The organism is Pantoea sp. PNA 14-12 (assembly GCF_004364735.1).
GTDB classification, from domain to species: domain Bacteria; phylum Pseudomonadota; class Gammaproteobacteria; order Enterobacterales; family Enterobacteriaceae; genus Pantoea; species Pantoea stewartii.
In genome coordinates, this window is record NZ_SOAJ01000001.1 from 283,846 (window position 1) to 514,531 (window position 230,686).

At 55.2% G+C, this 230,686-nt stretch carries 218 protein-coding genes, 10 tRNA genes, 3 other RNA genes and 1 riboswitch (2 of these 232 running past the window's edge); of the genes, 130 read left to right on the forward strand and 101 right to left on the reverse strand.

All coding sequences use genetic code 11. The features are described 5' to 3' along the window. Window positions 1–494, reverse strand: the 5' end (the start) of a protein-coding gene (locus C7434_RS01410) for an iron-containing alcohol dehydrogenase (protein WP_039342907.1). 655 nt of this gene lie to the left of the window's left edge; only the first 494 of its 1,149 coding nucleotides appear in the window; it begins with the start codon at window positions 492–494; its stop codon lies beyond the left edge, outside the window. A gap of 290 nt (window positions 495–784) precedes the next feature. On the opposite strand from C7434_RS01410, the gene gntT reads away from it, so the two are divergent. Beyond that, window positions 785–2,101 carry a gluconate transporter gene (gene gntT, locus C7434_RS01415; protein WP_039342906.1) on the forward strand — a complete coding sequence of 439 codons (1,317 nt, stop codon included), beginning with the start codon at window positions 785–787 and terminating at the stop codon, window positions 2,099–2,101. A 52-nt stretch (window positions 2,102–2,153) separates the two neighbouring features. Here the strand turns inward: gntT and C7434_RS01420 are convergent, their stop codons facing one another. Then, the gene (locus C7434_RS01420) at window positions 2,154–2,399 is read right to left on the reverse strand and encodes a hypothetical protein (RefSeq protein ID WP_006118397.1); all 246 of its coding nucleotides are present in this window, start codon (window positions 2,397–2,399) and stop codon (window positions 2,154–2,156) included. Window positions 2,400–3,262: 863 nt separating this feature from the next. On the opposite strand from C7434_RS01420, the gene pagP reads away from it, so the two are divergent. The 5 genes from pagP to tatE all read left to right on the forward strand — a co-directional run bounded on the left by pagP (window position 3,263) and on the right by tatE (window position 6,085). Continuing rightward, window positions 3,263–3,796: a lipid IV(A) palmitoyltransferase PagP gene (gene pagP / locus C7434_RS01425; protein WP_110267826.1), complete on the forward strand. Its 534-nt coding sequence runs from the start codon at window positions 3,263–3,265 to the stop codon at window positions 3,794–3,796. Window positions 3,797–3,946: 150 nt separating this feature from the next. Then, window positions 3,947–4,156 carry a transcription antiterminator/RNA stability regulator CspE gene (cspE, locus tag C7434_RS01430; protein WP_006118399.1) on the forward strand — a complete coding sequence of 70 codons (210 nt, stop codon included), beginning with the start codon at window positions 3,947–3,949 and terminating at the stop codon, window positions 4,154–4,156. A gap of 311 nt (window positions 4,157–4,467) precedes the next feature. Beyond that, window positions 4,468–4,899 carry a GNAT family N-acetyltransferase gene (locus C7434_RS01435; RefSeq protein ID WP_033737452.1) on the forward strand — a complete coding sequence of 144 codons (432 nt, stop codon included), beginning with the start codon at window positions 4,468–4,470 and terminating at the stop codon, window positions 4,897–4,899. Between the two features lie 39 nt (window positions 4,900–4,938). Continuing rightward, on the forward strand, window positions 4,939–5,736 hold the full coding sequence (locus C7434_RS01440; RefSeq protein WP_033737454.1) for a deaminated glutathione amidase: 798 nt from the start codon (window positions 4,939–4,941) through the stop codon (window positions 5,734–5,736). A 145-nt stretch (window positions 5,737–5,881) separates the two neighbouring features. Then, window positions 5,882–6,085, forward strand: a complete 204-nt coding sequence (gene tatE / locus C7434_RS01445; protein ID WP_006118401.1) for a twin-arginine translocase subunit TatE — start codon at window positions 5,882–5,884, stop codon at window positions 6,083–6,085. A 111-nt stretch (window positions 6,086–6,196) separates the two neighbouring features. On the opposite strand, the gene lipA is transcribed toward tatE, so the two are convergent. From lipA to leuS, 13 genes are all read right to left on the reverse strand, one after another. Next, the gene (lipA, locus tag C7434_RS01450) at window positions 6,197–7,162 is read right to left on the reverse strand and encodes a lipoyl synthase (RefSeq protein ID WP_006118402.1); all 966 of its coding nucleotides are present in this window, start codon (window positions 7,160–7,162) and stop codon (window positions 6,197–6,199) included. A 169-nt stretch (window positions 7,163–7,331) separates the two neighbouring features. Further along, window positions 7,332–7,988, reverse strand: coding sequence for a lipoyl(octanoyl) transferase LipB (lipB, locus tag C7434_RS01455; protein ID WP_133745076.1), 657 nt, complete (start codon window positions 7,986–7,988; stop codon window positions 7,332–7,334). 173 nt (window positions 7,989–8,161) lie between these two features. Then, window positions 8,162–8,425 (reverse strand): DUF493 family protein YbeD, encoded by a 264-nt coding sequence (ybeD, locus tag C7434_RS01460; RefSeq protein ID WP_006118404.1) that lies wholly within the window; start codon window positions 8,423–8,425, stop codon window positions 8,162–8,164. A 103-nt stretch (window positions 8,426–8,528) separates the two neighbouring features. After that, the gene (gene dacA / locus C7434_RS01465; protein ID WP_006118405.1) at window positions 8,529–9,740 is read right to left on the reverse strand and encodes a D-alanyl-D-alanine carboxypeptidase DacA; all 1,212 of its coding nucleotides are present in this window, start codon (window positions 9,738–9,740) and stop codon (window positions 8,529–8,531) included. A gap of 132 nt (window positions 9,741–9,872) precedes the next feature. Further along, entirely contained in the window at window positions 9,873–11,009 is a 1,137-nt protein-coding gene (gene rlpA / locus C7434_RS01470; RefSeq protein ID WP_133745077.1) for an endolytic peptidoglycan transglycosylase RlpA, read from the reverse strand. 10 nt (window positions 11,010–11,019) lie between these two features. Further along, on the reverse strand, window positions 11,020–12,132 hold the full coding sequence (gene mrdB / locus C7434_RS01475; protein ID WP_006118407.1) for a peptidoglycan glycosyltransferase MrdB: 1,113 nt from the start codon (window positions 12,130–12,132) through the stop codon (window positions 11,020–11,022). Window positions 12,133–12,140: 8 nt separating this feature from the next. Then, complete coding sequence (gene mrdA, locus C7434_RS01480; protein WP_033737455.1) at window positions 12,141–14,045, reverse strand: peptidoglycan DD-transpeptidase MrdA; 1,905 nt, start codon at window positions 14,043–14,045, stop codon at window positions 12,141–12,143. 34 nt (window positions 14,046–14,079) lie between these two features. Then, complete coding sequence (rlmH, locus tag C7434_RS01485; RefSeq protein ID WP_006118409.1) at window positions 14,080–14,550, reverse strand: 23S rRNA (pseudouridine(1915)-N(3))-methyltransferase RlmH; 471 nt, start codon at window positions 14,548–14,550, stop codon at window positions 14,080–14,082. 3 nt (window positions 14,551–14,553) lie between these two features. Next, window positions 14,554–14,871, reverse strand: a complete 318-nt coding sequence (gene rsfS, locus C7434_RS01490; protein ID WP_006118410.1) for a ribosome silencing factor — start codon at window positions 14,869–14,871, stop codon at window positions 14,554–14,556. A gap of 90 nt (window positions 14,872–14,961) precedes the next feature. Continuing rightward, window positions 14,962–15,603: a nicotinate-nucleotide adenylyltransferase gene (gene nadD / locus C7434_RS01495; RefSeq protein WP_006118411.1), complete on the reverse strand. Its 642-nt coding sequence runs from the start codon at window positions 15,601–15,603 to the stop codon at window positions 14,962–14,964. Continuing rightward, complete coding sequence (gene holA, locus C7434_RS01500; RefSeq protein ID WP_133745078.1) at window positions 15,596–16,627, reverse strand: DNA polymerase III subunit delta; 1,032 nt, start codon at window positions 16,625–16,627, stop codon at window positions 15,596–15,598. The genes nadD and holA overlap by 8 nt, the downstream gene beginning before the upstream one ends. Continuing rightward, window positions 16,624–17,223 (reverse strand): LPS assembly lipoprotein LptE, encoded by a 600-nt coding sequence (gene lptE / locus C7434_RS01505; protein WP_006118413.1) that lies wholly within the window; start codon window positions 17,221–17,223, stop codon window positions 16,624–16,626. The genes holA and lptE overlap by 4 nt, the downstream gene beginning before the upstream one ends. Window positions 17,224–17,237: 14 nt before the next feature. Beyond that, on the reverse strand, window positions 17,238–19,820 hold the full coding sequence (gene leuS / locus C7434_RS01510) for a leucine--tRNA ligase (protein ID WP_039342889.1): 2,583 nt from the start codon (window positions 19,818–19,820) through the stop codon (window positions 17,238–17,240). A gap of 222 nt (window positions 19,821–20,042) precedes the next feature. Here leuS and C7434_RS01515 point away from each other — a divergent pair, with 222 nt between their 5' ends. Beyond that, window positions 20,043–20,525: a zinc ribbon-containing protein gene (locus C7434_RS01515; RefSeq protein ID WP_006118415.1), complete on the forward strand. Its 483-nt coding sequence runs from the start codon at window positions 20,043–20,045 to the stop codon at window positions 20,523–20,525. Window positions 20,526–20,558: 33 nt separating this feature from the next. On the opposite strand, the gene C7434_RS01520 is transcribed toward C7434_RS01515, so the two are convergent. The 9 genes from C7434_RS01520 to miaB all read right to left on the reverse strand — a co-directional run bounded on the left by C7434_RS01520 (window position 20,559) and on the right by miaB (window position 29,911). Then, window positions 20,559–21,284, reverse strand: a complete 726-nt coding sequence (locus tag C7434_RS01520) for an amino acid ABC transporter ATP-binding protein (protein WP_039342886.1) — start codon at window positions 21,282–21,284, stop codon at window positions 20,559–20,561. Then, window positions 21,285–21,962 (reverse strand): glutamate/aspartate ABC transporter permease GltK, encoded by a 678-nt coding sequence (gltK, locus tag C7434_RS01525; RefSeq protein ID WP_006118417.1) that lies wholly within the window; start codon window positions 21,960–21,962, stop codon window positions 21,285–21,287. Further along, window positions 21,962–22,702 (reverse strand): amino acid ABC transporter permease, encoded by a 741-nt coding sequence (locus C7434_RS01530; protein ID WP_006118418.1) that lies wholly within the window; start codon window positions 22,700–22,702, stop codon window positions 21,962–21,964. The genes gltK and C7434_RS01530 overlap by 1 nt, the downstream gene beginning before the upstream one ends. A 153-nt stretch (window positions 22,703–22,855) precedes the next feature. Beyond that, the gene (locus C7434_RS01535; protein ID WP_033739290.1) at window positions 22,856–23,752 is read right to left on the reverse strand and encodes an amino acid ABC transporter substrate-binding protein; all 897 of its coding nucleotides are present in this window, start codon (window positions 23,750–23,752) and stop codon (window positions 22,856–22,858) included. A 504-nt stretch (window positions 23,753–24,256) separates the two neighbouring features. Next, the gene (gene lnt / locus C7434_RS01540) at window positions 24,257–25,780 is read right to left on the reverse strand and encodes an apolipoprotein N-acyltransferase (protein WP_033739357.1); all 1,524 of its coding nucleotides are present in this window, start codon (window positions 25,778–25,780) and stop codon (window positions 24,257–24,259) included. Between the two features lie 4 nt (window positions 25,781–25,784). Further along, window positions 25,785–26,666: a CNNM family magnesium/cobalt transport protein CorC gene (gene corC / locus C7434_RS01545; RefSeq protein ID WP_033739293.1), complete on the reverse strand. Its 882-nt coding sequence runs from the start codon at window positions 26,664–26,666 to the stop codon at window positions 25,785–25,787. Window positions 26,667–26,747: 81 nt separating this feature from the next. Next, window positions 26,748–27,221 (reverse strand): rRNA maturation RNase YbeY, encoded by a 474-nt coding sequence (ybeY, locus tag C7434_RS01550; protein ID WP_033739295.1) that lies wholly within the window; start codon window positions 27,219–27,221, stop codon window positions 26,748–26,750. Beyond that, window positions 27,218–28,279, reverse strand: a complete 1,062-nt coding sequence (locus C7434_RS01555; RefSeq protein ID WP_033739297.1) for a PhoH family protein — start codon at window positions 28,277–28,279, stop codon at window positions 27,218–27,220. The genes ybeY and C7434_RS01555 overlap by 4 nt, the downstream gene beginning before the upstream one ends. A 207-nt stretch (window positions 28,280–28,486) precedes the next feature. Further along, window positions 28,487–29,911 carry a tRNA (N6-isopentenyl adenosine(37)-C2)-methylthiotransferase MiaB gene (gene miaB / locus C7434_RS01560; protein WP_033739300.1) on the reverse strand — a complete coding sequence of 475 codons (1,425 nt, stop codon included), beginning with the start codon at window positions 29,909–29,911 and terminating at the stop codon, window positions 28,487–28,489. A gap of 168 nt (window positions 29,912–30,079) precedes the next feature. On the opposite strand from miaB, the gene ubiF reads away from it, so the two are divergent. Next, on the forward strand, window positions 30,080–31,252 hold the full coding sequence (gene ubiF / locus C7434_RS01565; RefSeq protein WP_033739303.1) for a 3-demethoxyubiquinol 3-hydroxylase: 1,173 nt from the start codon (window positions 30,080–30,082) through the stop codon (window positions 31,250–31,252). A 93-nt stretch (window positions 31,253–31,345) separates the two neighbouring features. Here ubiF and C7434_RS01570 read toward each other — a convergent pair. The 12 genes from C7434_RS01570 to nagB form a co-directional block, all read right to left on the reverse strand. Then, window positions 31,346–31,420 (reverse strand) — tRNA-Gln (locus C7434_RS01570). A gap of 26 nt (window positions 31,421–31,446) precedes the next feature. Beyond that, window positions 31,447–31,521, reverse strand: a tRNA-Gln gene (locus C7434_RS01575). 6 nt (window positions 31,522–31,527) lie between these two features. Continuing rightward, a tRNA-Met gene (locus C7434_RS01580) sits at window positions 31,528–31,604 on the reverse strand. A 22-nt stretch (window positions 31,605–31,626) separates the two neighbouring features. Further along, window positions 31,627–31,701: transfer RNA gene (locus C7434_RS01585), tRNA-Gln, on the reverse strand. Window positions 31,702–31,735: 34 nt separating this feature from the next. After that, a tRNA-Gln gene (locus C7434_RS01590) sits at window positions 31,736–31,810 on the reverse strand. Window positions 31,811–31,832: 22 nt separating this feature from the next. After that, window positions 31,833–31,917: transfer RNA gene (locus tag C7434_RS01595), tRNA-Leu, on the reverse strand. Window positions 31,918–31,927: 10 nt separating this feature from the next. After that, window positions 31,928–32,004, reverse strand: a tRNA-Met gene (locus C7434_RS01600). 217 nt (window positions 32,005–32,221) lie between these two features. Next, window positions 32,222–33,889 carry an asparagine synthase B gene (asnB, locus tag C7434_RS01605; protein WP_006118422.1) on the reverse strand — a complete coding sequence of 556 codons (1,668 nt, stop codon included), beginning with the start codon at window positions 33,887–33,889 and terminating at the stop codon, window positions 32,222–32,224. 304 nt (window positions 33,890–34,193) lie between these two features. Next, window positions 34,194–34,946, reverse strand: a complete 753-nt coding sequence (locus tag C7434_RS01610) for an HAD-IIA family hydrolase (protein WP_033739305.1) — start codon at window positions 34,944–34,946, stop codon at window positions 34,194–34,196. Between the two features lie 40 nt (window positions 34,947–34,986). Further along, the gene (locus C7434_RS01615) at window positions 34,987–36,207 is read right to left on the reverse strand and encodes an N-acetylglucosamine repressor (RefSeq protein WP_033739308.1); all 1,221 of its coding nucleotides are present in this window, start codon (window positions 36,205–36,207) and stop codon (window positions 34,987–34,989) included. Between the two features lie 7 nt (window positions 36,208–36,214). Further along, window positions 36,215–37,363 (reverse strand): N-acetylglucosamine-6-phosphate deacetylase, encoded by a 1,149-nt coding sequence (gene nagA / locus C7434_RS01620; RefSeq protein ID WP_033739310.1) that lies wholly within the window; start codon window positions 37,361–37,363, stop codon window positions 36,215–36,217. Window positions 37,364–37,423: 60 nt separating this feature from the next. Further along, a complete protein-coding gene (gene nagB / locus C7434_RS01625; RefSeq protein WP_039337946.1) occupies window positions 37,424–38,224 on the reverse strand; it encodes a glucosamine-6-phosphate deaminase in 801 nt (266 codons plus the stop codon). A gap of 318 nt (window positions 38,225–38,542) precedes the next feature. Here nagB and nagE point away from each other — a divergent pair, with 318 nt between their 5' ends. The 3 genes from nagE (at window position 38,543) to C7434_RS01640 (ending at window position 43,023) form a co-directional block, all read left to right on the forward strand. Continuing rightward, on the forward strand, window positions 38,543–40,576 hold the full coding sequence (gene nagE / locus C7434_RS01630) for an N-acetylglucosamine-specific PTS transporter subunit IIBC (RefSeq protein WP_058701104.1): 2,034 nt from the start codon (window positions 38,543–38,545) through the stop codon (window positions 40,574–40,576). A 151-nt stretch (window positions 40,577–40,727) separates the two neighbouring features. Next, on the forward strand, window positions 40,728–42,395 hold the full coding sequence (gene glnS, locus C7434_RS01635) for a glutamine--tRNA ligase (protein WP_006118428.1): 1,668 nt from the start codon (window positions 40,728–40,730) through the stop codon (window positions 42,393–42,395). A 232-nt stretch (window positions 42,396–42,627) separates the two neighbouring features. Continuing rightward, on the forward strand, window positions 42,628–43,023 hold the full coding sequence (locus C7434_RS01640; protein ID WP_033739315.1) for a hypothetical protein: 396 nt from the start codon (window positions 42,628–42,630) through the stop codon (window positions 43,021–43,023). Between the two features lie 59 nt (window positions 43,024–43,082). Here C7434_RS01640 and fur read toward each other — a convergent pair whose 3' ends face one another. The 4 genes from fur to ybfF form a co-directional block, all read right to left on the reverse strand. Continuing rightward, window positions 43,083–43,526, reverse strand: coding sequence for a ferric iron uptake transcriptional regulator (fur, locus tag C7434_RS01645; RefSeq protein WP_033739317.1), 444 nt, complete (start codon window positions 43,524–43,526; stop codon window positions 43,083–43,085). 337 nt (window positions 43,527–43,863) lie between these two features. Continuing rightward, window positions 43,864–44,394: a flavodoxin FldA gene (fldA, locus tag C7434_RS01650; RefSeq protein ID WP_006118431.1), complete on the reverse strand. Its 531-nt coding sequence runs from the start codon at window positions 44,392–44,394 to the stop codon at window positions 43,864–43,866. 131 nt (window positions 44,395–44,525) lie between these two features. Beyond that, window positions 44,526–44,801, reverse strand: coding sequence for a LexA regulated protein (ybfE, locus tag C7434_RS01655; protein ID WP_006118432.1), 276 nt, complete (start codon window positions 44,799–44,801; stop codon window positions 44,526–44,528). A 163-nt stretch (window positions 44,802–44,964) separates the two neighbouring features. Beyond that, a complete protein-coding gene (gene ybfF / locus C7434_RS01660) occupies window positions 44,965–45,729 on the reverse strand; it encodes an esterase (protein WP_033739319.1) in 765 nt (254 codons plus the stop codon). 250 nt (window positions 45,730–45,979) lie between these two features. On the opposite strand from ybfF, the gene seqA reads away from it, so the two are divergent. Both seqA and pgm read left to right on the forward strand, forming a co-directional pair. Beyond that, on the forward strand, window positions 45,980–46,531 hold the full coding sequence (gene seqA, locus C7434_RS01665) for a replication initiation negative regulator SeqA (protein ID WP_006118434.1): 552 nt from the start codon (window positions 45,980–45,982) through the stop codon (window positions 46,529–46,531). 25 nt (window positions 46,532–46,556) lie between these two features. Further along, window positions 46,557–48,197, forward strand: a complete 1,641-nt coding sequence (pgm, locus tag C7434_RS01670) for a phosphoglucomutase (alpha-D-glucose-1,6-bisphosphate-dependent) (RefSeq protein WP_033739321.1) — start codon at window positions 46,557–46,559, stop codon at window positions 48,195–48,197. 41 nt (window positions 48,198–48,238) lie between these two features. Here pgm and kdpE read toward each other — a convergent pair whose 3' ends face one another. Then, window positions 48,239–48,913, reverse strand: coding sequence for a two-component system response regulator KdpE (kdpE, locus tag C7434_RS01675; protein ID WP_006118436.1), 675 nt, complete (start codon window positions 48,911–48,913; stop codon window positions 48,239–48,241). 256 nt (window positions 48,914–49,169) lie between these two features. Between kdpE and C7434_RS01680 the strand changes: the two genes are divergently transcribed. Then, window positions 49,170–49,370 carry a YbfA family protein gene (locus C7434_RS01680; protein ID WP_054634317.1) on the forward strand — a complete coding sequence of 67 codons (201 nt, stop codon included), beginning with the start codon at window positions 49,170–49,172 and terminating at the stop codon, window positions 49,368–49,370. A 380-nt stretch (window positions 49,371–49,750) separates the two neighbouring features. On the opposite strand, the gene C7434_RS01685 is transcribed toward C7434_RS01680, so the two are convergent. Beyond that, the gene (locus tag C7434_RS01685; RefSeq protein WP_133745079.1) at window positions 49,751–50,221 is read right to left on the reverse strand and encodes a carboxymuconolactone decarboxylase family protein; all 471 of its coding nucleotides are present in this window, start codon (window positions 50,219–50,221) and stop codon (window positions 49,751–49,753) included. Window positions 50,222–50,278: 57 nt separating this feature from the next. Between C7434_RS01685 and C7434_RS01690 the strand changes: the two genes are divergently transcribed. The 12 genes from C7434_RS01690 to C7434_RS01745 all read left to right on the forward strand — a co-directional run bounded on the left by C7434_RS01690 (window position 50,279) and on the right by C7434_RS01745 (window position 60,446). Next, complete coding sequence (locus C7434_RS01690; RefSeq protein WP_133745080.1) at window positions 50,279–50,749, forward strand: MarR family transcriptional regulator; 471 nt, start codon at window positions 50,279–50,281, stop codon at window positions 50,747–50,749. Window positions 50,750–50,882: 133 nt separating this feature from the next. Beyond that, complete coding sequence (locus C7434_RS01695) at window positions 50,883–51,842, forward strand: 2-thiouracil desulfurase family protein (protein ID WP_006118440.1); 960 nt, start codon at window positions 50,883–50,885, stop codon at window positions 51,840–51,842. Window positions 51,843–51,854: 12 nt separating this feature from the next. Next, the gene (phrB, locus tag C7434_RS01700; protein WP_033739328.1) at window positions 51,855–53,282 is read left to right on the forward strand and encodes a deoxyribodipyrimidine photo-lyase; all 1,428 of its coding nucleotides are present in this window, start codon (window positions 51,855–51,857) and stop codon (window positions 53,280–53,282) included. A 17-nt stretch (window positions 53,283–53,299) separates the two neighbouring features. Further along, on the forward strand, window positions 53,300–54,043 hold the full coding sequence (locus C7434_RS01705) for a type 2 GTP cyclohydrolase I (RefSeq protein WP_133745081.1): 744 nt from the start codon (window positions 53,300–53,302) through the stop codon (window positions 54,041–54,043). A 155-nt stretch (window positions 54,044–54,198) separates the two neighbouring features. Beyond that, window positions 54,199–54,855, forward strand: a complete 657-nt coding sequence (pxpB, locus tag C7434_RS01710; protein ID WP_133745302.1) for a 5-oxoprolinase subunit PxpB — start codon at window positions 54,199–54,201, stop codon at window positions 54,853–54,855. After that, window positions 54,849–55,781: a 5-oxoprolinase subunit PxpC gene (gene pxpC, locus C7434_RS01715; RefSeq protein ID WP_039337974.1), complete on the forward strand. Its 933-nt coding sequence runs from the start codon at window positions 54,849–54,851 to the stop codon at window positions 55,779–55,781. Before pxpB ends, pxpC begins: the two co-directional genes overlap by 7 nt. Further along, complete coding sequence (pxpA, locus tag C7434_RS01720) at window positions 55,771–56,508, forward strand: 5-oxoprolinase subunit PxpA (protein WP_133745082.1); 738 nt, start codon at window positions 55,771–55,773, stop codon at window positions 56,506–56,508. The genes pxpC and pxpA overlap by 11 nt, the downstream gene beginning before the upstream one ends. 57 nt (window positions 56,509–56,565) lie before the next feature. Then, window positions 56,566–57,297 carry a DUF969 domain-containing protein gene (locus tag C7434_RS01725; protein ID WP_133745083.1) on the forward strand — a complete coding sequence of 244 codons (732 nt, stop codon included), beginning with the start codon at window positions 56,566–56,568 and terminating at the stop codon, window positions 57,295–57,297. After that, window positions 57,294–58,310, forward strand: coding sequence for a DUF979 domain-containing protein (locus C7434_RS01730; RefSeq protein WP_133745084.1), 1,017 nt, complete (start codon window positions 57,294–57,296; stop codon window positions 58,308–58,310). The genes C7434_RS01725 and C7434_RS01730 overlap by 4 nt, the downstream gene beginning before the upstream one ends. Before the next feature lie 6 nt (window positions 58,311–58,316). Beyond that, complete coding sequence (gene pcp, locus C7434_RS01735) at window positions 58,317–58,964, forward strand: pyroglutamyl-peptidase I (protein WP_033739338.1); 648 nt, start codon at window positions 58,317–58,319, stop codon at window positions 58,962–58,964. An 11-nt stretch (window positions 58,965–58,975) separates the two neighbouring features. Next, window positions 58,976–59,764, forward strand: coding sequence for an endonuclease VIII (gene nei, locus C7434_RS01740; protein WP_039337980.1), 789 nt, complete (start codon window positions 58,976–58,978; stop codon window positions 59,762–59,764). Window positions 59,765–59,858: 94 nt separating this feature from the next. Next, complete coding sequence (locus tag C7434_RS01745; protein WP_110267774.1) at window positions 59,859–60,446, forward strand: GNAT family N-acetyltransferase; 588 nt, start codon at window positions 59,859–59,861, stop codon at window positions 60,444–60,446. Window positions 60,447–60,526: 80 nt separating this feature from the next. Here C7434_RS01745 and C7434_RS01750 read toward each other — a convergent pair whose 3' ends face one another. After that, on the reverse strand, window positions 60,527–61,810 hold the full coding sequence (locus C7434_RS01750; protein WP_006118451.1) for a citrate synthase: 1,284 nt from the start codon (window positions 61,808–61,810) through the stop codon (window positions 60,527–60,529). Between the two features lie 625 nt (window positions 61,811–62,435). Here C7434_RS01750 and sdhC point away from each other — a divergent pair. From sdhC to C7434_RS01875, 25 genes are all read left to right on the forward strand, one after another. Continuing rightward, window positions 62,436–62,825 carry a succinate dehydrogenase cytochrome b556 subunit gene (gene sdhC / locus C7434_RS01755; protein WP_033739345.1) on the forward strand — a complete coding sequence of 130 codons (390 nt, stop codon included), beginning with the start codon at window positions 62,436–62,438 and terminating at the stop codon, window positions 62,823–62,825. Then, window positions 62,819–63,166 (forward strand): succinate dehydrogenase membrane anchor subunit, encoded by a 348-nt coding sequence (sdhD, locus tag C7434_RS01760; protein ID WP_006118453.1) that lies wholly within the window; start codon window positions 62,819–62,821, stop codon window positions 63,164–63,166. Before sdhC ends, sdhD begins: the two co-directional genes overlap by 7 nt. Further along, the gene (sdhA, locus tag C7434_RS01765) at window positions 63,167–64,933 is read left to right on the forward strand and encodes a succinate dehydrogenase flavoprotein subunit (RefSeq protein WP_006118454.1); all 1,767 of its coding nucleotides are present in this window, start codon (window positions 63,167–63,169) and stop codon (window positions 64,931–64,933) included. Window positions 64,934–64,947: 14 nt separating this feature from the next. Further along, window positions 64,948–65,664, forward strand: coding sequence for a succinate dehydrogenase iron-sulfur subunit (locus C7434_RS01770; RefSeq protein WP_006118455.1), 717 nt, complete (start codon window positions 64,948–64,950; stop codon window positions 65,662–65,664). A 200-nt stretch (window positions 65,665–65,864) separates the two neighbouring features. Beyond that, window positions 65,865–68,672 (forward strand): 2-oxoglutarate dehydrogenase E1 component, encoded by a 2,808-nt coding sequence (sucA, locus tag C7434_RS01775; protein WP_006118456.1) that lies wholly within the window; start codon window positions 65,865–65,867, stop codon window positions 68,670–68,672. A gap of 15 nt (window positions 68,673–68,687) precedes the next feature. Beyond that, window positions 68,688–69,911, forward strand: coding sequence for a 2-oxoglutarate dehydrogenase complex dihydrolipoyllysine-residue succinyltransferase (gene odhB / locus C7434_RS01780; protein ID WP_006118457.1), 1,224 nt, complete (start codon window positions 68,688–68,690; stop codon window positions 69,909–69,911). 68 nt (window positions 69,912–69,979) lie between these two features. After that, complete coding sequence (gene sucC, locus C7434_RS01785) at window positions 69,980–71,146, forward strand: ADP-forming succinate--CoA ligase subunit beta (RefSeq protein WP_006118458.1); 1,167 nt, start codon at window positions 69,980–69,982, stop codon at window positions 71,144–71,146. Next, window positions 71,146–72,021 (forward strand): succinate--CoA ligase subunit alpha, encoded by an 876-nt coding sequence (gene sucD, locus C7434_RS01790; protein WP_006118459.1) that lies wholly within the window; start codon window positions 71,146–71,148, stop codon window positions 72,019–72,021. The genes sucC and sucD overlap by 1 nt, the downstream gene beginning before the upstream one ends. A 743-nt stretch (window positions 72,022–72,764) precedes the next feature. Continuing rightward, entirely contained in the window at window positions 72,765–74,336 is a 1,572-nt protein-coding gene (cydA, locus tag C7434_RS01795) for a cytochrome ubiquinol oxidase subunit I (RefSeq protein ID WP_133745085.1), read from the forward strand. 11 nt (window positions 74,337–74,347) lie between these two features. Next, entirely contained in the window at window positions 74,348–75,487 is a 1,140-nt protein-coding gene (gene cydB / locus C7434_RS01800) for a cytochrome d ubiquinol oxidase subunit II (protein ID WP_039337989.1), read from the forward strand. Window positions 75,488–75,502: 15 nt separating this feature from the next. Beyond that, window positions 75,503–75,616 (forward strand): cytochrome bd-I oxidase subunit CydX, encoded by a 114-nt coding sequence (gene cydX / locus C7434_RS01805; protein WP_006118462.1) that lies wholly within the window; start codon window positions 75,503–75,505, stop codon window positions 75,614–75,616. Then, entirely contained in the window at window positions 75,616–75,909 is a 294-nt protein-coding gene (ybgE, locus tag C7434_RS01810; protein ID WP_006118463.1) for a cyd operon protein YbgE, read from the forward strand. Before cydX ends, ybgE begins: the two co-directional genes overlap by 1 nt. Window positions 75,910–76,090: 181 nt before the next feature. After that, window positions 76,091–76,495 carry a tol-pal system-associated acyl-CoA thioesterase gene (gene ybgC / locus C7434_RS01815; protein ID WP_006118464.1) on the forward strand — a complete coding sequence of 135 codons (405 nt, stop codon included), beginning with the start codon at window positions 76,091–76,093 and terminating at the stop codon, window positions 76,493–76,495. Then, the gene (gene tolQ, locus C7434_RS01820) at window positions 76,492–77,178 is read left to right on the forward strand and encodes a Tol-Pal system protein TolQ (protein ID WP_033739349.1); all 687 of its coding nucleotides are present in this window, start codon (window positions 76,492–76,494) and stop codon (window positions 77,176–77,178) included. Before ybgC ends, tolQ begins: the two co-directional genes overlap by 4 nt. Window positions 77,179–77,191: 13 nt before the next feature. Further along, window positions 77,192–77,620 (forward strand): colicin uptake protein TolR, encoded by a 429-nt coding sequence (tolR, locus tag C7434_RS01825; protein ID WP_006118466.1) that lies wholly within the window; start codon window positions 77,192–77,194, stop codon window positions 77,618–77,620. A gap of 26 nt (window positions 77,621–77,646) precedes the next feature. Further along, window positions 77,647–78,942 carry a cell envelope integrity protein TolA gene (gene tolA, locus C7434_RS01830; RefSeq protein WP_006118467.1) on the forward strand — a complete coding sequence of 432 codons (1,296 nt, stop codon included), beginning with the start codon at window positions 77,647–77,649 and terminating at the stop codon, window positions 78,940–78,942. A gap of 115 nt (window positions 78,943–79,057) precedes the next feature. Continuing rightward, a complete protein-coding gene (gene tolB / locus C7434_RS01835; RefSeq protein ID WP_033739351.1) occupies window positions 79,058–80,353 on the forward strand; it encodes a Tol-Pal system beta propeller repeat protein TolB in 1,296 nt (431 codons plus the stop codon). A 52-nt stretch (window positions 80,354–80,405) separates the two neighbouring features. After that, window positions 80,406–80,927 carry a peptidoglycan-associated lipoprotein Pal gene (pal, locus tag C7434_RS01840; RefSeq protein WP_006118469.1) on the forward strand — a complete coding sequence of 174 codons (522 nt, stop codon included), beginning with the start codon at window positions 80,406–80,408 and terminating at the stop codon, window positions 80,925–80,927. Between the two features lie 9 nt (window positions 80,928–80,936). Then, window positions 80,937–81,743, forward strand: a complete 807-nt coding sequence (cpoB, locus tag C7434_RS01845) for a cell division protein CpoB (protein WP_033739354.1) — start codon at window positions 80,937–80,939, stop codon at window positions 81,741–81,743. A 166-nt stretch (window positions 81,744–81,909) separates the two neighbouring features. After that, window positions 81,910–81,985, forward strand: a tRNA-Lys gene (locus C7434_RS01850). Between the two features lie 60 nt (window positions 81,986–82,045). After that, window positions 82,046–82,121: transfer RNA gene (locus tag C7434_RS01855), tRNA-Lys, on the forward strand. Window positions 82,122–82,175: 54 nt separating this feature from the next. Further along, window positions 82,176–82,251: transfer RNA gene (locus C7434_RS01860), tRNA-Lys, on the forward strand. 43 nt (window positions 82,252–82,294) lie between these two features. Beyond that, window positions 82,295–82,428: non-coding RNA, RtT sRNA (locus C7434_RS01865), on the forward strand. Between the two features lie 43 nt (window positions 82,429–82,471). Further along, a non-coding RNA gene (locus C7434_RS01870) (RtT sRNA) lies at window positions 82,472–82,604 on the forward strand. 44 nt (window positions 82,605–82,648) lie between these two features. Beyond that, window positions 82,649–82,781: non-coding RNA, RtT sRNA (locus tag C7434_RS01875), on the forward strand. Window positions 82,782–83,092: 311 nt separating this feature from the next. On the opposite strand, the gene C7434_RS01880 is transcribed toward C7434_RS01875, so the two are convergent. Further along, a complete protein-coding gene (locus tag C7434_RS01880; RefSeq protein WP_133745086.1) occupies window positions 83,093–84,928 on the reverse strand; it encodes a methyl-accepting chemotaxis protein in 1,836 nt (611 codons plus the stop codon). 111 nt (window positions 84,929–85,039) lie between these two features. Then, on the reverse strand, window positions 85,040–86,500 hold the full coding sequence (locus tag C7434_RS01885; RefSeq protein WP_133745087.1) for a DNA-3-methyladenine glycosylase 2 family protein: 1,461 nt from the start codon (window positions 86,498–86,500) through the stop codon (window positions 85,040–85,042). Between the two features lie 158 nt (window positions 86,501–86,658). On the opposite strand from C7434_RS01885, the gene C7434_RS01890 reads away from it, so the two are divergent. From C7434_RS01890 to pnuC, 3 genes are all read left to right on the forward strand, one after another. After that, complete coding sequence (locus C7434_RS01890; protein ID WP_058701088.1) at window positions 86,659–87,168, forward strand: methylated-DNA--[protein]-cysteine S-methyltransferase; 510 nt, start codon at window positions 86,659–86,661, stop codon at window positions 87,166–87,168. Between the two features lie 130 nt (window positions 87,169–87,298). Further along, window positions 87,299–88,360, forward strand: a complete 1,062-nt coding sequence (gene nadA, locus C7434_RS01895; RefSeq protein ID WP_006118473.1) for a quinolinate synthase NadA — start codon at window positions 87,299–87,301, stop codon at window positions 88,358–88,360. A 25-nt stretch (window positions 88,361–88,385) separates the two neighbouring features. Beyond that, window positions 88,386–89,108 carry a nicotinamide riboside transporter PnuC gene (gene pnuC, locus C7434_RS01900; protein ID WP_133745088.1) on the forward strand — a complete coding sequence of 241 codons (723 nt, stop codon included), beginning with the start codon at window positions 88,386–88,388 and terminating at the stop codon, window positions 89,106–89,108. Here pnuC and zitB read toward each other — a convergent pair. The 4 genes from zitB to C7434_RS01920 form a co-directional block, all read right to left on the reverse strand. Then, on the reverse strand, window positions 89,102–90,124 hold the full coding sequence (gene zitB, locus C7434_RS01905; protein ID WP_133745089.1) for a CDF family zinc transporter ZitB: 1,023 nt from the start codon (window positions 90,122–90,124) through the stop codon (window positions 89,102–89,104). The genes pnuC and zitB overlap by 7 nt on opposite strands. Then, complete coding sequence (locus C7434_RS01910) at window positions 90,102–93,173, reverse strand: transporter substrate-binding domain-containing protein (protein WP_133745090.1); 3,072 nt, start codon at window positions 93,171–93,173, stop codon at window positions 90,102–90,104. Before C7434_RS01910 ends, zitB begins: the two co-directional genes overlap by 23 nt. Beyond that, window positions 93,155–93,739 carry a response regulator transcription factor gene (locus tag C7434_RS01915; protein ID WP_006118477.1) on the reverse strand — a complete coding sequence of 195 codons (585 nt, stop codon included), beginning with the start codon at window positions 93,737–93,739 and terminating at the stop codon, window positions 93,155–93,157. The genes C7434_RS01910 and C7434_RS01915 overlap by 19 nt, the downstream gene beginning before the upstream one ends. Window positions 93,740–93,840: 101 nt before the next feature. Continuing rightward, entirely contained in the window at window positions 93,841–94,194 is a 354-nt protein-coding gene (locus C7434_RS01920) for a YbgS-like family protein (protein ID WP_006118479.1), read from the reverse strand. Window positions 94,195–94,484: 290 nt separating this feature from the next. On the opposite strand from C7434_RS01920, the gene aroG reads away from it, so the two are divergent. Further along, window positions 94,485–95,537 carry a 3-deoxy-7-phosphoheptulonate synthase AroG gene (aroG, locus tag C7434_RS01925; protein ID WP_006118487.1) on the forward strand — a complete coding sequence of 351 codons (1,053 nt, stop codon included), beginning with the start codon at window positions 94,485–94,487 and terminating at the stop codon, window positions 95,535–95,537. Window positions 95,538–95,597: 60 nt separating this feature from the next. Here aroG and gpmA read toward each other — a convergent pair whose 3' ends face one another. The 6 genes from gpmA to modE all read right to left on the reverse strand — a co-directional run bounded on the left by gpmA (window position 95,598) and on the right by modE (window position 102,269). Further along, on the reverse strand, window positions 95,598–96,350 hold the full coding sequence (gpmA, locus tag C7434_RS01930; RefSeq protein WP_006118488.1) for a 2,3-diphosphoglycerate-dependent phosphoglycerate mutase: 753 nt from the start codon (window positions 96,348–96,350) through the stop codon (window positions 95,598–95,600). 148 nt (window positions 96,351–96,498) lie between these two features. After that, a complete protein-coding gene (gene galM, locus C7434_RS01935) occupies window positions 96,499–97,533 on the reverse strand; it encodes a galactose-1-epimerase (protein ID WP_054687986.1) in 1,035 nt (344 codons plus the stop codon). Continuing rightward, entirely contained in the window at window positions 97,527–98,675 is a 1,149-nt protein-coding gene (gene galK / locus C7434_RS01940; protein WP_054634296.1) for a galactokinase, read from the reverse strand. The genes galM and galK overlap by 7 nt, the downstream gene beginning before the upstream one ends. Continuing rightward, window positions 98,672–99,718 (reverse strand): galactose-1-phosphate uridylyltransferase, encoded by a 1,047-nt coding sequence (galT, locus tag C7434_RS01945; RefSeq protein ID WP_039341534.1) that lies wholly within the window; start codon window positions 99,716–99,718, stop codon window positions 98,672–98,674. Before galT ends, galK begins: the two co-directional genes overlap by 4 nt. 219 nt (window positions 99,719–99,937) lie before the next feature. Next, on the reverse strand, window positions 99,938–101,410 hold the full coding sequence (gene modF, locus C7434_RS01950; protein ID WP_033737742.1) for a molybdate ABC transporter ATP-binding protein ModF: 1,473 nt from the start codon (window positions 101,408–101,410) through the stop codon (window positions 99,938–99,940). Between the two features lie 76 nt (window positions 101,411–101,486). Beyond that, the gene (gene modE / locus C7434_RS01955; protein WP_006118493.1) at window positions 101,487–102,269 is read right to left on the reverse strand and encodes a molybdenum-dependent transcriptional regulator; all 783 of its coding nucleotides are present in this window, start codon (window positions 102,267–102,269) and stop codon (window positions 101,487–101,489) included. A gap of 141 nt (window positions 102,270–102,410) precedes the next feature. On the opposite strand from modE, the gene C7434_RS01960 reads away from it, so the two are divergent. From C7434_RS01960 to modC, 4 genes are all read left to right on the forward strand, one after another. After that, window positions 102,411–102,566, forward strand: coding sequence for an AcrZ family multidrug efflux pump-associated protein (locus C7434_RS01960; protein ID WP_006118494.1), 156 nt, complete (start codon window positions 102,411–102,413; stop codon window positions 102,564–102,566). 135 nt (window positions 102,567–102,701) lie between these two features. Further along, window positions 102,702–103,475 carry a molybdate ABC transporter substrate-binding protein gene (gene modA, locus C7434_RS01965; RefSeq protein WP_166649042.1) on the forward strand — a complete coding sequence of 258 codons (774 nt, stop codon included), beginning with the start codon at window positions 102,702–102,704 and terminating at the stop codon, window positions 103,473–103,475. Then, complete coding sequence (modB, locus tag C7434_RS01970) at window positions 103,472–104,167, forward strand: molybdate ABC transporter permease subunit (RefSeq protein ID WP_054634292.1); 696 nt, start codon at window positions 103,472–103,474, stop codon at window positions 104,165–104,167. Before modA ends, modB begins: the two co-directional genes overlap by 4 nt. Continuing rightward, window positions 104,161–105,222: a molybdenum ABC transporter ATP-binding protein ModC gene (modC, locus tag C7434_RS01975; RefSeq protein WP_006118497.1), complete on the forward strand. Its 1,062-nt coding sequence runs from the start codon at window positions 104,161–104,163 to the stop codon at window positions 105,220–105,222. The genes modB and modC overlap by 7 nt, the downstream gene beginning before the upstream one ends. Window positions 105,223–105,256: 34 nt before the next feature. On the opposite strand, the gene C7434_RS01980 is transcribed toward modC, so the two are convergent. Next, window positions 105,257–106,075: a pyridoxal phosphatase gene (locus C7434_RS01980; protein ID WP_054687981.1), complete on the reverse strand. Its 819-nt coding sequence runs from the start codon at window positions 106,073–106,075 to the stop codon at window positions 105,257–105,259. 155 nt (window positions 106,076–106,230) lie between these two features. On the opposite strand from C7434_RS01980, the gene pgl reads away from it, so the two are divergent. Next, entirely contained in the window at window positions 106,231–107,229 is a 999-nt protein-coding gene (gene pgl / locus C7434_RS01985; RefSeq protein ID WP_006118499.1) for a 6-phosphogluconolactonase, read from the forward strand. Window positions 107,230–107,278: 49 nt separating this feature from the next. Here the strand turns inward: pgl and C7434_RS01990 are convergent, their stop codons facing one another. Beyond that, the gene (locus tag C7434_RS01990) at window positions 107,279–107,755 is read right to left on the reverse strand and encodes a kinase inhibitor (protein WP_033737738.1); all 477 of its coding nucleotides are present in this window, start codon (window positions 107,753–107,755) and stop codon (window positions 107,279–107,281) included. Window positions 107,756–107,828: 73 nt separating this feature from the next. Next, a complete protein-coding gene (gene bioA / locus C7434_RS01995) occupies window positions 107,829–109,121 on the reverse strand; it encodes an adenosylmethionine--8-amino-7-oxononanoate transaminase (RefSeq protein ID WP_006118501.1) in 1,293 nt (430 codons plus the stop codon). A gap of 85 nt (window positions 109,122–109,206) precedes the next feature. Between bioA and bioB the strand changes: the two genes are divergently transcribed. The 4 genes from bioB to bioD are packed head-to-tail and all read left to right on the forward strand — an operon-like array spanning window position 109,207 to window position 112,796. Next, window positions 109,207–110,238 carry a biotin synthase BioB gene (bioB, locus tag C7434_RS02000; RefSeq protein ID WP_058707651.1) on the forward strand — a complete coding sequence of 344 codons (1,032 nt, stop codon included), beginning with the start codon at window positions 109,207–109,209 and terminating at the stop codon, window positions 110,236–110,238. After that, window positions 110,238–111,389, forward strand: coding sequence for an 8-amino-7-oxononanoate synthase (bioF, locus tag C7434_RS02005; protein ID WP_033737737.1), 1,152 nt, complete (start codon window positions 110,238–110,240; stop codon window positions 111,387–111,389). Before bioB ends, bioF begins: the two co-directional genes overlap by 1 nt. Then, complete coding sequence (gene bioC, locus C7434_RS02010) at window positions 111,373–112,128, forward strand: malonyl-ACP O-methyltransferase BioC (RefSeq protein ID WP_033737736.1); 756 nt, start codon at window positions 111,373–111,375, stop codon at window positions 112,126–112,128. Before bioF ends, bioC begins: the two co-directional genes overlap by 17 nt. Next, window positions 112,125–112,796 carry a dethiobiotin synthase gene (gene bioD / locus C7434_RS02015; RefSeq protein WP_033737735.1) on the forward strand — a complete coding sequence of 224 codons (672 nt, stop codon included), beginning with the start codon at window positions 112,125–112,127 and terminating at the stop codon, window positions 112,794–112,796. Before bioC ends, bioD begins: the two co-directional genes overlap by 4 nt. On the opposite strand, the gene C7434_RS02020 is transcribed toward bioD, so the two are convergent. Then, window positions 112,797–113,519 (reverse strand): ATP-binding cassette domain-containing protein, encoded by a 723-nt coding sequence (locus C7434_RS02020; protein WP_033737785.1) that lies wholly within the window; start codon window positions 113,517–113,519, stop codon window positions 112,797–112,799. Window positions 113,520–114,401: 882 nt separating this feature from the next. Between C7434_RS02020 and uvrB the strand changes: the two genes are divergently transcribed. Then, window positions 114,402–116,423, forward strand: a complete 2,022-nt coding sequence (uvrB, locus tag C7434_RS02025; RefSeq protein WP_033737734.1) for an excinuclease ABC subunit UvrB — start codon at window positions 114,402–114,404, stop codon at window positions 116,421–116,423. A gap of 1 nt (window position 116,424) precedes the next feature. Here the strand turns inward: uvrB and yvcK are convergent, their stop codons facing one another. Beyond that, window positions 116,425–117,330, reverse strand: a complete 906-nt coding sequence (gene yvcK / locus C7434_RS02030; protein ID WP_006118508.1) for a uridine diphosphate-N-acetylglucosamine-binding protein YvcK — start codon at window positions 117,328–117,330, stop codon at window positions 116,425–116,427. A gap of 201 nt (window positions 117,331–117,531) precedes the next feature. Next, a riboswitch (molybdenum cofactor riboswitch) is annotated at window positions 117,532–117,665 on the forward strand. On the opposite strand from yvcK, the gene moaA reads away from it, so the two are divergent. The 5 genes from moaA (at window position 117,654) to moaE (ending at window position 120,352) form a co-directional block, all read left to right on the forward strand. Continuing rightward, window positions 117,654–118,643, forward strand: a complete 990-nt coding sequence (gene moaA, locus C7434_RS02035; protein ID WP_205949849.1) for a GTP 3',8-cyclase MoaA — start codon at window positions 117,654–117,656, stop codon at window positions 118,641–118,643. (Overlaps the previous riboswitch by 12 nt.) Window positions 118,644–118,657: 14 nt before the next feature. Continuing rightward, window positions 118,658–119,173, forward strand: a complete 516-nt coding sequence (gene moaB / locus C7434_RS02040) for a molybdenum cofactor biosynthesis protein B (RefSeq protein ID WP_006118510.1) — start codon at window positions 118,658–118,660, stop codon at window positions 119,171–119,173. A 2-nt stretch (window positions 119,174–119,175) separates the two neighbouring features. After that, entirely contained in the window at window positions 119,176–119,661 is a 486-nt protein-coding gene (moaC, locus tag C7434_RS02045; RefSeq protein ID WP_033737733.1) for a cyclic pyranopterin monophosphate synthase MoaC, read from the forward strand. Next, a complete protein-coding gene (gene moaD, locus C7434_RS02050) occupies window positions 119,654–119,899 on the forward strand; it encodes a molybdopterin synthase sulfur carrier subunit (RefSeq protein ID WP_006118512.1) in 246 nt (81 codons plus the stop codon). Before moaC ends, moaD begins: the two co-directional genes overlap by 8 nt. Further along, window positions 119,900–120,352: a molybdopterin synthase catalytic subunit MoaE gene (gene moaE / locus C7434_RS02055; protein WP_033737732.1), complete on the forward strand. Its 453-nt coding sequence runs from the start codon at window positions 119,900–119,902 to the stop codon at window positions 120,350–120,352. On the opposite strand, the gene C7434_RS02060 is transcribed toward moaE, so the two are convergent. Beyond that, window positions 120,349–121,134, reverse strand: coding sequence for an OBAP family protein (locus C7434_RS02060; RefSeq protein ID WP_133745092.1), 786 nt, complete (start codon window positions 121,132–121,134; stop codon window positions 120,349–120,351). The two genes, moaE and C7434_RS02060, sit on opposite strands and share 4 nt — an antisense overlap. A gap of 106 nt (window positions 121,135–121,240) precedes the next feature. Between C7434_RS02060 and C7434_RS02065 the strand changes: the two genes are divergently transcribed. Both C7434_RS02065 and C7434_RS02070 read left to right on the forward strand, forming a co-directional pair. Then, window positions 121,241–122,335, forward strand: coding sequence for a DUF1615 domain-containing protein (locus C7434_RS02065; protein WP_033737730.1), 1,095 nt, complete (start codon window positions 121,241–121,243; stop codon window positions 122,333–122,335). 95 nt (window positions 122,336–122,430) lie between these two features. Continuing rightward, window positions 122,431–123,138, forward strand: coding sequence for a Bax inhibitor-1/YccA family protein (locus C7434_RS02070; protein ID WP_033737729.1), 708 nt, complete (start codon window positions 122,431–122,433; stop codon window positions 123,136–123,138). 38 nt (window positions 123,139–123,176) lie between these two features. Here the strand turns inward: C7434_RS02070 and C7434_RS02075 are convergent, their stop codons facing one another. From C7434_RS02075 to C7434_RS02085, 3 genes are read right to left on the reverse strand one after another with little or no spacing between them, the layout of a single operon-like run. Further along, the gene (locus C7434_RS02075; RefSeq protein ID WP_033737727.1) at window positions 123,177–124,142 is read right to left on the reverse strand and encodes a lysylphosphatidylglycerol synthase domain-containing protein; all 966 of its coding nucleotides are present in this window, start codon (window positions 124,140–124,142) and stop codon (window positions 123,177–123,179) included. Further along, the gene (gene clsB, locus C7434_RS02080; RefSeq protein ID WP_133745093.1) at window positions 124,142–125,386 is read right to left on the reverse strand and encodes a cardiolipin synthase ClsB; all 1,245 of its coding nucleotides are present in this window, start codon (window positions 125,384–125,386) and stop codon (window positions 124,142–124,144) included. The genes C7434_RS02075 and clsB overlap by 1 nt, the downstream gene beginning before the upstream one ends. Then, a complete protein-coding gene (locus C7434_RS02085; protein WP_006118519.1) occupies window positions 125,383–126,144 on the reverse strand; it encodes an endonuclease/exonuclease/phosphatase family protein in 762 nt (253 codons plus the stop codon). Before C7434_RS02085 ends, clsB begins: the two co-directional genes overlap by 4 nt. A 177-nt stretch (window positions 126,145–126,321) precedes the next feature. On the opposite strand from C7434_RS02085, the gene C7434_RS02090 reads away from it, so the two are divergent. From C7434_RS02090 to dusC, 3 genes are all read left to right on the forward strand, one after another. Beyond that, on the forward strand, window positions 126,322–126,714 hold the full coding sequence (locus C7434_RS02090; protein ID WP_033737724.1) for a YbhQ family protein: 393 nt from the start codon (window positions 126,322–126,324) through the stop codon (window positions 126,712–126,714). Window positions 126,715–126,938: 224 nt separating this feature from the next. Further along, a complete protein-coding gene (rhlE, locus tag C7434_RS02095; protein WP_033737723.1) occupies window positions 126,939–128,288 on the forward strand; it encodes an ATP-dependent RNA helicase RhlE in 1,350 nt (449 codons plus the stop codon). A 2-nt stretch (window positions 128,289–128,290) separates the two neighbouring features. Beyond that, a complete protein-coding gene (dusC, locus tag C7434_RS02100; protein ID WP_052133227.1) occupies window positions 128,291–129,295 on the forward strand; it encodes a tRNA dihydrouridine(16) synthase DusC in 1,005 nt (334 codons plus the stop codon). A 12-nt stretch (window positions 129,296–129,307) separates the two neighbouring features. Here dusC and ppk2 read toward each other — a convergent pair whose 3' ends face one another. Continuing rightward, on the reverse strand, window positions 129,308–130,231 hold the full coding sequence (gene ppk2 / locus C7434_RS02105; protein WP_133745094.1) for a polyphosphate kinase 2: 924 nt from the start codon (window positions 130,229–130,231) through the stop codon (window positions 129,308–129,310). Window positions 130,232–130,245: 14 nt separating this feature from the next. Then, window positions 130,246–131,850 carry an inorganic phosphate transporter gene (locus C7434_RS02110; RefSeq protein WP_133745095.1) on the reverse strand — a complete coding sequence of 535 codons (1,605 nt, stop codon included), beginning with the start codon at window positions 131,848–131,850 and terminating at the stop codon, window positions 130,246–130,248. A 162-nt stretch (window positions 131,851–132,012) separates the two neighbouring features. Between C7434_RS02110 and C7434_RS02115 the strand changes: the two genes are divergently transcribed. After that, window positions 132,013–133,035 (forward strand): transporter, encoded by a 1,023-nt coding sequence (locus C7434_RS02115; RefSeq protein ID WP_110267759.1) that lies wholly within the window; start codon window positions 132,013–132,015, stop codon window positions 133,033–133,035. Between the two features lie 115 nt (window positions 133,036–133,150). Here C7434_RS02115 and C7434_RS02120 read toward each other — a convergent pair whose 3' ends face one another. Next, a complete protein-coding gene (locus C7434_RS02120) occupies window positions 133,151–134,290 on the reverse strand; it encodes a L,D-transpeptidase family protein (protein WP_006118563.1) in 1,140 nt (379 codons plus the stop codon). A gap of 195 nt (window positions 134,291–134,485) precedes the next feature. Further along, complete coding sequence (locus C7434_RS02125) at window positions 134,486–136,300, reverse strand: glycoside hydrolase family 15 protein (protein ID WP_033737716.1); 1,815 nt, start codon at window positions 136,298–136,300, stop codon at window positions 134,486–134,488. A 156-nt stretch (window positions 136,301–136,456) separates the two neighbouring features. Between C7434_RS02125 and C7434_RS02130 the strand changes: the two genes are divergently transcribed. Then, complete coding sequence (locus tag C7434_RS02130; RefSeq protein WP_033737715.1) at window positions 136,457–137,230, forward strand: SDR family oxidoreductase; 774 nt, start codon at window positions 136,457–136,459, stop codon at window positions 137,228–137,230. On the opposite strand, the gene C7434_RS02135 is transcribed toward C7434_RS02130, so the two are convergent. Then, window positions 137,224–137,802, reverse strand: coding sequence for a DedA family protein (locus C7434_RS02135; protein WP_033737714.1), 579 nt, complete (start codon window positions 137,800–137,802; stop codon window positions 137,224–137,226). The genes C7434_RS02130 and C7434_RS02135 overlap by 7 nt on opposite strands. Before the next feature lie 206 nt (window positions 137,803–138,008). Between C7434_RS02135 and C7434_RS02140 the strand changes: the two genes are divergently transcribed. The 3 genes from C7434_RS02140 to C7434_RS02150 all read left to right on the forward strand — a co-directional run bounded on the left by C7434_RS02140 (window position 138,009) and on the right by C7434_RS02150 (window position 142,307). Beyond that, a complete protein-coding gene (locus tag C7434_RS02140; protein ID WP_033737713.1) occupies window positions 138,009–138,596 on the forward strand; it encodes a Yip1 family protein in 588 nt (195 codons plus the stop codon). A gap of 175 nt (window positions 138,597–138,771) precedes the next feature. Then, on the forward strand, window positions 138,772–139,719 hold the full coding sequence (pbpG, locus tag C7434_RS02145; protein WP_033737712.1) for a D-alanyl-D-alanine endopeptidase: 948 nt from the start codon (window positions 138,772–138,774) through the stop codon (window positions 139,717–139,719). Between the two features lie 134 nt (window positions 139,720–139,853). Next, window positions 139,854–142,307: a DUF3772 domain-containing protein gene (locus tag C7434_RS02150; protein WP_033737711.1), complete on the forward strand. Its 2,454-nt coding sequence runs from the start codon at window positions 139,854–139,856 to the stop codon at window positions 142,305–142,307. A gap of 50 nt (window positions 142,308–142,357) precedes the next feature. Here the strand turns inward: C7434_RS02150 and dld are convergent, their stop codons facing one another. Next, complete coding sequence (gene dld / locus C7434_RS02155) at window positions 142,358–144,061, reverse strand: D-lactate dehydrogenase (RefSeq protein WP_133745096.1); 1,704 nt, start codon at window positions 144,059–144,061, stop codon at window positions 142,358–142,360. 151 nt (window positions 144,062–144,212) lie between these two features. Between dld and bglX the strand changes: the two genes are divergently transcribed. The 8 genes from bglX (at window position 144,213) to C7434_RS02195 (ending at window position 154,494) form a co-directional block, all read left to right on the forward strand. Then, window positions 144,213–146,510 carry a beta-glucosidase BglX gene (gene bglX, locus C7434_RS02160; protein ID WP_033737709.1) on the forward strand — a complete coding sequence of 766 codons (2,298 nt, stop codon included), beginning with the start codon at window positions 144,213–144,215 and terminating at the stop codon, window positions 146,508–146,510. Between the two features lie 196 nt (window positions 146,511–146,706). After that, the gene (locus tag C7434_RS02165) at window positions 146,707–147,813 is read left to right on the forward strand and encodes a suppressor of fused domain protein (protein WP_039341470.1); all 1,107 of its coding nucleotides are present in this window, start codon (window positions 146,707–146,709) and stop codon (window positions 147,811–147,813) included. 178 nt (window positions 147,814–147,991) lie between these two features. Then, window positions 147,992–149,887 carry a methyl-accepting chemotaxis protein gene (locus C7434_RS02170; RefSeq protein ID WP_054634278.1) on the forward strand — a complete coding sequence of 632 codons (1,896 nt, stop codon included), beginning with the start codon at window positions 147,992–147,994 and terminating at the stop codon, window positions 149,885–149,887. 147 nt (window positions 149,888–150,034) lie between these two features. Beyond that, window positions 150,035–150,568, forward strand: a complete 534-nt coding sequence (gene idi, locus C7434_RS02175; RefSeq protein ID WP_033737707.1) for an isopentenyl-diphosphate Delta-isomerase — start codon at window positions 150,035–150,037, stop codon at window positions 150,566–150,568. 231 nt (window positions 150,569–150,799) lie between these two features. Next, the gene (locus C7434_RS02180) at window positions 150,800–151,657 is read left to right on the forward strand and encodes an ABC transporter substrate-binding protein (protein ID WP_050504735.1); all 858 of its coding nucleotides are present in this window, start codon (window positions 150,800–150,802) and stop codon (window positions 151,655–151,657) included. 2 nt (window positions 151,658–151,659) lie between these two features. Beyond that, complete coding sequence (locus C7434_RS02185) at window positions 151,660–152,835, forward strand: ABC transporter permease (protein WP_133745303.1); 1,176 nt, start codon at window positions 151,660–151,662, stop codon at window positions 152,833–152,835. Beyond that, window positions 152,828–153,775 carry an ABC transporter ATP-binding protein gene (locus C7434_RS02190; RefSeq protein ID WP_033737704.1) on the forward strand — a complete coding sequence of 316 codons (948 nt, stop codon included), beginning with the start codon at window positions 152,828–152,830 and terminating at the stop codon, window positions 153,773–153,775. Before C7434_RS02185 ends, C7434_RS02190 begins: the two co-directional genes overlap by 8 nt. Next, window positions 153,763–154,494: an ABC transporter permease gene (locus tag C7434_RS02195; protein WP_033737703.1), complete on the forward strand. Its 732-nt coding sequence runs from the start codon at window positions 153,763–153,765 to the stop codon at window positions 154,492–154,494. Before C7434_RS02190 ends, C7434_RS02195 begins: the two co-directional genes overlap by 13 nt. On the opposite strand, the gene C7434_RS22100 is transcribed toward C7434_RS02195, so the two are convergent. Together C7434_RS22100 and C7434_RS02200 are read right to left on the reverse strand one after the other, a co-directional pair. Continuing rightward, window positions 154,475–154,582 (reverse strand): hypothetical protein, encoded by a 108-nt coding sequence (locus C7434_RS22100; RefSeq protein ID WP_226374479.1) that lies wholly within the window; start codon window positions 154,580–154,582, stop codon window positions 154,475–154,477. The genes C7434_RS02195 and C7434_RS22100 overlap by 20 nt on opposite strands. Window positions 154,583–154,666: 84 nt before the next feature. Next, window positions 154,667–155,401, reverse strand: coding sequence for a MerR family transcriptional regulator (locus tag C7434_RS02200; protein WP_006118575.1), 735 nt, complete (start codon window positions 155,399–155,401; stop codon window positions 154,667–154,669). Between the two features lie 147 nt (window positions 155,402–155,548). Here C7434_RS02200 and C7434_RS02205 point away from each other — a divergent pair, with 147 nt between their 5' ends. The 4 genes from C7434_RS02205 to ybiB all read left to right on the forward strand — a co-directional run bounded on the left by C7434_RS02205 (window position 155,549) and on the right by ybiB (window position 159,983). After that, entirely contained in the window at window positions 155,549–156,112 is a 564-nt protein-coding gene (locus C7434_RS02205) for an XRE family transcriptional regulator (RefSeq protein WP_006118574.1), read from the forward strand. Continuing rightward, on the forward strand, window positions 156,109–156,627 hold the full coding sequence (locus C7434_RS02210) for a GNAT family N-acetyltransferase (protein ID WP_133745097.1): 519 nt from the start codon (window positions 156,109–156,111) through the stop codon (window positions 156,625–156,627). The genes C7434_RS02205 and C7434_RS02210 overlap by 4 nt, the downstream gene beginning before the upstream one ends. A gap of 197 nt (window positions 156,628–156,824) precedes the next feature. Next, window positions 156,825–158,987, forward strand: a complete 2,163-nt coding sequence (gene dinG, locus C7434_RS02215; RefSeq protein WP_058707633.1) for an ATP-dependent DNA helicase DinG — start codon at window positions 156,825–156,827, stop codon at window positions 158,985–158,987. 27 nt (window positions 158,988–159,014) lie between these two features. Then, window positions 159,015–159,983 (forward strand): DNA-binding protein YbiB, encoded by a 969-nt coding sequence (ybiB, locus tag C7434_RS02220; RefSeq protein ID WP_133745098.1) that lies wholly within the window; start codon window positions 159,015–159,017, stop codon window positions 159,981–159,983. Here ybiB and C7434_RS02225 read toward each other — a convergent pair. The 3 genes from C7434_RS02225 to hutH form a co-directional block, all read right to left on the reverse strand. Further along, window positions 159,980–161,143: a M20 aminoacylase family protein gene (locus tag C7434_RS02225; protein ID WP_033737697.1), complete on the reverse strand. Its 1,164-nt coding sequence runs from the start codon at window positions 161,141–161,143 to the stop codon at window positions 159,980–159,982. The two genes, ybiB and C7434_RS02225, sit on opposite strands and share 4 nt — an antisense overlap. A gap of 410 nt (window positions 161,144–161,553) precedes the next feature. Beyond that, window positions 161,554–163,236, reverse strand: a complete 1,683-nt coding sequence (hutU, locus tag C7434_RS02230) for a urocanate hydratase (RefSeq protein ID WP_006118568.1) — start codon at window positions 163,234–163,236, stop codon at window positions 161,554–161,556. A 10-nt stretch (window positions 163,237–163,246) separates the two neighbouring features. Next, on the reverse strand, window positions 163,247–164,803 hold the full coding sequence (hutH, locus tag C7434_RS02235) for a histidine ammonia-lyase (RefSeq protein WP_110267752.1): 1,557 nt from the start codon (window positions 164,801–164,803) through the stop codon (window positions 163,247–163,249). 303 nt (window positions 164,804–165,106) lie between these two features. On the opposite strand from hutH, the gene hutC reads away from it, so the two are divergent. Continuing rightward, window positions 165,107–165,862, forward strand: a complete 756-nt coding sequence (hutC, locus tag C7434_RS02240) for a histidine utilization repressor (protein ID WP_039341448.1) — start codon at window positions 165,107–165,109, stop codon at window positions 165,860–165,862. Here hutC and C7434_RS02245 read toward each other — a convergent pair. Together C7434_RS02245 and C7434_RS02250 are read right to left on the reverse strand one after the other, a co-directional pair. Next, a complete protein-coding gene (locus tag C7434_RS02245) occupies window positions 165,846–166,391 on the reverse strand; it encodes a HutD family protein (RefSeq protein ID WP_133745099.1) in 546 nt (181 codons plus the stop codon). The genes hutC and C7434_RS02245 overlap by 17 nt on opposite strands. Then, window positions 166,388–167,743, reverse strand: a complete 1,356-nt coding sequence (locus tag C7434_RS02250; protein WP_133745100.1) for a formimidoylglutamate deiminase — start codon at window positions 167,741–167,743, stop codon at window positions 166,388–166,390. The genes C7434_RS02245 and C7434_RS02250 overlap by 4 nt, the downstream gene beginning before the upstream one ends. An 84-nt stretch (window positions 167,744–167,827) precedes the next feature. Here C7434_RS02250 and hutI point away from each other — a divergent pair, with 84 nt between their 5' ends. After that, a complete protein-coding gene (gene hutI, locus C7434_RS02255; protein WP_133745101.1) occupies window positions 167,828–169,045 on the forward strand; it encodes an imidazolonepropionase in 1,218 nt (405 codons plus the stop codon). Next, the gene (gene hutG, locus C7434_RS02260; protein WP_133745102.1) at window positions 169,042–169,830 is read left to right on the forward strand and encodes an N-formylglutamate deformylase; all 789 of its coding nucleotides are present in this window, start codon (window positions 169,042–169,044) and stop codon (window positions 169,828–169,830) included. Before hutI ends, hutG begins: the two co-directional genes overlap by 4 nt. A 191-nt stretch (window positions 169,831–170,021) precedes the next feature. Here hutG and C7434_RS02265 read toward each other — a convergent pair whose 3' ends face one another. Then, entirely contained in the window at window positions 170,022–170,657 is a 636-nt protein-coding gene (locus tag C7434_RS02265) for a flavin reductase family protein (RefSeq protein ID WP_033737690.1), read from the reverse strand. A gap of 319 nt (window positions 170,658–170,976) precedes the next feature. Here C7434_RS02265 and C7434_RS02270 point away from each other — a divergent pair, with 319 nt between their 5' ends. Both C7434_RS02270 and rlmF read left to right on the forward strand, forming a co-directional pair. Next, window positions 170,977–172,083, forward strand: a complete 1,107-nt coding sequence (locus C7434_RS02270) for an SDR family oxidoreductase (RefSeq protein WP_033737689.1) — start codon at window positions 170,977–170,979, stop codon at window positions 172,081–172,083. Window positions 172,084–172,289: 206 nt separating this feature from the next. Continuing rightward, the gene (gene rlmF / locus C7434_RS02275; protein WP_054634366.1) at window positions 172,290–173,213 is read left to right on the forward strand and encodes a 23S rRNA (adenine(1618)-N(6))-methyltransferase RlmF; all 924 of its coding nucleotides are present in this window, start codon (window positions 172,290–172,292) and stop codon (window positions 173,211–173,213) included. A gap of 80 nt (window positions 173,214–173,293) precedes the next feature. Here the strand turns inward: rlmF and glnQ are convergent, their stop codons facing one another. The 5 genes from glnQ to rhtA all read right to left on the reverse strand — a co-directional run bounded on the left by glnQ (window position 173,294) and on the right by rhtA (window position 177,565). Further along, window positions 173,294–174,016, reverse strand: a complete 723-nt coding sequence (gene glnQ, locus C7434_RS02280) for a glutamine ABC transporter ATP-binding protein GlnQ (RefSeq protein ID WP_039341430.1) — start codon at window positions 174,014–174,016, stop codon at window positions 173,294–173,296. After that, complete coding sequence (gene glnP / locus C7434_RS02285) at window positions 174,013–174,672, reverse strand: glutamine ABC transporter permease GlnP (RefSeq protein ID WP_033737688.1); 660 nt, start codon at window positions 174,670–174,672, stop codon at window positions 174,013–174,015. The genes glnQ and glnP overlap by 4 nt, the downstream gene beginning before the upstream one ends. Before the next feature lie 78 nt (window positions 174,673–174,750). Beyond that, window positions 174,751–175,497: a glutamine ABC transporter substrate-binding protein GlnH gene (glnH, locus tag C7434_RS02290; RefSeq protein ID WP_033737687.1), complete on the reverse strand. Its 747-nt coding sequence runs from the start codon at window positions 175,495–175,497 to the stop codon at window positions 174,751–174,753. 331 nt (window positions 175,498–175,828) lie between these two features. Continuing rightward, a complete protein-coding gene (gene dps / locus C7434_RS02295) occupies window positions 175,829–176,332 on the reverse strand; it encodes a DNA starvation/stationary phase protection protein Dps (protein ID WP_033737686.1) in 504 nt (167 codons plus the stop codon). Between the two features lie 321 nt (window positions 176,333–176,653). Next, complete coding sequence (gene rhtA, locus C7434_RS02300) at window positions 176,654–177,565, reverse strand: threonine/homoserine exporter RhtA (protein WP_133745103.1); 912 nt, start codon at window positions 177,563–177,565, stop codon at window positions 176,654–176,656. Between the two features lie 369 nt (window positions 177,566–177,934). Here rhtA and ompX point away from each other — a divergent pair, with 369 nt between their 5' ends. Next, complete coding sequence (gene ompX, locus C7434_RS02305; protein ID WP_033737684.1) at window positions 177,935–178,447, forward strand: outer membrane protein OmpX; 513 nt, start codon at window positions 177,935–177,937, stop codon at window positions 178,445–178,447. A 420-nt stretch (window positions 178,448–178,867) separates the two neighbouring features. Here ompX and C7434_RS02310 read toward each other — a convergent pair whose 3' ends face one another. Further along, window positions 178,868–179,053: a hypothetical protein gene (locus C7434_RS02310; protein ID WP_133745104.1), complete on the reverse strand. Its 186-nt coding sequence runs from the start codon at window positions 179,051–179,053 to the stop codon at window positions 178,868–178,870. 212 nt (window positions 179,054–179,265) lie between these two features. Here C7434_RS02310 and mntR point away from each other — a divergent pair, with 212 nt between their 5' ends. From mntR to C7434_RS02345, 7 genes are all read left to right on the forward strand, one after another. Next, complete coding sequence (gene mntR, locus C7434_RS02315; RefSeq protein WP_033737682.1) at window positions 179,266–179,724, forward strand: manganese-binding transcriptional regulator MntR; 459 nt, start codon at window positions 179,266–179,268, stop codon at window positions 179,722–179,724. A gap of 24 nt (window positions 179,725–179,748) precedes the next feature. After that, window positions 179,749–180,858: an SLC13 family permease gene (locus C7434_RS02320; RefSeq protein ID WP_054634256.1), complete on the forward strand. Its 1,110-nt coding sequence runs from the start codon at window positions 179,749–179,751 to the stop codon at window positions 180,856–180,858. A gap of 143 nt (window positions 180,859–181,001) precedes the next feature. Next, entirely contained in the window at window positions 181,002–182,150 is a 1,149-nt protein-coding gene (locus C7434_RS02325) for an HlyD family secretion protein (protein ID WP_033737680.1), read from the forward strand. Continuing rightward, window positions 182,147–183,715 carry a DHA2 family efflux MFS transporter permease subunit gene (locus C7434_RS02330; protein ID WP_033737679.1) on the forward strand — a complete coding sequence of 523 codons (1,569 nt, stop codon included), beginning with the start codon at window positions 182,147–182,149 and terminating at the stop codon, window positions 183,713–183,715. Before C7434_RS02325 ends, C7434_RS02330 begins: the two co-directional genes overlap by 4 nt. Window position 183,716: 1 nt before the next feature. Then, a complete protein-coding gene (locus C7434_RS02335; RefSeq protein WP_058701048.1) occupies window positions 183,717–185,246 on the forward strand; it encodes an efflux transporter outer membrane subunit in 1,530 nt (509 codons plus the stop codon). Window positions 185,247–185,948: 702 nt separating this feature from the next. Next, window positions 185,949–186,350, forward strand: a complete 402-nt coding sequence (locus C7434_RS02340) for an H-NS family nucleoid-associated regulatory protein (RefSeq protein WP_014606234.1) — start codon at window positions 185,949–185,951, stop codon at window positions 186,348–186,350. Window positions 186,351–186,671: 321 nt separating this feature from the next. Further along, window positions 186,672–188,264 carry an ABC-F family ATPase gene (locus C7434_RS02345; RefSeq protein WP_039341417.1) on the forward strand — a complete coding sequence of 531 codons (1,593 nt, stop codon included), beginning with the start codon at window positions 186,672–186,674 and terminating at the stop codon, window positions 188,262–188,264. A 93-nt stretch (window positions 188,265–188,357) separates the two neighbouring features. On the opposite strand, the gene moeB is transcribed toward C7434_RS02345, so the two are convergent. Then, window positions 188,358–189,125 carry a molybdopterin-synthase adenylyltransferase MoeB gene (moeB, locus tag C7434_RS02350; protein WP_039341414.1) on the reverse strand — a complete coding sequence of 256 codons (768 nt, stop codon included), beginning with the start codon at window positions 189,123–189,125 and terminating at the stop codon, window positions 188,358–188,360. Further along, a complete protein-coding gene (moeA, locus tag C7434_RS02355) occupies window positions 189,126–190,361 on the reverse strand; it encodes a molybdopterin molybdotransferase MoeA (protein ID WP_133745105.1) in 1,236 nt (411 codons plus the stop codon). A gap of 218 nt (window positions 190,362–190,579) precedes the next feature. On the opposite strand from moeA, the gene C7434_RS02360 reads away from it, so the two are divergent. The 6 genes from C7434_RS02360 (at window position 190,580) to C7434_RS02385 (ending at window position 197,368) form a co-directional block, all read left to right on the forward strand. After that, window positions 190,580–191,539 (forward strand): isoaspartyl peptidase/L-asparaginase, encoded by a 960-nt coding sequence (locus C7434_RS02360; protein ID WP_133745106.1) that lies wholly within the window; start codon window positions 190,580–190,582, stop codon window positions 191,537–191,539. After that, complete coding sequence (locus C7434_RS02365; protein WP_133745107.1) at window positions 191,502–193,391, forward strand: dipeptide ABC transporter ATP-binding protein; 1,890 nt, start codon at window positions 191,502–191,504, stop codon at window positions 193,389–193,391. The genes C7434_RS02360 and C7434_RS02365 overlap by 38 nt, the downstream gene beginning before the upstream one ends. A 54-nt stretch (window positions 193,392–193,445) precedes the next feature. Further along, window positions 193,446–194,981: a glutathione ABC transporter substrate-binding protein GsiB gene (gsiB, locus tag C7434_RS02370; RefSeq protein ID WP_033737674.1), complete on the forward strand. Its 1,536-nt coding sequence runs from the start codon at window positions 193,446–193,448 to the stop codon at window positions 194,979–194,981. Between the two features lie 109 nt (window positions 194,982–195,090). Continuing rightward, window positions 195,091–196,017 carry a glutathione ABC transporter permease GsiC gene (gsiC, locus tag C7434_RS02375; RefSeq protein ID WP_058701044.1) on the forward strand — a complete coding sequence of 309 codons (927 nt, stop codon included), beginning with the start codon at window positions 195,091–195,093 and terminating at the stop codon, window positions 196,015–196,017. After that, window positions 196,017–196,922, forward strand: a complete 906-nt coding sequence (gene gsiD / locus C7434_RS02380) for a glutathione ABC transporter permease GsiD (protein ID WP_039341402.1) — start codon at window positions 196,017–196,019, stop codon at window positions 196,920–196,922. Before gsiC ends, gsiD begins: the two co-directional genes overlap by 1 nt. Further along, a complete protein-coding gene (locus C7434_RS02385; protein WP_033737673.1) occupies window positions 196,919–197,368 on the forward strand; it encodes a DUF4385 domain-containing protein in 450 nt (149 codons plus the stop codon). The genes gsiD and C7434_RS02385 overlap by 4 nt, the downstream gene beginning before the upstream one ends. On the opposite strand, the gene rimO is transcribed toward C7434_RS02385, so the two are convergent. Further along, on the reverse strand, window positions 197,365–198,693 hold the full coding sequence (rimO, locus tag C7434_RS02390; RefSeq protein WP_039341398.1) for a 30S ribosomal protein S12 methylthiotransferase RimO: 1,329 nt from the start codon (window positions 198,691–198,693) through the stop codon (window positions 197,365–197,367). The genes C7434_RS02385 and rimO overlap by 4 nt on opposite strands. 375 nt (window positions 198,694–199,068) lie before the next feature. Here rimO and C7434_RS02395 point away from each other — a divergent pair, with 375 nt between their 5' ends. Next, the gene (locus C7434_RS02395) at window positions 199,069–199,704 is read left to right on the forward strand and encodes a carbonic anhydrase (protein WP_033737671.1); all 636 of its coding nucleotides are present in this window, start codon (window positions 199,069–199,071) and stop codon (window positions 199,702–199,704) included. A gap of 159 nt (window positions 199,705–199,863) precedes the next feature. After that, window positions 199,864–201,000 (forward strand): PQQ-dependent sugar dehydrogenase, encoded by a 1,137-nt coding sequence (locus C7434_RS02400; RefSeq protein WP_058707616.1) that lies wholly within the window; start codon window positions 199,864–199,866, stop codon window positions 200,998–201,000. A gap of 1 nt (window position 201,001) precedes the next feature. Here the strand turns inward: C7434_RS02400 and C7434_RS02405 are convergent, their stop codons facing one another. Then, a complete protein-coding gene (locus C7434_RS02405; RefSeq protein ID WP_039341391.1) occupies window positions 201,002–201,658 on the reverse strand; it encodes an HAD family hydrolase in 657 nt (218 codons plus the stop codon). A 273-nt stretch (window positions 201,659–201,931) separates the two neighbouring features. On the opposite strand from C7434_RS02405, the gene C7434_RS02410 reads away from it, so the two are divergent. Next, complete coding sequence (locus C7434_RS02410; RefSeq protein ID WP_058701041.1) at window positions 201,932–203,134, forward strand: serine hydrolase; 1,203 nt, start codon at window positions 201,932–201,934, stop codon at window positions 203,132–203,134. Between the two features lie 91 nt (window positions 203,135–203,225). On the opposite strand, the gene ybjG is transcribed toward C7434_RS02410, so the two are convergent. After that, a complete protein-coding gene (gene ybjG / locus C7434_RS02415; RefSeq protein WP_033737669.1) occupies window positions 203,226–203,831 on the reverse strand; it encodes an undecaprenyl-diphosphate phosphatase in 606 nt (201 codons plus the stop codon). A gap of 367 nt (window positions 203,832–204,198) precedes the next feature. Then, window positions 204,199–205,887 (reverse strand): aspartate:alanine antiporter, encoded by a 1,689-nt coding sequence (locus C7434_RS02420; protein WP_033737775.1) that lies wholly within the window; start codon window positions 205,885–205,887, stop codon window positions 204,199–204,201. Between the two features lie 254 nt (window positions 205,888–206,141). Between C7434_RS02420 and ybjM the strand changes: the two genes are divergently transcribed. Continuing rightward, window positions 206,142–206,507, forward strand: coding sequence for an inner membrane protein YbjM (gene ybjM / locus C7434_RS02425; RefSeq protein WP_033737668.1), 366 nt, complete (start codon window positions 206,142–206,144; stop codon window positions 206,505–206,507). A 105-nt stretch (window positions 206,508–206,612) separates the two neighbouring features. Here ybjM and C7434_RS02430 read toward each other — a convergent pair whose 3' ends face one another. Then, complete coding sequence (locus C7434_RS02430; RefSeq protein WP_033737667.1) at window positions 206,613–206,876, reverse strand: GrxA family glutaredoxin; 264 nt, start codon at window positions 206,874–206,876, stop codon at window positions 206,613–206,615. A gap of 236 nt (window positions 206,877–207,112) precedes the next feature. Between C7434_RS02430 and C7434_RS02435 the strand changes: the two genes are divergently transcribed. The 10 genes from C7434_RS02435 to rlmC all read left to right on the forward strand — a co-directional run bounded on the left by C7434_RS02435 (window position 207,113) and on the right by rlmC (window position 215,990). After that, the gene (locus C7434_RS02435) at window positions 207,113–207,367 is read left to right on the forward strand and encodes a DUF1418 family protein (protein WP_033737666.1); all 255 of its coding nucleotides are present in this window, start codon (window positions 207,113–207,115) and stop codon (window positions 207,365–207,367) included. A 16-nt stretch (window positions 207,368–207,383) separates the two neighbouring features. After that, window positions 207,384–208,106 (forward strand): oxygen-insensitive NADPH nitroreductase, encoded by a 723-nt coding sequence (gene nfsA, locus C7434_RS02440; RefSeq protein ID WP_033737665.1) that lies wholly within the window; start codon window positions 207,384–207,386, stop codon window positions 208,104–208,106. 22 nt (window positions 208,107–208,128) lie between these two features. Beyond that, complete coding sequence (gene rimK, locus C7434_RS02445; RefSeq protein ID WP_033737664.1) at window positions 208,129–209,031, forward strand: 30S ribosomal protein S6--L-glutamate ligase; 903 nt, start codon at window positions 208,129–208,131, stop codon at window positions 209,029–209,031. Between the two features lie 86 nt (window positions 209,032–209,117). Continuing rightward, window positions 209,118–209,597, forward strand: a complete 480-nt coding sequence (locus C7434_RS02450; protein WP_033737663.1) for a YbjN domain-containing protein — start codon at window positions 209,118–209,120, stop codon at window positions 209,595–209,597. Window positions 209,598–210,087: 490 nt separating this feature from the next. Beyond that, window positions 210,088–211,197: a spermidine/putrescine ABC transporter substrate-binding protein PotF gene (potF, locus tag C7434_RS02455; protein ID WP_033737662.1), complete on the forward strand. Its 1,110-nt coding sequence runs from the start codon at window positions 210,088–210,090 to the stop codon at window positions 211,195–211,197. Between the two features lie 110 nt (window positions 211,198–211,307). Beyond that, a complete protein-coding gene (potG, locus tag C7434_RS02460; RefSeq protein WP_033737661.1) occupies window positions 211,308–212,441 on the forward strand; it encodes a putrescine ABC transporter ATP-binding subunit PotG in 1,134 nt (377 codons plus the stop codon). Between the two features lie 9 nt (window positions 212,442–212,450). Then, window positions 212,451–213,413: a putrescine ABC transporter permease PotH gene (potH, locus tag C7434_RS02465; RefSeq protein ID WP_039341374.1), complete on the forward strand. Its 963-nt coding sequence runs from the start codon at window positions 212,451–212,453 to the stop codon at window positions 213,411–213,413. Next, entirely contained in the window at window positions 213,410–214,255 is an 846-nt protein-coding gene (potI, locus tag C7434_RS02470) for a putrescine ABC transporter permease PotI (protein WP_033737660.1), read from the forward strand. The genes potH and potI overlap by 4 nt, the downstream gene beginning before the upstream one ends. A gap of 73 nt (window positions 214,256–214,328) precedes the next feature. After that, a complete protein-coding gene (locus tag C7434_RS02475) occupies window positions 214,329–214,796 on the forward strand; it encodes a YbjO family protein (RefSeq protein WP_033737659.1) in 468 nt (155 codons plus the stop codon). A 48-nt stretch (window positions 214,797–214,844) separates the two neighbouring features. After that, window positions 214,845–215,990, forward strand: a complete 1,146-nt coding sequence (rlmC, locus tag C7434_RS02480) for a 23S rRNA (uracil(747)-C(5))-methyltransferase RlmC (protein WP_033737658.1) — start codon at window positions 214,845–214,847, stop codon at window positions 215,988–215,990. 60 nt (window positions 215,991–216,050) lie between these two features. On the opposite strand, the gene C7434_RS02485 is transcribed toward rlmC, so the two are convergent. The 6 genes from C7434_RS02485 to C7434_RS02510 all read right to left on the reverse strand — a co-directional run bounded on the left by C7434_RS02485 (window position 216,051) and on the right by C7434_RS02510 (window position 220,528). Next, window positions 216,051–216,782: an arginine ABC transporter substrate-binding protein gene (locus tag C7434_RS02485; RefSeq protein ID WP_033737657.1), complete on the reverse strand. Its 732-nt coding sequence runs from the start codon at window positions 216,780–216,782 to the stop codon at window positions 216,051–216,053. A gap of 117 nt (window positions 216,783–216,899) precedes the next feature. Further along, window positions 216,900–217,568, reverse strand: a complete 669-nt coding sequence (artM, locus tag C7434_RS02490) for an arginine ABC transporter permease ArtM (protein WP_039341365.1) — start codon at window positions 217,566–217,568, stop codon at window positions 216,900–216,902. Continuing rightward, window positions 217,568–218,284: an arginine ABC transporter permease ArtQ gene (gene artQ, locus C7434_RS02495; RefSeq protein ID WP_033737656.1), complete on the reverse strand. Its 717-nt coding sequence runs from the start codon at window positions 218,282–218,284 to the stop codon at window positions 217,568–217,570. The genes artM and artQ overlap by 1 nt, the downstream gene beginning before the upstream one ends. Window positions 218,285–218,290: 6 nt before the next feature. Next, window positions 218,291–219,022: an arginine ABC transporter substrate-binding protein gene (gene artJ / locus C7434_RS02500; RefSeq protein WP_033737655.1), complete on the reverse strand. Its 732-nt coding sequence runs from the start codon at window positions 219,020–219,022 to the stop codon at window positions 218,291–218,293. Window positions 219,023–219,037: 15 nt separating this feature from the next. Beyond that, the gene (gene artP / locus C7434_RS02505; protein ID WP_110267732.1) at window positions 219,038–219,766 is read right to left on the reverse strand and encodes an arginine ABC transporter ATP-binding protein ArtP; all 729 of its coding nucleotides are present in this window, start codon (window positions 219,764–219,766) and stop codon (window positions 219,038–219,040) included. A gap of 222 nt (window positions 219,767–219,988) precedes the next feature. Beyond that, window positions 219,989–220,528 (reverse strand): lipoprotein, encoded by a 540-nt coding sequence (locus C7434_RS02510; protein WP_033737654.1) that lies wholly within the window; start codon window positions 220,526–220,528, stop codon window positions 219,989–219,991. 105 nt (window positions 220,529–220,633) lie between these two features. Here C7434_RS02510 and C7434_RS02515 point away from each other — a divergent pair, with 105 nt between their 5' ends. Beyond that, a complete protein-coding gene (locus C7434_RS02515) occupies window positions 220,634–220,954 on the forward strand; it encodes a heavy metal-binding domain-containing protein (protein ID WP_133745108.1) in 321 nt (106 codons plus the stop codon). Beyond that, window positions 220,951–221,775 carry an N-acetylmuramoyl-L-alanine amidase gene (locus C7434_RS02520; RefSeq protein ID WP_033737652.1) on the forward strand — a complete coding sequence of 275 codons (825 nt, stop codon included), beginning with the start codon at window positions 220,951–220,953 and terminating at the stop codon, window positions 221,773–221,775. The genes C7434_RS02515 and C7434_RS02520 overlap by 4 nt, the downstream gene beginning before the upstream one ends. Before the next feature lie 27 nt (window positions 221,776–221,802). On the opposite strand, the gene ltaE is transcribed toward C7434_RS02520, so the two are convergent. The 3 genes from ltaE to C7434_RS02535 all read right to left on the reverse strand — a co-directional run bounded on the left by ltaE (window position 221,803) and on the right by C7434_RS02535 (window position 225,671). Next, window positions 221,803–222,864 carry a low-specificity L-threonine aldolase gene (gene ltaE / locus C7434_RS02525; protein ID WP_050504721.1) on the reverse strand — a complete coding sequence of 354 codons (1,062 nt, stop codon included), beginning with the start codon at window positions 222,862–222,864 and terminating at the stop codon, window positions 221,803–221,805. 62 nt (window positions 222,865–222,926) lie between these two features. Further along, window positions 222,927–224,648, reverse strand: a complete 1,722-nt coding sequence (poxB, locus tag C7434_RS02530; RefSeq protein WP_033737651.1) for a ubiquinone-dependent pyruvate dehydrogenase — start codon at window positions 224,646–224,648, stop codon at window positions 222,927–222,929. Between the two features lie 123 nt (window positions 224,649–224,771). Further along, entirely contained in the window at window positions 224,772–225,671 is a 900-nt protein-coding gene (locus C7434_RS02535; RefSeq protein ID WP_033737650.1) for a lysine exporter LysO family protein, read from the reverse strand. Window positions 225,672–225,806: 135 nt separating this feature from the next. On the opposite strand from C7434_RS02535, the gene C7434_RS02540 reads away from it, so the two are divergent. Continuing rightward, window positions 225,807–227,456, forward strand: coding sequence for an ATP-dependent endonuclease (locus tag C7434_RS02540; RefSeq protein ID WP_133745109.1), 1,650 nt, complete (start codon window positions 225,807–225,809; stop codon window positions 227,454–227,456). Window positions 227,457–227,523: 67 nt separating this feature from the next. Here C7434_RS02540 and cspD read toward each other — a convergent pair whose 3' ends face one another. Then, complete coding sequence (gene cspD / locus C7434_RS02545) at window positions 227,524–227,748, reverse strand: cold shock-like protein CspD (protein ID WP_006118603.1); 225 nt, start codon at window positions 227,746–227,748, stop codon at window positions 227,524–227,526. 318 nt (window positions 227,749–228,066) lie between these two features. Between cspD and clpS the strand changes: the two genes are divergently transcribed. Together clpS and clpA are read left to right on the forward strand one after the other, a co-directional pair. Then, a complete protein-coding gene (gene clpS, locus C7434_RS02550) occupies window positions 228,067–228,387 on the forward strand; it encodes an ATP-dependent Clp protease adapter ClpS (RefSeq protein WP_006118604.1) in 321 nt (106 codons plus the stop codon). A gap of 53 nt (window positions 228,388–228,440) precedes the next feature. Continuing rightward, window positions 228,441–230,686: the 5' portion of an ATP-dependent Clp protease ATP-binding subunit ClpA gene (clpA, locus tag C7434_RS02555; protein WP_006118605.1), read on the forward strand. The gene runs 31 nt beyond the window's last position; only the first 2,246 of its 2,277 coding nucleotides appear in the window; it begins with the start codon at window positions 228,441–228,443; the stop codon falls past the right edge of the window.

A 230,686-nucleotide genomic window follows, 5' to 3' on the forward strand; every position in this document is an offset into this window, starting at 1 on the left:
CGCAGCGACGCTTTGATCTGGATATCCTGCTGGTCGGTCACCACCGCGTTTTGGGTAACTTCGCTGCCGGTGCCCGCCGTGGTCGGAACGGCGATGAGGGGAAGGGTAACCGGGTTGACCGCCGTATCGCCGACTTTTTCCAGATAACGGGCCGTGGAGAGTGGATGCTGAATCATGGCGCTAAAGGCTTTAGCCGCATCCAGTACGCTTCCGCCGCCTATCGCGACGACCCGATCAACATGCCCTCGCCAGCGGGTGACCCAGCCATCAATATCCGCCGGGGAAGCCTCATGGCTGACAATTTCATAACCCACAATATGATCGTTCAGGGTGGTTTTGATACGTGCATAAGCTTCCCCCTGCAAAAATGACCGGCCGCAAAAGAGCAGAGTGGCCTGGGGTTGGGCAGCCAGCAGAGGAATCAGCTTGCTGAGGCTTCCCCGGCCAAAAAGAGTATGTTGATTGCTGTACAGCTCACTCAGATTGTCACTCACCCGCGCATCCTTTTGTCTCTTCGCTAAGCTTTGAGTGTAACGAAAACCCAACGTCAGGCCTCAAGAAACTTTCTGATAGCGGTCGGTTAAAAAGTTGATCACCTTCGCAAAACGTAAATTCATCCCTGGCGGGGTGATGCGCGAGTCGGGATGTTACCCTTAACATGTTATCGGTAACAGGGTGTGTCAAAACATAAATGTCACGACATTTCCCTGATTTTAAGCGTCCTCCGGGATCACGATAACCAAGCGGCACTGACATCATTCAGGGCATCAGGTGGAGAAAAATTATGCCATTACTCTATGTGGCGATTGGCGTGGCATTACTGTTACTGCTGATGATTCGCTTTAAACTTAATGGTTTTATCGCGTTGATTCTGGTTGCGCTGGCGGTGGGCGTGATGCAGGGCATGCCGGTCAACAAAGTGATTATTTCAATTAAAAATGGCGTGGGCGGCACGCTGGGCGGTCTGGCGCTGATTATGGGCTTTGGCGCGATGCTCGGTAAACTGCTGGCCGACTGCGGCGGTGCGCAGCGTATTGCCACTACGTTGATTGCGAAGTTTGGCACGCGGCATATTCAGTGGGCGCTTGTGCTGACCGGTTTCATCGTGGGGTTTGCGCTGTTTTATGAAGTCGGTTTTGTCTTAATGCTGCCGCTGGTGTTTAGCGTCGCCGCATCAGCACGTGTCCCGCTGCTGTTTGTGGGCGTGCCGATGGCCGCGGCACTGTCCGTAACCCACGGTTTTCTGCCTCCCCATCCGGGCCCGACCGCCATTGCGACGCTGTTCAACGCAGATATGGGGAAAACGCTGCTGTTTGGCACCTTACTGGGCATTCCAACGGTGATTCTTGCGGGGCCGGTTTATGCCCGTTTCCTGAAAGGCATTGATAAACCGATTCCGGAAGGCCTGTACAACCCCAAAACATTCACGGAAGCGGAAATGCCGGGCTTTGGGGTCAGCGTCTGGACATCGCTTGTGCCTGTAATACTGATGGCGCTGCGCGCGGTGGCCGAAATGGTTCTGCCTAAAGGGCATGCCTTGCTCCCTTATGCTGAGTTCTTTGGCGATCCCATCATGGCGACACTGATTGCTGTGCTGATTGCTATCTTCACCTTCGGTCTGAATCGTGGTCGCAGTATGGAACAGGTCATGGATACCCTGAGCGACTCCATCAAGATTATCGCCATGATGCTGCTCATCATTGGCGGCGGCGGTGCCTTTAAACAGGTCCTGGTGGACAGCGGCGTGGATAAATACATCGCCGGTATGATGCATGCAACTAATCTGTCGCCTCTCTTCATGGCATGGTCAATCGCTGCTGTGTTACGTATTGCACTCGGATCCGCTACCGTTGCGGCCATTACGGCAGGCGGCATTGTGGCACCACTGATTGCGACCAGCGGTGCCAGCCCTGAACTGATGGTCATTGCGGTGGGCTCGGGCAGTGTGATTTTTTCACACGTTAACGATCCGGGGTTCTGGTTATTTAAAGAGTATTTTAACCTGACGATAGGCGAGACGCTTCGCTCCTGGTCTGCGCTGGAAACCATTATTTCGGTGTGTGGGCTGGTGGGCTGTTTGTTGCTCTCTTACGTGGTATAGAAATCAGAGCGTAGAAAACAAAAGGGCCGCACAGAACGGGCGGCCCAAAAGGTTAATCTGCATCTTCAAAACCCGCTTTCACCATTTCTTCTCGCAGTGCGCGGGCAATCTCACGGTTACCGCCTGTAACCGGATAAATCACATTGTTGACCACATCATCAAGGTAATGCTCCGCAAACTCTTGTCGGGTCAGTTGCGTGCCGCCTTCATCATTGATGGCGAAAAAACCTTTGATTTTGTCGCCGCTGTACTTTGCCTTAAGGCTGTAGCGGCCCATACTGGTATTAATACTGCTCATAAGGTCTCTCCCTGCTCTGCATTTGGACTGTCAACATTCTCGGGCTTTCCTGTCGGCATAAATTTTAGCCAGGAATAATCTGCAAAACGAAACGGCAGGCCGCACTAAAGCCACGCGATGCGATACTTCTCACAGAAAGAAACCGCTAAAACCGATTATTGCCTTCCGGTATGCGATCACGGCTGGCAAAAAGCAAACGGCAAAATCTCGCCTATACTGTCAGGGGATTGTTTTATTAGGTAAGGGATATGAAATGAAAATAATTTTGTGGATCATCGCCATCATTTTTATCGTCGGACTGCTGACGCTGACAGGCGTGTTTAAGCTCATCTTCTGATCGTGTTTTTACGGGCATCCAGACGGGTGCCCGATGCCTAAAATTTTCCTGTGTGTTGTTTCTCTCCCCTTCGTATTTCAGCCTGCATCTCTGCGTCATCCCGACCGGCTGTGCCATCCCCAGGTACGTTGTGGCCGCAATCGCTGTTCTTCTCATCAAGGCCCTCGTACGCCCGCACAAGCAGGATCAGCGCCCGGTTTCATAGAGGAGTAGGACAGGGACACACCATATTTTAGCGGGCTTCTCAGTAAGCCCGGTTGCCTGTAAGTTGCTGTTTCGCTAGCTGAAGGGCAGGTAAGCGGCTATTTGCCCTTGCCGTTTGGGATGTGTTCAGATTTTTTACGTTAAAATTTCCCCACTTTTCCGTAACATGAATGATAATTACATGCTGAAAATACCCGGAGAGGGACACGTATCCGGGATTGAGGCGTTTTTCCGTTACTGAGTTTCAGTGTGGAATACTGAATTTAATCGAAACGATACAGGTAGCATTGACGTGAATAAATCTCTTTTTTCAGGCCCCTTTTTGGCCCTGTTTGTCTCTTTTTCCCTCCAGGCCGCCACATTTACCCAGCAAATCAAATCCGGCTGGAACACCTTTAGCGATAATGTTCAGCAAACCTGGGAACAACCGCAGAGCATCGATCTTTATGTGCCTGCCATCACCTGGCACAACCGTTGGACCTATGACAGAGAGCATATTGATCGCTACAACGAACGTCCCTGGGGAGCGGGCGGTGGCGTTTCCCGTTACGACGAGAAAGGGAACTGGCATGGCCTTTATGCGATGGCGTTCAAAGACTCCTTTAATCATTGGGAACCCTTTACAGGCTATGGCTGGGAAGCGACCTGGCGCCCGCTCACTAATCAGGCATTTCATTATGGACTGGGCTATACGGTTGGGGTAACGGCAAGGGATAACTGGGGATATTATCCCATCCCGGCTATATTACCTCTGGCATCAGTAGGTTACGGCCCGGTGAACTTTCAAATGACTTACATTCCAGGGACTTATAACAACGGGAACGTGTATTTTGCCTGGGTGCGCTGGCAGTTTTAACTGTCCGCGCCAGTGAATAAGTCACCGAAGGGTAAATAAAATGGATATTTATCACTTTTTCATCAAATCAGGCTGGACAAAACCTTCAGCAATTGCTGTACTAGATGACGACACAGTTTAGTGTCCATTTTTCATGTAAAGGTAATATAGATGTCTAAGATTAAAGGTAACGTTAAGTGGTTTAATGAATCTAAAGGATTCGGTTTCATTACTCCTGAAGATGGCAGCAAAGATGTATTCGTACACTTCTCTGCGATCCAGAGCAATGGCTTCAAAACTCTGGCTGAAGGTCAGCGTGTAGAGTTTGAAATCACTGACGGCGCAAAAGGCCCATCTGCTGCTAACGTTATCAGTCTGTAAGTTAACAGTCAGAATTCTAAAAACCCGCCTTCTGGCGGGTTTTTTTATGCCTGCGTTAATCTGATTTTTGCGGCGGCGAGAACCCTGCTTGCGGTGTTGCTCACTTTAACCACACGAACGGCTGCTTTCCTGCTGCCTTTCTTAATCCAGCCAGCCGCTTATCCGCCGTCAGGACGGTATTTCAGCGCATAAATTGCGCTACCAGTCACAGATAGCTCCTGTAACATAATTATAACAACCTCCCGAGGCAGCATTTTCGGGCTGATCGGGTTATAACTACCTTTCTACATCGCAGAGGAAGAGGTGACAGGATGAATATTCGCCCCGCCCAGGCCAGGGACAGTTTCGTGTTGAGCGCGCTGTTAAGTGAATTAGGTTATGGCGGCACAGAGTCGTTTATTGAACAGCGCCTTGCCCAGTTGATAACCGATCCCAGTGAAACGCTGCTGGTGGCCGAACACGGTAATCAGGTGCTGGGTTTTCTCTCTATGCACTTCATCCCACAACTGGCCCTGGCCGGTGATTTTGCCCGTATCAGCTATTTTTGTATTGCCGATGGTGAGCGCAGCAAAGGGGTGGGACAGACGCTGCTTAAGCAGGCTGAAGCGCTGGCGGCGCAACATGGCTGTGATCGCATGGAAGTACATTGTCATGCGTCACGCCTTAAAGCCAACCAGTTTTATGGCCGCGAAGGGTATGTTGAATCACCACGCTACCATGTGAAAGCCTTACAGCCATTATAAGCGCCACAGCAGGGCTGCTGTCGGCAGGGAGGATGACGAATGAAAGTCGCGCTGGGTCAGTTTGTCGTTAAACGGGAATGGCAGGAGAATGCGCAAGCCTGTATAAATATGATGGCACAAGCCCGGGAAGCCAGCGCCGATCTGCTGGTGCTACCGGAGGCCGTGCTGGCCACAGATATGACCAACCCTGACTGGATACGGGAAGCGGCCCAACCGCTGAACGGCCCGTTTCTGACCCAGTTACTGACCGCCAGCCAGGGGCAGGCGCTGACGACCGTGTTCGGGATGCATGTGCCGGGCGACAGCCATAAAGTCTTTAACGTTCTGGTGGCCATTCGCGACGGCAAGATTCTGGCGGAATACCGCAAGCTGCATCTGTACGACGCCTTTTCAATGCAGGAATCGGCGCGGGTTGAGGCCGGTCAGGACGTGCCGCCGTTGGTGCCCGTGGCGGGCATGAACGTTGGGCTGATGACCTGCTATGACGTGCGGTTTCCGGAAATGGCACGACGTCTGGTGCTGGATGGTGCTGACGTGCTGGTCGTGCCATCAGCGTGGGTCAGAGGACCGCTAAAAGAGATGCACTGGGATTTACTCACCCGAACGCGAGCGCTGGAAAATACCTGTTATGTATTGGCGGTGGGCGAGTGCGGCGCACGTAATATTGGCAACAGTATGGTGATCGATCCGCTGGGCGTACCCATAAGTCGCGCTGCGGAGTCGCCTGCTTTGATCGTTGCCGATCTGGACCCACAGCGCATTGCGGCGGCGCGGGCTCTGCTGCCGGTGCTGGAGAACCGTCGCTTTGCCCGGCCAGAGCTGGATCCGGCGCGTTGATCCCCGAGGCGCAGGGGAACGGGCAAAGCGTAGCGCATAAAATGCGTCGGGCGTTTTCTTACTCTGTTACAGATTCCGCTTGAGGTTGCCCCTGAACTGCGCCTAAATAGTCATTACCGTTATTCGTCAGATTATAAGGTTAAATATGGAAGGTATCAGTATTGCCAAGCTGCTGATTATCGGTGCGCTTATCGTACTGCTTTTTGGCACCAACAAGTTACGCTCTCTGGGTGGCGATCTGGGCTCCGCAATCAAAGGCTTTAAAAAGGCTATGAAAGACGAAGATTCCAGTGCAGCACGTACCTCAGCGGAAGAAACCCCTGCAGAACGCGTTTCTCATAAAGAGTAAGACCGCGTCAGAATGACAGAAGTGTTACTTTTTATTTCTGACTGCAGAAAAAAACCAGATTGCGGACAATCTGGTTTTTGTTTTTTCTGCACCTGACACAACGGCAAATGCTTATTTCACTTCCAGCCCTTTTGCCTGCATATCCGCGTGATAAGAAGAACGCACAAAGGGTCCACAGGCCGCGTGGGTAAAGCCCATCGCCAGCGCTTCTTCTTTCATTTCATCGAACTCCGCCGGGCTGACATAACGCTGAACAGGTAAATGGTGACGGCTGGGCTGCAAGTACTGTCCCAGAGTAAGCATTGTCACACCGTGACGACGCAGATCGCGCATGACCTCAATGATTTCAGCATTGGTTTCACCCAGACCAACCATTAAACCGGATTTCGTCGGTACATCAGGATGCGCCTCTTTAAAACGCTCCAGCAGCTTCAGCGACCATTCATAGTTGGCACCCGGACGCACCTGACGGTATACACGCGGCACGTTCTCAAGGTTGTGGTTAAACACATCCGGTGGGGTGGCAGTCAGAATCTCGAGCGCACGATCCATGCGACCACGGAAGTCGGGTACCAGCGTTTCGATCTTGATATTAGGGCTTTTTTCGCGGATGGCGGTAATACAGTCCGCAAAATGCTGAGCACCGCCGTCGCGCAGATCGTCGCGGTCCACGGAGGTGATTACCACATAGCGCAATGCCATGTCGGCAATGGTCTGTGCCAGCTTACCGGGTTCATTCGCGTCGGGCGCGTTGGGGCGACCGTGTGCCACATCGCAGAACGGGCAACGGCGGGTACAAATTGCACCCAGAATCATAAAGGTGGCGGTACCGTGGTTAAAGCATTCGGCAAGGTTAGGGCAGGAGGCTTCTTCACAAACAGAGTGCAGACCGTTTTTACGCATCGCCGCTTTAATGCCCTGAATACGACTGGAGTCCGCAGGCAGTTTGATTTTCATCCACTCCGGCTTGCGTAAGATTTCTTGCCGGTCAACGGCCACGGTTTTCACCGGGATCAGCGCCATTTTGTCTGCGTCACGGTATTTGACGCCGCGTTCCATCTGAATTGGTTTACTCATAAATCAGCAGGTTCCGGTCGGATTGCGATTTGAAAGCTGTCTCACTCAACCCGAGAAGGCGGCTTTCAACTTTATTTGAAAAAAGTGCAAAAATTATATCATCTCAGCGGCCAGGAAGCAGCCACAGACGTGCGTGATAAGTTACATATTTGTAAATACGCACGCACCGTCAAGGTAAGGCCGGTTCCGCCTCATGCCATTCCACCTGCTGATAACCTAACTGGCGGGCGAAGGTCTCGGCAAGCCGTGGGCGGACATCCGCCAGCGTGACCTCCGGGCAAAAATGTTTTAACTGCGTCATGTGCATGCCCGCGTAACCGCAGGGGTTGATACGCAAAAACGGGCTGAGATCCATATCGACATTGAGAGCCAGCCCATGAAACGAGCATCCTTTGCGAATGCGCAGGCCCAGCGAGCAGATTTTTTCTTCTCCGACATAAACGCCGGGTGCATCGGCGCGCGCCCGAGCCGCCACACCAAAGCTGTCCAGTACGGCGATCACCGTTTCTTCTAACTCGGTGACAAGCTGACGCACGCCGGTTTTGCGACGTTTAACATCGATCAGCACATACATGATCTGCTGGCCCGGACCGTGATAGGTCACCTGGCCGCCGCGATCGCTCTGTACCACCGGAATCGAGCCGGGCATCAACAGGTGCTCGGCTTTGCCTGCCTGGCCCTGGGTAAAGACCGGCGGGTGTTCAACCAGCCAGACTTCATCACGGCTTTCGGCGTCGCGCTGGTCGGTGTAGCGATGCATCGCGTCTGAGGTTAACTGCCAGTCACATAAACCAGGCTGGCGAATAAGGAGCGTTTCAGCTGACAAAACGAATATCCGTTAAGAGGGCAGAGGCTGAGTATAACGCCGGCCGCGCGGAAGTGAAATGATGAGCGTAAAAGGAAGGCTGAGACGTTTTCCGCCGCACCGGCGCGGTCAGCAAACAAAAACGGGCCAGCCGGTAGCACCGACATGGCCCGTTGGTAGTATGACTGACAGTGTTACAACACCATGCGCACGATTTCAATTTTGCCCAGTTCTTCATACAGGGTTTCAACCTGTTCGATATGTGTCGCATTAATGGTGACGTTGACCGAGTGATAATTACCCTTGCTGCTCGGTTTCACCTCAGGGCTGTAATCGCCGGGAGCATGGCGCTGCACCACTTCAAGCACCAAATCAACCAGCTCCGGTTGTGCCAGCCCCATCACTTTATAGGTAAACGGGGTCGGGAATTCGAGCAGTTCATTCAGTTTGGTTTTCATAATCACTCCGGTACTTAAAAAACAGGCTCCCGCCGAAGCGGGAGCATCATATTAACCTGTAATGGGGGCGAGGTGGCGGTTTTTCAACCGCCGCCATGCACCTTTAACCAAACCAGTGATGGAACATCAGTTTGATGTAGTCAACGATACGGCTAAAGAAGCCGCCTTCAGAGACTTCGTTCAGCACCACCAGAGGGCGTTGATCGATGGTTTTGCCATCTAACTGGAAGTTGATGCTGCCCACAACCTGATTTTTCTTCAACGGCGCATGCAGTTCAGTATTGCTCAGCACATAGCTGGCTTTCAGGTCTTTCATACGGCCACGAGGAATGGTCAGATACGCATCTTTTTCCACGCCCAGCTGTACGCGATCGCTGTTACCAAACCACACGGGCTCAGAGGCAAACTCTTTGCCGGCTTTCAACGGTGCAACCGTTTCAAAGAAGCGGAAGCCCCAGGTCAGCAGCTTTTTGCTTTCGGTTTCACGGCCCTTAAAGGTATGTCCACCCATTACGGCGGAAATCAGGCGCATCTGACCTTCTGTCGCAGAGGCAACCAGGTTATAGCCCGCCGCTGCGGTGTGGCCGGTTTTGATCCCGTCAACTGACAGACTGGTATCCCACAGCAGACCATTACGGTTCATCTGGCGAATGTTGTTGAAGGTAAACTCTTTTTCTTTGTAAACCGCATACTCTTCCGGCACATCGCGGATAAGCGCCTGACCAATCAACGCCATATCACGGGCGGAGCTGTATTGGCCTTCGGCGTCCAGGCCATGGACGGTCTGGAAGTGCGTGTTCTGCAGACCCAGCGCTTTCACGTAGTTGTTCATCAGCCCTACGAAAGCATCCTGGCTGCCGGCAACATAGTCCGCCATCGCGACGCAGGCATCATTACCAGACTGCAGGACGATACCGCGCGTTAACTGAGAAACCGGTACGCGATCGCCGGGTTTCAGGAACATCAGTGATGATCCTTTAAAGACCGGATTGCCCGTTGCCCAGGCATCCTGACCAACAGTCACCATGTCGTCCTGATGAATTTTCCCGGCTTTCACTGCCTGACCGATCACGTAGCTGGTCATCATCTTTGTCAGACTGGCAGGATCGCGGCGTGCATCGGCGTTCTTTTCAGCCAGCACTTTGCCTGAGTTGTAGTCGATTAGAACGTAGGCTTCCGCATCAATATCCGGAACGCCCGGAATCATGGTCTTAAGATTGACATCATCAGCAATGGCGGCATGGCTGAGAGAGAAAGCGATCAGTGATCCCACTGTCAGGCGTTTTAACAAACGAGAAGGTTTCAGCGTGTTCATGTGTGGGACGACAACATCCATGGGTTTAGGGTTAAAAAAAGTCATTCATCATAACAAATGCCTGATTAACAGGCATCCGGCTTGATAACTGGGTTGTTAACAGACGTTACCAGTCATGAGTAAAGCTGTTGTTTAACGACCTGCGGTGGTCACAAAAGCCGCGCTCTGGCCCTCACGGCTCAGGCGCTGCTGTAACGCCACAGCTTCAGCACGGGTTTTGTAACCGCCGAGCTGTACGCGATAGACGTTGTTCCCCGCGTTTTCCACTGCGCCGGGTACGCCGAAGCGCTGGCGCAGACTGCTGAGCAGCTGGCGCGCACGTGCTGCATCATTGATAGCGCTGACCTGGACGACATAGCCGGACAGCGCAGCGCTGCTGCTCTGGCTGGCTGAAGCGGCGTGAGGCGCGGCGGTGCTGGCAACCACCGGGGCGGCAGCGGCAGCGGCGGGGGCCGCCTCTGGTTCACTGCCTTCCAGAACACCGCTCGGTAAAGGCTGAGGGGCCCCCAAGAAACCACTGCTCTGAACGGGCGCGCCCATGGCATTGTCCGTTTTCAGCGTCGCATTACTGATGGGCGACACGTCCTGTGCGGCAGGTGCCGTTTCCATTGCCGGTGCCGTTTGCGTCTGACCGCCGCCGTTCATGACGGAGGGCGAACTCATGACGGGGCCGTTCAGATCGGGACGTGCGGGCAGGGCGTAACTCTGTTTTGCCACCACAGTGCCGATAGTACCCGGACCCGAGAGCGTGCCATCTGGCGCGACGCTGATGTAATCCACGCGGACGCGGGTGTTATTGGAGATGTTCAGACGATCGCCGGCCGCACGTGACAGATCGATAATGCGTCCTGGCGTGTAAGGGCCACGATCGTTAACGCGCACGACAATCTGACGTCCGTTGGCCAGATTCGTGACGCGCACATAACTTGGCAGCGGCAGTGTCGGATGCGCGGCGGTCAGGGCATCCGGATCAAAAGCCTCGCCGATGGCGGTACGGCTGCCCTGGGCTTCGTCGCCATACCAGGCTGCTAATCCGACTTCACTGTAGTTAGCCGGATTTTTGATGATGTGATAAGTCTTGCCATTGACGCTGTAGTCCTGACTGGTCGACGGATTGACCGGCTCATAACGCGGCTCAACGCCAGGAATTTCCACCACCGGGCCATTGTAGGCGGGCTGGGGTGGAGCACTCTGCTGTTGCGGTTCCTGGGTAGAACATGCAGCCAACACCATTGAAGCCAATACAACGCCAAGCCAGTCCTTACGCATCTGCGACCTCTTAAACACTTTTAGATAACATTTTTCGGTGTGTGTGGATCGACATTACGATGCCAAATCCCGCCATAAGCACAATAAGCGCCGAGCCGCCATAGCTGACCAGCGGCAGCGGAACGCCAACCACCGGTAAGATACCACTAACCATGCCAATGTTAACGAAAACATAGACGAATAAAATCAACATTAATCCGCCCGCCATGACGCGCCCAAAGGTGGTCTGTGCCCGGGCGGCGACGATCAGGCCGCGCATGATTAACAGCAGGTAGAGCACCAGCAGTAACAACACGCCAACCAGACCCAGCTCTTCGGCCAGCACGGCAAAAATAAAGTCCGTATGACGTTCCGGCAAGAATTCCAGCTGTGACTGAGTACCGTGCAGCCAGCCTTTACCGCGCAAGCCGCCGGAGCCAATGGCGATTTTTGACTGAATGATGTGATAGCCCGCGCCCAATGGGTCGCTTTCCGGATCAAGCAGCATCATCACGCGGTCTCGCTGATAATCATGCATCAGGAAGAACCACAGGATAGGAATAAAGGCTGCGACCAGCAGGACGGCAATGCCAATCAGTTTCCAGCTCATGCCCGACAGAAACAGCACAAACAGCCCGGACGCGGCGATAAGAATCGAGGTGCCGAGGTCAGGCTGTGCGGCCACCAGCAGTGTGGGAAGAAAAATCAGCACCAGCGCAATTGCGGTATTCTTCAGGGTAGGTGGACAGACATCGCGGTTAATAAAACGCGCCACCATTAACGGCACCGCAATTTTGGCGATCTCGGAAGGCTGAAAGCGGACAAACCCCAAATCCAGCCAGCGCTGTGCGCCTTTACTGATTTGCCCAAAAGCATCCACCGCGATCAGCAGAATGACGCAGATAATATACAGATAAGGTGCCCAGCCTTCATACACTCGCGGCGGGACCTGCGCCAGCACCAGCATCACCACTAATCCCATAGCGATCTGGCCCAGTTTACGTTCCATCATGCCGGGATCCTGGCCGCTGGCACTCCAGATAACAATGGCGCTGTAGGTCAGTAGCGCAAGGATGATCAGCATAAACAGCGGATCAATGTGCATGCGCATCCAGATCGTCCGCTTCTGCGGGCTGTCATTCATCGACATGATTATTCACCTTCATAGCCAGGTGGTGTAGGCGCAGCATCCGGCAGGACAGTATTGTTATCGCCTAACATAATGTGATCCAGAATCTGGCGCATGACCGTGCCCACTGCCGGACCGGCCCCGCCGTTTTCCAGAATCATGGTGACGGCAACGCGTGGTTTATCGTAAGGCGCGAAAGCGGTCATCAGCTTATGGTCACGTAAGCGTTCAGCGATTTTATGCGCATTATACGTTTCGTTCTCTTTCAGACCGAAGACCTGTGCGGTACCGGACTTCGCGGCAATTTTGTAAGGCGCATCGGCAAAGCTTTTGTGGGCCGTGCCGTTTGGCCGGTTGGCGACGCCGTACATGCCGTCTTTGGCAATTTCCCAGTAGCCAGAGTGGATATCGCCAATCGGCTGGGAAGGCGGCTGACGATAAGGCACCAGCGTACGGCCTTCACGGGTCGCGCGCAGCAAATGCGGCACTTTGATGATGCCGTCGTTGATAAGAATCATCATCGCTTTGTTCATCTGCAACGGTGTCGCTGTCCAGTAACCCTGACCGATGCCGACTGGAATGGTATCGCCTTGATACCAGGGCTTTTTAAAGCGACGCATTTTCCAGTCACGCGTCGGCATGTTGCCAGCGCTTTCCTGAGGCAGGTCAACGCCGGTGCGCATGCCATAGCCAAATTTCGTCATCCACTCCGACAGGCGATCGATGCCCATGTCATAGGCAACCTGATAAAAGAAGGTATCAGCGGACTCTTCCAGCGATTTGGTGACATTCAGGCGACCATGTCCCCATTTTTTCCAGTCACGGTAGCGTTTCTCGGAGCCGGGGAGTTGCCACCAGCCAGGATCGAACAGGCTGGTATTGCGGTTAATCACCCCCGCACTCAGGGCGGAGACGGCAACATAGGGTTTAACGGTAGAAGCAGGCGGATAAGCGGCCTGAATCGCGCGGTTATAGAGTGGGCGATTTTCATCGTTCAGCAAGCCGCGATAGTCTTTGCTGGAAATGCCGTCAACGAACAGGTTGGGATCGTAGCTGGGGGTCGACACCATCGCCAGAATCTCACCGGTGCGCGGATCGCTGACCACGACCGCTGCACGACTACCGGCCAGCAGCGTCTCGATATACTGCTGCAGTTTGAGATCGATAGTCAGATAAATATCACGACCGGCCTGGGGCGACTGCTCGTGCAACTGCCGTATGACCCGGCCACGGTTGTTAACTTCGACCTCTTCATAGCCGGTTTTGCCATGCAGCAGGTCTTCGTAATAGGCTTCGATACCGAGTTTGCCGATATCATGCGTCGCCGCATAGTTGGGCCATTTTCCCTCTTTATCCAGACGGGCTACGTCGCGGTCGTTAATTTTCGACACATAGCCCACAACATGAGTCAGTGTCTGGCCATAGGGATAGTAGCGGCGCTGGTAGCCTTTCACTTCTACGCCAGGAAAGCGATACTGATTTACCGCAAAGCGCGCCACCTGCACCTCATTCAACCCGGTTTTAACCGGAATCGACGTGAAGCGGCGTGAACGTTTACGCTCTTTTTCAAACGCCTCGATATCCTCATCGGTGAGTTCGAGGACCGGACGCAGATTTTGCAGGGTTTGTTTCAGGTCATCGACCTTTTCCGGCACCAGTTCCGCCTGGTAAATGGTCCGGTTCAGGGCCAGCGGCGTACCCGTGCGGTCATAGATGATGCCGCGGCTGGGCGCGACCGGCACCAGTTTGATTCGGTTTTCGTTGGAGCGGGTACTGTAATCGTCGAAACGTAAAATCTGCAGGTGATAGAGATTAACCACCAGCACGGAGGAGAGCAGTAAGACGCCGACAAAAGCAATAAAAGCCCTGCGGACAAAGACTTTTTGTTCGGCGCTGTAATCGCGAAAGGCGTTGCTTTGTAATTTCATCCGCTACTTGTAATGTCTGGAGTGAGCTTATCGGTTATTCACGATGATAAGGATGATTTGTCGTAATGCTCCATGCGCGATAGAGGCTTTCGGCAACCAGCACGCGCACCAGCGGATGAGGCAACGTTAAGGCCGAAAGCGACCAGCTCTGTTCCGCCGCCGCTTTGCAGGCTGGCGCTAACCCTTCCGGGCCGCCAATCAGCAGGCTGACATCGCGGCCATCCTGTTTCCAGCGTTCCAGCTGTTGGGCCAACTGTGGGGTTTCCCAGGGCTGTCCGGGAATATCCAGCGTGACAATCCGGTTGCCTTTACCTGTGGCGGCCAGCATCGCTTCACCTTCCTTTTCCAGGATGCGTTTGATGTCGGCATTTTTACCCCGTTTGCCCGCCGGAACTTCCGTCAGTTCAAACGGCATGTCTTTGGGAAAACGACGCAGGTATTCCATAAAACCGGTCTGCACCCAGTCAGGCATTTTGGTGCCGACGGCAACAAGCTGCAATTTCACCGCTTAACCCCAGAGCTTTTCCAGTTCATATAACTGACGGCTCTCTTCCTGCATCACATGCACGATGACTTCACCGAGGTCGACCACAACCCAGTCAGCGGCCGTCTTGCCTTCAACGCCCAGCGGCATCAGGCCGGCGGCGCGGGATTCCTGCTCAACGTGTTCAGCGATTGAGGTAACGTGGCGCGTCGAGGTGCCGGTGCAGATGATCATGAAATCAGTAATGCTTGATTTACCCTGAACGTCGAGGGTGACGATGTTCTGACCTTTCAAATCATCAATCTTATCAACAACGAACTCTTGGAGTGCTTTACCTTGCAAAAGGTTCCCCTTTAAAAACTGGTGAGAGCGGGCTGGCTGACGCCCGGGATACAGCCGAAAAATTTAGCGGCGTAGTATATCACGCCCATATCAGTCGCGATATAAGCCGGCGCGGTCGATATAGTCGATTACCGAGGCGGGCAGTAAATCGTCACAGGCGAGATGCTGATGACGACGCTTGCGAATTTCGGTAGCTGAAATGGCATAGCGCGGGGTTTCTGCCAGCCAGATGCCGCCAGCCGGACGCTGCTGCAGTTCCTGAGGATCGTGGATCACGTGTCTGTCCAGCCAGTCCTGCATGTCCGGCGTCGCCATCTCAGTCGGATAGCCTGGTCGCTGGCACACCAGCAGATGACACAGGCTCAGTAAATCCTGCCAGCGATGCCATTTTGCAAGCGTCAGTAATGAGTCCTGACCGATAATAAACCCTAACGGCTGATCGCCACGTTCAGCCCGTATGGCTTCTAACGTATCGACAGTCCATGAGGGCGTGTCCCGTTGCAGTTCGCGCGTATCGATATCAAAAAGCGGCAGATCGCGAATAGCGCACCGCAGCATCGCCAGGCGCTGTTGCGGACTGGCTTCCGGCTGCGGCCGGTGCGGCGGCACATTGTTGGGCAACAGGGTAACCCGGGCCAGGCCAGTTTGCTGCGCCAGCGCTTCTGCCGGGCGTAAATGGCCGAAATGGATCGGGTCGAAGGTGCCGCCAAACAGAGCGTGTAAATCAGACATGGGCAAAACTCGCGGGAAAAGCACGGTTGGCAATCAGCATCGACAGCGTTTGCAACTGTGGCCAGACCGATTGTCCATAATCCTGTTTCAGCGTAATTTCGATTTGCGTCAACAGATGGATTGCCTGTTGTAAGCGCGCTGCATCAAGGCGCTGCAACGCCTCAGTAAAGAGAGGACGGCGATTTTGCCAGATGCGCTGTTGATCCATCAGTGTACGCAGAGGTTGCTGTGTCTGATGACGTTGCAGGTGCAGCAGAGTCATCAGATCGCGCTGCAGCGCCCGCAGCAATATCGTCACTTCGCTGTCTTCACTTTCCAACTGTTGCAGGATATGCAGTGCGCGACGGCTCTTGCCTGCCAGTAGCGCGTCGACCAAGTGATAAGGCGTAAAGTGCGCGGCATCACTGACTGCGGCTTCAACGCGCGGTAGCGTGAGCTTGCCATCGGGCCACTGAAGAGACAGACGTTCAAGTGCCTGCGCCAGCGCCAGCAGGTTACCTTCGTAGCAGTAACAGAGTAGCTGGACCGCCGCATCGTCGATCGCGAGCTTCATCGCTTTGGCCCGGCTGGTGACCCAGCGCGGCAGTTGCGCCTGCTCCGGCGTCTGGCAGGGGACCAGCACCGCATGGGCTGACAGCGCTTTAAACCAGGCGCTGTTTTCCTGCGCTTTGCTGAGTTTCGCCATCCGGCAAATCAGCAAAATATCCTCATGAAGCAGCGAGGCGAGCGTGATCAGATGTTCGGCGATGGCGGCATTGGGACCATTTTCAGGAAACTGCAATGTAAGCGTCTGTCGCTGAGTAAACAGGCTCATTGACTGGCAACTGACAAACAGGCTGTCCCAGTCTGTTTGTGCATCCAGGGTAAAACTCACATGTTCTTCAAAGCCCTGCGCCACGGCGCTGGCGCGAATGGCATCCGCACTTTCCTGCAACAACAGAGGTTCATTGCCGGTTAATAAATAACAGGCGCGCAGCCCCTCACGGAGCTGCGCGCTGAGTTGTTCCGGATAAATCCTGATCATTGCGTCAGGGGCGCCGCGGAAGAGGCCGTTCCCGCAGCAGAGTGAACCGGTTTTGCCACCGTTGACGAAGAGGATGTCTGCGGGCTGTCCATCTGGGCCGCATGTACCGCCAACAGCTTACGAACCAGTTGTTCGGCTGCACGTTGACGCATCTCCTGGGTGATCATGTCCTGTTCCGCATCTTTCGCCAGGGCCGCGTTCGGGTTATCAAAGAACGAGCGATAAACGGTCGTGCTGATAGGGTAGATCCCTTTGTTGGGAATCAAGACCTGAGCCGTAACCACCATCGCCATCTGATATTCAGCGGTGGTGCCGCTGATGAAGACGGATGCGGTGCTTCGACCCTGAGATTCCCCGCCCAGACGCAGGGTCGGTACGACCATGCTGTTTTTCTGCGTCGCTTCAACGATGTTAACGTTGTTGATTCGCAACTGCTGACGCACCACGCGCGTCAGCGGCCCGTAAGGATCGCCCGTTTCTAAGACCAGCGTTCGCAGTTCCGTCGGCACCTGAGTGGTGCCGCGCGGGTGAAAACCACAGCCAGCGGTGATCACCGCCGCCAGCATGACAAACAACCTGATAATCGGATGTCGCACAGTTCCTCCTGAACTTAACCCACAACCAGGTTAAGCAGTTTGCCCGGTACATAAATGACTTTACGAATGCTCACACCATCAAGGTATTTCGCCACCAGGGGCTCCTCAGCAGCGCGCGCCTGAACCTGCTCCTGTGTAGCCTCGGCTGCCACAGTAATTTTACCCCGCACTTTACCGTTGACCTGCACCACGACCAGCAGAGAATCTTCGACCATTGCGGCGTCATCCGCCACTGGCCATTCCGCATTGTCGATAGTGCCTTCGCCGCCCAGCGTCTGCCACAGCACGTAGCTGGCATGCGGGGTGAACGGATACAGCAAACGCGTCACGGCCAGTAAGGCCTCCTGCATCAACGCACGATCCTGCTCGCTGTCCTGCGGCGCACGCGCCAGCTTGTTCATCAGCTCCATGACCGCCGCAATCGCGGTGTTAAAGGTCTGGCGACGACCAATATCATCCGACACTTTGGCAATGGTTTTGTGCAGGTCGCGGCGCAACGCTTTCTGATCGTCATTCAGGCTGGCGACGTCCAGGGCAACCGTTGCACCTTTCTGTGAATGATCGTAGACCAGTTTCCAGACACGTTTCAGGAAGCGATTTGCCCCTTCCACACCGGATTCCTGCCACTCCAGCGTCATATCCGCAGGCGAGGCAAACATCATGAACAGACGGACGGTATCGGCACCATAGCGCTCAACCATCAGCTGGGGATCGATGCCGTTGTTTTTCGACTTGGACATTTTGCTCATGCCCGCGTAAATCACCTCGCGGCCCTGAGTATCTACGGCTTTAACAATGCGGCCTTTCTCATCGCGCTCGACAGTCACGTCAACCGGCGAAACCCAGTTACGTTCGCCGTTAACGCCCAGATAATAGAACGCATCCGCTAACACCATGCCCTGGCACAGCAGACGTTTGGCTGGCTCATTCGAATTCACCAGGCCTGCATCACGCAGCAGTTTATGGAAGAAGCGGAAATACATCAGGTGCATGATGGCGTGTTCGATGCCGCCGACATACTGATCTACCGGCAGCCAGTAGTTTGCTGCAGCCGGGTCCAGCATACCGTCCTTATAGTCTGCACAGGTATAACGCGCGTAGTACCACGACGATTCCATAAAGGTGTCAAAGGTATCGGTTTCGCGCAGCGCAGGCTGACCGTTCACGGTGGTTTTTGCCCAGTCCGGATCGGCTTTAATCGGACTGGTAATGCCGTCCATGACCACGTCTTCCGGCAGAATCACCGGTAACTGGTCTTCTGGTGTCGGCATGACGGTGCCATCTTCCAGGGTTACCATCGGAATCGGCGCGCCCCAGTAACGCTGACGAGAAACGCCCCAGTCGCGCAGGCGATAGTTGACTTTACGCTCGCCAACGCCTTTTGCCGCCAGCGCATCTGCAATGGCGTTAAAACCGGCACTGTGATCCAGGCCGCTGCACTCGGCAGAGTTAAACAGCGTACCTTTGTCGGTCATCGCGGCGGCGCTGACGTCAGGCTCGCTGCCGTCCAGATTGAGGATAACCGGTTTGATCGGCAGATCGTATTTGGTCGCAAATTCCCAGTCACGCTGGTCATGCGCCGGCACGGCCATGACCGCACCCGTACCGTATTCCATCAGGACGAAGTTCGCGACCCAGACAGGCAGGCGTTCACCCGTTAACGGATGCACGACAGACAGGCCTGTCGCCATGCCTTTCTTTTCCATGGTGGCCATATCGGCTTCGGCTACCTTGGTGTTGCGGCATTCTGCGATAAAATCAGCCAGAGCAGGGTTGCTGGCCGCCGCCTGTGCCGCCAGCGGATGACCGGCGGCGACAGCGACATAGGTCGCGCCGTAGAAGGTGTCCGGACGCGTGGTATAAACCGTCACTTTTTCGCTGCTGTCTGCCACGTCAAAGGTGATTTCCACCCCTTCAGAACGGCCGATCCAGTTACGCTGCATGGTTTTGACCTGCTCAGGCCACTCTTCCAGCGTATCCAGATCGTTTAACAGCTCTTCGGCGTAATCAGTGATTTTAATGAACCACTGTGGGATCTCTTTGCGCTCGACTTTGGTGTCACAGCGCCAGCAGCAGCCATCGATAACCTGCTCGTTAGCCAGTACGGTCTGATCGTTCGGGCACCAGTTCACCGCCGAGGTTTTTTTGTACACCAGGCCTTTTTCATACAGTTTGGTGAAGAACCACTGTTCCCAGCGGTAATACTCCGGTTGACAGGTCGCCAGCTCGCGGCTCCAGTCATAGCCAAATCCCAGCAGCTTAAGCTGGTTTTTCATGTACGCGATGTTGTCATAAGTCCAGGGCGCCGGCGCGGTATTGTTTTTGACCGCCGCGCCTTCCGCAGGCAGACCGAAGGCGTCCCAGCCAATTGGCTGCAGCACGTTTTTGCCGAGCATGCGCTGATAACGCGCAATGACGTCGCCGATGGTGTAGTTACGAACGTGGCCCATGTGCAGGCGGCCAGAAGGATAGGGCAGCATAGACAGGCAGTAGTACTTCTCTTTGCCTTCCTGCTCAGTCACTTTAAACGTTTCGTTTTCATCCCACTGCTGCTGAACGCGGGATTCAATCTCTTCCGGGCGGTATTGCTCTTGCATGGCTGCCTGTGGTCCTTAATAGATGACACTTTGCTGACTTTACGATCCGCATAGCATACCCATAAGGCCGCACATCAACAACACTTCCCACTTTTACGGGGGCGATTTATCGTCAACGCATCCCTGCTTTCACTCTTTTACGCTTCCTTACCCAGCGAGCCGGGCAAATGTGACAAAGTAGCTAAACTTAGTACAGGTACTGAGCGCAAAAAGGAGAATAAAATGAATAAAGTGGCCCAGGAATATCACGCCTCACTGGCGGTATTAACCGAACGTCTTCGCCACGGCGATCGCGATCTGGATACGTTAGTCGACGATCGGCGCCGTCATTTACAAGCGCACTCCGATCTGACGCCGGACGAAATCGATCGGGCGCTGACGTCGGTGCGTCGCGATCTGGCAGAGTTTGGCCGTAACTATGCAGAGGCGGAAGAGCCGGTCGCTGACTCCGTTTTTATGCGCGTGATTCGGGAAAGCATCTGGAAGGAGCTGGCAGATATTACGGATAAAAGCCAGTTAGAGTGGCGTGAGGTTTTTCAGGATTTGCAACATCACGGTGTGTACCAAAGTGGTGAGGTGGTGGGCCTGGGCAATCTGGTCTGCGAAAAATGCCACTTCACTCGCGCCATTTATACGCCGGAGACGCTGTCACGTTGCCCCGAATGCAATCACGATCAGTTTTATCGTCAGCCTTTTGAGCCGTAGAAGAAGCAGGCGGGCTTTGTGCCCGCCTGATGTTTAGTGCAGAATTTTTGCCAGGAAATCCTTTGCCCGCTCAGACTGTGGATTATTAAAGAAGTCATCTTTATGGGTGTCTTCGATAATTTTTCCTTCGTCCATAAAGATCACCCGATTGGCCACCTTACGGGCGAAGCCCATTTCATGTGTCACGACCATCATGGTCATGCCTTCCTGGGCCAGTTCGACCATAACGTCCAGCACTTCATTGATCATTTCGGGATCGAGTGCGGAGGTCGGCTCATCAAACAGCATGGCAATCGGATCCATACAGAGTGCCCGCGCAATCGCGACACGCTGCTGCTGACCGCCCGAGAGCTGGCCGGGAAATTTATCTGCATGCGCTGACAGGCCCACGCGAGTCAGCAATTTGAGGCCTTTCTCGCGGGCGGCGGTTTTGTCGCGCTTTAAGACTTTGACCTGCGCCAGCACCAGGTTATCAATAATGCTCAGGTGAGGGAACAGTTCGAAGTGCTGAAACACCATGCCGACCTTACTGCGCAGCTTGGCCAGATTGGTTTTTTTATTGTTTACTTCAGTACCGTTTACCGTAATGCTGCCCTGTTGCACAGGTTCCAGGCCATTCACGGTTTTGATCAGGGTCGATTTGCCCGAGCCTGACGGCCCGCATACCACAACCACTTCACCGGTCTTGACTTCGGTAGAGCAGTCGGTCAGCACCTGAAATTGACCATACCACTTAGAAACGTTTTTCAGGCTAATCATTTAAACCGTCCTTTTTCTTTTTAGATAGCTGACCAACAGTGACGCGCTCAGGCTGATCACGAAGTAGACCAGACCGGCAAACAACACCATCTCAACCTGGGTACCGTCACGCTCACCGATGGTGGAGGCGGTGCGGAAGAAGTCCGCCAGGCTCAGCACATACACTAACGAGGTATCCTGGAACAGGACGATGCCCTGGGTCAGTAACAGCGGAACCATGGCACGAAACGCCTGAGGCAGAATCACCAGGCGCATGGACTGCCACTGCGTCATGCCCAGCGCCAGCGCCGCGCTGGATTGCCCACGCGCAATACTGATGATGCCGGCGCGAATGATTTCCGAATAATACGCCGCTTCGAACAGCGAAAAGGCGACCATTGCCGAAATCAAACGAATGTCGGTTTTAGGGGAAATACCCAGCACCTGCTGCAGGAAACTCGGCACCACCAGATAAAACCACAGCAGCACCATAACCAGCGGTACCGAACGGAACAGGTTAACGTACAGTTTGGCAAACCAGCTGATGGGCCTGAAGGTCGACAAACGCATCACCGCCAGCAGCGTGCCCCACAGGATGCCGAAGACCACCGCCGTAAGCGTGATTTTAAAGGTAATGACCAGACCATTAAGCAGGTAAGGCAGGCTGGGAGGAATGGAACTCCAGTCAAACGCGTACATCACTTGCCTCCCATATTGCCGGGCAGACGCACTTTGCGCTCAACCAGGCTCATCAAAAACATAATCACCAGGTTGATGGCAATGTAGGCCAGCGTAATGGCCGTAAACGATTCATAGGCGTGTGCGGAATAGTCCAGCAGCTTGCCCGCCTGCGCAGCCATGTCCACCAGGCCGATCGTCGACGCAATCGCCGAGTTTTTAACCAGGTTAAGCATTTCTGACGTCATTGGCGGCACAATCACGCGGTAAGCATTAGGAAGCAACACATAGCGATAGGTTTGCGGCAGCGTCAGGCCCATTGCCAGCCCGGCATTCTTTTGTCCCCGCGGCAAAGACTGAATCGCCGCGCGCACCTGCTCGCAGACGCGTGCGGCGGTAAACAGGCCCAGACAGATCACCGACGAGATAAAGAACTGCAGGTTGGGATCCAGCTCCGACTTAAACCACATGCCAAGCTTCTGACCAACCAGCTCTGGCGCCACCAGATACCAGAAGAAGAACTGCACGATCAGGGGGATGTTACGAAACAATTCCACATAGCAGGTGCCAATCGTTGCCAGCAGCCGATTAGGCACGGTACGCAGAATGCCAAAGAATGAACCTACGCAGAAAGCGATAATCCAGGCACAGCAGGAGACAGCAATTGTCACCTGAAAACCGGACCACAACCAGCCGAGATAGGTGGTATTTCCGAACGGGGCCTGTTCGAGAAAAATGCCCCAGTTCCAATCGATACCCATAACGAACTCCGGTAAAAAAGGGTAGCAGAGCTACCCTGAAGATTGATGAACGGCTTAATGCGCCTGAGTCAGGGGAACGACCCGATCAGGCGGTCTGTCCACGCCGCGGTTTCAGCAATCGAGAGGGCGACAGCGCCGCCCTTGTTATCGTTGTTAATTCAGCGCTTTATCATTCGGCGTTTTGAACAGGGCTTTCATGTCATCAGACAATTCAAAGTTCATGTTCAGGTTTTTAGGAGGAATAGGCTGTTTAAACCAGGTGTCGAACCATTTTTCTGCCTGGCCGGAGGTCTGGGCTTTTGCAATGGTGTCATCAACCAGCTTTTTGAACTGCGGATCGTCTTTGCGCAGCATACAGCCATAAGCTTCTTTAGACTGTGGCGTACCGATAATGACCCAGTCATCCGGTTTTTTCGCTTTAGCGCGTTCGCCAGCCAGCAGGGCGTCATCCATCATAAAGGCCACGGCACGACCGGTTTCCAGCGTACGGAACGAATCACCATGGTCTTTGGCGCTGATGATGCGCATATCCATCTTTTTCTCGTCGTTCAGTTTATGCAGCAGCACTTCTGACGTCGTACCTGAGGTCACCACGACAGTCTTGCCTTTCAGATCGTCAAAATCCTTAATTGGGCTGCCTTTTTTAACCAGCAAGCGGGTACCGATAACAAAAATGGTGTCGGAAAAGGCCGCCTGTTTCTGGCGCTCAAGGTTGTTGGTCGTTGAGCCACATTCGTAGTCATAGGTGCCGTTTTGCAGCAGCGGAATACGGTTCTGTGAAGTAATCGGGATCATTTTGATCTGCAGATCAGGTTTATTCAGCTTCGCTTTAATGGCATCAGCAATCGCGTTTGAATAAGCCTGTGAATAGCCAACGACTTTCTGTTGGTTGTCGTAATATGAAAAGGGAACTGACGATTCGCGATGCCCGATAACAATGACGCCACTGTCATTAATTTTTTTCAGGGTACCGCTGAGATCTTCCGCCTGGGCCGCTCCCGCTGCTGCGCTCAACAGCAAAAGAGATAATGCCACTTTGCGTAATTGCATGTTCCAACTCCTTCGTGTGGAAATTGCACAGGATCAACCCTGTACTGAGTGTGATGTTGTGTGTATTTTGCACTGCTTTTCTTATTATTCCCTCGCGCGTCTGCGCTTAAGAATATTCACTAACATAGCGGATTGTTAACCTAATGAAACAAAAAAGTTTCTTTTTTGCGATGGCATTCGCACCAAAAAAAGGCAATCGCGCGTCCATGCACGCGGAAGGTGCGCAGATTGAGCGTTAATGGTGCATTACACCCATGCCATCGTGGGTAACAAGCCCCGCATTGCAGGAATACAGAAACATTTAGCAATCATCGTGCCAGAATAAAATGACAGTGGGGTGAACGGGCGGTTTGACTGAAGAAGCAGAAGCAGAAGCAGAAGCAGAAGCAGAAGCAGAAGCAAAAGCAAAAGCAGAAGCAAAAGCAGTAAAAGGGGGAAGGGAAACAGCGTGCGGATTAAGACACCGCGAAAGGCTGTGGCGAAGCAGCGCTTCACCACAGCGTGTCAGCGCTGACGTCGGATGAAGGCCAGTAACCCGGCCAGCAGTGTCGCTATCCATACCGGCCAGAGCCCGGCTTTCGAGTATGGCGTTTCGCCGCGGGTAGGCGTTACCTTATCCACGAGTACGCCGCGCGTGAACTGCGGCAGAACCTTTTCCACATCGCCATTGGCATTCACCACGGCGGTTACGCCATTGTTGGTGCCGCGCAGCAGCGGTCTGCCCAGCTCAAGTGCGCGCATACGCGCCATCTGGAAGTGTTGCCAGGGACCAATCGAGTGACCAAACCAGGCATCATTAGAGACGGTCAGCAGAAAGTCGGTGTCCGGACGGAAGTTCGCCCGCACCTGCTCACCCAACACGATCTCGTAGCAAATCGCCGTCGTAAGGTGATAATTCGCCACATTGAGCTGAGGCTGCAAATAGGCACCGCGGCTGAAGGCAGACATCGGCAAATCGAAGAAGGGGGCAAGCGGGCGCAGCAAATCCGCCATGGGAACAAACTCACCAAACGGCACCAGATGGTTTTTCTGATAGCGGTTAGTGCTGAAGTAGTTGTAGGGCTTCTGCCCGCCCAGCACAATAACCGTGTTGTAATCATGATAACGATTCTGCTCCAGGCGCGAATCCACGATACCGGTCACCAGTGCGCTACCGCGCGCGCGGAGTTCGGCATCCAGCGAACGCAGGAACGGTTGCTGGTTACTTTCCAGATCGGTAATTGCCGACTCCGGCCAGATAATAATGGGGGCTTTTCCCATCAGCGGCTGGCTTAAATCGTTATAAATGCGCAGCGTGTTCAGCAACTGCTGCGGGTCCCACTTCATCGACTGGGGAATATCGCCCTGCACCAGCGCGACATCGACCGCCTGCTGGGGTAAAGGTTGATACCAGTGCAGATAACGCAACGGCCAGCATATTGCCAGTACCGCGAGCGCGCCCACCAGGCTTTTCACCTGACGTCGCTGCTGCGCATAAACCAGCAAACCCGCAATGACCATCAGCAGGAAGGTAATACTTTCCACGCCAGCCAGCGGCGCAATCCCCTTTAGCGGGCCATCAATCTGACTGTAGCCAAACTGCAACCACGGAAAGCCGGTTAAAATCCAGCCGCGCAAAAACTCCGTCACCTGCCATAACGCGGGAGCGGCCAGCGCCAGTCGCCACAGTGTGGGACGTGGCCAAATCCGGTTCAGGATGCCGGTAAACAGCGCCGGATAAATCGCGAGGTAAGCCGCCAGCAGGACCACCAGAAAAACGTTCACCGGGCCAGGCATGCCGCCAAAAGTGGCAATGCTGACATAAACCCAGTTAATACCGCTGCCAAACAGGCCAAACCCCCAACTGAAACCAATGGCGCTGGCCTGAGGACTGGTGCGGTTCAACGTCAGAAGTTGCAGGCCGAACAGCGAAAGCAGGGCGGCAGGCCAGAAATCATAAGGGGAAAAGGCGAGCGTGCCACAGGCGCCGCTCAGTAAAGCCAGCAGCAGACGGACCCGCTGCTGCTGGTAAAAGGAGGCTAATGCCATAGCGTTATTCGTCATCCAGTTGAGGTAGCGCCGAATTTTCCGGGATTTTTACGTGGACCTGAATGATACGGCGGCTGTCGGCCATGGCAACTTTGAACTGGTAACCATCAATGTCGATGCTTTCACCGCGCGCCGGCAGATGACCAAAGCCCTGCATTACCAGTCCACCAATGGTATCCACTTCGTCATCGCTGAACTGGGTGCCGAACACCTCATTGAAATCCTCAATGGGGGTTAACGCACGCACCGTGTAGGTCTGGCGGTTGAGCTGGCGGATATCCCGATCTTCCTCATCGTCATATTCGTCTTCAATTTCGCCAACAATCAGTTCGAGAATATCTTCAATCGTGACCAGTCCGGACACGCCACCAAACTCATCGATCACAATCGCCATATGATAGCGCTGGGAACGAAACTCTTTCAGCATACGGTCAACGCGCTTGCTCTCAGGCACAACCACCGCAGGACGCAGCACTTTTTCGACGCTGAAGGCTTCTGATTCGCTGCTCATAAACGGCAGCAGATCTTTCGCCATCAGGATGCCTTCAACATGGTCCTTGTCTTCGCTGATCACCGGAAAGCGGGAGTGTGCGGAGTCAATGATCACATCCAGGCACTCTTCGAGGTTCTGGTTGCGTTTCAGGGTGATCATCTGAGAGCGCGGAATCATGATGTCGCGTACGCGCTGTTCTGCAATATCCAGCACGCCTTCCAGCATGTCGCGGGTATCCTGATCAATCAGGTCCTTTTGATTGGAATCACGGATAAGGCTCAGGAGCTCGTCACGGTTTTTGGGTTCACCGTGAAACAGTTGGTTGAGCAGTAGGGAAAAAAATCCCTTTTTACTACTGGGTGCATCGCTGTTTTGAGAATGGTCGTCGCTCATGGCGGTTTTTAAAGATCTCTCTGGTCAGTAAGTGATGCTGCCGGTCGGGTTACCGGCAGCAGGATGGCCTGAGTCCACAACTCAGGCGTTTTCTTTCTCCGAAATGTACGGATCAGGATAACCAAGAGCAAGCATTATCTCGGTCTCCAGACCTTCCATCTCTTCGGCTTCGCTGTCTTCAATGTGATCATAACCCAACAGATGCAGCGTACCGTGAACCACCATGTGCGCCCAGTGGGCTTCAACGCTTTTCCCTTGTTCCTGCGCTTCCTGTTCCACGACCTGACGACAGATGATCAAATCGCCCAGCAGGGGCAATTCAATACCGGGTGGCGCTTCAAAAGGAAATGACAACACATTGGTGGGTTTATCTTTACCACGATAGGTCAGGTTAAGCTCATGGCTTTCCTGTTCATCCACCAGACGAATAGTCACTTCGCTTTCCGGCTGAAACGGCGTCACCGCAGCTTCCAGCCAGCGCTGAAACTGGCTTTCCGTGGGGAGATTTTCTGTTTGTTCACAGGCCAGTTGCAGGTCGAGAATCACGTCGCTCATGGTTTCTCCTGAACGCTATGTTGGGCGGCAAGGGCTTCACGCTTACGCTCTTCAGCCTGCTGATCGCGACGTTTCTGATCGGCTTCTTCCCAGGCTTCATAAGCGGTCACGATGCGTGCCACGACCGGATGACGCACAACGTCTTCACTGTGAAAGAAGTTAAAGCTGATTTCTTCCACTTCAGACAGGACCTCAATCGCGTGACGTAAACCCGATTTAGTGTGGCGCGGCAGGTCGATCTGCGTGACGTCGCCGGTGATGACCGCTTTCGAGTTAAAGCCGATACGGGTCAGAAACATCTTCATCTGCTCGATAGTGGTGTTCTGGCTTTCATCAAGAATGATAAACGCGTCATTCAGCGTACGGCCGCGCATATAGGCCAGCGGCGCGACTTCGATAACGTTGCGTTCCATCAGCTTCTCGACTTTTTCAAAGCCCAGCATCTCAAACAGGGCGTCGTAAAGCGGACGCAGGTAGGGGTCCACTTTCTGGCTCAAATCGCCCGGCAGGAAGCCCAGTTTTTCACCGGCCTCGACGGCGGGGCGCGTGAGCAGGATGCGACGAATCTCCTGGCGTTCGAGCGCATCGACCGCGGCAGCGACAGCCAGGTAGGTTTTACCGGTACCCGCCGGGCCCACGCCAAAGGTGATGTCGTGGTCGAGGATATTGGCAATATACTGTGCCTGATTTGGGGTGCGAGGCTTGATGACGCCACGCTTGGTCTTGATATTGACCGCTTTACCGTAGTCGGGCACGCTTTCTGCCGTTTGTTCCAGCACCCGGCTTTCTTTGATCGCCAGATGAATCTGCTCGGGTTCGATATCCGGAATTTCGCCGCGCACGGGTGCGGTATCGACATAAAGTGTTTTCAGGATCTCGACCGCGGCATTCACGCACAGCACCCGACCAACCAGTTTAAACTGATTGTCCCGGCGGTTTATCTCAATGCCAAGACGACGCTCCAGCTGTTTTACATTGTCATCAAATGGACCGCACAGGCTCATCAGACGGCGGTTATCAGCCGGTTCAAGGGCGATTTCACGGGTTTCAATATTCAAACGAATCCTTTGGGTCACTCAGGGCCAGTTGAAAGGGATTGCGGGTGCATCAGATGTGTTAAGCGGATGCATCATAACGAAATTATTTATGCGGTCACGCCGGGGCGCAAGCTTACGAGGTGATATTTGGGCGGCACCGGCAGAAACCAAGTGCAAAACAGCAGAATGTGCGGCAGCCGACGGTGAGCTGCCGCACATAACGGAAGATCAGGGCTGGAAGACGCCAACGCCGATATCATTTTCTTTGCGGGTACGGGCGATAACGGAGGCCGGGCTTTCAACTACACGTAAGCCCATTTCCTCTTCAGTCCGCACCAGCTTGCCGCGCAAGGAGTTGGTATAGACATCGACAATTTCAACGTCGACAAACTTACCTATCATCTCTACCGGACCTTCGAAATTCACCACTCGGTTGTTTTCGGTGCGGCCGGTCAGCTCCATCACGTTTTTACGTGAAATGCCTTCTACCAGAATCCGCTGCACGCTGCCCAGCATACGGCGGCTGATCGCCATGGCCTGCTGGTTGATGCGATCCTGCAGAATATACAGACGCTGTTTTTTCTCTTCGTCGCTGACGTCGTCAGGCAAGTCTGCCGCAGGTGTGCCCGGCCGCGCTGAGTAGATAAAGCTGTAGCTCATATCAAAGTTAATATCACCAATCAGCTTCATCGTTTGCTCAAAGTCCTGCTGTGTTTCACCCGGGAAACCCACGATAAAGTCAGAACTGATCTCAATGTCAGGGCGTGCAGCGCGCAGTTTGCGAATGATAGCCTTGTACTCCAGCGCAGTGTGCGCACGCTTCATCAGCGTCAGAATTCGGTCGGCGCCGCTCTGCACAGGCAGGTGGAGGAAGCTTACCAGCTCTGGCGTATCGCGATAGACATCAATGATGTCATCGGTGAACTCAATCGGATGGCTGGTGGTGAAGCGAATACGGTCAATGCCGTCAATCGCCGCCACCAGACGCAGCAGTTCAGCAAAGGTGCACACGTCGCCGTCAAAGGTTTCGCCGCGATAGGCGTTCACGTTCTGCCCTAACAGGTTCACTTCGCGTACGCCCTGCGCAGCCAACTGCGCGATCTCCAGCAGAATATCGTCTGACGGACGGCTGACTTCTTCACCGCGCGTATAAGGCACCACGCAGAACGTACAATATTTGTTGCAGCCTTCCATGATGGAGACAAACGCGGTGGGGCCTTCGGCCCGCGGTTCTGGCAGGCGGTCGAATTTTTCAATTTCCGGGAAGCTGATGTCCACAACCGGACTTTTGCTGCCGCGCACGGTATTAATCATTTCAGGCAGGCGATGCAGGGTTTGCGGACCAAAGACAATGTCCACGCAAGGCGCACGCTGGCGAATATGATCCCCTTCCTGCGACGCGACGCAGCCGCCAACACCGATGATCAAATCCGGGTTGCGCTCTTTGAGTTTTTTCCAGCGCCCCAACTGGTGGAAAACCTTCTCCTGCGCTTTCTCGCGGATTGAGCAGGTGTTGAGCAGCAGAATATCCGCCTCTTCGGCTTCCTCTGTCAGGGTATAGCCGTGCGTGCTGTTCAGCAGGTCAGACATCTTAGATGAATCGTACTCATTCATCTGACATCCCCAGGTTTTGATATGCAGTTTTTTTGTCATCGAGCTAGCCATTAAATCAGTACAGTGAAGTGCTGGGCGCGTATTGTAATGCTTTGCTGCGGATGTGACCAGCCTGAGGGCTTTTCTGATCGTGCCTCATTTTTCCGGTACACTTTGCAGGAATACCACCGCGCTGAAAAGTGGCGGCCTAAGAGAGGGATACAAGTGATGCAGGATAACCAGTTTGATGTGGTGATTGTCGGCGGCGGCATGGTCGGAGCGGCGCTGGCCTGTGGTTTAGCGCAGCACCGCTTCCGGGTGGCGGTGATTGAGCGGGCAACCCCGCCACCTTTCGATCCCGACAGCCTGCCGGACGTGCGCATTTCCGCTGTCGGCTCCTCGTCGGTGGCGCTCCTGAAACAACTGAACGTCTGGCAACGCGTAGAGGCGATGCGCTGTGCGCCTTACCGCAAACTGGAAACCTGGGAGTGGCAGACGGCGCAGGTCAGTTTCGATGCGGAGTCGCTGGGTTTGCCTGAACTGGGTTATATGGTGGAGAACACGGTGCTGCAACGTGCGCTGTGGGAAGAGATGACGCAGCGAGGGATCACCTTGCTGTGCCCGGCGACGATGGAGGATCTTCAGCCCTGTAATGCGGGCTGGACGCTGTCATTAAGCAATGGCACGACCGTAACCGCAAAATTAGTGGTGGGGGCAGACGGCGCAAGTTCACAGGTGCGACAGATGGCGGGTATTGGGATTCATGGCTGGAGTTACGCACAGTCCTGCTTACTGATCAGCGTCACCTGCGAGCATCCGGCTGGCGATGCGACCTGGCAGCACTTTACGCCCGACGGTCCACGCGCTTTCCTGCCGCTGTTCGGTCATCATGCCTCGCTGGTATGGTATGACGCCGCCGCCCGTATCCGACAGTTACAGGCCATGCCTGTCGCGCAGCTGGAGAAAGAGATCGCCCATCACTTTCCGGCCCGACTGGGCCGTTTTCATGTGCATGCAGCCGGTGGCTTTCCCCTGGTGCGTCGTCATGCCGCGCGTTATGTCCTGCCGGGGCTGGCGCTGGTCGGCGATGCGGCGCACACCATTAATCCTCTGGCAGGGCAGGGCGTGAATCTGGGATATCGTGACATCGATGCGTTAATGGATGTAGTAATTGCTGCGCGTGACAACGCTGAAACCTGGTCGTCGGAACGGGTGCTGTTACGTTACCAGCGCCAGCGCCGCCACGATAATCTGCTGATGCAGAGCGGGATGGATCTGTTCTATTTTACGTTTAGCAACCGCGTCGGCCCGTTAAAGCTGGTACGCAATCTGGGATTGATCGCCGCTGAGCATTCCGGCGTGCTGAAACGTCAGGTCTTGCGCTATGCGTTAGGTTTGTAAGCCTCAGCCACGCGTCGCACGGATGTGACGCGTGGTCATGAGCCGGAAGCCAGAAACAAAAAAGCCCGCTATTGCGGGCTTTTTTGCTTAATTTGGCTGGGGTGCAGGGATTCGAACCCCGGAATGCTGGTATCAGAAACCAGTGCCTTACCGCTTGGCGACACCCCAATGGTGTCAAATCAAATTGTCTAAAATGGCTGGGGTGCAGGGATTCGAACCCCGGAATGCTGGTATCAGAAACCAGTGCCTTACCGCTTGGCGACACCCCAAGAAAATGGTGGCTACGACGGGAATCGAACCTGTGACCCCAGCATTATGAGTGCTGTGCTCTAACCAGCTGAGCTACGTAGCCAAATTGTATTGCCTTTCGATGATGGCTGGGATACCTGGATTCGAACCAGGGAATGCCGGTATCAAAAACCGGTGCCTTACCGCTTGGCGATATCCCATTCGTCCACTCGCAGCCGCGAGATACATCGAAATTGGCTGGGGTACCTGGATTCGAACCAGGGAATGCCGGTATCAAAAACCGGTGCCTTACCGCTTGGCGATACCCCATCCATGCTGCCGACTCGTGAAATGGTGCGGGAGGCGAGACTTGAACTCGCACACCTTGCGGCGCCAGAACCTAAATCTGGTGCGTCTACCAATTTCGCCACTCCCGCAAAAAAAAGATGGTGGCTACGACGGGAATCGAACCTGTGACCCCAGCATTATGAGTGCTGTGCTCTAACCAGCTGAGCTACGTAGCCATCTTTTTTCGCGCAACCTTCATCGGCGTTGCGGGGCGCATTATGCGGAGTTGACTACACAGCGTCAACAAGTTTTTTGCCGTTTTTTGCCTTCAAACGCCTGTTTGTCTGGCTTATAACCAGGGTGGTGCTTTATTCGGCAATTTTTCAGTGAATACAACGGCAACTCCACAAAAAATGGGCCATTACTGGCCCATCTGTTCACTCAGTATAGCACTTATTTGTAAGCGGACTGGTGCACGCCCACGGCACGTCCTGAAGGATCGTCCATGTTTTTGAAGGCTTCATCCCACTCAATCGCTTTTGCCGACGAACAGGCAACAGACGGCCCACCTGGCACGCACTCGGCAGCACTTGGCAGTGGGAACAGTTCTTCGAAAATTTCGCGATAGAGATACGCTTCTTTCGAACCCGGCGTGTTATACGGGAAGCGGAAATGCGCCGTCGCCAGTTGCTGATCGCTAATCTGCTTAGCCGCTACTTCTTTCAGCGTGTCAATCCAGCTGTAACCTACGCCGTCAGAGAACTGCTCTTTCTGACGCCAGGCAACGCTTTCCGGCAGATAGGAAGAGAAACATTCGCGCAGAATGTGTTTTTCCATTTTACCGTTGCTGCCGCACATCTTGTCCTGTGGGTTGATACGCATGGCGACATCCAGGAATTTCTTATCCAGGAACGGCACGCGCGCTTCTACGCCCCAGGCGGACATCGCTTTGTTGGCGCGAGCACAGTCAAACATGTGCAGAGCCAGCAGCTTACGCACGTTCTCTTCATGGAATTCTTTGGCATCAGGCGCTTTATGGAAATAGAGGTAGCCACCGAAGACTTCATCTGCGCCTTCGCCTGACAGCACCATTTTAATGCCCATCGCTTTGATCTTACGCGACATCAGGTACATCGGCGTGGAGGCACGAATGGTGGTCACATCGTAGGTCTCAATGTGGTAGATCACGTCACGAATAGCATCCAGACCTTCCTGCACCGTGAAGTGGATTTCATGGTGAACCGTACCCAGGTGCTCGGCAACCAGTTTGGCTGCTTTCAGATCCGGTGAGCCTTCCAGACCGACGGCAAAAGAGTGCAGCTGTGGCCACCAGGCATCGCTTTTGTCCTGATCTTCAACGCGCTTAGCGGCAAAACGCTTGGTCACGGCTGAAATAATAGAAGAATCCAGACCGCCAGACAGCAGCACGCCATAAGGAACGTCTGACATCAGATGACTTTTTACCGACTCTTCCAGCGCATGTTTCAGGCCAGCCGCGTCAGTCACGTTGTTTTCAACGTTTTTGTATTCCATCCAGTCACGCTGCCAGTAACGACGAATTTCACCGTCAGTACTGGAAAGGTAGCTTCCCGGTGGGAATTCTTTAATGGTGCGGCAAACCGGCACCAGTGCCTTCATTTCAGACGCCACAAACAGGTTGCCGTGCTCATCGTTGCCCATATACAGCGGAATGATACCGATATGGTCGCGACCAATCAGATACGTTTGCTTCACGGTGTCGTACAGGATAAAGGCAAACATGCCCTGCAACTCGTCCAGGAAATCGACGCCTTTTTCCTGATACAGCGCCAGAATGACTTCGCAGTCCGAACCGGTCTGGAAACTATAACGATCGCTTAACTCTGCGCGCAGGGCCTGATGGTTGTAGATTTCACCGTTGACGGCCAGAACGTGAGTGTGATCGGCGTTATACAGTGGCTGTGCACCGTTGTTGACGTCGACAATTGAGAGACGTTCGTGAGCAAGGATCGCGTGGTCGTCAGCATACACACCTGACCAGTCCGGCCCACGGTGACGCATTAAGCGTGAGCTTTCCAATGCTTTTTTACGTAACTCAACGGGATCGCTTTTCAGATCCAGCACACCAAAAATAGAACACATATCTGACTCCTGAACTCACCTGCGGCGATGTAATTTTACGTTTGTCCGGCAGCCGTTCGCTGCGTGATGTATAAGAAAATGCGTTATTTCAGGTGCACAATGCAAGAGGAATCGTGTTTCACTGATAAAAAGGTTGTTGAATAACCCTGGATATTGAATTTTATCTAATGAAAGTGTCTTTTTATTGATGAATCGGCAATAAAAAGTGATTTTGGGGTGTTTTTTGAACGATCTCAAGCCAGCAGAGAGGGGCAAGGAAGGGGAATGCACTGCCTGAGGCGGCAGTGCGTCATAAGCTGAACGTTTAGAAGAGATCGATATCGGCCACGGAAGGGAAAATCCAGTCAGGACGGAAAGGCATCGCGTCAATATCGCTCAGGGTTGACACCCCAGACAGGACAAGAATGGTTTCCAGTCCGGCCTGAAAACCGGCCAGAATATCGGTGCGAAGGTTGTCACCCACGATCACCGTGTCCTCAGAGTGCGCCTGCATTTTATTCAGCGCGGCACGCATGATATACGGGCTGGGTTTGCCGACATAAAACGGCCTGCGACCGGAGATCTTTTCAATACCGGCACACAAGGCACCGCAGGCGGGCACGAATCCCCTGGCGTGCGTGTCGGGATTGGTGGCAATGAAACGCGCCCCGTTTGCCACAAAGAAAGCCGCCTTATGCATCATGTCCCAGTTAAACGACCGGGTTTCGCCCACGATGACAAAGTCCGGGTTAACGTCAGTGATGGTAAAGCCCGCTTTGTAGAGTTCGTGCACCAGCGCACCCTCACCAATGACATAGGCTTTTTTGCCTTCCTGACGACGCAGAAAGTCAGCGGTCGCCATGGCTGAGGTGTAAAACACCGAATCCGGGATGTCGATGCCCGCGGAGGAGAAGCGATTGGCTAAGTCCCGCGCCGTCTGGGAAGGGTAGTTGGTCAGCACCACTAATGGCATATCTTTAGCCAGAATGCGCTGCAAAAACTCTTTTGCACCGGGCACCGCGGTATTGTCGTGCATCAGCACGCCATCAATGTCACAAATTACATTTTTAATCGTCATAAATGTGTTCCGATGCGCGCTGTCAGAAAACAGGCTGCGCTTAGTCTTCCAAAAGATGTTGCAGCAGGATGCCGTTTAACATCGCTCGTTTCGCCAGCGCAAAGGCGCCGATCGCCGAGCGATGATCGAGTTGTGAACGCACCACAGGCAGATTTTTACGAAAGGCCGCCAGTGTCTGCGTATTAATGCAACTTTCAATCGCGGGTAGCAAGACACGTTCTGCTTCGGTGATCTCGCCTGCCAGCACGATTTTTTGCGGGTTAAACAGGTTGATCGCAATTGCAATCGCCTTACCCAGATAACGCCCCACATGCTCGACAACTTCGCAGGCTAACGCATCGCCCTGATTGGCGGCCTGGCAGATATGCTGCATCTGGCACGCCGCCTGAGTCAGGATGCTCGGGTAGCCTTTATTCAGTAGCTCGCTTACACGATGTTCAATGGCGCTGTTTGCCGCAATGGTTTCAAGACAGCCAAAGTTGCCACAGTGGCAGCGTTCCCCCAGGGGATCGACCTGAATATGACCGATTTCACCGACATTGCCATTACTGCCCAAAAAAATCTGCCCGTTGGCGATAATGCCTGCGCCGGTTCCCCGATGCAGGCGCACTAATATCGAGTCGGCACAATCGCGCGTTGCGCCAAAATAGTGCTCAGCCAGCGCCAGGCTGCGAATATCATGGCCCACAAAACTGGTGACGTTAAACCGGTGCTTTAGATTAGCAACCAGCGGCCACTGATTCACATGAATATGCGGCATGTAGCGGATTACGCCATTAAGCGGATCAACGAGGCCGGGCAAAATCACGGAAATCGCGATTAGCTCGCGAATTTTCGCTTCACTCTGCTGGATAAAATGCGCAATGGCATCGAACAAGGCCTGTTCGAGTGCTTCCTGCGTGCGCTGGGGCAGGGGATAATCCTGCTGAGCCAGGGATTTACCGCTTAAATCGAACAGGGTTAGCGTGGCATCATTGCGGCCAAGGCGCACACCGATGGTGTGAAAGTGGCGGGTTTCCGTCACGATAGAAATGGCGCGGCGACCGCCAGTGGACGCCTGCTGGTCCACTTCTTTAATCAAACCGCGCTCAATAAGCTGACGTGTAATTTTGGTGACACTGGCGGGAGCAAGTTGGCTTAAATCCGCAATCTGAATACGTGAAATCGGCCCTTGCTGGTCGATTAACCGGTAGACGGCCGCGCTATTCAGTTGTTTGACAAGATCGACATTTCCAATTTGAGTCTGGCCGCCAGTGGTCATTCAGTGCTTACTCGCTCAGGACGTTATCTCCATTGACTAACGTCTTAATAATTTTAAAGTCGCGTGTAAAAACCGTCAGGTTGGCGAGTTTCCCTGCCTGAATCGTACCTGACTGTTTTTCAACGCCCATTGCCTGTGCGGGATAAAGTGATGCCATGCGCAGGGCTTCATCCAACGCAATGCCCGCATGCTCAACGCAGTTTTGTACGGCTTCAATCATTGTCAGTGCTGAACCGCTTAGCGTGCCCTGCTCATCCACGCACAGCCCGTTACGATAATAGATTGTTTTACCAGCAAAAATAAACTTATCGATAGCAGCGCCCGCCGGTGCTGTCGCGTCGGTGACCAACACCAGTTTGTCACCTTTGATGCGTTTAGCATTGCGGACGTTAGCGTAATGGACATGTAAACCATCTGCAATAATGCCGCAGTATACATCAGGCGCATCAAACAGCGCACCGATGAGGCCGGGCTCACGTCCGGCAAAGGCAGGCATCGCATTATAGAGATGCGTGGCGAACGTAATGCCCGCCGCAAACCCCGCTTTTGCCTCTTCATAAGTGGCACTGGAATGCCCGGCTGAGACCACGATACCCGCTTCGCTCAGTTGGCGAATCACCGCGCTGCCCACCACTTCGGGTGCCAGCGTAACTTTGCTGATCACGTCTGCGTTGTCGCAAAGGAATTGCACCATCTGCGCATCGGGCTCACGGATCAGGGCAGGGTTATGTGTGCCCTTTTTCGCCACACTCAGCCAGGGGCCTTCCAGATGTAAGCCCAGCATAACGTGAGGATACTTCTGCAAAAAGGCGCGCATTGTTTCCACCGCGCGCACCATCAGTGCGTCACTGCTGGTAATCAGCGTAGGCAGAAAGCTGGTACAGCCCGATTTCACATTGGCGCGATGCATGGTTTCCAGCGTTTCCACGCTGATGGCGTCTATATCGTCATTAAACTGGACGCCGCCACAGCCGTTAAGCTGCAGGTCGATAAAGCCGGGCGCGATAATGGCGCCGCTTACGTCCTGCTGTTCAATGCCTGACGGCAAGGCAGTAACAGGGCAAACCCGTTCAATGCGTCCGTCAGCGATCACCACGGCATGGTGATCCAGAATTTCGTAGCCGCTGTAGATTCGGCCATTGACTAATGCGTACATCTTCTTCTCCCGGCTTACCTGCCGCTCGTGCATCTGACAGCAGGTGACGTAATAACGGTATTAAACGCCCTGCATATTTTCCGCTTCCATTTCACGGAAGTACTTCACCGTTTTAACTTTCAACTCCATGGTCGCGGGCTCGTCGCAGACCACCACGGATTTAGGATGGAGTTGCAGGCAACTGATTGTCCACATGTGGTTCACGTTTCCTTCCACGGCAGCCTGCAACGCCTGTGCTTTAACGTGACCAGTAACCAGAATCATCACTTCTTCAGCGTCCAGCAGCGTGCCCACGCCAACGGTCAGGGCATATTTCGGCACCTGATCAACATCACCGTTAAAAAAGCGTGAATTTGCCACACGTGTGTCGTGAGTCAGCGTTTTGATACGAGTGCGTGAAGATAATGACGACGCGGGTTCGTTAAAGGCGATATGGCCATCATTACCGACGCCGCCCATGAACAGGTGGATTTTGCCCAGAGACCGAATTTTATCTTCATAACGGCGACATTCTGCGTCAATATCGGGCGCATTACCATTCAGCAAATTGATGTTTTCAGGTTGAATATCAACGTGGTCAAAGAAATTACGATGCATAAAGCTGTAGTAGCTTTCCGGATGCTCTTTCGGCAGCCCGACATATTCATCCATGTTGAAGGTAATGACATGTCTGAAGCTAACCTGGCCCGCTTTATGCATATCGATCAGGTGCTTGTACGCTTCCAGAGGCGTACCGCCCGTAGGCAGTCCCAGAATAAAGGGCTTGTCAGCGCTGGGATTAAACGCATTAATACGGTTCACAATATGGCGCGCTGCCCATTTGCCGACCTGAGTGGGAGTAGATAAAGGAATCAGTCTCATGTTGCACCTCAAATGTGAGTGAAGGATTCGACGCGCAGCAAAGCCATGTTGCCGGTGAGGACAGGCGAATGGGAAGGAAACGCGCGTCTTGATATTTCGCATCATAAAATAAGTGGGCGTTCATAGCCAGTCATGTCGACGTTAAAAATCAATTTTTGGTGATTTTTGTCACAAATGGCTGCTATTAATTTGTAGAGCGAATTAATTTGTTATTACACTCCTCAGCACTGAGTGTAATGCCGTCAGAAGCGGGCTGCTGACATAACAACATTAAGCGGCAGCCATGCAATAAGTCAGTTTCAATGGGGGAAAAGGTCAATGTTAAGTTACTTACAACGTGTGGGGCGGGCCCTGATGGTGCCGGTCGCTACGCTGCCCGCAGCAGCAATTTTAATGGGAATAGGGTACTGGATCGATCCTGACAGCTGGGGTGCAGGCAATGCCTTTGCCGCGTTGTTAATTAAATCCGGTGGCGCGATCATCGAAAATATGTCGGTGCTGTTCGCCATTGGCGTTGCATACGGCATGTCAAAAGATAAAGACGGTGCGGCTGCACTGACCGGCTTTGTGGGCTTCCTGGTCGTCACTACGCTGTGTTCACCGGCTGCTGTAGCCATGATCCAGAAAATCCCGGTGGCGGACGTGCCGGCGGCGTTTGGAAAAATCAGCAACCAGTTTGTCGGTATTCTGGTAGGCGTGCTGTCCGCAGAAGTCTATAACCGTTTTAGCCATGTAGAACTGCCCAAAGCGTTCTCATTCTTTAGCGGGCGTCGGCTGGTGCCTATTCTGGTGTCCTTCCTGATGATTCTGGTGGCATTTATCCTGATGTACATTTGGCCTGTCATCTTTAATGGTCTGGTGAGCTTCGGTGAGCATATACAAAAACTGGGATCGGTTGGTGCGGGTGTTTACGCCTTCTTTAACCGTTTGCTTATTCCGGTTGGCTTACATCATGCGCTGAACTCCGTTTTCTGGTTCGACGTAGCAGGCATTAACGATATCCCTAAATTCCTCGGCGGTGCGCAGTCACTGGCAAATGGCACTGCTATCCCGGGCATCACTGGCCGCTATCAGGCGGGTTTCTTCCCAATTATGATGTTCGGTTTGCCGGGCGCGGCGCTGGCAATTTACCATTGCGCTCGCCCTGAAAACCGGGCAAAAGTGGGCGGTATCATGCTGGCGGCCGCTTTCGCAGCATTCTTTACCGGTATCACCGAACCGCTGGAATTCTCCTTTATGTTCGTGGCACCGGTACTGTATGTCATCCATGCTGTACTGACCGGCATCTCGGTCTTTATCGCTGCCAGCATGCACTGGATTGCCGGCTTTGGCTTCAGTGCGGGATTAGTGGATATGGTGCTCTCTACCCGTAATCCCCTGGCGACGCAATGGTACATGCTGATTCCGCAGGGCCTGGTGTTCTTCGTGATTTATTATCTGGTCTTCCGCTTTACCATCAAAAAATTCAACCTGATGACCCCAGGTCGTGAACTGGCGGTAGCGGGGGATGAAGCGGACGGTTATGACGTGAACGTTGATACCACTGATAATGGTGAAAGCGCCACGGAATCACTGGCACGCCGCTACATCGGCGCGGTGGGCGGTTCAGACAACCTTACCGCCATTGATGCCTGTATTACCCGTTTACGTCTGAACGTGAAAGATGCGGGCCAGGTTAACGAAGGTGTGGCAAAACGGCTGGGTGCGTCGGGTGTGATTCGCCTCAACAAGCAAAGTGTCCAGATTATCGTGGGTACCCAGGCGGAAAGTATCGCCACGGCCATGAAAAAAGTGCTGGTGAAAGGCCCGGTTGCTGGCGCAGCCAGCAGTGGCAGTGCGCCAGCCCCCGCTAACGAGGCCAAACCCCAGGCCGTCCTGAACAGTGAAAAACGCGTTATCGCAACGCTGGTGGCCCCGGTGAGCGGTGAGGTTATCGCACTGGATGCGGTGCCGGATGAGGCTTTCGCCAGTAAAGCCGTGGGTGATGGCGTGGCGATTAAGCCGAGCGACAAGCGCGTCGTTGCGCCTGTTGCCGGTACGGTAGTGAAAATTTTCAACACGAACCATGCTTTCTGTCTGGAAAGTGAAAACGGGGTAGAGATCGTCGTGCACATGGGGCTGGATACCGTGGCGCTGGACGGTCAGGGCTTTACCCGTTTAGTGGAAGAGGGTGCACAGGTCACAGCAGGCCAGCCGGTGCTGGAGATGGATCTGGACTATCTTAACGCCCATGCCCGCTCAATGATCAGTCCGGTGGTGGTGAGCAATATTGAAGACTTCGCCGGTTTAACGCTGCTGACGCAGGGCCAGGTCATCGCCGGTGAAACCCCGCTGTATGAAGTAAAAGGCTAATTCCCTGTATCCTCAACAAAAGGCAGGAAGCGATTCCTGCCTTTTTTATTTTAATCGCTCAACAAACGGTTGTTTCTCTGCAACGCTTTGTGGATCATACCCGGATATTACGTGGTATAAACCACCCATTCTATGCGTTGAGGATTTTGAGATGAGTGAGGCTGAAGCCCGCCCAACGAACTTTATTCGTCAGATTATTGACGAGGATTTGGCGAGCGGTAAGCACAGCAGTGTGCATACCCGTTTTCCGCCAGAGCCAAATGGTTATCTGCATATCGGCCATGCTAAATCAATCTGCCTGAATTTCGGTATTGCACAAGATTATCAGGGCGAGTGCAATCTGCGTTTTGACGATACCAATCCGGTCAAAGAGGATATGGAGTTCGTCGAATCCATTAAGCGTGACGTGCAGTGGCTGGGTTTTACCTGGAGCGGCGAGGTTCGTTATTCATCTGACTATTTCGACCAGCTTTATCACTATGCCGTTGAACTGATCAACAAAGGCCTGGCCTACGTTGATGAACTGACGCCAGACGAAATTCGTGAATACCGCGGTACCTTAACGGCACCGGGTAAAAACAGCCCTTACCGCGACCGCAGTGTGGAAGAGAACCTCGCGCTGTTTGAAAAAATGCGCAATGGCGAGTTCGCAGAGGGCAAAGCCTGTCTGCGCGCGAAAATCGACATGGCTTCCAGCTTTATCGTCATGCGCGATCCGGTGCTGTACCGCATCAAGTTTGCCGAGCATCATCAAACCGGCAATAAGTGGTGCATCTACCCGATGTACGATTTCACCCACTGCATTTCGGATGCGCTGGAAGGCATTACGCACTCCCTTTGCACGCTGGAATTCCAGGACAACCGCCGCCTGTATGACTGGGTGCTGGATAACATTACTATTCCTGTTCATCCGCGTCAGTATGAGTTTTCGCGCCTGAATCTGGAGTATGCGGTGATGTCAAAACGCAAACTGACGCAGTTGGTCAGCGAGAAGCATGTTGAAGGCTGGGACGATCCGCGCATGTTAACCGTGTCGGGTTTGCGTCGTCGTGGTTACACCGCGGCCTCCATTCGTGAGTTCTGCCGCCGCATTGGTATCACGAAGCAGGACAACATCGTTGAAATGGCTTCGCTGGAATCCTGTATCCGCGACGATCTCAACGAAAATGCACCGCGGGCGATGGCGGTGCTGGATCCGGTGAAAATTGTGCTGGAAAACCTGCCTGCCGGGCACAATGAAGTGCTCAGCATGCCAAATCATCCTAACAAACCGGAAATGGGCACACGCGATGTTCCCTTTAGCCGCGAGATCTGGATCGATCGTGCCGACTTCCGCGAAGAGGCGAATAAGCAATATAAGCGCCTGGTGCTGGGTAAAGAAGTGCGTCTGCGTAATGCCTATGTCATCCGTGCGGAACGGACCGCGAAAGATGAAGAAGGCAATATCACCTGCATCTACTGCACCTGTGACGTCGATACGCTGAGCAAAGATCCTGCTGATGGCCGTAAAGTCAAAGGGGTTATCCACTGGGTCTCAGCTGAACATGCACTACCGGCAGAATTCCGTCTGTATGACCGTCTGTTCAGCGTCCCGAATCCGGGTGCGGCGGATGATTTTCTGACGACAATCAATCCGGATTCGCTGGCGATTAAACACGGCTTCGTTGAACCCGGTCTGCGTGACGCAGAAGCCAGTGCGCCTTATCAGTTCGAACGTGAAGGCTATTTCTGCGCTGACAGTGTGTATTCAACACCGTCGCAGTTAGTGTTTAACCGTACTGTTGGTCTGCGCGATACCTGGGCGAAAAACGGCGAATAATTTACGCCGCATGGTCATCAGATGATCGGTAAAGGGCGAGCAATCGCCCTTTTTTATTGGGTGGATTTTTTTTAGCGCCGACATTTGTCCTGAACCCGTTTAATTCGATTAATTTTACTTCTGTGGAATCGCTCTCAGTTTAATTTTTTTAATAACTTTCCCGGTGTGAATTATTTTTTTTCAGGTACGCTAACCCTCTGTAGTCTTTGTTTGCGGGTTAAAAAGGAAAAAAATGACAGTTTTCGCACAGGAAGCCAAACACAGCGTTGTCGTCTTACATCAACTCATTGAACATATTTTTAACCACAGCCGTGACAGTGGTGACAGCTTTCATCTGCTGCTTTCTCATTTTCATCCTGACTTCCAGATGGTCACGCCACAGGGCAAGATGCTGAACCTCAATGAGGTTGAAGAACTCTTTCGCCGCTTACAGGGCGCACGGGAAGGGATGCGCATCGCGACCAGCGAACATGTGATCCTGTCAGAGCACGCTAACGAGGTCACCATTCAGTATCGGGAAGTGCAGATGATGAATGGGGAAAATAAAAGCCGCATTTCCGTTGCGATTCTGGACTGCTCCACCTCGGTGCCCCGCTGGCGCTACCTGCAGGAAACGCTGGTGGCGTGACTGACAGGCACAAAAAAGCCGATGCAGGCATCGGCTTTTTCTTTACCGTCTGACAAACGTTACTTGTCGTGCAGTGTTTCGTCTTCGCGGCAATCGCCCAGGGCACAGTGACCATACAGGTACAGGCTGTGGTTGGTGAGCTTAATACCGTGACGGGTCGCGATATCACGCTGACGCGTTTCAATAGACTCATCACTAAATTCAATGACTTTACCGCAATCCAGACAGATCAGGTGATCGTGATGGTGCTGCTGCGTCAGCTCAAACACCGATTTACCGCCTTCAAAGTTGTGGCGGGTCACAATGCCGGCATCGTCGAACTGGTTCAGTACACGGTAAACCGTGGCCAGTCCAATCTCTTCGCCCATATCAATCAGGCGTTTATACAGATCTTCCGCGCTGACGTGATGGCATGCAGGTTCCTGAAGCACTTCCAGAATTTTGAGTCTGGGCAGGGTGACTTTCAGGCCAGCCTTCTTTAATGCGGTGTTGTTGTCAGTCATGCGGATATTGTCCTGTTACTTTGGTCACTCTTGTGGCATGTAGCCTGTATGTCGATCGACCGCCATTCTCATTTGCGTCTCATTATAGAACTGATGCGCTGAAATGAAAACCGATGCTGCCTGCGATGAAACCGTGGCGATGTTCGCGGTACAAAGCATGGAGGGCGGGCTGGCTACCATTTCGCGTTGTGTCATCTCAATTCCAGGGAAATAAGCAGATGATCGATGCGGGTATTCTACAGACTAAATGCGGAAAGTTACAAAAATGTAGCTATTATTTTTATAGGAAAAGCCATTGATGCAGTGTGGACCAGCGCCCACACTGCGCTCACGGCTATCAGGCTTCGATAATTTCTTTGAGCTGCAGTTCATCGAAGATCTGCTTAACCCACTTGTCGACGCGTTCGTTCGTCAGTTCTGGCTGGCGATCTTCATCAATCGCCAGGCCCAGGAAGTGGTTATCGTCTGCCAGACCTTTTGAGGCCTCGAAGTGGTAACCCTCGGTTGGCCAGTGGCCCACGATAATGGCACCGTTAGGTTCGATGATGTCACGAATGGTGCCCATCGCGTCACAGAAGTACTCGGCGTAGTCTTCCTGATCGCCACAACCGAACAGCGCCACCAGCTTACCGTTGAAGTCGATCTCTTCCAGCGTCGGGAAAAAGTCATCCCAGTCGCACTGTGCTTCACCATAGTACCAGGTCGGAATACCCAGCAGCAGGATGTCAAAGGCTTCCAGATCTTCTTTAGTGCTTTTCGCGATGTCGTGAACCTCTGCAACGTCTTTGCCCAGTTGTTTCTGGATCATTTTTGCAATGTTTTCGGTGTTACCGGTATCGCTGCCAAAGAAGATGCCTACGATTGCCATGGGTAAAATAACCTCTTAAATCCTGATGATAGAATGAATGCCTGAGCATATTCAGCAAATGATAGCAGACCACGCAAAAGGGCGGAACTTGTAAAGCCGCGACATTTGTTTCTGTGTGCGGTTTGCGTGCGTTAGTCCAGTTTAAGTTGCGCCAGCAGCATTTGTTCAATTAATTCACTGCGGCTGAGATTACGCTGTTCAGCCAGCGTATTAAGCGCTTCTACCGCCTGGCTGTTCATTTTGAGTTCGACACGGCGAAGCCCGCGCCCTTTGTCACGTTTCAGTTGATTGCGTTTATTGATACGCAGCTGTTCATCACGCGTAAGCGGACTGGTTTTAGGGCGACCAGGGCGACGCTCGTTAGCGAACAGATCGAGCGTCGTGCGGTCAGTGTTTTCTTTTGCCATGGCTTAGTACAACTGAATGGGCGCAAACGGATCGTGCCGCTGCGCAGATTAAATTACTGGCTTTTACCGTGGATACGCGCCCACGGCAAAAATTTAGCGCGCCATCATACTCCAGGCTAACCATGGACGCCAATCCTAAACTTTTACAGCCAGTTAAGCGGGTTTATCGTGCAAAAAACCGGCGAATGCTGCGTAAAACAGCATCAGGTTTTTCGGCGTGGACCCAGTGACCTGCACCGCCAATCACGTGCGCCTGCGCGGCGGGAAACTGTTGCAGTATCGCGTCACGGTACTGATTGTCCAGATAAGGGGAGTCACCACCGCGAATGAACAACGCCGGGTGCGGCCACGCGGGCACCGTTTCCCAGCCGGTGATATGCGCATAGTTGTCCCAGAGCGCTGGAACGTTAAAGCGCCATTCACCGCTACTGAACGATTTCAGGATGAACTGAATCACACCTTCTTCATTAAGATGCTGACGCATAATTTCGGCCGCCTCACTGCGCAGCGTCACGCCCGCGTCGGTGACGGCTCGGATCGCGGCAAAAATTTCGTCGTGGCGGCGCGTCTGATAGTCGACGGGCGCAATGTCGATCATCACCATCTGTTCTATCCGCTCAGGGGCCAGGGCGCTCATCGTCATGGCAATTTTACCGCCCATGGAGTGACCAATGACGGAAAGGCGCGCAATGCCCTGCGCATCAAGCGTGTCCAGCATATCCTGGGCCATAACCTGATAGGTCATCTCGTCAGCGCGCGGAGATAAGCCATGATTACGCACATCAACCTGGATAAGCGGATGGTCATCTTTCAGACCGCGCGCCAGAACGCCGAGGTTATCAAGACTGCCAAACAAACCGTGAATGAGCAGAACGGGTGTGGAATCAGCAGAAGATTGTTCAGTTTGCAGACGGGCATTCAAAATCATAGCAAAGTTCTTAAGTGTGAGACCTGCGCTTAGGTTATCATGGTTTCACCTTTTCAGGTGCGCTGCTTCCGGTGGCATTAGGACATATTCTGACTTTTGCCCCTAAACCGTTTGAATGCTATCAGCCTGTCTGAATTTAACTTTATAATCTTCATGTTAGAACCTGCACACGGCCTGAAACCCCGGTGTTTACCTCTGGATTTTCAGAAAATCGCGGGTTCTGTCGTGAGTCAAAACCGTACGGAATAAGATGAAAACGATCGAAGTTGACGAAGAGCTCTACCGTTATATTGCCAGCCACACGCAACATATTGGCGAAAGCGCATCCGATATTCTGCGCCGTATGCTGAAGTTTACTGCGGGTCAGACAGCCACCGCGACCGAAACACAGCCTGTTGCCGCCTCGCAGCCATCTAAAACGGCACAGTCGGCAGGGAATGAGTCACGCCCTCAGGATCGTGTTCGTGCGGTGCGCGAGTTGCTGCTTTCTGATGAATATGCAGAGCAGAAGCGGGCGGTAAATCGCTTTATGCTAATCTTGTCAACGCTCTATCGTCTGGATACGGCCGCGTTTGCTGAGGCGACCACCTCCATGCAGGGCCGTACGCGCATCTATTTTGCAGGCGATGAGCACACGCTGCTGCAAAGCGGCACCCATACCAAGCCGAAGCATGTGCCCGGCACGCCGTACTGGGTCATTACGAATACCAATACCGGTCGTAAACGCAGCATGATCGAACACATTATGCTGTCGATGCAGTTCCCATCGGAACTGGCTGAGAAAGTTTGCGGCACCATTTAAACTGAAGCGTCAGGGAGAAGCGCCAATGGCCAATCACCCCCGTGCCGGGCAGCCTGCCCAGCAGAGCGATTTGATTAACGTTGCACAATTAACTTCACAATATTATGTCCTGCAGCCCGATGTGGCGAATCCAGAACATGCGGTGAAATTTGGCACATCAGGCCATCGCGGTAGCGCAGGACGTCACAGCTTTAACGAAAAGCACATTCTGGCGATTGCGCAGGCGATTGCGGAAGAGCGTAAAAAGAACGGTATTACCGGCCCGTGCTATGTGGGTAAAGATACGCACGCGCTGTCTGAGCCCGCGCTGCTGTCCGTGCTGTCCGTGCTGACCGCAAACGGGGTTGATGTGATCGTTCAGCAGGATAACGGTTATACGCCAACGCCTGCGATTTCGAACGCTATCCTTGAACACAACAAATCCGGCGGCCCACTGGCGGATGGCATTGTGATTACGCCGTCGCACAATCCCCCGGAAGATGGCGGCATTAAATACAATCCGCCAAACGGTGGGCCGGCAGATACCAACGTTACCAAAGTGGTGGAAGACCGCGCGAATCAGCTGTTGAAAGACGGCCTTAAAGACGTTAAACGTCTGTCACTGGATCAGGCCTGGGCCAGCGGCCACATCCATGAAAAAGATCTGATTCAGCCTTACGTGGAAGGTCTGTCACAGATCATCGACATTCCTGCGATTCAGAAAGCGGGCCTGAAGATTGGTGTCGATCCGCTTGGCGGTTCCGGGATCGCTTACTGGCAGCGTATCGCTGAGCACTACAAGCTGGATCTGACGCTGGTGAATGACGCTGTCGACCAGACTTTCCGCTTTATGCACCTGGACAAAGATGGTGTGGTGCGCATGGACTGTTCGTCCGAATGCGCCATGGCGGGGCTGCTGGCCTACAAAGACAAATTCGATCTGGCCTTCGGAAACGATCCGGATTATGACCGTCACGGCATTGTTACCCCTGCCGGGCTCATGAATCCAAACCATTATCTGGCCGTTGCGATCAACTATTTGTTCCAGCACCGTCCGCAGTGGGGTCAGGACGTTGCCGTGGGTAAAACCCTCGTGTCCAGTGCGATGATTGACCGGGTCGTGGACGATATTGGCCGCAAGCTGGTAGAAGTCCCGGTGGGCTTTAAATGGTTCGTGGATGGCCTGTTTGATGGCAGCTTTGGTTTTGGCGGCGAAGAAAGTGCGGGCGCGTCATTCCTGCGCTTCGACGGCACACCCTGGTCAACCGATAAAGACGGGATCATCCTGTGTCTGCTGGCGGCAGAAATTACGGCCGTAACGGGCAAGAACCCGCAGCAGCACTATGACGAACTGGCTGCACGCTTCGGTGCGCCAAGCTACAACCGTCTGCAGGCACCGGCAACATCGGCGCAGAAAGCCGCATTGTCGAAGCTGTCACCTGAAATGGTTAGTGCAGATACGCTGGCGGGCGATCCGATTACCGCGCGCTTAACGGCCGCTCCCGGTAACGGCGCGTCTATCGGTGGACTGAAAGTCATGACGGAAAACGGCTGGTTCGCTGCGCGTCCATCGGGCACCGAAGACGCGTATAAGATCTACTGTGAAAGCTTCCTGGGCGCAGAGCACCGTGCGCAGATCGAGAAAGAAGCCGTCGAGATTGTCAGTGAAGTGCTGAAAAACGCCTGATAAATCTGTTAAATAAAAAAAAGCGCCGCTGGCGCTTTTTTTTATGGCATGAACCGATAGCCGATACCGGTTTCCGTCAGCAGGTGAACGGGTTGGGTCGGATTGGCTTCAAGCTTTTGACGCAGATGGCCCATATAAATGCGTAGATAATGGCTGTGTTCGACAGCGTTGGGTCCCCAGACCTGATTCAGCAGCTGACGCTGCGTCAGAACTTTCCCCGCATTATTCAGTAATGTGGTCAGCAAACGAAATTCGATGGGCGTAAGGTGAACTTCTTCGCCCGCGCGCAGCACACGACGTGCGGCAATATCGACGACCACGTCGGCGAAGCTGACCTTCGGATCGGGGTGCTTCCCGGCATGACGCCGCAGGGCGACCCGAACACGCGCCAGCAGTTCACCAATCCCAAAAGGTTTAGTCAGGTAATCATCGGCACCAGCATCCAGTGCGTCAATTTTGTCCTGCTCGTCAGTACGGGCAGAGAGAACAATAACCGGCAGCGTGCTCCACTGACGGAGTTCACCAATAAACGTCTTGCCGTCGCCATCAGGTAAACCCAGATCAAGGATGACTAAATCGGGCTTTCGCGTGGCGGCTTCGATCAGCCCACGTTGCAGCGTCTCAGCATCGAAAACCTTCAGGCCTTCACTTTCCAGCGCGAGGCGCACGAAGCGGCGAATTTCTTTCTCATCTTCAATGATTAAAACCGTGGTCACACCAATCCTGCCATTGCCTGAAAAGGGAAAACACACTGTATCAACTTTTCTGGCGTTCGTCCGTGTTGCCATGAAATCCGTTGAAGGATCACCTCTGTAACTCATAATTAACCTGGGTATAACGGCCAGATAAACTTACCCGTGCAGAACAAAAAAGACGCAAATTTAGTGGTCAGATGAGTAGTAAAATCATCCAACCCGGCGTAATATTAGACGCAGATCACATTTATGACGTTTTTTTACTCAGGAGGCTGCTATGTACCGCACCTATCCACTTCACAAAATTATTTTGCGCCGAACGCTGGTCATCCTGTCAGGTCTGCTCGCTCTGCCAGTTATGCTGTTTCGTCAGGATCGGGCGCGCTTCTACAGCTACCTGCATCGGATGTGGTGCAAAACCAGCGCCAAACCGGTCTGGCTGGCGCAGTCTGAAGCAGCGGCGGGTATTTTCTGGTAAGTCCCTGCTGTGCGGTTGATTTTACGCCGCACAGGCCTGGGGACACATCCCTACAGCGGGGATTGCCAGCGTTTTCAGACGTGCTTATCTGCTTCCACCTGCAGTGTGCCGTGGCCCGGTGTTAAGGGCGACACAGCGCCTCTTTTTTCCCTGTTCGTTCCGTCACGCAGCTTAGTTGCGCCTTAGCTTTGCGCCAGTGAAGCAGGAAACCTTCTCAGTGTCCGGGCAAGCCGCCCCGTCCGCCAGTGCCCGTTCACGGGCAGCCCTTCCTTATTATCTGACCGGTAGCCCCCACATCGCGGCCCGACGGGCACCGCACTTTACGCGCTTCAGAACCCGCTGCAATATCGCCCACAGGCAGAAGCACTGACGGCAGACCGCTAGCGTTTAGGCACCGGCGGGGCAAACTGCAGCGCGCCTGCGATACGGTTCCAGGCATTGATCGCGGCAACAGCCGAGGTAAGAAACGCGATCTCCTGTTTATCGAAGACGCGGCTGACCTCAGCGTACACCGCATCAGAAACCGGCTGCTGCGCCATTAAGGTCAGGGCCTCTGTCCAGGCCAGCGCCGCACATTCCTGCTCCGAATAGATACCGGCTTCGCGCCATACGGCGACCAGATCCATTTTTACCGGGCTCAAATCGGTCTTACGCGCCAGATTGAGATGGTACTGGAGGCAAAAAGCGCACGCATTCAGCTGTGAAGCGCGCAGTTTGATCAGCTCAGTGAGCGATTTTTCCAGCCCGGAATCGTCAACGGCTTTGCCCAGCATCGCTAAGGCTGCCACCACATCGGGTGCGGTATGTTCGAACGAAGACCAGTCGCTGCGACGGTGATTAAGCGATGTCACGATATACCTCATCTGCTAATATAAGAGTTCGAATAACAATATATGAACTCTTATATTATGCGCAAGTCAGATCTGCAGAGCACCGCCATCCCCGAACCCGGTGAAGGAAAACGCGGTGAGTCAGGCCATATTGGTTATCTGCTGCGGCAGGCCCATGCGGCTCATAAAATCAGAATGGAAAATGCGCTGAAGGATAAAGGCGTCACGTTGCCGCAATTTTCGGTGCTGACCATGCTTGCGGCCTATCCCGGCGCATCGGGTGCCGACCTTGCGCGTCTGTCGCTGCTGACGCCACAGACGATGAGCGTCATTGTGGCGAATCTGGAGCGGGCCGGAATGATTCGTCGTCGTCCGCACGCGGTGCACGGCAGAATTCAGGTGATTGAGATTGCTGACGCCGGGCGTGACGTTCTCGCGCAGTGCAAAGTAGCGGTTCAGTCGGTTGAGGCCAGCCTGCTTTCGGGTGTCACGCCTGAGGATGAAAAGGTGATTCGGCGCTGGCTGGTCAGCGTGGCAGTGGGAGAATAAACCGTTAAAAAAGACCACGGGCTGGTCATCTGAAAGGCTTCGCGGCGTTCACTTTTGCTACACAGAATCTGTACCATCCCGGTCGTTTTACGCTACACTTAAACCTCTACAAGTTTTCGGAGGTTGTACAAGTATGAGCGAAAAAATTCCCGTTGGGATCAGCGCTTGCCTGCTTGGTGAGAGCGTCAGATTTGATGGCGGCCACAAGCGGCTCGCGTTCGCCACTGAGCAACTGACGCCTTTTGTTCGCTTCGAACCCGTTTGCCCTGAAATGGCGATTGGGCTGCCCACGCCGCGCCCGGCGCTGCGCTTAGTTAAGCAGAGCGACGACGATGAACTGCATCTTTGCTTCAGCAAAGAGGGCGGCGATGACATCACCGATAAGATGCGCGACTGGTCCGAAAAACGCGTGAAATCGCTGCATCACCTGTGCGGCTACATACTGTGTGCAAAATCACCCAGTTGCGGGATGGAGCGCGTGCGTATCTACGAGCCCGCCACCAATAATAACCGTAAAGCGGGAACCGGTATATTTACCCGTTTTCTGCAACGTGAAATGCCCTGGTTACCGCTCGAAGAAGACGGGCGTCTGAACGATCCGACATTACGTGAAAACTTTATCGGCCGGATTTGCGCGCTGCACGAGTTTCATGAAATGTGGAAAAAGGGGCTGACCCGTCATGGCCTGATTGCCTTCCACAGCCAGTATAAATTGTTACTGCTGGCGCATTCGCAAAAAAAATACCGTGAACTGGGCCCCTTTGTTGCCTCGATGAACCAGTGGGAGTCACTGGAGGCGTTTGCCTTCGAGTACCGCAACCGCCTTATGGATCTGATGTCACAACCGGCCTCGCGCACTAACCACACCAATGTGTTGATGCATGTTCAGGGTTATTTCCGCAGTCAACTGAGTTCGCCGCAACGTAGAGAACTGACGTCACTGATTGATTGTTACCGTCAGGGCACGCAACCGTTACTGGCGCCGATTACGATTCTTAAGCACTACATGGCTGAATATCCTCATCCGTGGCTGACGCAGCAGCGCTACTTCGATCCTTACCCGGAAGCGCTGCGCCTGCGCTACGGACAATGAGTCGGGAGCATGATGACGACCCATCTTGTCTGGTTCCGTAATGACCTGCGCATCAATGATAACCTTGCGCTGCATGCCGCCTGCAGCAAGTCAGATGCCCGTGTCATAGCACTGTTTATTGCCACGCCGGGACAGTGGCAGCAACACGATATGGCCCCCCGCCAGGCCGCGTTTATTCACCAGAATCTCTGCAGCCTGCAGGCATCACTGGCCGAAAAAGGCATCCCGCTGCATGTTCATCAGTGTGATGATTTCGCTGCCAGCGTGGATTTTCTCGTCACGTTTTGTGAACAGCAAAACGTTGATCAACTGTTTTATAACTACCAGTACGAATTTAACGAACGTCAGCGCGATGCGCAGGCGGAAAAGCGGTTAGATGAAGCGGACGTGATCTGTCAGGGGTTCGATGACAGCGTACTTTTGTCGCCCGGCAGTATCCAGACCGGCGATGGTGAGATGTACAAAGTATTTACCCCGTTCAGCAAAGCCTTTATTCGTCGCCTGCAGCAGGGGTTGCCTGAGTGTGTCCCGGCGCCTAAAGCCCGGGATGGCGCGCCCCTGAACACACCAAAAGCGATTTCGCCATTTGATTACGACCATGCTGAGGTTGATGATGCGCTGTTTCCGGCCGGTGAACAGGCGGCGATTAAGCGGCTACGTGCGTTTGCGCAGCATGCCGTGCTGGATTATCCAAAGCAGCGTGACCTGCCTGCGCGCGACAGCACCAGCCGGTTATCGGCTTACCTGACCATCGGCGTGCTTTCACCGCGCCAGTGTCTGCATCGGGTGTTGCATGAACATCCCGGGGCGCTGGAAGGCAGCCCGGCGGCCGTCTGGATCAATGAACTCATCTGGCGTGAGTTCTATCGCCATCTCATCGTTGCGTTTCCCCGACTGTGTAAGCATCAGCCTTTTGTCCACTGGACGCGTCATGTCGCGTGGCAACGAAACGAGGCGCATTTTGACGCCTGGAAAGCCGGGAAAACCGGTTATCCCATCGTCGATGCGGCCATGCGACAGATGTTGCAGACCGGCTGGATGCATAACCGGCTTCGCATGATCACGGCCAGTTTTCTGGTAAAGGATCTGTTAATCGACTGGCGCCAAGGCGAGCGCTATTTCATGCAGCAGCTTATCGATGGCGACCTGGCCGCCAATAACGGCGGCTGGCAGTGGGCGGCGTCCACGGGGACCGATGCCGCACCTTATTTCCGCATTTTTAACCCTACGACGCAAAGTGAGCGTTTCGATGAACAGGGTGATTTTATTCGTCACTACCTGCCCGAACTGAAAGACGTGCCGGACAGTGCGATTCATCAGCCGCACGAATGGGCGCGGAAAAACAACAAGACACTCGATTATCCAACACCGATCGTGGAACATAAGGATGCACGTAAAAAGACACTCGACGCCTTCGAGCGCGCAAAAAATGCGGCCTGAGGTGGCAAGGAGCAGAAATGAATCACTATGCGTTAGAAAAAATCGTTAACGATCAGCTGGCAACCCATACCTTCAGCGATTATGCGCCAAACGGGCTACAGGTCGAAGGCCGACCTGAAGTGAAAACGATCGTTACCGGCGTGACCGCCTGCCAGGCGCTGCTGGATGAAGCGGTGGCGCGCAAAGCCGATGCGGTGCTGGTACATCACGGTTATTTCTGGAAAAGTGAACCGGCGGTGATTAAAGGCATGAAACGCCAGCGTCTGCGCACGCTACTGGCAAACGATATTAACCTTTACGGCTGGCACCTGCCGCTGGATGCGCACCCTCAGCTGGGCAATAACGCGCAGTTGGCTAAGCTGCTGGGTATTAACGTGATGGGCGAGATTATGCCGCTGGTGCCCTGGGGTGAACTGACTCAACCTGTGAGCGGCCATGCGTTGGCACAGCGTATTACTGAGGTGCTGGGACGGGAGCCGCTTCACTGTGGTGATAATGCGCCAGCAGCGATCCGTCGTGTTGCCTGGTGCAGTGGCGGCGGTCAGGGATTTATTGATAATGCGGCCGCCTTTGGCGTAGATGCCTTTATTACGGGCGAGGTCTCTGAGCAAACCATTCACAGCGCCCGTGAACAAGGCCTGCACTTTTTCGCCGCAGGCCACCATGCCACCGAACGCGCGGGTATTCGGGCGTTGGGTGAATGGCTGGCGGAGCATCATGGCCTGGATGTCACGTTTATTGATATTCCCAATCCCGCCTGATCCCCCTGGGTTCTGCCATCTGCGCAGAACCCAAACCTGTTGACACATTACCGTCACTTTCGCATAACTACCTTCCTGGGTTGTAAAACACATTTGGCTTTTGCGCGCCAGAATCCTGTCTGAGCACCGCAAAGCTGTTTACCAGGAGGTACGTGTTGCAAAAAACACGATGCTATATGCTGGGCGAGCGCGCGGTGGTACTGGAGTTGTCTCCGCCCGTTTCGCTGGCCAGTCAGCAGCGAATCTGGCATCTGTGCCAGCGTTTGCAGTCACACGACGCGACCCGGGAAGTGATTCCCGGCATGAACAACCTGACGCTGCTGTTACGGGAGCCGCCCAGAGATGCCCGACAGGCGACGGCGCAACTTGAACAGTGGTGGCAGGAAAGTGAGGCGCAGGACACAGAGTCGCGCCTTGTGACCTTACCGGTCATCTATGGCGGCGAGGCGGGGCCGGACTTGCGTCAGGTGGCCGACCACGCCGGCATGACGGAAAAGCAGGTCGTCGCGTTACACAGCAGCACGGATTACGCGGTTTTCTTTATTGGTTTTCAGCCCGGCTTTCCTTACCTGGCCGGCCTGGATGCGCGCCTGCATATGCCGCGCCGCGCCGAACCGCGCGTTGCGGTTCCGGCTGGATCGGTGGGCATCGGCGGCAGCCAGACCGGTGTTTATCCGCTGGTCTCACCAGGCGGCTGGCAGTTGATTGGCAGGACGCAGGTCGCGCTTTTCACACCCAGCCAGCAGTCGCCAACCTTACTTCGTCCGGGTGACAATGTCCGGTTTGTGCCGCAAAAGGAAGGGATATGTTAAACATTCTTCGCGCGGGTCTGGCAACCAGCATTCAGGATTTCGGACGCTATCACTGGCGACAGTATGGCATCGGCGTCAGTGGTGTTCTGGATCAACCCGCCATGATCACAGCCAATCTGCTGGCAGGCAATCCGCCGGGCAGCGCCGTGCTGGAGATTGTCCTCGGACAGTTTAAAGCGGAATTCCGTCGGGATGGGTGGTTTGCACTAACGGGAGCGGGTTGTCAGGCCGAACTGGATGGCAAGCCTGTCTGGACAGGCTGGCGTTTACCGGTAAAAAAAGGGCAGGTCCTGGTGTTGAAGAAACCGATTCACGGCATGCGCAGCTACCTGGCTGTGCACGGTGGATTCGCTATTCCGCCAGTGCTGGGCTCATGCAGCACCGACATCAAGGCCGGTTTTGGCGGCTTTGAGGGGCGGACGCTGCAGGACGGCGACGTCATTCCGCTAGGCAAACCGCAACAGCACTTCACGAGCAAAAAAGGCGTGCGCCAGTTGCTCTGGGGTAACCGTATTCGGGCGTTACCCGGACCGGAATACCATGAATTCAGCGAAGCGTCACAACAGGCGTTCTGGCGAGCAGCCTGGAAGCTGAACCCTCAAAGTAATCGCATGGGCTACCGTTTGCAGGGCCCTGCTTTGCAACGCGACGTGCCGCGCGAGTTGTTATCGCATGGTCTGGTGCCCGGCGTCATTCAGGTGCCTGGAAACGGTCAGCCGATCGTCCTGCTGGCGGATGCACAGACCACCGGCGGCTATCCACGTATCGCCTGCGTCATTGAATGCGATCTTTATCATCTGGCGCAGATTCGTCTGGGCGAGCCGATTCATTTTATGCCCTGTACGCCCGAAGAGGCGCTGGCGGCAACGCGACAGCAGCAGCACGTATTGGGGCAAATGGCCTGGGGACTGGCAAATGAAAATTGATTTAAACGCCGATCTGGGCGAGGGGAGCAGCAGCGATCGTGCGCTGTTGCAGCTGGTGAGTTCCGCCAACATCGCCTGCGGCTTTCACGCAGGCGACGCGCAGATGATGTTGCAGGCCATTCGCTGGGCCAGCGAATTTGGCGTGGCGATTGGCGCGCATCCCAGCTTTCCCGATCGTGAAAACTTTGGCCGCAGTGCGATGCAACTGCCGCCGGAAACCGTCTATGCGCAAATCATCTATCAGGTTGGTGCGCTCAAAAGTCTGGCGGAAAGCGAAGGGCAGTCGCTTGTTCACGTTAAGCCTCACGGTATGTTGTATAACCAGGCGGCGGCGGATGCCACGCTGGCCGAGGCGATTGTGCGAGCCGTCAAAGCCGTCGATGCCCGGCTGATCATGGTAGGGCTGGCTAACAGTGAGTTGATTCGCGCGGCGGCCCATCACGGCCTGAAAACCCGGGAGGAGGTGTTTGCCGATCGCGGCTATCTCAGCAGCGGCGCGCTGGTGCCCCGTGGCCAGCCCGGCGCATTGATTGAAGAGGAAGACCAGGCGATTCAGCAAACCCTGATGATGGTGCGACAGGGGCAGGTCATCAGTGTGACCGGTGAGGCGGTTCAGGTGAACGCAGAAACCGTCTGCCTGCATGGTGACGGGGCGCATGCACTGACGTTTGCGCAACGTCTGCGTGCCAGCTTTGCCAGCCATGCTATCACCGTCACCAGTCAATAAAAAAACGGCATAACCAGCCTGAACGTCTCGGGCTTACTATTTCACGAGGGGAAAAGTATGGACAGCGTAGTAAATCTCTGGCCGCTGCTGGGCATTGCTGCCATCGTCGTTGGCTTCGTTTTGCGTTTTAATCCGGTGCTGGTGGTCATTGTTTCAGGCTTCGTCACCGGTATCGCTGCCCTGATGCCGCTGGGCGATATTTTACAAAAGCTGGGTGAGGGATTTCTGAATACCCGCAACCTGCCGTTGATCCTGCTGCTGCCGCTGGCGGTTATTGGCTTACTGGAACGCCATGGTCTGAAACAGCGCGCGCAGGCGTGGATTGCCCGGATCAAAACGGCGACGGCGGGACGGTTGCTCATTGTCTATCTGTTTGTGCGTGAGGTGACTGCGGCCCTCGGGCTGACCAGTCTCGGCGGTCATCCGCAAATGGTGCGCCCGCTACTTGCGCCGATGGCCGAGGGGGCCAGCGAAAACCGCTACGGGGCCCTACCGCCCGAGGTCCGTCATCGTCTGCGTGCCATGTCCGCTGCCACCGACAACGTCGGGCTGTTCTTTGGCGAGGATATCTTTGTCGCCTTTGGCGCCATTATTTTTATGCATAATTTTATGCAGGAGTCCGCCGGTATCCAGACTGAGCCACTGCATATTGCCCTGTGGGGCATTCCCACGGCGCTCTCAGCCTTTCTGATTCATTCCGCCCGCCTGATCAGGCTGGACCGCCAGCTGGCACGAGAACTGCGCGTCATCAACAGCGAGGCCATGAAAGCCAAAGGAGAGCCGTCATGATTCAGCAACAGTATCTGATGTGGCTGGCTGGCCTGATTCTGCTGGTTGTCGCGGTTTTATCCTGGCGCGACAGCGCAAATCCGCGCCGTTTCACCACTGGCTTATTTTGGGGACTCTATGGCCTGATTTTTCTGGTGGGTGACTGGACAACCGCCCTGATGACCCAACTGATGGGCTCTGTCGAAAGCGGCACACGTACGTTGCAAATTAGCGTGGGCGTAGCGGTGGTTATCATGGGGATCCTTGCCGGTTGTGGTGGGGTAAAAATGGGCCGCTATCACCAGCGCAGTGAGGCGGAAAAACAGGCCAGTGCCCAGCGTCTGGGCAACAAACTTTTCCTGCCAGCCCTGGCGATCCCCGTCGTGACAGTGATCGGTGTGTTAGCATTTAATAACCTTCCCGGTCTGCAAACGTGGGTGTTCGGTGCGGGCAACCATTCCACCCTGATTACGCTGTTCTCCATGGCCACAGGCTGTCTGCTGGGCTGGCTGATCGCCATGAAAATGACGCGTGAAACCCCAGTGCAGTCGATGCAGGAAACCCGACGTTTGCTGGACTGCATCGGCTGGGCGTTTCTCCTGCCGCAAATCCTGGCAACCCTGGGGCTACTGTTTACGGCCGCGGGCGTCGGTGGCGCGATCTCCCATCTCACCGAACATTATCTTGCCGTGGATAACCGCTTCATTGCGGTCACGGTTTACGCGGCAGGGATGGCACTGCTCACCATGGTGATGGGGAATGCGTTCGCGGCGTTCCCGATTATTACCGCGGGCATCGGCATTCCCATTCTGGTGTTACAGCATGGCGGCAACCCGGCGGTCATGGCGGCAATCGGGATGTTTTCCGGCTACTGCGGTACGTTAATGACGCCGATGGCAGCAAACTTCAACATTGTGCCTGCTGCCTTGCTGGAGTTACCGGATCGTAACGCGGTCATCAAAGCTCAGGTGCCAACCGGTGTGCTACTGTTAATTGTTAACATTTTCTTACTCTACTTCCTGATGTTTTTGTGAGGCAGCATGAAAACGGTATTAATGACGGCATTTGAGCCCTTTGGCGGCGAATCCATTAATCCCTCCTGGCAGGCGGTCAGTGCCCTTGAAGGCCAGACTATTGCCGGCGCACGCATCGTGACGCGCCAGTTGCCCGTCGTATTCAGCGAGGTGCTGGACGTGCTGTATCAGGCGCTGGAAACGATCAGGCCCGATGCCGTTATCGCTGTCGGGCAGGCAGGCGGTCGCAGCGATATCACGGTAGAGCGAATTGGTATTAATGTGGATGATGCGCGCATCCCGGATAATGCGGGCAGGCAACCCGTGGACGAACCCATCGTTCAGGATGGCCCGGCCGGATATTTTTCACGCCTGCCGATCAAAGCCATTGTGGCCGCGGTGCGGGAAGCGGGCATTCCGGCATCGGTGTCGCAAACTGCAGGAACCTTTACCTGTAACCGGGTGATGTATGGTCTGTTGCACTGGCTTGAAAGCAACGGCAGCCCGGCACGGGGCGGTTTCATTCATATTCCCTACCTGCCTGAACAGGCGGTGCATCACCCGGGTGCACCCAGTATGCCCGCCGCAACCGTTATTGAGGCGCTGAAAATTGCCGTACAAACGACCCTGACCACCGCTCAGGATGTGAAGGAAGTGGGTGGCGCAACGCATTAAGAGGACGAGTGATGCCTGAAGGACCGGAGATTCGCCGCGTGGCGGATCAGCTTGAAGTGGCCATCGTCGGCCAGCCCCTGACCGACGTCTGGTTTGCGTTTCCCGAATTAAAAACCTATGAGCCCGCATTGCTGGGAGAACAGGTGGCGTCGATAGAGACGCGCGGTAAAGCGTTGCTGACCCATTTCAGTAACGGCCTGACGCTGTATTCGCACAATCAGCTGTACGGCGTCTGGCGCATCGTCCCGCCAGACATGCAGCCCGAGACAAAACGGCAGTTACGTGTGCGTCTCGCGACGGCTAATCAGGCGATATTGCTTTACAGCGCGTCGGATATTGAACTCCTGAATGCGGAAACGCTTGCCCGTCATCCGTTTCTCAACCGCATCGGGCCGGATGTACTGAATGCGGAGTTGACCGTAGAGGCGGTCAGGGAACGGCTGTGCTCGCCGCGTTTCTGTCGCCGCCGGTTCAGCGGACTGTTACTGGATCAGGCTTTTCTGGCCGGACTGGGCAACTATTTACGTGCTGAGATCCTCTGGCTGGCCCAGTTGCTTCCCCGGCATAACGCACAGTCGCTGAGTGAGGCGCAACTGACGGCTTTCTGCGAAGCGCTGTTGTCCGTGCCGCGTCATGCCTATCGCATGCGCGGCACCATGAAAAAATACCACAGCGAAGCGGCATTTCGGTTTGAAGTGTTCCACCGCCAGGGCAAGACATGTCGCCGCTGCGGCGAAGTGATCGAAAAGGGCGTCCTGTCCGCCCGACCGTTTTACTGGTGCCCTGGCTGTCAGAGATAAAAACGCTGGCCTGTCCCGCCGTTGCACGCGGGCAATGTCACTCGTCAGCGAAGGATATCGTCACCCGGTTTTCTTCACAGCATAAGGAATCATCATGACACCTGAGATTGTGACGGAAAGGCTGCGCTTAAAACCCCTGTCGCTGGAGGATGCCGATGCCATGCAGATCGCGTTTCCGCGCTGGGAAATTGTACGCTACCTGATCGATTCGGTGCCCTGGCCTTATCCCGAGGGCGGGGCACGAGACTATATTGCTAATGTCGCCTTACCGGCGGTCGCGGCCGGGACGGGCTGGTACTGGACATTGCGGCCTAAAACGGCGGAACAGCAACTGATTGGCGTTATTTGCCTGATGGAGACGCCGGATAATAACCGGGGCTTCTGGTTGGTACCGGAGTGGCAGGGGCAGGGCTATATGACAGAAGCCTGCCTGGCCGTGACGGATTACTGGTTTACCGATCTGAAAAAACCGCTGCTGAGAACGCCAAAAGCGGCACTGAATCAGCGATCTGTGAACATTTCTGTCAACAGTGGGATGCGCTGTATCCGCACAGAGAAAAAACAGTACGTTTCAGGCACACATGACTCGCAATTATGGGAAGTGACGCGAGAAGAATGGCAGGCCTTTCGGGCATCTCAAACGTCCGCCGTTCATCCTCTCACTAAGATTCGCTCACGCTGACCGGCGGCGTCAGTAAAAAAAAGCGGCGGTGCCCGTAAGGACACCACCGCTTTTCGCCTTACCGCCCGTTGCCGGACAGCTTATTTATCCAGCTTCGAGCTGAACTCGCGTTCGGTGTAACCGGTATACAGCTGACGCGGACGGGCAATTTTCATGCCTTCGTCGTGCATTTCTTTCCAGTGCGCGATCCAGCCAACGGTACGCGCCATGGCGAAAATCACGGTAAACATGGACGAAGGGATGCCCATGGCTTTCAGGATGATACCGGAGTAGAAATCCACGTTTGGATAGAGTTTGCGCTCGATGAAGTACGGGTCGTTCAGCGCAATGTGTTCCAGTTCCAGCGCCACTTCCAGCAGATCGTCTTTCATGCCCAGTTCGTTCAGCACTTCATGGCAGGTTTCACGCATAACGGTCGCGCGCGGGTCATAGTTTTTATAAACACGGTGACCAAAGCCCATCAGGCGGAAAGAGTCATTTTTGTCTTTAGCACGGCGCACAAACTCAGGAATGTGCTCGACGGTGCTGATCTCTTCCAGCATACGCAGACAGGCTTCGTTCGCGCCGCCGTGTGCGGGTCCCCACAGGGAGGCAATACCGGCCGCGATACAGGCAAACGGGTTAGCGCCTGACGAGCCAGCGGTACGTACGGTAGAGGTCGAGGCGTTCTGTTCATGATCGGCGTGCAGAATCAGAATGCGATCCATGGCGCGTTCAAGCACAGGGTTAACCTTGTATTCTTCACACGGTGTTGCAAACATCATGTGCAGGAAGTTACCGGCATAGGAGAGGTCGTTACGGGGATAGACGAACGGCTGACCGATTGAATACTTGTAACACATCGCTGCCATGGTAGGCATTTTCGACAGCAGACGGAAAGCGGCGATTTCACGGTGGCGCTCGATGTTTACATCCAGCGAATCGTGATAAAACGCAGCCAGTGCGCCGGTCACGCCGCACATCACCGCCATCGGGTGTGAATCACGACGGAAACCGTGGAACAGACGGGTAATCTGCTCATGAATCATCGTGTGGCGCGTAACCGTTTGTTTAAACTCTTCAAACTGGGCTTTCGTGGGGGCTTCACCATTTAACAGGATGTAGCACACTTCCAGGTAGTTAGAGTGGGTAGCCAGTTGGTCAATAGGGAAGCCGCGGTGAAGCAGAATGCCTTCATCACCATCGATAAAGGTGATTTTTGATTCGCAGGACGCTGTAGACGTGAAACCAGGATCGAAGGTAAACAGGCCGTTGGAACCCAGTTGACGGACATCGACGACATCCTGGCCCAGCGTGCCTTGCAGTACACCCAGTTCAATGGACGTTTCATCTGATAGGGTTAGCGTCACTTTTTTATCTGTCATTTTCGTCTCCATAGCGCCTTAGGCAGGTAAGGATCTTTCGACACCTGAAACGCGTGCATGTTGCAATTTGGCAGTACTTCACGGTGTCACTCTGCATTATAAGCAGTGAAGGGTACAGAGTGAGAGGCGCGTTCCACTGGAAATGTAAAGCCGTGACATGTGCATATCGCGGTTGTTAAAGATCCGGTCAGGACATAACTTCTTTGTAACCAATAACCTGATGGTATTTAAAGCGGTTACCGACAATGTTACATAACTTCAGCTTAGGAGAAAGTGTATCCCCATAACTTTTGTGCATCATAGGATTTTATCGGACTAGTTTGTAACTGAATTGTTGAACTATTGTCAAATCAGATAATTAAATTTGTATGAATTGTGAAAAACGTGAGTGGGATCACTGTTCCATCGAAAATTCTCCAAAGAGTTTGTAGGGGAATTGTAATCAGAATGTGATCGTCCTATACTTCCGGCCAGGTCTCCGGAACACCCTGACACCAGGAGCCACCCAGCGTTTGTACCACGTCATTTAACACTGGATGTTGCTATTTTGGTGACGGATTAAGACTGAACCTTTTTTTCGGGTTTGGGCCTGTCTTCCGGAGGAAGCAAAATAAAAAAGAGCTGTGTGGGCAAAACCGTGAAAAAACAAAGACCTGTCAACTTGGATCTCTCGACGATCCGGTTTCCCGTTACTGCAATATCGTCCATTCTCCACCGTGTCTCCGGCGTCATCACTCTGGTTGCTCTCGGCATCCTGTTGTGGCTTCTCGGTCTTTCTCTCTCCTCTCCTGAAGGTTTTCAGCACGCGGCATCTATCATGAGCGGCTTCTTTGTGAAGTTTATCATGTGGGGCATTCTGACCGCGTTGGCCTATCATACGGTGGGCGGGATACGTCATATGTTAATGGATTTTGGTTATCTGGCGGAAACGCTCGAAGCAGGTAAGCGTTCTGCGCAGGTGACATTTGGTATTACTGTCGTGCTTTCAATCTTAGCAGGAGTCCTCGTATGGTAAGCAATGCATCCGCGTTGGGTCGCAATGGCATTCAGGACTGGCTGTTGCTGCGCGCGTCGGCAATCCTTATTACGCTTTACATCATCTACATGCTCGGTTTCGTGGTGATGACAGACACGCTGACGTATGACATCTGGCGTGGCTTCTTTGCCTCAGCATTTACAAAAGTGTTCACGCTCCTGACGCTGTTTTCCATCCTGATCCACGGCTGGATTGGTATGTGGCAGGTCTTAACGGACTACGTGAAATCGCTGGCGGCGCGTTTGCTGTTACAGCTGGTTATCGTGGTGGCACTGTTGTCATATGCAATTTATGGGTTTGTTGTGGTGTGGGGTGTGTAAATGAAGTTACCAGTCAGAGAATTTGATGCCGTGGTGATCGGCGCAGGTGGCGCGGGTATGCGCGCGGCACTGCAAATCTCCCAGTCGGGCCAGACGTGCGCCCTGCTGTCCAAAGTGTTCCCAACCCGTTCTCATACGGTATCCGCGCAGGGCGGTATTACCGTTGCGCTGGGCAATACCCATGACGATAACTGGGAATGGCATATGTATGACACCGTCAAAGGCTCCGACTATATCGGCGACCAGGACGCGATTGAATACATGTGCCACGTCGGTCCGGAAGCGATTCTGGAACTGGAACACATGGGCTTACCTTTCTCCCGTCTTGATGACGGCCGCGTTTATCAGCGTCCGTTTGGTGGTCAGTCAAAAAACTTCGGTGGTGAGCAGGCGGCGCGTACTGCCGCGGCAGCTGACCGTACTGGCCACGCCCTGCTGCATACGCTGTATCAGCAGAACCTGAAAAACAAAACCACCATCTTCTCCGAATGGTATGCACTGGATCTGGTCAAGAATGACGACGATGCGATTGTGGGTTGTACTGCTATCTGCATGGAAACCGGTGAAACCGTCTACTTCAAAGCCAAGGCGACCATTCTGGCGACCGGTGGTGCAGGACGTATCTATCAGTCGACGACCAATGCCCACATTAACACTGGCGACGGTGTTGGCATGGCGCTGCGCGCAGGTGTACCGGTGCAGGACATGGAAATGTGGCAGTTCCACCCAACCGGTATCGCAGGTGCGGGTGTGCTGGTCACCGAGGGCTGCCGCGGTGAAGGCGGCTATCTGCTGAACAAACACGGTGAGCGCTTCATGGAGCGCTATGCGCCAAACGCCAAAGACCTGGCAGGTCGTGACGTGGTGGCCCGTTCTATGATGGTGGAAATTCGTGAAGGCCGGGGCTGTGATGGTCCATGGGGCCCGCACATCAAGTTGAAACTTGACCATCTGGGTGCCGAAGTGCTGGAGTCACGTCTGCCGGGAATCCTGGAACTGTCCCGTACCTTTGCGCACGTTGACCCGATTAAAGAGCCGATTCCTGTTATCCCAACCTGTCACTACATGATGGGCGGCGTACCGACCAAAGTGACCGGCCAGGCGCTGCGCGTCAATGCGCAGGGCGAAGATGAAGTGATTCCGGGCCTGTTCGCTGTGGGTGAAATCGCCTGCGTATCTGTTCACGGCGCGAACCGTCTGGGCGGAAACTCACTGCTGGACCTGGTGGTCTTTGGTCGCGCGGCGGGTGTTCATCTGCTTGAATGTCTGGAAGAGCAGGGCGAACTGCGCGAAGCCAGTCAGGAAAACATCGATGCTGCCATGGCGCGCTTCAATCGCTGGGAGAACAACACCACGGGTGAAGATCCGGTTGAAATCCGTAAAGCGTTGCAACGCTGCATGCAGAACAACTTCTCGGTCTTCCGCGAAGGTGATGCCATGCGTGAAGGTCTTGAAGAGCTGAAAGTGATTCGTGAGCGCCTGAAGTCTGCGCGTCTGGATGACCGTTCACCCGACTTCAATACACAGCGTATTGAGTGCCTTGAGCTGGATAACCTGATGGAAACCGCCTATGCCACAGCGGTTGCGGCTAACTTCCGTACAGAAAGCCGTGGTGCACACAGCCGCTTCGACTATCCGGAACGTGATGATGCGAACTGGCTGTGCCATAGCCTCTATGTTCCGCAAACGGAAAGCATGACGCGCCGTGAGGTGAACATGCAACCGAAACTGCGTGCGGCCTTCCCGCCAAAAGCGCGTACCTATTAATTGCGGAGATCATCATGAGACTAGAATTTTCGATCTATCGTTATAACCCGGACGTCGATGATAAACCGCGCATGCAGGATTACAGCCTGGAAGCGGAAGATGGCCGTGACATGATGCTGCTGGACGCGCTGATCCGTTTAAAAGAAAAGGATCCTACGCTGGCTTTCCGTCGCTCGTGCCGTGAAGGCGTGTGCGGATCAGATGGCCTGAACATGAACGGTAAAAACGGCCTGGCCTGCATTACGCCGGTTTCCGCTTTAGGCAACGGTAAGCAGAAGATTGTGATTCGTCCTCTGCCTGGCCTGCCTGTGGTGCGCGACCTCGTGGTAGACATGAGCCAGTTTTATACTCAGTATGAGAAAATTAAGCCTTTCTTGTTAAACAACGGTGAAAACCCACCTGCGCGTGAGCATCTGCAGACGCCGGGCGAGCGTGAGCATCTGGACGGCCTGTATGAGTGTATTCTCTGCGCCTGTTGCTCAACCTCATGCCCGTCGTTCTGGTGGAATCCCGATAAGTTCATCGGGCCTGCGGGTCTGCTGGCGGCATACCGCTTCATTATTGACAGTCGCGACACCGAAACCGATGCGCGTCTGGATAATCTGAGCGATGCATTCAGCGTGTTCCGCTGCCACAGCATCATGAACTGTGTCAGCGTGTGTCCTAAAGGTCTTAACCCCACGCGCGCCATCGGCCATATCAAGTCGATGCTGCTGCAACGCGGGGCATAGTGATACAGCCGGGAACCTCAGGTTCCCGGTGTTTTACGGAAGCCTCTTTAAACGCGGTCCCGACCACGTTTACAAAGGTTCCCTTACGGGCCGGGCGCGCGCTGCGCACAGTGCTCGTATCGCTGAACTCACTACGGCAAACCGCGAAAGCGGCAACAAATGAAACCTCAATAAAGCATAACATTGCTTAAGGGATCACAATGCAGAACAGCGCGATGAAGCCCTGGCTGGACTCCTCCTGGCTGGCCGGCGCGAATCAGTCTTACATAGAGCAACTCTATGAGGATTTCCTGACCGATCCTGACTCTGTGGATGCAGTGTGGCGCTCGATGTTCCAACAGTTACCAGGCACGGGAGTGAAACCCGAGCAGTTCCACTCCGCGACCCGCGAATATTTCCGTCGCCTGGCGAAAGACGCATCTCGTTACACCTCCTCAGTCACCGATCCGGCAACCAACTCCAAGCAAGTGAAAGTGCTGCAACTGATCAACGCGTTTCGTTTTCGCGGCCATCAGGAAGCAAACCTGGATCCGCTTGGCCTGTGGAAACAGGACCGTGTTGCCGATCTCGACCCTGCTTTTCACGATCTGACCGACGCCGATTTTCAGGAAAGCTTTAACGTAGGTTCTTTTGCTATTGGCAAAGAAACCATGAAGCTGGCCGATCTGTTCGAGGCGCTGAAGCAGACTTACTGTGGTTCGATTGGTGCAGAGTACATGCACATCAACAACACCGAAGAGAAACGCTGGATTCAGCAGCGTCTCGAATCCGGTGCTGGCCACTGTTCGTTCAGCGGTGAAGAGAAAAAAGGTTTCCTGAAAGAGCTGACTGCGGCAGAAGGCCTTGAAAAATATCTGGGCGCAAAATTCCCGGGTGCCAAACGCTTCTCGCTGGAAGGCGGTGATGCACTGGTGCCTATGCTGCGTGAGATGATTCGTCATGCAGGTAAAAGCGGCACCCGCGAAGTGGTGCTGGGGATGGCGCACCGTGGCCGTCTCAACGTCCTGATTAACGTGCTGGGTAAAAAGCCACAGGATCTGTTCGACGAGTTCTCAGGCAAACATAAAGAACACCTGGGCACCGGTGATGTGAAATATCACATGGGCTTCTCATCGGATATCGAAACCGAAGGCGGTCTGGTGCATCTGGCGCTGGCCTTTAACCCGTCTCACCTGGAAATTGTCAGCCCGGTGGTCATGGGGTCGGTGCGTGCCCGTCTGGATCGTCTGGCTGAGCCGGTCAGCAACAAAGTGCTGCCCATCACTATTCACGGTGATGCGGCGGTCATTGGTCAGGGCGTGGTGCAGGAAACCCTGAACATGTCTCAGGCCCGCGGCTATGAAGTCGGTGGCACCGTGCGTATCGTGATCAACAACCAGGTGGGTTTCACCACCTCGAATCCGAAAGACGCGCGTTCTACACCGTACTGTACTGACATTGGTAAAATGGTGCTGGCACCGATTTTCCACGTCAATGCGGACGATCCGGAAGCGGTGGCCTTTGTGACCCGACTGGCGCTGGACTATCGCAATACCTTTAAACGCGATGTGTTTATCGATTTGGTGTGCTATCGCCGCCATGGTCACAACGAAGCGGATGAGCCAAGCGCCACGCAGCCGTTGATGTACCAGAAAATCAAAAAGCATCCCACACCGCGTAAAATCTACGCCGATCGTCTGGAAAGCGAAGGTGTCGCGTCGCAGGAAGATGCCACCGAGATGGTCAATCTGTACCGTGATGCGCTGGATGCCGGCGAATGCGTGGTGCCAGAATGGCGTCCGATGAGCCTGCACTCCTTCACGTGGTCACCGTATCTGAATCACGAGTGGGATGAACCCTATCCGGCTCAGGTGGACATGAAGCGTCTGAAGGAGCTGGCGCTGCGTATCAGCCAGATCCCTGAAGAGATTGAAGTCCAGTCTCGCGTCGCCAAGATCTATAACGATCGTAAGCTAATGGCCGAAGGCGAGAAAGCGTTTGACTGGGGCGGGGCTGAAAATCTGGCGTACGCCACGCTGGTCGATGAAGGCATTCCGGTACGTTTGTCGGGTGAAGACTCCGGCCGTGGCACCTTCTTCCACCGTCATGCCGTGATCCACAATCAGACCAACGGTTCAACCTACACGCCACTACACCATATTCATAACAGTCAGGGTGAATTCAAAGTCTGGGACTCCGTCCTGTCTGAAGAAGCCGTGCTGGCCTTTGAATACGGTTATGCCACCGCAGAGCCGCGCGTGCTGACCATTTGGGAAGCGCAGTTCGGCGATTTTGCTAACGGTGCGCAGGTGGTGATTGACCAGTTCATCAGCTCCGGCGAGCAAAAATGGGGCCGTATGTGTGGCCTGGTGATGCTGCTGCCACACGGCTATGAAGGTCAGGGCCCTGAGCACTCCTCCGCCCGTCTGGAACGTTATCTGCAGCTCTGCGCTGAGCAGAACATGCAGGTCTGCGTACCCTCAACACCGGCTCAGGTTTACCACATGCTGCGTCGTCAGGCGCTGCGCGGTATGCGCCGTCCGCTGGTGGTGATGTCACCGAAGTCGCTGTTGCGTCATCCTCTGGCGATTTCCTCGCTGGATGAACTGGCAAACGGCAGCTTCCAGCCAGCGATCGGCGAAATTGACGATCTGGATCCGCAAGGCATCAAGCGCGTCGTGCTGTGCTCCGGTAAGGTCTACTACGATCTGCTGGAACAGCGTCGTAAAGACGAAAAAACCGATGTCGCTATCGTGCGTATCGAACAACTTTACCCGTTCCCGCATCAGGCGGTACAGGAAGCGTTAAAAGCGTATTCCCACGTACAGGATTTTGTCTGGTGTCAGGAAGAGCCACTGAACCAGGGTGCCTGGTACTGTAGCCAGCACCATTTCCGTGATGTGGTACCGTTTGGTGCAACGCTGCGTTATGCAGGTCGCCCGGCATCGGCTTCACCGGCCGTGGGTTATATGTCCGTACATCAACAACAGCAGCAAGACCTGGTTAATGACGCACTGAACGTCAATTAATTAAAAGGAAAGATAATGAGTAGCGTAGATATTCTCGTTCCCGACCTGCCTGAATCGGTTGCAGATGCCACAGTAGCAACCTGGCACAAGAAACCAGGCGATGCAGTCAGTCGCGATGAAGTCATCGTCGAAATTGAAACCGACAAAGTGGTTCTGGAAGTGCCGGCGTCTGCGGACGGCGTGCTGGAAGCCGTACTGGAAGAGGAAGGGGCAACCGTTACCTCTCGTCAGATTCTCGGCCGCCTGAAAGAAGGCAACAGCGCTGGCAAAGAAAGCAGTGCGAAAGTCGACAGCAACGAATCCACACCAGCCCAGCGTCAGACCGCTTCTCTGGAAGAAGAGAGCAACGATGCGCTGAGCCCGGCGATTCGTCGTCTGATTGCCGAACACAACCTTGATGCCTCACAGATCAAAGGCACCGGCGTGGGTGGACGTTTAACGCGCGAAGATGTTGAAAAACATCTGGCGAACAAACCGCAGGCAGACAAAGCCGCGGCACCGGCATCTGACGCGCAGCCTGCCCAGCAGCCTGTGGCTAACCGCAGCGAAAAACGTGTGCCAATGACGCGCCTGCGTAAGCGCGTCGCGGAACGTCTGCTGGAAGCCAAGAACAGCACCGCCATGTTGACAACTTTCAACGAAATCAACATGAAGCCGATTATGGATCTGCGTAAGCAGTACGGCGAAGCGTTCGAGAAGCGTCACGGTGTGCGTCTGGGCTTTATGTCGTTCTACATTAAAGCCGTGGTGGAAGCGCTGAAGCGTTACCCTGAAGTCAACGCCTCAATTGATGGCGAAGACGTGGTTTACCACAACTACTTTGATGTCAGCATCGCCGTTTCTACCCCACGCGGCCTGGTGACCCCTGTTCTGCGTGATGTGGATGCGCTGAGCATGGCTGACATCGAGAAGAAAATTAAAGAACTGGCAGTAAAAGGCCGTGACGGCAAGCTGACGGTTGACGATCTGACGGGCGGTAACTTCACCATCACCAACGGTGGTGTGTTTGGTTCACTGATGTCAACGCCAATCATCAACCCGCCACAGAGCGCAATCCTGGGCATGCACGCCATTAAAGATCGTCCTATGGCGGTGAATGGTCAGGTTGTGATCCTGCCAATGATGTACCTGGCGCTCTCTTATGATCACCGTTTGATCGATGGTCGTGAATCTGTCGGCTATCTGGTCGCAGTGAAAGAGATGCTGGAAGATCCGGCGCGTCTGCTGCTGGATGTCTGATTCATCACTGGGCACGCGTTGCGTGCCCAACCTCAATACTCTTTTCAGATCTGAATGGATAGAACATCATGAACTTACACGAATACCAGGCTAAACAGCTGTTTGCACGGTATGGCATGCCAGCACCGACCGGCTACGCCTGTACTACACCACGTGAAGCAGAAGAAGCGGCATCGAAAATCGGTGCAGGCCCGTGGGTAGTTAAATGTCAGGTTCATGCCGGTGGCCGCGGTAAAGCGGGCGGTGTGAAGGTAGTTAACAGTAAAGAAGACATCCGTGCTTTCGCTGAAAACTGGCTGGGTAAACGTCTGGTGACCTACCAAACTGACGCCAATGGCCAGCCGGTAAACCAGATTCTGGTTGAAGCGGCGACCGACATCGATCAGGAGCTGTATCTGGGTGCCGTGGTCGACCGTGCAACGCGTCGCGTGATCTTCATGGCGTCAACCGAAGGTGGCGTGGAAATCGAGAAAGTGGCGGAAGAAACCCCGCACCTGATCCACAAAATGGCGCTTGATCCGCTGACCGGTCCTCAGCCTTATCAGGGCCGTGAGTTGGCGTTCAAACTGGGCCTGACCGGCAAGCAAGTCAGCCAGTTCACCAAAATTTTCATGGGTCTGGCGACCATGTTCCTGGAACGTGACCTGGCGATGGTTGAGATCAACCCGCTGGTCATCACCAAACAGGGCGACCTGATCTGTCTGGATGGCAAACTGGGTGCCGATGGCAATGCCCTGTTCCGTCAGCCAGAGCTGCGTGAAATGCGCGATCCAAGCCAGGAAGACCCACGTGAAGCACACGCAACGCAGTGGGAACTGAACTATGTTGCGCTGGAAGGCAACATCGGTTGTATGGTTAACGGCGCAGGCCTGGCGATGGGCACCATGGACATCGTTAAGCACCACGGCGGTCAGCCAGCAAACTTCCTGGATGTCGGCGGCGGCGCGACCAAAGAGCGCGTAACGGAAGCCTTCAAAATCATCCTGTCTGACGATGCCGTGAAAGCGGTTTTCGTTAACATCTTCGGCGGCATCGTGCGTTGCGACCTGATCGCAGACGGCATCATCGGTGCAGTGGCAGAAGTGGGTGTGAACGTACCGGTTGTGGTACGTCTGGAAGGTAACAACGCTGAGCTGGGCGCTAAGAAACTGGCGGACAGTGGTCTGAACATCATTGCAGCAACCAGTCTGACAGACGCGGCACAGCGTGTTGTTGCTGCTGCGGAGGGTAAATAATGTCCATTTTGATCGACAAAAACACCAAAGTCATTTGCCAGGGTTTCACCGGCGGACAAGGGACGTTCCACTCTGAGCAGGCGCTGGCTTACGGCACGCAGCTGGTCGGCGGTGTGACGCCAGGCAAAGGCGGCACCACTCATCTGGGCCTGCCGGTGTTTAACACCGTGCGTGAAGCGGTTGAAGCCACTGGCGCAACGGCTACCGTCATCTACGTTCCGGCTCCGTTCTGTAAAGACGGTATCCTGGAAGCGATCGATGCCGGCATCAAGCTGATCATCACCATCACCGAAGGCATCCCGACGCTGGATATGCTGACCGTGAAAATGAAGCTGGATGAAGCGGGCGTTCGCATGATCGGGCCAAACTGCCCGGGTGTGATCACCCCAGGCGAATGTAAGATCGGTATCATGCCGGGCCACATTCATCAGCCAGGCCGCGTCGGTATCGTATCGCGTTCAGGTACGCTGACGTATGAAGCCGTTAAGCAGACTACCGATATCGGTTACGGCCAGTCTACCTGTGTCGGTATTGGTGGTGACCCGATCCCGGGTTCTAACTTCATCGACATCCTGAAAATGTTCCAGGACGATCCACAGACTGAAGCGATCGTTATGATCGGTGAAATCGGGGGCAGCGCGGAAGAAGAAGCGGCTGCCTTTATCAAAGATCACGTGACCAAGCCGGTTGTGGGCTACATCGCAGGCGTGACCGCGCCGAAAGGCAAACGTATGGGCCATGCAGGCGCCATCATCGCCGGCGGTAAAGGTACGGCAGACGAGAAGTTTGCTGCACTGGAAGCGGCGGGCGTGAAAACCGTACGCAGCCTGGCTGACATCGGTGATGCTGTTAAAGCCGTTCTGCCAGCGAAGTAATCGCATCCACTGAAAAAGCCACCTTCGGGTGGCTTTTTTTATGGCTGGCAAAACATTGCCGCACAGCCACAAGGCCGGTCACGAACGTGGGTAGTGAAAAAAGGGCGCTGGCCGGACGGGCAGGGCGGATTGCAGGCAGGATGATTGCCTGTCACTCACTTAAAAAATACGCTGCCCTCAGGCCCGTTTTTTAGATATTGAATAAGAACGTGAAATAACCATTAAATTAATTTAAGTATTGCCCCGTTTATTTGCTATGATGAATTCAGCCCACCGCATCGTCGTCGCGGATCGTTAAGTTATTAAAAAGGGATCAAAGTTAAATTTCTTTATAATTAAAAATTAATAAGAGACAATTTTTTAACAAAGAACGCTTAAGAACATATTTCTATCTTTGCTTCATTATTCCAGATCAACTTCCCCTTATATATAACAAACTTTACCGCTAGCAAAGCCTACCGTTAAGCGCTTAAATTGCGCTGCATCAATCCAGCCTTTAAAAAAAATAAACAAACGTTTGTTCAAATACGGGAAAGCATCAATTTTTATTTATCCCCCGTTAAGCGTTTGAACCACGCCGCTGCGTTGATGTTTAACCAGGTTAGATTAACCGCTACTCCCTCATCTCAGGCCGCACAGCGTTATGACCTGCCGATGATAAAACTGGAATCAATAATCAGTCGTTCCTGACGCTTATTCGGCCCACACGGCTCAGGCGTTCATGCGAGGAGCAAGGAGTTTTTATGCTAGATATCGTCGAACTGTCGCGTTTACAGTTTGCCTTAACGGCGATGTACCATTTTCTGTTTGTGCCATTAACGCTCGGTATGGCGTTTTTACTGGCCATCATGGAAACGGTATACGTCCTGAGTGGTAAACAAATCTATAAAGATATGACCAAGTTCTGGGGCAAGTTGTTTAGTATTAACTTTGCCCTGGGCGTGGCCACCGGACTGACAATGGAATTTCAGTTCGGCACCAACTGGTCTTATTATTCTCATTATGTTGGCGATATTTTTGGTGCGCCGCTCGCGATTGAAGGCTTAATGGCTTTCTTCCTGGAATCCACCTTTGTGGGCCTGTTCTTTTTCGGCTGGGATCGCCTGGGTAAAGTGCAGCATCTGGCGGTGACCTGGCTGGTCGCAATCGGTTCGAATATGTCGGCACTGTGGATTCTGGTAGCGAATGGCTGGATGCAAAACCCCATCGCCTCTGAGTTTAACTTTGAAACCATGCGCATGGAGATGGTGAGCTTCTCTGAGCTGGTATTAAACCCGGTTGCGCAGGTGAAATTCGTGCATACCGTGGCGGCAGGCTATACCACAGGAGCCATGTTTATTTTAGGGATCAGCGCCTGGTATTTACTGAAAGGCCGTGACATGGCGTTTGCAAAACGCTCTTTTGCCATCGCGGCCAGTTTCGGCATGGCGGCGGTGCTGTCGGTGATTGTGCTGGGTGACGAATCCGGTTACGAGATGGGCGACGTACAGAAAACCAAGCTGGCCGCTATTGAAGCGGAATGGGAAACCCAACCGGCACCGGCCGCCTTTACGCTCTTTGGCGTGCCCGATCAGTCAGCACAGCACAACAAGTATGCGATCCAGATCCCTTATCTCCTAGGACTCATTGCCACGCGGTCGACCGATACGCCGGTGACCGGACTAAAAGAACTGCTGGCGCAACACGAAGTGCGAATTCGTAACGGTATGAAGGCTTACGCGCTGCTGGATGAACTGCGACAGGGCAATACCGATCCGGCCGTCCGCGATGCCTTTAACCACAGCAAAAAAGACCTGGGTTATGGTCTGCTGTTAAAACGCTATACCGCGAACGTGTCGGATGCCAGTGAAGCGCAGATTAAACAGGCCACGCAGGATTCGATTCCTCGCGTCGCACCGCTCTACTTTGCGTTCCGTATCATGGTGCTTTGCGGCGTGCTGCTGCTCGGCGTCATTGCGCTGTCATTCTGGAGTGTGATTCGAAATCGCATTGGTCAACAGCGCTGGTTACTCAAAGCCGCACTGTACGGCATTCCGCTGCCGTGGATTGCGGTAGAAGCGGGCTGGTTTGTGGCGGAGTACGGTCGTCAGCCCTGGGCGATTGGGGAAGTCCTGCCCACTGCGATTGCGAACTCCACGCTGACCGTGGGCGATGTCCTGTTCTCAATGATACTGATTTGCGGACTGTATACCCTGTTTCTGGTGGCCGAGATGTACCTGATGTTTAAGTTCGCGCGTCTGGGGCCCAGCAGCCTGAAAACAGGGCGCTATCACCATGAACAGATCGTTAAAAACGCTCAGCCGGTGCGTGGATAAGGAGAAGCCCCATGTTTGATTATGAAGTTCTGCGCTTTGTCTGGTGGCTGCTAATCGGCATTCTGCTGGTGGGCTTTGCCGTCACCGATGGTTTCGATATGGGCGTCGGGATGCTGACGCGCGTATTAGGCCGGACCGATACCGAGCGTCGTGTGATGATCAATTCTATCGCGCCGCACTGGGACGGCAATCAGGTCTGGTTGATCACCGCCGGTGGCGCACTGTTTGCCGCCTGGCCGATGGTGTACGCCGCCGCGTTTTCCGGCTTCTACGTGGCGATGATTCTGGTGCTGGCCTCGTTGTACTTCCGTCCGGTAGGCTTTGACTATCGCTCAAAAATCGAAGATGCACGCTGGCGCGGTGCCTGGGACTGGGGCATTTTTATCGGCAGCTTTGTCCCGCCGCTGGTGATCGGCGTCGCCTTTGGCAATCTGCTGCAGGGCGTGCCTTTTCATGCCGACGAGTACATGCGGCTGTATTACACCGGAAATTTTTTCCAGCTGCTGAACCCCTTTGCACTGCTGGCCGGTGTGGTGAGCGTTGCCATGATACTGACGCAGGGTGCGACCTATCTGCAAATGCGCACCACGGGCGAACTGCACCTGCGTTCACGCATCACGGCGCAGATTGCCGCGCTGGTGATGATGGCGTGTTTCGCGCTGGCTGGCGTCTGGGTAAGGTACGGTATTGACGGCTATGTGGTGACCAGCACGCTTGATCACTTCGCTGCTTCTAATCCCCTGGGGAAAACCGTGGTGCGCGAAGCGGGGGCCTGGATGGTGAATTTCCAGCAGCATCCTGTGTTGTGGTTATTCCCGCTTCTGGGCGTGGTGTTGCCCTTACTGACCGTAATGTGTTCGCGCGGAGAGAAGGGCGGCTGGGCGTTTCTCTGCTCATCGCTGACGCTGGCCTGCGTCATCATGACCGCCGGCATCGCGATGTTTCCGTTCATTATGCCGTCCAGTACCGTTCCCGGCACCAGCCTGACCATGTGGGACGCCACCTCCAGTTTGCTGACGCTGGAAATAATGACCTTCGCGGCGATAATTTTTGTGCCGGTTATTCTGCTCTATACCAGTTGGTGTTACTGGAAGATGTTTGGTCGTATCACTAAAGAACATGTTGAGCGCAACAGTAACGCACTCTATTGATAAAGGAGACGACATATGTGGTATTTTGCCTGGATTCTCGGCACCCTGCTGGCCTGTGCCTTTGGCATCATCACCGCGCTGGCGATAGAACATATCGAAGACAGCGCCGACGCGGAACGCCAGTCGTAATGCGCACAGGCATTCAGACAGGTTATCGCCTGATGGATAAGGGCCCGCTCCGGGCCCTTTCTCTGATACTCGCCTTATGGCTGGCCGGCTGCCTGTTATGGGACCCCGCGCGCTATGCAACCCGCCCGGAAGGCATCCTGCTATGGCAGGGCATCGTACTGATTTGGGCGGTCTGCACGGGGGTTATTCACGGCAGCGGATTCCGTCCGCGCCGTTTACGCTGGCGTGCGTTCTTTGCGCCATTGCCCGCCTTACTGGTACTCTTCTGGGCGCTGAGTCATTTTTATCGCTGACGACCTGTCACCCTTCACCCCAGGCGCGTGAGTTTACTTCAGCGTCTGGTCAAGAAACCTCCATTAATGACGTCCGGTTGTAACCAACTGATAATTATTTTCTCCTGGCTCTGACAGCCCATTCCCAACCCTAATTGTCTTGCGTATAGTAGCAACGTTTAAAACGAGGCCGGGATGTAGAGTGAGTACAACGCTGTTTCGCTGGCCGGTTCGGGTCTACTATGAAGATACCGATGCCGGTGGTGTGGTTTATCACGCCAGCTATATCGCTTTTTATGAACGAGCACGTACCGAAATGCTGCGTCAGCACCATTTCAATCAGCAGGCGCTGTTAGAACAGCAGGTTGCTTTTGTGGTACGGCGCATGACGGTGGACTATCTTTCGGCGGCACGTCTTGATGACCTTCTGGAGATCCAGAGCGAAGTGACATCAATGACGCGGGCGACGATGACATTCTCCCAGCGTATCGTGAACGCAGAAGGCAAAGTGCTCAATGAGGCAGAGGTCCTGATTGCCTGCATCAACCCACACCTAATGAAGCCGATTGCGCTTCCCAAGTCTATTGTCGCGGAGTTCAAGCAGTGACTGACATGAACGTTCTTGATTTGTTCCTGAAGGCGAGCCTTCTGGTCAAACTTATCATGTTGATTTTGATCGGCTTTTCGATTGCCTCCTGGGCAATCATCATCCAGCGCACGCGAATTCTGAATGCGGCGGGAAGGGAAGCTGAAGCCTTTGAAGACAAATTCTGGTCCGGCGTTGAACTGTCTCGCCTCTATCAGGAAAGTCAGGGACGTCGTGAAGAGCTGGCGGGTGCCGAGCAAATCTTCTACGCCGGCTTCAAAGAGTTTGCCCGTTTACATCGCGCGAATAATCATGCGCCTGAAGCGGCTGTTGAAGGCGCGAGCAGGGCCATGCGCATTTCCATGAATCGCGAACTCGAAGCGCTGGAAACCCACATTCCTTTCCTGGGCACGGTTGGCTCAATCAGTCCTTATATCGGTCTGTTTGGTACGGTCTGGGGGATTATGCATGCGTTTATTGCCCTGGGGGCGGTCAAACAGGCCACCCTGCAGATGGTGGCACCGGGGATTGCAGAAGCATTGATCGCCACCGCGATCGGTCTGTTTGCTGCGATTCCTGCCGTAATGGCGTACAACCGACTGAACCAGCGCGTCAATAAACTGGAGCAGGGCTACGACAACTTTATGGAAGAGTTTACGGCCATCCTGCATCGTCAGGCTTTCTCCAGCGACAGCGCTAAGTAAACAGAGGTAAATGATGGCCCGAGTGCGTGGTCGCGGTCGCCGCGAGCTAAAGTCGGAAATTAACATCGTTCCACTGCTGGACGTTTTGCTGGTGCTGCTGCTGATCTTTATGGCAACGGCCCCCATCATCACGCAAAGCGTGGAAGTGGATTTGCCCGATGCAACAGATTCTAAGACGGTTTCCAGTGATGATAACCCACCCGTGATTGTTGAAGTGTCCGGCGTGGGACAATACAGCATGGTCGTCGATCACGATCGTTTGCCGCAGTTGCCGCCAGAACAGGTGATTAGCGAAGCGCAACGTCGTCTGGAAGCCAATCCGAAAACCGTCTTTTTGATCGGTGGTGCCAAAGAGGTACCTTATGATGAAATCATCAAGGCGCTGAACCTGCTGCATCAGGCAGGGGTTAAATCTGTCGGTTTGATGACGCAGCCGATTTAAAGTCGAACCGTTTTTGGGAACCGAGTGTGTCGAAGGCAACCGAGCAAAACGAAAAGTTAAAGCGCGCGATAATCATTTCGGTGATTCTGCATATCGTGCTGATCGCCCTGCTGATATGGAGCTCGTTTAATGAGCACATTGAGGCCAGCGGCGGCGGTGGCGGTAGCGATATAGAAGCGGTCATGGTCGATCCCGGTGCGGTGGTTGAACAGTATAACCGTCAGCAGAATCAGCAAAGCGACAGTCAGCGTGCGGAGCAGCAGCGCCAGAAACAGGCCCAGCAGCAGGCCGAAGAGCTTCAGCAGAAACAAGCGGCTGAACAGCAGCGGCTGAAAGAGCTGGAAAAAGAGCGACTGCAGGCACAGGAAGACGCGAAACAGCAGGCGAAAGCGCAGGCTGAACAGCAGAAGGCCGCCGAAGCCGCAGCGAAACAGGCCGAGGCGCAACAGAAAGCCGCCGAAGCGGCCGCGGCGAAAGCGAAAGCCGATGCGAAAGCGGAAGCGGATGCACAGGCGAAAGCCGCGGCAGACGCAAAGATGAAGGCGCAGGAAGAGGCGAAGAAGGCCGCAGCAGAGGCGAAGAAGCAGGCTGAGCAAGAGGCGAAAGCCGCAGCCGCAGAAGCGAAGAAGCAGGCCGAGCAGCAGGCGAAAGCTGAGGCTGCCGAAGCCGCAAAACAAGCTAAGGCCGAAGCGGCGAAACAGGCTAAAGCGGAAGCCGCGAAAGAAGCGAAAGCGGCTGAAGCCAAAGCCGCAGCGGAAGCGAAAGCCGCAGCCGCCCAGGAAGCGAAAGAGAAAGCGGCCGCCGCAGCGAAAGAAAAGGCCGCCAAAGAAAAAGCGGATGCCGCCGCCAAAGCGAAAGCGGAGGCTGCTGCCAAAGCAAAAGCAGATGCGAAGGCAAAAGCCGAGGCGAAAGCGAAAGCGGCCGCTGATGCCGCCAATGACAGCGACGTCGATGACCTGCTGGGCGGCTTAGCGTCCGGTAAGAATGCACCGAAAAGCGGCGCGTCGGGTGGAGCAGCAGGGCAGGGTAATCAGAAGAAGGCGGGTGCTTCTGGCGCAGATGTGAATGCGTATCTTGGGCAGATCACCAGCGCAATTCAGAGCCGTTTTTACGATGCGGACCTGTATAGCGGCAAAAGCTGTGACTTACGTATTAAACTTGCTCCTGATGGCATGCTGATTGATGTTAAATCAGAAGGCGGCGATCCGGCGCTGTGCCAGGCCGCTATCGCGGCGGCGAAGCAGGCACATATTCCGAAACCGCCTTCACAAGCGGTGTACGAAGTGTTTAAAAACGCCCCGATGCGTTTCAGACCGCAATAATGCAGTAACCTGCGGCAGGTTGATCTATGGTTAGCTTGCCGTACTCTAGTTGTACTCGTGGTTTTCAGGAACAGTGCCAATTATCGCGGACTCAGGTTCAGATAAGGGAGATAAAATGAAGCAAGCTCTTCGCGTAACGTTAGGCTTTTTTATCCTGCTGTGGGCAGCGGTGCTGCATGCAGAGGTTCGCATTGAAATCACCCAGGGCGTCAACAGCGCGCGCCCTATCGGTGTGGTTCCGTTTAAATGGTCTGGCCCAGGCGCGGCACCGGAAGATATCGGTGGTATCGTCGCAGCTGACCTGCGTAACAGCGGTAAATTTAACCCGCTTGATCGTTCACGTCTGCCGCAGCAGCCGACTAGTGCTCAGGAAGTGCAGCCTGCTGCATGGAGCGCACTGGGTATTGATGCCGTGGTTGTTGGACAGATTCAGCCGAATGCTGATGGCAGCTATCAGGTGTCCTACCAGCTGGTGGATACCGCAGGTGCGCCAGGTACCGTGCTGGCGCAAAACTCCTATAAAATTACGAAACAGTGGCTGCGCTATGCGGCGCACACCGTCAGTGATGAGGCGTTCCAGAAACTGACCGGCATTAAAGGGGCGTTCCGTACCCGTATCGCCTATGTGGTACAGACCAACGGCGGTCAGTTCCCGTATGAACTGCGCGTTGCCGATTACGACGGTTACAACCAGTTTGTCGTGCACCGTTCACCGCAACCGCTGATGTCGCCTGCCTGGTCGCCCGATGGCAGCAAACTGGCGTATGTAACCTTTGAAAGCGGCAAGTCAGCGCTGGTGATTCAGACCTTGTCTAACGGCTCTGTTCGTCAGGTCGCTTCATTCCCGCGTCACAATGGTGCGCCAGCCTTCTCACCGGACGGCACCAAGCTGGCCTTCGCCCTGTCTAAAACCGGTAGTCTGAATCTCTATGTTATGGACCTGGCCTCCGGGCAGATTCGTCAGATTACAGATGGTCGTTATAACAGCACTGAACCAACCTGGTTCCCGGACAGCCAGACGCTGGCGTATACCTCTGACCAGGCCGGTGCGCCGCAGATCTACAAAATCAGCATCAATGGTGGTGCATCACAGCGCATTACCTGGGAAGGCGCTCAGAACCAGGATGCGGATGTAGCCAGTGATGGAAAATCAATGGTGATGATTAGCACCAGTGGCGGTGCTCAACACGTCGCCAAACAGGATCTGGTAACGGGAGCCGTTCAAACGTTAACGGACACGTTCCTGGATGAAACGCCGAGCCTGGCTCCAAACGGCACCATGGTAATCTACAGCTCGACTCAGGGCATGGGTTCTGTGTTGCAGTTGGTTTCAACCGACGGTCGTTTCAAAGCGCGTCTTCCGGCAACTGATGGACAGGTCAAATTTCCTGCCTGGTCGCCGTACCTGTAATGTCTGAGCTTTCTGACATTACAAAAAAATAAACAATAATGGGAATTTTCAAATGCAACTGAACAAAGTACTGAAGGGTTTAATGCTGGCTCTGCCAATCATGGCAGTTGCGGCGTGTAGCTCACACAAAAATAACAACAACGACCAGTCTGGCGCAGGTGCTGACGGCGCTTACGGTGCTAACTCTGGTATGAACAACGGCAACATGTCTTCTGATGAGCAGGCGCGTCTGCAGATGCAACAGCTGCAACAGAACAACATCGTTTACTTCGGTCTGGACAAATACGATGTTCAGCCTGACTACGCTCAGATGCTGGATCAGCACGCTAACTTCCTGCGTAGCAACCCGTCTTACAAAGTGACCATTGAAGGTCATGCGGATGAGCGCGGTACGCCAGAGTACAACATCGCCCTGGGCGAGCGTCGTGCTAACGCCGTTAAGATGTACCTGCAAGGTAAAGGCGTGTCTGCGGATCAGATGTCTATCGTATCTTACGGTAAAGAGAAACCAGCTGTTCTGGGCCACGACGAAGCGGCTTACGCTAAAAACCGTCGTGCCGTACTGGTCTACTAAGAGAATCACATGGTTAGTAACTTCAGACATCACCTGTTGAGTCTGTCGTTACTGATTGGCGTAGCGGCCCCCTGGGCCGCTCATGCCCAAGCGTCAATCAGTAGCGTTGGCTCCGGCTCGGTCGAAGACCGTGTCACCAGTCTCGAAAGAATCTCCAATGCCCAGGCACAGCTGATGCAGCAACTGCAGCAGCAGATGAGTGATAACCAGCGGGATATCGATTCATTGCGTGGGGAAATCCAGCAAAATACCTATCAGCTGAATCAGGTTATTGAGCGCCAGAAGCAGATCTATCAACAGATCGACAGTCTGAGCAGCAATAACAGCAGCAATGCCAGTCAGCCTGCCGCGGGTGCCGGTGACAATGCGGCTGCGGGCGCTGCGACAGCGGGCAACGATGCAGGTGCGGCCGCGGCCGGCAGCAGTGCGCCTGTTCAGAGTGGCGATGCTAACAGCGATTACAATGCTGCTGTTGCGCTCATTCTGGAGAAAAAACAGTACGATCAGGCCATCACTGCGCTGCAGGCGTGGGTGAAGCGTTACCCGGACTCGACGTATCAGCCGAATGCCAATTACTGGCTGGGGCAGCTGTTTTATAACAAAGGTAAAAAAGATGACGCAGCGTATTATTACGCCACGGTGGTGAAGCAGTATCCAAAATCCCCCAAGGCGGCTGAAGCGTTGTTTAAGGTTGGCGTGATCATGCAAGAGAAAAACGACACGGCAAAAGCCAAAGCCGTTTATCAGCAGGTGATCAAACTTTACCCGAACACCGAATCTGCTAAGCAGGCACAAAAACGCTTGTCTGGTATGTAATTTGTGCAGGTTTGACCGGATATCGATGGATTTCTGGTCTTGCCGCATGAAAGGTAGGCAATTGAACCCCTTAACAGAAAATAAGGGTTGCGCTACCTCGGTAAATCAGTAATATATGCCGCCGTTGCCGGGACACATTGCAAATGTGTCTGGCAAGCCTGAAGATGGGTCGTTAGCTCAGTTGGTAGAGCAGTTGACTTTTAATCAATTGGTCGCAGGTTCGAATCCTGCACGACCCACCATCTCCCGCAGGACGCTGTTCCCCAAGAGAACCTTCAGTATTGCTTCACAACCATTAAGATGGGTCGTTAGCTCAGTTGGTAGAGCAGTTGACTTTTAATCAATTGGTCGCAGGTTCGAATCCTGCACGACCCACCATCTTATTCTCAGGCAGCATGCATACATGTGTTTGAGCGGTTGTCAGCCCCGAGCGGGTCGTTAGCTCAGTTGGTAGAGCAGTTGACTTTTAATCAATTGGTCGCAGGTTCGAATCCTGCACGACCCACCAATACAGAAAAGCGCGCCCACGGGCGCGCTTTTCGTTTATGGGGCATTACAGTCAAACGTGCATGATGAGAACCTGCAGCAGGTTCGACTGAATCGCGTTGCGATTCAGGCTGATGCGTCAGCATCCACCCGCAGGGCGAGGCCCACGGGGCCGAAGGCCATCCTGCACGACCCACCAATACAGAAAAGCGCGCCCACGGGCGCGCTTTTTGTTTATGGGGCATTACAGTCAAACGTGCATGATGAGAACCTGCAGCAGGTTCGACTGAATCGCGGTGCGATTCAGGCTGATGCGTCAGCATCACCCGCAGGGCGAGGCCCACGGGGCCGAAGGCCATCCTGCACGACCCACCAATACAGAAAAGCGCGCCCAACGGGCGCGCTTTTCGTTTATGGAGCAGTACAGTCAAGCGTGCATGATGAGAACCTGCAGCAGGTTCGACTGAATCGCGGTGCGATTCAGGCTGATGCGTCAGCATCACCCGCAGGGCGAGGCCCACGGGGCCGAAGGCCATCCTGCACGACCCACCAATACAGAAAAGCGCGCCCACGGGCGCGCTTTTCGTTTATGGGGCATTACAGTCAAACGTGCATGATGAGAGCCTGCAGCAGGTTCGACTGAATCGCGGTGCGATTCAGGCTGATGCGTCAGCATCACCCGCAGGGCGAGGCCTACGGGCCCGCAAAGTCTGTCGTACTCCCGTCAGGGCCCAACAACCTGCGTCCGCACTGTTCCTGTCCGGCAGCGTGCCGTTGAACGGGCGTCACGCAGGCGGATCTTAATCATCTGCCATAAAAAAAGCGCCCGACAGGCGCTTATAGGGCGTAATACGTCAGCCGGATTAGCGTGCGGCTGTCTGACCGGGTTCCAAACTAAACTGTTTGACCAGCGTTTCAAGTCGGCGCGCCTGATCTTCCAGCGCGGTGGCTGAAAGGGCAGAGGCAGAGACCAGCGAGGCGTTTTGCTGGGTGGTGCTGTCCAGTTCTGAGACCGCACGCGCAATCTGCTCAATGCCACGGCTTTGCTCATCCGAGGCAGAAGAGATCTCACCCACGATGTCATTCACACGGGAAATCGCCTGAACCACCTGTCCCATTCTCTCGCCCGCGCGCGCAACGCGGTTATTGCCTTCCGCGATTTGGCTGACCGATGCGCTGATCAGTTGATCGATATCCTTCGCCGCCTGCGCACTGCGCTGCGAAAGGTTACGTACTTCGCTGGCGACGACCGCAAACCCCCGGCCATGCTCGCCAGCGCGAGCCGCTTCCACGGCGGCATTCAGAGCCAGGATATTGGTCTGGAAAGCAATACTGTCGATAACGGCCGTGATCTCGGCGATTTTCTTCGAGCTGGCAGAAATATCGCCCATGGTTTGCACGACTTCCGTGACGGCGGCACCGCCTTGCTCCGCCGTTTTAGACGCTTCAGCAGCAATCTGGCTGGCGTGGCGCGCGTTATCTGCGTTGTGCTTCACCGTAACGGTTAACTGTTCCATGCTGGCAGCCGTCTGCACCACGGCGGCGGACTGCTGTTCTGTGCGTGACGAGAGCGTGTGGTTGTCGCTGTTAATACTGCTAGCCGCCTGCGACAGCGTGAGCACGCTGTCGCGGACCTCCAGAATCATTGTCCGCAGACGCTGATTCATCGCGCCCATCGCGCCAGCCAGTTTGCCCAGCTCATCACGGCCCGCCGGTTTGATATCGGCGCTTAAATCGCCCTTAGCAATGCGCTCCGCCAGCCATAAATTCTTTCTGACGGGATGAGTAATCTGTCGGCCAATCAGCCAGGCAATCAACATGCCCAGCAGCACAGCAAGGCCAACCGTCAACAGCGTCAGGTTAACAGAACTCCTGGTCAGGTCGCTGTTTTCTACCTTCATCTGCTGCAGAAGCGTTTTGAGGATAGCACTGCTCTTATCGCCATCGACCTTCACCGCGTTCTCCGCCTGACTGAGGGCCAGAAAGCCTGCTGCGTAACGTTCACTGAGTTGCTTAACCTCAAGGGTTGCATTCCACAGCGCGTTGAGCTGCGCCTGAGCATCGGGAGGTAATTGCGGTAACAGGGTGGTGAGGGCGGTCTGGATGGCGTTGACCTGCGGTGTGAGCTGCGACTGAATCGCGCTGGCATGAGCGGGATCATAACGGAGTAACTGAAGCTGATCGCGCAGCTGGCTGATTGCAAGCAGTTGCTGAAACAGTGCACTGGCATCGGTCATCTGGGTTTTAATCAACGCTTCGTACAGCGTTGACTGGCTCTGCATGTTGCGCTGATCGAGCTGCTTACCCGTTTCTGCCAGAGACTGCATGGCCTGGGTCATTGCGCTGATGCTGGCCTGAAAGTGGCTGAGCTGGCTGGCGATCTCCTGGAGCTGTGTTTCCTCCTCGGGCAGCCATCGGTACTGTTGGGCATCATGTGTCAGCTGAGCGGCATGGGCGATATAATCCGCCATCACTTTCCCCGCTTTCTCATCGCCATACAGCAGTTTCAGCCGGTTAACCTTAGCCTGAAACACGTCAATGTTAATGTCGTAAATCAAGTTGCTCTGTTCATAAACGTCATGGATAGTTTTAAAACGCGCGATGCTTACCGCGCCCGATCCCACCACCAACAGCAAAACGAGTCCAAATCCTAAACTGAGTTTGTGCGAAATTTTTGTATTTTCTAACCGCAACCCCATGACCTCTGCCTCCTGCCCATGTCAACGATGTTAAGCCAAATTGGTTATCGGTTGAGCAGGCCAGGAGTTTAGAGGCGAGGCGTGATATTTCTTTTCAGGACAACGGGCTGCTTACTTCGCACTGGCCAGTGACAGGCTTTTCCAGATATGCATCACGGCGTAGCTGCGCCAGGGACGCCATACCTGTGAGCGCGCGTCTGCCGCTTTGGGTGTTAATCCCCCCAGATTATTGCGCACGGCGATATCCTCTTTCGGGAAGGCGTCCGGCCAGCGCAGCGCCCGCATGGCAATGTAGTGGGCGGTCCAGGGGCCAATGCCCGGTAAGGCCACCAGGCGCGCCATGATGTCGTCAGGCGAAAGCGTCGCATTGAAACGCAGGCTGCCCTCGTTACAGGCGGCCGCAAAGGCCAGAATCGCTCTGGCGCGCGCACTGACAATGCCCAGGCGGGCAATCTCATCGACCGTAGCCTGGGCAATGCGCTGGGGTTGCGCAGAATAGCGCGACAGATCAGGGAACGGCGTGGTGCAGGGTTCACCAAATGCCTGAGCAAAGCGGCTGCTGAGCGTCGTGGCGGCTTTAACGGTGACCTGCTGGCCCAGGATGGCGCGTACGCCCATTTCGACACTGTCAAATGCGCCGGGGACACGCAGGCCGGGGTAATCCTGAATACTTTGCGCCAGCAGGGGATCCTGTTGCAGGTGTTCGGCAATGCGCTGCGGCTGAGCATTCAGGTCAAACAGGTCGCGCAGCCGACGCAGCAGGGCAGGCAGCACAGGCGTGAGAGAGCGGGTGAATTCAACCTGAAGCGCCTGCTTTGCCGGGAGATGCGAAATGCTGACCCAACCCCGGTATTCGCCCAGCGCCACCGTCCGGCGGTAGGTTTCACCATCAACGGCTTCAATGTCGTTCATTAACCGCAGGCGTAAAAAGTCCAGCATCGCCTGCCAGTCGTAAGGCGGACGATAGCTGAGGCGTAACCGCATTGTGTCCGTTGCAGGTTGCGGCGACAGGCTGCCGCTTTTGCGCAGTGCGCCCGGCGTCATGCGATAGCGCGCCTGAAACACGTCATTGAAGCGCCGTAAGCTGCCAAATCCACTGGCGTAAGCGATCTCGGTTACCGGCAGCGTGGTTTCGGTCAGAAGCTGCTTAGCCAGCAGCATACGACGTGTCTGTTTAAGCTCCAGTGGCGTGACGCCCAGCTCCTGCTGCACAATGCGCCGCAGCTGACGGGCGCTGATGCCAAACTCTGCAGCAATCGCATCCAGGCCGCTGTGGGCTTCCAGCAAGCCCTCTTCAATGCGCTGCACCAGTCGGTCGGCCACGCGGTGGGCGTTGTCCACGGGGGCGTTGCCGGGTGCCAGCTCCGGACGACAGCGCAGACAAGGGCGAAAATGCGCTTTCTCTGCCGCCTCAGCGCTGTTGAAGAACAGACAGTTTTTCTGCATTGGCGCTTTCACCGGGCAAATCGGGCGACAGTAAATGCCGGTTGAGGTCACGCCGACAAAAAACACGCCATCGAAGCGCGTATCACGCGAGGTCAGTGCCTGGTAAGCGGTATCTGAATCAAACATGGTTTTTCTCCGGCAAAGAGCGACAGCGTAGCGCGGGCATTGGATATTGACTGGCTGTTTTCGGACAGCACAACAGTTTATTGTAATGACCGAAAACAGCCAGTTTCGCGTGGCGAAAATGCGATAATGCCAGACAGCAATGTGATGGAGGGAACAGCATGTATTACTGCAAACCTGTGATAACGCCGGTGGGCGAACTAACGCTGATCGCCAGCGATCGCGGTCTGGCGGCCATTTTATGGCAGGACGAAGTGCGCAGACATCCCCGGTTGTCGCCGCGTGAGCGCGACGATAATCATCCTGTTTTACGCGAAACCGAAACGCAGTTACGTGAGTACTTTGCCGGCACTCGGCGCGTTTTTGACTTACCGCTGGATATGGACGGCACAGCATTTCAGAAAAAAGTCTGGCAGGCGCTACTTTCTATTCCGTTTGGCGAAACCCGCAGTTACCGCCAGATCGCCGAGCAGATTGGGCATCCGGCAGCGGTACGTGCCGTCGGTGCTGCTAACGGCAAAAATCCGTTGTCCATTGTGGCACCGTGTCATCGGGTCATTGGGGCCAATGGAAAACTGACGGGATTTGCCGGTGGCCTGACGGTCAAAGCCTTTTTGCTTCAACTGGAAGCCCCTCAGCCCGGTCTGGTGGGGCTTTCTGCATCGTCATGACCAAATAAAACGCGACAGGCTGCTGCTTTTTCGCTATCGTGTTTAGCATATAAAACACGATGGCGGTATTTACGTCCTGTTAAGCCAGAAACGGCTATTTTCGTTAATTTTACAGAACGAGAGCGGTGTCATGAGCGCAATCTTTGATCCTGAACATGCGGTGTATCCTTTTCCTCCTAAGCCCGCCCGGCTGAGTGACGAGCAAAAAACGCTTTACCGGGAAAAAATTAAAGCCCTGCTGAAAGCCCGTAACGCCGTGATGGTGGCGCACTATTACACGGATCCGGACATCCAGGCCTTAGCCGAAGAAACCGGCGGTTGCGTCTCTGACTCGCTCGAAATGGCGCGTTTTGGCAGCCAGCATCCCGCCACTACGCTGCTGGTGGCCGGCGTGCGCTTTATGGGCGAAACCGCCAAAATTCTCAGCCCGGAAAAAACCGTGTTGATGCCGACGCTGGAGGCCGAATGCTCGCTGGATCTGGGCTGCCCGATTGAGGCGTTTACGGCCTTCTGTGATGCGCATCCTGACCGGACGGTGGTGGTATACGCCAATACTTCTGCAGCGGTAAAAGCGCGCGCCGACTGGGTTGTCACCTCCAGCATTGCCGTCGAACTGATTGAACATCTGGACAGCCTGGGGGAAAAAATCATCTGGGCACCGGATCGGCATCTCGGGCGCTATGTTACGCAAAAAAGCGGGGCCGACGTGTTATGCTGGCAGGGCGCCTGCATCGTCCACGACGAATTCAAAACTCAGGCGCTGCAGCGGATGAAAGCGCTGTATCCGGATGCGGCAGTGCTGGTTCATCCCGAGTCGCCGCAGGCGATTGTGGATTTGGCCGATGCGGTAGGTTCAACCAGCCAGCTAATTCAGGCGGCAAAAACCTTGCCACATCCGCAGATGATCGTTGCCACCGATCGCGGCATCTTTTACAAGATGCAGCAGGCGGTTCCTGACAAAATATTGCTGGAAGCGCCTACCGCCGGTGAGGGCGCAACCTGCCGAAGCTGTGCGCACTGTCCCTGGATGGCGATGAACGGACTGCAGGCCATTGCCGAGGCGCTGACGTCGGGTGGGCGGGCTCATGAGATCCACGTAGACGCGGCGCTGCGCGAGGCCGCGCTGGTGCCGCTAAACCGTATGCTATCCTTTGCAGCAGACCTCAAACATAACGTGAAAGGAAACGCGTAATCCGCGTCGTTGACAGGTGCCTGATATGGATTTTTTTAGCACGCAAAACATTTTAGTTCACATCCCGTTGGGCGCGACCGGGTACGATCTGTCCTGGATTGAAGCCGTTGGCACCCTGGCGGGCCTGTTATGTATCTGGCTGGCCAGCCTGGAGAAAATCGCTAACTACGCGTTCGGCCTGATAAACGTGACGCTGTTTGCGGTGATATTTTTTCAGATTCAGCTCTATGCCAGCCTGCTGTTACAGCTGTTCTTTTTTGCGGCTAACGTTTATGGCTGGTACGCCTGGAGCCGACAAACCACTGATAACCAGGCGGCGTTAACGATTCGCTGGCTCCCGCTGCCCAGGGCCATTGGCTGGGCGGCGGTTTGCGTTATAGCGGTGGGGCTGATGACGATCTACATCGATCCGGTGTTTGCCTTTCTCACCCGTACCGCGGTGGCCTTGATGAATGCGCTGGGTTTTACGGTGGCGATGCCGACGTTGCAGCCGGACGCCTTCCCTTTCTGGGATGCCTGCCTGATGGTGCTGTCGATTGTGGCAATGGTGCTGATGACGCGGAAGTATGTTGAAAACTGGCTTTTGTGGGTGGTCATCAACGTGATCAGTGTGATGGTGTTTGCCCGTCAGGGGGTGTATGCGATGTCGCTGGAGTACGCCATTCTGACGTTAATTGCGCTGAACGGCTTACGCATGTGGATCATCAGCGCACGCAAACAGGGTTCGCGTGCGCTCTCGGCTCAGTGATGATGGCTGTGATGATGAACGTGGTCACTGTGGTGAGGTGAATGATCACTGTGCTGATGGGACGTTTCAGCAGCATGATCCGAATGCCCGCCATGATGATGGCCCTCTTCAATGACCTGTCCGTTCAGCTCACAGTCAGGGCCCACGCAGGGCTGAAACTCCATCTGTACCGTAGCATGCTCAATCTGATAATGGTCATGCAGGTACGTGTGGATGCGGCGCAGCAGGCCATCATGATCGCGCGGTGGAATGACCTGGACGTGCAGCGTTAAGATCGGTTGCTCGCCCACCTGCCAGACATGTACATGATGGACATCGCGAACCTCGGGAATATTTCGCTTCAGATCGCGCCGCAGTTTCTTCACATCCAGCGACGCAGGCGCGCCTTCCAGCAACTCATGTAAACTTTCCCGCAGCAGCGACCAGGCGCTACGCAGCACCAGCATCGACACGACGATGGATAAGATGGGGTCAATGGGCGTCCAGTTAGTAAGAAGAATAATCACCGCGGCGACAATCGCGCCCACCGAACCAAGCAAATCCCCCATGACGTGCAGCGCAGCCGCCCGCACATTCAGGTTCTTTTCTTCACTGCCGTGATGCAGCAACCAGAAAGACAGAATATTCGCCAGCAAGCCGGCAATCGCAATGCCGAGCATCAGGCCGCCTGTGACGGGTTGCGGATGGGTAAACCGTTCCACCGCTTCCCAGACAATCAAAATGGTGATGCCGATTAAGGCGAGGGCGTTTACAAACGCGGCCAGCGTGGTCAGACGTAGCAGGCCAAAGGTATGACGTTCATTGGGTTTGCGTTTGGCAAACTGAACCGCCAGTAAGGCCATTAACAGGGCGGCGGTATCGGTCAGCATGTGACCGGCATCGGCCAGCAGCGCCAGCGAGCCCGACAGCCAGCCGCCAATCACTTCTGCCACCATAAAGAGTGCCGTCACGGCAAACGCGGCCATCAGCCGCGTACGGTTAGTGTCCTGACCGCTATGAGAGTGCGTGTGTGCCATACGTGTCCAGTTTATGTAGTAATCTTTCGGTCAATGATATCAGCAATTGCCACTCTGCTGAGATGTTGTGATGCTGTCTGGCGCGATCGGACAACTGCTGACAAAGCGCTACGCCCTCATCAATGCCAATCAGCAGCCAGCTTCCTTTCAGGCGATGCGCGGACTCGGCTAACTGTCTTTCGTCACCGCTGGCAATGGCCGCGTGCAGTTGTGCCATGTCTTTCTCCACGGTAGCACGTAACGTTTTGCCCAGTCGGCTAAGATAGTTCTCGTTTTGCTGCGCCAGTGTCCACAGGTTGTTATCCAGCGCGGCCAGCGGATCGTCATGAAAGGCGGTCAGCAGGTCGCTGATATCCTGTAGCTGTACCGGTTTAATCAGCACCCGTTCATGCGGCTCAGTCTGTACATTCAGTAACTGCGCATCAGCAGAGCACAGCACCCGCAACGGCCTTCCGCCTCGCTGACGCTGGCGACGACGCAACACGCGCAGCAGGAGCATACCGTCCGGGCGCGGCATCATCTGATCGATAAACAGCAGGTCGTAAGGGCGCCGGGCATCGGCCAGCAACAGGTCGCGGCCCTGCTCAAAACAGTCCGCCTGAATCGCAAAGCGCGCCAGTTGCTGCTGCATCACGATCAGGTTTGTCGGATGATCATCCACTACGGCCACGCGCAGTTGCGGAAAACCTGGCAGCGTGGCCGGATCGCCCTCAGGGACGCTATCGCAGGGAATCAGCGGCAGGATAAGTGTGACCTCGGTGCCTCTGCCGGGCTGAGAATGCAGGTGAATCTCACCGCCCATGCGCTGCACCATTTCCCGACAAATAAACAGCCCCAGGCCACTGCCCTGAACGGAAAGCGCTTTGCCCGACGGGGCCTGGTACCAGGGATCGAACAGTCTGGGCTGTTCTTCAGGGGGAATCCCGCTGCCGTTGTCGCTGACGGTTAACTGCAATTTGTCTGTAGCCGACAGCGTCAGGCGGATCAGGCCGTGCCGGGTGAATTTAAAGGCATTGGTTACTAAGTTGTTGACGATCTGCTGCAGGCGGTCCGCATCCAGCATCACCGCGTCAGGCAGCGGCGTCAGGGCCTCTACCTGTAAATGCGGGCCATCCGGCCGCATCAGCGGATGATAGAAATGGCGCTGCTGCGCCAGCCAGGGTGCCAGTGCCAGCGGGCGGGGCGACAGGGTGAAACTGTTGTTTTCAATGCGCGCGTGATCCTGCAAATCATTCAGCAACGTCATCAGGGACTGCGCGCTCTGGTACAGAAGCTGCAGGTTTTCACGGCTGCTTTGCTGTTTTTCTAGCTCCAGTAGCCCCAGGATCGCCTGCATCGGCGTTCGCAGCTCATGGCTGACCGTCGCTAAAAACTGGCTCTTCATGGCATTCGCGTGTTCCGCCTGTTCGCGCTGTTGGCGATCCCGCCGTTGCTGCCAGTAACGCCGGGCTAGTAACAGCAGTAACACGACAATAGCAACGCCTGCCGCCGCCAACACCGCGACGGGCAGCACGCGCATCGCGCCCACGCTGCCGGGCTGGGGCGGCATTGACCAGCGATCGCGCATCTGGTTTTGCGTATCGACGGGAATCTGCTGTAACGCGCGATCCAGCAGCCCACGCAGAACAGGCTCATCAGGTGCCACTCCGATGGCCACAGGCCAGGCGATATCGCTGGCCGCGAAAGCCAGATGAATGTGGGGATCGTTACGGCTGGCAATGCGCCAGCGCGCAGACAGGACGTTATCGACCAGCGCGTCAATCTGACCGGTAGCCAGCGCGTCGTACAGGCTGTTGCGATCCGCAAAGCGTTGAACCGGGATGGTGTCAGGAACGAGGCGCTGGGCCAGATCATCCTGCAGGATACCAATACGTTTGCCTGCCAGATCGCTCCAGTGGGAGCCGGCTGCGGGCTGGCGGCTGTAAATACCCCAGAGTGCCCGCCAGACGGGCAGGCTGGTGCTTTGAGTTTCACCGTTGAGCGGTTGCATCAGCTGTAACATCACCTGATGCTGTGCCAGCAGCGTGGCCGCCTGTTGCGGATTACTGACCCAGTGCGGCGTAAAACGTAAACCGGTGCTCTGTGCGACCGCATTGAGCAGATCGATACCGTAACCGCGGGGCGTGCCGTTGCTGTCGCGATAGCTCCAGGGATAGTTATCGGCTTCAGCGGCGTAGGTAACCTGGGGATGGGCTGCTATCCATTGCCGCTCGCTGGCGCTCAGCATCAGCGTTTGTGTGTCCTGATACCGCGGCAGGCTGCTGCTCCAGCGCGCCTGTAACGTGCTCATCAACTCTGCGGGTAACTGGCGCAGGCTCTGATTCAGCCACGCAATCAGCGCGGGATCGCGTGAAACCGCGCGCAGAGTCAGTTGCCCGGCATCAATCCCCGACGCGATTTGGTAAATTTGTCCCTGCTGTAGCTGACTCAGCAAAAATCCCGCGCTGGTTTCATCGGCGACCACATAGTCGTTTTGCTGATTGAGCAGCGTGTAGAGCGCCTGAAGATCGCTGCCGTAGGTGCGCCAGTGATGGCGGGCAGCCAGTGCAGGCGGAAGCTGTGCCAGGGTTTGCTCGCTGATCGCCAGTTGTGCATTATCACTGTTAAACATGACGGCACGCTGGTTCTGCTGATTACGGTAAATACGTAACGGGCTGCTAAACCAGCTGTCGCTGGCAACGGCGCCCGCGGGAAAGGGCGGGGCCAGCATGCCTAACGCAAAATCAATCTGCCCCGCCTGCAGGGCGCTCAGCAGAGCCGGCTGGGTGGCATAGAGGTGAAGGGAGAACTGCGCCCCGGTTAATTGGTGCAGCGCCGCCAGATAATCGGCGTCAATCCCGTACAGATCGTTGCCCACATGCATGGCCCAGGGCGCCGTATTCTCATCCAGCAGGCCCACACGCACCACTTTGCCCTGCATCAGCTCTGCACCTTTTACCGGCATCATCATAGGCAGATTGATACTGCTGACCGGACGCACGTCGGCCTGGGCCAACGGCGCCAGCAGGAGCAGGAGAAGTAACCAGCGTATCACTGCTGTGCTTTCCACAGATCGGCCAGCTCGACAACAGAACGCGCACCGGTTTTTTCCAGAATATTCTTTTTATGCGTACTGACGGTTTTATTACTGATATGCAACTGTTCGGCAATTTGCAGGTTGGACAGGCCGCTGGCCAGCAACGCCAGCACCTGGCGCTCTTTACTGGTTAACGGTAATTCGGGTTCGCTGCTGTGGCCTTCAGGAAAGGCTGACTGGCCGCCCAGTACGGCAAGAATGGCACTGAGTAAATGCGCCATCCGCTGGCTTTTCACCACATAACCCGCCGCCCCCAGCGCCTGCGCACGCCGGATATAGTGGCTGCTTTGCTGGGCAGAATAGATCAGTACAGGACAATCGGGTAAGTGCACTTTCAGGCGACGCAGAATCTCCAGTCCGTCGCCATCGGGCAGGCCGATATCCAGCACAATGATATCCGGAGGAAGCTGGAGATAAGGGCGAGCGGCGTGCTCGCTGCTGGCCGAAATAAGCTGAATGGGGACAGGCGATTGCGAGAGTGCCGCGTCCAGCGCCACTTCAACCAGTGGATGATCGTCAATCAGAAGCAGTGAGGCCATGAACATTTCCCTGTAAATTTCACAGGCTCAGCATAGCGGAAGTCGCAGCGGGATAAAATAAAGGAGAGCCGCGGCTCTCCTCATAATGCACACAGTATACTTTACTGCGTCGTGCCGTCAGTTTTGGTATTGACGTGGCCGCCACCTTTTTTGGTGTGCACTTTTTTGTTGATATCAGGACATTTGCCATCTTTACACTGGCTGTTCTGATCAATTTCGTTCGCGGTCATATGCTTGCTGCTGGAGGTGCTGTCTCGGGTTGGAGACGACATCTCAGTACCGGTATTGTTAATTTTGCTGTTATCGACTTTATTCGGTGGCAGGTTCTCATTCGCCCCGCCCGCAACGGCACCTGCTGCTGCAGCCTGGTTAGAGTTTCCGTTGGCAGCCATTGCTGCGCCGCTGCCCAGAGTCATCGCTGCCGTCAGAAAAATTAGTGCAAACTTATTCATCATTATGCTCCCGTTAATCAATGATATTTGCTGTCTCTAACCCGCTGTCAGGTTTCAGACAAAAAGCGACCTGAGCGAAATAAAATTTCGCTGGTTAGCTTAAAGACAGGTATTAATAAACGTAAGCCACCGATCCTCAGTAGTTACCCTTAAAAGTCTAGACGCATAACCCATTTATGCAAATTTTACACATGCATTTTACATGGATTCAGAATTTACACCCTGTGCGCTTCCGGCTACATTGGCTGGGTTGAGCCCGGCGCGCGCCGGGCCAGAAATTATATGGAATCAGTATGAATTACCAGAATGATGATTTACGCATTAAAGAGATAAAAGAGCTGTTGCCCCCCGTTGCCCTGCTGGAAAAATTTCCTGCAACCGAACGTGCCGCGCAAACCGTTTCTCAGGCGCGTCAGGCCATTCACCAGATCCTGAACGGGGCCGATGATCGGCTGCTGGTGGTAATCGGACCCTGCTCTATCCACGATACCGAGGCCGCAAAAGAGTATGCCGCACGTCTGTTAAACCTGCGTGAGCAGCTGAAGGGCGAGCTGGAAGTGGTAATGCGCGTTTACTTTGAAAAACCGCGTACCACCGTTGGCTGGAAAGGGCTGATCAACGATCCCTATATGGATGGCACCTTCCAGCTAAATGATGGCCTGCGCCTGGCGCGTAAGCTGCTGCTGGAGATTAACGATTCTGGCCTGCCTGCGGCGGGTGAGTTCCTGGACATGATTACGCCGCAGTATGTCGCTGACCTGATGAGCTGGGGCGCCATTGGTGCCAGGACGACAGAGTCGCAGGTGCACCGTGAACTGGCTTCCGGTCTTTCCTGCCCGGTGGGTTTTAAAAACGGGACCGATGGCACCATTAAAGTGGCGATTGATGCGATCAACGCAGCCGGTTCACCGCACTGTTTCTTGTCCGTGACCAAATATGGTCACTCTGCAATTGTGGAAACGCGCGGCAACAGCGACTGTCACATCATCCTGCGCGGCGGAAAAGAACCTAACTACAGCGCCAGCCACGTCAGTGCCGTGAAGGCCGGACTGGAGAAGGCTGGCTTACCGCAGCAGGTGATGATCGATTTCAGTCACGCAAACAGCAGCAAGCAGTTCCAGAAGCAGATGCAGGTGGCTGATGATGTGGCACAGCAGATGATCAATGGCGAGCGCGGCATCATTGGCGTGATGATTGAAAGCCATCTGGTGGAAGGCAATCAGAGCCTGGAAAGCGGTGAACCGCTGGTTTACGGTAAGAGCGTGACTGATGCCTGTATCGGCTGGGAAGATACCGAAAAGGTATTACGTCAGCTGGCCGATGCGGTCAAACAGCGTCGCGGTTAACCGTGAGGCCATAAAAAAGGGCCAGACATCGCAGTCTGGCCCTTTTTACAGGTCAGTACATTACTTCGCTTTACCCTGATTTGCCACGGCCGCCGCTTTCGCTGCGATCTCATCGGCATCACCCAGGTAGTAGTGTTTGACGGGCTTGAAGTTCTCGTCGAATTCGTAAACCAGCGGAACGCCGGTTGGGATATTCAGCTCAAGAATCTCGTCTTCGCTCATGTTATCCAGGTATTTCACCAGCGCGCGCAGTGAGTTGCCGTGTGCGGCGATAATCACTTTCTCACCACTTTTAATACGTGGCAGGATGCTTTCGTTCCAGTAAGGAATAACGCGATCGATGGTCAGTGCCAGACTTTCCGTGGTGGGCAGTTGCTCAGGGGACAATGACGCATAACGCGGATCGTGTCCCGGGAAACGCTCATCACTGCGATCCAGCTCCGGCGGGGTCACGGCGAAGCCACGACGCCACTGTTTGACCTGCTCGTCACCATATTTAGCGGCGGTTTCAGCTTTATCCAGACCCTGTAACGCACCATAGTGACGCTCGTTCAGACGCCAGGATTTTTCAACGGGCAGCCAGGCCTGATCCAGCTCATCCAGAATATTCCACAGGGTATGGATGGCGCGTTTCAGCACGGAGGTGTAGGCGAAATCGAACACGAAACCTTCTTTCTTCAGCAGCTGTCCGGCTGCTTTAGCTTCGGTACGGCCTTTGTCAGAAAGGTCTACATCATACCATCCGGTGAAGCGGTTTTCGTTGTTCCACTGGCTTTCGCCGTGTCGCACCAGAACCAGCTTAGTTACAGCCATAGCTTAACTCCTTAATACTTGATGTTTCTGAGATAATGGAAACCTGTTGTCGCCAGCCCGCTGGCCGACCATTGCGCTCTACCATAGCGGAAAACAGCGCACTGCGTAAGTCTGTCTGTGACGCACTGCGCGTTTTTCACCCGGCGGCTCAGTGTGAGGTAAAACGATAGCGCGTAACGGATTCCCAACGATCCCCCGGCTGCAGCCAGCAATCATCCTGTGGCCACTCGGGATGATTGGGCGAATCCGGTAAAAACTCACTCTCCAGCGCAATCCCCTGGTAAGCAGTATAGCTTTCCTGCTCCCGGGCGCGCGTGCCAGCCAGATAGTTGCCGCTGTACAGCTGCAGGGCAGGGGCCGACGTCGTTACACTTAACTGTAGCTTGCCGTCCTGCGACCATAACGCTGCTGCGGGCTGGCTTGCATCGCCCGCGCTGTTAAGTAGAAAGGCATGATCGTAGCCTTTAACCGCCTGTTGATCGGCATCGGCAAGGAAATCCTGCGCCAGGCTTTTGGCCTGACGGAAGTCAAAGCTGGTGCCGTCCACGGCTTTCAGCGGGCCGTTGGGAATACCCTCGCTATCGACGGGCAGATAACGATCGGCGTGCAGTTGTAAGCGATGCTGGCGCGCATCGCCATGATGCGCATCAAGATTAAAGTAAGCATGGTTAGTGAGATTCACCGGACAGGGTTGATCGCACCGGGCTTCATAGTGGATGGACAGGCAGTTATCGTCATCCAGCACATAGCGCAAATCCGCGATCAGATTTCCCGGATAGCCCTGATCGCCGTCAGGCGAATCCAGACGATAATGCACTTCGCTTTCTGACTGGCTGATAATCTGCCAGCGGCGTTTATCGAACCCGTCCGGACCACCGTGTAACTGATGCTCACCCTGGTTGGCGAGCAGTTGTCGGTTGAGGGTATTGAGTTTTGCCCCGGCGATACGGTTAGCGTAACGGCCAACGGTCGCCCCCAGATAGGCATCCTGATGCAGATAATCGGACGGCGTGGCACAGCCTAAGAGGGCCTCGCGCACGCTGCCGTCCTGAAGTGGCACGCGCGCCGACAGCCAGGTTGCTCCCCAGTCCATAAAGGTGGCCACCATTCCGTGCGCATTACGCAGCACGGTGATGCGCCATGGTTGACCATCCGGCGCATGGGAATTGACATCGCTTAACATTGACCTGCTCCTTCTGAAGCTTTACACACGTAGAAGGTCTCCTTGATGCCCGTTTTAGCTTCGTACTGGCTGGCGACGGCGGCCTGCACCTGATCAACCAGCTCAAGCGGCATCAGCGCAACGATACAGCCCCCGAAGCCGCCACCTGTCATACGGACACCACCACGATTGCCGATCTCGGCTTTAACAATTTCAACCAGCGTGTCGACAGGCGGCACGGTGATTTCAAAGTCATCACGCATTGAGGCATGCGATTCCGCCATCAGTTCCCCCATGCGCGTTAAATCGCCACGCGAAAGCACCTCTGCGGCTTCCAGCGTACGGGCATTTTCGGTAATGACATGGCGCACGCGCTTCGCGACGTCAGGATCTAACTGCGCGACCGCCGCCTCAAATTCCGCCAGGCCGACATCGCGTAGTGCTTTCTTATTAAAGAAGCGCGCACCGGTTTCACACTGCTGGCGGCGGGTATTGTATTCGCTGCCCACCAGGCTTCGGCGGAAATTAGAGTTAATGATCACCACGGCCACGTCTTCCGGCAGGGAAACCGGTTTGGTGCCGAGTGAGCGGCAATCCAGCAGCATGGCATGATCTTTTTGCCCCAGCGCGGAAATCAACTGATCCATAATGCCGCAGTTACAGCCCACGAACTGGTTCTCCGCCTCCTGACCGTTTACCGCAATGGCGGCACCATCCAGCGGCAGATTGAACAACTGCTGAAAAACGGTCCCGACGGCCACTTCGAGCGAGGCAGAGGAGCTGAGGCCCGCGCCCTGAGGCACGTTACCGCTAATCACCATATCCACGCCGTTAAAATCAGGCGCGCGCTTCTGCAAATGCTTCACCACGCCGCGCACATAGTTTGCCCACATCGGCTCGCTCACGCTGGTAATGGGATCGTCCAGTGAGAAGCTGTCCTGCGCCTGATCGTAATCCACGGCCACAACGCGTACCTGACGATCGTCGCGTCTGGCACAGGCGATAACGGTTTGGTAGTCAATGGCACAAGGCAAAACGAAACCATCGTTATAATCCGTATGCTCGCCAATCAGGTTGACGCGGCCGGGTGCCTGAATCGTGTGAGTGGGCGCATAGCCAAAGGTGTCGGTAAAGACCTGCTGCGTGATGGTTTTTAAGCTCATTGTTGTGCCTCACGGAAATGAATGTCACTCACGGCGCGCAGACGTTCTGCTGCCTGCTCCGCAGTTAAATCGCGTTGGGTTTCAGCCAGCATCTCGTAGCCGACCATAAATTTGCGCACCGTGGCTGAACGCAGCAGCGGCGGATAAAAATGGGCATGAAGTTGCCAGTGGGCGTTTTCCTCGCCGTTAAACGGCGCACCGTGCCAGCCCATGGAGTAGGGGAAGGCGCACTGGAACAGGTTGTCATAGCGGCTGGTCAGCAGCTTAAGGGCTTTCGCCAGATCGTTGCGTTGCGCCTCGCTCAAATCAGTCATGCGTTTCACGTGCGCTTTGGGCAGTAGCAGGGTTTCAAAGGGCCAGGCGGCCCACCACGGCACCACGGCGATCCAGTGCTCGGTTTCCACTACGGTGCGGCTGCCGTCTTGTTGTTCACGCGCACAGTAATCCACCAGCAGCGGCGAGCCGGTTTTTGCAAAGTACTGACGTTGATGGTCATCTTCGCGCTGGGCCTCGTTAGGCAGGAAGCTGTTGGCCCAGACCTGGCCATGCGGATGCGGATTCGAACAGCCCATGGCGGCGCCTTTGTTCTCAAACACCTGCACCCACGGATAATGCTGGCCCAGCTCTGCGGTCTGTTCCTGCCAGGTGCGCACGACCTCTTCCAGCGCGCTCAGGGACATTTCAGGCAACGTTTTACTGTGATCGGGCGAAAAGCAAATCACGCGGCTGGTGCCGCGCGCGCTTTCGCAACGCATCAGGAGATCATCGCTTTCGGGTGCATCCGGCGTATCCGTCATCAGCGCAGCAAAGTCATTGGTGAAAACGTACGTGCCTTTGTAATCCGGGTTCACATCGCCGGTAATGCGCGTATTTCCTGCACACAGAAAACAGTCTGGATCGTGTGACGGCAGGGCATTTACCGCGGGCGTTTCCTGCGCACCCTGCCAGGGACGTTTGGCCCGGTGAGGTGAAACCAGAATCCATTGGTCGGTCAGGGGATTGTAACGGCGATGGGGATGATCGGCCGGGTTAAATTTTTGCATGTCGCATCCTGGTCAGCGTCAAAATAAAAAATCATCGCTAAAAAATAGCACATCAAACGGCATGAAAGCGTGATCGAGTCTGAATAAATGGTATCGTTTACACAAGATGACTATTCTTATTTAAAGGCGAAAAGGCACATTATGGTCATGGAATGGGGTTTTAAATGGTAACGTTTACATTGCAGGTGATATCCCCGCCGTTTGCACGGCAGGGTTGTGTCAGATCACATCTTGCTGATAACGGTAGCCGCCTGTGCCATCAGGGAGAAAATGCAGGCGATGCGTAATACAGTGCGGGGCATCTTCGGCATGATGCGAAACAAACAGCAGCTGGGTCCGGCCTTCCCCAATCAGAATATCCACAAAGCGGCGCACTAGTTGCCGGTTAAGCGGATCCAGCCCCTGCAAGGGCTCGTCAAGGATCAATAACGTGGGATGCTTAACCAGCGCGCGGGCGATTAAGACCAGCCGTTGTTGCCCCCAGGACAAACTGTGGAACGGCGCATTCGCCATCGCATTATCCATCCCTGTCAGCGCCAGCCACTGTTGCGCCAGCGCCATCTGGCGGTCAGATACAGCCTGATAGAGACCAATCGAATCGAAAAAGCCCGATAAAATCACGGTGCGCACATTCACGCTGACCCGGTAGTCCAGATGCAGGCTGCTGCTGACATAGCCGATATGCTGCTTGATGTCCCAGATGGTCTCGCCGCTGCCACGGCGAATGCCGAACAGGGTCAAATCATTGCTGTAACCCTGCGGATGATCCCCCGTTACCAGGCTCAGTAAGGTGGATTTACCCGCGCCATTGGGGCCAATGATGTGCCAGTGCTCACCGGGATTCACCTGCCAGTTCAGGCCGTTGATCACGGGCTGATCGTTATAAGACACCACCGCGTTGCGCAGAATCACGCGCGGCGCATCATCCGCCAACGCGGGCAACTGATCGGGCACATCGGCCTCCGGCAACGCCATACCGTCCAGCTGTTCACTGCGAGCCAGCTGGGCGACCAGGGTCTGGGCCAGAATGGTCTCGCGTGGCCCGACCTGCGTCAGGCTGCATTCGGCCAGAACGCCCACCTGATCGACATAATCCGGAATATCGTCAAAGCGGTTCAGCACCAGCACCAGCGTGACGTCAGCCTCATGCAGCGTTGCTAAGGTGGCCGTCAGATTCGCGCGGGAATCCACATCCAGGCCGTCAAAAGGTTCATCCAGAATCAGCAGATCAGGCTGTGCCATCAGCGCCTGGCACAGCAGCGTTTTTCGCGTCTCGCCTGTCGACAGGTATTTAAAGCGGCGACTGAGCAGACTACTGATGCCAAACTGCGCCGCCAGACGTTCACAGCGTGCGGCATCTTTCACCGCATCCTGAATAATTTCCGCCGTGGTGCGGCCGCTGTCGTCCTCACCTTCGCTGAGTAAATCGGTATTGTTACGTTGCCATTCCTCGGCGACCAGCTTCTGTAGCTGCTCCAGCGACAGGCGCCACGGGCGCTGAAAATCGTGCGTCACCTTACCCGATAACGGGGGAAGCTCGCCAGAAAGCGCGCGTGCCAGCGAGGACTTGCCGCTGCCGTTTGCGCCAACAAACGCCCAGCGCTCACCCCGGCGAAGATGCACATCGGCCAGGGACAGCACCCGGGTATCATTAAGGTGAAATATGCCTTGCGAAATTTGCAATGAAGCCATGATTTGTTCCATTTTATGCAGCGTTAACTGACGTTTTAGCGACTGCAAACAGGGATGTCAAACCGGCCGGTGAAAATCACCGCAGTGAGGCAACAATCGCATGACTGGCGCTGAAGCTGGCGATAACATTCATGCCGATGTGAAGCTGACGCTGTTCCGTTTCACGGTTATCCAGCGTGGCACACAACGTTTCGCCACTGGGTAAGGTCATCAGCACTTCACTCACCTGCTGGCCTTTTTCGATAGCGGTCAGCGTTGCGGCAAGCTGATTCTCGGCATCAGTGGGCGCGGTATGCACACTGACCCACGGGGCCTTGATTAATACCAGCACCTCTTTTCCGGCGTGCAAATTCAGCCGTTCTGCGCTGCGCTCGGTCAGGGCAATGTTGAGCCGCGTCACGCCATCGGCAAGCAGAATCGTCAGATGCTGTATCACCTGCTGAGCATCATTGTGCACGACGGTACCAAACAGTTGATTACGTGCACTGGTTTGCAGGGAGGAGCGGGCGATAGCCGCGAGTAAGCTGTCGAGCGGCAGGGTATCCTGCTGCAGCGCATCGAAGGCATGTTGCTGAATCTTTTCCATCAGGCCAAACAGCTGTACCAGTCGTTCACCGTAGCGGGTTAACTGCGCGCCGCCACCGCCTTTGCCCCCGGTCGCGCGTGCCACGACTTCCTGCCCGGCCAGGTGGTTCATGTCGCTGATGGCATCCCAGGCGCTTTTGTAACTGATGCCCGCCAGTTTAGCGCCCTGACTGATGGAGCCGGTTTGCTGCACGCGTTGCAGCAAGGCAATGCGGCGGGGATCGGCAAACAGTTTCTGCTGCAGGCGAATATGAAGGGTGAGGTCGGCTTGCATGGTGGCTCCTGCAAAAGGTAAGTCGCGTGATCGGGCTGATGATAACGAGCTTTGCGCCTCAAAGTAAAAGCACGAAAAGGTCTGCGCAAATTTTTACTGAGCCGTTACAATCTCTTTTTTATCCGCAAAGTGGGACTTTCCATGCTGGAACTCATTAAAAGCCTCGCCGTGGCAGTGATTATGGTACCTGTGGTTATGGCGATTATGTTAGGCCTGATTTACGGTCTGGGTGAAGTGTTTAACCTCATCTCTAAAACGGGTCGCCGCGACAACACTAACGCTCGCTCTCAGCATTAATCCTCCTGCAACGTCCGTCTCAGCACGGACGTTGCTGTTTTACGTCCACGCTTTTCTTCCTCTTTTAATCATTTTGTCTGGCTGTCAGGCCGTTCGCTGTATTATTTTATATATAACGATCACTGGAGAAAAATCATGCGTTTAACCTTACTACGTTCCACAACTGCCGCCGTAATTGCCCTGTCACTGGCCGTTCCGGCGCTGGCAGCCGATAAAATCACCGTCTTTGCGGCGGCCTCACTGACCAATGCGCTTAACGAGATTGCGGCACACTATAAGAAAACACATGGGACAGAGGTGGTGTCGTCATTTGCCTCGTCGTCAGTCCTGGCCCGTCAGATTGAGCAGGGCGCGCCCGCCGATCTGTTTATCTCAGCCGATCAGCAGTGGATGGATGATGCGGTCGCGAAAAAAAGCATGATCGACACAACCCGCTATACCCTGTTGGGCAACGATCTGGTTCTGATAGCGCCACGCAGTGAGAACGCCAGGCCGGTAACGATTAACGATAAAACCGACTGGAAACGTCTGTTGAAAGGCGAACGTCTGGCGGTCGGCGATCCCGATCATGTGCCGGCGGGCATCTATGCCAAAGAGGCACTTGAGAAGCTGGGTGCCTGGTCTTCACTGTCACCTGTGCTGGCGCGCGCCAACAATGTGCGTGCCGCCCTGGCGCTGGTGGAACGTAATGAAACGCCTTACGGCATTGTGTACGGCTCTGATGCGGTCGCCAGCAAAAAAGTCCAGGTGGTCGGCACCTTTCCGGAAGACAGCCATAAACCGGTCGAATATCCTGTCGCGATTGTTAAAGATCACGACAACGCGGCCGTTAAGGCTTTTTATAACTACCTGAAAGGGCCGGAAGCGGCCGCAGTGTTTACCCAATACGGATTCACGCCTAAAAAATGATACTCAGTGATGTTGAATGGCAGGCCGTGATGCTCAGCCTGCAGGTCTCCGGCATTGCCGTCCTGTGCAGTCTGCCCTTCGGCATCCTTATGGCATGGGTTCTGGTCCGCTGCCAGTTTCCGGGTAAAGCGCTTCTGGACGGTGTGATTCACCTGCCGCTGGTGCTGCCGCCTGTGGTGGTCGGTTATCTGTTACTGATTGGCTTGGGCCGACGCGGCTTTATTGGTGAAAAGCTGTATGAATGGTTCGGCTTTAGCTTCGCGTTTAGCTGGCGCGGTGCGGCACTGGCGTCGGCGGTGATTGCCTTTCCGCTCATGGTGCGGGCCATTCGCCTGGCGCTGGACGCCGTGGATATCCGGCTGGAACAGGCGGCCCGGACGCTGGGCGCGGGCCGCTGGCGGGTCTTTTTTACCATTACGCTGCCGTTAACGCTGCCCGGTATTATCGTCGGTACGGTGCTGGCCTTTGCCCGCTCGCTGGGGGAATTCGGTGCCACTATTACATTTGTTTCCAACATTCCTGGTGAAACGCGCACGCTGCCGCTGGCGATGTATACGCTGATTGAAACGCCCGGGGCAGAAGGGGCCGCTGCGCGTCTGTGCATTATCGCGGTGGTGCTGGCACTGGCCTCCTTGCTGGTGTCTGAATGGCTGGCGCAATGGGGCCGGAAACGGATGGGGGCCGGATGCTGACGCTCGATTTCACACAACGACTGGGCGAACACGAGCTGGAAATCAACGTGACGGTTCCCGCCAACGGCATCACGGCAATATTTGGCGTGTCGGGTGCGGGTAAAACCTCGTTAATCAACGCGATTGGTGGGCTGACCCGGCCGCAGCGCGGGCGCATTCAGCTGCATGACCGTGTGTTGTTTGACGCCGAACAGCAGATTGCCTTGCCGCCTGAAAAGCGCAACGTGGGTTACGTTTTCCAGGAGGCGCGACTGTTTCCGCACTATCGTGTCCGGGGTAACTTACGCTATGGCCTGGCAGCCAGTATGAAAGGGCAGTTTGACACGCTGGTGGACTTACTGGGACTCGAACCCTTACTGGACCGCTTTCCGCTTTCACTCTCGGGCGGCGAAAAGCAGCGGGTGGCCATCGGGCGGGCGTTGCTCAGCGCCCCTGATATCCTGTTAATGGATGAACCCCTGGCCTCGCTGGATTTGCCGCGCAAGCGTGAGCTGATGCCATATCTGCAAAAACTGGCAAAGCAGGTAGATATCCCGGTGCTGTACGTTTCTCACAGCCTCGACGAAATTCTGCAACTGGCCGAGACGGTGCTGGTTCTGGATCACGGCAAGGTGAAGGCCTTTGGCCCGCTGGAGCGGGTCTGGAGCAGCAGTGCGATGCGCCCCTGGCTGCCGGTCAGCGACCTGACCAGCGTACTGCGCGTTCAGGTGCTAGAGCATCATCCAGATTACCCGATGACGGCGTTATCGTTGGGCGATCAGCATATCTGGGTCAGTCGGGTAAATCAGCCGGTCAAAACGCCGTTACGGATACGGATTGCGTCGGCCGATGTTTCGCTGACGCTGCAACCGGCAAAACACAGCTCTGTTCGCAATGTGCTGCCGGCACAGGTGGTGGAGTTAATTGAGGTGGGCGATCAGGTGGAGGTTAAGCTGCGCATCGGTATCAGCGAACTCTGGGCGCGCATCTCTCCCTGGGCCCGGGACGAACTTAACATTCGCCCGGAGCAGTGGCTGTACGCGCAGATTAAAAGCGTCTCTGTCACACCGGAATGACCCGCTGAAACCGTGCTCATCGGGTCAGTGAAACTTACAGAACGAGCTGATAAAGCGTCTCGGCAATGCCGGTTTCCAGATTCGTACCGATGACCCTCTTCGCCCGGGCTTTAATGGCGTCATCCGCATTGCCCATGGCCACGCCCAACCCCACCGTTTCCAGCATGCTCAGATCGTTGTAGTTGTCGCCGAAGGCAATGACGTCCTGCATTGTCAGCCCGATGGATTCTACCCACTGCGCCAGGCGCTTGCCTTTGCTGTTACCGCCGCGGGCAACGTCGACCTGATCGTGCCAGGACCATTCGCAGGCCAGACCCAGCTCGTCTTGCGCACGCTGCGCAAACTGCTGCAACGCTGCTGTGTTGTCGTGAGACAGGGCAAACTTCCAGATCGACTGCGCCTCTCTGGCGGCCTGCGCCAGGCTGTCCACCTGTTTGAACACCGGACGCTGATGTGGAGGTAATGACTCACTCCATTTCAGCGTACGAATCACATGGCCGGTCGGCGTTTGATAGAGCATCGCATCGTCCACATACAGCAGACCGTGAATATGATGTTCATCCAGCATCTCGATCACACGTACCGCAACGTCGGTATCCAGCGGATCGGCAGCCAGGACTTTTTTCGCCGGATAATCGTACAGGTAGGTCCCGTTACAGCAGATGGCGGGCGTATCCAGATTGAGCGTCTGGTAGAAAGGATGAATGGCACAGTGATGGCGTCCGGTCACGATAATCACCTTGATACCCGCTTTGCGCGCCTGGGTAATCGCTTCTGTGGATTGGGGCAGAATGGTTTTCGTCGGGGTCAACAGCGTGCCGTCAAGGTCGAGGGCGATTACACGATAGCTCATTAATCCTCTCATCTGGATAGGTTAGCGAAACAGCAAGTCTACACCTGACTGTGGCCCGGAAACAAAAATCAGGGCACAAATCATTCCAGCGAGACAGAAAAAAACGCGCTACAGTGACCTGCAGAACAACATGAGTCAGCGAAAAAGGAGAATACATGAAGCAGGTTGTCTACACCGCCAGTCCCGAGAGTCAACAAATCCATGTCTGGCAGTTGAACGATGAGGGCACCTTGACGCTACTGCAGGTAACGGATATCGCCGGTCAGGTTCAGCCTATGGTGGTCAGTCCGAAAAAAGATTTCTTGTATGTGGGCGTGCGTCCGGATTTCCGCGTGCTGGCCTTTCGTATTGCGCAGGATGGCACCTTAACGGAAGCGGGTCAGGCGCCGTTGCCGGGCAGCCCCACCCACATCTCCACCGATCACGCTGGCCGTTTCCTGTTTTGTGGCTCCTACAATGATGCCTGCGTCAGCATCAGCCCCATCGGCGCTGACGGTGTGCCCCAGGCTCCGAGCCAGGTGATCGACGGTCTGGCAGGTTGTCACTCGGCGAACATCGATAATGCCGACAGCACGTTATATGTGCCCGCGCTCAAACAGGATCGCATCTGCCTGTTTAACCTCGGGGCGGACGGTCAGTTAACGCCGCATTCCCAGCAACAGGTCACTACGGCAGAGGGCGCGGGCCCGCGTCATATGGCGTTTCATGCCAACGGCCAGTACGCCTACAGCGTTAATGAACTTAACAGCACGGTCGAAGTCTGGTCACTGAAGAATGCACACGGCAAAATGGAATCGGTGCAAACGCTCGATATGATGCCGCCTGATTTTACCGGCACGCGCTGGGCCGCCGATATTCACCTGACGCCGGACGGACGTTTCCTGTACGCCTGCGATCGCACCAGCAGCACCATTACGGTGTTCAGCGTGAGTGAAGATGGCGCGCTACTGACGGTGGAGGGCTTCCAGCCGACCGAAACGCAGCCGCGGGGCTTCAATATCGACCACACGGGCCAGTATCTGGTGGCGGCAGGTCAGAAGTCGCATCACATTGAGGTATACCGCATTACTCAACCGCAAGGGCAACTTGAACCTGTCGGCCGTTATGCCGTTGGACAGGGCCCAATGTGGGTTGTGGTACATCAGCTGGCTTAACGTTCAGCGTTGCCGCTCCCGGGCGGGAGCGGCAGAAGAGCACGCGCAATCAGACGTAATGAACGGTCAATGACGCGCTGGCTAATACGTGAAAATGCACGTTGAAGCCCACCATCGCGCCGCTGGCACCTGCATCGACCTCAATGCTCTCCACATCCAGCGCATGGACGCTAAAAATGTAGCGGTGCGTTTCACCCGCCGGTGGCGCGGCCCCGCCGTACCCGGCCTGGCCGAAATCTGTGCGGGTTTGCACGGCACCTGCAGGTAAGGCGGCTTTACCGGAACCCGCACCCTGCGGCAGCGATGTGGTATCGGCCGGAAGATTGGCGACCACCCAGTGCCACCAGCCTGAGCCGGTCGGGGCATCAGGATCGAAACAGGTCACGACAAAACTTTTTGTGCCTTCCGGCGCGTCTTCCCAGGCAAGATGCGGTGACACATTTTCGCCCTGATAGCCCATCCCGTTGAAAACATGCTTTTCCGGCATTTTGTCGCCGTCGTGTAAATCCTGACTATAAACTCGCATCACATCTCCTTGGGTTTATGGTGACTGCGTCTTCATCTTAACCAAAACCGCCTGGACGTCCAGCCTTCAGGGCTCAACGCAGAAAATGGCCGGGGTTCGCCAGGGCTGCGGCCATGGCCTGGATCAGCGTATCCAGTGCTTCAGGCGCGATGATATAGGGCGGCATCAGGTAGATCAGACGACCAAAGGGCCGAATCCAGACGCCCTGACTGACGAAAAACTGCTGCAGGGCGGCCATATTCACTGGACGGTGAGTTTCTACCACGCCAATCGCGCCCAGCACACGAACATCGGCTACCGCTGGCGACTGGCGCAGTGGCGTCAGTCCCGCCTGAAGCTGACGCTCGATAGCGCTGACCTGCCCGCGCCAGTGGCCTTCCTGTACCATTTTCAGGCTCTCCGCCGCCACGGCGCACGCCAGCGGATTGCCCATAAAGGTTGGGCCATGCATAAAGCAGCCCGCCGGACTGCGGCTGATGGTATCGGCGACATCACGTGTGGTCAGCGTGGCGGCCAGGCTCATCGTGCCGCCGGTCAGGGCTTTGCCGACGCACAGGATGTCCGGTGTGATCGCCGCATGTTCGCAGGCAAACAGCGTGCCGGTGCGGCCAAAGCCCGTGGCGATTTCATCAGCGATCAGCAGGATGCCGTAACGATCACACCACTCGCGCACCTTCTGCAGGTAGCGCGGATGGTAAAAACGCATGCCGCCCGCGCCCTGTACGATGGGCTCCAGAATCACCGCGGCCAACTGATGCTGATGCTGTTCGATCAGCCGGGCGAAATCCTGAAAATCTTCTTCATTCCAGGCCGCGTCAAAACCACATTGCGGCGCCTCGGCAAAATGGTGCTCGGGCAGATAGCCGCGCCACAGGCTGTGCATGGAATTATCCGGATCGCACACCGACATCGCCGCAAATGTATCACCGTGATAGCCACGCTTAAGGGTTAAAAACTGCTGACGCGTTTCTCCCCGACCCAGCCAGTATTGCAACGCCATCTTCATTGCCACTTCGACGGCAACGGAGCCGGAGTCTGCAAGGAATACGCACGCCAGCGCGTCAGGTGTCATCGCCACTAACTGACGACACAGCGCCACCGCGGCGGGATGCGTAATCCCGCCGAACATCACGTGGGACATCTGAGCCATCTGCTGCTGCAGGGCCTGGTTCAGGCGTGGATGGTTGTAACCATGAATCGCCGCCCACCAGGAGGACATCCCGTCTACCAGTGTGCGCCCATCCGCCAGTTGCAGCGTGTAACCCTGTGCCGCGACGACCGGGTAACAGGGCAACGGTTGCTGCATGGAGGTGTAAGGATGCCAGATATGCTGGCGATCGAATTCGGCGTCCTGAAGCGTAAACATCGTAGTTGTAAACCAAAATAAAAAGATTTAGTTTACAAGTATAACCACGTTAACTGTCGGGATGACACCTTTTTTGGAGTACGTAATGTCACAACGTTGGACGCTAGCCCAGGCACAGGCCCTGTTTGAACGCCCGTTTCTTGAACTGATGTTTGAAGCACAGCAGGTACATCGCCAGCACTTCGATCCGCGTCAGGTTCAGGTCAGCACGCTGCTGTCGATTAAAACGGGTGCCTGCCCGGAAGACTGCAAATACTGTCCGCAAAGTGCCCGCTACAAGACCGGGCTGGAATCAGAGCGCCTGATGGAGGTGGATGAGGTCCTGCGTTCGGCGCAAAAAGCGAAAGCGGCCGGATCCAGCCGCTTCTGCATGGGCGCGGCGTGGAAAAACCCCAGCGATCGCGATATGCCTTATCTGGAAAAAATGGTCGAAGGCGTGAAAGCAATGGGCATGGAAACCTGCATGACGCTGGGGACGCTGAGCGACAGCCAGGCCCAGCGTTTAGGTCGCGCCGGGCTGGACTTTTATAACCACAATCTGGATACCTCGCCCGAGTTTTACGGCAACATCATTACCACGCGCAGCTATCAGGAACGACTGGATACGCTGGGCAAGGTGCGCGAGGCTGGTATCAAGGTCTGCTCGGGCGGGATTGTTGGCCTGGGCGAAACGGTTAATGATCGCGCCGGGTTGCTGGTGCAGCTGGCCAACTTACCGACGCCGCCGGAAAGCGTGCCGATCAACATGCTGGTCAAGGTGAAAGGCACCCCGCTGGCAGACAATGACGATGTCGAACCTTTCGATTTTATCCGCACGATAGCCGTCGCCCGCATCATGATGCCTACCTCGCACGTGCGTCTGTCGGCGGGCCGCGAACAGATGAATGAACAAACCCAGGCGATGTGTTTTATGGCCGGGGCTAACTCGATTTTTTACGGCTGCAAGCTGCTGACCACGCCAAACCCGGAAGAAGACAAAGATATGCTGCTGTTCCGCAAGCTCGGACTGAATCCGGAACATACCCAGACCGCCCATGGCGATAATGCGCAACAGCAGCAGCTCAGTGAGCAACTGCTCAATGCCGACACAGAAAAATTCTATAACGCGGCGCTGTAATGGGCTGGCCGCAACGCATACAGCAGGCGCTCGCGCAGCGCCGTGCTGAAGAGGGCTGGCGCGAACGGCGCGTAGTTGACGCCAGTCAGACGCGCCTGATCCGCTATGCAGGCCGGGATTATCGTCACTTTTCCAGTAATGATTATCTTGGGTTAAGCCAGCACCCGGCGGTGATTGCCGGATGGCAACAGGGCGCGGCACTGGCCGGGGCGGGGGCAGGCGCATCCAGCCATGTCACCGGTTTCCAGGCTCTTCATGCCACCCTGGAAGCGCAACTGGCCGGGTGGCTGGGTTATCCCCGGGCATTACTGTTTATTTCCGGCTTTGCCGCCAACCAGGCGGTCATTCACCTGCTCGCCGGGAAAAACGATCGCATTCTTGCTGACAAGCTGAGCCATGCCTCGTTGCTGGATGCTGCAAGTCACAGCCCTGCGCAACTGCGTCGTTTCGCCCATAACGATCCGGACAGTCTGGCTGTGCGACTGAGTGCGCCCTGTGAAGGGCAAACGCTGGTGGTCACGGAAGGGATCTTCAGCATGGATGGTGACAGCGCGCCGTTACAGACGCTGGCGGCGCAGTCGCGTGAGGCAGGGGCCTGGTTACTGGTTGACGATGCGCACGGCATTGGCGTCACAGGTGAGCAGGGGCGCGGCAGCTGTTGGCAACAGGGCATTAAGCCCGAACTGCTGGTGGTCACCTTCGGTAAAGCCTTTGGCGTCAGCGGCGCGGCATTGCTGTGTGATGACGCGACGGCCGACTATTTTGTGCAGTTTTCGCGCCACCTCATCTACTCAACCGCCATGCCGCCAGCACAGGCCAGCGCGTTACTGGCCGCCCTGAAACAGGTGCAGGCAGGCGATGGACTGCGCCAGCGCCTGAGCCGCAACATTGCCCATTTCCGCCGGGGCGCCTCCTCCTTGCCCTGGTCGCTTATGCCGTCATCCAGCGCCATCCAACCGTTACTTGTTGGCGATAACGCCCAGGCGATGGCCTTGTCGGCCCGTTTAGCCGAAGCCGGTTGCTGGGTCAGCGCGATTCGTCCGCCTACCGTACCGCCGGGCACGGCACGTTTGCGCATCACGCTGACCGCCGCGCATCAGCCAGACGATATTGATGTCCTGCTGGAGGCACTTCATGACGCTGCACATTGATAAACGTGCCGTAGCCAGAGCCTTTGGGCGCGCGGCGTCGTGTTACGACAGGCATGCCGAACTGCAACGGATGAGCGGGGATGCGCTGCTGGCATGGGTGCCAGCCCAAACCGGTCCACAGGTGCTGGATGCGGGCTGTGGCACCGGCTGGTACAGCCGGCTATGGCGCGACCGGGGGAAACAGGTCATGGCGCTGGATCTGTCGCCGCAGATGTTGCATCAGGCCCGGCAAAACGCGGTGGCGCATCATTATCTGGCGGGCGACATCGACGCACTGCCGTTAGCCGATCAGAGCATTGACCTGTTATGGAGCAATCTGGTGGTGCAATGGAGCGACGATTTGCCGGCCGCGCTCAGACAGTTTACGCGGGTACTAAAACCCGGCGGCTGTATGCTGTTTTCAACGCTGAGCGCGGGATCGCTGCATGAGGTTCACGAGGCCTGGTCGCATCTTGACGCGCATGTGCACGCCAACCGCTTTCTGCCGGCGCAGGCGATCGCCGCGGCCTGTGCTACACAACGGCTGCGCTGTCACGCGCAAACCGTCACCCTGCATTTTCCCGATGCGCTCAGCGCCATGCGCTCTCTGAAGGGCATTGGCGCAACGCATCTGCATGCCGGACGGGCCGATTATGTGCTGACGCGTCGCCGTCTGGCACAGCTTGAAGCTCACTGGCCACGGGACGAACAGGGTTTCCGCCTCAGTTATCATTTGATGTATGGAGTAAGTGAATCATGACACGCTGGTTTATCACCGGTACCGATACTGAAGTCGGTAAAACCGTTGCCAGTAGCGCACTGCTGCAGGCGGCGAGCGCAGCAGGCTACCGCTGTGCGGGCTACAAACCGGTGGCCTCGGGCTGTACGTTAACCGCAGAAGGCATCCGTAACAGCGATGCGCTGGCGCTGCAACGTTACAGCAATGTGCCGCTCTGCTATGAGCAGGTGAATCCGCTGGCCTTTATGGAGCCGACATCGCCGCATATCGTCAGCGCAGAGGAGGGCAGGCCAATTACCTTTTCAACGCTATCGGCAGGGCTTCGCGAGCTGGAGCCGCTGGCTGACTGGATTCTGATTGAAGGCGCGGGCGGCTGGTATACGCCGCTGTCTGAGACGCAAACCTATGCCGACTGGGTTGAGACTGAACGGCTACCGGTGATTTTGGTGGTGGGTGTAAAACTGGGCTGTATTAATCATGCCATGCTGACCGCCGAGGCGGTAAGGGCGCGTGGACTGCGACTGGCTGGCTGGATTGCCAACACGGTTCAGCCGCCCGGCCAGCGTTATCAGGCATACCTTACGGCCCTGAAGGAGCGCCTGCCCGCGCCTTGTCTGGGTGTCATTCCCTGGTTAGCGGATGACAGCCAGCAGGCAGACTGTGGTCACTATCTGACGCTACCGGATTAATCACGCCATCGTCAGCCATTTATCGAGCGTACCGTCATCCAGCAGGGTGACGTTACCCTGCGCCACATTACGCCCGCGATGCAACAGCAAAAAGCTGTCAGCGACGCGCCGAATCAGGGAAACCCGCTGCTCCAGCAGCAGAATCGTCAGGCCGTAATCCCGGTTAAGACGCCGAATCAGGTTACCCATCTCTTCTTCCAGCCAGGGCGCCATGCCATCGGCGGGCTCATCCAGAATCAGCAGGCGTGGCTGTAATACCAGCGCGCGGGCAAGGGCCAGTTGCTGCTGCTGGTAAACCGGCAAATCCCCGCTGCGCTGTTGACGCAGTGAATAGAGAGCCGGCAGAAGATCAAAAATCATTTCCGGAATAGGCCGGTGATTTTCGCGCGATTCAGCGCCTGCCAGCAGGGCAATCAGTAAGTTATCTTCTACGCTCATCTGCGTGAAAATATGTCGTCCCTGTGGCACGTAACCAATGCCCTGGCGTGCACGTTGATCGGCAGGCTGCGACAGCAGGTCCTCTGGCGGCGAGCCATCCTGCTGCCAGCTAATCGTGCCGCTGTTGATGGGAAGCTTACCCATGATGCAGTTCACCAGCGTGGTTTTTCCCATGCCGGGACGTCCCAGTATGCCGGTACAGGTGCCGGGGGGCAGGTCAAGGTCCACATTCCAGAGAATATGATTTTTTCCGTAAAACTGATTCACCGACCGTAAACTTAGCATCTGACGCGCTCCTTCCAGATAATTAACCTGAATGTTTTGCTGCTCATAAGGGGTAAATCGCACTAACAGATTAGCAGGGCTATGACTGCTGCTGTGGCGCATGACATCCTGATCACAGAGCATGCAATTACCGGGCCAGAGTCGGAGTGAACGAAGTTTGCGCGCTTAACATGCGGAATTTTGACGGTTTAAATATAAGTAAAAGTGAACAATTGACGGGCGGGACGACTGTGCAGCGCGATGAGGGTGCAGGAAAAATGAGCGTCAGGTGCAGTTGCCCATAAATGGCGCAGGCAGTCTGCTGTAAAAAACAGCAACCTGAAAAGCCAGACGATCAACGTTGAATGCGCGCCATGCATCGCGCTAAAACAACGCAATTGGCGTTAAAAATTTCGCTAAAAAAAATTTTTTTTCATCAAAACGCGGCGGCAGAAAAAATTATGCACAGCCGATATTCCAAGGCCTCTCATCAGTTATCCACTATTCCTGTGGATAACCTTGTGCATTAGATAATGAAAACAGGTTAGAAGCGAGGAAATACGCGGCCTGGTCACGTAATGATGACAATCTGGGCTTTTTTTACTTACTATTAAAAATCAGTGTGTTAGTAAAAAACAAGCCTGCCGGATTGGACGCGATTCATCAAACTGCAATTTTATGACACAGGCTTGACAAATGTTAAATCAATACGTGGATTGGGGATAACCTTGCGCAACAAAAACGGGTGTTTGCCTGGGCAAAAGTGCCAGAGTCAAGTAAAACCTGGCGACAATACTGTGCATCATTACTGGTATTATATCCAGTATTTTTTTCTGGCAAAATTGCCATAGCAGAGTAAAATAATGGGCTGCCCGCCGTCTTTCTTCTGCAGGAACCGCATTCATGAGTAAAGATTTTAAACTGAACTCCGCTTTCAAGCCTTCTGGCGATCAGCCGGAAGCGATCCGCCGTCTGGAAGCCGGACTGGAAGACGGCCTGGCGCACCAGACGCTGTTAGGCGTAACCGGATCGGGTAAAACCTTTACCGTTGCTAACGTTATTGCCGACCTGAATCGTCCTACCATGGTGCTGGCTCCTAATAAGACGCTGGCGGCGCAACTGTATGGCGAGATGAAGGAGTTCTTTCCCGAAAACGCCGTAGAGTTTTTTGTCTCGTACTATGACTACTACCAGCCCGAAGCTTACGTGCCCAGTTCGGATACCTTTATCGAAAAGGATGCGTCGGTTAACGAACATATCGAGCAAATGCGCCTCTCCGCGACGAAAGCGTTGCTGGAACGGCGCGACGTGATTGTTGTGGCCTCCGTGTCTGCCATCTACGGCCTGGGCGATCCCGATCTGTATCTGAAAATGATGCTGCACTTAACGCGCGGCATGATTATCGATCAGCGCAGCATCCTGCGTCGCCTGTCGGAGTTGCAGTACACGCGTAACGATCAGGCGTTTCAGCGCGGGACGTTCCGGGTCCGGGGCGAAGTCATTGATATCTTCCCGGCCGAATCTGACGATATGGCCCTGCGGGTTGAATTATTCGATGAAGAGGTGGAGCGGCTGTCCCTGTTTGACCCGCTTACCGGTCAGGTCGAATCGGTAGTGCCGCGCTTTACCATTTACCCTAAAACGCACTACGTCACGCCACGTGAGCGTATCCTGCAGGCCATGGAAGACATCAAGGTTGAACTGGCCGAACGGCGCAAGATCCTGCTGGAAAACAACAAACTGCTGGAAGAGCAGCGTATTACCCAACGGACGCAGTTTGACCTCGAAATGATGGGGGAGCTGGGATACTGCTCAGGTATCGAAAACTACTCCCGCTATCTGTCTGGCCGCGGACCGGGGGAAGCGCCGCCGACCTTATTTGACTATCTGCCGGCGGATGGCCTGCTGGTCGTCGATGAGTCGCACGTAACCATTCCGCAGATTGGCGGCATGTACCGCGGGGACAGGGCGCGTAAAGAGACGTTAGTCGAATATGGCTTCCGCCTGCCTTCGGCGCTGGATAACCGCCCCATGAAGTTTGAAGAGTTCGAGGCGCTGGCCCCTCAGACCATTTATGTCTCCGCCACGCCAGGCAAATACGAGCTGGAAAAATCGGGCGATGAGGTGATCGATCAGGTGGTGCGTCCGACGGGGCTGCTGGATCCGATCCTTGAGGTGCGGCCCGTGGCGACTCAGGTGGACGATTTGCTGTCAGAGATCCGCCAGCGCGTTAACGTCAATGAACGCGTACTGGTCACGGTGCTCACCAAACGTATGGCCGAAGACCTGACGGAGTACCTGGAAGAACACGGTGAAAAGGTACGCTATCTGCACTCTGACATCGATACCGTCGAGCGCATGGAAATTATTCGCGACCTGCGCCTGGGCAAATTTGATGTGCTGGTGGGCATCAACCTGCTGCGTGAAGGGCTGGATATGCCGGAAGTCTCGCTGGTGGCCATTCTGGATGCCGATAAAGAGGGCTTCCTGCGTTCCGAGCGCTCCCTGATCCAGACCATCGGGCGCGCTGCACGTAACATCAATGGTAAAGCGATCCTCTACGGCGATAAGATCACGCCTTCCATGGCGCGCGCCATTGAAGAAACCGAGCGCCGTCGTGAGAAGCAGCAGCGCTACAACGAAGAGAATGGCATCGTACCGCAGGGCCTGAATAAGAAAATCACCGATATTCTGGAACTGGGCAATAACGTGGTGAAAACGCGGGGTAAAGCCAAACCCGGCAAGCGCAACGCCGCCGAGACAGAGACGGATTACCTGGCGTTGTCACCGCAGGCGTTGCAGAAAAAGATTCACGAACTGGAAGGGCAGATGCAGCAGCATGCGCAAAACCTGGAGTTCGAACAGGCTGCTGGCCTGCGCGATCAGCTCCAGGAACTGCGCACCTTGTTTATCGCGGTGTCCTGAGTCAGTTAAACCGCTGGATGGCGTGCTCCAGCGCGCCGCGCAGCAGCTGGCGGTCGTGACGATATTTAATATCTGCGGCCTCCAGCGGCTCCTGGATGATCAGGCGGTTGTCGATCAGACTGACGTCCGTGGCCGGTCCGACAACCACGGCGTCGATGACCCGTTTACCAATCGCCTCTTCCATTATTCTCAGCTTATCCGCCACGGTCAGCGCCGCCGCCGCCGGACTGAGTTCACGGCCCAGGTTGCCGATAAACACCATGTTCGCGGGCGTGCGGCGCAGTGCCTGCGCCATTTCTTTCATTAACAGAATGGGCATCAGGCTGGTGTAGAAGCTGCCTGGCCCAATCAGAATCAAATCGGCTTCTGCAACGGCATCGAGCGCTTCGCGCGTCGGTTGCACCACAGGATGCAGCATTAACGCCTGTGGTGGTGCGCGCATCTCATCGATGGCGGTTTCACCATAAACGGCATTGCCTTCGTCATCCGTTGCCATCAAATCCACCGGATGTTCAGACATCGGGATTAAAAACGCGTCAACTTTTAGCAGATTTCGGATGATATTGACCACTTCCAGCGGACGCACGCTCAGATGATCCAGCGCTTTCAGTATTAAATTGCCCAGATTGTGCCCGGCCAGTTCGCCATTGCCGGTAAAGCGGTATTCGAACATCGCGGACGCGACGCTGGGCTCGGTAATCAACTGGTTAATGCAGTTGCGCAGATCGCCCCAGGCGATACCGCCTTCAGCCCGACGGATGCGGCCGGTGGAGCCACCGTTATCAGTGGTGGTAACGATGCCGGTCAGGCGCGAACCCAGTGGTGACAAGGCCGACATCACGCGACCTAATCCATGTCCGCCGCCCAGTGCCACGACGCGATCCAGGTCCGCCAGTGTTCGATTCATATTTCTCCTTTTTCGCGTCTGCAGAGGCGTGAAACGCGCAGGGTGCAGACGAGGATGATGTGTGTCAGTTTATGACCGGCAGTTTACCGTATCCCGGGCGCGAAATACGGTGAAAGTTAACGTTACTGCGCACACAGAGTAAAAGCCGTGGATGGCGCATTTACCCTAATCGCGCTACCATCTGTATACCGCGTTAATCAGCCGGTTAACGTACACTCAAGCCTGAATGCCTACGTCTGCGGATAGGGGATTCAGGCCGTAGCCTACGCGCTGCCAGGGTGCAGGAAGAAATGACTGCATCTCCCGAACTGGAAAGGTGTTCTCTGGTGTCACAATTTACTGATGCATTTGCGCGTAAGTTTTATTACTTGCGCCTCTCGGTCACGGATGTCTGTAATTTCCGTTGTACCTATTGCCTGCCGGAGGGTTATCAGCCAAACGGTATCCGCAATAAAAGCTTTCTCTCACTGGATGAAATTCGCCGTGTCACGCGCGCCTTTGCGGCGGCGGGCACTGAAAAAGTGCGTCTGACCGGCGGTGAGCCCTCTTTACGTCGTGATTTCACCGACATTATCGCCGCGGTTAACGAAAATGCTGCGATTCGCCAGATTGCGGTCACCACCAACGGCTACCGACTGGCGCGCGATGTTAAGCAGTGGCGCGACGCGGGACTGACCGCGTTGAACGTCAGCGTGGACAGCCTTGATGCACGTCAGTTTCATGCGATTACCGGTCAGGACAAGTTCCACCAGGTGATGGCCGGGATTGACGCGGCTTTTGAGGCGGGTTTTAGCCAGGTCAAAGTCAACAGCGTGCTGATGCGCGATGTCAACAGCCACCATCTGGCGACCTTTCTTGACTGGATCCGTACGCGTCCCATCCAGCTGCGTTTTATCGAACTGATGGAAACCGGCGAGGGCGGTGCGCTGTTTCGCCAGCAGCATATTTCGGGCGAAGTTATCCGCGATCAGCTGATTGCTCAGGGCTGGCAGCGTCGTATCAGCGGCCGCAGTGATGGCCCGGCCCAGGTGTTTTATCATCCGGATTACGTTGGTGAAATCGGGCTGATCATGCCGTATTCCAAAGATTTCTGCGCCAGCTGCAACCGTCTGCGGGTTTCCGCACAGGGAAATTTGCATCTCTGCCTGTTTGGCGATGGCGGGATTCCTTTACGCGATCTGCTGGCCTCTGACGACCAGCAAGATGACCTTCAGGCACGCATTGCGAGCAGCCTGGGCCAGAAGAAGCAGACGCATTTCCTGTTACAGGGAAATACCGGTATTACACAAAATCTTTCTTATATTGGCGGTTAACTGCAGGAGCAGACATGGGCAAATCAGCCAGCACGTTTCAACCGTTACAGCTCGCTATGCTGACGGTCTCTGACAGCCGTGATGCCAGCAGCGATACCTCCGGCGATTATCTGCGTGAAGCGGCAGCCGAGGCGGGCCACAGCGTGATCGATCACGCCATTGTTCCCGACAATGTTTACCGTATTCGCGCGATTGTGTCGCGCTGGATCGCCAGTGAAGATGTCCAGGTGGTCATTATTAATGGCGGCACCGGCTTCAATGCGAAAAACAGCACGCCTGAGGCGCTGCTGCCGTTGTTCGATCGGGAGATTGACGGCTTTGGCGAGCTGTTCCGCATGGTGTCTTACGAAGACATTGGCGGCTCGACATTGCAGTCCCGTGCGGTGGCCGGTCTGGCTAACCAGACGTTGATCTTTGCGGTCCCGGGCTCAACGTCAGCCTGTACCACCGCGTGGGAACGCATCATCGCTGACCAACTGGATGCGCGTACGCGTCCCTGCAATTTTGTCACTCATTTAAAGAAGCTTTAAGCATGTCACAACTTACCCACATCAACGCCGCGGGCGAAGCCCACATGGTGGATGTTTCCACCAAAGACGATACGGTACGCGAAGCGCAGGCCGACGTGCTGGTACTGATGAAGCCAGAAACGTTACAGATGATCATGGAAGGCCGTCACCATAAGGGTGATGTGTTCGCCACAGCGCGCATTGCCGGTATTCAGGCGGCAAAACGCACCTGGGAACTGATCCCACTCTGTCATCCGCTTATGCTGAGCAAAGTGGAGATCAACCTGGTCGCGGAACCCGAATTGAACCGGGTTCGCATCACCTCGCTGTGTCGGCTGACGGGGAAAACCGGGGTAGAAATGGAAGCCCTGACGGCGGCTTCCGTGGCGGCGCTGACCATCTATGACATGTGCAAAGCCGTCCAGAAAGATATCGTGATTGATCGGCTGCGCCTGCTGCATAAAAGCGGCGGCAAAAGCGGCGATTTTCAGGCGGCAGCCCATGATTAAGGTACTGTTTTTTGCGCAGGTGCGGGAGCTGGTGGGCACGGACTCGCTGACGCTGGCCGCCGACTATCCCGACGTCGCGGCGCTGCGGACAGCGTTGTCTCAGCAGGGCGAACGCTGGGCGCTGGCGCTCGACAGCGAACGATTACTGGCGGCGGTTAACCAGACACTACGCCCCATGACGCACCCTTTACAGGACGGCGATGAAGTCGCCTTTTTCCCACCCGTTACCGGAGGATAAATGGACACGCAAATTCGGGTCGGTCCCGCGCCCTTTGCGATGGCGCAGGAATACCAGTGGCTGGCAGGGTGCGACGAAGACGGCGCGGTTGTCACGTTCACGGGCAAAGTGCGCAATCACAACCTGGGCGATGATGTTGCGGCCCTGACGCTGGAACATTATCCCGGTATGACCGAGAAGGCGCTGCAGGAAATTACTGACGAGGCGCGCCAGCGCTGGCCGCTTCAGCGCGTCTCTGTCATCCACCGCATTGGTGAACTGTTTCCCGGCGATGAGATTGTCTTTGTCGGCGTCACCAGTGCGCACCGCAGCAGCGCCTTTGCCGCTGCGGAATTCATCATGGATTACCTGAAAACCCGCGCCCCGTTCTGGAAACGGGAAACCACCGGGCAGGGCGATCGCTGGGTCGATGCACGCAGCAGCGATCACGAGGCTGCGCAGCGCTGGGATTAAGGCGTACCACGCTGTTCGGCGGGAGCAAACTGCGTGTTGCCGTGCGCGTGTTCACCGCCGCCTTGTCCTCGCCGAAGCTGAATAACGTCACCGTCCTGCCAGGCATTGGCGCCGGGCACCACGGGATGTGCGACGATATCCGCCCGTTCAGCACGAATTTTTTGACTGTCGATGTCAAAACGGCGGTCGCGATCGGCCAGCAAGCGCGCATCCATTTGCCCGTCGGCGGTAAAGCCCATCATCAGCGCCGGAATGCCAATGGGCAGTTGCTTGTCGCGGTCGGTGTGCCAGGTATGCCAGGTTTTCCCGTACGTGTTGACGATGCGCGTCATCAGCGCTTTTTCTGCGACGGCCGGCAGGCCGGGCGCGACCAGTGAACCGGATTTCACCTCGTACTGATGACTGTGCCACAGTTTTTTCTCTTCGGCGGGCAGGGTGCGGTACAGGCGCTCACTGATAATATATTCCACGCCCATCAGGCGCGCATCGCGCGTATTACCGTCATAAATCACCGCCTGCATCACATCATCATTCAGGACCGTCACATAGTGATGGGCTTCCATCTGGCCGTTCTTGTCGCCGTTATAGAAATGAAAACCATCCAGATAGGCATTGATCGCATCAATGGGCGGGCGGGACTGCAGCACGGCCGCGCCGCTGTCCAGCGCTTTTAGCGTCGGTGAAGTGGGGGCGCCCGGCGAACTGACCTGAGCCGGTGTGTTATTGCCGCCGCAGCCGGCCAGCAGCAGGCTCAGTGCGATAAGTGTCCAGTGTTTTGACATAAAACATCCCTTTTTCGTGAAAAGAGATAACCTTAGTTCATATAATCGCATCTGCCCTGCGAAGCGGCGCAGTGTTAAGCTACTCTTTTTGCCTCAGAGGACAGGTATGTCATTCATTTCATTCCCCAAACGCCTGACGTTGCTCGCTATCCTGATACTGGCGGGCTGTAGCAGCAAAAAAACACCAGAAGCGCCCGCCAGGCAACCTGAGGATGTCAAAGCGCAGATTCAGCGCCTGCTGCCCGCCGGTGTCAGCGATAAATCAGGCTGGGCTGACGATATCTATACGTCGTTCCGTACCCAGGGCCTGACCGCCAGCGACAGTAATTTGTGCGCAGTTATTGCGGTGGCGGGCCAGGAGTCAGGATTTGACGCCAACGGCACCGTACCCGGTATGGCAAAAATCGCCTGGGAGGAGATCGACCGCCGGGCGGCGAAGGTGCATGTTCCGGCGTTTTTAGTGCGCACCGCGCTGTTAATCAAGTCCAGTAATGGCGAAAGCTACGCTGCGCGGCTGGATAAGGCGAAAAGTGAAAAAGATCTGAGCGCCATTTTCGACGACTTTATTGAGATGGTGCCCATGGGGCAGAAGCTGTTTGGCAACCTCAATCCTGTTCATACCGGCGGACCGATGCAGGTGAGTATTGCGTTTGCAGAAGCCCATGCCAAAGGCTATCCATGGCCGGTTGACGGTTCCATTCGCCGTGAAGTTTTCACGCGTCATGGCGGCGTCTATTTCGGCACAATGCACCTGCTGGGCTATCCGGCTGACTACAGCAAGCCGCTTTACCGGTTCGCGGACTACAATGCGGGCTGGTACGCCAGCCGCAATGCGGCGTTCCAGGCGGCGGTAGCCCGCGCGACAGGGATGAAGCTGGCGCTGGATGGCGATCTGATTCAGTATGGTTCGGACACGCCAGGATCGACGGAGCTGGCGGTGCGGACGCTGGCGAAACGCATTGATATGAGCAACCGCGAAATCCGCCACGATCTGGATCGGGGCGAAAAGGCGGACTTCAGCGACAGCGATCTGTGGAAGCAGGTTTTTACGCTGGCAGACAAGATGGCCGGAAAGCCTTTGCCACGGGAAATGTTGCCGGGCATCAGACTTGAAAGTCCTAAAATTACCCGCAATTTAACCACGGCGTGGTTTGCTCAACGCGTCGACAGTCGTTATCAGCAGTGCCTGTCACGTCGATAAGTACGGCGTTGTGGCACAGTTGAACAGAGCTGTGCCACACTTACTCAGACAGCCCGTTTTGGGGCACAACATATTTGTTTAACAAGAGGTGCATCATGGACCGATATCCACAGAATGATTCAATAGTTCAGCCTGCATCTCGTGGGTTGCAGGCTTATATGGCACAGGTTTATGGCTGGATGACCTGTGGTTTGTTACTCACTGCCTTCGTCTCCTGGTTTGCCGCGCGCACACCGGCGGTGATGGAGCTGGTGTTTGCAAATCGCATCACCTTCTTCGGCCTGATCATTGTCCAACTGGCGCTGGTGTTCTTCCTCTCAGGTATGGTGCATCGCCTGAGCGGGGCCGTGGCGACGGGGTTATTTATGCTCTATTCGGCCCTGACCGGGCTGACCATGGCCAGTATCTTTCTGGTGTACACCTATTCGTCCATTGCCAGCACGTTCTTCGTCACGGCCGGGATGTTTGGTGCCATGACGTTCTACGGCTACACCACAAAACGTGATTTAAGCCGCCTGGGCAGTCTGCTGTTTATGGCGCTGATTGGTATTCTGCTGGCCTCGCTGGTGAACTTCTGGCTGAAAAGCCCGGCATTGATGTGGGCCATTACCTACATCGGTGTGGTGGTGTTTGTTGGCCTGACCGCGTATGACACGCAGAAACTGAAAAATATCGGTGAGCAGATTGATGCGCGTGACACGGAAAACCTGCGCCGCTACTCAATCATGGGCGCGCTGACGCTCTATCTTGATTTTATCAACCTGTTCCTGATGCTGCTGCGTATTTTTGGCAACCGCCGTTAAAAAACAGGCTGCTCTGGTGAACCAGAGCAGCCTGTTTACTACGATTTTTGTAGCTTCTGCTCGTTCTTATGGCGCATATGTTTCGCACGGCTCTCCAGTCCCAGATACAGCACCAGTGCCAGGAGCAACGGCAAAATAAAGTACAGCACGCGGTAAGCCAGCAGCGCGGCGATGATGGTCCCGTGTGAAAGGTTCTCGCCGCCCAGCAGCGCCACGAATACCGCTTCAAGCACCCCAATCCCCGCCGGAATATGAATAATTACGCCTGCGATACTACTGATTAACAGTACGCCCAGCACCATGGGATAACCGGCATCCCGGCCCAGCAGCAGCCAGATAATCGTGCCCATAACCAGCCAGTTGGCGCAGGAGACGGCAAACTGAAACAGCGCCATGCGCAGGGAAGGCAACTGCAGGGTTTGCCCTTTCACTTTCCAGCGACGACGTTTAGAAAACGCGCACGCCCAGAGATAAAACGCGACGAGCACCAGCAGCGCGGCACCAATAAGCCGTAGTGTGGTTTCGCCGATAAACCAGCCGCCGGGAATCGGGACCAGGCCTGCGCTAAAGATCACGCCCGCCAGCAGGATGTAGCCCAGCCAGTTAGTGGCGATGCTGAGGGAGAAAATGCGCGTAATCGTCGCACTGTCCAGGCCGAGCCGCGAATAGAGCCGGTAGCGCATAGCGACACCGCCAACCCAGGTACTGAGCGTCAGATTAAAGGCGTAGCAGATAAATGACACCAGCATTACCTGACGTTTGGCCAGCTTATGACCACAGTAGGCCCGACCAATCAGGTCGTAGCAGCCGTAAACCAGATAACTGACGATAACCAGTGCCGCCGCGGTCAGCACCACAAAGCGGTTGTAGTTAACAATGACCTTATAGACGTCATCCCAGTTCACTTTGCGTGCATAGATCACCAGCAGCACAATGACGGCGACGAAGAAGAGCCCGGTCAGGATTTTTTTTGCCAGTTTCCAGCGTGGATGCGTGTTTGCCATCAGGAATTGGCTCCTTCATTGTTGGCTTCGACGCGATCTTGCGTCTCCATTTCGGGCTGAACCGGCGGATCCACCTGAGCCAGCTTTGGCGTATGCGCCGGTAACCAGCCGGCGATAGCCGGGAAGTGACGCAGAAAGTGGAACACGACAACGCCTTTCGTCAGCTGCCACCAGGTGCGTGGTGGTAACTTATCCTCTTCGACGCGCTGACAGTCTTCAGCCAGTAAATGCTCAAGATTATCGCGTAATGTCTGGTTAAAGTTGCGATCGTGAATGATCAGGTTGGCTTCAAGATTGAGGGACAAACTCAAGGGATCGAGGTTGCTTGAGCCAACGGTAGCCCACTGCTGATCTTTCACCGCCACTTTGCCATGCAGCGGTCGGCGGCAATATTCATAGACTTCCACGCCCGCATCCACCAGATAGTTATAAAGCAGCTCAGCGCCCACTTTCACAATCGGCATATCCGGCTCACCCTGCACAATCAATCGCACGCGTACGCCGCGCTGTGACGCATTGCGCATCTCCTTAAGCAAACGGTAGCCAGGGAAAAAGTAGGCGTTGGCGATAATGACGTCCTGTTTGGCGGTGCGCAGCATGTCCAGATAATGCTGCTCAATATCATCCCGGTGCTGATCGTTGTCGCGATAGACAAACAGGACCTGCGCGTCGCCGGGCAGGGTGTTTTTGGCCGGACGATGTGAACGCTGTCCCCACCAGCGGCGAGTGGTGGCCTGACTGCCAATCGCCTCTTGCAGGTAGCGGGTAATGTCGGCGACCACCGGACCTTTGACCTCCACGGTATAATCCTGTTTGGCTTCCGGGCCAAAATCCGTGTAGTGCTCGGCGGAAAAGTTGATGCCGCCGACAAAGGCGATAACGCCGTCCACGACCACAGTTTTACGGTGCAGACGGCGAAAGACGTTAGTTCGCATGCCCATGATCAGCGGACGCGGATCGTAATAGATAAAGCGCACGCCCGCCTGCGTCAGACTGTTGACATAACTCTGGGACAGCTCGGAGGAGCCGTAGCCATCGACCATCATTTCGACCTTGACGCCGCGCTGCGCCGCCGCCAGCAGCACCTTGTGCAGGGCGTTGCCCACATCGTCTTCGAACAGGATAAAGGTTTCCAGCAGTACGCTGTGTTCGGCACGTGCAATCGCGCCAAATACCCGGGGGAAAAATGCGTCCCCGTTTTCCAGCAGGCGCAGTTTGTTGCCGTCTTGCCACTCAAAATTCATAGATGGATCTCCACCGCCAGCGGCGCGTGATCGGAAAGGTGTGACCAGGGTTTACGCGGCAATGCCCAGGGTTGACTGATCGTCGCATTGCGCACGTAAATACGATCCAGTCGCAGAAGGGGAAAGCGTGCCGGAAACGTCCGCGCAGGTCGTCCGCTTTTCAGGCTAAAGACCTCTTTTAGTCCCGCCCCTTTTTGCAGTATGTTGTTGGCTCGCCCCTGCCAGTCGTTAAAGTCACCGGCGACGACGACAGGTGCGTCAGCGGGTAACGCCATCACCATGTCGTTTAACATCGCCAACTGGGCACGACGGTGCGCCTCTTTCAGCCCCAGGTGCACACAGATGACATGCAGCGTGCCCCGACCATCGGGCAGGGTAAGCTGGCAATGCAACATGCCGCGATTTTCGCTCCCGGCAATTGAAACATCGCGATTGTCGTACTCAGCAATGGGAAAACGCGACAGCACGGCGTTGCCATGATGTCCCTCTGGGTAAACCGCATTGCGCCCATAGGCAAAATCGTTCCACATCGTGTCGGCCAGAAACTCGTAGTGGGAGGTATCAGGCCAGTTTTCATGTTGCAGAGGGTGAATGTCATGGGTTCCCATCACCTCCTGCAAAAAGACGATATCTGCTGACGTTGCGCGCACCGCTTCACGCAATTCGGGCAAGATGAAGCGTCGGTTAAACGGGGCAAAACCTTTATGGGTATTAATCGTCAGGACTTTAAATGAAAATCCTTGCTTGATTTGTGGCATACTCGCGACGCGCTCCTTTTCATCTTCATCAACAACAAAGTGTAGTCTTTGTCACAAATGGAGGGTGAAGAAGAGGAATAATTAGGGCGTTATCTGAAATTTGCTTTACATTGAGAAACCGTCCCTGGCCGGTTACGGTTGCATTTGTGCAACGTGCCAGGTCTGCAGGAGAGAGAAATGAAATTGTCGAATCGCTTTCAAATTATTACCGGTCAAACCTGGGCCCACATCGCGATGCACCTGCTGGTGATTGCCGCACTGGTCTGGGGCTGGAAACATAAAGCACTGGTCGAAGTGTGCAGTACCCTGGTGGTGGCCTATGCAGCGGTGTTTATCGCCATGCTGATCACGCAGCGTAGTGCCCGTTTACGTACCCTGGGTGATTACCTGGAAGAAGCGACCACCACGTACTATTTCGGTGCCGCGATGATGACGCTGTTCCTGGTGTCGCGCATTTTCCACAACAACTTACTGTTAGCCAGCCTTGGCGTGGTGATGTTGTTGGGGCCCGCGCTGGTGTCGTTGCTGGCGAAAGAGCCGGCAGGACGCATTGAGAAAAAACGCAGCTGAATCAGGCTGTCGCGCTAAAAAAGCCACCGCAAGGTGGCTTTTGTCGTTGGGAGATATGTAATCAATTGTGAGCTATCTCGCACAGGGGCGGTAAAGCTGTTACACTCCGCCGCTTATGCATCGTAGTTTGCACCCTTTTCACGCGTCAGCCTCAGCTGGCGTCACTATCCCTCTGAAAACTACACCGCCAAACGCGGTCAGAGTGGACCGGAGTAATACTCGTCATGTCTTTTGACTCTCTCGGCCTGAGTGCCGATATTCTGCGTGCGGTAGCTGAGCAGGGCTACAGCGAACCGACGCCTGTTCAGCGCCAGGCGATTCCTGTTGTGCTGTCCGGCCGCGATCTGCTGGCAAGCGCCCAGACCGGCACCGGCAAAACCGCCGGGTTTACCTTACCTTTATTACAGAAACTGTCCGAGAATACCGGAACAGTGCGTGGCCGTCGTCCGGTGCGCGCGCTGATTCTGACACCGACCCGTGAACTGGCCGCTCAGGTCGGTGAAAACGTCAGCGACTACAGCAAATATCTTCCGCTGCGTTCGCTGGTGGTGTTTGGCGGCGTCAGCATCAACCCGCAGATGATGAAGCTGCGCGGCGGCGTCGATATTCTGGTGGCCACGCCGGGCCGTTTACTGGATCTGGCTCATCAAAACGCCGTTGACCTGTCTCAGGTTGAAGTGCTGGTACTGGATGAAGCGGATCGCATGCTTGATATGGGCTTTATCCACGATATCCGCCGCGTACTGGCCAAACTGCCAGCTAAACGTCAGAACCTGCTGTTCTCGGCGACGTTCTCAGATGAGATCAAAACCCTGGCAGAAAAACTGCTGCACAACCCGGAGCAGGTTGAAGTCGCGCGCCGCAATACCGCGTCTGAGCAGGTTTCTCAGCAGGTGCATTTTGTTGACAAAAAGCGCAAGCGGGAACTGCTGTCTCAGCTGATTGGCGAAGGTAACTGGCAGCAGGTGCTGGTCTTTACCCGCACCAAGCACGGTGCCAATCACCTTGCCGAACAGCTGGGTAAAGACGGCATTACGGCCGCCGCCATCCACGGTAACAAGAGTCAGGGCGCACGTACCCGTGCACTGGCCGACTTCAAATCCGGCGCGATTCGTGTGCTGGTTGCGACGGATATCGCGGCCCGCGGTCTGGATATTGAAGAACTGCCGCACGTCGTGAACTATGAATTGCCAAACGTGCCTGAAGACTACGTACACCGCATTGGGCGTACCGGTCGTGCCGCCGCAACGGGTGCAGCGCTGTCGCTGGTTTGCGTCGACGAACACAAACTGTTGCGTGATATTGAGCGCTTGCTGAAGCGTGAAATTCCACGACTGGCTGTGCCGGGCTATGAGCCGGATCCCAGCATCAAAGCGGAACCGATTGTGAACGGCCGCCAGTCACCGTCTTCACGCGGCCGTGGTCGGGGGCAGGGCGGACAAGGTGCCGGCGCGGCGCGTCCTCAAGGGGACAAGCGTGCGCAGCCGCGTCGTCAGGGACCCGCAGCGGGCCAGTCTGACAAGCCTGCGTCTCGTCCACGTCGGCCCGCGCCTAAACGCAGCGGAAACGTCTGATCATGCGGGTTTTACTGGCACCCATGGAGGGCGTACTGGATTCTCTGGTGCGCCAGCTGTTGACGGACGTCAACGACTACGATTTGTGCATCACGGAATTTTTGCGCGTCGTCGACCAACTGCTGCCGGTAAAATCCTTCTATCGCCTTTGTCCCGAACTGCATCATGCCAGCCGGACGCCGTCGGGTACGCTGGTTCGTCTGCAACTGCTGGGGCAGCATCCCGAGTGGCTGGCGGAAAACGCGGCCCGCGCGGTTGAGCTGGGCTCGTGGGGCGTGGATCTGAACTGCGGTTGCCCGTCGAAGCTGGTCAACGGCAGCGGCGGCGGGGCGACGCTGTTAAAAGATCCCGACTTAATCTACCGCGCGGCCAAAGCCATGCGGGCAGCTGTACCTGACTCCTTGCCCGTTACGGTTAAGGTGCGCCTGGGCTGGGATTCCAGCGCCCGCAGCATGGAAATTGCGGATGCGGTAGCGCAGGCAGGTGCCAGCGAACTGGTCGTCCACGGCCGTACCAAAGAAGACGGCTACCGTGCTGAGGCTATTAACTGGCAGGCGATTGGCGAGATTCGTCGGCGACTGTCTATTCCGGTTATCGCGAATGGCGAAATCTGGGACTGGCAAAGCGCCCAGGATTGTCTGCGAATCACAGGCTGTGATGCGGTGATGATTGGGCGTGGTGCGCTTAACGTGCCTAACCTGAGCCGGGTCGTCAAATACAATGATGCGCCCATGGCCTGGCCGGAGGTGGTGGTGCTCCTGCAACAATATACCCGGCTTGAAAAACAGGGTGATACGGGCATGTACCATGTCGCACGTATCAAACAGTGGCTGGGCTATTTGCGTAAAGCCTACGTCGAAGCGGGTGAGCTGTTCGCTGAGATTCGCGCCTTAAAAACCTCAGCCGATATTGCTACGGCGATTGACCGCTATGCGGCATTACAGCGGCAGACCTGTCAGTTCTCTTCAGCCTCACCGGAAGTGAGAGCGGGACAGCGCGGCGCTTAGCCGCGCACGCGATCAATACTTTTCTGGCACGATCATATTTTCCGGCACCTCGTTGCGGTGGTAGTCCTGTGAGCGTTCACGCGGCGGCAGAATGATTTCGTCGTGTGGGGCGGCTTCATAAGGCACCTGCTGCAAAAGGTGGCTGATGCAGTTAAGGCGCGCCCGTTTCTTGTCTACGCCCTGAACAACCCACCAGGGGGCTTCCTGAATATGGGTGCGGCTCAGCATCTCTTCTTTTGCTTCCGTGTAATCTTCCCAACGGCGGCGGCTTTCCAGATCCATTGGGCTGAGCTTCCACTGCTTGAGGGGATCGTGGATACGGCTCATGAAGCGCAGCTCCTGCTCCTCGTCCGTGATCGAAAACCAGTACTTAATGATTTGAATCCCGCTGCGGGTCAGCATTTTTTCAAACTCGGGCACGCTGCGATAAAACTCCGCCACGTCGGCATCACTGCAAAATCCCATGACGCGCTCCACGCCTGCCCGGTTGTACCAGCTGCGGTCGAACAGCACCATCTCGCCCGCGGCGGGCAGATGCGCGATATAACGCTGAAAGTACCACTGGGTTTTTTCACGATCGTTGGGCGCGGGCAGCGCAGCCACCCGGCAGGTGCGCGGATTAAGGCGTTGCGTAATGCGCTTAATCACGCCTCCTTTACCGGCCGCATCGCGACCCTCAAACAGAATGACCAGCCGATGGCCGGTGCGCATTACCCAGTCCTGTAGCTTCACCAGCTCGCCCTGCAACTGCAGCAGCTCGCGAAAATAACGACGGCGCCAGGCTTTTTCATCGCTGCCCGTGGGCGCGGCCTCGCTAAAGCGCAGATCGTCCAGCTCCAGCTCCAGCTCCAGCTCTTCGTCGTAGCTGTCATAGAACTCCTGCATTAAACGCTGATTAAAAGCGTCGCGATTGAAACTGTTGTCGTGTGTTGCCATGACAATTCACCTGGTCAGATATGAATGAACAGCCCGTAGAGCAGGGCAGAAAGTAAAATCGAGACCGGCAGCGTCAATATCCAGGCGACGGCAAGATTGCGCAGGGTGGACATCTGCAGGCCAGAGCGGTTCGCCGCCATGGTGCCCGCCACGCCGGATGAGAGCACATGCGTCGTGGAGACCGGCAGACCAAAGGCATCGGCCGCGCCGATGGTCGCCATCGCCACCAGTTCGGCGCTGGCCCCTTGCGCATAGGTCAGATGGGTTTTGCCGATGCGCTCACCCACGGTGACCACAATACGTCGCCAGCCCACCATGGTGCCCAGCCCCAACGCGATTGCCACCACCACCTTCACCCACATCGGAATAAAGCGTGTGGCGCTGTCCAGCTCTGTTTTCACCGCCTTCAGGTTACGTGCCGTCTCATCGGGGAGCGAGACATGGGCGGTTTGCAGGTGCTTGATCGATTCTGCGGCCAGGTACATTTGATTGCGGGTATTGGTTACGGACTGGGCCGGAATATTGTCCATCGAGCCGTAGCGGCGAATCTGGTCGCTGATATCCCGTAACGTCATGCCAAGCGCGGGCAAGACGTTCGGATTGACCGTGTCAGTGCTGACAAAGGCCGTCAACACATTGCGTGAATCCGGGGTGGGCGTGGCGGCCGGTTGAATATGCAGTAACTGGCGCGCCGTCACGTCACTCAGTGCGGCAACGCGCGGGATTTGCTCGGGCGGAAGTGAACGGTTCAGTGCATAGGCGATGGGCATGGTGCCGACCAGGATCAGCATGATGAGTCCCATCCCTTTCTGCCCGTCATTCGACCCGTGAGCAAAGGAGACGCCGGTGCAGGTCAGAATCAGCAGGCCACGAATCCAGACCGGCGGCGGCTCGTTGCTGTGCGGGGCTTCGTACAACTGGCGGTTACGAATCAACAGCTTCATGGCCCACAGCAGCAGGGCGGCGCAGACGAAGCCCACGACGGGCGAGAGCAGTAAGGCATAGCCGACCTTCAGCGCCTGATCCCAGTCAACGCCACTCAGGCCACTGCGACCATGCAACATCGCATTCGCCACACCCACGCCAATAATCGAGCCAATTAAAGTATGTGACGACGACGAGGGCAGGCCAAAGTACCAGGTGCCCAGATTCCAGATAATCGCCGAGAACAGCAGGGCGTAAATCATGGCAAAGCCGTTGCCGCTGCTGGCCTGCAGGATGAGTTCGACGGGCAGAAGCGAAATAATGCCAAACGCGACCACGCCGCTGGAAAGCATCACGCCAAGAAAGTTGCACAGCCCTGACCAGACGACGGCCGCACCGGGCGTCAGCGAATGCGTGTAGATCACCGTAGCGACCGCGTTGGCGGTATCGTGAAACCCGTTAACGAATTCAAAGCCCAGCGCAATCAGCAGCGCCAGGCCGAGCAGAAAGAAAGGCACATAACTGGTGACGGGCGTGTTAGTTTTTTCCACATCGTGAAACAGATTAAATCCGGCAAAGGCCAGACCGGCTATTAACAGGACATAAAAAGCCGTTTTGGTTGCGCGGCTGCCTTTGCCGTTGAAATCGGGACGTCCCTGCGTCGTGCCTGAAGAGGATAAACTGTTTTCGCTCATGCCGTACCTCTTAGCGGATGCAGATGCGGAGTTACATCTGGTTAACGCTGTGTGATACCCGCTTTTTATGACAAAAAAATGATCCAGGCGGCACAGGTCATTTTGCTGTAACAAAACTTCAGCAGGCTGTGGATCTTAATTGATGATGCTGACAGGATTGCCATGGCGACAGACGTTGTTCTCACCCCACAAAAACGTGATTTTGATGATGATGTGGCCGGACTCATCCATGGTTATCGCTTTTCTCCTGATGCCCTCCCTCAACGCCTGAATGCCCGTGAAGCGGTAAAACTCGGTGAACACCCTCCTGAAGAAGGCTTTCTCTGGTTACATATCAATCTGAATCACGCGCGGGCACAGCACTGGGTGCAGGGCCACTTTCAGGTTGATGATGATTTTTTTGACGAGATTCATTCCGCCTCGCCGCGCACCCGGTTAGCGGAACAAAGCAATGCCCTGCTGGCGGTACTGAACGACGTCACGCTGAGCCAGGAAAATCGCAGTACGCAAAATGCGACCCTGTGGATCTGGTGCCGTCATAATCTGGTCGTGAGCGCACGTTATCGCTCGTCAGTGATGATCGAAAAGATGCAGCAGGGGCTGGCGAAGCATAATTTTCCCAGTGCGGAGGCCCTGTTACTTTACCTGCTCGGTGAACAGGAGTTGCAGCTGGAAATGGTGGTGCGTCGCATCAGCCAGGTAGTCGATAACATTGAAGAGCGTTTATTAAGTCCGGCAATCAAGGCCAATCGCAGTGAGCTGGGGCATTACCGGCGCATGCTGCTGCGCATTCAGCGCCTGCTGGCACCCGAACCGGCGGCGCTGTTCCGGTTGCTTAACCGCCCACCCGCCTGGCTCAACCGCGACACGCTCCGCGAGCTGCGGGCGTTCACGGAAGAATTTAGCGTGGTGCTGAACGACCTGGCCAGCCTGATGGAGCGCATCCGTCTGCTGCAGGAGGAAATTGCAGCACGGTTGATGGAGCAGAGTAACCGGACACTTTATCTGCTGACCGTGATTACGGTGCTTGCACTGCCGATTAACATTGTGGCGGGATTTTTTGGTATGAACGTGGGCGGCATTCCGCTGGCGTCGAACCCGCACGGGTTTTTACTGCTGGTTCTGATCGTCCTGGCCTTCACGCTGCTGGCCGGCTGGCTGAGTTTTCGCCGTCCGTCCAGATAGTGGTGTTGACAGTGGAGCCCGTGACCAATAAAAAAGCCAGCGTGGCTATCGCCAACGCTGGCTTTTCACTGACCTGACGACCGGGCCTGAATGGCTGGCCCGTAACAGGCGAATGTTACTGCGCCGGCTGTGGCTGGGCAGGTTGCGACTGCTGTGGTTGCTCTGGCTGCGGCTGCGAAGGCTGCACAGGTTGAGCCTGTTGCGGCGCGGGCTCTGACTGGACCGCGACCGGGTTAGCAGGCTGCGACATCACTGGCGTCATGGGCTCTTCTTTCGGCTCAGCATCTTCACCTTCGTTGAAGGGAACAGGCGCAGGGGCCACGCTGTTTTCTGGCGCATTAACCTGTACAGGCATACCAGAGCGGTTCTGGATGGCCTTATCAACCTGAGACTGATTCACGCTACCGTCTACCAGTACTTTGCCAACCGCCTGAGTCAGCGTAATCGGCACCAGTTCACGAGAGTTAAACTGCTCTTCCGTGGTCGACAGCGGATTATGCACTTCCATCCAGCGTGAACCGTCTGGCTCAACAGACGCTTTCACCGGCTGGTTGATAAACTGCACGCGCGTGCCAACTGGCACGTGATCGAACAGCCATTTGATATCATCGGCACGCAGGCGGACACAGCCGTGGCTGACGCGCAGGCCGATACCAAAGTTGGCGTTGGTGCCGTGAATGGCGTACAGACGCCCGATGTAGAGCGCATACAGCCCCATTGGGTTATCCGGGCCTGCCGGGAACACAGCCGGCAGATTTTCGCCACGTGATGCATATTCAGCGTGCATCGCTTTGGTAGGCGTCCAGGTCGGGCCATCTTTTTTACGTTGAACGGTTGTCGTCCAGTTCAGCGGCGTATCTTTCCCCAGCTCACCAATACCGATAGGCAGAACGACCACGGTTTTCGAGCCTTTCGGGTAGTAATAAAGACGCATTTCAGCACTGTTAATCACGATGCCTTCACGCGGGGCGTCAGGCAGGAGTAACTGCTGAGGAATAATCAGTTTGCTGCCAGGCTTAGGCAGATAAACGTCAACACCCGGATTGGCTTCCAGCATATTGCTGAGGCCCATCTGGAACTGTGCTGCAAAAGCTTCCAGAGGCAGTTTACTGTCCTGAGGAATCGTAATCTCAATGTTTTGCCCGGTCAGACGGCTGTTCGCCGGCGGTAAGGGATAAACAACCGCAAGGGCTGACTGACTGAATGCCGCCAAAGCCAATGCAAGTGAAGCGAACGCGCGAATGCTTTTTTTCATATTTTACAAGTCTTTATCGCCATGTTTCAGGCTTGTCAATGTATCGAACCCATGCTGGTCACTATGACCTGCTGCGCATTATATGTTCATTAAACTGATGTTGTGAATCAGGATTTTTACCGCATCGAAATACTTTACCTGACTTACCTGCGTTATCCGCCTTTGTTCATTAACATTTTGGGCGAAATACGCCCTCTACGGCTGCCATAACGTGACATCTCCGTTTAGCTTGCGGTTCAGGAAAAAAGCGGCGCTAATCAGGGCGAGATGCGTCAGCGCCTGCGGCATATTGCCTAGTGCCTGGCCGTGGCTGTCGAACTCTTCGGCATATAACCCCAACGGATTAGCGTAGCTCAGTAATTTCTCGAACTCAAAATGGGCTTCGCGTACGCGTCCGGCACGTGCCAGACATTCGACGTACCAGAACGAGCAGGCACCAAATGAACCTTCTCCGCCAGTGAGCCCGTCCGCCGGGGTTTCATGGATGTTATAGCGGCGCACCATCCCATCGCTGACCAGATTCGCCTTGATGGCATCCAGCGTGGCAATCCAGTCAGGATCGGTTGCGCCGACAAAACGCACCAGCGGCATCAGCAGCATGGAGGCATCCAGGTAGTCGCCATGGCGGGTCGAAACAAAATGGCCGCGTTCGCTGTTCCAGAAGTTTTTCCAGATATCGTCGCGAATCTCGCGCCGGGTACGGTCCCACCGCTCATAAGGCATCGGCAGGGAACGTTTCATGCCAAGACGCAGCCCGCGATCCATGGCCACCCAGCACATCAAACGGGAGTGCAGGAAGTGCTCCGGTTCACCGCGCATTTCCCAGATGCCCGCATCCGGCTGATGCCAGTTATCACAGAGCCAGTCCAGCATCTCTGAGACATGGTTCCAGCCCCGTTGAGAGATGGCTTCACCATATTTATTGGCAAGGTAAATGGCGTCCATCAGTTCGCCATAGATATCCAGTTGTTTCTGTTGCCAGGCATCGTTGCCTATCCTGACCGGGCAGGAATCGGCATAGCCGGACAGGTTGAGCAGCGACATTTCCTGCAGTTCCGTGCTGCTGTCCAGGCGATACATCACCTGTAAACGCATCTCGTCATGATGGCTGTTTTCCACACAGCGACCAACCCATTCGGTGAAGTGCTTGGCCTCATCCACGTAGCCCAGGCGCATCAGCGCGTACATGCTGAAGGACGCATCGCGTATCCAGGAGGCACGGTAATCCCAGTTACGTTCGCCCCCCAGCTCCTCCGGCAGGCCAAAGGTTGCGGCGGCGGCAATGGAGCCGTGCTGCCAGGAGGTCAGCAGCTTCAGCACCAACGCTGAGCGCTGGACCATTTCCTGCCAGCGGCCACGATAGGTGCTGTGGCAACTCCACTCACGCCAGTAGCTCAGCGTCTCTTCGAAACAGTTCGCGGTCGCCAGTTTTTCAACGTGTGCGTCATTTACGCTGCCGAATTCAAATTCGGCGTGTTCGCCCGCTTTTAACTCGAAACTGGCGGTGGCGCTATTACCTTCCAGGGTCATCACGACCGTGGCGGCCAGCCGAAGCGAGGGCTGATCCGTCGCATGAAAATCGATACAACCGCGCTGAATCTCGGCGCGGGTTTCCGCGCGGGCGTAATCATGGCGAGGCGAACAGACCATGTTAAACCGGGCCTGACCCCGCACCATTTTCACCCGGCGGATAATGCGTGGCAGTTTGTCCTGACGATCGCAGATGGGCATGTAGTCAGTAATTTCGGCCACGCCTTCTTCGGCCAGCCAGCGCGTTTGCAGAATATTGGTATCCGGCAGGTAAATTTGTTGCCGACGGGCGTTTTGCCACTCGGGTGCGATTGAAAACAGGCCCGCTTCGTCACTGTCCAGTAAGGCCGAAAACACCGACGGGCTGTCCAGCTCCGGCCAGCAGAGATAGTCGATCGTGCCATCGTTTGCGACCAGTGCACAGGTGCGGAGATCACCTATGACACCATGATCGTCGATCTTGCGTTTAACCTTACTCATCGCGTTCTCCCTGTCAGTGTCTGACTTAACTATAGCCAGGTACCTGCATACCGCTTCGTTCGGGCACAGATCGTTAACCTGGCGAGCCCGTTGTTCGCGTCCGGCACAATTTTCAGCCCGGTATATACTTTTCATACACTTCCAGAGGAGACCGTTATGACAGCACCCCAACGAAAAGTGGCCATTGTGACCGCATCGGATTCGGGCATCGGCAGCCGTTGTGCTGAGATGTTAGCCGAACAGGGCTTTGATATTGGCATCACCTGGCGTTCAGACGAGGAAGGCGCACAGCGGACCGCCCGTCGGGTAGAAGAGACCGGACAACGGGCAGAGACGATTCAGCTCGATCTGGCCGATCCGCCAGAAGGCGGCAAGGTGTTGCAGCAGTTGATCGACAAACTGGGCCGTATTGATGTACTGGTCAACAATGCCGGGGCAAATTTTAAAGCCGACTTTATGGACGTGACCTGGGAAGACTGGCGTAAAACCTTCAGCGTGGATGTCGATGGCGTCTTTATCTGTGGGCAGGTGGCGGCACGTAACATGATCAAACAAGGGCAGGGCGGACGCATCATCAACATCACCTCTGTGCACGAGCATACGCCCCTGCCGGGCTCAGTGGCCTATACCGCGGCAAAACATGCGGCAGGCGGCCTGACCAAATCGATGGCGCTGAGTCTGCTGCCCCACAATATTCTGGTCAATGCGGTCGCCCCGGGGGCGATTGCGACGCCGATGAACAAGATGTCCGACGCGGATGCGCACAACGTAAAAATGCCGGAAATTCCTGCCGGCCGCCCTGGCGATACGCACGAAATTGCCAGTATGGTAGCCTGGCTGAGTTCCGAGTGGGCGACCTATACCACCGGTCAGTCGTTTATTATCGACGGCGGCTTTATGCTGGCCAACCCGCAGTTTAAAGGCTACTGATCGGCCCGGTGATGATTCCAGCGGCGAATCGCCCAGCGCAGCACAAACGCAAAGACCACCGCCGCGCCCAGCCATAGCAGGTGTTTAAAGTGTTGGTCGAGTTTGTGCAGCCAGGGGGCGATAATGCCGCCTGCAAAATAGCCGAGCGTAACAAACAGCAGTGCCCAGACAGCCGCCCCGGTGACGTTGAGGAGAAAAAACTTCAGCGGCTTCAGGCGGCTTGCGCCAATAATGATCGGCCCAATAATACGAAAGCCATACATAAAACGTGCGCCAATCACGAACAGGCTGGGACGACGCTTAATCAGGCGGTTCGCCTTCACCACTTTATCCTGATGTTTTTTAAAACGTCGCAAAATGCGGGTACCAAAACGCCGGCCAATCCAGTAGAGCATCTGATCGCCCACCACGCCGCCCGCCATCGCCGCCAGTACGACGCCACTGTAGTGCAGTAGTCCTTCGTGAGCGGCAACCCCGCCCAGCAGTAAAAACGTTTCACCCTCGGCAATACAGCCAATAAACAGCGCAAGGTAGCCGTACTGCGTAATTAACCCATTGATATCCAAATGCAAGGCTGAACTCCCTGTGTGAAGATTTTTCTTTCAGTCTATACCCGATTTGCCAGGACAGCGGATTAAGACCCCATAAGCGATCTTTTTCGCCGTTTTTTTGCGCAGAGGCCCCAGAAATTATCCTGCCGATTATACTCAAATGACTGCTGCCCCCTTGTGGAAATGTTAACAGATCGGGTGGCCCAATCGGTCAGAGGAGTAAGCGTATGAACCATGTCTGGGGTTTGTTAGCGCATCCGAACCAGGAAATGCGCACTATCAAGCAAGAGAACGAAACGGTTTCGCACCATTACACTCACCACGTGCTGCTGATGGCCGCTGTGCCGGTGATCTGCGCCATGATTGGCACCACTCAGTCAGGCTGGAACCTGGGAGAAGGGCAATATGTGCAGCTTAATTTGCTGACGGCGTTGGGCCTGGGGATTCTGTTCTATCTGGTGATCCTGGGCGGCGTCGCCGTTATGGGGCGGGTGATTCACTGGATGGCGCGTGACTATCCCCATCGTCCCAGCATGGGGCGCTGCACCGTATTTGCGGGCTATGTCGCTACGCCCCTGTTTTTGAGCGGCCTTGTCGCGCTTTATCCGCTGGTCTGGCTATGTGTGCTGGCGGCAGCGCTGGCGCTCCTGTATACCGGGTATCTGCTGTATGTCGGCATTCCGCTGTTTCTGAATATCGACCGTGACGAAAGTCTGCGTTTTTCCAGTTCAACACTCGCTATTGGTGTGCTGGTCTTCGAAGTGCTACTGGCTCTGACCGTGGTGTTATGGGGCTATGGCCCGCGTCTGTTTTAACCTGCCGTTGCCGCCTACAGGGCGGCAACCTTTTTTTAACGCTCAGAAACAATCTCACCAGGAAAATTCCCTGACTTCAGCGTATGATGCTGCGGCCAGCCCGCGCTCTGCCTGTTCAGGCGTTGGCGGCCTGTGTTTACACAGCGCACAATCTTAACCGGGTCTTTTTTCCACGATGCCTGCAAAAATTCGCTTTTCACTGTTGTCGCTGGCGCTGCTCGTTTCCGGGCAGGTTTTTACCCTTCCAGCACAGGCGACCACCACGTTGTCGCAGATGGCCCCGATTGCTCAGCCGCAAATCGCCTCAGGGAGCGCCCTGATTGTCGATCTGACCAATGGTAAAGTCCTGTTCTCCAGTCACCCGGATCGGGTGCGCCCCATCGCGTCCATCACGAAGTTAATGACGGCCATGGTGGTACTGGATGCGCACCAGCCGATGAACGAGATGGTGAAGGTCGATATCAGCCAGACCCCCGAGATGCGTGGTGTGTTTTCGCGCGTCAAACTGAACAGCGAAATTAGTCGCCGCAGTATGCTGATGCTGGCGCTGATGTCCTCGGAAAACCGCGCGGCAGCCAGTCTGGCTCACGCTTATCCGGGCGGGTACGATGCTTTTATCCGGGCAATGAATGCCAAGGCGCGCGCGCTCGGCATGATGCACACGCATTACGTTGAACCCACGGGCCTCTCTATCAAAAACGTGTCCAGCGCCCAGGATCTGGTGAAGCTGCTGAAAGCGACGCGTGAATATCCGCTTCTGGGTGAGCTCAGCACGACCAAAGAAGAAACCGCCGTGTTTGCCCATCCGAGTTATGCGCTACCGTTCCGCAATACCAATCACCTGGTGTATAAAAATGGCTGGCATATCCAGTTAACGAAAACGGGTTACACCGATCAGGCGGGGCACTGTCTGGTCATGCGGACGATGATTAAGAACCGCCCGGTCGCGCTGGTGGTACTCGATGCGTTTGGCAAATATACCCATTTCGCCGATGCGAATCGTCTGCGCGACTGGCTGGAAACCGGCAAGGCTGCGCCGGTTCCGGCGGCTGCACTGGCCTATAAAAAACAAAAAGCGGATGAGGTTGCCAGCAACGCAGCCAGTGGGGCCGCTGTAGAGTAATCCTCTGCCGGGGCGCTACGGTTCCCCGGCTGAGATTGACCTGTATTCCTATAGTTTCATGGCAGACGAAAATCTAAACTACCCGCAAATGGCGAGGGTGATTCGCCTGATTACTGTGCCGGAATCTCATTGATATGCTCAAGTTACGTTCATTTAGTGTTCTGATTTTTTTCGCGTTGATGACGCTCGCACCTGCGCTGAGTTTTGCCGACGATGCGACGCAAGCCACGCAGCAAACCGACGACAAACCCAAGGTGGATGCCTCTGTCGAGCTGCCGAAAATGCAGAAGATCCTCGATAAAATTAAAAGCCAGGTCTCCGTTGAAAGCGACGAAAATAAGCTCAGTCGTCTGAATGAGATGGCGCTGGAGTTATCAGGCAATACGGATACGCTTGCGCAGGCGTTACAGCCCGATCGTCAACAACTGGAAGCGCAGCTGGCCGTGCTCGGTCCGGCACCCAAACCGGAAAGCGGCGTCAAAGAGACACCGGACGTGACGCGCAAACGCAGCGCGCTGGAAAGTCAGAAGAGCAAGCTTGACGATCAAATCAAGCAGGCGGAAGGCATTAAAAACAGTGCACTGATGCTCTCCTCACAAATCGTCAATCTGCGCCGCGACCAGCTAAAAAATAAACTCGCCCTGAATTCAGGCAGTATTCTGGGGCCGCGCTTCTGGGCGCCCGTGTTAAGTAGTCAGGATCTGGATGCGGAAAAAATTGGCGATTTTCTCAATGAGCTGAAAGACACGGCCGCACTCTCCTGGGAGCCGGGCTGGCGCATTGGCACGGTTGGCTGGTTGCTGGCCGCGGTGCTGGTGATGACGCTCGGCCGTCGCTATGGTGAAGAGTTCCTGGCCTGGGTCAGTATCAATAAATTGCCTGAAGGGCGTTTGCGCCGTAGTTTTCTGGCAACTGCCGTGGCGCTGACCAGCCTGGCGGCCGTTGTCCTGACCTTCGTCTTTATTTCGCAGGCCTTTACGCGCCGCGATGAAGTCTCCAGCGATGTGCAGGACTTTATTTACCGTCTGGTCGAACTCAGCGTCTACTGCGGCCTGATTGCCGGGCTGGGCCGTGCCTTTTTATCCACGCGTCGCCCCAGCTGGCGTCTGCCGACGATTTCGAACGAAGTCGCCATCGCGCTTAAACCGTTCCCGCCGATTACGGCCCTGCTGGTGTTTATCTTTCAGATGGTCGAGTCCTTTAACTACACCGTCGGCACCAGCCTGAATACCAGTATTTTTGCCAACGGCCTGACGGCATTACTTATCGGCACTACGGCACTGGCGATCAGCATGCGCACCAAGCGCGTTCGTCGTCGCCTGGCGCAGTCGGGTACGCCGCCGGAAGCGCGTTCTACCCTGGTTGGATTGATTCAGATGGCGCTGACGATCACCGCGCTGACCATCCTGGCCTCACTGGTGATCGGCTACGTCACGCTGGCGCGTTTTCTCAGCTATGAGCTGGTGTGGTGCGGCATTTTGTTTGGCTCATTTTATATTCTCAGTCATCTGGTCAACGACGGCTGTGAGAGTCTGTTCTCAATCAGTAACACGACAGGTAAACGCATCCAGAGTTCACTGAACATTGATGAACGTCATCTGCAGCAGGTGGCGACCATTCTGGCGGCGATAGGTAAAACGTTCCTGGTGCTGTTTGTGGCGCTGGCGCTGCTCAACGGCACCTTTGCCTCGTCCACGCCGATTGAGTTGTTGCAGAAAGCCATCGAATTCTGGGGCGGTAAAGGCCTGGAGTCGCTGAATATCGTTCCGGCGCACCTGGTTAATGCATTGCTGTGCCTGATTGTCGGGATTTACGTCTTGCGTTCAGTGCGGCGCTGGCTGGACAACGACTTCCTGCCCAAAACCACCATGGACAGCGGGATGCGGGTGTCCCTGGTGACGTTGTTCAGTAATGTGGGCTATGTGCTGATTATCCTGCTGACCCTGTCGATTATGGGGCTGCAATGGAACAAGCTGGCCTGGATCGTCAGTGCATTATCCGTCGGTATCGGTTTCGGCTTACAGGAGATCGTTAAGAACTTTATTTCGGGTCTGATTCTGCTGACTGAGCGCCCGGTGAAAGTGGGCGATCTGGTAACGATCAGCGGCGTGGAAGGGGACATTCGTCGTATCAACGTGCGTGCGACGGAAATTCAGCTGGGCGATAAATCTACGGTGATCGTGCCTAACTCGCAGTTTATTTCTCAGAACGTCCGTAACGCGACCATGGGTAACGCGCAGGGCGTGGTGACGATTACCCTGACGTTCCCGCTCAATATTGACCCCGTGCAGGTACGTGAAATTCTGCTTAAGGTGTATGAAGAGAATGAGCGCATTCTGGAGACGCCGGAACCGTCAGTGTCGTTTAAAGATCTTACCGCGCAGGGCATAGTACTCAGCGTAACCGGTAACGTGGCCAGCCAGCGCCAGATTGCAGGCGCAAAAAGCGATCTGCTGTTTGATATTCTGACGCGATTACGTAAAGAAGGGATCGTCCTGTCGACGCCGCAGACCATGATTATCGAACGTCGCCAGCTGCTGGCCTCGGATGTCAGCGATGACGTAACGGTCACAGAGCAACCGCGTTAATGAAACAGGCAGCCCTATGGCTGCCTGTTTTTTCATGGCCTTTTGAGACGTCAGGGCTGCCTGACCGCCCAGCCTTTCAGCTTACTGGTTTTGCCAATACCGGGGTTAAAGCTGTTGGTCGGATCGAGCTGACGATAGAACGCGGCCAACTGCGGCTGGGCCTGATAGAGATGGCCGACGTTATGCTCTGCCGGATACGCCGCGCCGCGCGTCTTCAGAATCGCCAGCATTTGCGCTTTCAGGGCATGGACATCCACCCCTTTTTTAACGATGTAGTCCTGATGGAAGACATGGCAGAAAAAATGGCCGTAATACAGCTGATGACTGAGTGACTGCGTTATCCCGGCAGGCAGGGTTTCGAACCAGTCTCTGTCATTGCGGCGCAGCGCAATATCCAGCGCCAGAATATCTTCCACCTCTGTGGCGTGAACGGCGTGATAACGCACTGCCGCACCGGCAGCGGCAAAGCGGTGCAGGAAAGCGTGCGCGCCTTCTTTGCCTTCGCACTCAAAAAACTCTCCGCCACCTTCACGGAAAAACTCCCGCAGGTAGTTGCGCGCCTCTTCGACGCCGTTACCCGACATTTTCAGCATTAAATGATGCTGGTATTTATCGCGATACTGCTTCATGCGTTTCGGCAGATGCGCCGGAAACAGGCGACTCAGCCGTTGCAGCAGCCGGTCAGTCAGATGCGGTTTTATGAAAGACAGTTTATTAAGCCAGCCGTCAACCCGACCTTTAAGCGTAAAAAACAGGGGCATCTTGTCGGTGCCCAGCTTGTCAATCATCAGGAACGTATCTTTGCCGTACACTTCGGCGATATCGTAGATATCCCGGTGCATATATTCCGCGGCAACGGGCAGGTTTTTAAAATGGGCCAGCATATGGCAGCGCAGGTCGCTGAGCACGGCGGCATCGTTAGTGCCGATATAGAACACCTGCTGCTGCGGTTCCTGCTCAAATGTGTCCAGGCGTACCGCGAAAACCGCCAGCTTGCCTGCGCAGCCGGACGCTTCAAACAGACGACGGGCATCCGCGTTAAAACGGGCGGGCGTATCGGCATTCACATCGCGCACGCGGTCAGCATAATCATGATCGGACGCGTGACGGCCATCATGCAGGACATCGTCCGGCTGCCAGCGATCGTCATCCAGGCGTCCCAGAATCTCTTCCGGCGAGGTGCCCAGGTCAATGCCCAGATGATTGACCAGCTTCAGTCGCCCCTGGGCATCAATCTGAGCAAACAGCGCCATTTCACTGTAGGCCGGGCCGCGTTTGATCAGCGAGCCGCCAGAGTTATTACAGATGCCACCCAGCACCGACGCACCAATACAGGAAGATCCAATCACCGAGTGCGGCTCACGGCCCAGCGGCTTCAGGATCTTTTCCAGTTGATACAGGGTACTGCCCGGAAAGGCCAGGACCTGTCGGCCCTTATCGATGAGCTGTAGCTTATCCAGCTTCAGTGTGCTGATAATCACCAACGGACGATCGTAGTCGTCGCCCTGCGGCGTCGAGCCTTCGGTCAGGCCGGTATTGGCCGCCTGCATCAAAATGATTGCATCCGCAGCGACCAGCGTTTGCAGTACGCGCCACAGCTCCAGCAGCGTAGCCGGAAACACCACGGCCAGTGCCTCGCCTTCACCAGAACGAAAGCCTTTACGATAGCGAGCCGTGTGCGCGGCCTCAGTCAGAACGTTACTTGTGCCAACCAGACGGCGCAGATCGGCAATCAGGACAGACGATGTCATCATGGGCAATTCCCTTGTCGTATGCATGCGTCCTTACTGTAGCACGTCAGTTGCGTCGGGCGCAGTGTGATAGCCGCAGGCGACATGCTATGCTCTGATGATGCCATCCTGCATTTAGTCGATATTGCGCAGTTACTTAAGAGAACCCAACCCGATGAAATGGATTTGCGCTGTTAGCCTCGCTGTTTCCCTTGCGCTGCAACCTGCACTGGCCGGGGAGCCCACCGTTCAGCATCCGATGACCGAAAAGGCGCGTGATGCCTACGTCAATAATCTGCTTAAAAAAATGACGCTGGATGAGAAAATTGGCCAGTTGCGTTTAATTAGCGTGGGACCGGATACGCCAAAAGAAGCCGTGCGTGAGATGATCCACAAGGGGCAGGTGGGCGCGATTTTTAATACGGTTACGCGCCCGGATATCCGGGCGATGCAGGATCAGGTGATGCAGCTCAGCCGGCTGAAAATTCCGCTGTTTTTCGCCTATGACGTCGTGCACGGTCAGCGGACGATTTTCCCGATTCCGCTGGCGTTAGCCTCCAGCTGGGATCTGGATGCCGTTAAAGAGGTTGGGCGCATTTCAGCTTATGAAGCGGCAGACGATGGGTTAAATATGACCTGGGCGCCGATGGTTGACGTCAGCCGGGAGCCGCGCTGGGGACGCGTGTCCGAAGGCTTCGGCGAGGACACCTATTTAACGTCCGAAATGGGACGCACCATGGTGAAGGCGATGCAGGGCAAAAGCCCGGCAGACCGCTACAACATTATGACCAGCGTAAAGCACTTTGCGCTGTACGGCGCGGTTGAAGGCGGACGGGATTACAACACCGTGGACATGAGTCCGCAACGCATGTTCCAGGACTATCTGCCGCCGTATAAAGCCTCTCTGGATGCCGGCAGCGGCGGCGTCATGGTGGCGCTCAACTCCATTAATGGTGTGCCCGCCACGGCCGACAGCTGGCTGCTGAAAGATCTGCTGCGTCGTGACTGGAAATTTAAAGGGATCACCATCAGCGACCACGGTGCGATCAAAGAGTTGATTAAACATGGCGTGGCGAGCGATCCTCAGGATGCGGTGCGTATTGCCCTCAAATCCGGTGTCGATATGAGTATGAGCGATGAATATTACAGCAAATACTTACCGGACCTGGTGAAACGCGGCATTGTCAGTCGGGCGGAAATCGACGATGCGGCGCGCCACGTGCTTAACGTGAAATACGACATGGGGCTGTTTAACGATCCCTATAGTCATCTGGGGCCGAAAGAGAGCGATCCCCAGGACACCAATGCGGAAAGCCGCCTGCATCGTCCCGAAGCCCGGGATGTGGCACGCAAAAGTATGGTGCTGCTGAAAAACCGCCTGAATACGTTACCGCTGAAAAAATCCGGCACCATTGCCTTGATCGGGCCGCTGGCAGACAGCCAGCGCGATATCATGGGCAGCTGGTCAGCGGCAGGTGTCGCGAAACAGTCTGTTTCGCTGTTGCAGGGGATGCAAAATGCGACGCAGGGTAAAGCGACGCTGCTGTATGCCAAAGGATCCAACGTGTCAGACAACAAAGGTATTCAGGACTTCCTGAATATGTATGAACCTGCCATCGTCGTCGATCCGCGCTCCGCACAGGCCATGATCGATGAGGCGGTAGAGAAGGCAAAACAGGCAGATGTCGTCGTGGCCGCCGTGGGGGAAGCGCAGGGCATGGCGCACGAAGCGTCCAGCCGTAGCGATCTGATGATTCCACCTGCGCAGCAAAAATTACTGGCTGCGCTGAAGGCAACAGGCAAGCCGCTGGTCATCGTACTGATGAACGGTCGTCCATTGGCGCTGGTCAACGAAGATCGTATGGCCGATGCCATGCTGGAAACCTGGTTCAGCGGGACAGAAGGGGGCAATGCCATTGCGGATGTGCTGTTTGGCGATTACAACCCCTCCGGCAAGCTGCCGATGTCCTTCCCGCGTTCCGTGGGACAAATTCCCATCTATTACAACCATCTGCCGACCGGCCGGCCTTATAACTTTGCCAAGCCAAACAAGTACACGTCCCACTATTACGATGCGGAAAATGGCCCACTCTATCCGTTTGGATACGGCCTGAGCTATACCACGTTTACCGTGTCGCCGGTGACGCTGTCCGCTGAAACCATGCCGCACAACGGCAGTGTTGAAGCCAGCGTGACCGTAACAAACAGCGGTAAAGTTGACGGGGCCACAGTCGTCCAGCTGTACCTGAACGATCCGGTAGCCAGCATGAGCCGGCCGGTAAAAGAACTGCACGGGTTCAAACGGATCATGCTTAAAGCCGGGGAGTCGCAGAAAGTGACCTTCAGGATTGACGTTGATGCACTGAAATTCTGGAATCAGCAGATGAAACACGTTGCTGAACCGGGCAAATTTAACGTCATGATTGGTCTGGACTCAGTACGCACCCAGAACGCCCAGTTTACCTATCAGTAAGCCCCGGCACGAACCGCGCGTCCGGTTCGTGCTGATTAACGCTTCCCCGTTCCGGGGAAGCGCATCCCGTTTCTGCTTCAGCCATCCTGCCCGGACCTCCCCACTTTGAGAGTTTTACCCTTGTCTGACATGGCGACAGGCATGATCCTGCTCTATCCTCGGGGAAAATGGATTCCTCAAGCACGAATGAGGCGCTATGACGTACCAAACACTGATTGCCGAAGCCCACAATCAGCAGCGCACCCTGACGGCCATTGTCGAACAGGATGCGCGTACTGCTTATTTCTATATCTGGCCCACTGACCTGTTTCGTAGCCAGTTTGCGGTGCGGGGCTGCTGGTTACGTAACCTCCTGCCCGCGCCGGTTGAGGACGATCACCAGGCGATGGCGCAGGGCATTGCCCCCCTGTTAAGTGCCGAATACTGTCGTAACCTGGAAGCGGAGCCGCCGCTGGATCCGGCCGGGCTGCAAATACTCTGGGAACCGGGCGACGCGGGCGCAGCACTCTGGTACTACGGTCAGCTTCTTGCCGTGATCCCGGGCTGGAGTCTTTATCAGGATAAGCAGGTCAGTTTTTCTGCAGGCTGTATTAAAAAGAACCGGCTGACCGCACCCCTGGGTTCGGCGTCCACTAACCATTATTACGCCCTGGCCGAACAGCAACGGCAGTTCTGGCGTGAATGGCATGACGGCAGCGAATGGGACAAGGTACAGCAGGATCTGATGACCTGTTATCAGGCGCAGTTTGGCGAGTCGGTAAAATACTACGCGATCGATCAAGGCAACTGGCCGCCAATGGCGCTGTCGCAGCATTATCACAACGGCATCTGGTATTTTCTGACGCTGGGGATGAGTATTCGTCCCATGCCGCAGGTGGATTTTCTGTTTGATGAACTGGCACCGCACTATCGCCGGGCAGAGCTGGGGATGGCTGTTGATGGCGAGGTGATGACAGAGAGCAATGCGGTGCAAATGGCCAGCGCGCTGGCAGAATTTGTGCATTTACCATGGGCGCGCCTCACCTGGCTCGGCGAAGGCCATACGCTGGCTTCGGAAGTGGCTCCTGTGGGATTTGAAAGCTATCTGTTAGCCAACGAGCTGGCACCGGAAAGCGCGCAGTTTGTCCTGCCGAGGCGCGATGGCGACAGGCCAACGTTACTGTGGGCCACGCCGGTAACCGAAGCGGAGCGTCAGTTTGCACAGGCTGAACCCCAGGGCGGACAACAACTGCGTGAACGCCTTTCCGCTGGCGGAAATACCCATATTTTCCGGCCACGCGAGCAGGTCGTCGAGGCGGGATAAGCCGCGCAATCGGGAACCGCCTGCCGCCAGGGGTAAGGAAGTTACGCACCTGGCGCAATTAAATATCTTTGTTGTTAAATGACTTGTTAAATTTGTGATCTAGTCTACTCAAGTTCCCCTTTGCTGTGCCGTTAACCCGGATCAGGCAATGGCGCCACAAAAGGTCAGGGGAACAATGATGTTAAAGACCACGCAATCCCGCTTCACCGCAACACTTATCGGCTTCTTTGTTGCGTTAATGTTGGTCACTATTTGGGTAATTAATCAGTTTGTTGCGCCTCAACTGGTGGAAAATGAAAGCCGCCTGATTCGTTATCAGGTGGATTCACTGGCTACCGGCATTGTTGAGCAAATGAACCGTGTGCAGGCGCAGCAACGCGCCATCACCGAGGCTGCGGCCGTCATCGACAGCGCGGCGATCGACACCTTATTACCGGCGCTGGTCAACCAGTATCAGGACAGCAACGTCTTTGGCGGCGGTATCTGGCCCTTACCTAATCGTCGCGAAGCCGGAAAAGAGAAAGACAGCAGCTTTTTCGCGCGTGATGCCAGTAATAAGCTGCAGGTGAATACCTACTGGAACTCTGAGGCGGCTGACAAGTACTGGGAGCAGCCCTGGTACAAAGACGGGATGGCTGCACCAAAAGGGCAGTGCGCCTGGGCTAAGGCTTATCAGGATGCCGCCAGCCCACAGCCGCGTACCAACTGTGCGATGGCCATCTACCGCGACGGTTCCGTCTGGGGCGTCTCAACCATCGACGTTACGTTGGGTTTTTTCAACCAACTGGCTAAAAAAATGGGCGAGGCGATTCATGGAGACGTACTGATCGTTGAGTCTGACGGCAAAGTGGTCGGCAACGCAGCGCTGGCGAACGGTACGCCGAAACTTGAGAACCTGAGCGACCTGCAGAATCCAATGGCTGGGCCATTGAAAACCCTGCTGGCTCACGCAGGCACCCAGCCGACAGAAACCACTTACAATAGTCATGACGGTGAACAGACGCTGTTTTTACAGGCTATTCCGGGCAGCCCGTGGTATCTGGCCAGTAGCGTTCCGAGCAGCCTCCTGAAAGCACAGTCCCACAACATGCTGATGCGTCTGGGCCTGGTACAGATCCCGCTGGCAGTTATTCTGTTACTGGTGCTGTTAGGCTTTGTCCGCGCGATGATGAAGCGCCTGAGAATGCTGAATCAAAATATTGAAGCCTTGTCGACAGGCGGTGCGGATTTGACCCAGCGCCTGCCGGCCAGCAACAGCCCGGAATTCAACGCGGTGGCACAGAGCTTCAATAATTTTATCAGCTACCTGCAAGGGTTAATGCAGCAGGTTGGCAGCAGCGCACTGGCCATTTCAGCCGCATCACGTGAAATTGCCAGCGGTAATACGAATCTGTCGTCACGGACGGAAGATCAGGCCAGCTCGATTGTTGAGACGGCGGCCTCAATGGAACAGCTGACCGGCACCGTGCGTCAGAACGCCGATAACGCCACACATGCGAACCAGCTGGCCGGTGAGGCGTCACAGGTGGCGGCACGTGGCACAGAGGTGGTTCGGCAGGTCGTCAGCACCATGGGTGAAATCCATCACTCTTCACGTAAAGTCGTGGATATCATTAGCGTGATCGACAGCATTGCCTTCCAGACCAATATCCTGGCGCTGAACGCCGCCGTTGAAGCGGCGCGTGCCGGAGAACAGGGCCGGGGCTTTGCCGTGGTGGCATCAGAAGTCCGTAACCTGGCGCAACGTTCCGCTAACTCCGCCCGTGAGATCAAAAAACTCATCGAAGAGTCCGTAGCCAATATCGATGCGGGTAGCCAGTTGGTCGAGCAGGCCGGGCAGACGATGGACGAACTGGTGCAGGGCGTCAGCAGCGTGACCACCCTGATGAGCGAGATTATGGCGGCCAGCCGTGAGCAGAGCATGGGCATTGAGCAGGTCAACGTGGCCATCAACCAGCTAGACAGCACTACGCAGCAAAACGCCGTGCTGGTTGAAGAAGTCTCTTCAGCCGCCCAGGCGATGGAAGCGCAAAGTCTGCAACTGGAACAGGTTGTGAAAAGCTTTAAACTGTAACGCCCATCGGGCCAGCCTCCGCTGGCCCGACATTTTTGCCGATCGGCTTCACCCTCTGACAGATTTGTGCATAAACAGCACAATTTTATCCCCTCAACCTCGCCGATCTTGTGCCAGAATGATGAGGAACACATTCAAGGAATCCTCATGTCTGCTATTGAAGTCATCCTCGTCGACCATCTTGATCGCCCCACTGGCAAAATGGAAAAGCTGGAAGTACATGAAAAAGGATTACTGCACCGTGCCGTGACGGTGTATGTTTTTAACGCCCGTCAGGAATTGCTGCTTCAGCGTCGCGCCAGCGATAAATACCATTGCGGCGGCCTCTGGAGTAATACCTGCTGCGGCCATCCTTATCCTCATGAGTCGACTAAAGACGCGGCTGAACGTCGGTTACGTGAAGAAATGGGCATGACCTTGTCGCTGACGCCGATCTTCGAACTGAGCTACAACCTGCCCCTGAGTAATGGTCTGACAGAGCATGAATACGGCCATGTGTTTTTTGCGCTCAGCGATGAGCTGCCCCAGCTTAATCCGCAGGAGGCCGACGCTTTCGACTACCGTTCGATGCAGGATATCGCCCGGCAAATGCAGCAGCAGCCGCAGCAGTTTACGCCCTGGTTTCTTCATACGTTCCCGCGTATTCCTGCCTACCTTGAGCATTTCACTTTCCCGGCATAACGATCTCGCCCTGGCTGATGTGGTCAGGGCCGGTTTCGTCACAAAACCCATCGCGCAACGCTGTTGCCAGGCTACGCTTTTATTGCAATGAATAAAAACGGTGGGGTGCCCGTGCGCGTTTCGCAGTGCTGACAACCAACGGCGACTCCAGGTGAATAACGTGATAAGGAAAGCAACATGGCAACTATTCGCGGTTGGGCGGGCATCGGTGCAGTAGTGTTTAGTCTCGGGATGGCGCATGCGGCCGAACCGGTTCGTGTCGGTTCCAAGATTGATACCGAAGGCTCACTGTTGGGAAATGTGATTCTGCTGGTGCTGGAAAAGCATGGTGTCAAAACCGTGAATAAAATCCAGTTGGGCGCCACCCAGGTGGTACGCGGTGCCATTACGGCGGGGGAACTGGATATCTACCCGGAATACACCGGTAATGGCGCGTTCTTTTTTAACGACGAAAAAGACAGTGCCTGGAAGAATGCCCGTCAGGGTTATGAGAAGGTCAAAAAGCTGGATGCAGAGAAAAATCACCTGATCTGGCTGACGCCCGCGCCCGCCAATAACACCTGGACCATTGCGGTGCGCAATGATGTGGCCGAAAAAAATCAGCTTAATTCACTACAGGACCTGAGCGCTTATCTCAAAAAAGGCGGTACGTTTAAGCTGGCTGCCTCGGCGGAATTTATTGAACGCAGCGATGCGTTGCCGGCCTTTGAAAAAGCCTATGACTTTACGCTTAAGCAGGATCAACTGTTATCGCTGGCAGGCGGCGATACGGCGGTGACTATCGGTGCGGCCGCCCAGCAAACCTCCGGGGTAAATGCGGCCATGGCCTACGGCACGGATGGCCCGGTAGCCGCGCTGGGCCTGAAAACCCTGAGCGATCCCAAAGGCGTGCAGCCCATCTATGCGCCCACACCCGTTGTACGTGAAGCGGTGCTCAAAGCCTATCCGCAAATGGATGCCTGGCTAAAACCGGCGTTCAGTGCACTTGACGAAAAGACATTGCAACAGCTCAACGCCAAAATTGCTGTGGAAGGGCAGGATGCCAGCAGTGTGGCAAAAGCGTGGCTGCAACAGCAAAAGCTGCTGTAACGGTGTCGCTTACGCGGTCGGTCATCAGCTGGCCCTGGCGACAGCCTGTGGCTCTGGTCCTTGTTTTGCTCCTGAGTCTGGTGCTGGGCGGGCTGCCGTTTGTCATTGTGGCGGCCAACCGGCTGGTCAGCGGCCAGTCCCTGATGCTCTGGCAAACCGCACACGGCAGCCTGGTGCTCCCGCTGTGGCTGATGCTGGTGGCACTGTTATGGATACGATCGTCTTCCCTGCGCAGCGCCCTGCAATTCCTCACCGCCGCCCTGCTGTTGGCGGCGCTGACTGGCGTGTGCGGCGATCAGGCAACATGGGTGGCGGAGCAGGGTAGCCGGCTCGCGCGTACCCGGTTTGCCAGCGGCATGTGGTGTGCAAGTGCCATTACGCTACTGCTCATCACGGATACGGTGCGTCAGTTAACCAAACATAAGCGCTGGCAGCTCGTGCTGAATCTGTCGGTCTGGATCATCCCTCTGTTTCTGCTGTTCAGCGGTCAACTTTCACAGCTGTCTCTGCTTAAAGAATATGCCAGTCGTGAGGCGGTGTTCGATGCCGCTTTACTGCGCCATCTGACGTTATTAGTCGGCACCGTTCTGCCTGCCTTACTCATCGCGTTGCCGCTTGGCATAGCGCTCTACCGACGGCCTGGCTGGCAAAGCAGTGTGTTTGGCGTACTGAATGTCGTTCAGACAGTGCCCTCAGTGGCGTTGTTTGGTTTACTGATTGCCCCGCTGGCGGCGCTGGCAAAACGTGTTCCCCTGGCAGGTGAATGGGGCATCAGCGGCATTGGGATGGCGCCCGCGATCATCGCCCTGGTGCTCTATGCGCTGTTGCCGCTTGTGCGCAATGTGGTGACCGGTCTGCAACAGGTGCCTCCGGACGTGCGCGAAACTGCGCGCGGCATGGGACTGAATCGCCGCCAGCAGTTCCTTACCGTTGACGTCCCCCTGGCGTTGCCAGTGTGGCTGGCAGGATTACGTGTGGTGGTGGTGCAGACGCTGGGCATGGCGGTGATCGCGGCGCTGATTGGCGCAGGCGGATTCGGCGCTATTATTTTCCAGGGATTGCTGAGCAATGCGCTGGATCTGGTGCTGTTAGGCGTGATCCCGGTCATTGCGCTGGCGGTCATGCTGGATGCGTTATTTCGGGTAGTGATAGCCCTGCTGGAGCGAAGCGATGATTGAGTTTGAGCGCGTCACAAAATACTTTGCGGGCCAGGCGGCGGTGAAAAATCTTTCTCTGACGCTTGCCGAGGGAAGCTTTAGCGTTCTGTTGGGTACGTCGGGTTCCGGCAAGTCGACCACGCTGAAAATGATTAACCGCCTGGTGGAGTACGATCAGGGCGATATTCGCTTTCGGGGGACGTCGATTCGTCAGCTGGATGCGCAGGCCCTGCGCCGACAAATGGGCTATGCGATTCAGTCGACGGGGTTATTTCCCCACTGGACGATCGAAAAGAATATTGCCACCGTGCCCGCCTTGCTTGGCTGGCCGAATGCACGCCGCCAGGCACGAATTGCGGAACTCATGACGCTACTGAATCTGGATCCGGCCTTATTGCGTCGCTATCCGCATCAGCTTTCCGGCGGGCAGCAGCAGCGCGTCGGGGTTGCCCGGGCGCTGGCAGCCGATCCCCTGGTGTTACTGATGGATGAACCGTTTGGTGCACTGGATCCGGTAACGCGCAGCGCGCTACAACAGGAAATGTTACGTATCCATCAGGTCTCTGGCTGCACGATTGTGTTGGTGACGCATGATATTGATGAAGCCCTGACGCTGGCCGACAACATCGTGCTGCTCCATGACGGAGAGATCGTTCAGCAGGGGAAACCGCTGACGTTGCTGACCCGGCCAGGCAACGATTTTGTCCGGGATTTTTTTGGCCGCAGTGAAAGAGGACTGCGGCTACTGGCGCTCGGACAGGTCGGCAGCGTGGTGCGTCATGGCGAATGGCTGGAAGCAGAACCGCTCAGGGCAGATCTGACGTTACGTGAGGCGCTGTCGCAGTTTATCAGTCGCGGCACCGATAAATTGCCGGTAGTCGATGGCGATCACCGCCCGCTTGGTGTGCTTCACTTCGCTGACCTGCTGCATCATGCGGAGACGGGCCGATGCGACGGTTAGCCGATCCGCTACTGTGGCTGGTGCTGCTCTATCTGGGACTGCTCTGGGCGATGCCCTACAGTGGGCCGCTGTTTGCCGCCTGGTTCCCTGAACTTGCGCGCCCACTCTACCAGCAGGACAGTTTCTGGCAACTCACCCTGGCGCACCTGTTTTTAGTGGTCGTAGCCAGTCTGCTGGCAACCGTTATCGGCGTCGGCTGTGGCGTGCTGGCGACGCGTCGCAGTGGTCGCGCTTTCCGCCCTCTGCTGGAAACCATTGCGGCAGCCGGTCAGACCATCCCGCCTGTGGCCGTGCTGGCCATTGCGATACCGGTGATGGGATTTGGCGCCTGGCCCGCGATCGTGGCATTACTGCTCTATGGTTTGCTGCCCATCCTTCAGGGCACCTTAGCGGGGCTGGACAACGTGCCTGCCAGCAGCCGGGAGATTGCCGTAGGGGTGGGAATGAGCCGTTGGCAGCGCTTATGGCAGGTGGAGCTCGCCCTGGCCGCGCCGGTGATTATTGCGGGAATGCGCACGTCGGTGATTATCAATATCGGTACGGCAGCCATCGCCTCTACCGTAGGGGCAAAAAGCCTGGGATCGCCCATCATTATTGGATTAAGCGGCTTTAATACCGCCTATGTGCTGCAGGGCGCTTTACTGGTCGCACTGTTGGCGATTGTCTGCGATCGCCTGTTTGAACGGCTACAGCGCAGATTTAGCGTGAATGGACGATGAGCGAATAGCCAACCAGCATCAGCCCACTGGTTCCGCCAAGCGCCAGAATAGCAAACAGCGTGGCGAAAAAGGTTTTTTTCCAGTTCATAAATAACCTGAAGGTGTTGATGTGAAGGCGGGGATGATAGCGCGCGCAAGGCAGCCGTCATAGTGCCGAGCGTGCGTTTTTGTGTCAGTGAGCCTCATGCAAAAGAACAGAGAATCCCTGCTCCTGCCAGTGCGACAGTTGTTCCTGCTGACGACGCGTCAGTTTTTTCCCCGTAAAAACAAACATATTCAGCCCGGGAAACAGCTCCGGTCGCGGAACATCCAGCGGTTCTGACAGCACATCAATCCGCCAGCCATGCTGGGATAACCGCCAGCCTTCCAGCCAGATGCGGGTTCGATCCTCAATGCCCCAGCCAATGATCAGCGCTTCCTTGCCTGCCTTTTTGCGATTACTGGCAAGACAGAACGCCACATAGTCGATCAGAATGCCGTCCAGCAGGCTGCACATCGTGCGGGCCGTATTCTGATCAAGGCTGAGTTTTTGCCTTACGGGCATAAAAACATGATCGATCAACGAATCGACTGCATATTCGCGACCAATTAAGGCGATTTTATTGCGTAGCTTTGCCGGTCTTACATGGCGCAGTATGCTGATAAGCTCGTCCTGCATGGCCGTCCAGCCATCATGCGTATCAACATCGCCGCCTTCCAGTAGGGCTTTTACCTTGCCTACCGGGACTCCACTCTCAATCCAGCGCATAATTTCCTGGATGCGCTGAACATCTTCTTCATCGAACTGTCGATGACCGCCTTCAGTACGTTGTGGTTTCAATAATCCATAACGTCGTTGCCAGGCGCGTAAGGTAACCGGATTTATGCCACAGCGCTCGGCGACGTCGCCGATACTGTATAAGGTCATATTTACCTCTTTCACTGACCTGAATGAAACCACCATAGCGAAGCCTGTTAAGTTGTACAACCAATTTTTAAATGTACAACTTGACGGCTGCGCTTAAATGGTGTCCTATCTCGTTTATGAGAATTAAATTTCATAATAGAGATAAAAATGGCTGCTGATAATACTGAACAACGCCTCGCGGCTCGCCTGGCAGAACTGCGCATAAAACAGGGCTGGTCACTGGATGAGTTATCCACCGCAACAGGCATTAGCCGGGCAACATTATCGCGTATTGAGCGCGCTGAAACCAGTCCAACGGCTGCTCTCCTGAACCGCTTATGCGTCGCTTACAGTTTAACAATGTCACGCCTGTTGAGCGAAGTTGAAGAAGGTAACGATCTGCTGATTCCGCGCGATCGCCAACCGGTCTGGCAGGACGAAGCCAGCGGTTTTATTCGCCGTAACGTATCGCCGCCTGCGGCCACCTTCCGATGTGAGCTTATTGAGGGAACGCTGCGACCGGGTGCCCGTATTGATTATAATGCGCCGCCCGTGCAGGGCATGGAGCAGCATATCTGGCTGCGACAAGGGCAACTGACGGTAACGATGGGCGCGCAGAGCTGGACACTCGGTCCGGGCGACAGCCTGCGTTTCCATCTTACGGGCGCATCCGGCTTTCAGGCGCATCTGACTGAAGGTGCGCGTTACCTGCTGGTGGTATGTAAACCATGACACTCTATGAATCACTCAGCGCCGGTGCGGCGCACCAGGCGTTAAGCGAGCTGGTCGAGGTTTTACAGGCCTGTGTCGCCGACGGGGCCAGTGTCGGGTTTATCGATCCCGATGACCGGGCGGCCATTCATCAGTTCTGGCAACGTCAGCTTGCCGGACTGGAACAGGGCCAAAGTGAGCTGCTGGTCGCCTGTCAGCATGGCACGGTTGTCGCGACGGTTATGCTGAACGCGAGCGCAATGCCGAATGGCCGACACCGGGCCGAGATCAGTAAATTATTAGTGCATCCCCGCGCGCGGCGGCAGGGCATTGCACGCCAGTTAATGCAGCTGGCAGAGCAGCGGGCACGCCAGCAGGGGAAACGCTTACTGGTGCTGGACACGCGGCGTGGCGATGTCGCCAGCGAGCTTTACCTGGCGCTGAACTGGCAGGTGGCCGGATTTATTCCTCTCTATGCGGAATCCATTCACGGTGAGATGGACGCGACCACGGTGATGTTTAAACTGCTGACGTAGCGGATGTGCTGCGAGAGTGCGCCGGGTTAACGGGATCGGCAATCAAACATGCACTGCGCCGCGCGGTTTGTCCGGTGCTCAGCCCGCTCGCCTCGCCGCCCGTTTCTGAAGCGGGCACGAAAAAACAGACCTGAAAGCTGACGACACCGCAATACTGTGTAAAAATACAGGCCAATGAGTAACACGGTAATCTGAACATGGCCCTGACAGCAGCAATAAAAAGCCAGATAGCACAGTGGTACAAAGCGCTGCAGCAACAGGTGCCCGATTTTATTCCTCGCCCGGCTCAGCGTCAGATGATTGCTGAGGTGGCAAAATGCCTGTCGGGTGATGACGGTCGTCACCTGGCCGTGGAAGCGCCTACGGGCGTGGGCAAAACCCTTTCTTATCTGATCCCCGGTATCGCCGTCAGCCGTGCCGAAGAGAAACGGCTGGTGATCAGCACGGCCAACGTGGCCTTGCAGGATCAAATCTTCAGCAAAGACTTGCCGTTGCTGAAAAAAATCATTCCGGATTTAACCTTTACAGCGGCCTTTGGGCGGGGACGTTACGTCTGCCCGCGTAACCTGGCTGCGCTGGTGGCGGATGATCATCAGCAGGCTGATTTGCTGTTCTACCTGGATGATGACGCGGTCAGCAGCACCAAAGACGAGCAGATCCTGTGCGGACGGCTGCAAAAGTCACTCGATCGCCATCAGTGGGATGGCCTGCGCGATCACAGCGATGAAAACGTCAGCGACAGCCTGTGGCAGCGCCTGTCGACGGATAAAGCCAGTTGTCTGGGCGTGCATTGCCGCTGGTATCGGGAGTGTCCGTTTTTTATCGCGCGACGTGAAATCGAGCAGGTCGATGTAGTGGTCGCCAACCACGCGCTGGTGATGGCGGCAATGGAAAATGAATCGGTATTGCCGCCCGCCAAAAACCTGATGCTGGTGGTGGATGAAGGCCACCATCTGCCCGACGTGGCGCGGGATGCGCTGGAGATGAGCGCGGATATTACGCCGGGCTGGACCAGCCTGCAGCTCGATCTGTTTGTCAAACTGGTCGAGGCGATAATGAGCCAGATGCGGCCCAAATCGCCGCCTCCGCTGGCCAGTTCAGAACGCCTGAAAGCGCACTGTGATGAACTGCGCGAGTTACTGACCGTGATAAGCGATGCATTAAGCCCGCTGTTACCCGCGCATAATCAGCCCGGCGAGTTTCGCTTTGTACTGGGCGCGTTGCCGGAGGATGTGCTGGCGCTGTGCGCGCGTCTGTTTAAGCTGAGCGATGCGCTGCGCGGGCTGGCAGAGGGACTGATCAACGCGCTGAGTGAACAAACCGGCAGCGTTGATCTGGTCCGTCTGCATCGCAATTTATTGCAGCTTAACCGCCACTTTGGCTGGTTTGAATCGGTCAGCAAACTGTGGCGGCTGGCCGCGATGGAGAAAGCCTCTGGCGCACCCGTCTCCAAATGGATTACCCGCGAGCTGCGTGAGGGGCAGGCACATCTCTTGTTTCACTGCGCAGGCATTCGCGTCTGCGATCAACTGGAAAAAATGCTGTGGCGAAAGATCCCGCATGTGGTGGTGACCTCTGCGACGCTGCGCTCATTAAACAGTTTTACCCGCCTGCAGGAGATGTCCGGGCTGAATGAAAAGGCCGGGGACCGCTTCGTGGCGCTGGACTCGCCGTTCAGCCACGTCGACCAGGGTAAGCTCGTTATCCCGCAGATGCGCTACGAGCCGCTGATGGCGAATGAAGCAGCCCATATCGCCGAGATGGCGGCCTTTTTTCGCCAGCAAATGCAGACCGATAAACACAAAGGCATTCTGGTCCTCTTTGCCAGCGGTCGGGCCATGCAGCAATTTGTCGAGGCGTTGCCCGAGTTGCGCCTGATGATGCTGGTGCAGGGCGATCAACCGCGTAGCCGGCTGATCGCCCTGCACCGTAAGCGGATAGAACAGGGCGAAACCAGCATTCTGATTGGTTTGCAGTCCTTTGCCGAGGGGCTGGATTTAAAAGGCGAGCTGCTCAGCCAGGTGCACATTCATAAAATCGCTTTCCCGCCCATAGACAGTCCGGTAATTTTAACCGAGGGAGAGTGGCTAAAAAGTCTCAAACGCTATCCGTTTGAAGTGCAAAGCCTGCCCAGCGCCTCCTTTACGTTAATTCAGCAGGTCGGGCGCTTAATTCGCAGCCACCAGTGCTATGGCGAAATCGTGATTTACGATCGCCGTCTGCTGAGCAAAGCTTACGGTGCCCGGCTGTTAGCCGCGTTGCCCGTGTTCGCCATTGAACAACCGGTGACGCCTGAGCCTGAAGCCCTGAAGGCCCGATCCAAACCTGGCGCGCGCAAACCGCGTGCGACGCGGCGTTAAGTCGGTACCACTGAACGGAAACGAGTGATGGAACTGAATAAAATTATCAAAGAAGTCGGGCGTGGTAAGAACCATGCACGTGATATTGATTTCGACAGTGCCGTTGCACTTTACGGCGCTATGCTGGACGGCAGCGTACCGGATCTTGAAATGGGCAGTATTTTAATTGCCCTGCGTATCAAGGGCGAGGGCGAGGCGGAGATGCGCGGATTTTATCAGGCGATGCAGGCGCGTATGCTGCGCCTGCAGGCACCCGCAGGCCGTCCGATGCCCGTGGTCATTCCCAGCTATAACGGTGCGCGTCGTCAGGGCAATCTGACGCCCCTGCTGGCGCTGGCGCTGAACCGGCTGGGTTTGCCGGTGCTGGTTCACGGCGTCAGCGACGATGCGACGCGCATCACCAGCGAAGCGGTGTTTGCGGCGCTGGGCATCATGCCGGTCACCACTGCAGAGCAGGCACAGACGTTGCTCGACAAGGGCGAACTGGTGTTTATCACCATCGATCACCTCTGTCCGGCAATGGCAAAACAGCTGTCGCTGCGCTGGCGCATGGGCGTCCGCAACAGCGCCCATACGCTGGCAAAACTGGCCACCCCGTTTGGCGAACGCGAGGCGCTACGCCTGTCGAGCGTCTCGCATCCGGAATATGTGCCGCGGGTGGCAACGTTTTTTAATGATATCGATGCCCCGGCTATTTTGCTGAATGGTACAGAGGGCGAGGTTTACGCCAATCCGCAGCGCTGCCCGTCCATCAGCTATGTGGGCGGTGCTGGACAGCAGGCCGAGGTCTGGGTGGAGAGGCAGCCGGAAATCAGTGTAGCGCTTCCCGCGGACAAATCGGCAGAGGAGACCGCGCGCTGGACGCAGGAGGTGCTGAATCAGCAACGTCCACTGCCCGCCTCGCTGCGTCTGCAGATTGCCTGCTGCCTGCGTGCCAGCGGTGAGGCGGCGACGCTGCAGGCCGGTCTGGACAGGCTTGCGGCAGCGGGTTTTTAAGCGCGCGTCTGTGGCAGAGCCTGTTCCACCAGGTTCTGCCAGAACTGGATTCCGGTCGGAATCAGCGCATCGTTGAAGTCATAATGGGCATTGTGCAGCGGTGCGGAGGGCGTTGCGCCATCGGCACCCAGCCAGAAGTAGGCGCCAGGGCAGGCTTCCAGCATACAGGCAAAGTCTTCCGAGGCCATGGACGGATTCACCTGCCAGCGCACCTGGCCTTCGCCGAAGGTACTAACGGCAACGTCATGCACCTGCTGAGCCGGGCCAGCATGATTCGCCGTTACCGGATAGCCGGGCAGCCAGTGAATGGCCCCACACACGCCAAAAGGTTTCGGCAGCGTCGTCACAAAATCATCAACAAGGGCATGAACCCGTTTGCGCACGTCGTCCTGCAGACAGCGCACCGTTCCGCGCAGAACAATCTGTTCCGGAATCACGTTAATCGCCTCACCGCCCTGAATCTGGGTGACGCTGACAACCGCAGATGACAGCGGCGACAGGCGACGTGAGGGAATAGTTTGCAGCGCCAGGATCAGTTCGGCGGCGACCACCATCGGATCGGCACCGCTCTCCGGCATGGCCGCATGGCAACTCTTACCGCTCAGGGTGATTTCAAAGGCGTCCAGCGAGGCCATCATTGCGCCGGGATTGACGGCCAGCGATCCCAGCGGTAAGCCCGGCCAGTTATGCATCGCGTAAACGGCATCCATCGGGAAGCGCGTAAATAAGCCCTCTTCAACCATTTTGCGTGCACCGCCCAGATTCTCTTCCGCCGGCTGAAAAATGAAATGCACAGTGCCGCTGAAGCGACGCGTAGCCGCCAGATGTTTTGCTGCCGCCAGCAAAATTGCCGTGTGACCATCATGGCCGCAGGCATGCATCACGCCGGGCCTGGCAGAGCGCCAGGCCGCATCACCTTTCTCGTTGATCGGCAGCGCATCCATATCCGCGCGCAGGCCGATAACCGGTCCGGCGCCATTTTCCAGCGTGCCCACCACGCCGGTGCCAGCCAGACCGCGAAACACCTGCAGGCCTGCAAGTTCCAGCTCCTGAGCGACCTTATCGCTGGTCTGATGTTCCTGATAACCCAGTTCAGGTTCGCGATGAAACTGATGGCGCCAGCGCAGCGCTTCGTCAAGCAGGGCAGGGGAAAGAGTCATGCAGTATCGCGCTCCATATCATTCAGGAAGCTTCACTTTAGAGATCTGACAGCGGTACGTCTATTACCGAAAAGGCGAAATGGGATGACAGGCTAAATCAAAATGGAATAAGTAATAAGCAAGTGTACAAAAATGCAGTCGTTTATGCCGGTTCTCGTTTCACGCACAGAAAGCCAATACCGATAAGGCTGTCTTCGCAGGACGGATCGGCCAGCAGGGGCACGGCACAGGCTCCCGGTAAGATCCATCGTACTCTGGCATTCGATGACGCCGTGGGTTCAACACGGTTTATGGGCGTATCATCCGGATTGTCCTAGGTTCATTACCGTCTGACGTGGCTCGATGTGACAGCAGGCTGGGGCTGTGCGGTTCCGGCATGGTGCTCGCCGGAACCGCGCGTTTTGATACCGTTATTGCATCGGTAAGTTCAGTCCGTGCTTTTGGGCACAGGTCTGCGCCAGTTCATAGCCGGCATCGGCATGGCGCATCACGCCAGTGGCGGGATCGTTCCACAGCACGCGGCCCAGACGCGCATCTGCCGCTTCACTGCCGTCACACACAATCACCACGCCGGCGTGCTGAGAGAAGCCCATGCCCACACCGCCGCCGTGGTGCAGACTGACCCAGGTCGCACCGCCCGCCGTGTTAAGCAGGGCGTTCAGTAATGGCCAGTCAGAGACCGCGTCCGAACCGTCTTTCATCGCTTCGGTTTCACGGTTGGGCGAAGCGACGGAACCGCAGTCGAGATGATCGCGGCCAATGACTATCGGCGCTTTCAACTCGCCGGTGCGCACCATGTCATTAAAGGCCAGCGCCGCAAGATGGCGTTCGCCCAGCCCCAGCCAGCAGATACGTGCCGGTAACCCCTGGAAAGCGATGCGTTCCTGCGCCATATCCAGCCAGCGATGCAGCGTTTTATGTTCAGGGAAGAGCGCTTTGAGTTTAGCGTCCGTTTTATAGATATCCTCCGGATCGCCAGACAGGGCCACCCAGCGAAACGGTCCTTTGCCCTCGCAAAACAGGGGACGGATATAGGCGGGCACAAAACCGGGGAAATCAAACGCGTTGCTGACACCTTCATCCAGCGCGACCTGGCGGATATTGTTGCCATAATCCACAGTAGGGATGCCCATGTGACAAAAGTCGAGCATCGCCTGCACATGCACCGCCATGGAGGCGCGGGCGGCTTTTTCTACGGCTTTAGGATTCGCCTTACGTTCCTGCTCCCAGCGCGACACATCCCAGTCAATCGGCAGATAGCCGTTGACGGGATCGTGCGCCGAGGTTTGATCGGTCACGATGTCCGGCTTCGGCCCACCGGCTTTGGCGCGTTTCACCAGCTCCGGCAGGATTTCTGCCGCGTTGCCTAACAGACCCACGGAGATTGCCTTTTTCGCCTGCGTGGCCGCGTGGATTAACGTCAGGGCTTCATCCAGCGAGGTGGCTTTGTGATCGACATAGCGGGTGCGTAAACGGAAATCGATACGCGATTCCTGACATTCAATGGCCAGCACGCAGGCCCCGGCCAGCACGCCGGCCAGCGGTTGGGCACCGCCCATGCCGCCTAATCCGGCCGTCAGGATCCAGCGTCCACTTAAATCATTGTTGTAATGCTGACGTCCGGCCTCGACAAACGTCTCGTAGGTGCCCTGTACAATCCCCTGCGCACCGATGTAAATCCAGGAACCGGCGGTCATCTGGCCGTACATCATCAGCCCGGCCTTATCGAGTTCATGGAAGTGATCCCAGTTGGCCCAGTGCGGCACCAGATTGGAATTAGCCAGCAGTACGCGTGGCGCATCCGCATGGGTGCGAAACACGCCAACCGGCTTGCCCGACTGGATCAGCAGGGTTTCGTCGGGTTGCAGCACCTGTAGCGAACGTAAAATTTGCTCAAAGCATGCCCAGTTACGCGCGGCTTTACCAATCCCGCCATAGACCACCAAATCCTCCGGGCGCTCTGCCACATCGGGATCGAGGTTGTTCTGAATCATGCGGTAGGCCGCTTCAATCAACCAGTTTGCGCAGTGCAGTGTATTTCCACGCGGCGCACGAATCTCGCGTGCTACCACTTTTGCCAGGGTTTCGCTCATGACGGATTCCTTATTCAACTGAATGGGTGCCCATGCTGGGTAACAATGCGGTGAGTGCCTGCGGCCAGTCGCAGCGGCTTGCCCACTGGCGCATCGCTTCGATGTCCGGTGCCAGCAGGCGGTCTTCCTCAAGGAAGGCGACGCGTTCGCGGATCGTGCCAATGGCCTGTTCTATCAGTGCAGAACTTTGCAGGGGACGATGAAACTCAATGCCCTGGGCCGCTGCCATGGCTTCAATGCCGACTACCGCCGCGCTGTTAAAGCACATGTCGCCCAGTCGGCGGGCGGCATAGGTGGCCATCGACACGTGATCTTCCTGGTTAGCCGAGGTAGGCAAACTGTCGACGCTGCCGGGATGCGCCAGCGATTTATTTTCGGAGGCGAGCGCCGCCGCGGTGACCTGAGCAATCATAAAACCGGAGTTCACGCCGCCGTCGCGGACCAGGAAAGGGGGCAGACCGGACAAACCGGTATCCAGCAGCAGGGCCAGTCGACGTTCAGAAATGGCACCCACTTCGGCGACGGCCAGGGCAATAATGTCTGCGGCAAAAGCCACGGGTTCAGCATGGAAGTTGCCACCGGAGATCACATCACCGGTTTCGGTGAACACCAGCGGGTTATCGGACGCGGCGTTGGCTTCAATCTGCAGGATGCGGGCGGCATGGCTGAGGTTATCCAGGCACGCTCCCATGACCTGGGGGACGCAGCGGACAGAGTAGGGATCCTGCACGCGCCCACAATGGGTATGAGAACCCAGGATCTCGCTGCCTTCAATCAGGGCGGTGACGGCGGCCGCCACGGCAATCTGGCCATGCTGGCCACGCGCCTGATGAATACGCGCGTCGAACGGTTTTAATGAGCCTTTAATCGCTTCCAGCGACAGCGCGCCCGCCATTAAGCCTGCGGCAAACAGATTTTCCGCTTCGAACAGGCCGCGCAGTGCCAGCGCAGTCGATACCTGGGTACCGTTGAGTAAGGCCAGCCCTTCTTTGGGACCCAGCACAAACGGCGTCAGGCCCACTTTTGCCAGACCTTCCGTCGCCGGAATGCGTTCACCGTTGACCCGTACTTCACCTTCACCCAGCAGCATCAGCGACATGTGCGCCAGTGGGGCCAGATCGCCGGAGGCTCCCACCGATCCTTTGGCGGGAATGCACGGCATCACGCCCGCATTGAACAGGGCCAGCAACGCCTCCACCAGTTCAATCCGCACGCCAGAATGACCACGGGAAAGGCTGATGATTTTGCTGGCGACCACCAGGCGCGTCACGTTATCGGGCAGAAGTTCCCCCAGGCCGACGCTGTGAGACAGCACCAGGTTTCGCTGCAGATCGGCAAGACGGCTGGCGGGGATTTGAGTCTGCGCCAGTTTACCGAAACCGGTATTGATGCCGTACACCACGCTACCGGAGGCCACAATCGCTTCAACGGTTTGTTGCGCTTCAGTGATGGCGCGGCGAGCGCCGTCATCAAGGCTGAGTGTGACGTTGCCTTGATATATTGCGCGCAACATCGCGAGATCGACCTTGCCTGGCACCAGACGTAATCCCTGAGACGAACCTGACATACTTTGCTCCTGTCTATACAAGGGTTGGCTTATTCGCTGGCCGTTCTGTTGACCCGAATAGCGGAATAACGCGAGTGAAACATAACTGTCTATTCTTGTCTATACAAGTTGCAATCGGCATGCCAGACCGATCACAAAATTGATCAGGCATTAACAGAGGGCTAACGTGGGTAACAGGCGGGTTTCCTGCACCGCTGTAAGGCAACAGGTGCACGGTTTACGTGCCGATCTCGGGCTGGAATGTATATACATCCAGCCCGTCAGGCAGTAAACTTTGGGCATTATCAGCTTAAGGAATACGATATGGCCGAGCACACGGCAATTGCACAACTGGCAGCGGCCATGAGTGACGAACCCGCACCCATCTATCAACGGGTCAAACAGGCGATCATCAGCCAGATTCGTGAAGGCCACTGGAAAGCTAACCAACGGGTGCCTTCAGAAAGCGAGCTGGTGAATGAGCTTGGCGTAAGTCGTATGACGATTAACCGGGCATTGCGGGAATTAACCAGCGAAGGATTTCTGGTACGTATGCAAGGGGTTGGTACGTTTGTCGCGGAGATGAAAGGCTACACAGCCATGCTTGAGGTGCACAACATCGCGGATGAAATTGCGCAGCGGGGTCATCAGCACAGCTGCAAAATTCTCACCATTGGTCAGAATAAAGCCGATCCGGAACAGGCTTCCGTTCTGGGCCTGACAACCGGACAAACGCTGTTTCATTCTCTGATTGTGCATTATGAAAATGACATGCCGGTGCAACTGGAAGATCGGCTGGTGAATCCACAACTGGCCCCGGATTACCTGGCCCAGGATTACCACACGCTCACGCCTTATACGTACCTGATGCGCGCGGCACCGTTGACGGCAGGTGAACATATCGTTGAGGCGGTGATGCCGGATGCGCGACAGCGTAAATATCTGGCGATTGATGAGCACGAACCTTGTCTGCTCATCCGTCGCCAGACCTGGAGCGATAACAAGATTGTGACCTATGCGCGTTTACTCTATCCCGGCTCGCGTTACAAGCTGCTGGGGCGCTTTAAAGGGCACGGGTAAGACGAATAAACAGTAACCTCGCATCCTGGCTGTCCGGCTGCAGTCGGGTGGGATGATCGACCCACCAGACGCCCTGCTGCTCCGCTAATGGCGCATCGTTCACGATGCGCCATTCTCCTGCCAGCACCCATGCCACACCGTGCTCGCTGCTGACGGCGTCGGTGACGACGTCAGCCTGTGCCCGCCATTCGCCTCGTCGTGTCATGATGTTAAAATCCTGACTGGGCGCTTTACCCTGCAACTGAGCCTCAAGTGCCTGCTCCCCCGCAAAAGCCCAGGGCTTTTCCGGCAACAGGCGATGCGCGACGTTCTCGCCACGCAGCAGAACAGGGCTGCCGTTTAGCAGAGTGATAATGCGATCGACACCGGTAAACGCCGAGAAGGGGCCGTCGCTGGCGATGGTGGCAATACTGGCGCGCCAGGCGAAGTCGTTTGCCCCGGGCGGATAGCCGATAATTTCACGTGTTTCGCCACCGCCGTTGCGCCAGCGACTGACGGGTAAGCTGTCTAAAGAAAAAACGCTTCTCATCGCAACGCTGCCATTGCCTGCGCGAAACGGGCTGCACAGGCTTCTTCTTCTGCATGATGGCCGTCGCTGATCACCCGGTTACCCGCCACATACACGTCGCGAATCTGCTCGCGCTGGCCAGCAAACAGCCAGCGATTGAGCAGGGCAGGCTCATCCACACTGCCCAGCCAGGCGTCATCGCGTAATACCAGCCAGTCGGCGCGTTGCCCGACGGCCAGCGCCCCACTCTTTATTCCGCAGGCCTGGGCACCGCCCGCCGCGGCCTGTTGCCACAGCAGATCGCCGCCTGAGGGATGGTCGGGCAGCGTGATGCGATTGCGACGACGGTCGCGCAGGCGTTGGGCATATTCAAGCCAGCGCAACTCCTCCTGAACACTGAGCGAAACATGACTGTCGGAGCCAATGCCCCAGCGTCCGCCCTGGGCGATATAGTCCACGGCGGGAAAAATACCGTCACCGAGGTTGGCTTCCGTAGTCGGGCAGAGCCCGGCAACCGCTCCGCTGGCGGCAAGGCGCGTCACTTCGCTGTCATCAAGATGCGTTGCATGAATCAGGCACCAGCGTGCATCGACATCGAAACGCGTCATCAGCCAGCTCACCGGACGCTCGCCGCTCCAGGCCAGACTGTCATTGACCTCCTTCTCCTGCTCGGCGATGTGAATATGGATGGGTAACGTGGTCTCGCTGGCGCTGAGCACGGCATGCATTTGCGCTTCACTGACTGCGCGCAGTGAGTGAAAGCAGAGGCCTGCGTTGTGCAGGGGTTTATCTTTTATCCATGTCTGAAGACGTACCTGCTGTTGCAGATAGCTGTCGGTCTGCTGAATAAAGCGCTTTTGTCCCGGCACCGGCGGCTGAGCGCCAAAACCGCTGTAGCTGTAAAGCACCGGTAGCAACGTCTGACCTATGCCTGCCGTCTCTGCCGCCGCAATAAGCTGGCGCAGCATGGCATCGTCCGCATAAGGTTTACCGTCAATATCGTGATGCAGATAATGAAATTCTGCGACCTGGCAATAGCCGCCTTTTAGCATATCGATATACAGCAGGGCGGCGATATCACCTACCTGCCCGGGCGTCAGACGCTGCACCATGCGATACATCCGATCGCGCCAGGTCCAGAAGCTGTCCTGCGGATCGCCCGCCACTTCAGCCAGACCGGCCATGGCACGTTGAAAAGCATGTGAATGCAAATTCGCAATAGCGGGAATCACGTTACCGGCTAAACGTGTCGCTTGCCTGTCATCACCGTCGGGCGTAATCGCATCAATCATGCCCGCCGCGTTGACGCTGATACGCACCTGTTTATGCCAGCCTCCGGCCAGCCATGCGCGTGGCGCAAAAAAATTTGCCATGGTTGATCCTCAAAGGATGTAGTTGTATATACATATACATACTTTAAAGTTTGCTGTAAACGGCAAGCGCATTGTGAGGCGGGAATGGCAGAAAAACTCCAGGTAGACAGCGTGTGGAGCGGGGCAGATGTGGTAACCATGCAAAGCGGCCACTATCATCTTATCCAACAGGGTGCGCTGGCAGTAAAGGCGGGCAGGCTAGTGTGGGTTGGGCCCGCCGCCGCGATGCCGGCTTTTGAGGCGCGTGAACATCATCGTCTGCCGGGCGGGATCATCACGCCGGGTTTAGTGGACTGCCACACGCATCTGGTTTTTGGTGGCGATCGCAGTCAGGAGTTTGAGCAGCGCCTCAACGGCGTGAGCTATGCCGATATTGCGGCCCAGGGCGGCGGCATCCTTTCTACCGTTCGGGCCACCCGTGATGCCAGTGAACAAACGTTAGTAGAGACAGCCCGCTGGCGGTTGAATCGCTTGCTGGCCGAGGGCGTGACCACCGTCGAGATTAAATCCGGCTACGGTCTGGATGAAGAAAGTGAATTACGTATGCTGCGTGCCATTCGACAGCTCAGTCAGGAGGTGGCTGCGGATGTGCAGGCCACCTGCCTGGCCGCTCATGCGGTTCCGCCCGAATTTAAACAGGATCCCGATGGCTGGATCACGATCATCTGTGACCGCCTGTTACCTCAGATCAGCGCCGAAGGCCTGGCGGATGCGGTGGATGCATTCTGCGAACATCTGGCGTTTACCCCGCAGCAGGTCGCCCGGGTATTTGACCGGGCAACGGCGCTGGGCATGCCGGTGAAACTGCATGCCGAGCAGCTTTCCTCTTTGGGCGGAGCGGCGCTGGCCGCCCGTTATGGCGCGCTGTCCGCCGATCATCTGGAATATGCAACGGAAACGGATGTTCAGGCAATGGCAGAACAGGGTACGGTAGCCGTGTTATTGCCCGGCGCGTTTTATCTGCTGCGGGAAACGCAGCGCCCGCCGGTAGCGTTGTTCCGACGCTATGGTGTGCCCATGGCACTGGCGAGTGATGCCAACCCCGGCACATCGCCCGCGCTGTCGCTGCGCCTGATGCTGAATATGGGCTGCACCCTGTTCGGCATGACACCGGAAGAAGCGCTGGCAGGCGTGACCCTGTGGGGGGCAAAGGCGCTGGGGCTGGAGGCAAGTCACGGTTCGCTGGAGGCGGGAAAAGTGGCCAGTTTTGTTCACTGGCCGCTGGCCCGCCCGGCGGAACTGGTTTACTGGCTGGGCGGTGAACTGCCCTGTACCGTTATCTACCGCGGAGAAGTACAATGACACCTTTTCATTTTACCCAAGGGACTATCCCGCTGCTGGTCAGTATTCCCCATGCCGGCACGATGTTAACACCGGAAGTTGAAGCCGGGCTCAGCGATGCCGCCCGTGACTTACCGGATACGGACTGGCACATTCCACAACTTTATGATTTTGTGCGTGATATGGGAGCCAGTCTGATTATTGGCCGCTACTCACGCTTTGTTGTCGATCTCAATCGTCCCTCAGACAATCAACCGCTTTATACGACCGCCACCACCGGCCTGTTTCCGGAAACCCTGTTTGACGGCACGCCGACATTTGTTGCGGGCAAAGCCCCCACGGATGCACAGCGACAGGGATATATTCAGACAATCTGGCAGCCTTATCATCAGCAGATCCAGCAGACGCTGGCGCAGATGAAAGCGGAATTTGGCTATGCGCTGCTGTTTGACGCCCATTCGATTGCCAGTGAAATTCCACGACTGTTTGACGGTCGCCTGCCGGATCTCAATATTGGTACCAATGACGGGGCCAGTTGCAGCAAACGCGTCATCGACGGGCTGACATCGGTATGCAGCGCGCAGGATCGCTACAGCTGGGTCGTCAATGGCCGTTTCAAAGGCGGCTACATTACGCGCGCTTACGGTCAACCCGATCGGCAGATCCAGGCGGTGCAACTGGAGCTGTCGCAAATCAATTATATGGACGAGACACCGCCCTTTACCTGGCATGAAGCCCGCGCGGCAGAACTGAAAAAAGTCCTGAAGCCGCTGTTACACAGCTTTGTGGCGCAGGACAAGGGCTGACGGCGACGTTCGTGATGCGTAGCGCCCGCCTGTCAGACGCAGGAATGCCACAGTAAAGCGCACTGGTCCGCGACGCGCCTGGCGGCAACGGCGCGAAGTCGTTACCCGCTGGCAGGACGATCGCTGGCTGGCACCTGAGATCGCCCGTGCGGTCAAAACGTTACGAACGCATTCGGCAGAACTGCTCTGACTTAGCTGCGGCGCGCATCGGGCCGCACCAGGTCAAAGCGCTGTGCTTCACTGATGCCATAATACGCGCTGGGCCCACCGGCGCGTAAAATCGGTTCCGCTTTCGCCGTCTGATAAATACCGTTTTCCAGCAGGCTTTCGTCAATATGGATGGCAACGGCTTCGCCCAGCACCAGCCAGCTGTCGATGGCGCGCCCGCCGGCATCCTGTAACTGAATCAGTTGTGTCAGCCTGCATTCAAAATTCACCGGACTTTCCTGTACCAGACAGGCCTTGACCTGCGAGGCGGCCAGAGGGGTTAAGCCTGCCAGGGCAAACTCGTCCTGATCGGCTGGGGCAGAAATTGAGCTTTCATTCATGGCCTCCGCCAGCGGTCGGGTCGCCAGATTCCAGACAAATTCTTTTGTTTCAGCGATGTTTTGCACACTGTCTTTCCAGCCGCTGCTGGCGAAGCCAATAATGGGCGGCTGGTAATTGAAACAGTTAAAAAAACTGTAGGGCGCAAGGTTGCGCACGCCTTTGGCGCTGGTGCTGCTGATCCAGCCTATTGGACGTGGGCCAATGATGGCATTCAGTGGATCGTGAGGCAAACCGTGTCCGGCGCGGGGCTGATAGGAATAGCGTTTATGCATCGTCATCTCCTGGATAAAAACAGAGTCTAGCCTGGCCTGTCCGCCATGCGTTAAACCGTCAGAGCCGCACCGCTTTTTTGCGCATTGTTAACCAGATTAGTCTGGTTCAGCGACAGGAGGGAATGTTCTGTACTACAGCATTAATAACTATAAATATCAAAATCTTAATTATTTATTTGATGAGCAATCCGCGAAAAGATGTGTTTAAAAAGTAAACGAAAGTTAAACGGAATCATTTTATACATTTTGTGCTAATGAAAGTTTCGTATTTGTTTAACGAAACTGAGGCATTATGCAATCTCATCAATTGTTCTCGTGGTCGAATATGAAAAAAATTCTTGTTACAGGATCTTCTGGATTCGTTGGTGGTGCAGTCGTGGCAGAATTGCTGATGCGCCAGGATGTTGAGTTATTGCTGCTCGTCAGAGCCAGCGATGCTAACCAGGGACTGGAGAGGGTTAAAGATAATTTAACCAAGTTTTCATGTTCGGCGCAGGCGATTGCGCGCCTGACAGCAGATCAAATTCTGGTCGGCGATTTGCTGGCCCCGGAGCTTTTCCTGGATGATGCGCGCATCGATCAGATCAGCCACGTTATCAACTGCGCAGCGATTGCGTCATTTGGTGAGAATAACGATATCTGGCGCGTCAACGTGGAAGGGACGTTTAAACTGGCCGCCAGAATGGCAGCCTTGCCTGAGTTTGTTAAATTCGTCCACGTCGGCACGGCGATGTCGTCTGCCCCGGATCACGGTGAGATTGTAAAAGAAGATCTGGTGCTGTCTTCACGCGAAGATCACATTGTCGATTACACCTATTCCAAGTCGTATATCGAAAATAAGATCAAACAGGAATTGCCGCATCTGCCACTGGTCATCGCGCGTCCGTCCATTGTGGTGGGCCACTCTCAGGAAGGGTGCACACCGTCAGGCAGCATCTTCTGGGTGTTTAAAATGGTCATGAAGCTGGAGAAATTCCTCTGCTCACTCGATGACCGTGTTGATGTCATCCCGGTAGACTACTGTGCCAAATCGCTGGTGTTCCTGATGGATCATGGCTGCACCGAGGAGATGGTTTATCACATCTCTGCCGGCGAGCGCAGCAGTAATACCTTCTCTGAAATTGATTCGGCTTTTGCCAGTGCAGAAAAAAGTGCCCCGTTGGCACCGAATTATCTGCAGGTTGATTTCAGCGAAATCGTTAAAGAGCGTAAGAACTTTAAAAAGATCTACGGACCCTGCAACGAACGTCTGATGTTGCGCGCAATGCGTCTTTACGGCGAGTTCGCCCGTCTGAATGTAGTGTTCTCTAACGACAAATTACTGCGTCTGGGCATGAGCTCACCGCCAGGATTCACCAGCTATATTGACCGCTGTGTTGAAACCACCCGGGGCATGCCGATTCAGGATTTAATGCGCGTCGATTTTAAATAATCCCGCAGACTTAACGCCCCGCCAGCATTGTTGCTGGCGGGGCGCATTTTGCTTTTTTGCTCACCTCGCTTTCCTGCAACGACGCCGTACCCTCGCGATTTCGCACGTCCGCAACGTCGGCCTGCTGGCCGCTCTGTCCGAGAATGCGGTTTATTTTCTGCCCGCCACAGCGTATTGTACGCGCGCCTGAAAATATGAGAGAACGTATGAAAAAGTCTGCCAGCCCGTCCCCTTTCCATGCCCGTAACCGCCACCAGGGTGAATATGATTTTGCCGCGCTGACGGCAGCGCACCCGCCGCTGGCAGAAAAAGTCCGGCCCAACGGCTATGGCGTCATGTCGGTGGACTTTGCCGATCCTGAAGCGGTCATGCTGTTGAATCAGGCGCTGCTTAAACTGTTCTACGGCCTTGACTGGCAACTGGCGCCTGGTTCGTTGTGCCCGCCCGTGCCGGGGCGCGCTGACTATCTTCACTACCTGGCCGATTTACTGGCACTGGACAACCAGGGCAGGATCCCGCCGGCGGACATCCTGGATATTGGCTGCGGGGCGAACTGTATTTATCCCCTGATCGGCGCGGCGGAATATGGCTGGCGTTTTACCGGTACGGATATTGATGACGCGGCACTAAAAACGGCGACAAAAATTGTCGCGGCGAACCCGGGCATGCAACGCCTGATCCGCCTGCGTCGGCAAAAAAATCCCGCCGTGGTGCTGAATGGCGTGGTGAATAAGAATGAAAACTTCCATGCGGTCATCTGCAATCCGCCTTTTCACGCTTCTGCGGCAGAGGCGGCGGCCGGTTCACAGCGTAAAACGCGCAACCTGGGACTGGCACCGGCTGCACCGCTGAACTTTGGCGGCCAGCACAATGAATTGTGGTGCGAAGGGGGAGAAAAGGGCTTTGTCGGGAAAATGATCGCTGAAAGCGCCAGTCTGGCTCAGCAGGTCGTCTGGTTTACATCGCTGGTATCGCGCAAAGAGCATTTACCCGCGCTGGAGAAACAGCTGAAGGCGCTGGATACCCAGGTGGTACGTGTGGTCAATATGGCGCAGGGGCAGAAGCAGAGCCGGTTCCTGGCATGGAGCTTTATGTCCGCCGCCCAACGCGCGCAGCGATTGTCCCGCTAACGCAGGCGCTTGCGTCAGTTCGCCGCATCATCGTGTGGCGTCGCCAGAGAAAAACGGGCCGCCTGCCGGCCCGTTCGCACTCAGGAAACGTGCTGTAAAAATTCGCGCAGACGTTCGCTGGGCGGATCACTGATCAGACGGTCCGGATCGCCGTCTTCGGCAATGCGGCCTTTATCAATAAAAATCAGGCGCGACGCCACTTTCCGGGCAAAACCCACTTCGTGTGTGACGATAACCATTGTCATGCCTTCTTCAGCCAGATCCTGCATGACTTTCAGCACTTCGTGACGCAGTTCTGGGTCCAGCGCGGAGGTGGGCTCATCAAACAGCATCATTTTGGGTTTCACCGCCAGTGCCCGGGCAATCGCCACGCGCTGTTGCTGTCCACCCGAAAGCTCAGAAGGGAAATGGTTGGCGCGCTCGGCCAGGCCCACTTTCGCCAGCAGGCTATGGGCCAGTTTTCGTGCGTCTTCTTTGCTGGCACCGCGAACGCGAATCGGGCCAAAAGCCACGTTATCCAGCGCACTCATCTGCGGGAAAAGGTGGAACTGCTGAAACACCATGCCGGCTTCCTGACGAATAAGGCGATCGTCTACTTTGGGATCGTTAACGTTCAGGCCATCGACGATCAGTTCGCCGCTGGTGATCTCTTCCAGCTTGTTGATGCAACGCAGCAGCGTCGATTTACCCGAACCGGAGGGGCCGATAATCACGACGACTTCACCCTGATTAATCTTCAGGTCGATATTGTGCAGCACCTGGGTTTGGCCAAAATGCTTTGAGACGTTTTTAAATTCAATCACAGGATTTTCACCCTTTTCTCAATACGGCGCAGCACAAAGCTCAACACCAACGTAATCACAAGATAAATAACGGCCACTGCGCTCCAGATTTCCAGCGCGCGGAAGTTACCGGCAATAATTTCCTGTCCCTGGCGGGTCAGTTCGGCCACACCGATCACAATAAACAGCGAGGTGTCCTTAATGCTGACAATCCACTGATTGCCCAGAGGGGGCAGCATACGACGCAGCGCCAGCGGCATGATGACGTAGCGCAGGGTTTCGCGGCCTGACAGGCCCAAAGCCAGCCCGGCCTCGCGAAAGCCTTTGTTAATGGACAGGACCGCACCGCGGGTAATTTCCGCAATATAGGCACCCGAGTTAATCATAATGGTTACCACCGCGGCGGTGAACGGATCGATGCGTAAATCCGGGAACGCCATAGGCAGGGCAAAATAGATGAACATAACCTGCACGACGATGGGCGTACCGCGAATGATTTCAATAAAAACCAGGGCGATATTATTGCTCAGCCAGCCACCGTATGCGCGGGCAAAACCCGCGACCAGGCCGATGATCAATCCACCGACCAGGCCAATAATGGAAATAATTAAGGTCAGTTTTGCGCCTTCGAGTAGCGCGGGCATGGCTGGCCAGATGACGCTCCAGTCAAAATCCATGGTGAAACTCCGCTGTTGTTGCGATGGAAAAAAGCAGGGACAGGGTCCCTGCTGAAAAATAAAAAACGGACTCAGTGATTATTTCGGTTCAGTTCCGAACCACTTTTTATAGAGTTGATTGTAGGTACCGTTCTCTTTAAGCGTTTTTAGCGCGCCGTTCACTTTTTCACGCAGTTCATCACTGCCTTTCGGGAACGCAATGCCGTACTGCTGGGCTTCAATAGAATCACCTACAGCTTTGAAACGGCCTTTACCTGCGGTGTTGATGAAATAGAGAATATTGGGCGTATCGTGCAGCACTGCGTCAGCGCGGTTGGTGCCCAGTTCCATGTAAGCGTTATCGATATTCGGGAACTGACGCAGATCTTTCGTTTTGATGTGCGTCTTCGCATAATCTACGGAACCCGTGCCGCTCTTCACCGCCACCACTTTGCCGTTCAGATCGTCAATGCCTTTGATGTCTTTCTCGTTGTTACGCACCATGACCAGCAGACCGCTTTTGTAGTAGCCGTCAGAGAACTCAATAGCTTTCTTGCGCTCGTCAGTAATGGTAATGCCGGCCAGTGCCACATCGACGTTGTGCGTCTGAAGGGCAGGGATGATGCCGCTGAAGTCCATTGGCTTCAGGGTGTAATCCAGTTTCAGTTCCTTCGCAATGGCATCCCATAAATCCACGTCAAAGCCGACATATTTGTCACCTTGTTTGAATTCAAACGGGACAAAAGCCGTATCGGTGGCGACGATCAGTTTCTTTTCTGCTGCTGGAGTGGAGAGAGAGAAGGCCAGCGCCAACGCGGCCACAGAGATGTTAAATAGCGATTTCATCATTTTTCCTTATTGCGACCAGGCGCAGGGCCCGGGTTTGCGAGCTATCATTTGCGGGCTATCATATGAAAAAAGTATGCCAACTTTTCAAAATGTAAAAAATATAATGATCAGGAGATCATCGCTGACACGATTCTGCAACCTGTCGCGCCGATGCACCATTATGGTGTTCCATCATGGTGCGAAGCGCTAAAGTGGTGCAGGAGTAGTGTGCATCAGAAGGCGAAAACGGGAAGGGCGCAGCGTCAGAAATGTTAACAAAGTCATAAATTATAGTAACACAGACGTAAAAAAGGCGGGTTTCCCCGCCTGGTAATAGCCTGTAAGACCGTTATTCGATATTAGACTCAATGAACCACAGGAATTTATCCAGGTCACGAGAAGCCGCGGTAAAGATATCGGCGGTATCTTCATCTTTCACTTCAGAAATCGCTTTGCGCGTATCGTTAGCCACCACAGCATAACGGTCGGCCAGCGCTTTCAGATGATCCTGTACGCTGTGGATATTCAGCGGATAGCTTTTCAGTGGCGTTTTATCGTTGACGACCTGAGTGGTACCCAGTGCTACACCACCCAGTTGCACCACGCGTTCCGCGATAGTGTCCTGATGATCGGTGATGGTGGTACGGAAACCGTCCAGCATTTCGTGCACACCGATGAAGTTCGCGCCGCGCATGTTCCAGTGCGCTTGCTTAGTGATCAGGGACAGATCGATGAACTCCACGACCAGGCGATTGAGCACCTCAATGGTGGCGCGCTTTTCGTCATCTGCCACGTCATTACGGGTATAAAGTAGATCAGAAGATTTTGTTTTAACCAGTTTAGCGGTACTCATTGTTTCAGTCCTCTCTTTCAATGGTTGTCCTAATCAAGTACGAAACTAAGTATAGCAGCGATTTGCCGCCTTGCAGGATTGGCTTAATCAATGGATGAAATAGCATTCACCTTAGCGTGCGTGGGAACGCGGGTGAAATAGTTAATAAATTGTTAAAGTTAAAATTTCATAAAGCACTTTAAATACATATGGTTAAATAAAAATTCAATCGAATGATTTTTATCTGTATTAAATATTAACTTTCTATTACACATTAACTGAAATAATTATCAGCATGAGAGTTATTGTTATTTAGCCTGCCTTTCAGCAGGCGGAAACCTGTTATGTCTTTTTATTATCAGATAATTCTATTGCATTTAACTGGCGCTTTCTGGGACGCATGGTCAGGGTAGCGCCGGACGAGGCCAGGATAATCGCCAGCAGCGCCAGACACTGCACACCAGAAAGGCTCTCATTCAGATAAAGCATGCCAGACAGCGCCGCCACCGCAGGCTCAAGGCTCATCAGCGTACCAAAAATGCGCGCAGGTAAACGGGTCAGTGCCATCATTTCCAGTGAATAGGGAAGCGCCGTTGAAAGAAAGGCCACTAAAATGGCAACCGGCACGACGCTCCATTGCCAGATGCCGCTTGCGGCAAACGTCAGCCCTACGGGAACAAAAATCAGCGAAGCGATCAGAGAGCCGATGGCGACCGTTGCCGCGCCGTGCTCTGCGCCCGCGCGCTGCCCTGACAGAATATAGACTGCCCAACAGACACCGGCACCGAGCGCAAATAGTGCACCTATCGGATCGACGGAGGTAATACCGGTACTGAACGGCAGTAAAAACCACAGCCCAATGACCGCCAGTATGACCCAAAGAAAATCGAGTGGCCGACGTGAGCCGAGCAGCGCAAGCGTAAGCGGGCCAACAAACTCCAGCCCGACCGCGATGCCAAGCGGTACCGTCCGAATAGACAGGTAAAATAAAAAGTTCATCGTACCCAATGCTAAGCCATAAATAATCAGCGGCATGCGCTGTTCAGGACGAAAACGCAGTCGCCAGGGCTTGAAGATGAGGCAAAGGATGACGGTGCCAAAGCCCAGGCGCAATGCGGTGATGCCGGTGGCACCCACGGTGGGAAAAAGTGTTTTTGCCAGTGAGGCGCCGCCCTGAAGCGACAACATCGAGATAAGTAACACGACGACAGGGAGTAAAGCTGGCGTGAGCGATTTGAGTGGCGAAACTGACATCCTGTTGATACTTCCCAATCAATGAGCTAACAAGATGACCAGTGTAAAGGAAATGTTGGTCAAAAAGGGGACGTAAACTGATTTTAATTTTGTCTGTTTGCCTGCTTTTTAAGCATTTTTTCCGGCTGGAAAGTAAATTAATGTCAGGTTTTTTTAGGAATTTACTTAAAGAATGAAAATTTGTTTGGGGTCATTATTGCAAGGATATGACGGTTTTTATAAGAAAAATGAATGACATAGGAAACTCCATTAACTTTCTGTTACACCAAACACTGTGTTAGACAACAAAATGCGGGCAGAGTTTCTCGCTATTTTTTGTTATATTTTTAGCGTTGTCAGGAGAGAAGTACTTTCACATTTGAGGTGGTTATGAAAAAAATTGCATGTCTTTCAGCATTAGCCTGTGTGTTAGCAGTCGCAACAGGTTCCGCCATGGCACAGAGCACCGTAACCGGTGGCTACGCACAGAGCGACTACCAGGGCGTTGCTAACAAAGCAAACGGCTTCAACCTGAAATATCGCTATGAAGACGGTTCTAACCCACTGGGTTGGATCGGCTCATTCACTTACACCGAGAAAGATCGTACCGAAGACGGCATTTACAATAAAGGCCAGTACTACGGTATCACCGGTGGTCCAGCATTCCGTCTGAATGACTGGGCAAGCATCTATGGTGTGGTTGGTGTTGGCTACGGCAAATACCAGGCTAACGACACCACTTCACGCGACAAAGCTGACACCAGCGACTACGGTTTCTCTTACGGCGCAGGTATGCAGTTCAACCCAATGGAAAACGTTGCACTGGACGTTGGCTATGAGCAGAGCCGCATCCGTAGCGTTGACGTTGGTACCTGGATTGCTGGCGTAGGCTACAGCTTCTAAGCGAGCTTAGTCGAGATTAAAAAAACGGCCCTCTTCAGGGCCGTTTTTATTGGTAACAAAAACCCGCGCTAATAACCTGCCTTTGTCTTTGTCTTTGTCTTTGTCTTTGTCTTTGTCTTTGTCATTGTCTTTGTCTTTGCCACCGCGACTGTCCCTGTATCTGTCTTCTCCGCGCCGCATTACGTTCTGACATTAACCCGCGCCCCGGACTTCCCTTGCAGGAAGCCTTTTTTCCAGGCCCGCACAGAACAAAAGAAGTGCGCCTTACACAGCGGCTGTATTTTGACGCTTACCTTTACAGGAACAGCGCTAAGCGCAGGGCACAGGTGACCGGATCAGAAGCGTGGATCAATGCAGGCGCGCGGCGAGGAAAGGAAAACAGGCCGCGCGTGGGTAATGAATCTGAATGTGAAAACGGATTCAGCCGCGCCAGATCAGTTTTTGGCAGTAGCGCGTTTCCGGCTGCTGGCCCAGCAGACGCTCAATAAGCATGAGGCGCAGCGTAAAAGGGGAGCGCGTCAGCAGGCACCACCAGGATTTTCCTGATGTTATTTTTTCGGCCTGGAAGCATTTGCTGCAGTCGATACAGCTTTTCAGAGTGCTCATAGCATCACCTCCCATAAAATTTAACGCAACGGTAAGCAGAGATCGTGCTTTAATGCATCACTCTGTTTACATTATCGACAAATATAGCACTGGCTATACCGTTTAGCCAAGGCTAACGACGAAAAATTTGAGCTTATTTGCGCCTGGTTTACAATGAGCGCAGCTAAATCCACACGGAAGGGCTGGTGTGGAAAAAATAAAGAGGAAGCTGAATGAGTCGTCGTGCCAAAAGCGTGGTTTCTGCCCCGCAAGGACCACTAAAAGATATTGAAGAGCATGTCGAAGGTTTTCGGCAGGTGCGCGAAGCGCATCGTCGTGAACTGATTGATGACTATGTTGAGCTAATCTCTGATTTGATTGGTGAGTTTGGCGAGGCGCGCCAGGTCGACATGGCCGCGCGTTTGGGGGTTTCGCAACCGACCGTCGCCAAAATGTTAAAGCGGTTAGGAACCGCCGGCCTGGTCGAGCAGGTGCCTTATCGCGGCGTCTTTTTGACGCGTGAAGGGGAAAAGCTGGCTGAAGAGAGCCGCGCCCGCCATCACATCGTTGAAACCTTCCTGTTAGCGCTTGGCATTAGTCCGGAAACGGCACGCCGCGATTCTGAAGGCATCGAACATCACGTCAGTGATGAAACCCTGGCCGTATTCCAGAAATTTTACCAAAACAATTAATCCTCAGTTAAGGCGCCGGACATCATGCCCATTGTGCTTCGCTCATTTCTGCATGACCATATATTGCACTTGTTAGTCGTTGTTGGGGTTGTTCTGCTGTTTCTTGCTCATTACCACTGGGCGGATCTGCCTGCCGCAGTGGACTGGCACACCATCATCACCCTGAGTGGACTGCTTATCCTCACCAAGGGGTTAGAAACCAGTGGGTATTTTGATGTTCTGGGCGGTCGGTTAATTGCGGGATTTAAGCATGAGCGCACGCTGGCCCTGTTTATGGTGCTGGCGGCGGCGGTGCTCTCGACCTTCTTAACCAACGATGTGGCCCTGTTTATTCTGGTGCCGCTGACGCTGACATTGCGCAAGTTTTCCCATTTACCGATTTCCCGCTTAATCATCTTCGAAGCGCTGGCCGTAAATGCCGGTTCGTTGCTGACGCCGGTGGGCAATCCGCAGAATATTTTGCTGTGGAGCCACGGCTCGCTGAGTGTAGTCGGTTTTATCTGGCAAATGACGCCGCTGGCCGTCTGGCTGTTGTTAAGCCTGCTGGTCGTCACCTGGTTTAGTTTTGCCAAACGCGCAATTGAAAAACATGAGAACGCAGAACAGCACAGCTGGCAGAAGCCACTGTTTGCCGTCAGTCTGGCGCTTTACGTCTTGTTTATCGCCGCGCTGGAGTGGCACCTGACCGGCTGGGCGCTACTGCTGATTCTTGTCTGCTTTTTTATTATGGCGCGCCAGGTATTGCTGAATATCGACTGGAGCCTGCTGGTGGTCTTCATCGTCATGTTCCTGGACGTGTTCTTGCTGACACGCTTGCCTGTTGTGCAGGCCCATTTTGATGCGATTGCCCATCTTGCCAAAGGGGAGCTTTACCTGTTGGCGATTGGCTTGTCACAGGTAATCAGTAATGTGCCTGCCACGATCCTGCTTTTGCAGAAAGTGCCGCCTTCAGACGTCCTTGCCTGGGCGGTCAATATCGGTGGGTTTGGCCTGCTACCGGGTTCGCTTGCCAACCTGATTGCGCTGCGCATGGCGAAAGATCGTGCCATCTGGTGGCGCTTCCATCTGTTCTCCGTTCCCTTACTCGCATGGTCAATGCTGACCGGCTGGCTGTTGCTCAAACTGGTTGCCTGACGCGAACCTGTCCTGCCCTCGTGGCAGGACGTGCGAACTTTCTCAAGTTAAGTAAAGTTGTACTGGATTTTGTCAGTTTTCGATCTAATGTTTAGTTGACTTTCTACGCCCAGGACTGAGGGCCTTAGCCAGCGACGGACACTATGAGCGAGAACAACAACAACCGCGACCCACACCAGAAAGACACAGAAAACGCGCCCGATAAAAACAGCCCAGAACACGATAGCCAAAGCGATAACGACGAGAAACCGCGTAAGCGTCCCGGCAAAAAGCCGTTAATTATTTTGGCGGTCGTCGTGGTGGTGATGTTGATCGTGGCGTTCTTCTTCTGGTTTACCACCCGTAATGAAGAAACGACTGACGATGCGTTTACCGAAGGCAACGCAGTGACTATCGCAGCGAAAGCCTCGGGTTACGTCGTAAAATTGCTGGTGAAAGACAACCAGCGCGTGAAGAAGGGCGATCTGCTGGTGGAAATCGATCCCAGCGATAACGAAGCCCAGCGCGCGCAGGCAAAAGCACAGCTTGGCCTGGCCATGGCACAGTTGCACCAGGCTCAGGCGCAACTGGCACTGTCGCGCGTTCAGTACCCGGCGCAACGCGACCAGGCGCTGGCCGATCAGGCCAAAGCCGAGGCCAACTACCTGAATGCGCAGGCGGATTACCGTCGTCAGCGCGGCGTCGATCCCCGCGCCACCAGTCAACGCAATATTGATTCAGCCTCGGCGCAGTTACGCTCCGCGCAGGCACAACTGCAAAGCGCCAAAGCTCAGGTGGAAGTCGCCTCGCAGGTGGCCCTGCAAATCCGTCAGCAGGAAACCAATGTTGAAGCGCGTCAGGAACAGGTCGAGCAGGCAAAAGCCCAACTGAATGTGGCCGAGCTGAATCTGTCTTACACCCAGGTTCGTGCTCCTTACGACGGGTTTGTGACTAAGCGAAATGTCCAGTTGGGAACGTTGGTTCAGGCGGGCAGCGCCTTGTTCTCACTGGTTTCCCCGGATATCTGGATCACCGCCAACTTTAAAGAGTCACAGCTGGAGCGAATGAATCCCGGCGACAAGGTAACCATCAGCGTGGATGCCTGGCCTGACATGAAACTTGAAGGCCACGTCGACAGCATCCAGATGGGCACCGGTTCGCGCTTTTCGACCTTCCCGGCGGAGAATGCCACGGGCAACTACGTGAAAATCGTTCAGCGCGTGCCGGTCAAGATTGTGATTGATAAAGGACTGGATCCTAACCGTCCACTGCCACTGGGCTTATCGGTTGAACCGAAGGTAACCGTGGAATGAGTGAATCGCAGAGCTGGAAACCCGCCAGTAATCCGTGGCTCGTAGCCATTACGGTAACGCTGGCGGTATTTATGGAAATCCTGGATACCACCATCGTGAACGTGGCCCTCCCACATATCGCCGGTTCGCTCTCATCCAGTTACGATGAATCCACCTGGGTGCTAACCTCGTACCTCGTGGCGAACGGCATTGTGCTGCCCATCTCTGCCTTCTTCAGTCGTTTATTTGGCCGTAAACAGTTTTTCTTAATCTGTATCGTCATGTTCACGATCTGCTCATTCCTGTGTGGTATTGCCACCGAACTCTGGCAGATCATTCTGTTCCGCGTCCTGCAAGGGTTTTTCGGCGGCGGCCTGCAGCCTGTGCAGCAGTCGGTGCTGCTCGACTACTTTAAACCTGAGGATCGGGGCAAAGCGTTTGGCCTTTCCTCGATTGCGATTATCGTGGCGCCTGTTATCGGCCCGACGCTGGGCGGCTGGATTACGGATAACTACAGCTGGCGCTGGGTGTTCTTTATCAATATCCCGGTCGGTATCCTGACGATCATGGCCATTTTGCCGCTGCTGGAAGATCCGCCATGGGAGCGCAAGTGGGCCAAGGGCAAACTGAAAATTGACTACATCGGTATCGGTTTAATTACGCTGGGCCTGGGCTGCCTGCAGGTAATGCTGGATCGGGGTGAAGATGAGGACTGGTTTGCGTCGCACTTTATTGTGTTATTCGCGGTACTGGCGCTGGTAGGCATTGTCGGAGCCGTCTACTGGCTAATGTATGCCCGCAAACCGGTGGTCGACATTCTGGTAATGAAAGACCGTAACTTCTGGGTTGCGGGCCTGCTCATGGCCGGGATGGCGATGATTCTGTATGGTAGTTCCGTCGTGCTGCCTCAACTGGCCCAGCAGGATCTGGGTTATACGGCGACCTGGTCAGGGCTGGTGCTTTCACCCGGAGCCGTGCTGATTGTGCTGACGATTCCGCTGGTGCTTAAGCTGATGCCGGTCGTGCAAACCCGCTATATCATCGCATTTGGTTTTAGCTGCCTGGCCCTGGCGTTTTTCTACTCGTCCACGTTAACGCCCAATGTCGATTTCTCCACGCTGGTCATGATGCGCAGTGCGCAGTCTATTGGCCTGGGCTTCCTGTTTGTGCCGCTGACCACCATTGCCTTCATTACCATCCCACAACGCCTGAACGCGGATGCATCAGCATTATTTACGATGTTCCGTAACGTTGCGGGTTCGATTGGCATCTCGTTATCCACGGCGGCAATTACGGAGCGGGAGCAGGCGCGTTCGGCCCACATGGTGCACAACATGACGCCGTTAAATGAACAATTTAACATTACCGTTCAGCATTGGGCGCAGGCGATTCGCGACTTTACGTCGGCGGTGGGCGATCCCGTGACGCTGGCAACCGGCCAGCTCTATAAAGAGATGATTGTCCAGTCACGCATTCTGGCTTATATCGACGTCTTTTCAGGCTTAAGTATTGTCGCCCTGATTTTGATTCCATTTTGTTGGCTGCTGTCGCCCGTCAAAAGCGAAGGCAGTGCAGGAGCACACTGACATGAAGGTTATGACTACGTATCGCCTGAATCCCTTTACCTTGTTGCTGACGTTATCGCTGGCAGGTTGCAGCGTGGGCCCGGACTACCAGGCGCCAAAACCTCAGCTGCCGGGCAGCTACCACGCGCTGGATTCTCAGGAGCGCTCGAAACCGCAGACGTCGGCAGTGGATACGCGCTGGTGGCGCAACTTCAACGATCCCCAACTGGACAGCCTGATTGCCCGCGCAATCGCGGGTAATCTGTCGTTGCAGCAGACCGTCCTGCGCATTGCGGGCGCGCGCGAGCAGTTATCTCAGGCGCAGGGCGGCTTGTTTCCCAGCCTGAACGGTTCGGCAAAAGTCACGCGTCAGCAACTGGGGCTGGAAGGTTTGCTGAAAGCGAATGGGGTCAATGACCAGGTGGACAGCACTGTCGCCAGCCAGTTGAACGGGCTGACGCAGCCCGTCACCTTATATCAGGGCAGCTTCGATGCCAGTTGGGAACTGGATCTGTGGGGCAAGGTACGACGTCAGATCGAATCAGCCAATGCACAGCAACAGGCGGCCATTGAGCAACGTAACGATGCGCTGGTGTCGCTGGAAGCGGAAGTTGTCCGTGCCTGGTTACAACTGCGTGGGGCACAGGCAACCGTCAACACGCTGCAACAGCAAATCGCGGTGGCGGATCAGACCTGGCAACTGACACAAAGCCAGCAGCGCAATGGCCTGGCGCCGTTAACCGATGTGGAAAATGCCCGGGCGCAGTTGAGCAGTTTACAGGCGCAGCTACCGCAGTATCAGGCGCAAACGCGTCAGGCGATGAACGGTCTGGCTGTGCTTATCGGTAAAACCCCCGGCGCGCTGGATGCAGAACTGCAGACGCCGAAAGCGCTGCCAGCCTTGCCGAATGCGGTCGCGGTCGGCATTCCCTCAACCTTAGCGCGTCGACGCCCGGATATTCGCCAGGCAGAGGCGAAACTCCATGCGCAAACCGCCGGGATCGGCGTTTCTGTCGCACAGCTATTCCCCAGCCTCTCTCTTACCGGACAGTTGGGCGTGCGCAATACCGATGCCAGTTATCTGGACGACTGGAGCAGCCACTTCTATAGCGTGGGGCCTTCGCTGTCGATTCCCCTTTTTCAGGGAGGCCGGCTGGTTTCCAGCGTGAAGCTTGCACGTGCTCAACAGGCCAGCGCGGCGCTGGATTATCGCCAGACGGTGCTGACGGCTTTGCAGGATGTCGAAAACGCCCTTGTGAGTTACCGGGCCGATCAGCAGCGCGTCACGGCGCTGGACGAAACGACCGGTGCACTGCAACGGACCTTTGATTTGGCGAGCGACAGCTATCGCCAGGGATTATCGACCTTCCTTGAGGTGCTTGATGCGCAGCGCCAGCTCGCCCAGGCCGAGGAGCAGGCAACACAGGCGCGCATGCAAAGCGGGCTGGATCTGGTGGCGCTCTACAAAGCGCTGGGCGGCGGCTGGGAAACCTATCAAAACGTTCAGCTCCCTCAGTATGACGTGTTTGGACCTGCGACCCAGGTAAATTAATCCTTCAGGCCGTGGCCTTGCGGCAGACCACGGCCTGTTATCAGACAGTGTAATACCTGCGCTTTATTATTTATCTGTTATATCGTTCAGTAAACTCATTTAATCACCCTTAAAGCTGGTGGTTTAAAAGGGTTGCTGGCTATTTAGCCGGCGCACTTACTGTGAAGCATAAATTGTCTGTAAATGTATTCAACCTTATAACGGCTGTGAAACGCCGTCGCCTTGCCTGTGCCGATGCAGCATTTTTGTCGGGGAGTGAAGGGGGACAAAGGCAATATCCCCACATTTTATTCGCCATAAAGCCGATATTATTGTGGCGAAGCGCGATAAACCTCGTACCCGACGTCAGCTATTTTGTTCACAGACCGCGTGTTCCGGGCGGAGAACGTCTGAGTCAGGACAGGCAAATTAATCCAAATTCTTCACCGGTGTTAAAAAATATTCAGCGTTAAAATTTAAAAGCGCATAGCGAATTCATACAGTAAGTGTAATCAATGAAATCGTTTACATTGTGCAAGGATAGCAGGCATTTAGTGTTAATTTGAGGTTAATTATCTCTCCACATAAGCATTCTGAATACTTCACTGACATTTAAAAAACCTATCGGAATTATCTGTAGTAATAAATTAATTTATTTTTTTATTTGAATTAGGTAATCTTGACGCTACAGTTTAATTAAACCCCTTAATCAAGGATATTGTGATGAGTGACGCATTTAAAGTTCTAAACAACATTCGCACATTACGTGCCCAGGCTCGTGAACTGCCACTGAGCGATCTGGAAGAAATTCTTGAGAAATTGACCGTTGTAGTAACGGAACGTCGTGAAGAAGCGCACGCTGAAGAACAACAGAATCGTGAAAAAGAAGAGAAGTTATCGAAATATCGCGAAATGCTGTTGGCTGATGGCATCGATCCTAATGAATTATTAGGTGCGCTGGAGCAGGGTAAAAAACGCACTAAGCGTGCGCCACGTCCGGCTAAATATTCTTACACCGACGAAAATGGCGAGAAAAAATCATGGACCGGCCAGGGCCGCACGCCAGCAGCAATTAAAAAAGCGCTGGACGAAGGTAAAAGCCTGGACAGCTTCCTGATCGATTAATCGACACAATCCTTGTAAGTGGTAGCCGGCGACATTTATGTCGCCGGCTTTTTTTATTTAAAAAACCCTGCTCTTTGCTTTATTACTCTCGCTGTCATGCACCCGGTGTGGCGTGCGCAGGTAGGGCTTCCCCTCTGCGCAGCGTCCGGTACGTTTAGCCAGCGGCTGGGTTAAGCGGCAAACGTACGGGCAGTGAAAATAAAAAGTCATGCGTTTTCAACAGACACTCATGCAAGGGTAGCCGGAGACTGGCGTGCGCTACGTCAAATCTGGCATAATAGCCGCCGTTTTCCATCCACTCTCTTCACTAAGGTCAATGCCGTGTTAGTTAGCAGCAATATCACCATGCAGTTTGGCAGCAAGCCACTGTTCGAAAATATCTCCGTTAAATTTGGCGGCGGTAATCGGTACGGTTTAATCGGTGCGAACGGCAGCGGAAAATCCACCTTCATGAAGATTTTGGGTGGCGATTTGGTGCCGTCGGGCGGCAATGTTTCCTACGATCCCAATGAACGTATTGGTAAATTACGCCAGGACCAGTTCGCCTTTGAACAATATAGTGTGATTGATACGGTAATCATGGGGCACCATGAATTATGGGAAGTGAAACAGGAACGTGACCGTATTTATTCCCTGCCCGAAATGAGCGAAGAGGAAGGCTACAAAGTCGCAGACCTGGAAGTACAGTATGGCGAAATGGATGGTTACAGCGCGGAATCGCGCGCCGGTGAATTATTACTTGGCGTGGGTATCCCGGTTGAACAGCATTACGGGCCGATGAGCGAAATTGCGCCAGGCTTTAAATTACGCGTTCTTTTAGCCCAGGCCTTGTTTTCTAATCCGGATATTTTGCTGCTGGACGAACCGACCAACAACCTGGATATCGATACCATCCGTTGGCTGGAGCAGGTGTTAAACGAACGCGACAGCACCATGATTATCATTTCGCACGACCGTCACTTCCTCAATATGGTCTGCACGCACATGGCCGATCTGGACTATGGCGAGCTGCGCGTTTATTCCGGTAATTATGATGAATATATGACCGCGGCCACCCAGGCGCGTGAACGTCTGTTAGCGGATAACGCCAAGAAAAAAGCGCAAATTGCCGATCTGCAGTCGTTTGTCAGCCGCTTTAGTGCCAACGCTTCTAAATCGCGTCAGGCCACCTCGCGCGCTAAACAAATGGATAAAATAAAGCTGGAAGAAGTGAAAGCCTCCAGCCGTCAGAATCCATATATCCGTTTTGAACAGGATAAGAAACTGTTCCGTAATGCGCTGGAAGTGGAAGGCCTGACGAAAGGCTTTGATAACGGTCCTCTGTTCAAAAATCTTAATCTGCTGCTGGAAGTCGGTGAAAAACTGGCAATATTAGGGGCTAACGGTATTGGTAAATCCACGCTGTTAAAAACCCTGGTTGGCGAACTGACGCCAGAAAGCGGCAGCGTTAAATGGTCCGAGAATGCCAAAATTGGCTATTACGCGCAGGACCACGCAGACGATTTTGCTGACGATCTGACGGTTTTTGACTGGATGAGTCAGTGGAAGCAGCCGGGCGATGATGAGCAGGCCGTACGCGGTATTCTTGGCCGCCTGTTGTTCTCTCAGGACGACATTAAAAAGCCCGCGAAGGTGCTGTCAGGTGGTGAGAAAGGGCGCATGCTGTTCGGCAAGCTGATGATGCAGAAGCCTAACATTCTGATTATGGATGAACCCACCAACCACCTGGATATGGAATCCATCGAGTCATTAAACATGGCGCTGGAAATGTATGAAGGCACGCTGATTTTCGTTTCCCATGACCGTGAATTCGTCAGCTCACTGGCGACGCGTGTAATGGAAATCAAGGCGGATCGCATCGTCGATTTCACCGGGAATTACGAAGACTACCTGCGCAGTCAGGGCATCGTTTAAGGCCTGCGGGGTAGCGCTGACTACCCCATTTTCTTTCGTGCATTGCCCCGCCTTTTGTAATCGCTCACGCTCAGCGTTCAATCAGACCGGCTTTTAGTCTCTGCACTCAGAATGGCCACAGACTTCACAATTCGGATCCTGTGCGACATGCATCGTGCGAAACTCTGCGCGCATGGCATCATACATGAGCAAACGTGAGCGCGCGGGCGTGCCAAACCGGGTCAGCAGTTTTATCGCTTCCATCGCCTGCATGGCACCGACAACGCCCACCAGCGGCGCCATTACACCGGCTTCCACGCAGCTGAGCACCTGAGCGCCAAACAAACGGCTGATACAGCGGTAGCAGGGCGCACCAGGCTGCCAGTCAAACACACTCAACTGACCTTCCATGCGAATCGCCGCGCCCGAAACCAGAGGCACCTTCAGTTCATAACAAAGCCGGTTAAGCTGTTCACGCACGCTGACATTATCCGTGCAGTCGACCACAACCTGCTGCCTGGCGATGAGCGCCCGCAACGCGTTATCGTCCAACTGGCCGTGGACAGGATATAACTGACAGTGGGGATTGATCTCCGCCAGGCGTGCCCGGGCGGATTCGACCTTGGCCCGACCAATATCCGCATCATGATGCAGAATCTGTCGCTGCAGGTTTGAGAGCGAAACCGTATCAAAATCCAGCAGAGACAGGTGACCGACGCCCGCTGCCGCCAGATAAGGGGCGGCTGCACAGCCTAAACCGCCCAGGCCCACGACCAACACATGGCTGGCCTTCAGGGCTTCCTGTCCGTCAAAGTCAAACCCCCGCAGGACAATTTGCCGGTTATAGCGCAGCATTTCCTCGTGGCTGAGTTCGGGCAGCATTTATCCCTCCAGCAGGGCGTTGAAGGGCTCAACATTCACCCATTCTCCCGCCTCGACATAGCCGCGCTCACGCTCCAGTACGATAAAGCAGTTAGCCTGTGAAAACGAGCTGTACACATGCGAACCCTGGGCACCCGTGCTGACGACTTCTGTTTCACCCTCAGCATTTCGCCGCAGCACACCGCGCTGAAAATCCAGACGGCCCGGCGATTTTTTCAGTGCGCTTGCTGTACGCACGCGCTGACGTGGCGGTAAAGCCGAAGCTGACTGTCCGGTCAGACGGGCCAGCAGGGGCTGCACCAGTTGATAAAAGGTCACGACGGCCGAGACCGGATTGCCGGGCAGGCCGCAGAACCAGCTGTTTGCCAGGCGGCCAAAGGCGAAAGGTTTGCCCGGTTTAATGGCCAGCTTCCAGAAGCGAATGCTGCCCAGTTCCTCCAGCATCGCCTTAGTAAAGTCGGCTTCACCGACAGAGACACCGCCGGTGCTGATGACCACATCGGCCTGGCGATCGGCGTCCATAAAGGCAGCCCGAAGGGCGACCGGATCGTCGCGAACAATGCCAAGATCGATCACCTCGCAGCCCAGCTTATGCAGCATGAGGGAGATGGCAAACCGGTTGGTGTCATAGATTTGCCCGTCAGACAGCGGCTGGCCCACGGGTTGCAGCTCATCCCCGGTGGAGAAAATTGCCACGCGCAGTTTGCGCAGCACCTTCACCGTGGCGATGCCTAATGAGGCCAGCAACGGCAGTTCCGCAGCGCCCAGGCGCACGCCAGGCGCAAGGACCTGATGGCCTGCCCGAATATCATCGCCGATCAGGCGGATGTTTTGTCCGGCTTTTACGGGCGCATCAATAACAATCTGTTCGCCCTGCAGATGGGTTTGCTCCTGCATGACGACGGCATCGCAGCCGTCCGGTACCGGCGCGCCCGTCATGATTCTGATGACGCTGCCCGCAGGCCAGTCACCCGAAAACGGCGCACCGGCAAAGGCTTTACCGGCAACCGTTAAGGGCTGACCCTCTTGTACATCAGCAAGCCTGACGGCATAACCGTCCATGGCTGAGTTGTTAAAAGGCGGTACATCAATGGGGGAGGTCACGCTGCAGGCGGTGATGCGCCCGGCCGCGTCGGTCAGGGGCACATCCAGGGATTCGGTGATGGGCGTCAGTTGCGCCAGCATCTTCTGTTGCGCGTCTTCAAGGGAAATCAGTCCGGCAGTAAAGCTTTCCATTATTGTCTCAGTCTGTCTGTTGCAATTGCTGACTATTATGGTGGCTTTTATCCTCAGAGTCACATCGGTATAAGCCACAACGAAAGGTTATTAGCGCGGGACCAGTTTCCGCTTTACAAGCTATGGCGGGCTTTCTATATTCAAAAATACGCTAACAAGACGTAAAACCATTCAAAATCAGTGTTTTTCCTTCTGATGCAACCACAGGGTAACGCAGTATGGCTAAAGCAGTGATCGCCATTCATGGCGGCGCAGGCGCAATTACGCGTGCTGACATGAGCGCAGAGAAAGAACAGGCTTATCGTCAGGCGCTTCACGATATTGTGACACATGGCCAAACCCTGCTGGCGCAGGGCGCATCCGCGCTGGATGTGGTGACTGAAGCGGTGCGCAGGCTGGAAGAGTGCCCGCTGTTTAATGCGGGTAAAGGGGCTGTGTTTACCCATCAGGGCACGCATGAGCTGGATGCCAGCATCATGGATGGCAGAACGCTGCAGGCTGGGGCAGTGGCGGGCGTCTCCCGGCTGCGCAACCCGGTACTGGCAGCGCGTGCGCTGTTAGACCACAGCCCGCATGTCCTGTTGATTGGGGAAGGGGCCGAAGCCTTTGCGTTTGCGCAGGGGCTTGAGCAGGTTGAACCGGATTTCTTTTCCACGCCTGAACGCCTGGAGCAACTGCAACGGGCGCTGCGCAGCGATGCCGCTGTGCTTGACCACGATGGCGCCGCCCAGGGCGGCGATCCTCTTGACCCGGATCGTAAGTTTGGCACGGTCGGTGCCGTGGCGCTGGATTTGGCGGGAAACCTGGCGGCGGCGACATCGACCGGCGGCATGACCAATAAACAGCAGGGGCGCGTAGGCGACTCACCGTTGCCTGGCGCAGGCTGCTATGCCAGTAACGACAGCGCGGCGGTGTCCTGCACCGGCACTGGCGAAGTGTTTATCCGCACCCTGGCGGCCTACGATGTGGCGGCACAAATGCGTTACGCCGGGCGGACATTACAACAGGCCAGCGTCAATGTGATTCATGACAGCGTGCTGGAGCTGGGCGGCAGCGGTGGGCTGATTGCGGTTGATCGGGAGGGCAATGTGGCACTGCCGTTCAACAGCGAAGGCATGTACCGGGCTGTTGCCCGGGTGGATGACGTCGCAGAGGTCGCAATTTACCGTGAAAGCTAACAGCCAGCCTGACAGGCTCCCTCTGTCTCCCGAACAGGTGTTGGCGGTGCGCGACCTGAACGTACGTTTTCACCATGACGGCCAGGTGACCGAAGCCGTGCGTCATCTTTCACTTGATGTGTTTCGCGGCGAAACGCTGGCTTTAGTGGGCGAGTCCGGCTCGGGCAAATCCGTCACCTCACTGGCGATCATGCGCCTGTTGGCGCAGGACAGCGCAGAGGTCAGTGGCGAGATACGGCTGCGTCGGCGCAGTGGTGAGGCACTGGATCTGATGCGGATGCCGCACGGTCAGATGCGCAGGGTGCGCGGCGCGGATATGGCCATGATTTTCCAGGAACCGATGACCTCGCTGAATCCGGTGTTTACGGTAGGCGATCAGATCGCAGAATCCATTCGACTGCATCAGGGTAAAAGCCAGTCCGAAGCCCTGACGGAAGCGCGTCGTATGCTGGATCGGGTACGCATTCCTGACGCACAAAGTATGCTGCGCCGTTATCCTCACCAGCTTTCCGGCGGTATGCGGCAGCGCGTGATGATTGCGATGGCCCTGTCGTGTAAGCCTGCGCTGCTGATTGCCGACGAGCCGACCACTGCCCTGGACGTGACGATTCAGGCCCAGATCCTGCAACTGATCCGCGAGCTGCAGAAAGAGATGCAGATGGGCGTGATTTTTATCACTCACGATATGGGCGTGGTGGCGGAAATGGCGGACCGCGTCCAGGTGATGTATCGCGGTGAGGTGCTGGAAAACGCCCCTACCGCCGAGCTGTTCAGTGCACCGCAGCAGCCTTACACCCGGGCGTTGCTGGCCGCTGTCCCGACCCTGGGTGCGATGCAGGACCAGCCGCTGCCCGCGAAATTTCCTCTCCTGCTTAACGATGCGGCACCCGACGTACCGCAAAATACCGTACGTCACGATCGCCCGCCCATCCTGCAGGTGCGCAATCTGGTCACGCGCTTCGATATTCGCTCAGGATTACTGAATCGCGTAACAAGCCGGGTGCATGCGGTCGAGAACATCAGCTTTGATCTGTATGCAGGCGAAACGCTGGCGCTGGTAGGGGAGTCCGGGTGCGGTAAATCGACCACCGGACGTTCACTGCTGAAACTGGTCGCCAGTCAGGGAGGCAGCATTACCTTTGACGGGCAGCGTATTAACGATCTTTCGGGAGCGGCGCTGGCGCATCTGCGGCGCGATATTCAGTTTATCTTCCAGGACCCTTATGCATCGCTCGATCCGCGCCTGACGGTGGGATTTTCGATTATGGAGCCGCTGCTGGTTCACAAGGTGATGCCACGACGCGAAGCGGAACAGCGCGTGGCCTGGTTACTGGAAAAGGTTGGCTTACTGCCGGAACACGCAAAGCGTTATCCGCATGAGTTTTCGGGTGGCCAGCGTCAGCGTATCTGCATCGCGCGGGCACTGGCGCTGAACCCCAAAGTGGTGATTGCCGATGAGTCGGTGTCCGCGCTTGATGTCTCCATTCAGGCACAAATCATCAACCTGATGCTCGACCTTCAGCGTGAATTTGGTATCGCCTTTTTGTTTATTTCCCATGATATGGCGGTGGTTGAGCGCATCAGCCACCGCGTAGCGGTGATGTATCTTGGACAGATTGTGGAAATCGGCCCACGTCAGTCGGTATTCGGGCAGCCACATCATCCTTATACCCAAAAATTAATGGCCGCCGTGCCGGTTGCCGACCCGACACGTCGGCAACGCGAGCGCAGTCTGCTGGTCGATGAGATCCCCAGCCCGATTCGTGCACTGGGCGATGAACCCGAACGGGTTTCGCTGATGGAAGTGGCCCCCGGTCATTTTGTGGCTCGCTCTGCCACCAGCGCGATCTGAAATAATACGCTATCGCCACGGCGATAAATCAGACAGGGATTACAGGAGAAAACAATGCAGATAACGATGCGTAGAAGCTTACTGGCAGCAGGGATATTAAGTAGCGTCATGACGCTGCCCGCCTGGGCCGCGGGTGATGCGGTGATCGCCGTCGCCTCTAATTTCACCACGCTTGATCCCTATGACGCTAACGACACCTTGTCCCAGGCGGTCGCGAAATCATTTTATCAGGGGCTGTTTGGCTTTGATAAAGATATGAAACTGACCAATGTGCTGGCGGACAGTTACACGGTGAGCGGCGATGGCCTGACCTACACCATTAAGCTGCACTCAGGCGTGAAGTTTCAGGATGGCACCGACTTTAATGCCGAGGCGGTCAAGGTCAACCTGGATCGGGCCAGTAATCCCGACAACCATCTCAAACGTTATAACCTGTTTAAATACATCGCCAGCACGGAAGCGGTCGATCCCACGACGGTGAAAATTACGCTGAAGCAGCCGTTCTCGGCCTTTATTAATATTCTGGCGCACCCTGCGGCGGTGATGATTTCCCCTGCCGCCCTGAAAAAATACGGTAAGGACATCGGTTTTCATCCGGTGGGCACCGGGCCGTTCGAATTTGTGACCTGGAATCAGACCGATTTTGTGAAGGTGAAGAAATGGGACGGCTACTGGAAAAAAGGCTATCCCAAACTCGACAGCATTACGTGGCGCCCGGTCGTGGATAACAATACGCGTGCGGCCATGCTGCAGACCGGTGAAGCGAACTTTGCCTTCCCGGTGCCTTATGAGCAGGCCAAATTGCTGGAGAAGGACAGCAAGCTGGACGTGGTGGTATCGCCCTCCATCATGCAGCGCTACATCAGCCTGAATGTGACACAAAAACCGTTTGATAATCCGAAAGTGCGTGAGGCGCTGGAGTACGCGATCAACCGCCAGGCACTGGTTAAAGTTGCGTTCGCCGGTTATGCCACACCTGCTACCGGCGTAGTGCCTCCCTCTATTGCCTATGCGCAAACGTATCCGCCCATTCCTTACGATCCCGCTAAAGCAAAAGCGTTGCTGAAAGAAGCGGGTTATCCGAACGGTTTCGACACCACGCTCTGGTCGTCGCATAACCACAGCACGGCACAGAAAGTGTTGCAGTTTGTTCAGCAGCAACTGGCACAGGTCGGCGTGAAGGTGAAAGTGACCGCGATGGATGCGGGACAGCGCGCAGCGGAAGTGGAAGGCAAGGGCCAGAAAGAGAGCGGCGTGCGCATGTTCTACACTGGCTGGTCAGCCTCAACGGGTGAAGCCGACTGGGCGCTGACGCCGTTGTTCGCAACCGCAGCCTGGCCACCGGCGATCTTCAACACGGCGTTTTACAGCAATCCGAAGGTGGATAAAGACCTGGCCGACGCGCTGAAAACGACCGATCAGGCGGAAAAAGCCAAACTGTATAAAGATGCGCAGGACACCATCTGGAACGATCATCCGTGGATCCCGCTGGTGGTGGAGCAACTGGTGTCCGCACACAGCAAAAACCTGAGCGGTTTTTACATGATGCCGGATACGTCATTCAGTTTTGATGACGCCGAGATGAAGTAAGTCGCCGGACCTGTTCTGTCCTGAACAGGATGTGTGATGCCCGGTGCCTCGTCAGCAATGAGGCACCGGGCAGGTCAGCTGCGCTGCTGACTGTTGTGTGGGATGTCACATGGTTAACTATTTTCTTAAACGCCTGCTGGGCCTGATTCCCACGCTGTTTATCGTGGCAGTGCTGGTGTTTCTGTTTGTCCATCTGCTGCCGGGCGATCCGGCGCGGCTGATTGCCGGACAGGAAGCCGATGCGTCTGTGGTGGCATTGGTCCGTCAGGAGCTGGGCCTGGATAAACCGCTGCCGGTGCAGTTCGTGCACTTTATCGTCAATGCGCTGCAGGGGGATTTTGGTCAGTCGCTGGTTTCCCGGCGTCCGGTTTCGGCGGAAATCGCTACGCGTTTTATGCCAACCCTGTGGCTGACGCTCACCAGCATGGTGTGGGCGGTGATCCTGGGCATGGCGATCGGCATTGTTTCGGCCGTATGGCGCAATCGCTGGCCGGATCGCCTCGGCATGACGCTCGCGGTTTCGGGTATCTCTTTTCCGGCTTTTGCCCTGGGCATGTTACTGATGGACGTGTTTTCCGTCCAGTTGGGCTGGTTGCCAACGGTGGGCGCAGACAGCTGGCAGCACTATATTTTGCCTTCCCTCACGCTGGGCGCGGCGGTAGCGGCTGTGATGGCCCGTTTCACCCGGGCATCCTTTGTGGAGGTGATGCAGGAAGATTACATGCGCACCGCGCGTGCCAAAGGCGTCAGTGAGTACCGCGTGGTGATTAAGCACGGTCTGCGGAATGCCATGATACCGGTGGTCACCATGATGGGCCTGCAGTTTGGTTTCCTGCTGGGTGGCTCGATTGTGGTTGAGGTCGTGTTCAACTGGCCGGGGCTGGGACGCCTGCTGGTGGATTCGGTACAGATGCGTGACTATCCGGTGATTCAGGCAGAGGTATTGCTGTTTTCGCTGGAGTTTATTTTGATCAATCTGATTGTCGATATGCTGTATGCCGTCATTAACCCGGCGATTCGCTTTAAGGACACCTGATGAAAAACTGGCGACGGGAAGCGGCACTCAAACACATGCCACTGCTGGACAGCAACCGGGTAAGAACGCCCTGGCGGGAATTCTGGCGACGCTTTCGTCGTCAGCCGGTCGCTCTGCTGGCGGGCCTGTTTGTCCTGGTGCTGATCGTACTGGCGTTTACGGCACCGTATGTTGCGCCATTCGATGCAGAAAATTACTTTGATTACGACCGACTCAACGACGGCCCCTCACTGGTGCACTGGTTTGGCGTGGATTCACTGGGACGCGATATCTTTAGCCGCGTGCTGGTGGGAACCCGAATTTCGCTTCTCGCCGGCTTCGTTTCCGTCGCGATAGGGGCGATAGTGGGGACGCTGGCAGGACTGCTGGCGGGCTACTATGAAGGCTGGTGGGACAGGATCACCATGCGCATCTGCGACGTGCTGTTTGCGTTTCCCGGCATTTTGCTGGCCATTGCCGTCGTGGCCATCATGGGCAGTGGCATCAGTAACGTCATTATCGCCGTGGCGATATTCAGTATTCCCGCCTTTGCCCGCCTGGTGCGCGGCAATACGCTGGTACTGAAACGGCAAACCTACATCGAATCAGCCCGCAGTATCGGAGCGTCAGACTGGACGATCATGATACGTCACCTGCTGCCCGGCACGGTATCCTCTATTGTGGTGTACTTCACCATGCGCATCGGGACCTCGATTATCACCGCCGCAAGCCTGTCATTTCTGGGGCTGGGCGCGCAGCCACCGACGCCAGAGTGGGGCGCGATGCTCAACGAAGCGCGCGCGGATATGGTTATCGCGCCGCACGTGGCGATTTTTCCGGCACTGGCTATTTTTTTCACGGTTTTAGCCTTTAATTTGCTTGGCGACGGGCTACGTGACGCACTTGATCCTAAACTGAAGACATGAAACCTTTTGACTATGAACAAGACTTCAGCACTATCGACTTCCGCAAACATCCTGAACGTTATCAGGTCGGGCGCGGTGAGCAGGGCGTGCTGATGGTCCAGCCCTATAAAGGCGAAATCCTGCCGCACTGGCGTTTTCGTACCGTTGAGGTTGCGAAAGCCTCGGCAGAAGAAATCATGCGGCTGTTCGAAGCCTATCGTCAGCAGGATGACTTTGTGGGCATGGACATGGCGCGCAAATTTATTCAAATGGGCTACACCCGTGCGCGCCGCTACAGCAACCATAAGGGCGGACGGAAATACGATGCGGAGGGCAAGGAGTTGCCCCGGGGCAGGGACGAAGAAAAGGCCGCTGCGGCGGCCATTTTCAAAGCGTACTGGGATAAGCTACGGGCAGATGACGACTATCTGGCGCGCAAAAAAGCGCACCAGCAGAAGTATGGTTAGACGCGGCTCGCCCACAAATCGTATTCGTCAGCATGTTCCACTTTGACTCGCAGAACATCGCCCGGCTTAACGTTGCTCTCGCCATTCAGGTAGACGGCACCATCGATCTCTGGCGCGTCAGCCATGCTGCGACCAATCGCGCCTTCTTCATCGACTTCATCGATGATGACCATAATTTCACGGCCGATTTTTTCCTGCAGGCGCTCGGCAGAGATCTGCTGCTGCAACTGCATAAAGCGGTCATAACGTTCCTGTTTCACTGCGTCATCGACCGGATCGGGTAACTGGTTTGCCGTTGCGCCTTCAACCGGGCTGTACTGGAAGCAACCCACACGATCCAGACGCGCTTCTTTAATAAAGTCGAGCAGCATCTGGAAGTCTTCTTCGGTTTCGCCGGGGAAGCCTACAATAAATGTTGAGCGCAGCGTCAGCGTCGGGCAGATCTCACGCCAGCGCTTAATGCGCTCCAGCGTGCGTTCCACGGCACCCGGACGCTTCATCAGCTTCAGAATGCGTGGGCTGGCGTGCTGAAGCGGGATATCCAGATACGGCAGAATCTTGCCTTCTGCCATCAGTGGAATCACGTCGTCCACGTGAGGATAAGGATAAACATAATGCAGGCGAACCCACACGCCGAGTTTCGCTAACTGCTCGCACAGGCTCACCATGCTGGTTTTCACCGGCGCGCCGTTCCAGAACCCTGTGCGGTGTTTCACGTCCACGCCGTAAGCCGAGGTATCCTGCGAAATGACCAGCAACTCTTTCACGCCCGCTTCAACCAGCCGTTTTGCTTCGTCCAGCACTTCGCCAATGGCACGACTGTCGAGATCGCCGCGCATAGACGGGATGATACAGAAGGTGCAGCGATGGTTGCAGCCTTCAGAAATTTTCAGGTAAGCGTAATGACGCGGCGTCAGCTTCACGCCCTGTTGCGGCACCAGACTCAGGAACGGATTATGTTGGGGCTTCGGCACGTAGCGGTGCACGTGCGACAGCACTTGTTCATAGCTGTGCGGACCGGTGATTTCCAGTACCTTCGGGTGCACTTCGCGAATCTGGTCGACTTTCGCTCCCAGGCAGCCGGTCACAATCACCTTGCCGTTTTCGTTCAGGGCTTCACCGATCGCTTCCAGCGATTCCTGGACGGCGCTGTCGATGAATCCGCAGGTGTTGACGATAACGATTTCCGCATCGTCATAGCGTGGGACCACCTCATAGCCCTCGGTGCGCAGTTCCGTCAGAATGCGCTCAGAGTCGACAAGGTTTTTGGGGCAGCCAAGCGAGACAAATCCCACGCGCGGCGGCAGTGTAGTAGTAGTGGACATAAGGTGGTTTCCGGTTCAGCACAGCAATGGCGCGCGATTTTACCTGTGTTGCGATGAAAATTGTAGCGTTATCTGACCTCAGGCATAACAGTGTAAAGTCACGCAAAAAACCGTAAAGGGTTCCCGAGAGTGACAGGCGTTTAAGCCGATGATCGGAAAGGAAGAAAACCGCAGTAACCCGCCGTTTTGCAAAAGGATTTCTAATAAATAGCTAAAAATTAATTCGTTAATTTTCTTATCAATGCAGGTGATAACGCCATTTGACGGTCATATTGTTGGTTGATATTTGCTTGTTTTCATTAATAATGATTCGCTTAACAAGTGCTGAGAGCCTGGCCTTTCAGACAATGACGTGGATAATGTGAGAGCAAAATAATGAAAGAGATCATTAACGGGTTTCTGAGTTTTCAGCAGACTGTCTTTCCTGAAAGAGAGGCGCTGTTTAAAAGTCTGGCCTCAAATCAGAACCCGAAAGCCCTGTTTATCTCTTGCTCAGACAGCCGTCTGGTGCCGGAGCTGGTCACGCAGCAGGAACCCGGGCAGCTATTCGTTATCCGTAATGCGGGCAACATTGTGCCGTCTTTTGGGCCGGAGCCGGGTGGCGTGTCAGCCACCATTGAGTATGCGGTGATGGTGCTGGGCGTTTCTGACATCATCATCTGTGGTCACTCTAACTGCGGTGCGATGAACGCGATTTCGTCCTGTGCCTGCATGGACAGCATGCCAGCCGTCGAGCACTGGCTGCGCTTTGCCGATGCGGCCAAAGCGGTGGTGGAGCAGCGTGACTATGAATCACCCGAGAAAAAGCTCAACGCTATGGTGCAGGAGAACGTGATTGCGCAGCTAAACAACATGAAAACCCATCCTTCGGTGTCGGTAGGGTTACGTCAGGGCAAGCTGCGTCTGCATGGCTGGGTTTACGACATTGAGTCGGGCACCATTCTGGCGCTCACGCCGGGCGGTAAAGAGTTCATCTCGCTGGCGGATAATCCCGAGACCTTTTTCGAGTAAGTTCCGTTTGCCCGCGCCGTTCAGGTCGCGGGCCCCTTACCGCCTGTTTTTTCATCCCGTCTTTATCACGCCCACGCTGTTTAATCTTTTGTAAATCCTCAACATCATGCCGGACAGGCTGACTACGCTTAAACACACTGCCTCTGTCTGGAGAATGCTATGACCCGTGTTTCCACCCTACTGTTACTGAATGGCGCGTTACTCGTTTCCAGCCCGTTATGGGCGGATGATCTGACGGTGAAGGTGCTTCAGGATAAGCTGGACCATCCCTGGTCGGTGGCCTTTTTACCGGATAACCAGACGTTACTCATCACTGAACGCGCCGGCCAGTTGCGTAGCTGGCGACCTGATACCGGTTTATCTGAGCCGATTAAGGGCGTGCCCGCGGTGTGGGCGCAGCGACAGAGCGGCCTGCTGGATGTGGTGCTGGCCCCGGATTTTGCCCAGAGCCGTCGGGTGTGGCTCAGCTATACCAAAGCGGACAGCGACGGCAAGGCGGGGGCCGTCGTGGGTTATGGCACACTCAGCGACGATCATCGCCAGCTGACCGATTTTCATGAAGTCATCAGCCAAACGCCCCGGCTCTCAAGCGGCAACAATATTGGCACCCGGCTGGCCTTTGACCGTCAGGGGTTTGTGTGGATTGCCTTCGGGGATAATTTTGTCAGCAGCGCCGCCCAGGATCTCGACAAGCTGCAGGGAAAACTGCTGCGCCTGAACGGCGACGGTAGCGTTCCCAGGGATAATCCTTTCGTGGGCAGGCAGGGTGCCCGGCCTGAAATCTGGGCCTACGGTTTACGTAACCCACAAGGCCTGGCGCTTAATCCCTGGACACAGGTCATGTGGGAAAGCGAGCACGGCCCACGCGGTGGCGATGAGGTCAACGTGATCGAAAAAGGGAAAAATTATGGTTGGCCGCTGGCGACCTACGGCATTGATTACAACGGCAGCAAGGTTCCTGAATCGAAAGGCACGCACGTGGCGGGCACGGAACAGCCGGTATTTTACTGGAAAGTTTCACCAGCGCTAAGCGGCATGGCCTTTTATAACAGTGCCCGTTTCCCCCAATGGAAAAATTCACTCTTTATCGGGGCGCTGAAAGAGAAGCAACTGATTCGACTGCGTGTCAATGGTGAAAAAGTCGTTGAGGCGCAACGCCTGCTGGGTGAGCGAAACGAACGCATTCGTGATGTCCGCCAGGGGCCGGATGGGTATCTGTATGTGTTGACGGATGAAGCTAACGGCAAGCTCCTGAAGGTAGGGCTGGCGCAGGACGCCAGCGCCTCCCGCGGTTAACTTAACGCGCCCAGTGGTAAACCGGCCAGCCGCGTTTTTCGGCTTCCTGGCGTAACGGTTCCGCAGGGTTAATCACGTGAGCATAATCGGCCTGCACCAGCATCGGCAGGTCGTTCAGAGAATCACTGTAAGCCCAGGTATGTGAGTAGTGTTCATCCGGCCGCTGGGCTTTCCATTCTTCCACCCGCGTCACTTTGCCCTGCTGAAAGGTCATCGTTCCGTAGGTGTTGCCGCTGTAGCGCTCATCCACAACTTCCACACCGATGGCGAGGGCACCGCAGGCCCCTAACTGGCGGGCAATCGGCGTCACCAGATGTTCACCGCTGGCGGAGATAACAATGATTCTGTCGCCACGTGACTGATGCCATTTGAGACGTTCCCGGGCTTCAGGATAGACGCGCGGCATAATGTCGCGATGAATAAAGCGGCGGATCCAGCCCTCAACCGTCAGGGTCGCCATGCCGCTTAACGGGGACAGCGTTTTATGCATATAGTCTTCAATGGACAGCGTCCCGGCGTAATACTGACGCATAAGCGCCTGCTCTTCCTCAATCAGCTCACTGGACGCAAAGCCTTGTGAAACCAGCCAGCGCAGCCACAGGCCGGTGCTGTCTTCACTAATCAGCGTTTCATCCAGATCAAACAGTGCCAGGTCCATACGGGTTCTCCTCGAGTGAATAGCGTCAGGTTAACCCAGTTTTGTGACGGCCTTAACTTTCTGATGAAAATTTCGGAATTTAACGCATTTTTATGGACGACACTGTTGCCGGAAAATGGCACGCGCGCGGCGGTCATGCCAGGGTTAATCTACTAAAATCTATAAAACTTTACGATTAAGCGGTTTTTTTCAGTCACGCCAGCGGGTAGCGTTCTGACAGAGGGTTTCACGCCTTTGACTTTCCGTTTTAACAAGGACAATCCGGTCAAGCTCATGACAAAAACTAGCTTCTCATCTCACCTGCGGCGCGTCGCTGCCACCTCTTTGCTACTGATTGCACCGATGACTGTATTGGCAGTACAGGCACCGGATGCTCCTCAAATTGATGCCAAAGCCTGGATCTTAATCGACTATGCCAGCGGCAAGGTCCTGACCGAGTCCAATGCGGACCAGCGGCTTGATCCAGCCAGCCTGACCAAAATGATGACCAGCTATGTGGTTGGGCAGGCAATTAAAGCCGGCAAAATTAAGCCAGATGACATGGTGACCGTAGGACAGGATGCCTGGGCGACCGGCAACCCCAAACTGCGCGGATCGTCGCTGATGTTTCTTAAACCGGGCGATCGTATTCCGGTGCATGAGCTGAATAAAGGCATTGTGATCCAGTCAGGCAATGATGCCTGTATCGCGCTGGCCGACTATGTGGCAGGCAGTCAGGACGCGTTTATCGGGCTGATGAATAACTACGTTAAAGCGCTGGGGCTGACCAATACACATTTCATGACGGTACACGGTCTGGATGCGGAAGGGCAGTACAGCACCGCACGGGATATGGCGCTGCTTGGTCAGGCGTTGATCCGCGACGTGCCGGAAGAGTACGCACTGAATAAAGAGAAAGAGTTCACCTTCAATCATATTCGCCAGATGAACCGCAACCGTCTGCTCTGGAGCACCAACCTTCACGTTGACGGCATCAAGACGGGCCATACGTCAGGCGCAGGTAATAATCTGGTCGCCTCGGCAACCGAGGGCGATATGCGACTGATTTCGGTGGTGCTGGGCACCGCCAGCGATGCCATTCGCTTCCGCGAAAGCGAAAAGCTGCTGACGTGGGGTTTCCGCTTCTTCGAAACGGTTACGCCAGTCAAAGCGGATGCCCCGTTCGCCCAGCAGCGCGTCTGGTTTGGTGATCAGAGTCAGGTCAGTCTGGGCGTGGCGAAGGATGCCGCGCTGACCATTCCAAAAGGTCAGATGAAAAACCTGAAAGCCAGCTATACGCTGTCATCGCCCCAGTTAGAAGCGCCGCTGAAGAAAAATCAGGTCGTCGGCACCATTAATTTCCAGCTGGATGGCAAAACCATTGAACAACGGCCACTGGTCGTGCTGCAGGATGTGCCGGAGGGCGGCTTCTTCAGCCGGATGATCGATTTTGTGATGATGAAGTTCAACGGCTGGTTCGGGAAGTGGTTCAGCTAATAATCAGGGACGCGATGGCGTCCCTTTTTTACGGCAGGCGGCCCGTTCGGCCCTGAAATCCACGTACGTTTGCGCCGACATCAGCAAAAGATTAACTCTGCGTCCAGCCTTTACGAATCGGTAGCGCAAACAGCAGTCGGTAAGCGGGGTTAAGAACATTTAACAGGCGTTCACCATAAAGCTGCCAGGCAAGATGCGACGCCAGACAACCCAGCATACCTACCAGCAAGCCGCCCAGCATATCCATTGGCCAGTGCACGCCCAAATAAATACGTGACCAGGCGATTGCGGTACCTACGACCATCAGGATGACGCCTGACCAGAGGCGGTGCCAGAAGAGAAAGGCCAGCGCAAAAGTAAAAATGGTGGTGCCATGATCGCTCGGATACGAGTCGTCAGGTGCGTGATGAAGAAACTGATAACCGAAACCAATGGCGAAAGGCCGCGGATGCGGTAACAGTTGACCAACGCACCAGGATATCGCCAGTGCGTAAAGCAGCGCGATGCCGGTTTTCAGCACCAGCACACGCTGTGACGCAACCTGATCGCGCGGACCCCATAACCACAACGCCACAATCAAAAGTGGCACGATGGCAATGACGTCTCTGGCAATAAACGTGGCAAGCTGCAGTAACCAGTGAGGTGAGTCGGGCGTCGCGTTAATCGCCGTGAACAGGGTACGGTTTAATTCTTCCATTACGTGAACGGTTCCTCGTTTTACTGATGTTCAGATTTTCTCGATCCAAAAAAAGCCTGACAAGCAGGTCAAACCGGATGGAGTCTGTCGCATCTGCCAGCACACATTGCTAACAAATTAAGTCAGCTATCCTGAATCCAGATGCCCGGCGAGTCCATCACAAGGTTCTTAATCTGCACAGAGGTTGCAACGCGGTTTAACTTTTATGACTTTTTTGTGTTAAATAGGACGGGAGAAAAGCAGACATAAAAAAACCCGCCGGGAAAAAGACCAGCGGGCTCCACAATTTGGGGATTTCAAAGAAAAGCAGTGGCACTTATTCAGACTGTGATCAAAATAAAAAGTTCTGGACGTCAGTAAAAAAATTTTATAAGGGCAATAACGGCCAGATAATGACGATTAGCGTGCCGGCCAGCGTCAGCAGGACGTTGGCAATAGCATAGGTGCCGGCATAGCCTAAAGCCGGAATATTGCTGCGCGCGGTATCACTGATAATTTCCATGGCTGGCGCGCAGGTGCGGGCACCCATAATCGCCCCAAACAGCAGTGCCCGGTTCATGCGCAGTATATAGGCACCAAACAGGTAGCAAATCACCACCGGCAGCAGGCTGACCAGCAGGCCGCACAACAGCATCAGCGCCCCGTTACTGGAAATACCGTGATCGATTCCACTGCCAGCACTCAGGCCAACCCCTGCCATAAACACCATCAGACCAAACTCTTTGACCATCGTCAGCGCACCCTGCGGAATATAGCCAAAGGTAGGATGATTAGCCCGCAGGAAGCCCAGCATGATACCGGCAAATAACAGCCCGGCCGCGTTACCGATGCCAAAACTGAAGTTGCTGAACTGGAACGTGATCAGTCCTGTCATCAGGCCGATGATAAAAAAGGCGCAGAAAGCCAGTAAGTCGGTCATCTGGCTGTGAATAGCAATAAAGCCGATGCGATCGGCGACGCTTTTCACCCGGCGGGCTTCCCCGCTGACCTGCAACACATCGCCTTTGTTCAGCATAATATTGTCGTCGATAGGCATTTCTATCTGACTGCGAATGACGCGGTTTAAAAAGCAGCCGTGATCGGTCAGGTTAAGTTTGCTCAGCCGCTTGTTCACGGCATTGTGATTTTTAACCACAATCTCCTCGGTCACGATTCGCATGTCGAGCAAATCGCGATCAAAGACTTCTTTCCCGTTGCGGAAACTGGGATCCAGGCGCGCGTGCGCATCCGGGTAGCCCACCAGCGAAATGTCATCGCCCAGCTGGAGCACAGCATCGCCATCGGGGCTGGCGAGAATACCGTTGCGTCGGATACGTTCGATATAGCAGCCCGTCTGGCGATAGATGCCCAGCTCGCGCAGATTCTTACCGCCGCTCCATTCCACCAGCTCCGGGCCCACGCGATAGGCGCGGATAACGGGCAGAAAAACCTTACGCTGACTGTCGGCATCAAGACCGCGCTCACGCGCAATCTGTTGAGCACAGGTGGACAGATCCTGATGCTGCAGACGTGGCAGGTAACGTGCACCGAAAATCAGGCTGACCAGCCCCACCAGATAGGTAACGGCATAGCCCAGACTGAGTTGATCCTGCATGATGCCTAACTGCCTGGGGTCGCTAATGCTCTGACGCAGCGTATCGCCCGCGCCCACCAGGACTGGCGTCGACGTCATCGAACCCGCCAGAACACCGGCGGTGAGACCGATGTCCCAGCCGAAAAGCTTGCCAAAGCCCAGCGCCAGCAGCAGAGCACTGGCGACCATGACAATGGCCAGCATGAAATAATTTTTCCCGTCCCGAAAGAAAATAGAGAAAAAGTTAGGGCCGGCTTCAATGCCGACACAAAAAATAAACAGCATAAAGCCCAGGCTCAGGGCATCGGTATTCATCGAGAAGTGTTGCTGGCCTAATAATAACGAAACGACTAATACGCCAATGGAATTTCCGAGCTGGACGGAGCCAAACCGTAATTTTCCTAAACAAAGTCCCAACGCCAGTACGAAAAATAATAACAAAATGTCATTACTTCTTAACAATTCTGCGATGTTAACATTCAACATTTTAACTTCTTGTTTACGTGTAACGTATTGAAGAGTGGTCTGTTTTTCGCTATCTTGTCCAGACCGTAAGCGTGCCGTTACGTCATCCATAATGACTGCGCGGATAACGCGGGTAATATTCTAATCAGAAAATACTTTCTCAGCCATTGGCGACTTTCATTCGTACACAAAACGACTGTTTATTTTTATTTCCACCAGGCTCATCAAGGTCAAAAGCGATGTTTTGGCGTGTTTTAAATGAGTGGGGAGTTATGCCGCAGCGTTATTATTTTTGGGCGACCTGTCTGTCAGGAGGTCTGCTTTATTGTCTGGTGTTTATTTTTGCCCAGGATTTTTGTGCCCTGGATAAACATGCGTTGCACAGTCAGCCTGCATTGTTGCTTTTTTTACTGCCGGGTGGATTGATGGCGTTTATGCAGCACTCGGCACCGCTGAAAAGTACGTTGATCATGGCTTCTGTTGGCACCTTGCTGGCGGCGCTGTTGCTGCACGGTATTTTCGCTGTGCCGGCACGCTGGGACTATATTATGGTCTGGAGCCTGAGCGGGATGTTCTGGGCAGGATGCGGCGCATTAATCGTCAGACTGATGAAGCTGATTGTGGCAATCAGACAGTAAGGCCGGAACGGCCTGCATCAGAGACCCGGCACTCTGCGAACGGTATCTGATGCAGGCAACGAAGAACTCACCCGTGAGGTCAGCGCGCTGACCGGGTGAGCGAAATCAGGCCACGAAGCCCAGATTCTCTTTCGTCCATGCGGCAAACTCGGTATAACCACCAATATGCTGCTCATCCAGGAAAATTTGCGGCACGGTGCTGACCGGTTTCCCCGCACTGGCCTCTAAATCCGCTTTAGTAATGCCTTCCGCCTGAATATCTACATATTGATAGTTGAAATCATCACGCTCAGCTTGCAGTTTATCAGCCAGTTCTTTTGCGCGAACGCAGTACGGGCAGCCGGGACGACCAAAAATAACAGCAATCATCGAAAACTCCTTGCAAGGGACGTCGTGTGAGTGACACGGAATCACGTCAGAAAAGCCGCTTATGATGCCCGCTCGTTGCGCTTAAAGAAAGCAGGAATTACCTGTTAGTCTAATGCCCGTCCCCGATGAATCCGTCGCACGTCGGCAGAGCGGAACAATCCCGACACCTCTGATGTGCAAATTTGCGGATGTTAACCATAATTGGGGGGCGATTGGCCTTGAGGCAGGAGAAACGCATGCAAAACGTCGCTAAATTGCCGAAAGCACTGCTGGTGATGGAAGCGCTGGGTGGATTACTGATTGCCTGTGCATTGCTGGTTGTGAATCACTGGTTCCCTGGCCTGCCGGGCCGCCTGGCTACACCCGGGCTGGCTACCGCGCTGTTTATCATCGGCATTCTGCTAATGTTGCCTGCCGCCTGGCTCCTGATGTGGCGCAGTGCGAAAGCGCTTGCGCCGCAGTTGTTCAACCTTTCCGACAAAAAAAGATAAATCAGCTGGAGACTTTATGACACCGACAATCGATTTACTGTGCAGCCACCGTTCAATTCGCGCGTTCACTGACCAGCCGGTAAGCGCTGAACAGCGCGAAGCGATTATTGCTGCGGCGCAATCGGCGTCCACGTCCAGCTTTTTGCAGTGCTCATCCATCATCCGTATCACCGATCCGGCCATGCGTGAGCAGCTGGTGACATTAACAGGCGGACAGACATGGGTAGGGGAAGCCGCTGAGTTTTGGGTATTTTGTGCTGACTTTAATCGTCATCTGCAAATTTGTCCTGATGCGCAGCTGGGCCGCGCAGAACAACTGCTGCTGGGCTGTGTCGATACGGCGCTGATGGCGCAAAATGCCATGGTTGCAGCAGAGTCGCTGGGGCTGGGCGGCGTTTTTATTGGTGGCATCCGTAACAATATCGCTCAGGTAACAGAACTGCTGGGGCTGCCAAAATTTGTCCTGCCGCTGTTTGGTTTTTGTCTGGGCTATCCCGAATCGGTGCCGGATGTGAAGCCGCGTATTCCCCAGGCCATGTTAGTGCATGAAAATCGCTATCAACCAGTGGATCCGGCCGTGCTGGCTGATTACGATAACCGGACGGCGATCTATTACGAACAACGCGACAGCAACCAGCGCAGCGAAACCTGGAGTCAGTTGATTCAGCGCCTGATTATTAAAGAAACGCGCCCGTTTATGCTGGACTACCTGCATCAGCAGGGCTGGGCAACACGCTAATACAACCCAAGGATTTTAATTGATGAAAATGGCTATTCTGTCACGCGATGGATCGCTCTATTCCTGCCGCCGTTTACGTGAAGTCGCCGAACAGCGTGGTCATTTTGTACAAATCATTGATCCTCTTTCCTGCTACATGAACATCAATTCTGCCTCGCCCGGTATCCATTACCGTGGCGAGTTGCTGGGTCACTTCGATGCCGTGATTCCCCGTATCGGTACCGGAATCACCTTCTATGGCACGGCGGTGCTGCGCCAGTTTGAGATGTGCGGCAGCTATCCACTCAATGAGTCCGCTGCGGTCACGCGTGCCCGGGACAAACTGCGTTCCCTGCAACTGCTCGCCCGTGATGGCATCGACATGCCGGTGACCGGGTTCGCCTCGTCGCCCGATGATACACAGGACCTGATCGCCATGGTGGGCGGTGCGCCGCTGGTGGTAAAGCTCGTCGAGGGCACGCAGGGCATCGGCGTGGTTCTGGCGGAAACCCGCCAGGCGGCTGAAAGTGTCATCGATGCGTTTCGTGGACTGAATGCGCATATTTTGGTGCAGGAGTTTATTCAGGAAGCGCGCGGATGCGATGTACGCTGTCTGGTGATTGGCGACCGGGTCGTGGCGGCGATTGAGCGTCAGGCAAAAGAGGGCGATTTTCGTTCGAATTTGCACCGGGGCGGTAAAGCCCGCATCGTTGACATCAGTGAGCAGGAACGTCTGATGGCCGTTAAAGCGGCGGCGGTGTTGGGGCTGGATGTCGCGGGTGTAGATATTCTGCGTTCAAATCGCGGTCCACTGGTGATGGAAGTGAATGCCTCACCCGGTCTGGAAGGTATTGAAACTACAAGTGGTCTTAACATTGCAGGTATGATGATCGATCATATTGAGCGGTACGCTACCCCCGGGCACCGTCCTAAAACCGCAGGTTGACCCGCGCTTTTCAGTGGTTTTCATGGAAACTCACCACATTTTTCCGTAAGCTAAGTCGCTTATTTATCACCCCATGGGATTTTACAATGGATTCTCTTGTCGTTCCGGATATCGACCTGCTGCGTCGTTGGCTGGATCAGCAAAATATCACTTGGTTTGAATGTGATGCTTGTCAGGCGCTGCATTTGCCGCATATGCAAAACTTCGACGGGGTGTTTGACGCTAAAATCGACCTGGTAGACAACGTCATTCTGTTTTCAGCACTGGCGGAAGTGAAGCCGACGGCGTTAATTCCGCTGGTGGGTGACCTGTCGCAAATTAACGCCAGTTCGTTAACGGTGAAAGCGTTTATCGATATTCAGGATGACAATCTGCCGAAGCTGATTGTGTGCCAGTCGATGATGATCACAGCCGGATTAACCTTCGGCCAGTTTTCGCATTTCATGAAGCAGAGCGAAGAAGAAATTTCCATGGTCATCATGGAAGCCTTCGCCAACAACCTGCTGATGATGGGTGAAGATGAAGAGCATGTTGCCACCAGCAGCATGCATTCCGTTCTTCACTGATCCGCACCGCCGTGATTAAGCCGTCTGCCAGGACGGCTTTTTTATGCCTGTCACGCTGCCTGTCCCTGGCACAGGCTTTCCTGCCGCACGCGTCATAAGCGTTTTTTCCCTTCAGCGTCAAATATTCTCAATGTTATCAATTGTGAAGGAGGTAGATTATTTTGTAACCGTAATGTTTTATTCTGCATTAAGCCCTTAATTGCCAGATTTATGACGTTCTTTATGCCGTAAAAGCCGAACCTCATAGCTTAAACATGCATAAAATATTACGTTCAGGCGTTTTTTACGCTGAGGTATGGTTAACCCCGAACGGGGCGGCTATGCTTGCGGTGCGGCACTAACCGCAGGAATACCGTGCTGCTATAGATTTTTACTATTAAACGTCCACTGAATAATGATTCATTGTGTCACTGATTTTTAAATCATAAAAACGCAATGTCGGATCACTGATGTGCAGCGTTGTTATAACCCGCTCAGGAGGATTAAAAACATGTTCAACCAACGTAAAAAATGGTTGTCAGGTGTGGTTGCTGGGGTGCTGATGGCTGCTTCAGCCAGTACCATGGCGGAAGATAAAACGCTGCACGTTTATAACTGGTCGGATTATATTTCGCCCGATACCGTGCCGAACTTTGAAAAGCAGACCGGCATTAAAGTGGTTTATGACGTGTTTGATTCCAACGAAGTGCTGGAAGGCAAACTGATGGCCGGCAGCACCGGCTACGATGTGGTGGTGCCTTCGTCCAGCTTCCTGGCGCGTCAGCTGCAGTCTGGCGTGTTCCAGCCGCTGGATAAAAGCAAACTGCCCAACTATAAAAATCTTGATCCGGCGTTGATGGAGAAGGTTGCCCAGCACGATCCGGGTAATAAATATGCCATTCCGTATTTGTGGGGCACCACCGGCATTGGCTACAACGTTGAAAAAGTCAAAGCCGCACTGGGTGCAGATGCGCCGGTCAACAGCTGGGATCTGGTGCTGAAACCTGAGAACCTGGAAAAACTGAAAAGCTGTGGCGTCTCGTTCCTGGATGCACCTGAAGAAATTTTCGCGACCGTGCTGAACTACCTCGGCAAAGATCCGAACAGCAGCGATCCTAAGGATTATTCCGGCGCCGCGACCGATCTGCTGCTGAAGCTGCGTCCAAATATTCGTTACTTCCACTCGTCGCAATACATTAACGATCTGGCCAACGGCAACATCTGTGTGGCGATCGGCTGGTCCGGCGATATTCTTCAGGCAAAAAATCGCGCGGAAAAAGCGAAGAACGGCGTCAACATTGGCTACAGCGTACCGAAAGAGGGCGCACTGGCGTTCTTTGATATGATGGCGATTCCTAAAGATGCCAAAGATGTGGACGCGGCTTACACCTGGCTGAACTACATCATGGATCCGAAAGTTATTGCTGACGTGTCCAACAAAATGAATTATGCCAACGGCAATAAAGCGTCTCTGCCGCTGATTAATGCCGATATCCGCAACAATCCGGGCATTTACCCTACGCCGGATGCCATGGCCAAATTGTTTGTACTGAAGGTACAGGATCCGAAACTGGATCGTGTGCGCACGCGTGCATGGACTAAGGTTAAAAGCGGTAAGTAACGAAACGGCATGTCCTGCTACAGCAACAGAGGCGCAGTCCCGGCCTCTGTTGTGCCATTTTTAGCGGCACTGTTTGCCGCGTTGTTCCGCCTGGCTCCGGAGAGATATGAGTGAACGATGCCATCCCACGCCCGCAGACTAAAACGGCAAAAGCGTTAACGCCGTTACTGGAAATTCGTAATCTGACAAAATCCTTTGACGGCCAGCATGCCGTGGACGATGTCAGCCTGACTATTTATAAAGGCGAAATTTTTGCCCTGCTCGGCGCATCCGGCTGTGGTAAATCGACCTTACTCCGCATGCTGGCAGGCTTTGAACAGCCCACCAGCGGGCAGATTGTGCTGGATGGACACGATCTGTCGCATGTCGCGCCCTATCAGCGTCCCATTAATATGATGTTTCAGAGTTACGCGCTGTTTCCCCACATGACGGTGGAGCAGAACATTGCGTTCGGGCTGAAACAGGACAAGCTGGCTAAAGGCGAAATTACCAGCCGTGTCGAAGAAATGTTATCGCTGGTACATATGCAGGAGTTTGCTAAGCGCAAACCCCATCAACTTTCGGGCGGTCAGCGTCAGCGCGTGGCGCTGGCGCGCAGCCTGGCAAAACGGCCAAAACTGCTGCTGTTGGATGAGCCAATGGGCGCGCTCGATAAAAAGCTGCGCGATCGGATGCAGCTGGAAGTGGTGGATATCCTGGAACGGGTGGGGGCAACCTGCGTGATGGTGACGCATGATCAGGAAGAAGCCATGACGATGGCGGGGCGCATCGCTATCATGAACCGGGGCAAATTTGTGCAGATCGGCGAGCCGGAGGAGATTTATGAGCATCCGACCAGCCGCTACAGCGCGGAATTTATCGGTTCGGTCAATGTGTTTGAAGGTCTGCTGCGTGAGCGTCAGGCAGATGGCCTGGTGATTGACAGCCCGGGCCTGAAACATCCGCTTAAAGTCGATTCGGACGTGTCGGTGGTCGATAACGTGCCGGTACATGTTGCGCTGCGCCCGGAAAAAGTGATGCTGTGCGAAACGGTGCCGGCGGATGGCTGTAACTTTGCCGTCGGTGAAGTGGTCCATATTGCCTACCTGGGCGATCTGTCCATTTATCACGTGCGCCTGCACAGCGGTCAGATGCTGAGCGCCCAGTTGCAAAATGAACATCGCTACCGCAAAGGGCTACCGACATGGGGCGATGAAGTCCGCCTGTGCTGGGACAGCGACAGCTGCGTGGTGTTGACGGTTTAAGGAGGCGGGATGAGCCAGATTTTTCAACGCACTAAAGCCCCTGCCAAACTGCTGGGCACGCCGCTGCAGCGCTGGGCAACGCGCGTCAAAATGCAGCACGGGCGCAAGCTGGTCATTGCCTTACCTTACATATGGCTGACGCTGTTCTTTCTGCTGCCTTTCCTGATCGTGCTTAAGATCAGTTTTGCCGACATTGCGCGCGCCATTCCGCCCTATACCGAACTGGTTAACTGGGCTGACGATCAGCTGAGCCTGGTGCTCAATCTGGGCAACTACGTCACGCTCAGCGACGATCCGCTCTACATTGACGCCTATCTGCAGTCATTAAAAGTGGCCGCTATCTCGACGGTGATTTGCCTGCTGATAGGTTATCCGCTGGCGTGGGCGGTCGCGCACAGTAAGCCTTCAATGCGATCCATCCTGCTGCTGCTGGTGATTCTGCCCTCATGGACATCGTTTCTGGTGCGGGTTTATGCGTGGATGGGGCTGCTGAACAATAACGGTATTCTTAATCGTTTCCTGCTGTGGCTGGGGGTGATCGATCATCCGCTGATCATCCTGTATACCAACACGGCGGTGTACATTGGCATCGTCTACTGCTATCTGCCGTTTATGGTGCTGCCGATCTATACCGCGCTGACGCGCATTGATTATTCGCTGGTGGAAGCCTCGCTGGACCTGGGCGCGCGTCCGCTGAAAACCTTCTTTAGCGTGATTGTGCCGCTGACCAAAGGCGGCATCATTGCCGGATCCATGCTGGTGTTTATTCCGGCGGTCGGCGAGTACGTGATCCCTGAGCTGCTGGGCGGCCCGGACAGTATCATGATTGGCCGCATTCTGTGGCAGGAGTTCTTTAACAACCGTGACTGGCCGGTGGCGTCGGCACTGGCGGTGATCATCTTACTGATTTTGATTTTGCCGATTATCTGGTTCCACAAACACCAAAACCGCGAAATGGGAGAGAAGGGATGAACAATCTGCCAACGATCCGCTCTCCCTGGCGCACAGTCATCCTGGCCTGCTGCTTTTTATTTCTCTACGCGCCGATGCTGCTGCTGGTGGTTTACTCCTTCAACAGCTCGCAGCTGGTGACGGTGTGGGAAGGTTTCTCCTTCCACTGGTATAAGGTGTTGTTCCAGGACGATGCCATGATCGATGCGGTGGTGCTGAGCCTGACCATCGCCGCGCTTTCTGCCACCATGGCGGTGGTGCTGGGCACGATGGCGGCGGTAATTATCGTGCGCTTTGGGCGTTTTCGTGGGCATAACGGCTTTGCCTTTATGCTGACCGCACCGCTGGTGATGCCGGATGTGATTACCGGTCTGTCGCTGTTACTGCTCTTTGTGGGGCTCGGTAATGCGCTGGGCTGGCCAACCGAACGCGGCACGCTGACCATCTGGCTGGCGCACGTGACCTTCTGTACAGCCTACGTGGCGGTGGTGATTAACTCGCGCCTGCGTGAGCTGGACCGTTCCATTGAAGAGGCGGCGATGGATCTGGGCGCAACGCCGTTGAAGGTGTTTTTCGTGATTACGGTGCCGATGATTGCACCCGCTATCGTCACCGGCTGGCTGCTGGCCTTTACCTTATCGCTGGACGATCTGGTGATTGCCAGCTTTGTCACCGGGCCGGGCGCGACAACGTTGCCGATGGCGATTTTTGCCACGGTGCGTCGTGGGGTCAATCCGGAGATTAACGCCCTGGCGTCACTCATCCTGTTTGTCGTGGGCATTGTCGGTTTTATCGCCTGGCGCGTGATGGCGCATGAAGAAAAACAGCGTTTAAGCGATATTCAGAAAGCTAAACGTGGCTGAAATGCCTGACGTTTGCCAATATAGATAAAGGCTGGTTTATCCAGCCTTTTTATCGCGTGGCGGAGTCGAGGACATGTCGGAAACCCTGAAGCACAGTTCTGTTTTACCGGATGCGCCGGTGCCCGTTACGGTGGCCGGCATCGCCATTATTGCCACGCGCTGCCTCAGCGTGCTGATGCTGGTGAACGCGCTGGGCTATACCGAAATCATCAACTTTCTCCATCGCAGTGCGCAGTCCTGGGATTCCACGTTGATTTTCATTGCCAGTCAGATCATTTTTTTATTTGAGCTGCGCTGTGCCTTTACCCTGATGCGCGGGAGCAATCGCGGGCGCTGGGGATTTGTCGTGGTGCAGATTGTGGTGTTGTGCTACATGCTGATGGCCTCCACGGGCGGGATCTATCCGGAAATTTTCAGTATTGACGGCGAAAGTAATCTGCAGATCATTCACCACACCTTGCAGCAAAAACTGCCCGACCTGGCGGTATTCCTGCTGTTGTTTCTGCCCGCCAGTAGCCGCGCATTTTTTCGCAAGCGGTGATACAATCGCGCTCCGCTCACCCTCCCGACAGGCAATACAGGCTTTACCATGCAATGCGCGCTCTATGACGCTAACCGCTGCCGCTCATGCCAGTGGCTCGAAAAACCCTATTCACAGCAGCTTGATGAAAAACAGTCTCTGCTGGCCCAACTGCTGGCTGATGTTCCGGTTGCAACCTGGCTGCCGCCGGTCGCCTCGGCCCAGGAAGGGTTTCGTAATAAAGCGAAGATGGTGGTCAGTGGAAGTGTAGAGCGGCCTGTTTTTGGCATCGTGCAGCGCAACGGCGAGGCCGTCGATCTGTCGGACTGTCCGCTTTACCCTGACCGTTTTTCACCAGTGCTGGCAACCTTAAAACCGTTTATCGCGCGCGCGGGGTTAACGCCATACAACATTGAACGCCAGCGCGGTGAGCTGAAGTATCTGCTGCTGACGGAAAGCACGCAGGGCGGCATGATGCTGCGCTTTGTTCTGCGCTCGCACACGAAGCTGGCACAACTGCGAGCTGCGCTGCCCTGGCTTCAGCAACAGCTGCCGCAACTGACGGTGATCTCCGCCAATATCCAGCCGGTTCATATGGCCATTCTGGAAGGGGAGGAGGAGATTCCGTTAACGCCGACCCAGTCGCTGGCAGAAACGTTCAATGGGGTGCCCTTGTGGATCCGCCCTCAGAGTTTTTTCCAGACCAATCCTCAGGTCGCCAGTGCGCTGTATGCCACGGCGCGCGACTGGGTCCGTGCGCTCCCGGTAACCAGCATGTGGGATCTGTTCTGCGGGGTGGGCGGATTTGGCCTGCATTGCGCGTCGCCGTCCCTGCAGCTTACCGGGATTGAAATCAGCGCCGAAGCGATTCGCTGTGCAGAACGCTCTGCCGCTATGCTGGGCCTGGATAATGTCAGTTTTGCCGCGCTGGATTCCACCGCGTTTGCATTGGGACGCGAAGCGGTGCCGCAGCTGGTGCTGGTCAATCCACCGCGTCGGGGGATTGGCCGTGAGTTGTGTGAGTATCTCCGTGCGATGGCACCGGATTATGTACTTTATTCAAGCTGTAATGCACAGACCATGGCGCAGGATATCGCCCGGCTCAGTGACTACAGGGTAACGCAGGTCCAGCTGTTTGATATGTTCCCGCACACCGCGCATTATGAGGTGCTGACGCTGTTGACGCATCAACGTCAGGGCGGGCCAGCCAGGTAAGCTGCTGAACTGAGGACAGTGCAGAACCGGTCAGCAGAGTACGCGGCTGGCCCATAAACCTTATTCAGGAAACCATTGCTGGTTGATTTTCTGCCAGGTGCCGTTGGCTTTAAGTGCCGCCAGTGCCTGGTTAAGTTTCTCACGCAGGCCGTCGTTACCTTTGCGTACCGCAATGCCTAAGCCGGTCCCAAAATAATCGGCGTCCGTCACATGCTCACCCACACTGGCCAGATCGCTGTTGGTTTTTAACCACTGATTGACCACCGCGCTGTCGCCAAACACGCCGTCAAGACGGCCGCTTTTCATATCCAGAATGGCATTCTGATAGCTGTCATAAGCCACCACCTTGATGTCCGGATGTTTGTCCTGTAGGTATTTCTGGTGCGTGGTGCCGTTTTCGACGCCTACACGTTTACCGTTCAGGTCACTTATCGCGCTGAATTTGCCTTTCGGGGCAATCACAATCGCCGAGTTGGCATAATAAGGTTGGGTGAAATCGACCTGTTTGCTGCGCTCGGCCGTGATGTCCATGCCGGCAATGACGGCATCATATCGGCGAAACTTCAGCGAGGGGATCAGGCTGTCAAATGCCGTATTGGTAAACGAGCATTCCGCTTTCATCTGCTGGCAAAGGGCCTTTGCCAGATCAATATCAAAGCCGACAATCTGGTTGTCGCTGTTCAGCGATTCAAAAGGGGGATAGGTAGCAGAGGTGGCGAAACGAATTTTCTCAGCGGCCTGCGCGCTTACCGCCAGGCTTACCAGTACTGCAGCAATCATCCATTTTTTCATTACAGGCTCCCTGGCCATCAGTCACATAACATACAGCGGAGTAAGATGCCAGATAATGAATTTTTATGCAATAAATGTGACTGAAAAATTACTCAGGCAGGTTTCCCTGCCTGAAGATCAGTCGCGACGCTCGAAGGCCAGAGCGCGTTTTTCGATCAGGCGCATCAGAAGGGTAAGCAGGCCGTTAACGCACAGGTAAATCAGTCCCGCAGCCGCATAAACCGTGACATCGTAGGTCCGGCCATACAGTAACTGACCGTGTCCCATGACTTCCATCAGCGTAATCGTAAACGCCAGCGAGGTGCCCTTAAAGACCAACACGACTTCATTGGAGTAAGAGGAGAGTGCACGCTTAAACGCATAAGGCAGCAAAATGCGCAGGCTATGTCTGGGCGTCATGCCCAGCGCCTCGCAGGACTGCCACTGACCGGCAGGTATCGCCCGCACCGCACCGTAAAACAGCTGCGTGGTATAGGCAGCACTGTTCAGCGACAACGCCAGCATGGCACACAACCAGGGTTGTGACAGCAGATGCCACAGCCACGGCAGTTTTTGCAGGCTGGGAAACTGACCGGGCCCGTAGTAGATCAGGAAAATCTGCACCAGCAGCGGGGTGCCGGTAAACAGGGTGATAAATCCTTTAATCAGGGGCGAAAACAGCGGTGTTTTCAGGGTCAGTGCGATGGTAAACATCAGCGACAGACACAGCGCGACCACCAGCGATGCCGCAGTCAGTGTCAGGCTGGTATGAAGCCCTTTCAACAGTTCGGGTAAATATTGCAGCATCAGCTGTTCCCCCGTTCAAAACGGGTCGTACGGTGTTCAATACGACGCAGCACTGCCTGGCTAAACAGCGTAATCACCAGGTAAATGGCCGCCGCAATCAGGAACCAGGTAAAGGGTTCCTGCGTACGCGTAGCGATGCTTTTGGTTTGCAACATCAGGTCGTTAACGCTGATAAGCGACACCAGCGCAGTGTCCTTCAGCAAGACCAGCCACTGGTTACCCAGACCGGGCAGCGCATGACGCCACATCTGCGGCATGATGAGGCGGAAAAAGATCGCCGACCTCCTCATGCCCAGCGCCTGGCCCGATTCCCATTGACCGACCGGCACGGCTTTTAACGCACCGCGCAGCGTTTGTGACGCATAGGCGGCGTAAAGCATAGCCAGTGCAATCACGCCGCACAGGAACGGGCTGACATCAAAATTTTCGATCTGCATCTTAACCGGTACGCTGAACAGACCGAAATGTAGCGTAAAACCGTCAGACAGCGTTAAAAGCAGTTGCGAGGCACCAAAGTAGATAAACAGCACTACCAGAATCTCTGGCAGGCCGCGAATCAGGGTGACCAGTGCGGTGCCTGCCCAGGCGAGCGGACGCAGCCGCATTGACTCCCAGCCAGCAAAAATCATCGCCAGCACAAGGCCAGCGATGAGGGCACAAACAGCAAGGCCGACGGTCATGCCGGCAGCGCTTGCAAGCGGAATTATTTCATTCATCAGAGATTACTGCTGAAACCATTTGTTGTAGATGGTTTTGTAAGTACCATTGGCCTTGATTTTATCAAGCGCGGTGTTGAACTTGCCTTGCAGCTCGGTATTGCCCTGACGAACGGCGATGCCCAGGCCGGTGCCAAAGTAGGCTTTATCCGTGACTTTCTCACCCACCGGGGCCAGATTCGCGTTTTGTTTCAGCCACTCGTTTACCACGGCGCTGTCGCCAAAGACCGCATCAATACGGCCATTTTTCAGGTCAAGCACGGCATTCTGATAGCTGTCATAAGGGACAACGGTGATGTCACTGTGTTTGTCGGCCAGGTATTTCTGATGTGTGGTGCCGTTTTGCACGCCTACACGTTTACCTTTCAGCGCGTCAACACTGGCCACTTTGCCTTTCTGCGCCACGAAAATCGCAGAGTTATCGTAGTAAGGCTTGCTGAACAGCACCTGCTTTTCGCGCTCAGGCGTAATGTCCATACCGGCCATAACGGCATCGAAACGGCGGAATTTCAGGCTTGGGATCAGGCTGTCAAAAGACTGGTTGGTAAAGGTACAGGTTGCATCCATCTCTTTACACAGCGCATTCGCCAGATCGACGTCGAAGCCCTGAATTTTGTTGTTGGCATCGACAAATTCAAACGGAGGATAGGAGGCCTCGGTGGCAATACGAATAGTTTCAGCGGCGGAGGCGCTTAAACTCAATCCGGCAAGCAGTGCAGCAAGTACGACTTTTTTCATTTTTAGCATCCTGACTTAGTGCGAAAGATAATGTGCAAACGCCTCGGTTTGCGGCTGTGTAAAGCGGCTGGCATCACCCTGTTCCACGATATGCCCGTTTTCCATATAAACCACACGGCTGGCCGTTTTACGGGCCACGTCCACTTCGTGCGTCACGATAACCTGTGTAATCTGCGTCTGAGCCAGTTCGCGGATAATACTGACGATCTGGGCGGTGATTTCAGGGTCGAGCGCGGCAGTGGGTTCATCAAATAACAGCACCTGCGGCTCCATCATCAGCGCACGGGCAATGGCTACGCGTTGCTGTTGCCCGCCAGAAAGGTGCAGGGGGAAACGGTCGCTATAGCTGGTCAGGCGCAGACGATCGAGGAGCTTGTCGGCTCTGGCGCGTGCGTCGGCCTTGCTCAGGCCCAGTACACGGCAGGGGGCTTCCATCAGGTTTTGCAGCACCGTCAGGTGCGGCCAGAGATTATATTGCTGGAAGACCATCCCGACATTCTGACGAAGCTCGCGTATCGCGGCCTCTGAAGGGGTTTTGCTGAAGTCGAAATCATTACCTGCAATGTGCAACTGGCCTGAGCGTGGGCGCTCAAGCAGATTCAGCACGCGCAACAGCGAACTTTTTCCTGCGCCGCTTGGGCCAAGCAGCACCAGCGTTTCGCCCTGCGGACATTCCAGGTTAATGTCAAACAGCGCCTGGTGAGCACCGTAGAAACAATTAATCGCGTTTAGTTGAATACTCATGCGCCAATTTTGAATAGCTATTAGTTTTGCGGATTTTAACGTCACCAAAATAGTTATGCAATTAAGGTGGCTTAAAATTTACGAATAAGCGGTAAACACACAAAAGATTAGCACAAGATATCGCGAGACAAGGCGGTGAGAAGACGGGGAACCGGAGGTGGCGCGGGATAAAAACGCACGGCCTGGCCGCCGGCGTTTTTATCTGCTGATGTCGAAAAGCGTTTATTTCTTTGTTTTTTCAAGCAGCTGGCTAAGCGATCCTCCGCCAGGATGCGGGATATCTGCCACATAGCGGACATCATCGACGACCCAGCAACTGCCCTGATGAATCATCAGCACTTCGTCCTGCCACTGTTTGTCACCGCGGCTCATTTTCACGCGCAGGGGAATGTTACGGGCATCCCGGTTAGGAATCGTGGAAGCATCGGCAACGTCAACCCCGGTTGGCCCCTGAGCCAGGCTGGAGAAGAGATCGCCGTTGCGCCACGTCGCCGCATCAGGACGTTGGCTGGTTTGCAGCAGCGCCTGATAAAGTCCATCGCTCAGGTAAGGGCGATACTGTGCCAGCGTCGCGGTATCAGGCAGGCCGGATGAAGGATGCTCGATACGCATGTCGTAAAAACGCTGGGCGACGGTGTCCGGGCCACCTTCCACGCAGGGGGCCATGCGCGGGCCATTATCCTTGATTACCGGCTCGACCGTCGTACAGGCACTCAGCAGCAGCGCAGCCGGGAGCAAAAGCGCAAAACCTTTGTTTCTCATCTCGATTTCCTTATTGTTCTCTGGCAAGGTGCTTTTTTAACATAGAGTATAGCCCTGCTTTTAGGTGAAAGAGCCTTTGACCCGTTTCGGTAACAGGAGAGTACGATGAAATTGTCAACAACCCCGACGCTGGAAGGACACAGCATCATGGAATACTGCGGCGTAGTCACCGGTGAAGCGATTCTGGGGGCCAATATATTCCGCGATTTTTTCGCCGGGATTCGCGATATTGTGGGCGGCCGCTCGGGCGCTTATGAGAAAGAGTTGCGTAAAGCGCGCGAGATCGCGTTTAAAGAGCTGGAAGAGCAGGCCAGATCGCTAGGGGCGAACGCGGTGGTGGGCATTGATATTGACTATGAAACCGTAGGGAAAGACAGCAGCATGCTGATGGTTAGCGTCAGCGGCACGGCGGTTGTTATTCGTTGAAACGCCTCCTGTGCTGTCTGATGGCGCTGCTGCTGGCGGGCTGCCACTCAGGCATTGAATCACGATCGGGCTACTGGGTTGATTTGCGCCATCCCGCACAGGGCGCGCGTCCGCGCGTGAAGGTGGTGGTGATTCACTATACCGCCGAGGATTTCTCCTCCTCGCTGGCTACGCTGACTGACCGTGACGTCAGCGTGCATTATCTTATTCCCCGCCAGCCACCGCAGCGCAACGGTAAAGGCATTATCTGGCAACTGGTACCGGAGCAGGATCTGGCCTGGCATGCCGGCGCCAGCTTCTGGCGCGGCGCAACCCGTATTAACGACACCTCGGTGGGCATCGAACTGGTGAACAACGGCTACCGCCGGACGCCGGCCGGAGTGACGTGGCAACCGTTTCCCCCTGCGCAGATTCGCACCCTGGCGGCGCTGGTACGCGATATAACGCAGCGCTATGGCATCGCACCGGAAAATATTGTGGGCCACAGCGATATCGCGCCGCAGCGTAAGCAGGATCCCGGCCCGCTGTTTCCCTGGCAGCAACTGGCCGCTGAAGGCATTGGCGCGTGGCCCGATCCACAACGCGTGGCGTTTTATCTGGCCGGACGCGATCGTTACGCCGCTGTGCCAGCCGTAACCCTGCTGGAGTGCTTGCAGCGTTATGGTTATCAGGTAACGGAAGGAATGAGCGCGGACGAGCAACAGAAACTGATTGCCGCCTTTCAGATGCATTTTCGTTCTGCAAATATTCAGGGCTTCGCGGATGCCGAAACCCTGGCGATAGCGCAGGCCCTGCTGGAGAAATACGGCACAGCGCAATAATCCCTCGATCACGGCGCTGTAGCGAGGTCAGCGGCCTGCGTAAGGCGAGGCGGGCAGGTTCACCGCATCCGATGCCGCATCAGGACGGTGCTGTGCCAGGAAGGCCCGCCAGTGGCCGAGCACCGTTTCAAGCGCGGGACGCTCAGCATCCAGATGGGTCACAATCCGTGTTACCGGGCCCACACTCATCAGGACGTTGTGCGCATGCATCCACTGGCCCAGCGCCGTAACCTGATCGACCGGGATGCGCACGAACAGCATATTCGTCTGCTGCTCAGCGACGTCAATCCCCATCTTTTGCAGTTCCTGTCCCAGCCAGGCGGCGTTGTCGTGGTCCGTTTGCAAACGCGTAACGTTGTGTTGCAGCGCATACAGGCCCGCCGCCGCCAGAATACCGGCCTGGCGCATGCCTCCGCCGGCCATTTTGCGCCAGCGGCGTGCACGTTCGATATAGGCTGCCTCGCCGCAAAGTAGCGAGCCTACCGGCGCGCCCAGGCCCTTCGACAGACAAATGGTCAAGGTATCGCAATAGCGGGCAATGTTTTCCAGCGTGGTTTGCTGTGCGACGACCGCATTGAAAATGCGAGCGCCGTCGATATGCAGCGCCAGTTTATGTGCTCGGGTAAAATGCCAGGCCTGCTCCAGGTAGGCAGCGGGTAACACTTTCCCATGATGGGTATTTTCCAGGCTCAGCAGCCGGGTGCGGGCAAAATGGATGTCGTCGGGTTTAATAACGTCTGCCACGACATCCAGCGGCAAACTGCCGTCTGCTGCTGCGAGAATGGGTTGGGGCTGGATACTGCCCATCACCGCCGCGCCGCCGGCTTCATATTTATAATTGTGCGCCTGCTGGCCCACAATATACTCTTCGCCGCGTTCGCAGTGGCTGAGCAGGGCCACCAGGTTCGCCTGCGTGCCGGTAGGGAAAAACAGCGCTGCCGCTTTACCACTCAGACGTGCGGCTTCGGCTTCCAGTGCATTGACGGTGGGATCATCGCGATAGACGTCATCACCGGTTTCAGCGGCCATCATCGCCTGTAACATCGCGCTGCCGGGACGGGTGACGGTATCACTGCGTAAATCGATCATCGGGCGCTCCTGGTCTGCGGAAAACAGGCGGGCAGAGAACCCGCCCGCAAGAGCACTCTGTTTTACCGTAGCCAGTTGGTTTTTGCCAGCTCCAGCACTTCGTCACCCCGCCCATTGATGATGGCACGGAGCATATAGAGGCTGAATCCTTTGGCCTGTTCCAGCTTGATCTCCGGCGGCATAGCCAGCTCTTCCTTCGCGGTGATCACATCCACCAGCACCGGGCCGTCATGGGCAAAGGCCTGTTCCAGTGCGCCATTGAGTTCTGACGCTTTTTCAACCCGAATACCTTTCACGCCGCAGGCCTCGGCAATGGCCGCAAAGTCAGGATTATGCAGATCCGTCCCGTCAGTCAGGTAGCCGCCCGCTTTCATTTCCATGGCGACAAACCCCAGCGAACTGTTGTTAAAAATGACCAGTTTGACAGGCAATTTCAGCTGTGCGACGGTCAGAAAATCACCCATCAGCATGCTGAATCCACCATCGCCACAGAGCGCCACGACCTGACGGTCCCGGTTAAGCGACTGTGCACCCATCGCCTGTGGCATGGCGTTCGCCATCGAACCGTGATTAAACGATCCGAGCAGGCGACGCTTGCCGTTCATCTTCAGATAACGCGCCGCCCACACGGTCGGCGTGCCCACATCGCAGGTAAAAATAGCATCTTCGTCAGCCAGTTCACTGATTTGCTGAGCCAGATACTGCGGGTGAATGGGCTGCCTGTCGTTCGCGGTGGCCAGCGCATCCAAATCCTTACGCGCTTCCGCGTAGTGTTTCAGCGCACTGTCGAGATGATGCTGATCGGTTTTCACCTGCAGCTTCGGCAGCAACGCGCGCAGCGTCGTTTTGACATCACCGACGTACGCCTGGTCGACATGACAGTGCGATCCCAGACTGCCGGGATTAATATCGATTTGAATGATGTTGGCTTTCTCAGGATAGAAGGCGCGATAGGGGAACTGAGTACCTAACAGCACCAGCGTATCCGCATTCATCATGGCATGATAACCCGAGGAGAAACCGATTAGCCCGGTCATGCCCACATCGTACGGGTTGTCATATTCGATATGCTCTTTGCCGCGCAACGCATGCACAACAGGGGCTTTCAGCGTTGCCGCCAGTTGCACCACTTCCTCATGCGCACCGGCACAGCCGCTGCCGCACATCAGCGTAATATTGCGGGCGTCATTCAGTGTTTGTGTCAGGGTCGCCAGTTCATCGGCAGACGGCAACACGACGGGTAGCTGCGGTGGATACCACTCTGCACGCGCAGCATCGGGAGCGGGTTGCAGCGCCACATCGCCCGGCAGCACCACCACGGAAACCCCACGGTTCAGAATCGCTTTGCGCATGGCAATGCCCAATACCTGGGGCAACTGCTCGGGATTGGAGACCAGTTCGCAATAGTGACTGCACTCGCGAAACAACTCTTGTGGATGCGTTTCCTGGAAGTAACCGCTGCCGATCTCACTGGAGGGGATGTGGGCGGCAATGGCCAGTACCGGAACGCGATTGCGGTGGCAGTCGAACAGCCCGTTAATCAGATGCAGGTTACCTGGCCCACATGAACCCGCGCAGACCGCAAGCGTGCCACTGGCATGCGCTTCCGCACCCGCAGCAAAAGCTGCCACTTCTTCATGGCGGGTAGGCATCCACTCAATGGTGCCCATTTTGTTCAGACTGTCAGTGAGTCCGTTTAACGAGTCACCTGTGACGCCCCAAATACGTTTTACACCGGCGTTTTCCAGCGTTTTGGCCACCAGCGCCGCGACGGTTTGTTTCATCTTCATCTCCTTGGTCATTCGTTGCCATCCCGGGGAGGGCAGAATTAAACAGCTACCAAGAAGCGTAGACGAGAGTCATTCAACTCTACCGTAAAAAATTGCATCAAAAGTTGAATTTCGCGCTCAGGCTGAGAACAGCGCAATAAGCACGGGCGCGGCCAGGCTCATAATAAATCCATGCACGATCGCCGCCGGCACAATATCGGTACCGCCTGCACGTTGTAAAACGGGCAGGGTAAAATCCATTGACGTCGCGCCGCACAAGCCCAGCGCGCTGCTGCGGTGGCGGGCGATCAGCGCGGGAATCAGCATAATGGCGATAAGCTCTCGCAGCAGGTCATTAAAAAACGCGGCACTGCCGATCACTGGCCCAAAGGCTTCTGTCATCAGAATGCCGGAAAGGGAATACCAGCCAAAGCCACTGGCGAGTGCCAGGCCGGTTTTAAGGGGGAGCCCCAGTATCAGCGCCGCTATAATGCCGCCCAGTAAGCCACTCAGCAGGACGACACAGGCAATCGTCATCCCCCGGCGATTCAGGATAATCTGACGCAGCGTCATACCGCTGCCGCGCAGTTGAATACCGACCAGCAAGAGCAGGAAGATCAAGGCATATTCACTGGCTGCGGATGCATGGTGCAGCCAGGGCCATTGCGTAAGGCCCAGCGCAAAGCCGAGGACTACGACGCCGCACAACGTCAGCGATTCCAGCGCCATATGTAAACGTGACGGCAGTTTTTGCTGTTTATGATGATGTTGCCAGGGCATCCGCTGTTCCAGCCAGCGCAATGCCAGCAGGTTGCACAGTAAAATACAGCCCGCAGCGACGGATGCCGTATAAAAAACGGTGATCAGATTGCTGCTGAGGTTGTCCAGAAAAGCCAGGCTGATGCCCATAAAAAACAGAATGACGTAGACCATCCAGCCCAGCAGACGATTTACCGCCTTAAGAAACCTGGCCTGCCGGACGGGTAACAGCCAGCCAGCGAAGAGCGGGAGTAGAATCAGTAACAGTCCTGAATACATAATGAAAAGATCGTCCATGTTAAAATTGACGCTACGCTAACGAAAAAGCACAGGGGAGTAAACCCTGACGGTAAAGTCACCTGACCGCCAGAGCAACGCGTTCCCTTCTTCGGTCAGCTCAGAGGATAAAGCGCTATGAATCTGGAACATATCGATATCCGGGGATTTCGCGGCATTAATCAGCTTTCTCTTCCGTTAACGCGCATTAACCTGTTGATCGGCGAAAATGCCTGGGGGAAATCCAGTCTGCTGGATGCACTGAGTCTGCTGCTGTCACCGCACACGCGCGAGTATGTTTTTACGTCTGACGATTTTCATTTTACGCCTGGCGACAGGGACGACCAGGTGCATCGCCTGTCTGTGGTTTTTCATTTTCGTGAGGATGAGGCAGAAACCAGCGGACCACTTGCGCCTTTCTGGCGAGGCGCGATACCCGGACAACGCTATCTGCGTTACAGCATCCAGGCCAGACGACACGCTGGCCAGATTCGATCCTCGCGACGCTTTATCGACAGCGAGGGCCAGGTGTTGCCTGAAGCGGGAACGGCTGAGGCGATCGATGTTCTCCTGCGTATGAATCCGGTATTACGCCTGCGCGATGCGCGTTTTAGCCGCCGCCTGCGTCCCGTTGCCAGCCGGGTGGATGAACGTCTGACGACATTAAATCAACTGACGCAGGAGCTGGATAACCTGACGCGCGATCTGGACCGTCATCCCCAACAGTTGAGCGATGCGGTCCTGCGTCAGGGCGTGCAAACGCTACAGCAGCTGATGGAGCACTATTTTCTGGTGCAGCATCCGGCTCACGGGAGCCAGGCGTTCCGCGTCGATCCACAGTCACGGGATGGCGTTGAGGGCTGGCGTTCGCTGGATCAGCTTAATCATCTGATTGCTGCCACCGATGTGCGCAGCCGTCAGTTGATTTTACTGCGGATGTTTAGCTTACTGATGCAGGCAAGGGGCAATGAGCCGTTGCTCCCGGGTGCGCGACCGCTGTTGTTAATTGAAGATCCGGAAACACGACTGCATCCCATCATGCTTTCGGTGGCCTGGAACTTGCTTGCGCTGCTGCCGTTGCAGAAGATTGCCACGACCAACTCGGGCGAGTTATTGTCGCAGGTGGCGGTAGAGGATGTGTGTCGACTGGTACGCGAACCCACGCGCGTGGCGGCGTGGCGCATCGGCCCTGAAGGATTGAGTGCAGAAGACAGCCGTCGCATCGGCTTTCATATTCGTGTTAACCGCCCCTCAGCGTTGTTTGCCCGTTGCTGGTTGCTGGTGGAAGGTGAAACCGAAGTCTGGATTATCAATCAGATGGCACGACAATGCGGTTATCACTTCGCGGCAGAAGGGATAAAAGTCATTGAATATGCGCAGTCAGGTCTGAAGCCGTTGCTGAAATTTGCCCGACGCATGGGCATCGCCTGGCATGTCCTGACGGATGGCGACATGGCAGGAAAAAAATATGCCGCCACGGCGCGCAGCCAGCTTCAGCCGCATGATAATGAAAAGCATCATCTGACCCAGCTTCCGGCGGCCGATATGGAACAGTTCCTCTACAACAACGGCTTTAGCGAGGTTTACCATGCGGCAGCGCATCTGCCGTTAAACGTGCCTGTTAATTCCAGGCGTATTATTACCAAAGCGATTCATCGCGCATCAAAACCGGAACTGGCCATCACGGTCGCTATGGCGGCCGCAGAACGCGGAACCGCGTCTGTTCCGACCTGTCTGCAAGAGATGTTTGTTCGCGTCATCCAACTGGCGCAGGGGAAGGCGGGTTAAGGCATAAAGTAAAAATGCCAGCGCATCAGGCTGGCATTTTTGACGGAGCGGTCCAACGTTGGGGATGTCAGGCCACGGCCTGCTGCGCTTCTACGGGTACAATAAGACTGGCATGGTTGCCCTTCGGGCCTTGATGAACGTCAAAATGGACCTGCTGGCCCGCTTTTAACGTCCTGTAACCATCCATCTGTATTGTTGAGTAGTGTGCGAAGATATCTTCGCCGCCCCCGATTGGACAGATAAAGCCGAAACCTTTGGCGTTATTGAACCATTTAACGGTACCTGTCTCCATGCTTTTACTTCCCTCGCAAGACATTTTATAAGTAGGTGAGGTGACGTAAGCTGTGAGTCGGGTTTGATTAAAACTCAATCAGCTTGTGAAGCTAGAATGTAGAAAAATCGCCGCGATCGTCAAGCAAACCACCGGGCCAGGTGGGGAGAAAATCATCAAAATTTGAGGTAGTTAACGCTATTTGAAATTTTGTGATACAGGTCGCGTAACGAATTTTTGGCTGACCGATTCATTAGCGGCAGTGTACTTGACACACGTGTTAAACTCTACAGATGACACTGGGTTTGATGATGACGTACTGACTCACAACGGAACACTATGGCAAACACTAAAGACTGGCTAAATTTCGAACACTTAGCCGAAGGTAAAGTACGCGAAGAGTTAAAGCCACCTTCGATGTATAAAGTCATTCTGAATAATGACGATTATACACCTATGGAATTTGTTATTGACGTTCTGCAAAAGTTCTTTTCTTATGATATTGAACGTGCAACGCAACTGATGCTGAAAGTTCACTACCACGGTAAAGCCATCTGTGGTGTATTTACCGCAGAAGTCGCTGAGACGAAAGCGGCACAGGTGAACAATTACGCGCGGGACAATCATCATCCGTTGCTGTGTACGCTTGAAAAAGCCTGAGCCTCTCTCCATACAGGAAGCAGGTCAGAGCGATTAACTGGAGGAGGTGCCTAATGCTCAATCAAGAACTGGAACTCAGTTTAAACATGGCTTTCGCCAGAGCGCGTGAGCACCGTCATGAGTTTATGACCGTCGAGCATTTGTTACTGGCATTGCTCAGTAACCCGTCGGCAAGAGAGGCACTGGAAGCCTGTACGGTGGACATTGTGGCTCTGCGGCAGGAGCTTGAAGCCTTCATTGAACAAACCACGCCTGTGCTGCCCGCCAGTGAAGAGGAGCGCGATACGCAACCGACGCTCAGCTTCCAGCGCGTGTTGCAACGCGCCGTGTTCCACGTTCAGTCATCCGGACGCAGCGAAGTCAATGGCGCGAATGTTTTGGTCGCCATCTTCAGCGAACAAGAATCCCAGGCAGCGTATCTGCTGCGCAAACACGAAGTCAGCCGCCTCGATGTGGTGAACTTCATCTCTCACGGTACGCGCAAAGACGAACCGGGCCAGGCACCTGGTGCTGAAAATCCGGTTAACGAAGAGCAAGCAGGCGGGGAGGAACGTATGGAAAACTTCACCACCAATCTTAATCAGCTTGCTCGCGTTGGCGGCATTGATCCGCTGATTGGCCGCGACAAAGAGCTGGAACGTACGATTCAGGTTCTGTGTCGTCGCCGTAAAAATAACCCCCTGCTGGTGGGTGAGTCGGGCGTCGGTAAAACCGCGATTGCGGAAGGATTAGCCTGGCGAATCGTTCAGGGCGACGTGCCAGAGGTGATGAAGGACTGCACCATTTACTCGCTGGACATTGGTTCGCTGCTGGCGGGCACCAAGTACCGTGGTGACTTTGAAAAACGTTTTAAAGCGTTGCTGAAACAGCTTGAGCAAGATAACTCCAGCATCCTGTTTATTGATGAAATTCACACCATTATCGGTGCGGGCGCCGCATCGGGTGGACAGGTGGATGCCGCTAACCTGATTAAGCCGCTGCTCTCCAGTGGCAAAATCCGCGTGATGGGATCAACCACGTATCAGGAATTCAGCAATATTTTTGAGAAAGATCGTGCCCTGGCGCGTCGTTTCCAGAAAATTGACATTACCGAGCCCTCTGTTGAAGAGACGGTGCAGATTCTTAATGGTCTGAAAACCAAATACGAAGCGCACCATGATGTACGTTACACCGCGAAAGCCGTGCGCGCGGCGGTGGAGCTGGCGGTGAAATACATCAACGATCGTCATTTGCCGGATAAGGCTATCGACGTCATTGATGAAGCCGGTGCCCGTGCGCGCCTGATGCCTGCCAGCAAACGTAAGAAAACGGTGAATGTGGCGGACATTGAAACGGTGGTGGCGCGTATTGCCCGTATTCCGGAGCAAAGTGTGTCAGCAACCGATCGCGATACGCTGAAAAATCTGGGCGACCGTCTGAAAATGCTGGTCTTCGGTCAGGATAATGCCATTGAGGCATTGACTGAAGCCATCAAGATGAGCCGCGCAGGTCTGGGTCAGGATCGCAAGCCGGTAGGGTCGTTCCTGTTTGCCGGTCCTACCGGTGTGGGTAAAACCGAAGTGACCGTCCAGTTAGCTAAAGCGCTGGGCATCGAACTGCTGCGCTTCGACATGTCCGAATATATGGAACGTCACACCGTCAGCCGTCTGATTGGTGCGCCTCCCGGCTATGTCGGTTTCGATCAGGGCGGCTTGCTGACCGATGCGGTGATCAAACATCCTCACGCCGTTGTGCTGCTGGATGAAATTGAGAAAGCGCATCCGGACGTGTTCAACCTGTTGTTGCAGGTTATGGACAACGGCATGCTGACTGATAACAACGGTCGCAAAGCGGACTTCCGTAACGTGGTGCTGGTGATGACCACCAACGCCGGCGTGCGTGAAACTGAGCGTAAATCTATTGGCCTGATTCATCAGGACAACAGTACGGATGCAATGGAAGAGATTAAGAAAATCTTTACGCCTGAATTCCGTAACCGTCTGGACAACATTATCTGGTTCAGCCACCTGTCAACGGACGTCATTCACCAGGTGGTCGACAAGTTTATTGTTGAACTGCAGGCGCAGCTGGATGCGAAAGGCGTTTCGCTGGAAGTCAGTGACGAAGCGCGTGACTGGCTGGCAGAGAAGGGCTATGACAAAGCGATGGGTGCCCGTCCAATGGCGCGTACCGTGCAGGAGAGCCTGAAGAAACCGCTGGCGAACGAACTGCTGTTTGGTTCTCTGGTCGACGGGGGATCGGTTTCCGTTGCGCTGGATAAAGAGAAGGGGCAACTGACCTATCACTTCCTCAGCGCGCA

Coding starts and splice junctions, on each gene's coding strand:
- pnuC (WP_133745088.1), top strand. CDS start 88,386: ATGGATTTTTTTAGCACGCAAAACATTTTAGTTCACATCCCGTTGGGC.
- rlmC (WP_033737658.1), top strand. CDS start 214,845: ATGCAATGCGCGCTCTATGACGCTAACCGCTGCCGCTCATGCCAGTGG.
- C7434_RS02115 (WP_110267759.1), top strand. CDS start 132,013: ATGGCGACAGACGTTGTTCTCACCCCACAAAAACGTGATTTTGATGAT.
- mntR (WP_033737682.1), top strand. CDS start 179,266: ATGAGTCGTCGTGCCAAAAGCGTGGTTTCTGCCCCGCAAGGACCACTA.
- rhlE (WP_033737723.1), top strand. CDS start 126,939: ATGTCTTTTGACTCTCTCGGCCTGAGTGCCGATATTCTGCGTGCGGTA.
- C7434_RS01690 (WP_133745080.1), top strand. CDS start 50,279: ATGCGCAAGTCAGATCTGCAGAGCACCGCCATCCCCGAACCCGGTGAA.
- sucD (WP_006118459.1), top strand. CDS start 71,146: ATGTCCATTTTGATCGACAAAAACACCAAAGTCATTTGCCAGGGTTTC.
- modC (WP_006118497.1), top strand. CDS start 104,161: ATGCTGACGCTCGATTTCACACAACGACTGGGCGAACACGAGCTGGAA.
- cpoB (WP_033739354.1), top strand. CDS start 80,937: ATGGTTAGTAACTTCAGACATCACCTGTTGAGTCTGTCGTTACTGATT.
- ybjM (WP_033737668.1), top strand. CDS start 206,142: ATGCCGCAGCGTTATTATTTTTGGGCGACCTGTCTGTCAGGAGGTCTG.
- C7434_RS01730 (WP_133745084.1), top strand. CDS start 57,294: ATGATTCAGCAACAGTATCTGATGTGGCTGGCTGGCCTGATTCTGCTG.
- C7434_RS02085 (WP_006118519.1), bottom strand. CDS start 126,144: ATGCCACAAATCAAGCAAGGATTTTCATTTAAAGTCCTGACGATTAAT.
- pgl (WP_006118499.1), top strand. CDS start 106,231: ATGAAGCAGGTTGTCTACACCGCCAGTCCCGAGAGTCAACAAATCCAT.
- C7434_RS02225 (WP_033737697.1), bottom strand. CDS start 161,143: ATGACTCTTTCCCCTGCCCTGCTTGACGAAGCGCTGCGCTGGCGCCAT.
- C7434_RS02210 (WP_133745097.1), top strand. CDS start 156,109: ATGACACTCTATGAATCACTCAGCGCCGGTGCGGCGCACCAGGCGTTA.
- bioD (WP_033737735.1), top strand. CDS start 112,125: ATGACACGCTGGTTTATCACCGGTACCGATACTGAAGTCGGTAAAACC.
- C7434_RS02205 (WP_006118574.1), top strand. CDS start 155,549: ATGGCTGCTGATAATACTGAACAACGCCTCGCGGCTCGCCTGGCAGAA.
- galK (WP_054634296.1), bottom strand. CDS start 98,675: ATGAGCTTAAAAACCATCACGCAGCAGGTCTTTACCGACACCTTTGGC.
- C7434_RS02190 (WP_033737704.1), top strand. CDS start 152,828: ATGATTGAGTTTGAGCGCGTCACAAAATACTTTGCGGGCCAGGCGGCG.
- pxpC (WP_039337974.1), top strand. CDS start 54,849: ATGTTAAACATTCTTCGCGCGGGTCTGGCAACCAGCATTCAGGATTTC.
- galM (WP_054687986.1), bottom strand. CDS start 97,533: ATGTTAAGCGATGTCAATTCCCATGCGCCGGATGGTCAACCATGGCGC.
- phrB (WP_033739328.1), top strand. CDS start 51,855: ATGACGACCCATCTTGTCTGGTTCCGTAATGACCTGCGCATCAATGAT.
- C7434_RS02270 (WP_033737689.1), top strand. CDS start 170,977: ATGAAAAAAATTCTTGTTACAGGATCTTCTGGATTCGTTGGTGGTGCA.
- sdhD (WP_006118453.1), top strand. CDS start 62,819: ATGGTAAGCAATGCATCCGCGTTGGGTCGCAATGGCATTCAGGACTGG.
- fldA (WP_006118431.1), bottom strand. CDS start 44,394: ATGGCAATCGTAGGCATCTTCTTTGGCAGCGATACCGGTAACACCGAA.
- pgm (WP_033739321.1), top strand. CDS start 46,557: ATGGCCAATCACCCCCGTGCCGGGCAGCCTGCCCAGCAGAGCGATTTG.
- C7434_RS01960 (WP_006118494.1), top strand. CDS start 102,411: ATGCTGGAACTCATTAAAAGCCTCGCCGTGGCAGTGATTATGGTACCT.
- C7434_RS01530 (WP_006118418.1), bottom strand. CDS start 22,702: ATGGGTATCGATTGGAACTGGGGCATTTTTCTCGAACAGGCCCCGTTC.
- modE (WP_006118493.1), bottom strand. CDS start 102,269: ATGCAAGCCGACCTCACCCTTCATATTCGCCTGCAGCAGAAACTGTTT.
- corC (WP_033739293.1), bottom strand. CDS start 26,666: ATGAGCGACGACCATTCTCAAAACAGCGATGCACCCAGTAGTAAAAAG.
- bioC (WP_033737736.1), top strand. CDS start 111,373: ATGACGCTGCACATTGATAAACGTGCCGTAGCCAGAGCCTTTGGGCGC.
- moeA (WP_133745105.1), bottom strand. CDS start 190,361: ATGGAAAGCTTTACTGCCGGACTGATTTCCCTTGAAGACGCGCAACAG.
- C7434_RS01435 (WP_033737452.1), top strand. CDS start 4,468: ATGAATATTCGCCCCGCCCAGGCCAGGGACAGTTTCGTGTTGAGCGCG.
- dacA (WP_006118405.1), bottom strand. CDS start 9,740: ATGAACACGCTGAAACCTTCTCGTTTGTTAAAACGCCTGACAGTGGGA.
- C7434_RS02060 (WP_133745092.1), bottom strand. CDS start 121,134: ATGTCAAAACACTGGACACTTATCGCACTGAGCCTGCTGCTGGCCGGC.
- hutI (WP_133745101.1), top strand. CDS start 167,828: ATGGCAGAAAAACTCCAGGTAGACAGCGTGTGGAGCGGGGCAGATGTG.
- moaD (WP_006118512.1), top strand. CDS start 119,654: ATGATTAAGGTACTGTTTTTTGCGCAGGTGCGGGAGCTGGTGGGCACG.
- moaC (WP_033737733.1), top strand. CDS start 119,176: ATGTCACAACTTACCCACATCAACGCCGCGGGCGAAGCCCACATGGTG.
- nagA (WP_033739310.1), bottom strand. CDS start 37,363: ATGTACGCATTAGTCAATGGCCGAATCTACAGCGGCTACGAAATTCTG.
- galT (WP_039341534.1), bottom strand. CDS start 99,718: ATGCAAAAATTTAACCCGGCCGATCATCCCCATCGCCGTTACAATCCC.
- mrdB (WP_006118407.1), bottom strand. CDS start 12,132: ATGAATGACAGCCCGCAGAAGCGGACGATCTGGATGCGCATGCACATT.
- rhtA (WP_133745103.1), bottom strand. CDS start 177,565: ATGTCAGTTTCGCCACTCAAATCGCTCACGCCAGCTTTACTCCCTGTC.
- nagB (WP_039337946.1), bottom strand. CDS start 38,224: ATGAGACTGATTCCTTTATCTACTCCCACTCAGGTCGGCAAATGGGCA.
- hutG (WP_133745102.1), top strand. CDS start 169,042: ATGACACCTTTTCATTTTACCCAAGGGACTATCCCGCTGCTGGTCAGT.
- gsiB (WP_033737674.1), top strand. CDS start 193,446: ATGCAGATAACGATGCGTAGAAGCTTACTGGCAGCAGGGATATTAAGT.
- C7434_RS02250 (WP_133745100.1), bottom strand. CDS start 167,743: ATGGCAAATTTTTTTGCGCCACGCGCATGGCTGGCCGGAGGCTGGCAT.
- lnt (WP_033739357.1), bottom strand. CDS start 25,780: ATGGCATTAGCCTCCTTTTACCAGCAGCAGCGGGTCCGTCTGCTGCTG.
- C7434_RS01770 (WP_006118455.1), top strand. CDS start 64,948: ATGAGACTAGAATTTTCGATCTATCGTTATAACCCGGACGTCGATGAT.
- C7434_RS02540 (WP_133745109.1), top strand. CDS start 225,807: ATGAATCTGGAACATATCGATATCCGGGGATTTCGCGGCATTAATCAG.
- C7434_RS01515 (WP_006118415.1), top strand. CDS start 20,043: ATGAATAAAGTGGCCCAGGAATATCACGCCTCACTGGCGGTATTAACC.
- C7434_RS02165 (WP_039341470.1), top strand. CDS start 146,707: ATGACGTACCAAACACTGATTGCCGAAGCCCACAATCAGCAGCGCACC.
- tolR (WP_006118466.1), top strand. CDS start 77,192: ATGGCCCGAGTGCGTGGTCGCGGTCGCCGCGAGCTAAAGTCGGAAATT.
- C7434_RS02170 (WP_054634278.1), top strand. CDS start 147,992: ATGTTAAAGACCACGCAATCCCGCTTCACCGCAACACTTATCGGCTTC.
- ppk2 (WP_133745094.1), bottom strand. CDS start 130,231: ATGGCAACACACGACAACAGTTTCAATCGCGACGCTTTTAATCAGCGT.
- C7434_RS02020 (WP_033737785.1), bottom strand. CDS start 113,519: ATGCTAAGTTTACGGTCGGTGAATCAGTTTTACGGAAAAAATCATATT.
- rlmF (WP_054634366.1), top strand. CDS start 172,290: ATGAAAAAGTCTGCCAGCCCGTCCCCTTTCCATGCCCGTAACCGCCAC.
- C7434_RS02330 (WP_033737679.1), top strand. CDS start 182,147: ATGAGTGAATCGCAGAGCTGGAAACCCGCCAGTAATCCGTGGCTCGTA.
- C7434_RS01440 (WP_033737454.1), top strand. CDS start 4,939: ATGAAAGTCGCGCTGGGTCAGTTTGTCGTTAAACGGGAATGGCAGGAG.
- C7434_RS01695 (WP_006118440.1), top strand. CDS start 50,883: ATGAGCGAAAAAATTCCCGTTGGGATCAGCGCTTGCCTGCTTGGTGAG.
- uvrB (WP_033737734.1), top strand. CDS start 114,402: ATGAGTAAAGATTTTAAACTGAACTCCGCTTTCAAGCCTTCTGGCGAT.
- tolB (WP_033739351.1), top strand. CDS start 79,058: ATGAAGCAAGCTCTTCGCGTAACGTTAGGCTTTTTTATCCTGCTGTGG.
- modB (WP_054634292.1), top strand. CDS start 103,472: ATGATACTCAGTGATGTTGAATGGCAGGCCGTGATGCTCAGCCTGCAG.
- holA (WP_133745078.1), bottom strand. CDS start 16,627: ATGATCAGGATTTATCCGGAACAACTCAGCGCGCAGCTCCGTGAGGGG.
- C7434_RS01725 (WP_133745083.1), top strand. CDS start 56,566: ATGGACAGCGTAGTAAATCTCTGGCCGCTGCTGGGCATTGCTGCCATC.
- aroG (WP_006118487.1), top strand. CDS start 94,485: ATGAATTACCAGAATGATGATTTACGCATTAAAGAGATAAAAGAGCTG.
- C7434_RS02325 (WP_033737680.1), top strand. CDS start 181,002: ATGAGCGAGAACAACAACAACCGCGACCCACACCAGAAAGACACAGAA.
- C7434_RS01640 (WP_033739315.1), top strand. CDS start 42,628: ATGACAGTTTTCGCACAGGAAGCCAAACACAGCGTTGTCGTCTTACAT.
- C7434_RS02475 (WP_033737659.1), top strand. CDS start 214,329: ATGTCGGAAACCCTGAAGCACAGTTCTGTTTTACCGGATGCGCCGGTG.
- poxB (WP_033737651.1), bottom strand. CDS start 224,648: ATGAAACAAACCGTCGCGGCGCTGGTGGCCAAAACGCTGGAAAACGCC.
- ybeD (WP_006118404.1), bottom strand. CDS start 8,425: ATGAAAACCAAACTGAATGAACTGCTCGAATTCCCGACCCCGTTTACC.
- C7434_RS02310 (WP_133745104.1), bottom strand. CDS start 179,053: ATGAGCACTCTGAAAAGCTGTATCGACTGCAGCAAATGCTTCCAGGCC.
- nagE (WP_058701104.1), top strand. CDS start 38,543: ATGTTAAGTTACTTACAACGTGTGGGGCGGGCCCTGATGGTGCCGGTC.
- C7434_RS01535 (WP_033739290.1), bottom strand. CDS start 23,752: ATGCAATTACGCAAAGTGGCATTATCTCTTTTGCTGTTGAGCGCAGCA.
- C7434_RS02360 (WP_133745106.1), top strand. CDS start 190,580: ATGGCTAAAGCAGTGATCGCCATTCATGGCGGCGCAGGCGCAATTACG.
- gntT (WP_039342906.1), top strand. CDS start 785: ATGCCATTACTCTATGTGGCGATTGGCGTGGCATTACTGTTACTGCTG.
- pxpA (WP_133745082.1), top strand. CDS start 55,771: ATGAAAATTGATTTAAACGCCGATCTGGGCGAGGGGAGCAGCAGCGAT.
- artJ (WP_033737655.1), bottom strand. CDS start 219,022: ATGAAAAAAGTCGTACTTGCTGCACTGCTTGCCGGATTGAGTTTAAGC.
- C7434_RS02180 (WP_050504735.1), top strand. CDS start 150,800: ATGGCGCATGCGGCCGAACCGGTTCGTGTCGGTTCCAAGATTGATACC.
- dld (WP_133745096.1), bottom strand. CDS start 144,061: ATGATGACATCGTCTGTCCTGATTGCCGATCTGCGCCGTCTGGTTGGC.
- C7434_RS02320 (WP_054634256.1), top strand. CDS start 179,749: ATGCCCATTGTGCTTCGCTCATTTCTGCATGACCATATATTGCACTTG.
- C7434_RS02515 (WP_133745108.1), top strand. CDS start 220,634: ATGAAATTGTCAACAACCCCGACGCTGGAAGGACACAGCATCATGGAA.
- C7434_RS01880 (WP_133745086.1), bottom strand. CDS start 84,928: ATGGGGTTGCGGTTAGAAAATACAAAAATTTCGCACAAACTCAGTTTA.
- sucC (WP_006118458.1), top strand. CDS start 69,980: ATGAACTTACACGAATACCAGGCTAAACAGCTGTTTGCACGGTATGGC.
- bglX (WP_033737709.1), top strand. CDS start 144,213: ATGAAATGGATTTGCGCTGTTAGCCTCGCTGTTTCCCTTGCGCTGCAA.
- nei (WP_039337980.1), top strand. CDS start 58,976: ATGCCTGAAGGACCGGAGATTCGCCGCGTGGCGGATCAGCTTGAAGTG.
- C7434_RS02450 (WP_033737663.1), top strand. CDS start 209,118: ATGGATTCTCTTGTCGTTCCGGATATCGACCTGCTGCGTCGTTGGCTG.
- C7434_RS02140 (WP_033737713.1), top strand. CDS start 138,009: ATGAACCATGTCTGGGGTTTGTTAGCGCATCCGAACCAGGAAATGCGC.
- ybfF (WP_033739319.1), bottom strand. CDS start 45,729: ATGATTTTGAATGCCCGTCTGCAAACTGAACAATCTTCTGCTGATTCC.
- rlpA (WP_133745077.1), bottom strand. CDS start 11,009: ATGCGTAAGGACTGGCTTGGCGTTGTATTGGCTTCAATGGTGTTGGCT.
- C7434_RS02130 (WP_033737715.1), top strand. CDS start 136,457: ATGACAGCACCCCAACGAAAAGTGGCCATTGTGACCGCATCGGATTCG.
- modA (WP_166649042.1), top strand. CDS start 102,702: ATGCGTTTAACCTTACTACGTTCCACAACTGCCGCCGTAATTGCCCTG.
- C7434_RS01885 (WP_133745087.1), bottom strand. CDS start 86,500: ATGTTTGATTCAGATACCGCTTACCAGGCACTGACCTCGCGTGATACG.
- C7434_RS01745 (WP_110267774.1), top strand. CDS start 59,859: ATGACACCTGAGATTGTGACGGAAAGGCTGCGCTTAAAACCCCTGTCG.
- C7434_RS01520 (WP_039342886.1), bottom strand. CDS start 21,284: ATGATTAGCCTGAAAAACGTTTCTAAGTGGTATGGTCAATTTCAGGTG.
- C7434_RS02400 (WP_058707616.1), top strand. CDS start 199,864: ATGACCCGTGTTTCCACCCTACTGTTACTGAATGGCGCGTTACTCGTT.
- hutH (WP_110267752.1), bottom strand. CDS start 164,803: ATGTCAGGTTCGTCTCAGGGATTACGTCTGGTGCCAGGCAAGGTCGAT.
- C7434_RS02200 (WP_006118575.1), bottom strand. CDS start 155,401: ATGACCTTATACAGTATCGGCGACGTCGCCGAGCGCTGTGGCATAAAT.
- dps (WP_033737686.1), bottom strand. CDS start 176,332: ATGAGTACCGCTAAACTGGTTAAAACAAAATCTTCTGATCTACTTTAT.
- rimO (WP_039341398.1), bottom strand. CDS start 198,693: ATGTCCACTACTACTACACTGCCGCCGCGCGTGGGATTTGTCTCGCTT.
- C7434_RS01750 (WP_006118451.1), bottom strand. CDS start 61,810: ATGACAGATAAAAAAGTGACGCTAACCCTATCAGATGAAACGTCCATT.
- gpmA (WP_006118488.1), bottom strand. CDS start 96,350: ATGGCTGTAACTAAGCTGGTTCTGGTGCGACACGGCGAAAGCCAGTGG.
- C7434_RS02120 (WP_006118563.1), bottom strand. CDS start 134,290: ATGAAAAAAAGCATTCGCGCGTTCGCTTCACTTGCATTGGCTTTGGCG.
- dusC (WP_052133227.1), top strand. CDS start 128,291: ATGCGGGTTTTACTGGCACCCATGGAGGGCGTACTGGATTCTCTGGTG.
- cspD (WP_006118603.1), bottom strand. CDS start 227,748: ATGGAGACAGGTACCGTTAAATGGTTCAATAACGCCAAAGGTTTCGGC.
- glnP (WP_033737688.1), bottom strand. CDS start 174,672: ATGGATTTTGACTGGAGCGTCATCTGGCCAGCCATGCCCGCGCTACTC.
- gltK (WP_006118417.1), bottom strand. CDS start 21,962: ATGTACGCGTTTGACTGGAGTTCCATTCCTCCCAGCCTGCCTTACCTG.
- C7434_RS01615 (WP_033739308.1), bottom strand. CDS start 36,207: ATGACCACTGGCGGCCAGACTCAAATTGGAAATGTCGATCTTGTCAAA.
- C7434_RS02335 (WP_058701048.1), top strand. CDS start 183,717: ATGAAGGTTATGACTACGTATCGCCTGAATCCCTTTACCTTGTTGCTG.
- C7434_RS02340 (WP_014606234.1), top strand. CDS start 185,949: ATGAGTGACGCATTTAAAGTTCTAAACAACATTCGCACATTACGTGCC.
- pbpG (WP_033737712.1), top strand. CDS start 138,772: ATGCCTGCAAAAATTCGCTTTTCACTGTTGTCGCTGGCGCTGCTCGTT.
- cydB (WP_039337989.1), top strand. CDS start 74,348: ATGTTTGATTATGAAGTTCTGCGCTTTGTCTGGTGGCTGCTAATCGGC.
- C7434_RS02405 (WP_039341391.1), bottom strand. CDS start 201,658: ATGGACCTGGCACTGTTTGATCTGGATGAAACGCTGATTAGTGAAGAC.
- asnB (WP_006118422.1), bottom strand. CDS start 33,889: ATGTGTTCTATTTTTGGTGTGCTGGATCTGAAAAGCGATCCCGTTGAG.
- C7434_RS01610 (WP_033739305.1), bottom strand. CDS start 34,946: ATGACGATTAAAAATGTAATTTGTGACATTGATGGCGTGCTGATGCAC.
- glnS (WP_006118428.1), top strand. CDS start 40,728: ATGAGTGAGGCTGAAGCCCGCCCAACGAACTTTATTCGTCAGATTATT.
- C7434_RS01980 (WP_054687981.1), bottom strand. CDS start 106,075: ATGAGCTATCGTGTAATCGCCCTCGACCTTGACGGCACGCTGTTGACC.
- gsiC (WP_058701044.1), top strand. CDS start 195,091: ATGGTTAACTATTTTCTTAAACGCCTGCTGGGCCTGATTCCCACGCTG.
- ompX (WP_033737684.1), top strand. CDS start 177,935: ATGAAAAAAATTGCATGTCTTTCAGCATTAGCCTGTGTGTTAGCAGTC.
- C7434_RS02410 (WP_058701041.1), top strand. CDS start 201,932: ATGACAAAAACTAGCTTCTCATCTCACCTGCGGCGCGTCGCTGCCACC.
- moaB (WP_006118510.1), top strand. CDS start 118,658: ATGGGCAAATCAGCCAGCACGTTTCAACCGTTACAGCTCGCTATGCTG.
- bioB (WP_058707651.1), top strand. CDS start 109,207: ATGTCACAACGTTGGACGCTAGCCCAGGCACAGGCCCTGTTTGAACGC.
- artP (WP_110267732.1), bottom strand. CDS start 219,766: ATGAGTATTCAACTAAACGCGATTAATTGTTTCTACGGTGCTCACCAG.
- cydX (WP_006118462.1), top strand. CDS start 75,503: ATGTGGTATTTTGCCTGGATTCTCGGCACCCTGCTGGCCTGTGCCTTT.
- hutU (WP_006118568.1), bottom strand. CDS start 163,236: ATGAGCGAAACCCTGGCAAAAGTGGTAGCACGCGAGATTCGTGCGCCG.
- moeB (WP_039341414.1), bottom strand. CDS start 189,125: ATGCTGCCCGAACTCAGCCACGAGGAAATGCTGCGCTATAACCGGCAA.
- C7434_RS01890 (WP_058701088.1), top strand. CDS start 86,659: ATGTATTACTGCAAACCTGTGATAACGCCGGTGGGCGAACTAACGCTG.
- C7434_RS02365 (WP_133745107.1), top strand. CDS start 191,502: ATGACGTCGCAGAGGTCGCAATTTACCGTGAAAGCTAACAGCCAGCCT.
- ybeY (WP_033739295.1), bottom strand. CDS start 27,221: ATGAGCGACGTGATTCTCGACCTGCAACTGGCCTGTGAACAAACAGAA.
- C7434_RS01990 (WP_033737738.1), bottom strand. CDS start 107,755: ATGCGAGTTTATAGTCAGGATTTACACGACGGCGACAAAATGCCGGAA.
- C7434_RS01680 (WP_054634317.1), top strand. CDS start 49,170: ATGTACCGCACCTATCCACTTCACAAAATTATTTTGCGCCGAACGCTG.
- sucA (WP_006118456.1), top strand. CDS start 65,865: ATGCAGAACAGCGCGATGAAGCCCTGGCTGGACTCCTCCTGGCTGGCC.
- C7434_RS02430 (WP_033737667.1), bottom strand. CDS start 206,876: ATGATTGCTGTTATTTTTGGTCGTCCCGGCTGCCCGTACTGCGTTCGC.
- potF (WP_033737662.1), top strand. CDS start 210,088: ATGTTCAACCAACGTAAAAAATGGTTGTCAGGTGTGGTTGCTGGGGTG.
- C7434_RS02070 (WP_033737729.1), top strand. CDS start 122,431: ATGGACCGATATCCACAGAATGATTCAATAGTTCAGCCTGCATCTCGT.
- pcp (WP_033739338.1), top strand. CDS start 58,317: ATGAAAACGGTATTAATGACGGCATTTGAGCCCTTTGGCGGCGAATCC.
- odhB (WP_006118457.1), top strand. CDS start 68,688: ATGAGTAGCGTAGATATTCTCGTTCCCGACCTGCCTGAATCGGTTGCA.
- mrdA (WP_033737455.1), bottom strand. CDS start 14,045: ATGAAATTACAAAGCAACGCCTTTCGCGATTACAGCGCCGAACAAAAA.
- C7434_RS02510 (WP_033737654.1), bottom strand. CDS start 220,528: ATGAGAAACAAAGGTTTTGCGCTTTTGCTCCCGGCTGCGCTGCTGCTG.
- moaE (WP_033737732.1), top strand. CDS start 119,900: ATGGACACGCAAATTCGGGTCGGTCCCGCGCCCTTTGCGATGGCGCAG.
- tatE (WP_006118401.1), top strand. CDS start 5,882: ATGGAAGGTATCAGTATTGCCAAGCTGCTGATTATCGGTGCGCTTATC.
- C7434_RS01920 (WP_006118479.1), bottom strand. CDS start 94,194: ATGATGAATAAGTTTGCACTAATTTTTCTGACGGCAGCGATGACTCTG.
- nadD (WP_006118411.1), bottom strand. CDS start 15,603: ATGTCTGATTTACACGCTCTGTTTGGCGGCACCTTCGACCCGATCCAT.
- gsiD (WP_039341402.1), top strand. CDS start 196,017: ATGAAAAACTGGCGACGGGAAGCGGCACTCAAACACATGCCACTGCTG.
- C7434_RS02245 (WP_133745099.1), bottom strand. CDS start 166,391: ATGAGAAGCGTTTTTTCTTTAGACAGCTTACCCGTCAGTCGCTGGCGC.
- C7434_RS01705 (WP_133745081.1), top strand. CDS start 53,300: ATGAATCACTATGCGTTAGAAAAAATCGTTAACGATCAGCTGGCAACC.
- artQ (WP_033737656.1), bottom strand. CDS start 218,284: ATGAATGAAATAATTCCGCTTGCAAGCGCTGCCGGCATGACCGTCGGC.
- nadA (WP_006118473.1), top strand. CDS start 87,299: ATGAGCGCAATCTTTGATCCTGAACATGCGGTGTATCCTTTTCCTCCT.
- clpS (WP_006118604.1), top strand. CDS start 228,067: ATGGCAAACACTAAAGACTGGCTAAATTTCGAACACTTAGCCGAAGGT.
- C7434_RS02195 (WP_033737703.1), top strand. CDS start 153,763: ATGCGACGGTTAGCCGATCCGCTACTGTGGCTGGTGCTGCTCTATCTG.
- ybfE (WP_006118432.1), bottom strand. CDS start 44,801: ATGGCAAAAGAAAACACTGACCGCACGACGCTCGATCTGTTCGCTAAC.
- ltaE (WP_050504721.1), bottom strand. CDS start 222,864: ATGATCGATTTACGCAGTGATACCGTCACCCGTCCCGGCAGCGCGATG.
- modF (WP_033737742.1), bottom strand. CDS start 101,410: ATGGCTTCATTGCAAATTTCGCAAGGCATATTTCACCTTAATGATACC.
- clsB (WP_133745093.1), bottom strand. CDS start 125,386: ATGAATTTTGAGTGGCAAGACGGCAACAAACTGCGCCTGCTGGAAAAC.
- bioF (WP_033737737.1), top strand. CDS start 110,238: ATGGGCTGGCCGCAACGCATACAGCAGGCGCTCGCGCAGCGCCGTGCT.
- yvcK (WP_006118508.1), bottom strand. CDS start 117,330: ATGAATCGAACACTGGCGGACCTGGATCGCGTCGTGGCACTGGGCGGC.
- C7434_RS02065 (WP_033737730.1), top strand. CDS start 121,241: ATGTCATTCATTTCATTCCCCAAACGCCTGACGTTGCTCGCTATCCTG.
- pal (WP_006118469.1), top strand. CDS start 80,406: ATGCAACTGAACAAAGTACTGAAGGGTTTAATGCTGGCTCTGCCAATC.
- zitB (WP_133745089.1), bottom strand. CDS start 90,124: ATGGCACACACGCACTCTCATAGCGGTCAGGACACTAACCGTACGCGG.
- C7434_RS02435 (WP_033737666.1), top strand. CDS start 207,113: ATGCAAAACGTCGCTAAATTGCCGAAAGCACTGCTGGTGATGGAAGCG.
- C7434_RS01915 (WP_006118477.1), bottom strand. CDS start 93,739: ATGGCCTCACTGCTTCTGATTGACGATCATCCACTGGTTGAAGTGGCG.
- C7434_RS02075 (WP_033737727.1), bottom strand. CDS start 124,142: ATGGCAAACACGCATCCACGCTGGAAACTGGCAAAAAAAATCCTGACC.
- C7434_RS02090 (WP_033737724.1), top strand. CDS start 126,322: ATGAAATTGTCGAATCGCTTTCAAATTATTACCGGTCAAACCTGGGCC.
- C7434_RS02265 (WP_033737690.1), bottom strand. CDS start 170,657: ATGACGATGCATAAACGCTATTCCTATCAGCCCCGCGCCGGACACGGT.
- C7434_RS02485 (WP_033737657.1), bottom strand. CDS start 216,782: ATGAAAAAATGGATGATTGCTGCAGTACTGGTAAGCCTGGCGGTAAGC.
- artM (WP_039341365.1), bottom strand. CDS start 217,568: ATGCTGCAATATTTACCCGAACTGTTGAAAGGGCTTCATACCAGCCTG.
- C7434_RS02395 (WP_033737671.1), top strand. CDS start 199,069: ATGAAAGAGATCATTAACGGGTTTCTGAGTTTTCAGCAGACTGTCTTT.
- leuS (WP_039342889.1), bottom strand. CDS start 19,820: ATGCAAGAGCAATACCGCCCGGAAGAGATTGAATCCCGCGTTCAGCAG.
- C7434_RS02150 (WP_033737711.1), top strand. CDS start 139,854: ATGCTCAAGTTACGTTCATTTAGTGTTCTGATTTTTTTCGCGTTGATG.
- cspE (WP_006118399.1), top strand. CDS start 3,947: ATGTCTAAGATTAAAGGTAACGTTAAGTGGTTTAATGAATCTAAAGGA.
- ubiF (WP_033739303.1), top strand. CDS start 30,080: ATGCAGGATAACCAGTTTGATGTGGTGATTGTCGGCGGCGGCATGGTC.
- sdhA (WP_006118454.1), top strand. CDS start 63,167: ATGAAGTTACCAGTCAGAGAATTTGATGCCGTGGTGATCGGCGCAGGT.
- C7434_RS02535 (WP_033737650.1), bottom strand. CDS start 225,671: ATGTATTCAGGACTGTTACTGATTCTACTCCCGCTCTTCGCTGGCTGG.
- cydA (WP_133745085.1), top strand. CDS start 72,765: ATGCTAGATATCGTCGAACTGTCGCGTTTACAGTTTGCCTTAACGGCG.
- glnH (WP_033737687.1), bottom strand. CDS start 175,497: ATGAAATCGCTATTTAACATCTCTGTGGCCGCGTTGGCGCTGGCCTTC.
- bioA (WP_006118501.1), bottom strand. CDS start 109,121: ATGTTTACGCTTCAGGACGCCGAATTCGATCGCCAGCATATCTGGCAT.
- dinG (WP_058707633.1), top strand. CDS start 156,825: ATGGCCCTGACAGCAGCAATAAAAAGCCAGATAGCACAGTGGTACAAA.
- C7434_RS01420 (WP_006118397.1), bottom strand. CDS start 2,399: ATGAGCAGTATTAATACCAGTATGGGCCGCTACAGCCTTAAGGCAAAG.
- C7434_RS22100 (WP_226374479.1), bottom strand. CDS start 154,582: ATGAACTGGAAAAAAACCTTTTTCGCCACGCTGTTTGCTATTCTGGCG.
- fur (WP_033739317.1), bottom strand. CDS start 43,526: ATGACTGACAACAACACCGCATTAAAGAAGGCTGGCCTGAAAGTCACC.
- lipA (WP_006118402.1), bottom strand. CDS start 7,162: ATGAGTAAACCAATTCAGATGGAACGCGGCGTCAAATACCGTGACGCA.
- seqA (WP_006118434.1), top strand. CDS start 45,980: ATGAAAACGATCGAAGTTGACGAAGAGCTCTACCGTTATATTGCCAGC.
- ybjG (WP_033737669.1), bottom strand. CDS start 203,831: ATGGAAGAATTAAACCGTACCCTGTTCACGGCGATTAACGCGACGCCC.
- idi (WP_033737707.1), top strand. CDS start 150,035: ATGTCTGCTATTGAAGTCATCCTCGTCGACCATCTTGATCGCCCCACT.
- hutC (WP_039341448.1), top strand. CDS start 165,107: ATGGCCGAGCACACGGCAATTGCACAACTGGCAGCGGCCATGAGTGAC.
- C7434_RS02385 (WP_033737673.1), top strand. CDS start 196,919: ATGAAACCTTTTGACTATGAACAAGACTTCAGCACTATCGACTTCCGC.
- nfsA (WP_033737665.1), top strand. CDS start 207,384: ATGACACCGACAATCGATTTACTGTGCAGCCACCGTTCAATTCGCGCG.
- potI (WP_033737660.1), top strand. CDS start 213,410: ATGAACAATCTGCCAACGATCCGCTCTCCCTGGCGCACAGTCATCCTG.
- miaB (WP_033739300.1), bottom strand. CDS start 29,911: ATGACAAAAAAACTGCATATCAAAACCTGGGGATGTCAGATGAATGAG.
- ybiB (WP_133745098.1), top strand. CDS start 159,015: ATGGAACTGAATAAAATTATCAAAGAAGTCGGGCGTGGTAAGAACCAT.
- potH (WP_039341374.1), top strand. CDS start 212,451: ATGAGCCAGATTTTTCAACGCACTAAAGCCCCTGCCAAACTGCTGGGC.
- C7434_RS02110 (WP_133745095.1), bottom strand. CDS start 131,850: ATGAGCGAAAACAGTTTATCCTCTTCAGGCACGACGCAGGGACGTCCC.
- C7434_RS02125 (WP_033737716.1), bottom strand. CDS start 136,300: ATGAGTAAGGTTAAACGCAAGATCGACGATCATGGTGTCATAGGTGAT.
- ybgE (WP_006118463.1), top strand. CDS start 75,616: ATGCGCACAGGCATTCAGACAGGTTATCGCCTGATGGATAAGGGCCCG.
- rimK (WP_033737664.1), top strand. CDS start 208,129: ATGAAAATGGCTATTCTGTCACGCGATGGATCGCTCTATTCCTGCCGC.